This is a genomic window from Sulfurivermis fontis, from assembly GCF_004001245.1.
GTDB lineage: Bacteria > Pseudomonadota > Gammaproteobacteria > Thiohalomonadales > Thiohalomonadaceae > Sulfurivermis > Sulfurivermis fontis.
In genome coordinates, this window is record NZ_AP018724.1 from 724433 (window position 1) to 955118 (window position 230686).

Here is a 230686-nt window from a genome sequence, read left to right on the forward strand (position 1 = left end):
CAACCAACACCCAACGCCATAACCACCGTGTTCCCCGCGCACGCGGGGATGAACCGATTGTTGGGCTAACATCGATCCAGATGCCAGCGTGTTCCCCGCGCACGCGGGGATGAACCGATCATCGCCGCCCTGACGGCGAACCGCGATGAGTGTTCCCCGCGCACGCGGGGATGAACCGCTGTGATCATCGGCTACGAGGAGCTCTATTCGGTGTTCCCCGCGCACGCGGGGATGAACCGTGTTGTTGGAAGTGGCGAACTCGACTGTGGACGTGTTCCCCGCGCACGCGGGGATGAACCGCCCCCGGCCCACTTCAACTGCCGGTCGGTCATGTGTTCCCCGCGCACGCGGGGATGAACCGACATGGTGGGCGAGATTCCTTCCATCCTCAACGTGTTCCCCGCGCACGCGGGGATGAACCGACAGGTCAAGGCGAACTTGCCGTCGGCAGCGCGTGTTCCCCGCGCACGCGGGGATGAACCGGTCGATGACCGCGTGGCCTGGCTCGGGCGGAGGTGTTCCCCGCGCACGCGGGGATGAACCGCCCTCCGTGGAGGTCCAGGCGTGGCCGGTGGTGTGTTCCCCGCGCACGCGGGGATGAACCGCGGTCCCTCAGCGCCTTGCCCAACAGGACCGCGTGTTCCCCGCGCACGCGGGGATGAACCGCTTGCCGCAGTTGGCAAAGCCGCCGCGATTACGTGTTCCCCGCGCACGCGGGGATGAACCGCTTATGTCGATTTGGCCGACCGCGCCAATGGGGTGTTCCCCGCGCACGCGGGGATGAACCGCTGCGTAATCGACAGTTCTTCGCCGACCTTCGGTGTTCCCCGCGCACGCGGGGATGAACCGTGATGATCTCATCCTTGAACTTCCCGCCGATGGTGTTCCCCGCGCACGCGGGGATGAACCGTCCAGGTCATACGGGAGGTTGGCCCCCACGATGTGTTCCCCGCGCACGCGGGGATGAACCGCCGCATCAACGTCGTGTAGTTGCCATCTCCCAGTGTTCCCCGCGCACGCGGGGATGAACCGGACCTCCCATGCAACCTTCAGGCCATCTTCCAGTGTTCCCCGCGCACGCGGGGATGAACCGGCCCGGCTCCAGGACGCGGATGCGGCGCTTGCGTGTTCCCCGCGCACGCGGGGATGAACCGCCCCCGGCCCACTTCAACTGCCGGTCGGTCATGTGTTCCCCGCGCACGCGGGGATGAACCGACATGGTGGGCGAGATTCCTTCCATCCTCAACGTGTTCCCCGCGCACGCGGGGATGAACCGCTATTTCGGTCATTTCCCGAACAGCATTAAAAGTGTTCCCCGCGCACGCGGGGATGAACCGCGACCCAACCGCGCGCGAACTGTTCCAACAATGTGTTCCCCGCGCACGCGGGGATGAACCGGTACGACGCCGCTTGTTCCCAATCGTAACAAAGTGTTCCCCGCGCACGCGGGGATGAACCGGCCGACGAATCACAATGGCTGGAACCGTCGCAGTGTTCCCCGCGCACGCGGGGATGAACCGCCGGTTGCCTTGTGCGTCGGTCGGCTTGTAAACGTGTTCCCCGCGCACGCGGGGATGAACCGATGCCGTCCGCATAGGCGTTCTTGCGCGTCCCGTGTTCCCCGCGCACGCGGGGATGAACCGCCTTCCGGGGTGACGTGCGGGCTCGAACCCTGGTGTTCCCCGCGCACGCGGGGATGAACCGCTACGGTCAATCTTCCACCGCTTCGGGATCACGTGTTCCCCGCGCACGCGGGGATGAACCGAGCACGGCACCCCTTCAGCTCCGGGTGCGACCGTGTTCCCCGCGCACGCGGGGATGAACCGACCCTCAGTGTGTCCTTGTCCAACGTGGGCGGGTGTTCCCCGCGCACGCGGGGATGAACCGCACGTCCGCATCCTGGAGCATTACACGGAGCAGTGTTCCCCGCGCACGCGGGGATGAACCGTGGTCCGCCTCCTGACCTTCTGGGAGTCGGACCGTGTTCCCCGCGCACGCGGGGATGAACCGGTCGGAGCCGTCCTGGTTCGGCCCAACAACAGGTGTTCCCCGCGCACGCGGGGATGAACCGGCTATGCCCTGCGGCAGATCGAACGCGCCCACGTGTTCCCCGCGCACGCGGGGATGAACCGTCCGTGACCGCGCCCAAGGGCAACTTCGAGAAGTGTTCCCCGCGCACGCGGGGATGAACCGGAGGAGTGGGCCGTGGTCGATGAGTGGGCGACGTGTTCCCCGCGCACGCGGGGATGAACCGAACGACATCAGCCGCAAGGCCCTGATCCAGGCGTGTTCCCCGCGCACGCGGGGATGAACCGTGGTCGAGCTGCCCAGCGGTGCCGAAGTCCCGGTGTTCCCCGCGCACGCGGGGATGAACCGGGACAGCATGGCCGTCCGGGGAGCGCCCCGTGGTGTTCCCCGCGCACGCGGGGATGAACCGCTGATGGGGCCACCGTTGCCGCCGGTCGCCACCGTGTTCCCCGCGCACGCGGGGATGAACCGTTCGCCCTGCGCATGCTGTCGGAGCCGCAGGAGTGTTCCCCGCGCACGCGGGGATGAACCGGAGCGGTCAACCTTCCACCGCTTGGGAATGAGGTGTTCCCCGCGCACGCGGGGATGAACCGCTGGCGTGAGCCGGATCGTCTGTCCAGCCCTCGTGTTCCCCGCGCACGCGGGGATGAACCGGCTACGCCCTCCGCCAGATCGAACGCGCCCACGTGTTCCCCGCGCACGCGGGGATGAACCGTCCAGGCGCGCAGCGAGTCGTGGGCGGCGCGTGTGTTCCCCGCGCACGCGGGGATGAACCGCATTGCCTGCTTCGAGCCCTCGCGACAAGCAACGTGTTCCCCGCGCACGCGGGGATGAACCGTATAGCCGGTCAATCGGAAGAAGTAAAGAGGCGTGTTCCCCGCGCACGCGGGGATGAACCGTGACGGCGCTCATGACCCCGGGGCCAGCGACCGTGTTCCCCGCGCACGCGGGGATGAACCGGAGGTGCTGTCATGACCCCGCTGGCTAGGATAGTGTTCCCCGCGCACGCGGGGATGAACCGGGCGAGACGGCCCTGCTGCGAATCAATCCCCAGTGTTCCCCGCGCACGCGGGGATGAACCGGCGCATTGCTCCTCCTCAGTGACGCGAGTGCGGTGTTCCCCGCGCACGCGGGGATGAACCGGCGCATTGCTCCTCCTCAGTGACGCGAGTGCGGTGTTCCCCGCGCACGCGGGGATGAACCGTCGCTATCGTCGCGCGGAAGCACCGGCAGCGTGTGTTCCCCGCGCACGCGGGGATGAACCGGCACCACTGGCTTCTTGCGCACCAGCTTCTCAGTGTTCCCCGCGCACGCGGGGATGAACCGCCGCACCATGCAGAACTTCCTGATGGACACCAGTGTTCCCCGCGCACGCGGGGATGAACCGGCGGAGAAAAGCCTTCAGGCTCTTGGTGGCCGGTGTTCCCCGCGCACGCGGGGATGAACCGTAGTCCCCTGCTTCCTCCGGCGGCTCCCCTGAGTGTTCCCCGCGCACGCGGGGATGAACCGCCCAACACCTCGTCGACGCGCTCGCAGGAATCGTGTTCCCCGCGCACGCGGGGATGAACCGGTTCACGGCCGTGGCCGGCCGCCCGGGTTTCTGTGTTCCCCGCGCACGCGGGGATGAACCGCGCGACGACGCGGTGGTGCATATCGACGTTATGTGTTCCCCGCGCACGCGGGGATGAACCGGAAGCCAAGGCGCAGCGCGCCGAGGTACAGATGTGTTCCCCGCGCACGCGGGGATGAACCGGAAACCATCCGCGCCCTGCCCGACGAGGCCAAGTGTTCCCCGCGCACGCGGGGATGAACCGATCAACGAGCAGGTAGCCGTCTGTATCGGTGCGTGTTCCCCGCGCACGCGGGGATGAACCGCTAGCCCGGTACCGTGACATCGTGACCAAGGAGTGTTCCCCGCGCACGCGGGGATGAACCGGTTTCGCCGTCCATTTCGACGAAGCTTCGCACGTGTTCCCCGCGCACGCGGGGATGAACCGGGATGCCCGATCTGGCGATGTTGCGCCGCGCGGTGTTCCCCGCGCACGCGGGGATGAACCGTCTGGCGGCGACGCCTACCTCTCCCGCGCCCTGTGTTCCCCGCGCACGCGGGGATGAACCGATTAAAGAAGACTTGTATGTCAACCGCCTTAAGGAACTTCTGCAAAAGTCCCCGATCTGATCTTGCAACCGCATGACCGGAGCCGAGGACGGGGAAAATGAAACAACTGAGCATGACCACGGGGTTCGAGAAATACACCAAGGCGACCAAGCGCCAGGCGTTTCTGTCCGACATGGACCGCCTGCTGCCGTGGGCGGAGCTGTGCGCGCTGATAGCGCCGCACTACCCGCAGGCCGGTAACGGCCGGCCGCCGAAGGAGCTGGAGATGATGCTGCGCATCCACTTCCTCCAGCAGTGGTTCAATCTCTCGGACCCGATGGCCGAGGAAGCCCTGTACGACTCGCTCAGCATGCGCGCCTTCGCCGGCATCGACCTGGGCGAGCATCCGGTGCCGGACGAAACCACGATCTGCCGCTTCCGCCACCTGCTGGAGCAGCATGGCCTGGGTCGCAAGCTGTTCCAGCAGATGCACCAGTACCTGCAACGCCATGGCTTCAAGCTGGGCACCGGCACCATCGTCGATGCCACCCTCATCAGCGCCCCGTCCTCGACCAAGAACAAGGACCAGCAGCGCGACCCGGACATGCACCAGACCAAGAAGGGCAACCAGTGGTATTTCGGCATGAAGGCCCATGTCGGTGTCGACCACCGCACCAAGCTCATCCACTCGGTGGTGGCCACCGCCGCCAACGTCCACGACTCCCACTGCCTGCCCGACCTGCTGCACGGCGATGAAACCCGCGTCTGGGGGGATTCGGCCTATCAGGGCCAGACCGAGGTCATCAAACAGCATGCGCCCAGGGCCCGCGACCTCACCCACCGACGCTACCGCTACAAGGGCTGGGTCGACGAAGCCGAACGGGCGAAGAACCGCCTCAAGTCCACCATCCGGGCACGGGTCGAACACAGCATCGGTGTCATCAAACGGATATTCGGTTTTGCCAAGACCCGCTACCGGGGATTGGAGAAGAATGCCAACCGCCTGTTTGTCACCTGTGCCCTGGCCAACATCTACCTGGTGCGCAGGCAGCTGCTGCGTACTTTGCAGGCGTAGTGCCGATGCACTACGCCAAATGCGGCTCACGGGCCGCCGGGATGAGCAAATACCGGCGCTGCCGGTGCGATTCGGCGCGTGATGACTCGCTGATATCGACGATTTGCTCATATTGGATTACTTGTTCAGAGCATCCTTAAGTGTTCCCCGCGCACGCGGGGATGAACCGCACCAGACCGGCAATGGCCCGTGCTATTGCCAGGTGTTCCCCGCGCACGTGGGGATGAACCGCCCACCGCCGAGGTCCGCGACCTGCGGGCGGAATGTTCCCCGCGCACGCGGGGATGAACCGGTAGCATGACCTCCACGGCGGCGCGCAACGGCATGTTCCCCGCGCACGCGGGGATGAACCGGCGTTGTTCGGGCTCGTGATTTTTATCGCAAAATGTTCCCCGCGCACGCGGGGATGAACCGAAAACGAAAGAGGCGCCCAACAGCGCCCTGACCTTCGACCGCCTGGCCGGCAGCCTGGGCAAGGGCAACTACCGCAAGGACGGCCGCCTGAACGCCAAAGGCGCCGACCGTGTCGCCGGCAAGACCCCTGATCGGCGAGACCAAGCAGCTCTCCACCAAGATATTCCCCCGCGCCACCGCCCACAGTGTCGAGTGTTCCCCGCGCACGCGGCATGAGTCAGAAATGGTGATGTCAAGACCTGACCCCGAATATTCTTCCGACCGTGTCGCCGGCAAGACCCCTGATCGGCGAGACCAAGCAGCTCTCCACCAAGATATTCCCCCGCGCCACCGCCCACAGTGTCGAGTGTTCCCCGCGCACGCGGCATGAGTCAGAAATGGTGATGTCAAGACCTGACCCCGAATATTCTTTACGGCATGAGTCAGAAATGGTGATGTCAAGACCTGACCCCGAATATTCTGAACCGCCAGCCACGGCAGCAGGACTTCGGGGCAGGTGATGTTCCCCGCGCACGCGGGGATGAACCGAACGCCGCCGCCAATCGCTTATGGGATGCGTAGTGTTCCCCGCGCACGCGGGGATGAACCGCGATCTGCGCCTCGGCGCCGGACAGCGTGACCGTGTTCCCCGCGCACGCGGGGATGAACCGCTGGCCAGCAGCGGCAGTCCGTCGATCTCGGCGTGTTCCCCGCGCACGCGGGGATGAACCGTCCCAGATGCTGAATTCATTGATGCCAGCAATGTGTTCCCCGCGCACGCGGGGATGAACCGGCCGACGCCGGGCACCAGAAGCAGGCGCAGCGGTGTTCCCCGCGCACGCGGGGATGAACCGCGATTGGCGGCGGCGTTCTTGGCGCCCTCGCTGTGTTCCCCGCGCACGCGGGGATGAACCGATGATGCGCCGAATGACCGCCGATTGCCTGCCGTGTTCCCCGCGCACGCGGGGATGAACCGCCAGCGGCGGAACTCGGTGTCAGGGATTGGATGTGTTCCCCGCGCACGCGGGGATGAACCGTTGACCGGCGAATTCTCCGGAGTGCGCAGCACGTGTTCCCCGCGCACGCGGGGATGAACCGCAGCTTGAGAACAGCGCCACACCGTAGGGATTGTGTTCCCCGCGCACGCGGGGATGAACCGAAATCAAGGCGGGGGCGTAACCATGGCTGGATGTGTTCCCCGCGCACGCGGGGATGAACCGCCACCGATGTGGCCGCCTCGCTGGGGCTCGACATGTTCCCCGCGCACGCGGGGATGAACCGTCCATGACGAGGACCTGGGCGCAGTCTCCTTCGTGTTCCCCGCGCACGCGGCATGAGTCAGAAATGGTGATGTCAAGACCTGACCCCGAATATGTGCGAATATGATGTCAAGACCTGACCCCGAATATGCGAATATGCTGTTCTTTAATAATTTGGTAAGCTGCATATCCATGAGTGCGGGAGCAATCTCATCTTCTGGGGCATGGTTCGCGCATTCATGGTTTTATCCGTATTTACAGCGCAATGTTGCGAGTACGGTGCATCACCCGCTCACCAGAGCGGGTGCGGATTGAAACCCGGACTGACCACTTGTTGTCGACGCACAGGAAGGGCATCACCCGCTCACCAGAGCGGGTGCGGATTGAAACAGCAAGGAGCAGATCAAGCAGCTCAAGGATGAGCGCATCACCCGCTCACCAGAGCGGGTGCGGATTGAAACGAGCTGGAGGCCACCGATGTGTGGGGCGGCAGCACGCATCACCCGCTCACCAGAGCGGGTGCGGATTGAAACATCGTGCCGACCGCCGAAGCGGTGGTGGGTCGTCGCATCACCCGCTCACCAGAGCGGGTGCGGATTGAAACTCGATCACGGCCTTGACGTCCTTCAGGGCCGTTTCGCATCACCCGCTCACCAGAGCGGGTGCGGATTGAAACCGCGAACCGTCAAGCAGTTCAGATCGTTACGCCATCTGGCCCTCGATAGTACGCAATATCGTTGCAGCGAGCGTTTCTCCGGTACCGATGATATTGGTTATCTCTTTGGTTTTGAGACCGACGGCGTCCCGAATATTGATTCTCACCGCTTACGAGTTGTCTTCAGCAATGTATCTATGACTTCCTTGAGCACTTCGCGGTAGGCCTTGGGTAAGGCTTGCCATGCGGCGGCTAGATTTTGGGCGTCCTTGGGGAGGGTGTGATAGGTGGTATCACTATCTTCTCGTACGGCTCCGTGGGCCTGGTCCAGCCAGCCGTGCGGTTTTTTTAGCCTCTGCTCGATAGTTCTTGCCGTGGTCGAGCCGATGTTGCGCATTTGATTTTTGTTGCTGAAGTAGCGGGAGATGTAGCTGGGATCTTTGCCGATGAAACGGGAAAACTCGGCCAGATTACCGTTGAATTCTTCGTCGATGATGCGGCGCAGGTTATGCCGGCGGATTTGGCTGATTTCCATGGAAGGCAAGGGTACTGCCGGCGTGATCAAATTGGTAAGTGCCAACTTGGTATGCTATCATTAAAAAAACGTACCATATTGGTTCATGGTGAATTTGGCGGTAATGGACGCATAGGGACGCAGCGATGAATGACATGGAAGAGGATATTCGGGAGCAGATTGCAGAGTTGGAGGCGATTCTTGCGGACTGGGAGGATGACGGTTCGTATGAGCGCCGCTGGACCTATCAGTTGCTGAGCCTTTGTCTGGAATGGTGGAAAGCCAAGATGCGGCGCGGACTCCATTGAGCCCGGGTAGGGTACGATCATCTTTCGCTGTGTTGGCCTGCTTATTCCTTACACGGAATCTGGTCAGATGTTCAATGGCTTAGGGAAGCTCTGAATAAGTTCAGAGCTTCCGCGGCACAGGGATGTGCCGCCATTTTTCAACGACGATAAGTCGTTGAAAAATGAAGCCGAGCGAAAATCACACTTTTCGCTTGGCGTGGTTTTGTCCACGGATGGACTTATGTCGCGCAGCCCAGGGAGGGGCGGGAGCGACCTGAGAAGTCCAGGATGGACTTATTCAGACCTTCCTTAGTTTGGCAATCTCGCGCAGTTTCGGCACGGCCAGGCCGAATTGATCGGCGTGCTGCAGGGCGCGGGCGAGGCGCGCGGGGGCGGAGCGTCCCATGCACTTATGCCGCAGATCACCCTCGATGCCTTCCACCATGCCAGTGATGAGCCGGTCGCGCGGCAGTTCCGCGCCGATCAGCCGGAACTGGATGTCCATTACCTCGTCGGCCACTTCGCGCGCCAGCGCCTGGTGTTGATTCCACAGCGCATCGACGTCGGTGCCGGCGGGCAGGGCGAGGCCGGCGATGTTGGTGGTGAGGATGTAGACGTTTTTGCGCACCAGTTCGAAGGTGAGTTCTTCGCTGCTGCCCAGTTCCCATACCGGTATGTCCAGCGACTCCAGCGCGCGCTCGATGATGGGCGCGGCGGGGCCGTATACCGGCGAGGGCACCAGCACCTTGTAGTCTTGTCCCTTCTTCTTCTCGAACCACACGGCGATTACCGTCGGGTCGTCGATGCCGTGCGGCTGCCAGTCGCGCGGCAGCAGCTCGTTCTGCAGCAGGCCGAGGCGATCGCGCCAGGCGGTGGGAAGCTTGGCCAGGACCGGCTGCAGGTCGTCTTCGCCGACGGTGACCAGCACCAGCAGGGGCTGTGGCACGGCGGCGGCGACCTGCGCCATGTCCATCTGCCGCGTGACCGGCACGAGCGGGTGGCCCTGCCGGAGCAGGCCGCGGCTGAATACGCCGGCCATTTCGCCGGTGCCGATGACGATGACGGGATGATCCATGGTGTAACCCTTGTGTTGGTGCCGCGATATCGTAGGAGCGAATCGTATTCGCGCCCGGCCGGCTATTTGCCGATGCGCACGTCGTAGCGGAGATTCTGTTCCATCACCTGCAGCAGGCGATCGATGTTGGGGTGCTTGCCGGGGTGGGCGCGGGCGTCCGGCGTGTGCTCGGCATACAGCGCCAGTCCTTCCTCTGCCGCCGCGGCATTGATGCTGCCGTGCTTTTGCCACAGGGCGTGATAGACGCGCAGCGAGCCGGCCTGGCCCGGTTTGTTTTCGATCACCGCGGCGACATCGCCGCTGTCGTGCGCGATCAGTTCAAGGTGCGCGATGCCGTCGACGGCGGGCAGGGTGGGCAGGATTTCCGCAAAGATGGTCATGTTTTTCTCCGGCGTTGACTGGCGCGTATTGTACGGAAAATGCCCGCAGGGTGCGCATCGCACAGCGATGGGCGATCTCAACGGCCATGGTGCGCACCCTGCATCGACAGCAGGGCGGCGAGGTCGAGGTGCTGTTCCGCCGCGTCGGCCAGGCGATCGATCTGCGCCTCGCGCTGCGCCGGATAGTCGGGGCTGCGCACGTCATGCAGCCCGGCCCAGCGCAGCAGTGCGTCGCAGGCGGCGGGTTCGTCGAACAGGCCGTGCAGGTAGGTGGCCATCACCTGGCCATCGGCGGAGCGCGCGCCGTCGGGGCGGCCGTCAAGGATACAGGCCGGTCGTTGCAGGGCGGGGCCATGGCTCACGCCGCAATGGATCTCGTAACCGCTGAGCGCCACCTCGCTGCCGGCGAGCACACCGCTGACGCGGCGCAGCTGCTTCTCCGTCTCCAGCGTGGTTTCCAGATCGAGCAGGCCGAGGCCGGCACTGGAGCCGGCGCGGCCTTCGATGCCGTGCGGGTCATGGATGGCGGTGCCCAGCATCTGCAGGCCGCCGCAGATGCCGAGCACCTTGCCGCCGTAGCGCAGATGACGTAACAGTTGCGTATCCCACTGTCGGGCGCGCAGAATGGCGAGGTCGTCGCGCACGTTCTTGCTGCCGGGCAGGATCACCAGGTCGCTCGGCGGCAGCGCCTCGCCCGGTGCCACGAAGTGCAGCTCCACCTGCGGATGCAGACGCAGGGCATCGAAGTCGGTGTGGTTGCTGATGCGCGGCAGCAGCGGCACGCTGACGACGAGTTTGTCGGTGCTGTTGGCGCTCCAGCGCAGGCGATCGCCGAGACCATCCTCCGCTTCCAGGTGCAGGTCGTGCAGCCAGGGCAGCACGCCGAATACCTGCTTGCCGGTTTTCTGCTCCAGCCAGTCGAGGCCCGGCTGCAGCAGGGCGATGTCGCCGCGGAAGCGGTTGATGATGAAGCCGCGCACGCGCGCGCGTTCGCTGTCGCTGAGCAGCTCCAGCGTGCCGACGATCTGGGCGAACACGCCGCCCTTGTCGATATCGGCCACCAGCACCACCGGGCAGTCGACTGCTTCCGCAAAGCCCATGTTGGCGATGTCGCGTTCCCGCAGGTTGATCTCCGCCGGGCTGCCGGCACCTTCCACCATGATCGCGTCATATTGCGCACACAGGCGCGCATACGATTCCAGCACCGCGGCCATGGCGCGCGGCTTGTACCGGTGATAGGCCACGGCATCGAGATTGGTGAGTGCGCGGCCGTGGATGATCACCTGGGCGCCGGTGTCGCTGTTGGGCTTGAGCAGCACCGGGTTCATGTCGGTGTGCGGCGGCAGGCCGCAGGCCTGCGCCTGTACCGCCTGGGCGCGACCGATCTCGCCGCCGTCGATGGTGACCGCGCTGTTCAGCGCCATGTTCTGCGGCTTGAACGGCGCCACGCGCACGCCGCGCCGATGCAGCACGCGGCACAGCGCCGCCACCAGGGTGGACTTGCCGGCGTCGGAGCCGGTGCCTTGGATCATCAGTGTGCCGTACATGTCTCGTGTTTCAGTTCTGTAGGGGGCAGGCGCAGCGTAGCCTCAAGCGGACAGGTACAAGAGACGAGATACGAGATACAAGGCCGGTGTGCTCTCGTTCATTCTCGGCCAGGGCATGGATGTCGCGGCGCAGCGCGCACCCCGCGGGAATCAGGGTTGTCTCCGCGCCCGTGCCTCTTCCAGCCGCGCGCACAGCTGCGCGGCGCCTGTGAGGAGGCGCGGGCCGTGGCGTTGCAGGATGTCGGGCGGGATGAAGTACAGGTTGTCCAGGCGTACGGCCGGCAGCTGCTGCCAGCGCCGCCAGTCGTCCAGCCATTCGGGGCGGGACTCGCCCATGCCGCTGGCAACGATTACCTCCGGCGCCGCCTGCAGTACCGCTTCCTCCGATACTGTTGGCGTTACCGTGCCCAGTGTGCCGAAGACATTGCGGCCGCCGCACAGGGTGAGCACCTTGCCGATGAGATGCTGATCGTTGACGGTCATCAGCGGCCGGTTCCAGACCTGGTAGAACACCGTGATGGGCGGCTGCCGGGCATAGCGCGCGCGCAGCTCCGCCAGCCTGAGGCGGTAGGCGGTGGCGGCGGCAGCGGCCTGCTGTTCCGTGGCGCCCAGTTGTCCGAGGCGTTCGAGGGTGCTGGCAACGGCGTCCAGTTCGTGCGGGTCGCTGATGTACAGCGTGAGGCCGAGGCGGCGCAGGGTGTCGAGTTGCGCCGGGTGATTGCCCTCGCGCCATCCCACCACCAGGTCCGGTGCGAGGGCGGCGATGTGCTCCACGTCCAGATTGTTGTAGCCGCCGACGCGCGGGATCTCGCGCGCTTGCGGCGGATAGTCGCTGTAGCTCACTGCACCGACGATGCGTGTGCCGAGACCGGCGGCGTAGAGGATTTCGGTGGCGTGCGGCGCCAGGCTGACGATGCGCTGTGCCGGTTGTGCCAGGGTCACGCTGTGGCCAAGGTCGTCGGTTACGGTGAGCGGCGCAGCCTGCGCGACAACAGCGAGGCAGCACAGCAGCGCGACAATCAGGCGGTGCGTGTTCAAAACTCGACCCCCACCTGCGCCTTGATGCCGGCCTTGAAGGCATGCTTCACCTCGCGCATCTCGGTGACGGTGTCGGCCAGTGCGATCAGTTCATCCGGCGCGCCGCGTCCGGTGATGATCACATGCTGCATCGCGGGACGTTGCTGCAAGGCGATCAATACCTCATCCAGCGGCAGGTAGCGGTACTTCAGCACGATGTTGAGTTCGTCCAGCACCACCAGGTCGATGGCCGCATCGCGCAACAGGCCGGCTGCGATCTCCCATCCCTTGCGCGCCGTTGCCTCGTCCTGGGTGCGGTTTTGCGTGTCCCAGGTGTAGCCGTCGCCGGTGACGTGAAACGGCGCGGCGGTGTGCTGCCTGAAGAACATCTCCTCGCCGGTGGCGCCGCGTCCCTTGATGAACTGGACGATGCCCACCTTCATGCCGTGGCCGAGGGCGCGCAGGGCCAGGCCGAAGGCGGCCAAGCTCTTGCCCTTGCCGTTGCCGGTGTTGACGACGAGCACGCCGCGCTCGCCGGTGGCCTGGGCGATCCTTTCCTCCACCACGGCCTTCTTGCGCGCCATGCGTTGGTTATGGCGCTGGTCGTCAGCGTGGCTCATCGGCGGTTCCACAGGTGCTGTTGTTGTTGCAGTTCGGCCAGGCCTTCCAGCAGCACCGGCGCCGGGTGGAGAAACTTTTCGCCGTCCAGGTGCACGATCTGCAGCGGGGTCTGCGGCATGATCAGGGCGCACTGCCTGCTTTGCGTGCGCTCGAACACGAACAGCAGCTCCGGTTGCAGCGTGTCGATCAGTTCATTGAGCGTGGCGACCTCCTCACCCGGTTTGATATGGCGGATCGTCGCTGCCGTTTCGACGTTGACGAAACCGGCGTGGCTGAACAGGTCGGAGAGCCAGCGCTTGCGGCCGAAGGCGTAGGGCGTGCCGGAGCAGGCGGAGAGCAGCAGGATCTTCTTGCCATGGCCGTTTATTGCCGCGGCCTGTTCCTGCCATCGACGGTGAAAGGCGCTGACGCGCTGCTCGATGTCGCCCATCCCCGCTGCGTGGCCGATGAGGCGCAGGTTGTCCTCGATCTGCGCCATGCTCTCGAAGCCGCCGAGGCGGAAGCCGCGCGCGCCCGGCGGTGTTGCCGCGGCCAGTTTTTCCGCCGTGGTCCAGTCCGAGGTGAACAGCAGGTCCGGCGCCAGGGTGTGGATGGCGGCGGCATCCGGATCGAGTATGCCGCCGGTGTGCGGGCGGTCGAGGCTGTCGTAGCGGCTGACGCCGACGATGCACGGCTCCAGACCGAGCCACTGCAGCGTCTTGGTGATGTAGGGCGACTGGCTGACGATGCGCGGGCAGTCGTGGGGGGCGCCGCTCGCGGCGGCGGTGAACAGTGACAGGGCGAGGGCGAGCAGTAGATGGCGCATGACGGGCTATTCGGGCTTGGGTTTCGGCTGCCACAGTACCTCGCTGCCATGCTCGAAACGCGCCAGCACGCGGGCGATGACGAACAGCAGATCGGACAGGCGGTTGAGGTAGGCGAGACTGTGCGGGTTGACGGCGTCGCTGCGCATCAGGCTGTAGACGCGGCGTTCGGCACGGCGGCAGATGGTGCGTGTCAGGTGACAGTGGGCGGTGGCGCGACCGCCGGCCGGCAGGATGAATTCCTTCAGCATCGGCAGGGCGGCATTGTGCTGATCGATGTGCCGCTCCAGCGCCGTGACATCGGCGGCATCGATGATGGTGTAGCCGGGTACCGACAGTTCGCCGCCGAGGTCGAACAGGCGGTGCTGAATCTCGCCCAGCAGTTCGTCCATGCCCGCCGGCAGGGTTTCCGCGCGCACCAGGCCGATGGCGCTGTTGAGTTCGTCCACCGTGCCGAAGGCCTCGACGCGGATGTGGTCCTTGTCGACGCGGCTGCCGTCGCCCAGGCCGGTTGTGCCCGCGTCGCCGGTGCGGGTGTAGATCTTGGAGAGGCGGTGTCCCATCTCAGCTTTCCTCCAGGCGGTAGACGACCGGCAGTTGCAGGTCGAGGGCGGCGCGCAGCCGGCCGCTGTCGAGGGCGATCCTGTGCACCTTGCTCAGGGCACCGAGGGCGGCACGATCGAGCAGCGCATGGCCCGAGCTTTGCGCGATGTGTATGGCCTCGATGTCGCCGTCGATGCCGATGCGAAAGCCGAGCAGCACGATGCCCTGCCAGCCGCGCCGCACGGCTTGGGGCGGATAGTGGAAATGGCGCGCCAGCTCCAGGTTGATGCGCGCGGCGATGGCGGCGCTGTCGTCGGACTCGTGGTGAGCGGTGGCTACGGCGGCTTCCGCTGGCGGCGCTATTCCGGTGTCCGTGGTGGCTGTTGTCTGTGTTGCAGCCGCGTCCACCGTTGCGGTGGTGCGGCGTGATGGCGGCGCCGGTTGTTTCTGTGTGGCGGGTTGTGGCGGTGTTGCCGCGGTATGCCGGGGTGGCCGCACCGTCGGCGTGGAAGTCGGCGCTGGCGCTACAGGCTGCGTGCGCCGCTGCGGTGCCGCCAGGATGACGGCGATGTGTTGCGGGGCGGCACCGAGATCCGTTTCCGGCAGCGCACTGCGCCCGCCGGCGAGCAGCAGGCCGTGCAGCAGCAGCGACAGCAGCACGCTGCCGCCCAGCACCATGTGCGGGCGGGCGTGGCGGTCGGTGCTGCTGCCGTTGCGCATCACGGCCGGTAGCTGACGCCGACGAACAGGGTGCGACCGGCGGTGTTGTAGCCGCTCACTTCCTGATAGGGCTGATCGAGCAGGTTGTCGACGCGCGCCTCCACGCGCCAGTCCTGTTCGATGTCGTAATGCAGCGCGGCATTGAGCACGCCATAGCCGGCGACCTCCTGCGTGTTGGCGGCATCGGCATAGCGCCGGCCGACGGCCCGCCAGTCGAGGCGGCTGTGCAGGCGGCCGTGCTGACGCTCCAGCACGATGCGGGCGCTCTCGCGGGCGCGGTTGGGCAGGCGCGCATCGGTGGCGCTGTCGCGGGCGTCGGTGAGGTCCAGCGTCACGCCGAGTTGCCATGCGCCGAGCATGCCGCTGACGCCGCATTCCAGGCCGTCGATGCGGGCCTTGCCGACGTTGTTGGGCTGCCAGGTCCACGGCGCGATCTGCACCCATTGGATCAGATTGTCGATGGTGGTGCGGTAGGCGCGCAGTTGCCACTGACCGCCGGGAAACGCATTCTGCACACCGATTTCACTGGAGGCGGACTGTTCCGGTTTCAGATCCGGATTGCCGTTGGAACCCCAGGCATCCTGATAATAAAGGTCGTTGAAGGTGGGCGCCTTGAAGGCCGTGCCATAACTGGCCGTAAGGCGCGTGCCGTCATCCAGGCGGTAGCCCCAGGCGAGATTGCCGGTGGTGTGGGTGCCGTAGGCGTCGTTGTCGTCGCGGCGCAGGCCGAGCAGCCAGTTGGCCCGTCCCTGTTCCAGTTGTCCCTGGGCGAACAGGGCGCTGTTGTCGCGGCGGGTGCGGCTGTAGGTCGCGGTGGTTTCCACCTTGTCCACCATGTGATCGGCGCCGAGGGTAAGCAGCAGGCTGTCGCCGGCCTGCACGTCGTGCTGCCAGCTCACCTGGTTGCGGCGGGTGCGGAATTCATCACCGGCCACGCCGGCGCTGAAGTTGCGCGATTCATCGCGGCTTTCCCCCACGCTCAGCCGGCTGTACCAGATGTCGCTGAGGGCGATGTCCCAGCGGGCGTTCAGCGCCTGCTGCACCGATTCGCTGGTATAGCTCTGGCTGGCGAGCCAGCCGTCGTACTCGTTGTAGCCCTCGCTGCGCAGGGCGCTGACGCTGAGGCTGTGGTCGGGGGTGTAGTGGTGATCGATGCGCGCACTTGCCGCAGTGCGGCGGTAGCCGTCGCGATCCGGATCGTTGCCGTCGATACTGTTGAAGCCCTGCGTGGTGAGGCGGCTGACATCCAGGGCATAACGGGTGTTGCCCTGTTTGCCGTCGAGGCCGGCGCTGGCGCGGTAGGTGTCGTGACTGCCGCTGCCGACGGCGGCGCGCAGGCGCGGTGCGCCCTGGCCGCCGCGGGTGAAGATCTGGATCACGCCGCCGATGGCATCGGCGCCGTACAGGCTGGAGCGCGGGCCGCGCACGATCTCGATGCGCTCGATGGAGTCCAACGGCAGGTCTTCGAAGCTGACACTGCCCATCGTGGCCGAACCGATGCGCATGCCGTCGACGAGCACCAGCACATGATTGGCGTTGGTGCCGCGCAGGTGGACGCTGCTGCTCTTGCCGTAGCCGCCGTTACTGGTGACCTGCACGCCGGGCAGACCGGCCAGCAGCTCGGTGACGCTGCGCGCCTGGCTGGCCGCGATGGCCTCGCGGTCGAGCACGGTGACGGCGGCGAGGCTGTCGTCGACGGTCTGCGCGGTGCGTGTGGCGGTGACGATGACCGGCGCAATGGTTTCGCTGGCGTGGATGGATACGGATGTGCCGCCGGCAAGCAGTGCCGCGGCCAGTGATAGTGTGCGTTGCATGTTTCCCTCTCGCGCTCACCCGCGCGTGATTGAAGTGGGTGTAAACCCAGTGCGTGAGGGGGGGGAGAGTCGAGAGGTTCGGCTCGCCATGCCGCCCGCCGCAGCACTGGAACGTGACGCGTCAGGCCGGTCTCCGGGCTCGCGGTGTGGGACGTCATCCCCGGACAGGCCGCCTTCCCATGTCGTGCGACACAGTGGCACTGTGGCCCGCCCTCACCGCCTACCGTTGCGGGGGCAGCGCCGGAATTGCAGACCGGGAAGGTCTGCGCACCGGCTTCCCGTTTCATCCCCGCGGACGCTCGTCCGCGGGAACACCTGAAACGTGGGCGCACTTTACGCGCCGCGGCCGGCGCCGGTCAAGACGATGCAGGGGCCGTGGCGCGCCCATCGCCGCTATGTTCTTGCTACGATAGGCAAACTTCCCGGCAGCGCTGACTCATGGCCCGTCTTCGCGTTTTATTTTCCCTGTTGCTGTTCCTTCCTGTCGCGGCCTGGGCCGCGCTGACGGTGGAGGTGCGCGTGGAGGGTATCGACGGCGCGTTGTACGACAATGTGATGCAGCATCTCACGCTGGCGGCGGAGCGCGAGCATCCATTGCTGGAGCCGCATCGTCTGCAACGCCTGCACCAGCGCGCCGCGGAGGAGATCCGCCGGGCCCTGCGGCCCTTCGGCTATTACAGGACGGAAGTGACGGCGGAGCTGGGCGAGCGTAACGGTGTCTGGCTGGCGCGTTATCGGGTGGCGCCGGGGCCGCCGGTGCGGGTGCGCGAGTTGGTGTTGGAGTTGGAAGGCGCCGCAGCCTCCGATCCGGCCTTCCTCACCTGGCGCGAGTCCTTTCCGCTGCGCGAGGGCGATGTGTTGCAGCATGCGCAGTACGAGCGCGCCAAGCGCGACCTGCTGCAACTGGCGCGCGATCGCGGCTATTTCGAGGCGCGGCTGGTGCAGCAGGCGCTGGAGGTGCGGCTGGCGGACGACAGCGCGCGGGTGGTGCTGCATCTGGCGAGCGGACCGCGCTACGACTTTGGTCCGGTCAGCTTCGAGGCGGTGGCGCTGAACGAGGAGCTGCTGCGCCGCTATCTCACCTTCCGTCCCGGCCAGCCCTTCGAGGCGGAGCGCCTGTTCGAGCTGCAGCGCGCCCTGTCCGACAGCGACTATTTCGAGTTCATCGAGGTGCGTGCCGGGCCGGAAACCGCCGTGGCGGGCCGCGTGCCGGTGGAGGTGCGCCTGCGCCTCAAACCGCCCACCCGCTATACCTTCGGCCTCGGTTACGGCACCGATACCGGGCCGCGCCTCAGCCTCGGTCTGGAGCGGCGGCGCGTCAACAGCGCCGGCCACCGCTTCACTGCCGAGGCCACGGTGTCGCAGATCCAGACCGGCGTGCGCGGCGTGTACCGTATCCCCCTGCAGCGCAATCCCAATACCGACTTCCTCTCCTTCAGCGGCGGCTGGGAGGAGGAGGTTCTCGATACCAGTCACCGCGAGACTCTCACCGTCGGCACCGGCCTGACCATGCAGCTGGGGCGCTGGCAGCGCACCTATGCCCTGACCATGCAGAAGGAACGCTACAGCGTGGCCGACCAGCAGGACACCACCACCCTGGTACTGCCCAGCCTCAACCTGCTGCGGGTGGAGGCCGACGATCGCCTGTTCCCGCGCGAAGGCTGGCGCCTCGGCGCCGAGCTGCGCGGCGCCAGCGAGACCCTGGGCTCCGACGCCAGCCTGCTGCAGGGCATCCTGCGCGCCAAGGCGGTGCTGCCCCTGGCCGGCGGGCGCTTCATCACCCGTGCCGACCTCGGCGCCAGCCAAACCCCGGACTTCGAGCGCATCCCCGCCTCGCTGCGTTTCTTCGCCGGCGGCGACAACTCCATCCGTGGCTATGCCTACAAATCCCTCGGCCCGGTCAACGCCGACGGCGAGGTGGTGGGCGGCCGCCATCTGCTGGTGCTGTCCGGCGAGTACGAGTACTACTTCGGCCCGATCTTCGGCGCGGCCCTGTTCTACGACGCCGGCAATGCCTTCGATGACGGTGACTACGACTTGAAGCGCGGCGCCGGCGCCGGTCTGCGCTGGCGCCTGCCCTTCGGCGCCCTGCGCCTGGACGTGGCCACCCCGGTCGGCGGGGGGACGACAGACTGGCGGCTGCACCTGACCGTGGGGCCGGACCTATGAAGCCAGGTACGAGGTGCGGGATAAGCGGTGCGAGGAGCGGAGTGCGCTGCGCGCACGGCTGTTTACACAACAACAATGTGAGCCGGAAGGGTTCGTCCCGCCGTACCTCGCCCCTTGCCCCTCGCGCCTGGCGGCCTGCCGCCCGGGGGACGCGATGAGGCTCAGGCGCCTGCTCTGGTTCGTCCTGGCCCTGGTGCTGCTGGTGGCCAGCGGCGCGGCCTGGTGGCTGCTGGCCAGCGAGGCCGGCCTGGCCTGGGCCTGGGGCCGGGCGGTGGCGGCGCTGGAGGGACGGCTGGCGGCGGAGCGGGTGCGCGGGCGCCTGCTCGGACCGGTGCAGGTGGCGGGGCTGCGGCTGGAACGCAACGGCGTGCGCCTGGAAGTCGATGAACTGGCGCTGGACTGGCAGCCGGTCTGGCTGCTGACGGGGCGCCTGGCCCTGCGCGATGTGACCGCCCGGGGCGTGCGCGTGGAGGTGATGCCGGTGGACGGGGCGCCGTCCGCGCCGCAGTCCGTGGTCCTGCCGCTGGCCCTGTCGGTGGAGAACGCGCTGCTGCGCGAGTTGACCCTGCGGCGGCCGCAGGCCGGGCCGCTGCAGGCCAATGAGCTGCATCTCACCGCCAGCTGGCGCGGTACGCGGCTGCGGCTGGCGCCGTTGCAGCTGCGCGGCCCCTGGGGTGAGCTGTCCCTCGACGGCAGGCTCGCCACCGGCCCCGGCCGGACGTCGGACCTGAAGGCGCAGTGGGCGCTTGCGCTGGCGCCGGAACGGCTGGGGCTGGCGCCCGGCGCTGCCGTGGCCGTGAAGGGGGCCGGCCGTATCGACGGCACCTTCCGGGAGCCGCACCTCACGCTGCAACTGGAGACTCCCGCCGCCTTCAGCGCCAGCGCCACCCTGGCCTGGCAGGAGGCGCCCCTGCGCTGGCAGGCGCAGTTCGAGTTGCCGCCCGTCGACCCGTCCCGCCTGCACGCCGGCTGGCCGGCCATGAGCCTGGGCGGCCAGGGACAGGTGACGGGCAGCGGCGGCGGGATGGCCGTGGTGCTGGAAGGCACGGCGGCACAGGCGCAGGCCGGGCGCTGGGCCTTCAACGGCGCGGCCGGTTACGGGGCCGCGGGGTTGCAGCTGGAGCGGCTGGTGCTGCGGCCGCTGGACGGCGCGGGCGAGGTGCGGTTGCAGGGGACCTGGCCCGGCGGCGCGGCGGCGGCCGAGGTGACGGCGCAGTGGGAGGGGCTCGTTCACCCGCGCCTGTCCGGTTGGCGCAGCAGCGGCCGGCTGGAGGCGGCCGGCCTGCCCGGCGACTATCGCGGCAGGCTCAGTCTGGAGGCCGTGGCGGCCGGCATGCCACCCGCCAGGGTGAGCACTGACTTCGCCGGTGATCTCGCCGGGCTGAGTTTTTCATCCCTGGCCGGGCAGTGGCTGGCGGGCGACTGGCGCGGCGAGGCCACGCTGGGCTGGCGCGACGGTCTGGCGTGGCGCGGCCACCTGCGGGCCGACGGGATCGACCCCGGCCAGCTGGATGCCCGCTGGTCCGGCCTGTTCGCCGCCGAGGCGGAGGTGAGCGGTCACTTGCGTGACGGGCCCCAGCTGAGTGTGGCGCGCCTGGAGCTGCGTGGCGGTGGTGCCCGTTTCAGCGCCCGCGGCGGGGTCGGCAAGGCCTGGGACCTGCGCTGGCAGCTGGAGGCGGCGGACCTGGCGAGGTTGTGGCCGCAGGCGGCGGGGCGGATCGCCCTGAGCGGCCGGGTGGAGGGGGCGGAGCGGACGCCGCGCCTGCGTATCGAGGGCGAGGGCGCCGCCCTGCGCTGGGCCGGGACCGCCCTCGCCGCAGCGGACGTACAGGCGGATATCGATCTGGCCGGTGCCCACCCTTGGCGGCTGGAGGCACGGCTGGCCGGGTTGGAGCGCGGCGGCCGGCAACTGGATACCGCCCGGTTGCAGGCCCGCGGCAGCGCCGCGCAGCATGACATCGACCTCTCCCTGCAGGGGGCGGGCAATACGCTGGCGGTGGCGGCCCACGGCCGCTGGGCCGACGGGCGCTGGGAAGGTACGTTGCAGCGCGCCCGCCTGGCCGCGGCACGGCTGGGTGTATGGCAGGCGGCGCCCGCCGCCCTGCACTGGGGGAGCGGGGGCGGCTACCTGCAGCCCTGGTGCTGGAAGGGCGAGGGTGAGATCTGTGTCGGCGCCGAGGGTAGCGCCGGGGAATGGCAGGCCAGCGGGGCGCTGGCCGAGGTGCCGCTGGCCCTGCTGGAGCCCTGGCTGCCGCGCAGCGACCTGGCGGTGAGCGGCCGGGTCGGCGGGGCGGTGGTGGTGACGGGGAGCGCCGGCGAGGTGCGGCAGCTGATCGCCCGTCTCGGCACCGCGGAGGCCCGCCTGCGCTATCGCCTGCCGGAGGGCGCGGTGGAGACCGCACTTTCCACCCTGCAACTGGACGTGGACGGCGACGCGGCGGGGCTCGGCGCCCGTTTGCAGGCCGCGGCGGCGGACGGTGGTGGCGAGCTGCACCTGAGCCTGCCCGGCTGGCTGCCGGGACAGGCGCTGAGCGAAAGGCAGCCGCTGCGCGGTCGCCTCGACCTGGCGGCCGAGCGGCTCGACTGGCTGACCTATCTGGAACCCAACCTGTTGCGTCCGGCCGGCCGGCTGGAGGTGCATCTGCAGCTGGCGGGGACCCTGGGCGACCCGGCGCTGCGCGGCGAGCTGGGGCTGCGCGACGGCAGCGTGCTGTTGCCCGCGGCCGGCACGCGCCTGACCGATATCACCTTGGAGGGACGCTCCAGCGACGGCCGCAGCCTGACCCTGCGCGGCAGCGCCCGTTCCGGGCCGGGGCAGCTGACGGTGGACGGGCTGCTGGTGGCCGACCGCCTGGACCGTTGGCGCGTGGAGCTGGGCCTCGAGGGCGAGCGCTTCGAGCTGGTGCGCCTGGTGCAGGGGCGCGCCCTGGTGTCGCCGGACCTGAAGGTGGTGCTGGAGGCGGGCGGTACCGGGCAGCGCGGCGTCGCCGGGCAGATCACGGTAACCGGCCGCCTCGAGGTGCCGCAGGCGGACATCAACCTGCCGCGCCTGCCCACGGTGGTGGACGTGTCGCCGGACGAGGTGATCGTGGACGCCGTCGAAGAGGAGGCGGCGCTGCGCCGCTGGCGCCTGGCCCTGGACCTGCGCCTGGTGGCCGGCGAGCGCGTGCGCCTGGAGGGCTACGGCTTTTCCGGCCGCCTGGCCGGTGCGGTCAGCCTGCGCGGCGAGACGCCGGGGCTGACCCGCGCCCAGGGCGAACTCAACGTCCATGACGGCCGTTACGAGGCCTACGGCCAGAATCTGGTGGTGGAGCGCGGCCGTCTGCTGTTCGTGGACAGCCCGCCGGACAATCCGGGGCTGGACGTGCGCGCGGTGCGCCCGCTGCCGGAGCAGACCCAGGTGGTGGGCGTCGAGGTGGGCGGACGGCTGAAGGACCCGCGCCTGCGCCTGTTCTCGGAGCCGGTGCTGGAGGAGAGCGAGACCCTGGCCTGGCTGGTGCTGGGGCGTCCGCTCACCGCCACCTCGCGTACCGAGGCCGATGCCCTGTACCGCGCCGCCTTCGCCCTCGGCGGCGAGCGCGCCGCCCGCGGCATCGCCCTGCAGTTCGGTCTGGACGAGGTCACCCTGGAGCAGGGGGCGAGCAGCGACGATGCCTCCGTGGTGCTGGGCAAATATCTCAGCCCACGGCTATACCTTCAATATGCGGTGGGGCTGTGGGAGACCGCCAACCGCCTGCGCCTGCGCTACCAGCTCTCTTCCCACTGGAGCCTGAAGATGGAACAGGGGGCCGAGCAGAGCGGCGCCGACCTGCAGTACGTCATCGAGCGCTGAGCGGGAGGCGGGCGGCCTGTGAGCCGCATCTCGGCGCCGGCCCGGTGCTTCGGGGTAGAATTATCCTTGGAGAAAAAATCAAGGAATATGTTAAAGTTACAGCCACGAGTTGTCGTAATGGTTTAGGTGTGGCTCGTAACTATGGACAGAGTGTCGCGGATTATGGAACAGGGCATGCCGACAGCATTGCGTGGCGCTACCCAGCCGGTGGGGCGGCTGGCCGGCCTTGCTTCGCCGGTGCGCCAGTTCCTGGTGATCAACGCCAAGGGCGGCTGCGGCAAGACCACCATCGCCACCAACCTCGCCAGCTACTACGCCCGCCAGGGCCGCGGCACGGTACTCATCGATCACGACCCGCAGGGCTCCTCCATGCAGTGGCTGTCGCTGCGCAGCAACGAGGCCAAGCCGATCCACGGCGTCTCCGCCCACCGTCCGGTGGTGTCCGGTGTCACCCGTTCCTTCCTGCTGCGCATCCCCGACGGCGCCGAGCGCGTGGTGCTCGATGCCCCGGCCGGCGTGCAGGGGCACCAGCTCATCGAACTGATGCGTGAGATCGACGCCATCCTGATCCCGGTGCTGCCGTCGCCCATCGACATCCATGCCGCCTCGCGCTTCATCCAGGACCTGCTGCTGGTGGCCAAGGTGCGGGCGCGCAACATCCGCGTCGGCGTGGTGGCGAACCGCGTGCGCGAGAACACCAAGGTCTACCAGTCGCTGGAAAAATTCCTCAACTCCCTCAACATCCCCTTCGTCGCCCGCCTGCGCGACACGCAGAACTACGTGCGTGCCGCCGAACTGGGACTCGGTATCCACGACCTCAAGCGTGCCGGCGTGAACCAGGATCAGCGCCAGTGGGAGGCGCTGATCCGCTGGCTGGAGCACGGCTGAAGCAGGTCAGCGCGGATAACCGCCGGGCCGTGGCGGCCGGTGGCGGTTCTGATACGCCGCGAACTCCTCACGGCTGAGACGGCCGTCGCCGTTGCTGTCGATATCCTTGAATTCTTCCACCTGCGCCAGACCGCGCATCGGCCGTCCTTCGCCGGCGCGTGCGGCGATGCGCTTGTTGCGCGCATCGACGAACTCCTGCTCGGTGACGGCGCCGTCGCCGTCGGCATCGAACTCGGCGAAGGTGGGCATGGGCGGCTGCGGTGGCAGCGGTGGCTGCGCGGCGGCAGGGAAGGCGATGCACAGCAGGAGAAGGCAGGGTATGGTCTGTTTCATGATCGCAACTCCGGTAGAGGGGAATCCCAAGTATGGCCGGATAGGCGCCGGCAGGCTTTGTCGGCGATCAACTGGCGGGCAGATTCAGGCGCTGCGGCCGCGCTTGCGCGGCACATAACCGACCACGCTCTTGACGATCTCGCTGTAGGGCAATGCCGCCAGCCCGCCGAAGTCCGCGGCGGCGGCGGTGACCAGGCTGTAGACATCGGTGACCGGCCCTTCGGCGGACGGCTCCTGTGCCGTGCGCAGGCCGAGCAGGCCACCGCACTGCACCTTCATCTCCTTGCCGTGCGGCAGCGGGCCTTCCACGTGGGTCAGCTTGAGTGCGAACAGCGCCTTGCTGCGCAGCAGCGGCAGCAGTTCCAGGCATTGCCGACGGGCGGCCTCGGACGTGCACGCCATGGCCTCGCGCTCGGCGATGTTCACCTTCTGCGCGCGCGAACAGCCGGCGCAGCGCGACAGCAGCGCCTTGGCGAAGACGCAGGGGCTGTCGTTGTAGTTGCGGTAGGTGGCTTTGAATTCGGTTTCGTCCATTATTAAAACCAGTTGCAAGTGACAAGTTGCAAGTTACAAGTTACAAGAAGAGGCAAACAATCCTGCTTGTCACTTGTCACTTGTCACTTGTCACTTGTCACTTGTCACTTGTCACTTCAACTTTTTCAGCAGCGGCTCGATGAGGTCCATGGGCAGCGGGAAGACGATGGTGGTGTTCTTGTCGCTGCCGATCTCGTTCAGGGTCTGCAGATAGCGCAGTTGCAGCGACTCGCGCTGGGTGGCGAGGATCGTCGCCGCCTGGCGCAGCTTCTCGGCGGCCTGCTCCTCGCCCTCGGCCAGGATCACTTTGGCGCGGCGCAGGCGTTCGGCCTCGGCCTGCTTGGCGATGGCGCGGATCATGCTCTCGTCGATGTCGACGTGCTTGATCTCCACGTTGGCCACCTTGATGCCCCAGGCGTCGGTCTGTTGATCGAGGATGCGCTGGATGTCGGCATTGAGCTTGTCGCGCTCGGCCAGCATGTCGTCCAGCTCGTGCTGGCCCAGCACCGAACGCAGCGTGGTCTGCGCCAGCTGCGAGGTGGCCTCGTAGAAGTTCTCCACCTGGATGATCGCCTTCTCCGGGTCCATGACGCGGAAGTAGATCACCGCGTTGACCTTGACCGAGACGTTGTCGCGCGAGATCACGTCCTGGCTTGGCACGTCCATCACGATGGTGCGCAGGTCGACGCGCTCCATGGTCTGGATCACCGGGATGACGATGATCAGGCCCGGTCCCTTCACCTTCCAGAAGCGGCCCAGCAGGAACACCACGCCGCGCTCGTATTCGCGCAGCACGCGGATCGCCGACAGCAGCAGGATGGCGATGAAACCGAACAGCAGATAACTGAAGTAGCCGATCATGGTTCAATCCTCCGTTGCTTTCCGTTCCGGCACCACCCGCAGGGTGAGCCCGTCGCGCCCGGTGACGCGCACCTTGTCGCCGGCGTGCAGCGGCACGTTGCTCTGCGCCTGCCACAGCTCGCTGTGCACGCGCACCCGTCCGCTGGCGTCGATCACCTCGCCCGCAGCGCCGAGCATCTCCTCGGCGCCGCTCACCACCGGCCGGCGCCGCGCCTTGAGCGCCATGCCGATCACCAGCACGAACAGGCCGGCGGAGAGCAGGGCGAAGGCGCCGATGAGCGGGCGCGCGATGGCGAGGCCGGGGATGTCGCTGTCGAACAGCATGATCGAGCCGATGACGAAGGCCGCCACGCCGCCGAGGCCGAGGGCGCCGAAACTGGGCACGAAGGCCTCTGCCACCATGAGGGCGACGCCGAGCAGGATCAAGGCCAGGCCGGCATAGTTCACCGGCAGCACCTGGAAGGCAAACAGCGCCACCAGCAGGCAGATGGCGCCGGCCACGCCGGGAACGATGGCGCCGGGATTGGCGAATTCGAAGATCAGGCCGTAGATGCCGATGAGCATCAGGATGTAGGCAATGTTGGGGTTGGTGATGGCGGCAAGCAACTGGTTGCGCCAGTCGGGTGCCACGGTCTCCAGCGCGATGTCCCGCGTATTCAGCGTGCGCGCGCCGTCCGGCAGTTGCACCGTGTGGCCGTGCAGCTGGCGCATCAGCTCGTCCACGTCGGCGGCGATGATGTCGATCACCCGGAGCCTGAGCGCCTCCTGCGCCTCCAGGCTGGCGGCCTGGCGCACCGCCTCTTCGGCCCAGTCGGCGTTGCGGCCGCGCAGCGAGGCGAGGCCGCGGATATAGGCCACCGCGTCATTCACCACCTTGCGCTCCATGGCGCCGCCCGCGGGGGCGTTGTCGTCCTTGCCCTTGTCTTCCCCGGGACCGGGCGGGGTGACGCCGGCCGGGGCGATGGACACCGGCGTCGCCGCGCCGAGGTTGGTGGCCGGCGTCATCGCCGCCACGTGGCTGGCATAGAGCAGATAGGTGCCGGCGCTGGCGGCGCGGGCGCCCTTGGGATGCACATAGGTCACCACCGGCACCGGGGAGGCGAGGATGTCCTTGATGATGTCGCGCATCGCCGAGTCCAGCCCGCCCGGCGTATCCAGCCGCAGCAGCACCAGCTCGACCCGTTCTTCCGCTGCCCGTTGCAGGGCGCGCTGCACGTAGTCCACCGTGGCCGGGCCGATGGCCCCGTCCACATCCAGGCGCAGGCCCTGCGGCGCCGCTACGGCGGGCAGGGCGGCCAGCATTAGCAGCGAACACAGCAGGCGGAGCAGCAGACGGGGCATGACGCGCACCTCGGGCCAGGTCTCGTTCCAAGCATAAACGTAGCCCCGCGGCGGTGCCACCGCGGGGAGTTCCGCTGTAACGGCGGCGCGGCTAAAATGCCCGCCTCGTCCATAAGGGGATAGCATCGTGAGCAAGAAACTCGAACATGCCGTGGAAGTGATGATCTTCAACAGCCGCTGGTTGCTGGCACCGTTCTACCTCGGTTTGGTGATCGGCATCGCCATGTTGCTGGTGAAATTCGGCCAGGAGTTCTTCCACCTGCTGCCCCATGTGCTGGAGTACAAGGAAGCCGACTTCATCCTCGCCCTGCTCACCCTGGTGGACATGTCGCTGGTGGCCAACCTGCTGCTGATCATCGTGTTCAGCGGCTACGAGAACTTCGTCTCCAAGATCAATACCGCCGGCCACGAAGACCGCCCCGACTGGATGGGCAAGGTCGACTTCTCCGGCCTCAAGGCCAAGGTGATCGCCTCCATCGTCGCCATCTCCGCCATCGAACTGCTCAAGGCCTTCGTGCACATCGGCTCCGGCGGCGCCGGCGCCGAGACCGCCGCCTGGGCCTGGACCGAGCAGGACAAGGCGCTGGCGTGGAAGGTGGTGATCCATGTGGTGCTGGTGATCTCCGGTGTGCTGTTTGCGGTGATGGACAAGATCGGTGCGGCGGCGCATGGGAGTGATGCGGGGCATTAAGGAAGCTCTGAATAAGTTCAGAGCTTCCGCGGCACAGGGATGTGCCGCCATTTTTCAACGACGATAAGTCGTTGAAAAATGAAGCCAAGCGAAAATCACACTTTTCGCTTGGCGTGGTCTGAAAAGTCCAGATGGACTTATTCAGACCTTCCTTAAGCGGCGTTGCACGCAGGCATTGTAGTTCCCTCCTTTAGTTACACCTCAATTATCCCGGCCCTCCCCACGCTGTGGGGAAGGGCAGCGTAGGAGCGGCTATGCCGCGATTCGGCGTGTCGCCCGGCTTGACGTTTCATCGCGGCAGAACCGCTCCTACATGGAGTGCAAGGTGGGTCGGCGTAGCGCATCTATCGGTCAGATAGTCCAGGGACATAGGTAACACCTGCGGGTGTGGTGCGCTGCGCGCGCTGGATTTTTTGCGGGGAGCCGCCCCGCGCGCGGGTCACTTTCTTTGTCCCGCCAAAGAAAGTAACCAAAGAAAGTCGGCCCCGATGTCTCGCCGCTATCGCGGTTCCCTGCGCTACTCGCCCGAGGCGGGTTCTTCCGACGGCACGTCCATGTGCCGACGGAAGAATGCGCGCCATCCATGGCGCGCCCCCTGCGAGCTATTCCGCCTCGGGCTGCGTTGCTCGGCGAGCCAAAGGGGATAAAAGACAAACCCGGCTCGCCTGCGGCATCGCGCGGGTGGCGTGCGCTTCGCGCACGCACAAAGAACCCGGAATGCGGGTTGTGAGGTACGAGGCCCAACAAAACAGCCGCCGTGTCCGCGCTGTTGGGCTACCTGCGTCAGCCCAACCTTGTATTGTGACCGAGCAGTTGATGTACTCGGCTTTTCCCGAGGGAAAGACTGGACGCCGCGCCCAACCTGCCAAACTGACCACAACGCCGAACCGCACCCCGCTATCGGCCAGTATCTTGTGCAGGCGGTTCTTCTCCGAGGCCAACTGACAGACCAGTTTCTGCCACTGCCTGGCGATCAGGCGCAACTCGCGCACATTCGCCGGTGGTACATACGAGCCGCGCAGCAGACCCGCCCATACAGCATCGCCAGCCAATGGATGGGTATCGCCAACATCCGCCTTGCATCCCAACACATTCTTGGCGTGCTGTGCATTCATCACCTTCGCGAGTATGCCCATCGTCTCCAGTATCGCATACGGGCTTTTCCAGTAGATGCCGGTACTTTCCACCACGGCTTCGTCGGGCTAAGCGAGGCAGCCCAATTCGCCAACTCCCGTCGATCCCGCTTGAACGCACAGAACTGTCTTTGCTCGATACGCATGCTGCCATCGGCATCCTCGAACAGCGTGCGCTCTCCATGGAAGCAATTCGGGGTGCGAGTCAATCCGGCGGGTCATGTTAGGCCGGGGGCCGAGCCGCCAAAAACTATCACGACCTTCAGTCGTTACCTTCCACCCCAAAGTCTCATTCGTCTTCTGGGTGGCGCCAACCACCATGATCGTTAGGCGATTTCGATACACCTCCCGACAGTGTCCGTTACGGAGGAGGCTCAGAACCGCCAGACGAGGCTCACCCAGCCATGCGGGTTGGTGTCGCGGGTGTCGGACTCGGGTTTGCCGCCGTGCGTGCGCCAGGCGAGCGCCGCATCGAGACTGTAGGCGCCGCTGGCATAGCGGATGCCGAAGCCTGAGCCTGCGATCGAGCGCGTGTTGTCGGCCAAGGGCGCGGCGAGCCTGCCGTTGTCGGCATTGATGCGCACCTTGCCGGCATCGTAAAAGAGATACGGCTCGGCGCTTCCCAGCCGGTAGCGCGCCTCGAGCTGCACGAGATAGCCCTCGTCGCCGTTGCCCTCGCCCACCGGATAGGCGCGCACGCCGTTCGGGCCGCCCAGGAGGAAACTCTCCGAGGAGTCGAGGTTCTTGTTTGCCCACTGGGCCGAGAGCCGCCCATAGAGGTTGAAGTTGGCAATGGGCGTCGTCTGCAGCCGGGCGAGGTCGAGGTTCCACTTGGCGAAATGCCCGCGGCTGTCCATGCCGCTGGCGATGTCGGCCGCTTCGAGCGCGGCATCGAGTTCGAGATCGCCGACGGTGTAAGCCAGACTGCCCCAGGTCACGCCCGCGCTATCCCGCCGGTCGAACTGCACGGTAAGCGGCACGACATCGCTTGTCTTGTCGTTGCGGGTCGCGGTCGCATCCTGCCGGTCTTCCAGATTCTTGTGCTGGTATTGGATGCCGATGGCGAGGTTGGCCTGCTGGCCGCGCAGGACGGGATAGGACAGTCCCGCGCTCGCCACCTTCGCCGTGCCGTGGGCGTCGAGGTTGGCGAAGTCCTCGCCCAGTTCGTAGTAGGTATGGCTGTAGCCCACGTTCGCCCGCAGCCCCGAGCCGCCCAGGGGCAGGCCGTAATCGAATGCGCCCTGCCAGGTGCCTTCCTCGCTTGCAATCGCGCGCAGGGCGAACCGGTCGCCCAGGGTGAAGGGGCTGTCGAGAGAGAGGTTGGCCCGCCCACGAATCTCGCCGCTGTAGCGGTTGCCGTGGTTGTCGAGGCCCACATCGCCGCGCCATGCCCGCTCGCGCTGGACTTCGACGACGAGATCGCCGGTGCCCAGTTCCTGACCGGGGCGCAGGATGGGAGAAACCTTGACGCCCGGCTGGTCGCCCAGGAGAAGCAGGCGGCGCTCGAGCGGCGCGCCTTCGATCATGGCGCCGGGTTCGAGGCCGGCAAGAAACGCCTGCGCCGCCTCGTCGCCTTGAACGTCGATCCTGCCATAGCGCCCTTCGATCACTCGAATGGTAAGCACGCCATCCTCGAAGCGCTGCGCCGGGATGAGCGCCCGGGCGAAGGGGTAGCCGGCTTCGCGGTAGTGGCGGGTGATGCGGGCGGAAAGTTCCCTGAGTCCCGCGAGGTCGTAGGTCTTGCCTTTGACGTCGCCCAGCAAGGCGAGGAGTTCGGCCTCATGAAAGACCGTGTTGCCTTCGATCTTCACGCCCGTGAGCGCGACCGTGGCCCCGCCGGGCAGGACTTCGCCCTCGGCAGGCGGGGCGAGGCCCAACTCGCGTTGCGGCAGAGGCGCGGGCTGTGCCGGTTGCGTTTCCTGCAAAAGGCGCCCGGCGTCGGGGACGGGCTGCGCAAGTGCGGAAGAAGCGAAGACCACGCACAGCGCGGCGGCAAGCGGAGAGAGGTGCAGGTGTTTCACTTGTTTCAATTTCCTTCTTGTTAGAGATTCGTTGGAGCACGGCAAAACCACCAGGAAAGAGGCAAGACATCTTCACTTGCGCCTCCACTCCTCGTCATCGGGCAGGATGCCTTCCGGCAACCGGATGCCGCCGGCGATGACGAGCAGATTCGGCGAAGCGCCAAAGGCTCTGCTGCCGAGCCCCGGTGCATCGCTGACGTTATCTGCCGCCGTCTGTACGCTGACGAGCGCCGTCTCGAAGGATTGGCCCAAACTGCCACCTGAGCCGCCACCACCCGAGCCGCCACCACCCGAGCCGCCACCACCCGAGCCGCCACCACCCGAGCCGCCACCACCCGAGCCGCCACCACCCGAGCCGCCACCACCTGACGCCGTGATGCTAAGATCGGCACCCACATAGCTGATGGCGTAGTTGGGGTTGCTGGCATCGGTCACCGTGCCCTGCTGGATGGCATAGCTGCCCACGGCTTCGCCGGGGTCGCGCGCGAGGCTGCCGGTAAGAGTTTCCCCTGTAACCAGGCCGCAGTTGGTCGTCTGCCCCGCCGCGCAGCCGGTCGTATAGGTGAGCGCCGGATCGAGTTGGCCTTCGGTCTTGCTCTTGGCATCCGCTGTCACCACGACAGGACGCGGCGTGATGTCTGCACTGGCCGTGTCGGTGGGGTTTTGCAGCGCGTAGTTGCCGGCATCCGCCCCGGAGAGCGCACCGCCGGAGACAGTCACCGTCTTGCCGGTACCGGCGTTCTTGTCGGTAAAGGTGCCGCTGGCAGCGATCATCACTGTATCGCCCGTGACAATATCGCCGCTCGTGGCATTCACGGTGGCAGCGGTGGTGCCGTCATAGACCTTGTTGCTTGCCGTATAGCTCGCGGTGAGTGCCTTGGGTGTGATGTCGGCGGTCAACCCCGTGGGATCGGTGACGGTGTAGTTGCCAGCGTCCGCGCCGCTGAGCGTGGTGCCGCTGACGGTGACGCTCTTGCCCGTGCCGACGTTCTTGTCGGCAAAGGCCCCCGTCGCACCGCTGAAGCTCACCGTGTCGCCAGAGATGACGCCATCGAGACTGCCGCCCGAAAGAGTGGCGCCCGTCGTGCCGTCATACACCTTGTTCTGCGCCGTCATGCCGCTGATGGTCAGCGCCTTGGCGGTGATGTCAGCGGTGAGCGTTTCGTTAACCAGCGTGTAGTTTGAGGCAAGTCCGCCGTTCGCGCCGTCGGCCAGCGTATAGATGACGCTGACGTTCTTGTTCGTGCCGGCATTTTTGTCGGCGAATGCGCCAGTCGCCGATACCCCGAGCGTCTCGCTACCTACCAAGCCAGAAAGCATGCCCGGCGTCACTGTGGCGTTGGTCGTGCCATCATAGGTCTTGTCCGCCGCACTGCTGCCAGAAATCGTCAGCACTTTGGGAGTAATGGTCAGCGTGCCGTCGCCCAGGCTGTCGACCCAGACGGGGCCGCCGTCGGCATGGGCGAAGGCGAGGACGTTGGCATCGGCGAGGTTGTACACCGTGCCGGCGTTCGCCGTGGGCGTGACGGCGCTGCCCCAGCTCGCGGTGAGGTCGGCGAGCCGCGCGCCGGTCATGGCGAGGCCGGTGGCGGCGGTGTCGGTGCTGCCGTAGGCGCGGCCGAGGTTCTGGCCGTCGCTCACCCGCACGTAGGCCGAGTAGAGGGTCTCGTTGGGCTGCAGATCGCGCAGGACCATGTAGCCGCCGTTGACGCCGTCGTGGAGCGCCTTGGCCCAGACGCCGTCGAAATCCCAGCCGTCGTCGATGAAGCTGAAGGGGTTTTGCATCCCGGCGGTGGAAAGCCCGGTGGCCGAGAAGGTGCCGTCCACGGCGCCGCCGCCGTAGCCGTTGGACTGGCCGGTCGTGACCGTATCCCAGAAGCTGTGGGTGATGCCACCAAGGGCGCTGCTTGAAGTTTCCTGAACGCCCACCAGCCCGCCGGCGATCGTACCCGTCACGGAGCCGCTGGCATAGGTGTAGGAGACATCGGCAGTATGGGCGAAGTTGCTCCCGATCAGCCCGCCGGCCTGGTAGCCCGATACGTTGCCGGTCGCATGGGCGTTGCGGATGACGCCACCGTTCGCGCCGGCCAGCCCGCCGGCGGCGCTGGTGCCGCCACTGGCGGATACGTTGCCGGTGGCGTAGGCGTTTTCGATTCGCGCGTCACTGGTTACGGTCCCGACCAGCCCGCCCACCGCGGCAAACTCGCCGCCGCTGGACACCTCGGCGCCGGCCCAGGCATTGCGGACGGTGCCGCTGTTCATCCCGACCAGCGCGCCGACTTTGCCGGTGACATTGCCGCCCTTGACCTGGCCGCCGTCGATGCCGACGTTCTCGATCACCACGCCGGCATCGCGGGTCATCCCGAACAGGCCGACGTGCTCCAGGTCGGGGCGGTCGATGTAAAGGCCCGAAACGACATGGCCGCGGCCGTCGAAGCGGCCGCCGAACTGGAGCTCGGGATGCTGCGTACAGCCCCCCGGCCCGCAGCCCGTCTCCACGAACTGCCCGATGGGCGAGAAGCCGGGGCCTTGCGGGTTTCCGCCGCCGTCCAGCCCGGTAGCCCAGATGTTGGCGCGGCCCTCGCGCTGGAAATACGCATCGAGCTCGATGTCGTTGGCCAGCACGTAGCTTGCGTCCTGATTCATCGCCATCAGTTGCAGCTGGTGGGCGTTGGCGATGGTGTCGCTCCACTCCATGCGCAGCAGCGGGCGGAAGTGGCCGTCCTGGTCGAGCATGAACCAGGTGTTCGCGAAGTCGAAGCCGGCATAGCTCGCCTTTTTCAGGGCATCGGCGGTGGTAAGGTCATGGTCGTCGCAAGAGCCGCTCGAGATGAAGTAGCCGCAGCCCATCGGCGGAATAAGGCCGAGGGGATCGCGGCTGACGAGTCCGGCGGTCTCGCTGTCCCAATAGCTTTCGCTGAGCGAGGCGCCATGGGCCACCACGCCGACCAGCCCGCCGACGCCGCTTAGATTGCCCGTACCCGTCACCTTGCCCGAGGACCAGGCGCGGCTGATGCTGGCGAGCGCGCCCCAGTTTCTGCCGGCGATGCCGCCGACGGCATCGTTGCCGGTCACGTCGCCGGTGGCATAGACGTCGCTGACGACGCCCCAGTTCTCGCCCATCAGGCCGCCCGCCGCATCGCCGCTGGCGGTGACGTTGCCTTCGGCGTAGGCTTGGCTGATGCTGCCGTAGGTGACGCCGCCGGACTCCACCGCGTCGGCCTGGCCGACCAGTCCGCCGACGTGGTGGTGGCCGCTGACGTTGCCGGCGGCCCAGGCGCGGGTGATGTCGGCGTAAGTGCTCCGGCCCACGAGTCCGCCCACATAGGCGGCCTCGTAGCTCGCATCGGCGATGACCGCGCCGGTGGCGTGCGAGTCGGCGATCAGGGCCGTGTCGGCCGGGCCGGATCGTCGGAAATTGCCGACGAGGCCGCCGACGTTCCAGACGTAGCTCTCGATGCCATTGAAATTGCTGGCTTGGACACGGGCGGCGGACGAGGCGTTCTGGACCGTGCTGGAGATCAGCGTGCCGGCCAGTCCGCCGACGTTCTGGAGAACATCGGACCCGGCGGCCTCGACGAGCACGGCGCTGCCCGCATCGACCGACACGCCGTCGAGGGTGACCCGCAAGCCCTGACCGATCAGGCCGCCGACGTGATCCGCCGTGCCGCGCACGCTGCCGTCGACGAGATGGACGTTGGTCACGGCAGTATCCTGCGCATAGCCGATCAGCGCGCCGACATTCCTCTCCCCGGCGATGTCGAGCCCGCCGAGCGTCAGGTTGCGGATCTGCGCGCCCTGCGTCTGGCCGAACACGCCCACCTTGTCGCGGGTGCCCAGCATCTCGATGGACAGGGCGCTGATGGTGTGGCCCAGGCCGTCGAAGCGGCCGGTGAATTCGGCCGTGCTTCCGCCCGCCGCATGTCCGCCCAGGGGCGTGAAGGTGGTGCCCGCCTGCCAGACGTATTCCACATCGGCGCCGAGGGCGTAGTTGCCGGCGAGATCGCCGTTGATGTTCTGCAGGGCGGCGATGTCGGTGATGACGGTGTAGGTCGCGGCCGCCTCGCTCCCTTTCTGCGTCTGGAACAGCGAACCGGCGGCGAGGTTGACCGGCGCGTCGATGGTGTAGTCGCCGCTCGCGGTGGTCTGGGCGTATTGCAGGCGCAGGCCGTCGTTGGCCGTCGCGCCCGTCGAGGTCAGGGCCGCCCGGATGGCGATGTCGTCGTCGGCGCGCAGGGTGAGGACATGGCTGGACCAGGCGATCGGCGCGCCGACCGTGATGTCGCCGGCATCCGCGCCCGCCCCGGCCGTGGAGACGGTCACGTCGCCGCTTTGCAGGCCGGTCTGGATCGCGGCGGCCGCGGCCGCGTCGATCTCGACATCTACCGGGTCGATCAGCCAGGCGCCGCCCTGGGTGTCCACCTCGAGGTCCGGGGCGAGCGCGACCTTGGCCGCCGAGGTCTCGACGAAAGCGGCCTTCAACGCGCCCGCCGCGTTCGTCTGTCCAGTCTTCATGTCGGCAAGCAAGATGATTTCGCCCTGCTCGCCGGTGGCCAAGGTCTTCGCTTCGGTGATCCCCGTGTGGTTGATGACGGCGGCGGTGAGCTCATCGGCGGCCTGGGCGGTCAAGAGCACCCGCCCGCCGTCGGCGAGGATCGCGCCGCCCTGTGCGATCAGCGCATCGAGCGCCCCTTTCTCGACTTCGAGCTTCACCGGCCCGCCGAGATCGAGCCGCACGGTATCGGCCGCGGCCATGAGCACGTTGCCTTGCGGCGCTTCGATCCGCCCGACGTTCTCGATCCTGGCGGCGATGAAGGCCGCCGTCCCGCCGGGACTGACTTTGATGTCACCCTCGTTGCGGATGGCGGCATTGCCACTGCCGCTGAAGCGATAGTTGCCTGCCATGAAGTCTTCCACCGACAGGTCGCGCGTGGAGGCCACCAAGCCCCCGACCTCGACCCGGGCGGTGGGGCTGAAGAGCACGCCGTTGGGGTTGACGAGAAACACCTGGCCGTTGGCGGTGAGGCTGCCCTGGATGCGGGAGACGTCGGAACCGAGCACGCGGTTGAGCGCAATGGCGGAGGAAGAAGGCTGCACGAAGTTGACCGCATAGCCCTGCCCGATGGAGAAGCTCTGCCAGTCGGCGGCCAGGCGGTCGGTGCTCTGGCTCACCGTCATGGTGTTGCCGGATTGCGTGATGCTGCCCGATCCCGCGACGATCCGGCCGCCTTCGGGGAGATTGGCGGCAAGACTCAGTCCCGGCAGGACGGCGATGAGGCCAGCGGCGAGGACGGCAGAGGAGGCCCGCTTGCCGCGGGCGCGGGCGAATTCGGCGACGGCGACGAAGGCGCGGAGACGATCGCTCCAGACAAGGCGATAAGCGCGGTTCATGGTTCCCTCCCATGCCATGGATTGACAAACGGCAGGATTGAAACCGATCCGCGATGCGCGCGGTTTGCGGCGCCATCGCGTTTCTTTGCCGCGGCATCGCGGCGAGGGAGGTGGAAGGAAAGTCAGCGGACCGCCGAGGGCGGGTGGCCGAAATGACGCCGATAGGCGCGGCTGAAGGCCGCTTCGCTCGCATATCCGACACGGTGCGCCGCGAGCTGGACGGGCAGGCCGTCGGCGAGCAGCGTGCGCGCCGCTTCCAGCCGCGCGACGCGCAGGAATTCATAGACCGGCAGACCGAAGCGGCGGCGGAAGGCCTCGCGGAAGGCCGTGAGCCCGAGGCCCGCTTCCCGTGCGAGTGCCTCTATGGAAGGCGGGTCGGCCATCTGCGCGAGGAGCCGGTCACGCGCCCCGTCGAGGCGGCTGCGCACGAGCGGCACCAGCGACGGGCCCGGAGCGGTGCGCGGCGCATTCCACTCGTGCAGCAGCAAGGCGATCAGTTCCAGCGTCTTGCCCTCGCGATAAAGCCGTCCTTCCGGCCCCCAGGCGAGCGAGGCGGCCAGTTCGCGGGCGATGTGTTCGTACACCGGCAGCAGCGGCCAGGTAGATTCCCGCGGCGCGACCACGCCGGCGGCCGCGAGCGATGCGAGCGGCGGCGGCAGGGCGCCTTCTTCATACAGACGCTCGAGTCCGCGGCGGCCGATGGAGATGTCCACGGCAAAAAACGATTCCTCGCCGTTGCAGACCCGCGCCTGCGTCTGCTCCGGCGTGCCGAGAAAGATCTTCAGCTCGCCGCGGTTGAAGTGGATGCCATCCCCCCGGGTCTGACGGTAATCGCAGACACCGGACAGCGACAGGACGATGTTCACCGGATCGGCCTCCGGCCCGCCGGCGAGCCAGCAATCGCCTTCCAGCCAATGAGCGCGCGGCAGGGCGAGCGACAGACAGGCCACCGCGCCGCCGAGCGCGCCCGCCTGCAAGCGCAGGTCGCAAACCGGCGGCGCGGCCAAACCGGGATTCATCGGCCGCCCGCGGTCATCGACGATGCGGAAAGGCGCGTCGAGGGGCTGGGGATAAACGGCGGAACGGGAAGACATGCGGCGATTATCCCGCAGGGACGATGCCTCGGAAAGCCCCGGATCGACTGCGCAGTCGACGCGCAAACATAAGAATTCGAGACTGCAATCAGTATCGACTTTCAATATCGCATCATGGCGTGAAAGTCATAATCGCCTCCGCGCATCGCGGCGGACGGCATTCCCGCCCAGGGTGCTGAATTTCGAGTCATCTTCCCAGTCCGTTAAAGCACGTTAAGGAAGCTCTGAAGTAAGTTCAGAACTTCCGCGGCACAGGGATGTGCCGCCAATTTTCAACGACGATAAGTCGTTGAAAATTGAAGCCAAGCGAAAATCACACTTTTCGCTTGGCGTGGTTTTGTCCACGGAAGGACTTATGTCGCGCAGCCCAGGGAGGGGCGGGAGCGACCTGAGAAGTCCAGGATGGACTTATTCAGATATTCCTTAAAGGGTTCAGTACCCTTAAATCCATTCCAAAAGGTAGCCGTGTGCGCTGGCGTACACCACCCGCGCGATGCCGCAGGCGAGCGCCGATTCGGGGGAGACAAATCGGCAGGATTGCCGATTTGCACAGCCGCAGGCTGCCCGAAGGGTGAGGCACAGGGATGTGCCGAATGAAGCGCAGGGGACCGCGATAGCGGCGCGGGAGTCGGACCGACTTTCTTTGGTTACTTTCTTTGGCGGGACAAAGAAAGTAACCCGCGCGCGGGGCGGCTCCCCGCATAAAATCCAGCGCGCGACAGCGCACCACTCCCACGCGCCCCCTCCCGGCCTCCCCCATATGCATGGGGGAGGAGAAGGCCCCTTCGCTACACCTGCTGCAACACGTCCAACGCTTCCCCCGCTATCTCCCTCACATCCCCATTCTCATCCTCCAGCCGCGCCCGCAACAACGGGACCGCCTCCGCACTGCCGCTGAGACCGAGGTAATGACAGGCATCGGCGCGCACGCTGTGATCAGTTGCGCGGCTGAGTTCGCCCAGCGCGGGCACCAGCGCCTGCAATTCCGCGCTGCCGGCCTGGCCTTCGATCAATGCACCGACACCGACGCGCACCTGCATCGGCGTGTCGGCCTGGGTGAGCAGAGGCAGCAGGTGTGCCAGCCAGTCGGGGTGGCGGGCGAGTTGCTGTTCGGCGCGGGCGAGCTGGCCGTCGCGCAGCAGTTGTTCCAGGTAGCGGGTGATGCCGTCGGACTGGCCGGCCAGCTCCAGCCAGCGGCGCAATTCCTGCGGCGTTTGTGCGCCTTCCAGTTCGAAGGGGCCGAGGCGGGTCCAGGGGGCGGCGCGCACGCCGAGTGCGGCGGCCTGTTCGGGATGGGCGGCGGCGTTGATGACCTCGAGGCGGCCGATGCTGCCCTGTTTCACCATTTCGCTCAGGGCCTGCAGCACGACCGGGCAGTGCGGGCAGCCGGGGGCGATGAACAGCAGGGCGTCGGGGGGCGTGGCGGGCATGGGGTTTTCCGGGTTGAATTGGATAGGCGCAAAATCATTGCGGGTTATGGTTTTGATTTCACAGTATAAGGCTTTGGGATGGCGGCCGCATGTGGGGTACACTGCCGGGCAATGACGCGGGACTTCCCCCGCCGGAGAACATGATGAGCAACGAAACCCGCAGCAAAGAAGAACAGATCCTGCGCGCCGTGAAGATGACGCTGACCGGCGTGATCAAGGACACCGCCACCGCGCCGGGCATGAAGCATCCGCTGTCCGACCGCACCATCGAGGATCTGCGCCAGTGTCTGGTGCTGATCAGCGCGCGCGAGCAGGAGCTGGCCAGCGAGGCCGGGCGCAGCATGGACCTGCGGCCGCAGATGCCGGGCGATGTGAAGCCCAAGGCCGAGGTGGTGGTGCCGCTGCATCAGATTGGCCGCAGCAAGAAGGATCAGTAGGGTTCCACTGTCAGGGCGTTTCCGTCGCCCCGCCTCACGCGGTATGCCGACCGTCCGTTTTCACCTCAATATCCCGCCGGAGCGCTATCTCGCCTATTACCAGGGGGCGGCGCACAGCGTCATCGCCACCGGCCGCGACGGCCGTCGCGTGCAGTTTCCCGCCGAGCGGCTGCGGCCCTTCGTCACCCATGACGGGGTGCGTGGCGAGTTCGAGCTGGAGTTCGACGCCAACCACAAGTTTGTCGCCTTGCGGCGGATTTAGTCCCTATTTGCGCAGCCGTTCCAGCGCCTGCCGCAGCTGCGGCAGCTGGCGCTTGACGCAGGCGACGCCTTCGTCGATGGCCTCGTTGGCGCGGTCGAATTCCAGCAGGCCGAGCTGGCCCAGTTGCGGCGACAGCAGGATATCGGGTGGATCGCCGGCCATGCGGCTCTTGGTGATGCGGTCCTGCATGATGTTGATGGAACTGGCCAGTACCTCGAACAGGCCGGGCGGCGCCTCGGCATCTTTGCGCTCGCGGCGCCAGGCATTCATCGCACGTTCGCGCAAGCCGCTGTTGAGCTGCTTGAGCAGTTGATCGAACAGGTCACGGCGGCCTCCTTCCTCTGCGGCGGGCGTTTCCTTTTTGCGCTTGCCCTTCGGTGCCAGATGGCGGCCGACGATGTCGCTGTTGAGGTTGACGGCGATGATGAAGTCGGCGCCCATGGCCCGGCACAACGAGATCGGCACCGGATTGACCAGGCCGCCGTCCACCAGCCATTGCGCATCGATGCGGGTGGGCGAGAACAGGCCGGGGAGGGCGATGGAGGCGCGCACGGCCGGCAGCAGCGGGCCTTGCTGCAGCCATACTTCGTGGCCGCTGCCGAGGTCGGTGGCGACGGCGGCGAAGGGCAGGTCCAGCTGTTCGATATTGGTGTCGCGGATCTTGTCGCGGAAGGAGTCCATCAGGGTGACTCCCTCGATGAGGCCGCCCTGCATCTTGATGTCGAGCAGGCGCACCACGTCCCAGAAGGTGAGGGGGCGGACCCACCGCTCCAGCACGTCGAGGTTGCCGCTGGCATAGGCGGCGCCGACCAGGGCGCCGATGGAGCTGCCGCAGACGATGTCCGGCTCGATGCCGGCGTCGGCGAGGGCGCGGATCACGCCGATATGGGCCCAGCCGCGCGCCGAGCCGCTGCCGAGTACGAGACCAATCCTGCTGGCTGTCATGATGCTCCCTGTGAGGCGGTTGTACTGTCGTGCAGTGTAACCCTGCGGCGCGTCGGTGTTAATGTGCATCGCTGCGGGGCTTCGGGTAACATCGGTACTCGTCATCCCCGCCGGAGTCCGTGCGTGAAACAACACCTCGCCATCCTCGCCCTGTTGCTGTCCTGCGCCCTGGTCGGTGCGCCGCCGCTGCAGGCGGCGCCGGAGGATGATTTCGAGTCGCTGTCTTTTGATGATGCGCCGCTGGACGAGTCCTTCGAACATCCGGACTGGTTCAAGCTCAGTTTTCTCAACCTGCGCGAGGACCTGGAGGAGGCGGTGCAGGACGGCAAGCGCGGCATCATCGTCTACTTCGGGCAGAAGCATTGTCCCTATTGCAAGAAGCTGATGACGGTGAATTTCGCCAAGAGCGACATCGCCACCTACACCCGCACCCATTTCGATTTCATCGCCACCGATATCTGGGGCGATCGCACGGTGACCGATTTTACCGGCGCACAGATGACGGAAAAGGAGTTCGCCGAGCGGCAGCAGGCCACCTTCACGCCGACCCTGCTGTTCTTCGATGCCGACGGCAGGGAGGCGCTGCGCCTGCGCGGCTACTACCCGCCCTACCGCTTCCGCGCCGCGCTGGAGTACGTGGCCGACGGCCACTATCGCAAGGAAACCTTCCGCGAGTATCTGGAGCGCGCAGAACCGTTGCCGCGCTTCGAGCCGGACGACCTCAACGAGCAGCCGTTCTTCATTCCGCCGCCCTACGTGCTGGATCGCAGCCGCATCGCCGGGCAGCGCCCGCTGGCGGTGTTTTTCGAACAGGGCGACTGCCACGCCTGCGACGTGCTGCACAGCGGGCCGCTGAAGAATGAAGTGATCACCGGCCAGTTCGCCATGCTCGATGCGGTGCAGCTGGATATGTGGTCGGATACCCGGGTGGTGACGCCCGCCGGTCAGCGCACCACGGCGCGGCGCTGGGCCGACGAACTGGGACTGTTCTATGCGCCGACCCTGATCTTCTTCGACCGGCACGGCAAGGAGATCATCCGCGTCGATTCGGTGGTCAACTTCTATCGCCTGCGCAGCGTGCTGGATTATGTGCTGAGCGGCGCGCACCAGCGTGGCCTGTCGTTCCAGCGCTGGCGGCAGAATCCGATGCCGCGGACGGATCAGTAAAACATCTGCGGCCAAGATTTCATGCAATGAGCATCGATGAACTGATCAAGGTGATGGCGACCTTGCGCGACCCCGAGCAGGGCTGTCCGTGGGATCGTGAGCAGACCTTCGCCACCATCGCCCCCTATACGCTGGAAGAGGCCTACGAGGTGGCCGACGCCATCGCCCGGCAGGACATGGCGGAACTGCGCGAGGAGCTGGGCGACCTGCTGTTCCAGGTGGTGTTCCATGCCCAGATGGCGCGCGAGGCGGGACAGTTCGATTTCAATGACGTGGTGCAGGCCATCGTCGACAAGATGGTGCGCCGTCATCCCCATGTGTTCGCCGACGTGCCGGTGGCCGATGCCGCCGAGCAGACCGCGCGCTGGGAGGCGCAGAAGGCCGCCGAGCGTGCCGCCCGGGCGGAGCGGCAGGCGCACAGCGCGCTGGATGGCGTGGCGGTGGCGCTGCCGGCGCTGGTGCGCGCCGAGAAGATCCAGAAGCGTGCCGCCCGCGCCGGTTTCGACTGGCCCGACATCGCCGGGCCGCTGGCCAAGGTGCGCGAGGAGGTCGACGAGGTGGCGGCGGAGCTGGCGGCCGGTGCCGCGCAGGAGGTCGTGGCCGCCGAGATCGGCGACCTGCTGTTCGCCACGGTGAATCTGGCGCGCCATGCCGGGGTCGATGCCGAGACGGCGCTGCGCGAGGCCACGCGCAAGTTCGAGCGCCGCTTCCGGGCCGTGGAGGCGGGGCTGGGCAAGCCGCTGGCCGAGGCGAGCCTGGCAGAGATGGATGCGCAGTGGGCGGCGGTGAAGCGGGCGGAGTGAAGCGGCCGCGGCATTGCCCCGAGATGGATCGCCGCATCCCTTGTGGGCACCGCATTGGTGCAATGCGGGGACGGTCGGGAGCCGTCGGTGTCGTTAAGCCGTTGATTTTTATTTGAGGCACAACAATGGTGCGGTTCTTGCTCTACGTTGCGGCAGATTGCCGCTACGAGGAGCCAAGATGGAACCCAACACTGCACCAAACGATGTCCTGTTCGTCCTCCTGGGCGCCATTATGGTGCTCGCCATGCACGCCGGTTTCGCCTTCCTGGAGGTGGGCACGGTACGGCGCAAGAACCAGGTCAACGCCCTGGTCAAGATCATCTCCGACTTCGCCGTTTCCACCATCGCCTATTTCTTCATCGGCTACGCCGTGGCCTACGGCGTCAGCTTCTACAGCGCCGCGCCGACCCTGGCCGACAAGAGCGGCTATGAGCTGGTGAAGTTCTTCTTCCTCCTCACCTTCGCCGCCGCCATCCCGGCCATCGTCTCCGGCGGCATCGCCGAGCGTGCCAAGTTCCAGCCGCAGCTCGCCGCCACCTTCGTGCTGGTGGCCCTGGTGTATCCCTTCTTCGAGGGGATGGTGTGGAATGCCCGCTACGGTCTGCAGGACTGGCTCACCGCCGCCTTCGGCGCCGCCTTCCACGACTTCGCCGGCTCGGTGGTGGTGCATGCGGTGGGCGGCTGGATCGGTCTCGCCGCCGTGCTGCAGCTGGGGCACCGCAAGGGCCGCTACGGCAAGAACGGCGAGGTGTACGCCCACCCGCCCTCCAGCATTCCGTTCCTCGCCCTGGGCGCCTGGATCCTCACCGTGGGCTGGTTCGGCTTCAACGTGATGTCGGCACAGACCCTGGCGGGCATCTCCGGCCTGGTGGCGGTCAACTCGCTGATGGCAATGGTCGGCGGCACCCTGACGGCCCTGCTGGCGGGCAAAAACGACCCCGGCTTCGTCCACAACGGCCCGCTGGCCGGGCTGGTGGCGGTATGCGCCGGTTCCGACCTGATGCACCCGCTGGGGGCGCTCGTCACCGGCGGCATCGCCGGCGCCCTGTTCGTCTGGCTGTTCACCCTGGCGCAGAACCGCTGGAAGATCGACGACGTGCTCGGCGTGTGGCCGCTGCACGGCCTGTGCGGCGCCTGGGGCGGCCTCGCCGCCGGCCTCTTCGGTCTGGAGGCCCTGGGTGGCATGGGTGGGGTGAGTTTCGCCTCCCAGCTCGTCGGCACCGTGCTCGGCATCGTCATCGCCTTCACCGGCGGTCTGGTGGTATACGGCGCCCTGAAGAAGCTGGTGGGCATCCGCCTGTCCGAGGAGGAGGAGTTCCACGGCGCCGACCTGTCGATCCACAAGATCATGGCGGAGCCGGAATACGACCGCTGACCCTCTTGCCGGATTGTCTGCGAACGGGCCGCTTGTGCGGCCCGTTCCGTTTCCGCGGCGCGGATTCGGTATAGTGTGCGCACGAGCGCATGCCCCGACCCCCTGACCGATGATCGCCAAATCCCACCTGTCCCCCGCCGCGCTGGCCGGCCTGATTGGCCGCCGCACCCTGCAGTCGCTGCTGTACGTGGTGGACCTGACGGTGTTCGTGCTGTACGCCATGCGCAGCTGGGGCGGCCGCCGCGGCCTGTTCAACCGCGCCAGCTACCACGCCGTCATCGCGCAGATGATCTTCACCGGCATCGATGCCCTGTTGTCGGTCACCCTGCTCGGGCTGGCGGTGGGCGCCGGCATCACCGCCCAGTTGATCCTGCTGTTCCAGGTGGTCGGCAGCGAGGCCGACGTCATCAACGTGCTGACCAAGGTGGTGGCGCTGGAGCTGGCGCCGCTGCTCACCGCCATCATCGTCATCGGCCGCACCGGTTCGGCCATCGCCGTCGACCTCGGCAACATGAAACTGCACCGCGAGGTGGAGGGGCTGACCCTGCTCGGCATCGATGTGCAGGACTTCTTCATCAGCCCGCGCCTGGTGGGCGTGGCGCTGTCGCAGCTGATCCTGGCGGTCTATTTCGCGGTGATCGCCGTGGTCAGCGGCGTGTTCTTCAGCGCCCTGCTGGCGTCGTTCGGCTACCTCAAGTATCTGCTGGCGATCCCGCTGGCCTTCGACCCCGTCGCCCTGGTCGGTTTTGTCGTCAAGAACCTGATGTTCGGCCTGCTCATCGGCGGCAGCGCCTGTTATCACGGCCTGCGCGTCGGCATTTCGCCCACCGAGGTGCCGCAGGAGACGCAGCGCGCCATCGTCAACAGCCTGGTGCTGATCTTCCTGCTCGACGGCCTGATGGCGGTGACCCTGTTATGAGTGATGAGGTGCTGCTGCGGGCCGAGGGGCTGGTGCCGGCGGGGCTGGACGCGCCGCCGGCGCTCGATCTGGTCCTGAGCGGCGGGCTGGTGGTGCTGGCCGGTCCGGGGCGGGAGCGGCTCAGGGCCTGGCTGCATACCCTGGCCGGCCTGGCGCCGCCTGCCGCGGGCAACCTGCTGCTGCTGGGGCGGCCGCTGAACGGGACCGGGGCGCACCGCTGGCAGCAGCTGCGCCGGCGCGTCGGCTATGTCAGTCCGGCGGTGCCCCTGCTGTCCATCATGAGCGGCCTGCGCAACGTGATGCTGCCGGCGCATTACCACCGTCTGGCGCCGGAGCACGAGGTGGAGCGGCGGGCGCGGACACTGTTGGGCGAGATCGCCTATGATGCCGATCATGACACCCTGCCGGCGCACATGAGCGAGCTGCAGCGGCGCCATCTGCTCATCGCCCGCGCCCTGATCCTGGAACCGCGCGTGCTGCTGCTGGAGCAGCCGCTGGACGGCCTGGATGTGCCGGCGGCGGAAGCGTTACGCAATTATCTGGTAGAGAAGGTGCGGCCGCGGGTGGAGCTGCTGCTGGTGGCGGCCAATGACGCCCTGCTGGCGCGCCGGGCCGATGCGGTGTTGTTCGCCAGCCGGCAGAGCGTGCGCCTGTTCGACAGCTGGGCGGCATTGCTGGCCGACCAGGCCGCCGACGTGCAACGCTATCTGGAAATGGAGCGCCGCCCCTGCGCGGCGCTGGAGCCGAACTGAGCATGGCCGAGCAACGCGTTCATTACATCCATCGCCTCAGCTACAGTGCGCGCGAGCGCCTGGTGGGCGTATTCGTGCTGGTGGCGCTGGCGGTGGTTTTCGGCCTGATCTTCGTCAACAGCCGTACCTCCCACTTGTTCGAGGAGCGTATCGGCTATCACGCCTATCTGAAGAACGCCCAGGGCGTGAGCACCGAATCGGTGGTGAAGATCTCCGGCATCGAGGTGGGGCGCGTCTCCAGCATCGATATCGCGGCGGACAACCGCGTGCACCTGGAGCTGTTCGTCTACAAGCGTTTCCAGAATCTGCTGCGCGCCGACTCGCGCGGCGCCCTGTCCAAGCTGTCGGTGCTGGGCAAGGCGGTGATCGACATCTCCGCCGGTTCGGTCAGTGCGCCGCTGCTGCCGGAAGGGGCGACCCTGCACATCGAGGAGCCCAAGTCGCTGGATGAGCTGATGGCCGACCTGACGCCGGTGCTGGAGAAGGTGAACCGGATCGTCGACGGCGTCGCCACCCTGGTGCAGGCGGTGGAGCCCGGTGATGTCGCCGCCACCTCGCGCGAGATGGCGCGTACCCTGGAGAGCCTGCGCGCGATCAGCGAGCAGATCGCCTCCGGCAAGGGGGCCGTCGGCCACGCGGTGTTCAACGCCGATACCGAGCGCCAGGTCAGCAGTTCGCTGGCGAGTCTGGAATCGCTGTTGCGCAAGGCCGACCAGCGCCTGAGCGAGATGGAGCCGCTGCTGGCCAATGCCGGCGCCATCACCGCCGAGGGGCGCACCACCACGAAGGCGCTGTCCGGCCTGGTGGTGGAGGCGAAGGACCTGGTGAACCAGATGAACACCGCCATGGGCACGGTCAACGTCGAACTGCAGCAGCTGCCCGAACTGGTCAGCCGCATGAAGCTGCTGATGGACTCCACCGATCGCACCCTGCAGGGCATGCAGCGCATCTGGCCGCTGTCGGCCGCCGTGCCGGCAGACGGCGAGGAAACCCTGATCGAGGCCCAGCCGCGCAATGACTAGACTCTGGCTCCTTCCCCTCGCCGCCGTCCTGCTCGCCGCCTGCGTCAGCGCCCCGGAGCAGCGCCCGGCGGCCCTGCTGCAGGGTGAGCGCATCCTGGCGATGGGCGTGCAGTCCTTCCGTGCCGATGACTATGCCAATGCGGCGACCCATTTCACCCAGGCCCTGGCCCATTATCAGGGGCTGGACCATCAGGAGGGCATACTGCGCGCCCGCATCAACCTGGCCGAGACGGCGCTGGCGGTGGGCAATGCGGCGGCGGCCGAGCGTCATCTGCTGGCTGCCGCACCCCTGGCGGAGGGCGCGGCCGCGCAACGGGTGCAGTTGCTGCGTTCGTCGGTGGCCCTGCAGCAGGGGCGGTACGCGGCGGCAGTGGAGCTGCTGACACCGCTGCTGGCGGGAGCGCCTGGCAGCGAGACCGTCTATCGCAGCGCCCTGGCCAACCGCGCCGATGCCGCCCTGCTGGGCGGGGAGGCCGAGGCGGCCGCCTGGGTGGAGCGCTATGCCGCCGCCGTGGGCGGGGGCGCGGATGGATTTGCCGCGCGCCTGCACCGTTTCCGGGCCGAGCTGGCGCGCCGCGCCGGCGATCATGCCGCGGCCGCGGCGGCCCTGGAGCAGGCGCTGGCGCTGTACAAGGCCCTGCCGGATCGACCCGGCACCGCCGCCACCCTGGAGGCCTGGGGTGAGCTGCTGGCGGAGCAGCAGCAGTGGGAGGCGGCCGCCGATCGCCTGGAGCGCGCCCTGCACATCCGCCTGTGGCTGCTCTCGCGGCACCATAGCGCCGCCGACCTGCAGCGTCTCGCCGCCGTCAACGAGGCACGCGGCCAGCCGCAGCGGGCGGCGGCGCAGCGCCGCTGGGCGGAGATCGTGGCCGGTGATGGCCGTATCGACTGGGGCGCATTGCAGCGGGAAGTACTTCCCCAGTAAAACACTAATAAATGACACCGGGCCGGGTTGGTTATAAAATGAGCGCCCTTTTTTGCCGGCCCGTTCCATGACCCGTTCCGTATACATCAAGACCTTCGGCTGCCAGATGAACGAGTACGACTCGGCGCGTCTGGTGGACGCCCTGCGCGCCGAGTGCGACCTGGTGCCGGTGGACGCCCCGGAGCAGGCCGACGTGCTGCTGCTCAATACCTGCTCGGTGCGCGAAAAGGCGCAGGAGAAGGTGTTCTCCCAGCTCGGCATGTGGAAGCCGCTGAAGGAGAAGAATCCCGCCCTGGTGATCGGTGTCGGTGGCTGTGTGGCGAGCCAGGAGGGCGATGCCATCCGCCAGCGCGCGCCCTACGTCGACCTGGTGTTCGGCCCGCAGACCCTGCACCGCCTGCCGACGATGCTGAAGGCGGTGTGGGCCGAGCATCGGCCGGTGGTGGACGTGTCCTTCCCCGAGATCGAGAAGTTCGATCGCCTGCCCGAGGCGCGTGCCGAGGGGCCGAGTGCCTATGTCTCGGTGATGGAGGGCTGCTCCAAGTTCTGTACCTATTGCATCGTGCCCTACACCCGCGGTGCCGAGGTGAGCCGCCCCTTCGATGATGTCATCGCCGAGGTGGCCGGTCTCGCCGCGCAGGGCGTGCGCGAGGTGAATCTGCTGGGGCAGAACGTCAACGCCTATCGCGGTGTGATGCACGATGGCGAGATCGCCGACCTGGCCCTGCTGATCCACTACGTCGCCGCCATCGACGGCATCGAGCGCATCCGCTACACCACCTCCCACCCGATGGAGATGAGCGACCGCCTGATCCAGGCCTATGCCGAGGAGCCCAAGCTGGTCAGCTTCCTGCACCTGCCGCTGCAGAGCGGCTCCGATCGCATCCTGGCGCTGATGAAGCGCGGCCATACCACACTGGAATACAAGAGCATCATCCGCCGCCTGCGCGCCGTGCGTCCCGACATCTGCATCTCCTCCGATTTCATCGTCGGTTTCCCCGGCGAGACGGAAGAGGATTTCCAGGCCACCCTGCGCATGGTGGAGGAGATCGATTTCGACCACAGCTTCAGCTTCATCTACAGCCCGCGCCCCGGCACGCCGGCGGCGGACCTGCCCGATGACGTGCCCCTGGAAGTGAAGAAGGAACGTCTGGCGCGCCTGCAACAGATCATCAATACCAACGCCCAGCGCATCAGCCGGCAGATGGTGGGCACGGTGCAGCGTGTGCTGGTGGAAGGCCCCTCGCGCAAGAACGCGCAGGAACTCACCGGCCGCAGCGAGAACAACCGTGCGGTCAACTTCCCGGGCGATGCCGCCCTCATCGGCCAGTTCGCCGACGTGCGCATCACCGAGGCCCTGCCCAACTCCCTGCGCGGCGAGCTGGTCCGCGCCGCGGCGGCATGATGGTGAAAGTCAGCAGCCTTCAACGCAAAGACGCAAAGGACGCGAAGATCGCAAAGGTTTTCAAAATGAGTTCTTTGCGCCCTTGGCGTCCTTTGCGTCTTTGCGTTTAACGGCTTTTCCTTAGGAGCGATGCCCGTGAACGCGACGCCTGAATCCGTCGACCTGACCCTGGAACCCGCCGACAACGCGCGGCTTTCCAACCTGGGCGGGCCGTTCGACGAACACCTGCGCCAGATCGAGCGCCGCCTCGGTGTGGAGGTGAACAACCGCGGCAATGCCTTTCGCATCATCGGCGAGAGCGATTCGGTGCGCGCCGCGGCGGAGGTGCTGAAGGGGTTGTATGCCGCGACGGCGACGGAAAAGCTGACCGCGGCGCGGGTGCATCTGTTTTTGCAGGAGTCCGGTGTCGAGGCGTTGCTGGAGCGGCACGAGGCGGAGGAGGTGGACGTCACCATCCGCACCCGCCGCGGCGCGATCCAGGGGCGCGGCCCCAACCAGAAACGCTACCTGCGCAACATCATCAGCCACGACATCAACTTCGGCATCGGCCCCGCCGGCACCGGCAAGACCTATCTCGCCGTGGCCTGCGCGGTGGAGGCGCTGGAACGCGAACAGGTGCGCAAGCTGGTGCTGACGCGGCCGGCGGTGGAGGCGGGTGAACGGCTTGGCTTCCTGCCCGGCGACCTGGCGCAGAAGGTGGACCCCTACCTGCGCCCCTTGTACGACGCGCTGTATGAAATGCTCGGCTTCGAGCAGGTGGCGCGCCTGATGGAAAAGCAGGTCATCGAAGTGGCGCCGCTGGCCTACATGCGCGGCCGCACGCTGAACGACGCCTTCATCATCCTCGACGAGGCGCAGAACACCACCACCGAGCAGATGAAGATGTTCCTCACCCGCATCGGCTTCGGTTCCACCGCGGTGATCACCGGCGATGTCACCCAGATCGACCTGCCGCGCGGCACGCCGTCGGGCCTGCGCCAGGTGATCGAGGTGCTGAAGGACGTGGAGGGGATCAGCTTCACCTTCTTCCTCGCCAAGGACGTGGTGCGCCACCCGCTGGTGCAGCGCGTGGTCAACGCCTACGAGCGCTTCGATACCCAGGCACCGAAGCACGAATGAGGACCGAAAAGATTTCAACGCAAAGACGCAAAGGACGCCAAGAGCGCCAAGAGCGCAAAGGGGTTATTGCATCAACGGACCTGTAGGAGCGTCTGGGGCGATGAGGTGTATGGAAAACCTACGCCCAAGCGCGGCAGTGCCGCTCCTACTCAGGAAGTCTTTGCGAACTATGCGTCCTTTGCGTCTTTGCGTTTAACGTCTTTTGACTTTGGTAAAATGGAACCAGTGATCGACCTCGACCTGCAAGTTGCTTCCGCTGCCTCCGGCCTGCCGGCCGAGGATGATTTCCGCCGCTGGGTGGCGGCCGCCCTGGCGGGGCGCCGCGACGAGGCGGAGCTGACCATCCGCGTGGTGGATGAGGAGGAGAGCGCCGAGCTGAACGGCACCTACCGCTACAAGCTGGGGCCGACCAACGTGCTGTCCTTCCCCTTCGAGGCACCGCCCGGCGTGGAGCTGCCGCTGCTGGGCGACATCGTCATCTGTGCTCCGGTGGTGGCGCGCGAGGCACAGGAGCAGGACAAGACCGCCGCGGCGCACTGGGCGCACATGACGGTGCACGGCTGCCTGCATCTGCTGGGCTATGACCACATCGACCCGGCCGAGGCCGAGATCATGGAAAACCTTGAAAGGGATGTGCTCTCTGCCCTAGGCTATGCGGACCCCTACGCCTGAAGGCAACGGTCAAAAAACAGTCACCCGATTGATTTACTATCGATTCAACCTCTTTATTCCTCTCCGGACTATCCCCTATGAACGACGGTCGACCTAGCGGCGACAGCAATGAACCACGGCGCAGCTGGCTGGAGCGCCTGGGTCAGGCCCTGCAGGGCAACGAGCCCAAGGACAAGGAAGACGTCATCGAATTTCTGCGTGATGCCCACAAGCGTCACCTCATCGACGGCGATGCCCTGGACATGCTCGAGGGGGTGCTGTCGGTATCCGACATGCAGGTGCGCGACATCATGGTGCCGCGCTCGCAGATGGTGGTGGTGGAGCGCGAACAGGGACTGAACGACTTTTTGCCGATGATCATCGACGAGGCCCACTCGCGCTTCCCGGTGATCGGCGAATCGCGCGACGAGGTGCTCGGCATCCTGCTGGCCAAGGACCTGCTGCCCTTCGTGGCCCGCGGCGGCGACGGTTTCGATATCCGCGAGGTGCTGCGTCCGGCGGTGTTCGTCCCGGAGAGCAAGCGTCTCAACGTGCTGTTGCGCGAGTTCCGCACCAGCCGCAACCACATGGCCATCGTGGTGGACGAATACGGCGGCGTCGCCGGCATGGTCACCATCGAGGACGTAATAGAGCAGATCGTCGGCGAGATCGAAGACGAGCACGACATCGACGAAGACGACATCGAGATCCAGCAGATCGGCAAGGGCCGCCACACGGTGCGTGCGCTGACCTCCATCGAGGACTTCAACGAGTATTTCGGTTCCAGTTTCTCCGACGAGGAATTCGACACCATCGGCGGTCTGCTGCTGGCGCAGTTCGGGCATATGCCCAAGCGTGGCGAAGTCGTGGACATGGGCGGACTGCGCTTCAAGGTGCTGCGCGCCGACAGCCGCCGTTTGCACCTGGTGGAAGTCACCAAGGTGCCGCCGGCAGAAAACGTTGGCGATTACACCGGCGAGGGGATCGCTTGACGACGGTTTCGTCTCCCTCCACGCTGGCAGTTCGTTCCTATGGCAGCGGGGAACGTTGATGGACCTGCTGCACGCGCTTCTGCTCGGTATTCTGCAGGGAATAACGGAGTTTCTCCCGATCTCCAGTTCGGCACATCTGATTTTGCTCCCGGCTTTGGCGGGTTGGGCCGATCAGGGCGTTGCCTTCGATCTCGCCGTACATGTTGGAACCTTGCTGGCAGTGGTGCTCTACTTTCGTCGTGACGTGCTTGGGTTGACCCGAGATGCCATGGCGTCGGTGCTGCAGCGGCGCCTCGTCGGGCAGGGATGGCTGGCGTGGTATTTGGTCATTGGCACCATTCCGGCAGCCTTGGCCGGTCTGCTGTTGCTGGATGTGATCGACACCCGGTTGCGCGCGGTCCAGATCATTTTTTTCACTACCCTTGGTTTCGGTCTGTTGCTGGGTTGGGCCGATTGGCGCCCCAACAGCAAGCGTGCGTTGCGCGGTTTGACTTGGCAGATTGCCATGTGGGTGGGGCTGGCACAGGCGATTTCCCTCATTCCCGGCACTTCCCGTTCGGGGGCCACCATCACCGCCGGCCTGCTGTTGGGACTTGGCCGCGAGGCCGCAAGCCGTTTCTCGTTCCTGCTTGCCATCCCCATTACCGCACTGGCCGCCGGGGCCAAGCTCCTGGATACCGCCGCCAGCGATGCTCGCGTAGACTGGGGGGCCTTTCTGGCAGGCGGCATATCGTCTTTCGTGATGGCATTGATTGCCATTCACATTTTTCTGAAATGGCTCAACCGCTTTGGCATGTGGCCGTATGTCCTCTATCGTGTGGCGCTGGCCATGGTGATCTATCAGGTGTTGATGAATTGAATATGTGGATGCTGTCAGACATTTCGATCCATGTCCTGTCGCTGCGCAGGGTGATGACAGCTTGTGCTGACGGGGGCATTTTGCATACCGGATTGGTACCGGCGTCATGAAGTGGCTGATGGTCATCCTCCTGGCGTTTGCCCTGGTTGCCTGCGGGGGCCCTCAAGTGCAGACCCTGAGCGGCTACGCGCAAGGCACGACCTGGCATGTCGCCATCTGGTCCACTAAACCGGTGGACGTGGTGGACCTGCAGGCGCAAATCAACACCGAATTCGACCGGCTGGATCGTGTGCTGTCCAACTATCGGCCTGATTCGGTCATCGAGCGTTTCAACCGTTCCGCCACTACGGCCCCGGCGGATGTCGATACGGAAATCGTTACCCTGGTGCGTATCGCAAACGGTGTCAGTCAGGCCAGCGGTGGCTGCTACGATCTGACTGTCCGGCCATTGTTCGACCTGTGGGGCTTTGATCGTGACACGCTGACACCGCCGACACCTGCTGCGCTGGCGCAGGTTCAGGCACATGTCGGGTTCGATAAGCTGACACTGCCGTCCGCTACCCGCTTGCAGAAATCCGATCCCGAAGTGCGGGTGGACCTCTCGTCCATTGCTCAGGGCTACAGCGTCGGGCGAATCGCCGAAGTCGTTGCAGCAGCGGGAATCGAAAACTATCTGGTGGAGATCGGCGGCGAGTTACAGACCCGGGGGCGCAAACCTGACGGTTCCCATTGGCGCATAGGTATAGAGCGGCCACTACCCGGTGGTCGTTCCGTGCAGAAGGCTCTGACCATTCGCCGTGAGTCACCCACGGCAGTGATGACGTCGGGAACCTACCGTCATTATTTCGATTTGCAAGGCAAGCGCTACAGCCATATCCTGGACGCCCGTTCCGGCGCGCCGGTCATGCACGATACCGTTTCTGTTACCGTCATCAATGACAATGCCACTTTGGCGGATGCCTGGTCGACCGCATTGTTGTGCATGGGGCGCGACGCAGGCGTGCATGTTGCACAGCAACATGGTATCGCCGCCCTGTTCATTTCCGATGCCGATGGTACGTTGTACGAAACGGCGACCCCTGCTTGGCGTGCGATGAAAGACATTGAGGTGAACTGATGCTTAGGTTGTTCAGTATCGATGGGGGACTGATCCGGGAGATCGTGTGTCCAACGGATGAGATCGGTGATTGCCTGGCCGAGGCCGATTGGATCGATGCCTATGAACCCAACGATGCAGAGCGCTTACTGCTCGAGAGCATGCTGCACGCCGATCTGCCGGAATCGGATGAGGTGGAAGAGATCGAGGCCTCGGCGCGCTGTTTTGTCGATCAGGCGGGGGTCCATGTCCACTCCTTGTTTTTGGTGCAGGCAGAGGGCAGGCACACCACTGTTTCCGTGGCCTGCATTCTGCAGAAGGAACGCCTGATAACCATCCGGGAAGATGATCTGGCTGATTTCCGCCTGTTGCGTATGCGCGCGCGACGGGGACAGGTGGAGGCACAGTCACCGCAGGAATTGTTGGTGACTTTGTTCGAGCAAAAAGTGGAGAACCATGCCGATACACTCGAAGATATTCACCGCCAATTGGAAAGCGTCAGCTATCTGGTACTGGAGGATGATAGCTCCGAGTTGGAGGATGCCATCAGCAAGCTGGCAAGGCTGGAGGATAGTAATGGCAAAATCCGTTTGTGTCTGATGGATACCCAGCGCGATATCTCCTTTCTGTTGCGCCATCTGCGTGTCGAGCCAGGGCAGGCGGAGACGTTGCGTGATGTGATGCGTGACGTGGAGACCTTGATGTCCCATACGACCTTTCTGTTCGACAAGATCAATTTCCTGATGGATTCGACCCAGGGCTTCATCAACATCGAACAAAACCAGATCATCAAGATATTCTCGATTGCCGCCGTGGTCTTTCTGCCACCTACGCTCGTCGCCAGCATCTACGGCATGAATTTCGAGTACATGCCTGAGTTGACGTGGTTGTTGGGCTATCCCTGGGCCATCGGCTTGATGGTGATCTCGGGTATCGCGCCGTACTGGTATTTCAAGCGCAAGGGCTGGTTGTGACATGACATGGGGCCGGCCCCCGTGGCTGGCGATTTTTTGTCGGTGCACTGACGGGGATTTGTAACGATGGTCCGCGCGGGGAGGGGGCAAGGTTTATGGGCTGATCTGAGCGCGACCCTGGCCGGTATGTTTCTGCCGCTGGCCTTTGCGCCGTTCGGCTGGTTTCCTCTCGCGGTGTTGTCTCCGGCACTGTTGTTTTTCTCCCTGTATGCACTGAGTCCGCGCACCGCGCTGCGGCGCGGTTTTCTGTTCGGTCTCGGCCTGTTCGGTGTCGGCGTGTCCTGGGTGTATGTGGCCATCGCTGACTTCTCCGACAGCGGCGCCGTCACCGCCGTGATACTCACCGCGCTGTTCGTTGCCGCCCTGGCGGCCTATCCCGCCCTGTTCGCCTATGTCGCCGCCCGTTGGTGGCGGCGGGGTGCCCTGCCGCTGGCGCTGTGGTATCTGGCGGCCCTGCCGGCGCTGTGGATGGGGTTCGAGTGGTTGCGCGGCTGGCTATTCACCGGGTTTACCTGGCTGCAACTGGGTTACAGCCAGACGCAGTCGCCGTTGGCCGGGCTGGCGCCGCTGTTCGGCGTCTATGGCGTCGGCCTGGTGCTGGCGGTGAGTGCCGGGGCGCTGGCCTGGCTGCTGCACAGCGGACGCCGTGCCTGGCCCGGCGTGGCGCTGGCGATGTGTCTGTGGCTGGCTGGCTGGGGGGCGCAACAGATCGAATGGACGCGGCCGGTCGGTGAGCCGCTGCGCATGGCGCTGATCCAGGACAACCTGCCGCAGGCTACCAAGTGGGACCCGGCACAGTTCAATGCCCGGCTCGAGCTGTATGCCCGATTGACGTTGGAGAATCTCGGCGCGGTGGACGCGGTGATCTGGCCGGAGAATGCCGTCACCGTGTTCTATCACGAGTTGAAGGATGACTATTTCGACTGGCTGGCGGCGCAGGCGCGGGGGCAGGGCACCGACATCGTCGTCGGGGTGCCGGTGAAGCGGCGTGACGCGCCGGGTTACTACACCAGCCTGATGGTGCTGGGGGCGCAGGAGGCCGCGTACCACAAGCACCATCTGGTGCCGTTCGGGGAATTCGTGCCGCTGGAGGGACTGCTGCGCGGCCTGATCAGCTTCTTCGATCTGCCCATGTCCGGCTTCTCGTCCGGGCCGGCGGCGCAGCCGCCGCTGCCGGTGGCGGGGCAGCGCGCCGCCATGTCCATCTGCTACGAGGATGCCTTCGGCGAGGAACTGTTGCACAACTTCCCCGCCGCCACCCTGCTTATCAACGGTAGCAACAACGCCTGGTACGGCGACTCGCTGGCGCCGCACCAGCATCTGGAGATCGCGCGCATGCGCGCCGTGGAAAGCGGCCGTCCGCTGGTGCGCGCCACCACCACCGGCATCTCGGCGCTGGTCGATCACCGCGGCCGCCTGCTCGCCATCGCGCCACAGTTTGTGGAGTACGTGTTGCGCGGCAGCGTACAGCCCATGCAGGGCATGACGCCCTATGCCCGCTGGGGTAACTGGCCGGTGCTGCTGCTGTTGCTGCTGCTGGCGGGAGTGAACATCGTCGTCCAGCGGCGGGGTCAAGTGATATCCTCATGAAAAAATAACGCGAAGAAATTCCCATGTCGTACGCCGCCGTTGCCGATATCACCCTGCCGCCGATGCCGGAATCCCTGCACCAGATCCGTGCCGAGCAGGCCAGGGCGGAACCGGACGTCGAGCGCATCACGGCCATCATCGCCGCCGACGTCGGCCTGGCCGCCGAGGTGCTCAAGACCATCAATTCCCCTATGTTCCGCCGCCGCCAGCCGCTCAGTTCGGTGCCCAAGGCGGTGATGCTGCTGGGGCTTTCCAACGTGCTCAATATCGTCGCCGGCGCGGCCCTGCGCCGCACCCTGGCGTGCGGCTCCAACAATCTGTCCCTCACCCGCTTCTGGGATACGGCGGGCGATGTGGCCTATGCGGCGGCGGCGTTGGCCGGCCGCCTGTCCGGCGTACCGGCGGACACCGCCCATACCATGGGGCTGTTCCACGATTGTGGCATACCCATCCTGATGTGCCGCCACCCCGACTATCTGGATACGCTCAAGAGCGCCAGCCGGCCCGACGCGCCGCTGATCACCACCCTGGAGCGCCAGCGTCACGGGGTGGACCACGCCCTGATCGGGGCCCGCGTCAGCCGTAGCTGGCTGTTGCCGGAGGCGATCGGCGCGGCCATCGAGCATCACCACGAGCTGCCGCGCCTGGTGGCCGGCAATGAGGTGGATGAGATGGTGATTTCCCTGGTCGCCCTGCTCAAGATGGCCGAGCATATCAGTAACGAGTTCCGCGGCGCCGCCTTCCGCAGCGGCGCCGACGATCGGGAATGGGACGAGGTGGGGGTGATGGCGCTGAGCCACTTTGACCTCGACCCCACCGATTTCGCCGACATCAAGGACGATATCCTGGGCGAGCTGGGGCGCCGCTGAGGGAGGACGTCGCCGTAAGCAGTCGGCGTATTTAAGGAAGCTCTGAACTTAGGAAGCTCTGAATAAGTTCAGAGCTTCCGCGGCACAGGGATGTGCCGCCAATTTTCAACGACGATAAGTCGTTGAAAATTGAAGCCAAGCGAAAATCACACTTTTCGCGTGGCGTGGTTTTGTCCACGGATGGACTTATGTCGCGCAGCCCAGGGAGGGGCGGGAGCGACTTGAAAAGTCCAGGATGGACTTATTCAGACCTTCCCTTATTCAGAGCTGCCCTGGGATTTCGTTCTGCCTCCCAGGCCCGAGTCCCTGCTGCGCCTTCGTGAGGAGACGGCGCGCGAAACGCCGGGCATGCGCCGTAGTTTGGCAGGACCGATACAGCGGTAGCGGGCAATGTTCGTTCGCCGGACACCGCTATCGCCCTGGCCGGCCTGATGGTTGTTATGTGTCGTCGCGTGATACCCGGCGATACACCGTGCCGTGGCACTTGGGGCAGGGCGGGATGTGACCGATGTGGTGGAAGTGCAGTTTCTCGCCGCAGGCCTTGCACTGCAGGGTGCCGATGCCGGTGATCTCGCCGCTGTGCCACTCGCCCACGGCGTCGGCGCGTTCCGCCAGCTGGCCCAGTTCGACGCGGGTGTAGTCCACGCTGCCGCGGAACAGATCGGCCAGTCCCTTTTCCACTAGTTGCAGGTCGAACCTGAGCCATTCCCCCAGCTCGCTGCCGGTGTCGGCGAGGAAGCGGGCGGCATCCTCCAGGTCGCGCCGCAGGTAGCCGCCGACGCGTTCGGCCTCCTCGCGCGTCAGTTCGCCCAGCTCCGTCGCCGTCTCCTGGGCGCGTTCGATGGCCCGTTCCACCACCGGCGCCGCCTTGTGCTCGGCGTCTTCCAGCGCCGTCTTCAGGCGGCCCAGCATGCGGTAGTAGGCATCGACCAGGTGCTGTTTCATGCCGGATTCGCTCATGTCAATTCTATATGGACGCCTCCCGTTTGCCAAGGGCGATTTTGGTGTGTTGGGACAGATAGGCTGCAGTTCTATATCCGGCCTGTTGTGCAGGAATAGACCTGCTGGCCCTGATGGAATCCGCTGACCCGCGCCTCATTCTCCTGAAGGACTCGAAGTCCTTACCGCCATACAGGTTTGGCGGGTCACGGTCTGACCTGTTTGCCATCACACTTTATCGACCTTGCGCAACCTTTACGGCGGCCACTCCTTTCTTCAAAGTGGTTGATACACTCGTCAGGCACCTATGCCGGCTGACTGACGAATCCCTTTTGGTACGTCCGTTCATGGGCGAGCATCGCCCAGATCGTTCGCGCCATCTTGTTGGCCAGGGCCACGACCGCGACATTCAGCGGCCGGCGCTGGCGTAATTTCGTGACCCACGGGCCGGGGTCTTTGGCGTGGGTCAGCACGGATCGCGCACCGTGAATCAGCAAGGTGCGCAGGTAGGTGTCACCGCGCTTGCTGATGCCGAGCAGTTTGATGCGCCCACCAGTGCCCACCTGTCGCGGCACCAGGCCGGCGAAGGCGGCGAACTCTCGCCCCGACTTGAAGGCTTTGGCGTCGCCCATGATGGCGACCGCCGCCGTGGCGGTCAGCGGCCCGACACCAGGAATTTCAGCGATTCGCTTGCAAGCTTCGTCTTGCTTGAGCCACAGCTGGATGCGCTGCTCGATGGCGGCGATTTCCCCATCCAGCTTCTCGATGCGCGCCCATTGCTCGCGCAACGTATCGATCACCATTGCCGGCAGCCGGTCTTCCAGTCTGGCCAAAGCCGCAGCAACTCCCTTCCTGACCCCCGCTTTGCCCTGCGGCATCACTTCACCGTATTCGGCGAGCAACCCCCGCAGGCCGTTAATCTGCGCGGTGCGGAACTTGACCAACTGGCTCCTCATGCGGTGCAGCGCCAGGATGGCCTGCTGTTCTTCCGTCTTGATCGCCACCGCCTTGACGTGCGGCTGCTGCACCGCTGTCCAGATCGCCCGCGCGTCCTGCCGGTCGTTCTTGTTGCCGGTGACGAACGGCTTCACCGCCTTGCCTGGCAGGAGCTTGACCTGGTGGCCCAGCGCCGTGAGTTTCCTCGCCCAGTGCTGCGCACCGCCGCAGGCTTCCATCCCAATGAGGCATGGTTGCCGGTTAGCGAAGTGTTCGAGGAACTTCTCGCGCTTGAGCTGCAGGCTCACGATCTCTCCGGTCTCCATGTCGATCCAGTGCAACTGAAATACCCGCTTGGCGATATCCACGCCAACGACCGTTTTGCTACCATTCATTTCGGACCCTCCGGTTTGCCTGTGAAGACCTTCAGTATCTTCCACCTTGGGCACTTCGATGCCGTCGGCCCGTGAGGGTCCACCTTCATCCCACCCACACCGCAAAGCTATCCACGGCGCCGGGCGCCGCAGGTCCCTCCATACCGAAGACGGCCAGCGCGCCGGATAACTCGTGTTCAGCGCTCACGGGGTGGGAGGCGTCCATTCAATTCTCCTTGATTGGGGATGTGCCCTAGTTTGAACCGAATAGGGGTCAGGGGCCAGGGGAAGAATACAGGTACGAGGGACGAGGGACGAGGTACGAGGGACGAGGGACGAGATACGAGGGACGAGGGGCAGGACACGAGGTACGAACAGCCAAGCGTGTCCCCCCTCCCGAACGCTTCGCCATACCATCGCAAGCTCGGTGTGGCTACGCATCCCCGTCCCTCGTACCTCGTCCCTCGTACCTGTGTTCTTGTGGTATTCTGAGCAGCTTTCAAAACCGGCGGAATTTCAGGAAAAAACATGGCGTTGCACGAGAGTTACGAGCCCCGTCAGGTGGAACGGGCGGTACAGGCGGAGTGGGAGCGGACGCAGGCGTTCCGCGTCACGGAGGAGGCCGGACGGGAGAAGTTCTACTGCCTGTCCATGTTCCCCTATCCCTCCGGCCGGCTGCACATGGGCCACGTGCGCAACTACACCATCGGCGACGTCATCGCCCGCTACCAGCGCATGCTGGGCAAGAACGTGCTCCAGCCCATGGGCTGGGACGCCTTCGGCCTGCCGGCCGAGAACGCCGCCATGAACAACGGCGTGCCGCCGGCCAAGTGGACCTACGGCAACATCGACTACATGCGCAGCCAGCTCAAGTCGCTGGGCTTCGCCATCGACTGGTCGCGCGAGGTGGCTACCTGCACGCCGGAGTACTACCGCTGGAACCAGTGGTTGTTCCTGCGCCTGTTGGAAAAGGGCATCGTCTACCGGAAGACCGGCACGGTGAACTGGGACCCGGTGGACCAGACCGTGCTGGCCAACGAGCAGGTCATCGACGGCCGCGGCTGGCGCACCGGCGCGGTGGTGGAGAAGCGCGATATCCCCATGTACTACATGGCGATCACCCGATATGCCGAGGAACTGCTCGCCGACCTCGACCAGCTCGACGGCTGGCCGGAACAGGTGCGCACCATGCAGCGCAACTGGATCGGCAAGAGCTTCGGCGTGCGCGTCGGTTTCCCTGTCGTCAGGGACGAGGTACACGATACGAGGGACGAAAACCGGCCGTTCGCATCTCGTCCCGCGTCCTCCGTGCCTGACGTGGTGTGGGTGTTCACCACCCGCGCCGACACCCTGATGGGCGCCACCTATGTCGCCGTGGCCGCCGAGCATCCGCTGGCGCTGTACGCGGCGCAGAACAATCCTGAACTCGCCGCCTTCATCGACGAGTGCCGCCACGGCGGTGTGTCCGAGGCGGAGATCGCCACCCAGGAAAAGAAGGGCATGGCGACGGGCCTCACCGTCAGCCACCCGCTCACCGGCGAGCAACTGCCGTTGTGGGTCGCCAACTACGTGCTGATGGGCTACGGCGAGGGCGCGGTGATGGCGGTGCCGGCCCACGACGAGCGCGACTTCGCCTTCGCCCACAAGTACGGTCTGCCCATCAAGACCGTGATCAAGACCGCCGCCGGCGACGCCACCCCGGCGCCGTGGCAGGAGGCCTACGCCGAGCACGGCGTGTGCATCAATTCCGGCAAGTACGATGGCCTGAATTTCGAGCAGGCAGTGGACGCCATCGCCGCCGACCTGAGTGCGAAGAACCTGGGCGAGAAGAAGGTGACCTGGCGCCTGCGCGACTGGGGCATCTCGCGCCAGCGCTACTGGGGCACGCCGATCCCGATGATCAAGTGTCCGAGCTGCGGCGACGTGCCGGTGCCGGACGATCAGCTGCCGGTGGTGCTGCCGGAGGAATGCGTGCCGGACGGCTCGGGCAATCCGCTCAACAAGTACGAAGCGTTTCTCGCCTGCACCTGCCCCAAGTGCGGCGGCGCGGCGCGGCGCGAGACCGACACCATGGACACCTTCGTCGACTCGTCCTGGTATTTCTTCCGCTATGCCTGTCCGGGCGCGACCGCGATGGTGGACAGCCGCGCCGACTACTGGATGCCGGCGGATCAGTACATCGGCGGCATCGAGCACGCCATCCTGCACCTGCTGTATTCGCGCTTCTGGACCAAGGCGATGCGCGATCTGGGGCTGACCACCGTGTCCGAGCCGTTCCGGAATCTGCTCACCCAGGGCATGGTGGTGGCGCCGACCTTCTATCGCGAGAGCAGTGACGGCCGCAAGCAGTGGTTCAACCCGGCCGACGTGGCCGTCACCGTCGACGACAAGAGCCGGCCGGTTTCCGCGCTGCTGAAGAGCGACGGCCAAAAGGTCGAGATGGGCGGCATCGAAAAGATGTCCAAGTCCAAGAACAACGGCGTCGACCCGCAGACCCTCATCGAGCAGTACGGCGCCGACACCGCGCGCGTGTTCATGATGTTCGCCGCGCCGCCGGAACAGTCGCTGGAGTGGAACGATTCCGGCGTCGAGGGTGCGCACCGCTTCTTGAAGCGCCTGTGGGCCTTTGCCGCCGACAACGTCGAGGTGCTGAAGGAAACCGCTTTGCCGGCCGATGCCGGCGACACCGTCCTGGCGGCCCGGCGCGAGATCCACGAGACACTCAAGCAGGCGCTGGTGGACTTCGGCAAGTACCAGTTCAATACCGTGATCTCCGCCTGCATGAAGATGCTGAATGCCATCGGCAAGCTGGAAGGCCAGGGCGCGGATGCGGTGCGCAGCGAGGGTTTTTCCATCCTGTTGCGCCTGCTCTCGCCCATCGCACCGCACATCACCCACGCGCTGTGGCGCGGCCTCGGCTATGGCGATGACATCCTGCATGCCACGTGGCCGCAGGTGGACGAGACAGCGCTCAAGCGCAACAGCATCGAGCTGGTGGTGCAGGTCAACGGCAAGCTGCGCGGCAAGGTGAACGTGCCGGCCGATGCCGACAAGGCCGCCGTCGAGCAGGCGGCCCTGGCCGACGAGAACGTGCAGCGCTTCATGGCGGGCCAGACGGTGGTGAAGATCATCGTCGTGCCGGGCAAGCTGGTCAATATCGTGGTGAAAGGCTAGTGACAAGTTCCAAGTGGCAAGTGGCAAGTAACAATCTGCGCCGCGTCATCTCGGGGCACGGTTTTCTTTTCTTGTCACTTGTCACTTGCCACTTGTTACTGACGTCCTGCGGCTTCCATCTGCGCGGCGCCGTCGAGCTGCCGCCGCAACTGGCGCGCACCCAGCTGGTCGGTGTCGATGCGCGCAGCGAACTGGCCGACGAAATCACAGCAGCGCTGGAGGGCGCCGGGGCGCAGGTGGTGACGGCGGATGCCACCGCGCAGTTGCATGTCAGCGGCGAGCGTGAGAACCGCCGGCTGCTGTCGGTAGGGCGTACCGGCCGCGCCAGCGAATACGAGGTGACCTACCAGTTCAGCTTCGAGCTGCGCGCGCCGGTGGTCAGCCAGGACAGGGACGGCCAGGCGAAGGTTCATTACCGTGTGCTGGTTCCGCGCCAGAGTGTAAGCCTCAGTCGTGACTATTCCTTCGATCGCAACAACGTGCTCGGCAAGGGTGAGGAAGAGGATCTGCTGATACGCGAGATGCGCGCCTTTGCCGTGCGCCAGATGCTGCTGCGTCTGCGCGCCGGGCTGCAAATGAAGGATTCAGAACAATAACATCCAACGCAAAGGGTTTTGTGCCAAGGCTGTTCAACACGGAGACACGGTTCCGCAAACCTTGCCCCTTCGCCTTTTTGCATCGGATTGTGGTGTTGACGCGATCACGCGCCCGCGTCCTTGTTCTCGCGCAGGCGGCAGCCGGCGGGAACCTGTCAGGCGGCGCCTCAGCCGCCGCCGATGCGGCGGCAGGCGGTGCGGATGAAGTGCAGCTGTCTTTCGAACTGGGTGCAGCCGCTGCACATCATCAGGTGCAGGCGCAGACCGATACGCTCCCGCAGGGTGAGCGGCCGGTCCTGGGCCTGGGACATGAGTTTGGTGGCGTGCTTGCAGGTCAGCATCAAGGCTTCTCCCCGTCGAACCAGCTTTCTTCCAGGCACAGACGCAAGCGGGAGCGGGCGCGGTGCAGGATCACCCAGCAGTTGCTTTCGCTGATCGCCAGCTCCTTGCAGATTTCCGCCGTCTCCAGTCCCAGCATTTCACGCATCATGAAGACGCGTGCGGTGTTTTCCGGCAGGTGATGCAGGCAGGCGTCGAAGACCTGCCAGAACTGTCCATTCTCAAGTTCCTGTTCCGGTCGCCCCCAGTCGGTGGGGCGTTCCTCCTTGCGCCAGTAGCCGTGCTCGTTGAATTGACCGTCCAGCTCGTCGTCAAGGGCGATGCCGTCGTCGTAGCTCTGCACCGGGTGGCGCGCGCGTTCGCGGATGATGTCGATGATCTTGTTGCGCAGGATGGCGAACACCCAGGTCTTGAGCTGGGCGCGGCCGGCGTAGCGTTCCTGTGCGGCACAGGCGGCGGCCATCGCCTCCTGCACGGCATCCTCGGCGGCAGCGGTATCGCGCAATTGCAGGCTGGCGAAGCGCAGCATGTCGGAGCGCAGTGCGATGATCGCCGCGGTATCGAATGTGCCGTCGGTTGGTGTGATGTCCGGGGACATGAAGCTCCTTCCGTGCGGGACGGGCGTTGCGCCGCGGTCGCTACAGACAGAGGATACTGTAATGGCATGCAGTAGCCCATGAGTCAGGCCCTTATATTTTCCAGGCTGGCGGCGGAGGCGCGCACCAGCTCGCCGATGACGTCCAGATCCGCCTCCGCTTCCAGCTCCTGGGCCGTGCCCTTGCGGCCGGTGTGGATGGCGCAGACGTGGCCGTCCCGGTGCGCCACCGTGGCCTCGCTGCCGCAGTGGCGGCAGTAGACATGTTCGCCGTCACGCTGGCTGCGGCGCACGACGATGGTGGGGCCGCACACCGGGCAATCCTGCAGGGGGATGCCGTGATCGGTATGGCCGACGATGTGATCGAGGGCGCCGTCGCGGCCGAGGGCGAGGAAGCGGGTGCCGAGGGCGCGGTCGAATTGGTGGTCGAGGTTGTCCTCGATGATGGCGAGGGCCTGGGCGACGGCCATGCCGCGGCGGTAGGGGCGCGTGCTGGTCATGGCGTCGAAGGCGTCGCAGATGCCGACGATGCGCGCGTCGATGGGCACGCGCTCGCCCAGGAGGCGGGCGGGATAGCCGGTGCCGTCGGGGCGTTCGTGATGGTGCAGTACGGCGGCGTTGGCCAGGGGTGCCAGGGGGTGTTCGGCCAGCAGGCGCGCCCCCACCTCCGGATGGGTCTTGATCACCTCGTATTCATCCTCGGTGAGGCGATCGGGTTTGTTGAGGATGGCGTCGGGCACGCTGATCTTGCCCAGGTCGTGCAGAAAGCCGCCCAGGGTGATGCGCGCCACATCGGCGCCGGGCAGGCCGGCGTCTTGCGCCAGCAGGCGGCTGTACTGCGACACGCGCCACAGGTGGCCGCCGGTATAGGGATCGCGCGCCTCCACCATCCAGGCCATCACGAACAGGCTTTGCAGCAGTTGTTCTGCCGCTGTCTTCTGTCGTGCGGGCAGCCAGCGGCGCAGCAGGGAGAGGGCTGCGTTCATGGGCGGGACTCCTCCAGTTGTCTGGTCCAGGCGGCGACATCGATGGGCAGGTAGCCGGTGATGTCCAGGCGGCGGTCTTCGAGTATGTCGGTTGCAGGATAGGCCGCGCGCCAGGCGGCGACTACCGCGTCGCGGTGGCGCAGCAGCGCCTCGGCGTGGGGACGGAACAGGATCAGCATGGCCGTGATCCAGCGGTTCACCGGCCACGACGGTGCGGCGTGGTCGATGCGGAAGCGATCCAGCAGGGCGATGGCATCCTCCGCCGCATACCAGGTTTCGCCGGTCACCCAGCGGTTGACCGCAAACAGGCCTATGGGATAACCCCAGGCATTCATGGCGATGCCGAGCAGATGGCAGATGGCATCGTCACCCTGGGGCCAGGGCTCCGTGGCCGGCGGATGGTTCACCGGTTTCATACCCGGCGGCATGCCGCCGGCACGCACGAAGGTATGGAAGTGGCCGTGCTCGCCCGCCTCGGGACGATGGGCATGGTAGTAGTACTGGCTGTGGGTTTCGCGGTCGAATACGTCATCGTGCGGATAGTGTTCCATCTCGATGAACTCCCCTTGGCCACGCAGCACTTCTCCCACCACGTTGAGGCCGGCCTTCTCCAGCACACGATAGCATTCACCGATCTCCCGTGCCGCCGCCAGCAAGCGCGTGCGCTGCGCCGCATCGAGCGTGCGCGCGTCAGGCGGGGCTAGCAGCGGCGGTATGGGCAACGGTGCCGTCATGGTTCACAGGGCCCGGCGCAGCAGCGTGGCGATGGAGCCGCGATTGGTATCTGCGGTGGAGCGGCCTACCTCGCTCTTGCCGCGGAACACGATCAGTGTGCTTTGATATTTGACGCCGAACGACTGCACCACATCCCGCTGGCTGTCGAAATCCACGCGCAGCACGGAGTAGTTTGCGAAATCACTTTCTTTGAGCAGTTCGCCCAGGATGATGTCCTGCTTCTTGCAGGTGGGGCACCAGTCGGCGTGGATGAATACCAGCACAGGACCGCCCTGCTGTTGCAGCGCGGCAAAGGCCTCAACGCTGAAGGGGCGTTCGGCGGCGCCGGCTGCGGTGGTGAACAGCAGGGCCAGCGAGATTATCAGTGAACGGATCATGGTGTACTCCCTGGTGTGGTGTCAGTTGTTGCCGGCGGTGGCAACGATACGGGCGAAAATCGGGTCCAGTTCCGCCGCCATGGCATCCAGTTCCATGCTGCCGTAGGGCGCGAACACGGCGCTGGGGCGACGATAGGTGATGCTCGCCGTGCCGTCGGCATTTTCCGTGACGTACAGGCGCAGCGGCGCCTCGATGCCGGCGGGGACGCTGGCGGCCAGCATGCGCACGGCATAGTCGTTGCGGAACACCATCAGTACCTCGTTGCCGGGGATGGTAACGCCGCGCTTGGCGGCGCCGCCACTGGCACTGGCGCGGGCCACCAGGCCCATGCCGTTGGCGGCGATGGCCCGCTCCAGGCGGTCGATCAACACCGGATAGCTGTGCGGCGTGGTGATTACGACGGTGCCCGGATAGGGCGTGTCTTCAGCAACACTGACGGCGGGCATGACGCACAGCAGGAACAGCAGTGCCAGCGGGGCGGGTGTATTGGCAGGCATGACCGCTTTCTCCCTGATTCAATGGAACGCCGGCGACGGTTTCCCGCCGCCAGCTAGGCGTGTGGCTACCGTGCCGCGCAGGGGTTCTTCGCTGCGCAGGGGTTCTTCGCCGCGCAGGGGTTGGCCGCTGCCGCCGGCCTGAAGTCTTTCTGCAACGTGCCGACGTAGGCAACGAGCGCGGCCAGCTCCTTCGAATCCCAGGGCAGCGGTTTGGCAGCCATGGGCTCGGCTAGGCACAGTTGCACCATCTCGTCCAGATGCACCTGTTTCAGGCCGTAGCGATCCTGGGCCATCTGCACGAAGTGCGGATAGGGCTGGGCGAAGGTGGCCTGGAAGGCGCCGTGATTGCTGTGGCAGGTGGCGCAGGACATGCCGTTGCTGGAGAGCGTGGTGTCGTGGAACAGATTCCTGCCGGCGGCGACGAGTTCTTTCATATCTCCTCTGTAGGGACGATAGTTTTTGGGCCGGGTGACCGCGGCGGCATCTTTTACCGCACCGGCGGCACAGGGATTCTTCGCCGCGCAGGGATTCTTCGCCGCGCAGGGATTCTTCGCCGCGCAGGGATTCTTCGCCGCACAGGGATTCTTCGCCGCACAGGGATTCTTCGCTGCACAGGGATTGGTGGCGGCACGGGGCGCACAGGGGTTGCGTGGAGCGCAGGGGGCGGCGAGGGCTGGGCTGCCGCCGAGCGCCAGCGTCAGCACGCTGCTGGCGGCGAGGGTCAGGATATTGTGATGTGGTGTCGTGTTGCGTTTCATGGCGGTACTCTCCTTGGTGTGTTGTTGTCCGGTTATGTCTTGGTCGTCACGGCGGGCCGAACCTTACAGTGGCTCAGTGGCCGGTCAGATGTTGCCGCAGCCAGGCTTCGCTCACAGCGCCCAGGCGCACCTCTTTCACCCGGCCGTCGCGCACCGCAATGAAGCTCGGTGTGGCGGCGATGCCGACGGCCCGCGCCAGCGTCGGGTCGTCGCTCACTTCCACCGCGACGAGGTTGGGGTGAGCAACGCGCAGCCGTTCCACCAGCGGCTTGATGGCCTGGCAGGGTCCGCAATGGCGCGCGTGGAAGAAATAGATACCGTTGCGTACCGGGGCGGTGGCGGGGAGTACGCTGCCGGTGCTGCGACGGGCGCGACAGACCAGTGCATACTGGCGCAACAGCAGCAACGCAAATACCAGGCCGGCGGTCAGGGCGATGCTCAGGTTCATGGGGCCTCCTGTGACAGCTGGTGGCGGGCGGCGCTGTAGCTGGCGACGCCGTAGGGCACCAGGAAATTGAGCAGCGCGTGCGCCCAGCGGATGTCGGCGCCGTGCAGCAGGGCCTCGCCCTGGTTGATCAGGTTGAGGGCGAGACCGACCACCAGGGCGATGCGCACCGCGCCGCGCACGATGGTCGGCGCGCAGGCGGCACGGAGGATGGGAACAATATCTGGCATGGATGCCTCCCTCAGCGGAAGTGAGCGGTGAGGATCTCGCCGGTGAGATGCGCGCGCGACGGATCCTCCAGGTCGTTCTTGTGCACCACTACAAACAGGTGACCCTTGCCAAGGTCCGCGTGGCGGCGGGTGTCCGGTGCGATTGGAACGAACAGTGGCGACGGCACCAGCGGGGAGAACGCCGGTTCCAGTTTCTTGCGCGTCAGTTCGAAATCCAGCAGGGTGGCGATCACAACCGGCAGCTGGCGCGACAGCTTGTGTACGGCGCGCAGTACATTTTCCTCCGGCTCGGCGGCGGTGATGCTGGTGGAGATGACGGCGCCGCGCACCTCGGTTGCGTTGATGTTGTCGAGTTCGTCGAGCGAGGCCAGTGGCATGGCCGCGTAACCCAGTTTGCCCAGCAGGCTCTTCATGCTGGTGGCGATGAAGGGATGCGGGCGGGCGAGCAGGATGCGGTGTTCGGACATGTCGGTTCTATATGGACGCCTCCCGTTTGCCAAGGGCGATTTTGGTGTGTTGGGACAGATAGGCTGCAGTTCTATATCCGGCCTGTTGTGCAGGAATAGACCTGCTGGCCCTGATGGAATCCGCTGACCCGCGCCTCATTCTCCTGAAGGACTCGAAGTCCTTACCGCCATACAGGTTTGGCGGGTCACGGTCTGACCTGTTTGCCATCACACTTTATCGACCTTGCGCAACCTTTACGGCGGCCACTCCTTTCTTCAAAGTGGTTGATACACTCGTCAGGCACCTATGCCGGCTGACTGACGAATCCCTTTTGGTACGTCCGTTCATGGGCGAGCATCGCCCAGATCGTTCGCGCCATCTTGTTGGCCAGGGCCACGACCGCGACATTCAGCGGCCGGCGCTGGCGTAATTTCGTGACCCACGGGCCGGGGTCTTTGGCGTGGGTCAGCACGGATCGCGCACCGTGAATCAGCAAGGTGCGCAGGTAGGTGTCACCGCGCTTGCTGATGCCGAGCAGTTTGATGCGCCCACCAGTGCCCACCTGTCGCGGCACCAGGCCGGCGAAGGCGGCGAACTCTCGCCCCGACTTGAAGGCTTTGGCGTCGCCCATGATGGCGACCGCCGCCGTGGCGGTCAGCGGCCCGACACCAGGAATTTCAGCGATTCGCTTGCAAGCTTCGTCTTGCTTGAGCCACAGCTGGATGCGCTGCTCGATGGCGGCGATTTCCCCATCCAGCTTCTCGATGCGCGCCCATTGCTCGCGCAACGTATCGATCACCATTGCCGGCAGCCGGTCTTCCAGTCTGGCCAAAGCCGCAGCAATTCCCTTCCTGACCCCCGCTTTGCCCTGCGGCATCACTTCACCGTATTCGGCGAGCAACCCCCGCAGGCCGTTAATCTGCGCGGTGCGGAACTTGACCAACTGGCTCCTCATGCGGTGCAGCGCCAGGATGGCCTGCTGTTCTTCCGTCTTGATCGCCACCGCCTTGACGTGCGGCTGCTGCACCGCTGTCCAGATCGCCCGCGCGTCCTGCCGGTCGTTCTTGTTGCCGGTGACGAACGGCTTCACCGCCTTGCCTGGCAGGAGCTTGACCTGGTGGCCCAGCGCCGTGAGTTTCCTCGCCCAGTGCTGCGCACCGCCGCAGGCTTCCATCCCAATGAGGCATGGTTGCCGGTTAGCGAAGTGTTCGAGGAACTTCTCGCGCTTGAGCTGCAGGCTCACGATCTCTCCGGTCTCCATGTCGATCCAGTGCAACTGAAATACCCGCTTGGCGATATCCACGCCAACGACCGTTTTGCTACCATTCATTTCGGACCCTCCGGTTTGCCTGTGAAGACCTTCAGTATCTTCCACCTTGGGCACTTCGATGCCGTCGGCCCGTGAGGGTCCACCTTCATCCCACCCACACCGCAAAGCTATCCACGGCGCCGGGCGCCGCAGGTCCCTCCATACCGAAGACGGCCAGCGCGCCGGATAACTCGTGTTCAGCGCTCACGGGGTGGGAGGCGTCCATTCAATTCTCCTCGCAGGGCCCGGTACTACGGGCGTGAGGCTACTATTCCACCGCTGGCTTAATTCACGCTTAAAGAGCGGTGGAATGCCGGGGTGGGAAAATCGCCAGACAATGGGGGCGACGTTCAGGAGGGGGTGTCGGCAGTGAGCGGCACGTAGACGGCGTAGTTGTTCTTGCCACGGTGCTTGACGGTATACATGGCCTGGTCGGCGTAAGTCACCAGACTCTCCAGGCTGTCGGCGTGCAGCGGGTAGAGGCTGATGCCGATGCTGGTGCCGATGTGCAGCTGATGGCCGTCGATGTGGAACGGGCTGCTCAGGCTGGCGATGATCTTGCCGGCCACGGCCTCGGCATTGATGGGGGCGCGGATGTTGCGCAGGATGACGGTGAACTCGTCGCCGCCCATGCGCGCCACGGTGTCGGAGTCGCGCACGCAGCCTTGCAGGCGCTGCGCCACCTCCTGCAACAGGCGATCGCCCATGTCGTGGCCGCAGGTGTCATTGATTTCCTTGAAGCCGTCCAGATCGAGGAACAGCAGGCCGACCGCGCCGCCGCTGCGCCGCGCCGCGGCGATGGCGCGCTCCAGGCGGTCGAAGAACAGCGGGCGGTTGGGCAGGTTGGTGAGCACGTCGAAGTGGGCGAGGTGCTCCAGGCGCGCCTCCAGCTCCTTGCGCGCGCTGATGTCGTGTTTGATGGCCACGTAATGGGCGATGCGGTCCTGGCTGTCGCGTACCGGTGCGATGGCCATGATCTCGGTGTACAGGGAACCGTCCTTGCGGCGGTTGATGATTTCGCCGCGCCATACCTTGCCGGCGGTGATGGTGGCCCACAGCTGGCGGTAGAAATCGCCGTCCTGATGGCCGCTCTTGAGGATGCTGGGTTTCCGGCCGATGACTTCCTGTGCCGTGTATCCGGTCATCTGGGTGAAGGCCGGATTGACGTACTCGACGGTGCCGGCGGGATCGGCGATCACCACCGCCTCGGCTGCCGCCTCGATGGCCACGCTGCGGGTGTTCAGTTCCTCGCGGATGCGGCGCTGCTCGGTGATGTCGCGGGTGATGCCGATGATGCCGTTGGGCGTGCCGTCGGCGTCGTGCATCAGGTTGACCATCACGTCGGTCCAGACGGTGGAGCCGTCCTTGCAAGGCTGTTCCAGCTCCCAGCGGTGCTGCAGCACCTCGCCGGTCTCCAGCACGTGGCGGATGCCGACGGCGGCACGCTGCGCCGATTCCGGCGTCAGCGCCTGCTCCACCGGCGCCCGCATCACTTCCTCCGCGGTGTAGCCGCGCAGGCGCTGCACCGACGGGCTGACGTAGGTGAAATTGCCGTTCAGGTCCATGGTCCAGATGACGTCGAAGGCGTTCTCCGCCAACAGGCGGTAGTGGCGTTCGCTGTCGCGCAGGGCCTGTTCGATGCGCTTGCGCTCGCTGATGTCGTTGAAAGAGACGAAGGCCGCCGGCTTGCCGTCGTAGGTGGTGAGGGCGGCGGAGAGGTAGACCCAGAACGTCTGGCCACGGTCCGTCCTGAGCTGGGCCTCGAAATCGGCGACATGGCCGTCGCGGCGCAGCTGCTCCACCATCACCGTGCGTCGCGCCGGGTCGGCCCAGTAGTCGGGCGCGTGACGGCCGATGGCCTCGGCCTTGTTGAGGTGGAAGTGCTGTTCGGCGCGCTCGTTGAGGTAGAGCACGCTGTCGTCGATCAGACTGGTGACCACCACCGGGAAGGGGGCGGTTTCGGTGAGCGTGCGGTAGTTTTCCTCCGAACTGCGCAGTTGTTCCTGCAGGCGGTTGCGTTCGGTGACGTCGACGGCCAGCGCGACCACGCCGCTGAGTTGCCCGTGGGCGTCGTGCAAGGCGGCGTTCATCCACTCGCACAGGATGCGTGCGCCGGATTTGGTGAGATTCCAGTTGAGGGAGCGGCTGTCCGGCAATGCCCTGACGGCGCGCTGCACGGCACCGAGCACCTGCTCCTGTTCCTCGGCGGGCACCATGAAGTCGAGGAAGCGGCGCCCCATCACCTCGTCGGCGCGCCAGCCGAAGATTTGTTCAGCCTGGCGATTCCAGGCCGTCACCCGTTGCTGCGCGTCGGAAACGATGATCGCCATGGGCGCGTTCTGATACACCACGCGGTAGCGCTGCTCGCTGGCGCGCAAGCGGTGATTGAGGCCCATGATGTAGAAGATGACGGCGCCGCCGAACAGCGTGACCAGGGCGCCGAGGCCGATGCTCCAGTAGAATAGTCGGAGGTCGGCTTGCTGCGTGGGCTCGAACAGGAAGCCGCTGTAGTCATAGTCGGCGGGCAGCATGCCGAGGCCCGCGTAGCTGTCGGCGATGTGCTTCCAGCGCAGGGGGTTCATGTAACCCAGCTCCACCAGCTCGGGCAGGATCAGGCGTTGCATGGCGTGCGCCTCGTACAGCAGGTGCTCGATGTCTTTGCCGCGGTTGTAGCGGCGCTGGATCAGGGCCGCCGTTTCCTCCGGGTGGGACAGGGCATAGGCCCAGCCGCGCAGGCTGGCATCGCGGAACGCGCGCACCGTTTCCGGCGACAGCCGGGCCAGGCGCTCGCTGGTGAACAGGCTGTCACCGTAGAAGTCGATGCCGGCCGAGCGCGGGGTGATCTCGAGATAGTCGATCTTCCGCCGCCGCAGTTCCCAGGGTTCGTCGGTGGAGTAGGCGGCCACAGCGGCGACGCGCCCGGCCAGCAAGTCGTCCAGGTTGTCGCGGCGCGGTTCCAGCACGAAGTCTTCGGGCGACAGGCCGAGGGCCTGGATGAAGGCGAACAGCTCGTGCTCGTGGGGAACGATCTGGAGGGGCTTGCCGATGAGGTCGTGCACCGAGTCCACGTCGGGACCGCGCTTGGCCAGCAGGATCAGGGGGGAATGCTGGAAGATCACCGCCACCGCCACCACCGGCGCGCCCTGGGCGCGGGCCAGGAGCAGTTCCGAGGCGCCGATGCCGAAGTCCGCCTTGCCCGCGGCCACGTCTGCCACCGGGTCACGTTCCGGATGGCCTTCGCGGATGGTGACGTCGAGCCCGGCCTCGTGGTAATAGCCCTGCTCCAGCGCGGCGTAGTAACCGGCGAACTGGAACTGGTGATACCACTTCAGTTGCAGGGAAACCGGTTGCAGGGCTGCAGGCTCGGCATGCAGCGGCGCGCCCAGGCAGAGCAGCAGGGGCAGCAGGAGGCGTAGCGCGGACGTCATTGGGTTGTGTGGCCCCGCGGGAGAAACGGTGTCGGATCAGGCGTCTACTTTACCCGCTTCGGCCGGGAATGTCCGCCGCGGAGGAGGGGGCGGGCACGGTGTTGGAAGGTGGTGCCGAGGGTCGGAATCGAACCGACACGGGGTTGCCCCCGGCAGATTTTGAGTCTGCTGCGTCTACCAGTTTCGCCACCCCGGCTGGGGAGGGGGCATTATAGGGAAAGGTGTAGGCGGCGGCAAAGCCCCTTTTTTGCTACGATGCGCGGCCCATGCGCCGCCAGGACTTCCATTTCGACCTCCCCCCGGAGCTGATCGCCCAGCATCCCGCCGCCGAGCGCGGCGGCAGCCGGCTGCTGCTGCTCGACGGTGCCGACGGCACGCGCCGTGACCTTTTGTTCCGCGACCTGCCCGGCCTGCTGCGCCGTGGCGACCTGCTGGTCTTCAACGATACACGGGTGATTCCGGCGCGCCTGTTCGGCCGCAAGGAGAGCGGCGGCCAGGTCGAGGTGCTGGTGGAGCGCATCGTCGGCGAGGAGCGGGTGCTGGCCCATGTGCGTGCCAGCAAGTCGCCCAGGCCGGGCACCTGGCTGGTGCTGGAAGGCGCGGTGGAGGTGGAAACGCTGGGGCGTGCCGGTGACCTGTTCGAGCTGCGCTTCCCCGGTCCGGTGCTGCCCCTGCTCAAGCAGTACGGTCACATGCCGCTGCCGCCCTATATCGAGCGTGCTGCCGCCGCGCAGGACGGCGAGCGCTACCAGACCGTCTATGCCCGCCGCGAAGGGGCGGTGGCGGCCCCCACCGCCGGCCTGCATTTCGATGACGCGATGCTGGCCCGCCTCGCCGGACAGGGCATCGAGCGCGCCTTCGTCACCCTGCACGTCGGTGCCGGCACCTTCCAACCGGTGCGGGTGGATGACATCCGTGAGCATGTGATGCATCACGAATACCTGGAGGTCCCAGCCGAGACCTGTGCCGCCATACACGCTGCCCGTGCCCGCGGCGGCCGCGTGGTGGCGGTGGGGACCACCGTGGTGCGCAGCCTGGAGACGGCGGCGCGCGGCGGTGTGCTGGAGCCCTTCGCCGGCGAGACCGACATCTTCATCTATCCGGGTTATGAATTCCGCGTGGTGGATGCGCTGCTCACCAACTTCCACCTGCCCGAGTCCACCCTGCTGATGCTGGTGTCGGCCTTTGCCGGCTACGACCATGTGATGGCGGCTTACCGCCATGCGGTGGCCCAGCGCTATCGTTTCTTCAGCTATGGCGACGCCATGTTTGTTTTGCCCAAAGTGGCAAGTGACAAGTTGCAAGTGGCAAGAAAAGAGCAGATGTAACCTGGGACTTGGAACTTGAGACTTTCCCCATGAACTTCGAACTCCTCACCACCGACCACCAGGCCCGCCGCGGCCGGCTGCACTTTGCCCGCGGCACGGTGGAGACGCCGGCCTTCATGCCGGTGGGTACCTACGGCACGGTGAAGGCGATGACACCGGAAGAGCTGCGCACGCTGGGCGCGGAGATTATCCTCGGCAACACCTTTCATCTGATGCTGCGCCCCGGTACCGACATCATCAGCCTGCACGGCGACCTGCACGGTTTCATGCACTGGGAAGGGCCGATCCTCACCGACTCGGGCGGCTTCCAGGTGTTCAGCCTGGGCGAGATGCGCAAGATCAGCGAGCAGGGCGTGACCTTCGCCTCGCCGGTGGACGGCAGCAAGGTGTTCATGGGGCCGGAGGAGTCCATGGCGGTGCAGCGCGCGCTGGGCTCCGACATCGTGATGATCTTCGACGAGTGCACCCCCTATCCGGCGACGGAGCAACAGGCGCGCACGTCCATGGAGCTGTCGCTGCGCTGGGCGGCGCGCAGCAAGGCGGCCCACGGCGACAACCCCAATGCCCTGTTCGGCATCGTGCAGGGCGGTATGTATCCGCACCTGCGCCGCGAGTCCCTGGCCGGGCTGGTGGAGATCGGCTTCGACGGCTACGCCATCGGCGGGCTGTCGGTGGGCGAGCCCAAGGAGGAGATGCTGCATACGCTGGCGGCGATCACCCCGCACATGCCCACCGACCGGCCGCGTTACCTGATGGGTGTCGGCACCCCGGAGGACATCGTCGAGGCGGTGCGCCGCGGCGTCGATATGTTCGACTGCGTGCTGCCCACCCGCAATGCCCGCAACGGCCACCTGTTCACCAGCGAGGGGGCGGTGCGCATCCGCAACAGCCAGTACCAGCACGATACCCGCCCGCTGGACCCGGACTGCGACTGCTACACCTGCCGCCATTACAGCCGCAGCTACCTGCGCCACCTGGACAAGTGCGGCGAGATCCTGGGGGCCCGCCTCAACACCATCCACAACCTGCACTACTACCAGCGCCTGATGCGCGACCTGCGCGCCGCCATCCAGGCCGGCAGCCTGGCGCAGGCGGTGGCGGAGTTCTATGGCCGGCGGGGACAAGCCGTGCCGCCTATGCCATAATGCCGGCCGTTTTTTACTGTCTTAGGTTAGACACAGCCAGCATATAAACGTGGGGAAATGCCATGGGTTTTTTATTTGCTGATGCTTGGGCAGAAACAGTCCACACCACGCAGCAGCCCTCTCTCTTTGAAGGATTGTTGCCCCTAATTGTTCTTTTCGCTGTATTTTGGTTCTTGTTTGTGCGGCGACGTGGAAAAGCACCAATATCTTTTGACGATTACAAGCGTAAGTATCCGAAGCATGTGAGTGAAGGGAAGGTTGGGTGTTATAACTGCGGTGCGCGGGATATTCATATCCAAGTTGCAGAAACTAGCCCACGTTCTCGAACTAATGTTCATATCTGCCGGCAATGTGGTTCAGAGTTGTATCGCAGCAAAGTAACCCGTTGATTTTATAGAATCTAAATGGTGATTAAGGAGTTGTTATGAGCTTTTTTATTTCCGACGCTTGGGCCGAAGCCGTACCCGCCGCTGCTCAGCAGGGGAGTCCGTGGGATGTTTTACCGATGTTCGCCATTATGTTCGTCGTGTTTTACTTCCTGCTCATCCGTCCGCAGCAGAAGCGCGCCAAGGAGCACCGCACCATGGTCGAAAACCTGGCCAAGGGCGACGAGGTGGTGACCGGCGGCGGCCTGGTGGGCAAAGTCACCGACCTGGGCGACAACTTCATCGAGGTCGAGGTGGCCGACAATGTGCGCGTCAAGGTGCAGCGCCAGATGCTGGCCTCCGTCCTGCCCAAGGGAACCATCAAGAGCGGTCTGTAATCCCATACAAGAAAAAAAGTATCCCGGCCCGCCGCCATGCGGCGGGCCCTTGGAGTTGCATCCATGAACAAATATCCCCTGTGGAAGAATCTGCTCATCGCCCTCGTGCTGCTGGTGGGGGGAGTCTTTGCGCTGCCCAACCTGTACGGCGACGACCCGTCGGTGCAGGTGTTGGCGAGCCGTGCCGGCAAGGTCGACACGGGCACGCTCGAACGCCTGGAGCAGGTGCTGAAGTCGCAGGGAATCGAACTGAAGCGTGCCGAACTGCTCGGCGATACCTTGCTGTTGCGCTTTACCGGCACCGAGCCGCAGCTCAAGGCCTACGAGCTGGTGCGCGAGACCCTGGGCAGCAATTACTCGGTGGCCCTCAATCTGGCGCCGGCGACGCCGTCCTGGCTGCGTTCGCTCGGAGCCATGCCCATGTACCTGGGCCTGGACCTGCGCGGCGGCGTGCATTTCCTGATGCAGGTGGACATGGACGCCGCCGTGGCGCAGGCGCTGGAGCGCTATGTCAGCGACTGGCGCACCCTGCTGCGCGACAAGAAGGTGCGCTATCTGACGGTGGCCAGCAATGCCGGCCGTGTCGAGGCGCGTTTTCGCGATGCCGCCGAGCGCGACCACGCCCAGGAGCTGCTGCACGCGGAATACCGTGATCTGCTGCTGGAGAGCGCCGAGCGGGACGGCGTGTTTCTGCTGCAGGCCCGTCTGAGCGAAAAAGAGCTGCGCGACATCAAGAAATTCGCCCTGCAGCAGAACATCACCACCCTGCGCAACCGCGTCAACGAGCTGGGTGTGGCCGAGCCGGTGATCCAGCAGCAGGGCGACGAGCGCATCGTGGTGCAACTGCCCGGTGTGCAGGACACCGCACGTGCCAAGGACATCCTCGGCGCCACCGCCACCCTGGAGTACCGCCTGGTAGACGAAGAACACAATGTGGCCGATGCCGTGGCCGGCCGCGTGCCGCCCGGCAGCCGCCTGTATTACGAGCGCAACGGCCAGCCGATCCTGTTGCAGCGCCAGGTGATCATCACCGGCGACCAGATCATCGATGCCGCCTCCGGCATCGATTCACAGAGCGGCGGCCCGATGGTCAGCGTCACCCTGGACGGCCAGGGCGCGCGGCGCATGGACAACACCACCCGCGACAACGTCGGCAAGCGCATGGCGGTGGTGTTCATCGAGACCAAGACCGAAACCAAGACGGTGAACGGTCAGCCGCAGCGTGTGACGTCGCGCACCGAAGAGGTGATCAGCGTGGCGGTGATACGTGATCGTTTCAGCAAGCGCTTCCAGACCACCGGGCTGGACAGTACCGAGGAGGCGCGCAACCTGGCCCTGCTGCTGCGCGCCGGCGCCCTGGCGGCGCCGATGGAGATCGTGGAAGAGCGCACCATCGGCCCCAGCCTCGGTCAGGACAACATCGATCAGGGCGTCGCCTCGGTGGTCATCGGCTTTGCTCTGGTGGTGGTCTTCATGGTGTTCTGGTACCGCGCCTTCGGCCTCATCGCCGACCTGGCGCTGCTGCTCAACCTGGTGCTGATCGTGGCGGTGCTGTCGCTGTTGCAGGCCACGCTGACCTTGCCCGGGATCGCCGGCATCGTGCTGACGCTGGGCATGGCGGTGGACGCCAACGTGCTGATCTATGAGCGCATCCGTGAGGAACTGCACAACGGCAATTCGCCGCAGGCCAGCATCAATGCCGGCTACGAGCGCGCCTTTGCCACCATTGCCGATGCCAACATCACCACGCTGATTGCGGCGGTAGTGCTGTTCGGCTTCGGCACCGGCCCGGTCAAGGGATTTGCCGTGACGCTGTCCATCGGCATCCTCACCTCCATGTTCACCGCCGTGATGGTGACCCGTGCGGTGGTGAACCTGACCTACGGTCGCCAGCGTCGTCTGGCCAAGCTGCCGCTGGCCTGAGGAATTGAATCATGCAAATCTTCTGGAATACCAATATCGATTTCCTGGGTCAGCGCAAGCTGGCTATGATGGTGTCCATTCTGTTGTTCGTGGTGTCCATCGGTGCGCTGGTCACCCGCGGTCTCAATCTTGGTATCGACTTTACCGGTGGCACACTCATCGAGTTGGCCTACTCCAAGCCGGCAGAGTTGAGTGAGGTGCGTAACACGTTGGTCGCCAGCGGCTATGGCGACTCTGTGGTACAGCATATCGGCAGCACGCGCGAGGTGATGGTGCGCGTGCCGCCGCGCGAGGGCATGACCTCGGCGACCCTCAGCAACGAGGTACACCGTGCCTTGGAACAGGCGGCGGGTGAGAAGCTGGATCTGCGCCGTGTCGAGTTCGTCGGTCCGCAGGTGGGCAAGGAACTGCTGGAGAACGGCGGACTTGCGATCCTGTATGCCCTCATCGGCATCCTGATCTACGTGGCCCTGCGTTTCGAGTACCGTTTGGGGGTCGGCGCCATCATTGCCCTGATCCATGATCCGGTGTTGATCCTCGGCTTGTTCGCTCTGTTCCAGTGGAACTTCGACCTGACGGTGCTGGCGGCGATCCTGGCGGTGATCGGCTATTCCCTCAATGACACCATCGTGGTCTACGACCGCATCCGCGAGAACTTCCGCAAGCTGCGCAAGGCGACGCCGGTGGAGGTGGTCAACGCCTCCATCAACCAGACCCTGTCGCGCACTGTGCTCACCTCCGGTACGACCTTGCTGGTGGTACTGGCGCTGGTGATCTTCGGCGGCGAGATGATCCGCGGCTTCGCCATCGCCTTCCTCATCGGCATCCTGGTCGGCACCTATTCCTCGGTGTATGTCGCCAGCGCCGCCGCCCTGGCCCTGGGCATCAGCAAGGAAAACCTGATGCCGGTGAAGAAGGAAGGCGAGGGGGAGGAAGAGATGGAGAACCTGCCTTAGGCTGCACGGAACCTATCCGGGCAGCCTGGCAAAACGCCGGCCGGCCCGTGACGAAGACACAGGGCCGGGCCGCAAGGTGCCGGCCCTGTGCTTTTTGTGGCTGGCGAGCAATGAAGTGAGTGAGGAACAATGAAATGACCATGCCCGCAATCAAGATCACCAGCAGCGATTACGATCGGCTAGATACCCTGCTGGCCCGCCCGCAGTACCGCCACCTGCCGGCGGCAGAGGCCCTGCGCCAGGAGATGGAGCGGGCCGAGGTGGTGGAGCCGGCGCAGATGCCGGCCGGGGTGATCACCATGCACTCCACGGCGCGTTGTCTGGAGGAGGGGGAGGGTAGGGAATACGAGCTGACCCTGGTCTATCCGACCGAGGCGGACGGTAGCGCCGGGCGCGTCTCGGTGCTGGCGCCGGTGGGCACGGCGATGCTCGGTCTGGCGACGGGGCAGGAGATCGACTGGCCGGGTCCGGGCGGGCAGGTACTGCGGCTGCGTGTGCTGGCGGTGACCTATCAGCCGGAGGCGGCAGGGGATTTCAATCGCTGAGGTTCAGGCGGCGGCGTGCGCATCGTGCGCCGCCTCGGGAGGCTCGATGGCGATGATCTCGAACACATCGGGACTGCTTTGCCAGGCGTAGCCGCTGGCGAAGTCATCCAGGCCAGCGAGCACCTCGCGCATGGTGAGTTCGAGCGGGGTGATGGTGTTGATGCGTAGTGCCTGCACGCTGCTGTTCCGTTGCTGAAGTGAATAGTCCTTCAGTTTGTCGGTCGGTGCCCCGGGAACTTGAGGGTGGGACTCTAGGGAAGGTCTGAATAAGTCCATCCTGGACTTCTCAGACCACGCCAAGCGAAAAGTGTGATTTTCGCTTGGCTTCATTTTTCAACGACTTATCGTCGTTGAAAAATGGTGGCACATCCCTGTGCCGCGGAAGCTCTGAACTTATTCAGAGCTTCCCTAGCGGCGCAGCGCCTCGGGCAGGGCCGGTTGGATGGTCTTGAGGATGGCGCCGTGCAGTTTCACATTGCCGCCGACGATGTTGCCGCTGGTGAGAAAGTTCTGGCCACCGGCGAAATCGCTCACCACGCCGCCAGCCTCCTGGATCAGCAGGGCGCCGGCCGCCATGTCCCACGGCGACAGGCCGAATTCCCAGAAGCCGTCGAGGCGGCCGGCGGCGACATAGGCCAGGTCCAGGGCCGCGGAACCGGCGCGGCGGATGTCGGCCACCTTGGGCGCCATGGCGCGGAAGGTGTCCAGATACGGATCGAGCAGGTCCGGCTGGCGGAAGGGAAAGCCGGTGCCGATGAGGGTGCCTTCCAGTTCGTTGCGGCGCGAGACGCGGATGCGGCGGTTATTGAGCTGGGCGCCGCCGCCGCGGCTGGCGGTGTACAGGTCCTGGCTCACCGGATCGTAGACCACGGCCTGATCGAGCTGGCCCTTCACCATCAGGGCGATGGAGACGGCGTACTGCGGGAAACCGTGCAGGAAATTGGTGGTGCCGTCCAACGGGTCGATGATCCACTGGTAGGTTTCGGCGCCCGGCTGCTGACCGCCGCTTTCCTCCGCCAGGATGGCGTGGTGCGGATAGGCCTTCTGGATGATGGCGATGATTTCCTGTTCGGCGCGGCGATCGACTTCGCTGACGAAGTCGTTGTGCGACTTGCTGGTGACGGTGAGGCCATCCACATGTTCGGCGGAACGGGCGATAATGTCGCCGGCCCGGCGCGCTGCGCGGACCGCGATGTTCAGCATGGGGTGCATGGAGGCACTCTCCGATTGTCAAAGAATAAAGAACAGGGAAGGCGCGTATTCTAATGAAAAAAGGCGAACAATGCAGCCTGCCGCAGACAATTTGACGGCTCTGCCGCGCCTGCGCGTGGTGCTCATCGAGACCAGCCATCCGGGCAATATCGGTGCCGCCGCCCGGGCCATGAAGGTGATGGGCCTGTCGCGCCTGTACCTGGTGCGGCCGCAGCAGTTTCCCAGCGCCGAGGCCACCGCGCGCGCCTCCGGCGCCGACGATCTGCTCACCCGTGCCGTGGTGTGCGACAGCCTGGACGAGGCCCTGGTCGGTTGTTCCATGGTGCTGGGGGCGAGTGCGCGCCTGCGCTCGCTGCCCTGGCCGCTGTCCGACGCGCGCAGCGCGGCGCGACGTGCCGCGACGGCGGCACTGGCCGGCCAGGAGGTGGCCCTGGTGTTCGGCCGCGAGTGCTCCGGCCTCAGCAACGAGGAGTTGCAGCGCTGTCACTATCTGCTGCACATTCCCGCCAACGCCGATTACAGTTCGCTCAATCTGGCCGCGGCGGTGCAGGTGGTGAGCTACGAGGTGCGCATGGCCCTGCTCGGCGATGAGCCGCTGGCGCCGGACGAGGGCGACTATGCCAGTGCCGAGGAGCTGGAGTCGTTTTATGTCCATCTGGAGCAAACCCTCGTCGATATCGGCTTTCTCGACCCGGCCAATCCGCGCCAGGTGATGCGCCGCCTGCGCCGCCTCTACAACCGTGCACGCACCGAACGGGTCGAGCTGAACATCCTGCGCGGCATCCTCACCGAAACCCAGAAGCGGGTAAGACGGTGAGTCCGCAAATGAACGCGAATGGACGCAAATAATCCCGAAGCGGGAGCCCGAAAGAGCCTGGTTTGATGCCCGGCCGCGGCGTTCACCTGTTCTCGGGGAGCAGCGTGAAGCGATATGCGAACATTCGCGTTTATTGGCGTTCATTTGCGGATGACTTCTATGCGAGAATGAAGCCGATTCGTTTAATCGGAAATCCCTGACGGTCTAATCTTCCATGTTCGATACCCTACGCGAGGACATCCGCTGCATCTTCGAGCGCGACCCGGCGGCGCGCAGTACCCTGGAAATCCTCACGGCCTATCCGGGGCTGCATGCGGTGCTGGTGCACCGCATGAGTCACCGCCTGTGGCACTGGGGCTGGCGCTGGCTGGCACGTGTCCTGTCCCACTTCGCCCGCTGGCTCACCGGTATCGAGATCCACCCCGGCGCCACCCTCGGCCGCCGCTTCTTCATCGACCATGGCATGGGCGTGGTGATCGGCGAGACGGCGGTGATCGGTGACGACTGCACCCTGTATCACGGTGTCACCCTGGGCGGCACCAGCTGGAACAAGGGCAAGCGCCACCCGACCCTGGGCGACAACGTGGTGGTCGGCGCCGGCGCCAAGGTGCTCGGTCCCATCACCATCGGCAACGGTGCCCGCGTCGGCTCCAACGCGGTGGTGGTGAAGGACGTGCCGGACGGCGCCACGGTGGTGGGCATCCCCGGCCGCATCGTCAGCCGCAAGACCGATGAGCACCACGAGCGGCGCCGCGCCATCGCCGAGAAGATCGGCTTCGACGCCTACGGCACCACCCAGGACATGCCCGACCCGGTGGCCAACGCCATCAACTGCATGCTGGACCACATCCATGCCATGGACAGCAAGATGGAGGAGATGTGCAAGGGACTGAAGGCGCTGGGGGCGGAGCTGGGGGACATCCCGGTGCCGCCGCTGGGTTCCTGCGAGATTCGCAGCGGCAGCGAGCCGGCGGGGGGCTGCAAGAGCGCCGAGGAGTGCAGCGGATGCCCTGCGGAAAGAACGGAAAAATAAAGTTGACTGATTTGCTTGGTATTGCTAAGTTACGCGCTACCGACATCCACAACTTTACTGGGTCAATAGGGACAAGGCAATGAGGCTGACTACGAAAGGCCGCTACGCGGTCACTGCAATGCTCGACCTGGCTCTCCACTATAAGGATGGCCCCATCACGCTGGCCGATATCTCCCAGCGGCAGGGGATCTCCCTGTCTTACCTGGAGCAGCTGTTTTCCAAACTGCGCAAGAACGGGCTGGTCGACTCTGCCCGCGGCCCCGGCGGCGGTTATCGCCTGAGCCGCGATGCGGCCGAGATCTGCGTCGCCGACGTGATCACCGCGGTGGACGAAAAGGTCGACGCCATGCGCTGCAACGGGCTGGGCAACTGCCATGAAGACGGTGAGTGCCTGACCCACGAGCTGTGGTGCGACCTCAGCAACCAGATCTATGCCTTCCTGCAGGGGATCAGTCTGGCCAAGCTGGTGGCACAGCATCACAACCGTGAGGTGAGCGGCCACAAGCACGAGCACAAGGCGGTGCCGCTGGAGGCAGGCCGCAAGGCTGTCGTCAACTGACAACCGTTGTAGTCGCAGGCTGTGATCTATCTGGATCACAACGCCACCACCCCGCTCGACGAGCGGGTGTTGGAGGCGATGCTCCCCTGGTTGCGGGGGAACTGGGGTAATCCTTCCAGCGTCCATGCCCTGGGCCGCGCCGCGCGCGCGGCGCTGGAGCAGGCGCGGGAGCAGGTGGCGGCGCTGGCCGGTGCCCATCCGTCGCAGGTGATCTTCACCAGCGGCGGGACCGAGGCCAACAATGCCGCTCTCAAGGGTGTGGCCGCACGTCTTCCGGCCGCACGCCTCGCTGCCAGTGCCGTGGAGCATGCCTCGGTACAGCAGCCGCTGGCGGCCCTGGGCCGCGCAGGCTGGACGGTGGCAAGCATTCCGGTGACGGACCAGGGACAGGTAACGGTGCAGGCAGTCGAGGCCGCGCTGCGGGAAGGTGCGCGCCTGGTTTCGGTGATGTGGGCCAACAACGAAACCGGTGTGGTGAACGATATCGGCGCCATCGCCGGGGTGGTGCGCGCGGCGGAGGCGGTGCTGCACACCGACGCGGTACAGGCGCTGGGCAAATGGCCGGTTGATTTTGCCGCCAGCGGTGCCCACCTGATGAGTGTGTCGGCGCACAAGCTGAACGGCCCCAAGGGAGTCGGTGCGCTGCTGCTGGACAAGGCGGTGGATATGGAGCCGCTGTTGCATGGCGGCGGGCAGGAAAAGGGTCGCCGCGGCGGCACCGAGAATCTGGCCGGCATCGTCGGCTTTGGCCGTGCCGCCGAACTGGCGGCCGCCGAATTGGCGTCGCGCCGCGAGCGTCTGCTGAAACTGCGCCAGCGCCTGGAGCGGGGATTGCAGGAGCAGGTGCCGCAGGCGGTGGTATTCGCCGCCCGGGCCGAGCGCCTGCCGAATACGGTATTTCTGGCCTTGCCCGGCATCGACGGCGAGACCCTGTTGCTGGAGCTGGATCGCCTGGGGCTGGCGCTGTCGAGCGGCGCGGCCTGCGGCAGCGGTTACAGCGAGCCGAGTCATGTGTTGCGGGCGATGGGCGTGGCGGCGGACCTGGCGCGTTGCGCCGTGCGCGTCAGCCTCGGCGCCGGCAACACGGAGCAAGACGTGGACACCCTGATCGCCGCGCTGCGTCAGCAGGCGGCCCGGTTGCAGACCATGGCCGCCATGGCCTGGTGATACCGGCAAGTTGGAATGGAGCGAGTGATGAGCAAACCGATCTATCTGGATTACGCCGCCACCACCCCCGTCGACCCGCGGGTGGCGGAGAAGATGTGCAGTTTCCTGACCCTCGACAGCGGCCGCTTCGGCAATGCCGCCTCCCGCTCCCACGTCTTCGGCTGGGAGGCGGAACAGGCCATCGAGGAGGCGCGCAAGCAGGTGGCCGCCCTGGTCAACTGCGACCCCAAGGAGATCGTGTGGACCTCCGGCGCCACCGAGTCGGACAATCTGGCCATCAAGGGCGTGGCCGAGTTCTACGCCAAGAAGGGCAAGCACATCATCACCAGCAAGACCGAACACAAGGCGGTGCTCGACACCTGCCGCCACCTGGAACGCTTCGGTTACGAAATCACCTATTTGCAGCCCGAGGCCAATGGCCTCATCGACTTGGCCAAGCTGGAGGCGGTCATGCGTCCCGACACCATTTTGGTGTCCATCATGCACGTGAACAATGAAATCGGTGTGATTCAGGACATCGCCGCCATCGGTGAGATGACCCGTGCCCGCGGCATCCTGTTCCATGTCGATGCGGCGCAGAGCGCCGGCAAGGTGCCCATCGACCTGGCCAAGCTGAAAGTCGACCTGATGTCCTTCTCCGCCCACAAGGTCTATGGCCCCAAGGGCATCGGCGCCCTGTACGTGCGCCGCAAGCCGCGTGTGCGTCTGGAAGCGCAGATGCACGGCGGCGGCCACGAGCGCGGCATGCGTTCCGGTACCCTGGCCACCCACCAGATCGTCGGCATGGGCGAGGCCTTCCGCATCGCCCGCGAGGAGATGGCGCAGGAGAACGAACGCATCCGCATGTTGCGTGACCGCCTGCTCAAGGGGGTACAGGACATCGAGGAGGTGTACGTCAACGGCGACATGGAGCGCCGCGTGCCGCACAACCTCAACATCAGCTTCAACTACGTCGAGGGTGAGTCCCTGATGATGGCCCTGCGCGACCTGGCGGTGTCCTCCGGTTCGGCCTGTACTTCGGCCAGCCTGGAGCCGTCCTACGTGCTGCGCGCCATCGGCCGCCCCGACGAACTGGCGCACAGCTCGCTGCGTTTCTCCATCGGCCGCTACACCACCGAGCAGGACATCGACCGTGCCGTGGCGTTGATCCACGAGAAAATTGCCAAATTGCGCGAGCTGTCCCCGCTGTGGGACATGTACAAGGAGGGCATCGACCTCTCCACCGTGCAGTGGTCGGCGCATTGATTTATCATCGCGGGTCCCGGTCCCGGCCGGGCGGTTTGTAAGGCGAGGTTCCACGAAATGGCATACAGCGACAAGGTCATCGACCACTACGAAAATCCGCGCAACGTCGGCTCCCTGGACAAGGATGCGTCCGATGTGGGTACCGGCATGGTAGGCGCGCCCGCCTGCGGCGACGTGATGCGCCTGCAGATCAAGGTGAGTGCCGACGGCGTCATCGAGGACGCCAGGTTCAAGACCTACGGCTGCGGTTCCGCCATCGCCTCCAGCTCGCTGGTCACCGAATGGGTAAAGGGCAAGACCCTGGATCAGGCGCTGGAGATCAAGAACAGCCAGATCGCCGAGGAACTGGCCCTGCCGCCGGTGAAGATCCATTGCTCGGTGCTGGCCGAGGATGCCATCAAGGCCGCCATCGAGGACTACAAGGCCAAGCAGTCGCGCGCCTGAAGAGGATTTCCCCATGGCCATCACCATCACTGAAGCCGCTGCCCGCCACGTGCAGAAGTTCCTGACCAATCGTGGCAAGGGCGTGGGCATCCGCCTGGGCGTGAAGCCATCCGGCTGCTCCGGCATGTCCTATGTGCTGGAATTCGTCGACGAGTTGCAGCCGGAAGATCAGGTATTCGAGGGCCACGGCGTGAAGGTGATCGTCGATAGCAAGAGCATGCTCTACCTCGACGGCACCGAACTGGATTTCGCCCGTGAAGGGCTGAACGAAGGTTTCAAGTTCAACAATCCCAACGTCAAGGATGCCTGCGGCTGCGGCGAAAGCTTCAACGTCTGACGGCGGGATGAATTTGGCCACAGCGGACGCCGCGGCCCCAGAGTGACGTGACCCGTGTGCTCTGTCTGCGCGGCGGCCCCTGTGGCCAAGTTTTTGGGGCGTTAATGAACGAAAACTACTTCCAGTTGTTCGGGCTGCCGGTGGGGTTTGCGGTGGATGCCGAGACCCTGGCGCTGCGTTATCGCGACCTGCAGCGCGCCGCCCACCCCGATCGCTATGCCGGCGCCTCCGAACGCGAGCGCCTGCTGTCGGTGCAGCAGGCGGCGCTGATCAATGAGGCCTACCGCACGCTGAAGGACCCGCTGGCCCGCGCCCGCTATCTGCTCGAATTGAGCGGCATCACCTTGTCCGATACGGATACCCGTATGGATCCGATGTTCTTGCTGGAGCAGATGGAGCTGCGCGAGGCGCTGGCGGCGGCCCCCAGGGCTGCCGACCCTTACGCCGCACTGGACCAGGTGCGCACCACTGCCGAGGCCACCGAGCGGCATCTGGTGGAGGAACTGGCGGCGTTGTTCCAGCGCGGTGGGGAGGCCTTGCAGGAGGTGCCGGAGCGGCTGCGCAAGCTGCAGTTCATGCGCAAGCTGCTGGAGGAAGTGGACGCACGCGAGGACGACCTGGCGCATAACAGCTAAGGAAGTTCTGAATAAGTTCAGAGCTTCCGCGGCACAGGGATGTGCCGCCATTTTTCAACGACGATATGTCGTTGAAAAATGAGGCCAATCGAAAATCACACTTTTCGATTGGCGTGGTCTGAGAAGTCCAGGAAGGACTTATTCAGACCTTCCCTAAGAATTAGTCCGCGAATGAACGCCAATGGACGCGAATAGGGTGATGCGGTGATTTGCGTTTATTGGCGTGTATTTGCGGACTGAGGTTTTTTGCGCCGGTAAGGCGAAACGGAACAAGTCATGGCACTACTGCAAATCGCTGAACCCGGCCAATCCACCGTACCGCACCAGCACCGGCTGGCGGCGGGCATCGATCTCGGCACCACCAATTCCCTGGTGGCGACCGTGCGCAGCGGGCTGGCCGAAACCCTGCCCGATGCGCAGGGGCGCCACCTGCTGCCGTCGGTGGTGCGTTATGTCGCCAATGCCGCCCCACAGGTGGGTTTCGAGGCCAAGGCCATGGCGGCGGCCGATCCCCTCAACACCATCGCCTCGGTGAAGCGTTTGATGGGGCGCGGGGTGAAGGATGTGAAGGCCCTGGGCGAACGCCTGCCTTACGAATTCGTGGCCACCGACAGCGCCGTGCCGCGCCTGCATACCGCCGGCGGCGATGTCAGCGCGGTGGAGGTTTCCGCGGAGATTCTCAAGGCCCTCAAGCAGCGCGCCGAGAGCGCCCTGGGCGGCGACCTCACCGGCGTGGTGATCACCGTGCCGGCCTATTTCGACGATGCCCAGCGCCAGGCCACCAAGGACGCCGCCAAACTGGCCGGTCTCAACGTGCTGCGCCTGCTCAACGAACCCACCGCCGCGGCCGTGGCCTACGGCCTGGACCGCGGTGAGGAGGGCGTCATCGCCATCTACGACCTGGGCGGCGGTACCTTTGATATCTCCATCCTGCGCCTGTCCAGGGGGGTGTTCGAGGTGATGTCCACCGGTGGCGACTCGGCCCTGGGCGGCGATGATTTCGACCACGCCGTGGCGGAGTGGATCATGGCGCAGGCCGGCATCGCCGATGATGCCGATCACCGCCAGATGCGCCGCCTGCTGCGCGACGCCTGTGCCGCGAAAGAGGCGCTCACCGATGCCGCCGTCGTGCCGCTCAAGGTGGAGCTGGCCGACGGCAGCCACTGGCAGGGCGAGCTGTCGCGCGAGCAGTTCCATGCTCTGACCGACCCGCTGATCCGCAAGACCCTGGCCGCCTGCCGCCGCGCCCTCAAGGATGCCGGCATCACCGCCGACGCGGTGAAGGAGGTGGTGATGGTGGGCGGTTCCACCCGTGTGCCGCGCGTGCGCGAGCTGGTGGGCGAATTCTTCGGCCGCACCCCGCTGACCGACATCGATCCGGACAAGGTGGTGGCAGTGGGCGCCGCCATGCAGGCCGACGTGCTGGTGGGCAACAAGCCCGACGGCGAGATGCTGCTGCTGGACGTGATCCCGCTGTCGCTCGGCCTGGAGACCATGGGTGGCCTGGTGGAGAAGGTGATCCCGCGTAATACCACCATCCCGGTGGCGCGCGCCCAGGAGTTCACCACCTTCAAGGACGGCCAGACTGCCATGGCCATCCATGTGGTGCAGGGCGAGCGCGATCTGGTGAGTGACTGCCGCTCCCTGGCCCGTTTCGAGCTGCATGGCATCCCGCCCATGGCGGCCGGTGCCGCCCGCATCCGTGTTACCTTCCAGGTGGATGCCGACGGTCTGCTGTCGGTGTCGGCGCGCGAGATGACCTCCGGGGTGGAGAGCAGCATCCAGGTCAAGCCGTCCTACGGCCTGAGCGACGGCGAGATCGAGCAGATGCTGCGCGACTCCCTGGCCCATGCCGAGGACGATGTCGCCGCGCGCAATCTGCGCGAGCAGCAGGTGGAGGCCGATCGTGTGCTGGAGGCGCTCACCGCCGCCCTGGCCGCCGACGGCGCCGAACTGTTGAATGCCGAGGAGCGCGCCGCCATAGATCAGGCCATGGCCGCCCTGCGCGCCGCCCGCGACGGCGACGATCACCGCGCCATCAAGCGCGCCATCGAGGCCACCGACCAGGCCAGCGCCGAATTCGCCGCCCGGCGTATGGACGCCGGCATCAAGAAGGCCCTGGCGGGCCATCGTATCGACGAGCTTTGAGTACAATCAGTCCGCGAATGAACGCAAATGAACGCGAATGCCCGGTTTTCTGCGCAGCGCTATCTCCCGGCCGGCCCAAGCGGTGGCACAGGGATGCACGCCCGGTTTGATTTGCGTCTATTAGCGTTCATTTGCGGATTTGAATGTTTTTTCTAGGCTGTTTCAGGAACTATCGCCATGCCCCAAATCATCATTCTGCCGCACGAGGAAATCTGCCCCGAGGGGGCCGTGATTCAGGCCGAGCCGGGCACCACCGTCTGCGACGCGGCCCTGGCCAACGGCATCGAGATCGAGCACGCCTGCGAGAAATCCTGTGCCTGCACCACCTGCCACGTCTACATCCGTGAGGGTGGTGCCTCCCTCAATCCGGCCGAGGAGCTGGAGGAGGACATGCTGGACAAGGCCTGGGGCCTGGAGCCGGATTCGCGCCTGTCCTGTCAGGCGGTGGTGGGGGAGACCGACCTGGTGGTGGAGATACCCAAGTACACCATCAACATGGTGTCGGAGAAGCACTAACTACAGTTACAAGTTGCAAGTGGCAAGTTACAAGTAAAAACACCAGTTCTTGCCACTTGGGACTTGTCACTTGTCACTGGGAGCGCAGCGACCATGAAGTGGAACGACACCCTCGACATCGCCATCGCCCTGGACGAGGCCCATCCGGACGTGGACCCGCAATGGGTGCGCTTTACCGATCTGCACGCCTGGGTCTGCGCCCTGCCGGAGTTCGCCGACGATCCTGAAAGTTCCAACGAGAAGATCCTCGAAGCCATCCAGATGGCTTGGATCGACGAACGGAGCTGATTTGCCGTGGGGCGGGCAGAAGTCCGCTCCATGGCACAAGTCACCGCTGGAATGCCCCCCTGAGCCCGCGTATAATCGCGGGTTCAACGCATTTAATCCCCCCTTTAATCCATCGGTTTGTAACGGAGATTCAGAGTAAATGGCCATCGAACGCACCATTTCCATCATCAAGCCCGACGCTGTGGCCAAGAACGTCATCGGCGAGATCTACTCCCGCTTCGAGAAGGCCGGTCTGAAGATCGTCGCTGCCAAGATGCTGCACCTGTCCAAGGAGCAGGCGGAAGGCTTCTACGCCGTGCACAAGGAGCGCCCCTTCTTCAAGGACCTGGTCGCCTTCATGACCTCCGGTCCGGTGATGGTGCAGGTGCTGGAAGGCGAGAATGCCATTGCCAAGAACCGCGAGGTGATGGGCGCCACCAACCCCAAGGATGCCGCTCCCGGCACCATCCGTGCGGACTTCGCCGTGTCCATCGACGAAAACGCCGTGCACGGCTCCGACGGTCCGGACACCGCCAAGGCGGAAATCGCCTACTTCTTCAAGCCCGAGGAGATCTGCCCGCGCACCCGTTGAGGGGCGCGGCGCGGCCTGCGAGGCGAAGCCCATGAAGACCAATCTGCTGGATCTGAACCGGCAGGACATGGAGGCCTTCTTCACCGCGCTCGGTGAGAAGGCCTTTCGTGCTTCTCAGGTCATGAAGTGGATCTACCATCATGGCGTCGATGATTTCGACGCCATGAGCAATTTGAGCAAGTCCCTGCGCGACCAGCTGAAGGAAAAGGCGGAGATTCGCCTGCCGGAGGTGGCCGTCGACATGCCCTCGCGCGACGGCACGCGCAAGTGGATGCTGCGCCTGGCCGACGGCAATTCCATCGAGATGGTGTACATCCCGGAAAAGGATCGCTCCACCCTGTGCGTCTCCTCCCAGGTAGGCTGCGCCCTCAACTGTTCCTTCTGTTCCACCGCCCAGCAGGGTTACAACCGCAATCTCACCACTGCCGAGATCATCGGCCAGGTGGTGCTGGCCACGCGCCTCATCGGCCTGCCGCAGAACAAGGGCGAGCGGGTGATCACCAACGTGGTGCTGATGGGCATGGGCGAGCCGCTGCTCAACTTCGACAACGTGGTCAAGGCGATGGAACTGATGCAGGACGACTACGCCTTCGGCATCTCCAAGCGCCGTGTCACCGTCAGTACCGCCGGCGTGGTGCCGGCCATCGATGAACTGCGCGCGGCCATCGACGTCAGTCTGGCGGTGTCGCTGCATGCGCCCGATGATGCACTGCGCAACGAGCTGGTGCCGATCAACCGCAAGTATCCCATCGCCGAGCTGCTGGCGGCCTGCCGCCGCTACTGCGCCGACGTGCCGCACCGTCGCGTTACCTTCGAATACGCCATGCTGGAGGGGGTCAACGACTCACCGGAGCATGCCCGCGCCCTGCTCAAGGTGTTGCGCGGTACCCCGGCCAAGGTCAATCTGATTCCGTTCAATCCCTTTCCCGGTACCAGCTACCGCCGCTCCAGCCAGGAGGCTATCGATCGCTTCCGCGACATCCTGATGGCGGGCAACCTGATGACCGTCACCCGCAAGACCCGCGGCGATGACATCGCCGCCGCCTGCGGCCAGCTGGTGGGTGAAGTGCAGGACCGCACCCGCCGCAGCCAGAAGACCATCACCATGCAAAGGATCGCCTCATGATACGTCTGCGCGTTCTCATTCTGTTGTCCGCCCTGGCGCTGCTGTCCGGTTGTGCCGGCACGCCCGAACGTGACACCACCGATTTCAAGAAGGCCGCCCAGCTCAATGCCGAGCTTGGCCTGAATTACATGGTCCAAGGCAAGAACGAATTGGCCATGGAGAAGCTGCTGAAGGCAGTGGAGTACGATGATGACTCGGTCGAGGCGCATCACTACATCGCCGAACTGTATCGGCGCCTGGAGCGCAAGGACAAGGCAGGGGAGCATTTCCAGCGCGCGGCAGATTTGGCCCCGAATGATTCCGCAATCCAGAACAATTACGGCGTGTTCCTGTGCGGTGAGAAGCGTTATGACGAGGGGGTAACCCGCCTGCTCAAGGCGGTGGAAAACCCGGTGTGGCCGGGGCGCGGCCAGGCCTATGAGAACCTCGGCCAGTGCCTGCTGGAGAAGGGGGACATGGTCAGGGCCGAGCAGTATTACCGCGAGGCGCTCAAGGTCAACGTCAATCTGCCCAAGGCATTGCTGGCGATGGCGGATATCTCGCTGCAGCAGGGCAACCACATTTCCGCGCGCGCCTTTCTGCAGCGCTACGCAGCGGTGGCGCCGCATACCCCGCACAGTTTGTGGTTGGGGATCCAGATTGAACGCGTGCTGGGTGATCGCAATGCCCTCTCCAGCTACGGCATGCTGTTACGCAACAACTTTCCCGCCGCTGAAGAAACCAAGCTCTATCTGAAATCCAAATGACCGTGAACGACACGTCCCCCCGCGAAGAGACGGCCGTGACCGCAGAGGTCGCGGTGGTTGCCGGCCCAGGTCAGCGTCTGCGTCTGGCACGCGAGGCGGCGGGATTGAGCCGTGAGGAGGTTTCCACGCGGCTGCGGTTACGCCTCGAACTGATCCGCGCGCTGGAGGAGGATGATTACGCCCATCTTCCGCCGGTGGCCTTTGTCAGTGGTTATCTGCGCAGTTATGCGCGTCTTTTGGAACTGCCGGCGGAGGAGCTGGTGGCCATGCTGGAGCGGCCCGACGCGACACCGGCACTGGTAGCGCCGGTCATGCCGCTCCATCAACGCCGCAGCAGTGACTGGCCGGTCAAGCTCGTGACCTGGCTGATCGTTCTCCTGTTGCTGGGTCTGCTCGCGGTATGGTGGCTGTCGCGCCAGCCGGCTGAAGACGAGCCTGCCGGTGAGCCAGCCATGCTGCAGGCTCCCGATGGCAATGTGAGCCTGACGCTGCCGCCGGTGACGGAGACGCCGCCCCAAGCTGAACCACAGGAGGTGGCCGTTGCCGAACCGTCACCCGTGATCGGTGCCGCGCCGCCGGTACCGGTGCCGTTGCAAGTGACCGAGGTGCAGTTGGAGGCTGGCGGAGGCGATTGCTGGCTGGAGGTGAAGGACGCAGACGGCAAGCAGTTGGTATATGAACTGTTGCAGGATGGCATGACCCGTACCGTGCGCGGCAAGGCGCCGTTCGAGATTTTCCTCGGCAATGCCCCGGCAGTGACGGTGTATTACCAGGGCAAGGTATTCGATCACGCACCGTTCCAGCGCCGTGAAGTGGCCAGGTTTCGTCTTGGCAAGGCCGCCGACAACCAGCCCATCGCCGAGTAAGCCATGCATCAGCCCTCGCCCATCCAGCGGCGCAAGTCGCGTCAGATCAAGGTCGGCAACGTGCCGGTGGGCGGCGATGCGCCCATTTCGGTGCAGAGCATGACCAATACCGACACCCATGACGTGGCGGCGACGGTGCGGCAGATTCGCGCACTGGAGGCGGTCGGTGCCGACATCGTGCGCGTTTCGGTGCCGGACATGGCTGCGGCGGAGGCCTTCGGCGAGATCAAGAAGCAGGTGCAGGTGCCGCTGGTCACCGACATCCACTTCGACTACAAAATCGCGCTGCGTGTCGCCGAACTGGGCGCCGACTGCCTGCGCATCAATCCGGGCAATATCGGCCGCGAGGACCGCGTGCGGGCGGTGGTGAGCGCGGCGCGTGATCGCAACATTCCGATCCGCATCGGCGTCAATGCCGGTTCACTGGAAAAGGATTTGCAGAAAAAATATGGCGAGCCCACCGCCGACGCGCTGGTCGAGTCGGCACTGCGCCACATCGAGATCCTCGACCGGCTCGATTTCCAAGATTTCAAGATCAGCCTCAAGGCGTCGGAGATTTTTCTCACCGTCGAGGCCTATCGTAAACTGGCGCAGCAGATCGAGCAGCCGCTGCACCTCGGCATCACCGAGGCGGGTGGCTTCCGCGCCGGTGCCGTGAAGTCGGCCATCGGTCTCGGCATGCTGCTGGTGGATGGGATCGGTGACACCATCCGCGTATCACTGGCGGCGGACCCGGTGGAAGAGATCCGCGTCGGCTTCGATATTCTCAAGAGCCTGCATCTGCGCAGCAAGGGTATCAATCTCATCGCCTGTCCGTCCTGTTCGCGGCAGAACTTCGATGTCATCGCTACGGTCAACGCCCTGGAGCAGCGGCTGGAGGATGTGCTGGAACCCCTGGACGTGGCGGTGATCGGCTGCGTGGTCAACGGCCCGGGCGAGGCGCGCGAGGCCGACATCGGCCTGGCCGGTGGCCAGCCCAACCTGCTCTACGTCGGCGGCAAGCCGGATCACAAGGTGGACAACGCCGACCTGGTGGACGAACTGGAAAAACAGATCCGCGCCGAACTGGCGCGGCGGAAAGTGGAAAAGAATTAAACGCAAAGACGCAAAGGGCGCAAAGGGCCGCAAAGATGTTGCCGCGGTGTTTGCGCCAGGGCGAGCGGCGCAGCGCGCTTGGTTTCGATGAGGATGGCCAGGTCCATGGCCTTTGCATCTTGGCGTTTAACCGGCTTTTGACTTTGGAGAGAAACATTGAGCGGTAATATTCAGGCCGTGCGCGGGATGAACGACATCCTGCCGGAGCAGACGCCGACCTGGCAATTCGTGGAGCAGACGCTGCGCAATCTGCTGGCCGCCTATGGCTACAGCGAGGTGCGCATGCCGATCGTCGAGAAAACCGAACTGTTCAAGCGCTCCATCGGCGAGGTCACCGATATCGTCGAGAAGGAGATGTACACCTTCGAGGATCGCAACGGCGACTCACTCACCCTGCGGCCGGAAGGAACCGCCGGCTGCGTACGTGCCGCCATCGAGAACGGCCTGCTCTACAACCAGACGCAGAAGCTGTGGTACCTCGGACCGATGTTCCGCCATGAACGGCCGCAGAAGGGACGCTATCGCCAGTTTCACCAGCTTGGTGTCGAGGTGTTCGGTCTGGAGGGCCCCGATGTCGATGCCGAGCTGATCCTGATGAGCGCGCGCCTGTGGCGCCTGCTCGGTCTGGAAGACTCCGTCACCCTGCAACTCAATTCGTTGGGCTCGTCCTATGCGCGCGCCATGTACCGCGAAAAGCTGGTGCACTATTTCGAGCAGCACATCGGGCAACTGGACGAGGACAGCCGGCGCCGTCTGCTCAGCAACCCGCTGCGTATCCTCGACAGCAAGAACCCGGACATGGCCGCGCTCATCGCCGCTGCGCCCAAGCTGACCGAGCATCTGGATGCCGAGTCAAAGGCGCATTTCGACGCGCTGTGCGCGCAGCTGGAGGCCGCCGGCGTGCGCTACCAGATCAATCCCTGTCTGGTGCGCGGCCTCGATTACTACGGCCGCACCGTGTTCGAGTGGGTCACCGACAAACTGGGTGCCCAGGGCACGGTATGCGCCGGTGGCCGTTTCGACGGCCTGGTCGAGCAGTTGGGCGGCAAGGCCACGCCGGCGATTGGTTTTGCCATCGGCCTGGAGCGTCTCACCGCATTACTCGATGAGGATGTCGTGCCGCTGGAGCAGTTCCGTCCCCACATCTATCTGGTGCGGGTTGGTGATGCCGCGCAGCAGCATGCGTTGTTGCTGGCCGAGCGGCTGCGTGACGAGGTGCCGGGCCTGCGCGTGCAGCTCAATCACGGCGGCGGCAGTTTCAAGAATCAGTTGAAGCGTGCGGACAAGAGCGGTGCTGCGCTGGCCTTGGTGATGGGCGAAGAGGAAGTCGCCAACGGTACTGTCGGCATCAAGCCCCTGCGCGAGCAGTCCGAACAGCAGACGCTGGCCCTGGATCAGATCGTCCCGTTTCTGCGGGATTATGTGGCTGGCCGCAAATAACCCTGAGGAGAAAACGCGGTGGAAGTCTATCGTACCGAAGAAGAGCAGGTTGAGGCACTCAAGGAGTGGTGGAGGGAAAACGGCCGCAGCGTGGTCATCGGCGTCGTCCTGGCCCTGGCGGCGGTGTTTGGCTGGCGCTATTGGCAGGACACGACGCGGTCACAGGCAGAGGCCGCCTCCGCACTGTACCAGCAGATGCTGACGCAACTGGATGCCGGCGAGGGGCGCGAGGTGGTGGAGATCGCACGTCGTATCATCGCCGAGCATGCGACATCGCCCTATGCCGCACTGGCGTCGCTCAGTCTGGCGCAGCAGGCAGTGGACCAGGGTGATCTGGATGGTGCCGCCGCACACCTGCGCTGGGTGATGGACAATGCGAAGGTGAGCGAGGTGCGCCTCCTGGCGCAGGTACGACTGGCGCGCGTGCTGATAGCCCAGGGCCGTGCCGATGAGGCGCTGCAGCACTTGGCCACCGTTGCCGGCAGCAGTTATACGGTGCTGGTGGAGGAGACGAAGGGCGATGCCTATCTGGCCCAAGGCCGCCGCGCCGAGGCATTGCAGGCCTATCAGACCGCTCTGGCGGCCGCTGCCGATGTGCCCGCCAAGCAGCAGATGCTGCGCATGAAGGTGGATGACCTGGCCGATGCCGGAGTTGTGGCGCAGTGATGCGTCTGTCTGTCATCATTGCCGCGCTGTTGCTCGTCGCCTGCGGCGGCAGCCCCAGCCGCCTGGAACTCAATCCGCCTGCCGAGTTGAGTGACTTCACGCCACAGTTGCAGGTGGAGACGCGCTGGGCACGCCAACTGGGCCAAGGAGTAGGCAAGCACATGATTGCGTTGCCGCCCCTGGTGGAGCGCGATCGCATCTATGCCGCCAATCACAAGGGGCGGGTGGAATCCTTCGAACTCGAGTCCGGTGCCAGCCTCTGGCGCACCGAACTGGAGGCCGCCATCAATGGCGGACCCGGTGACGGCGGTGATGTCCTGCTGTTCGGTGGCGATGCCGAGGTGATCGCTGTGGCTAAGCGCGATGGCACGCTGCGTTGGCGTGCGCCGGTCAGTAGCGAGGTGCTGGCAGCACCGCAGCGCAGCGGTAACGTGGTGGTAGTGCGCAGTGTGGATGGCGCGCTGTTCGGGCTGGATGCCAGTGACGGCCGCCGTCTGTGGCGTTACAGTCAGCCGGTGCCGCTGTTGTCGCTGCGCGGGGTGGGCGAACCGCAGATCGAGGGCACCATCGTGGTGGCTGGTTTCGATAACGGTCGCCTGGTCGCCGTGTCGCTGCAGGACGGACGCCCCTTGTGGGAGACGGTACTGGCCGTGCCGCGTGGCCGCACGGAACTGGAGCGCCTGGTCGATGTGGATGCCCGGTTGATGGTGCGCGACGGGGTGGTGTATGCCGCAGGTTATCAGGGACGCATCGCCGCCTTGACCCTCGACAGCGGCCGCCTGTTGTGGACGCGTGATTTCTCGACCTGGTCCGGACTCACCGTGTCCGGACGCGAGATCTACGTCACTGATGCCGAGGGCAGCGTGTGGGCACTGGCACGCAGCAATGGCGGCACGTTGTGGAAACAGACGGCGTTGCGGGGCCGCATGTTGTCAGCACCGGCGGTGCAGGGCGGCGCTGTGGTGGTGGCGGATTTCGAGGGTTATGTGCACTGGTTGGCGCGCGAGGAAGGCTCGCTGCTGGCGCGGGTGCGGGTGGAAGACTGGGAGGCCTTGTATCCGGTGCCTTCCTACTGGCCGCACAATGGGTACCGTGAGGATCGCGCCGTGCTCGCCGCGCCGCAGGTGCAGGACGATCACGTCTACGTGATGGACAAGCGCGGCGTCCTCAATGCCCTGCGCGTGTTGCCGGATTAATTAGGACCTGACCACTGCCATGAAACCGGTCATCGCCCTGGTGGGGCGGCCCAACGTGGGCAAATCCACGCTGTTCAATTACCTCACCCGTTCGCGTGACGCCCTGGTGGCGGACATGCCGGGGCTGACGCGCGATCGCCAGTACGGCACCGGCAAGGTGGGCGAGCGTCCCTACATCGTGGTCGATACCGGCGGCCTGTCCGGCGACGAACAGGGCGTCGAGGCGCTGATGGTGCGCCAGGTGCAGCAGGCGGTAGACGAGGCGCACGTGGTGTTGTTCCTGGTCGACGGCCGCGACGGTCTCACTGCCGGCGACGAGGCCATCGCGCGCTGGCTGCGCCAGCGGGGCAAGGAGGTGGTGCTGGTGGTCAACAAGACCGACACCGGCGAACCCTCGTTGCTGGCTGCCGAGTTCCACGCCCTCGGCCTGGGCGAGCCGGTGGCCATCGCCGCAGTGCATGGCCGTGGTGTGCCGCGCCTGATGGAGCGCGTGTTGGCGGCCCTGCCGGAGGAAGAGGAGGAAGAGGCCGAGGAGGAGGGGGCTGATCGCATCAAGGTGGCCATTGTCGGCCGCCCCAACGTCGGCAAGTCCACCCTGGTCAACCGCATCCTCGGCGAGGAGCGCGTTGTGGTGTTCGACATGCCGGGCACCACGCGCGACAGCATCTTCATTCCCTTCGAGCGCGACGGCCAGGACTATACCCTGATCGATACCGCCGGCGTGCGGCGCCGTTCGCGCATCGACGAGGCCATCGAGAAGTTCAGCGTCATCAAGACCCTGCAGGCCATCGAAGAGGCCAACGTGGTGGTGATGGTGCTGGATGCGCGCGAAGGGATCAGCGAACAGGATGCCACCCTGCTCGGTTTCGTGCTCGACGCCGGCCGCGCCCTGGTGCTGGCGGTGAACAAGTGGGACGGTCTGAGTCAGGATCAGCGCGACAATGTGCGCCGCGAACTGGACCTGAAGCTGCCCTTCATGGATTTCGCCAAACTGCATTACATTTCGGCCCTGCACGGTACCGGCGTCGGCGAACTGTTCGGCTCGGTGAAACGCGCCTATGCCTCGGCGCTGCGCAAGTTCTCCACCCCGGAACTGACCCGTCTGCTGGAGTCGGCCATCGCCGCCCACCAGCCGCCGCTGGTGGGCGGCCGCCGCATCAAGCTGCGCTATGCCCACCAGGGCGGCAAGAATCCGCCGTTGATTGTCATACACGGCAACCAGACCGAGCAGGTACCCAACAGCTATCAACGCTACCTGATCAATTTCTTCCGCGAACACCTCAAGCTGGAAGGTACGCCGGTACGCATCGAGTTCAAGTCCGGCGAGAATCCCTATGCCGGCAAGAAGAACGTGCTCACCCCGCGCCAGGTGCAAAAGCGCAAGCGCATGGTGGCGCACATCAAGAAGGCCGAGAAAAAACGCGCCCGCAAAAAGAAAATGTAGGGTAGGAGCCGAGTCCTCTCGGCGAACGGGGCGTTGCTGGTGTCGATTTCGCCCACGGAGTGGGCTCCTGAGCTAACCACCGGAGGAGACCATGGACCGCAAGCAGCATTGGGAGCAGGTATACACACAGAAGCAGCCTACCGAGGTGAGCTGGTTCCAGCCGCGCCCGGAATACTCGCTGCGCCTCATCGCCGCGGCAGGGATCGACAAGAGTCAGCCGATCATCGACATGGGAGGCGGCGCCTCGCGTCTGGTGGACAATCTGCTGGCTGATGGCTATGGCGACATCAGCGTGCTGGATATCTCCGCTGCGGCCCTGCAGCATACGCGCGAGCGTCTCGGCGCACCTGCGGCGCAGGTGACCTGGATCGAGGCCGATGCCACCGCCTTCGAGCCGCCGAAAAGCTATGCCCTATGGCACGACCGCGCCGTGTTCCATTTCCTCACCGACCCCGCCGACCGCCAGGCCTATCGGCAACGCCTGGAGCGCGGCCTGCGCTCCGGCGGACAGCTGATCATTGCCACCTTCGCCCTCGACGGGCCGGAGAAGTGCAGCAACCTGCCGGTGCAGCGTTACAGCCCGGAAACCCTCAGTGCCGAGCTGGGTGCGGGTTACCGCCTGGTGGAAACCCTCACCGAGGGGCATATCACCCCGGCGCAAAAGGAACAGCGCTTCGTTTATTGCCGTTTCGTGAAGAGCTGAGCACGGCGGCGGGGCATGCCGACAAGCCCCGCTTTGGCTATGCTTGCAGCCATGAGCCGCGACCTCTTCAGCAGCGAAATATCCCGCCATGTCTGGGACAGCAAATACCGTTATCGTGACGGTGCGCTGATTCATGATCGGACTGTCGCGGATACCTGGCGCCGTGTGGCCCTGGCGCTGGCGCGGCAGGAGCGCGGCGATGTGCATGGGTGGGAAGGCCGCTTCTACGCCACGCTGGACAATTTCCGTTTTCTGCCCGGTGGGCGCATCCTCGCCGGTAGCGGCACCGAGCGCAACGTCACCCTGTTCAACTGTTTCGTGATGGGGACCATCGAGGACTCCCTCGACGGCATTTTCGATGCCCTCAAGCAGGGGGCGCTGACCATGCAGCAGGGCGGCGGCGTCGGCTACGACTTCTCCACCCTGCGTCCGTCCGGCACGCTGACCCATCGTGCCGGCACCATCGCCTCCGGTCCGGTCTCTTTCATGCGCATCTGGGACAGCATGTGCGCCACCTTGCTGTCCACCGGCGCGCGGCGCGGCGCCATGATGGCCACCCTGCGCTGCGACCATCCCGATATCGAGCAATTCATCACCGCCAAGCAGGAACCGCGCGAGCTGCGGCATTTCAATCTCTCGGTGCTGGTCAGCGATGCCTTCATGCAGGCGGTGGAAGAAGGCGGTGACTGGCCGTTGCTGTTCCCCGTCGCGGCGCTGGATGACGCTGAGGGCGAGGTGGTGATGCGTGCCTGGCCCGGCCATGACGGCGAGGTTCCCTGTCGTGTCATCAAACGCATTCCGGCGCGGCAGTTATGGCAGCAGATCATGCGCGCCACCTACGACTATGCCGAGCCCGGCGTGTTGTTCATCGATCGGATCAACCGTGAGAACAATCTCTATTACCGCGAACGCATCACTGCCACCAATCCTTGCGGAGAAGTACCGCTGCCGCCTTTCGGCGCCTGCAACCTCGGCTCGGTGAATCTCACGCGATTTGTCTGTGAACCGTTCACGCCCAACGCGCGTATCGACAGCGAGGCGCTGCGCGAGACGGTGCAGGTGGCGGTGCGCCTGATGGACAACGTCATCGATGCATCGCACTTTCCCTTGCCGGAACAGGCGGCGCAGGCGCGCGGTACGCGCCGTCTCGGGCTGGGTATTACCGGCCTGGCCGATGCGCAACTCATGCTTGGCCTGCGCTATGACAGCGCAGAGGGCAGGGCAATGGCATCCAATGTGATGCGTGAACTGCGCGATTGCGCCTATCGTGCCTCGGTTGAGCTGGCGCGTGAGAAAGGCGCCTTCCCCTTCTTCGAGCGGGAGGCCTATCTGGCCGCGCCTTTTGTGCAACGCCTGCCGGCCGCTATCCGTGACGGCATTGCGACCCACGGTATCCGCAACAGCCATCTCATCGCCATTGCGCCCACCGGCACCATCAGTCTGCTGGCCGACAACATCTCCAGCGGTCTGGAGCCGGTGTTCGCCTGGTCCTATCGCCGTCGCCTGCTGGAGCGTGACGGGCGCTATAGGGAGTACGAAGTGAGCGATTATGCCTGGCGCCTGTGGCGCGAAGCGCATGATGATGCTGTGCTGCCACCCTACTTTGTCACCGCCCTGGAACTGGAACCGCAGGTGCATCTCGCCATGCAGGCGGCACTGCAGCCGTATGTGGACAGTGCCATCTCCAAGACCATCAACATTCCCGCCGACTACCCCTTCGAACAGTTTCAGTCCATCTACCGCGAGGCCCATCGCCTCGGTCTCAAGGGCTGCACCACCTTCCGCCCCAATCCGGTCACCGGTGCCATCCTGCAACCGCAGGAGCCGTCGGTTTCCCATTGCTGTTCCATCGAGCGCGAGGCGGACTGAACACGACCGTCCTCCGGGGTGTGATAGACAGCACATGTTAAGGAAGCTCTGAATAAGTTCAGAGCTTCCGCGGCACAGGGATGTGCCGCCATTTTTCAACGACGATAAGTCGTTGAAAAATGAAGCCAAGCGAAAATCACACTTTTCGCTTGGCGTGGTCTGAGAAGTCCAGGATGGACTTATTCAGACCTTCCTTAATAGGTCGCCGGGAATAGAAACGATATCCGGGCCGTCTTCCCGATGACCGTGCCAACAAAACGGGGGTCATCATGCAGCGCAACGCAACTCAAAATCGCTGGGCGGCAAGCCGTTGCCGTGCTGCCCTGCTCATCGCCGCATGCCTGGCGTTTTCCCGGAGCGTCTGGGCAGAAGAAGGCAAGATATGGGAAGGTCTGTTCAACTACCAGCAGAAGATGGCCAACATCGGCAACGCCGAGGCGCAGTTCAATCTGGCCGAGATGTACGCCCAGGGCCAGGGCGTGCAGGCCGACCCGATTCAGGCGCGGCACTGGTACGAGGCCGCCGCCGCCCAGGGCTACGAACCGGCCCGGCGCAAGCTGGCCGCACTGGATGCCGGCGAGCCGCTGGTGAAGATCGCCGCGCCCGCTCCGGCACCGGTCGCGCCGCCGCGTCCGCCCATTCCCGTCCAGCCGCCTGCGCCGCCCGCCCAGGACACTGCCTCCCGCCAGGAACTGGAGCGCATGGAACGCGAACGCAAACAGCTGGAGCAAGAACTGGCGCGCAGCCGTGAAGAAATGCAGCGCCTGCAGGAAGAAAATGCCCGCCAGGAGGCCGAGCTAAAAAGGGCGGAAGCCGAGAAGGACGAGGCCCGCCGCCGCCTCGCCGCCAAGGCCCTGCTCGAGGCGGAGATGAAGAAACTGCGTGAGACGCCGCCGGCATTTGATCAATAGATAACTGCTGGAGTATGTCCTGCAGTTTTGGGACAGGTAAGTAAGAAGCCCCCTGCTGCGAGCCTTCTTGTTTGCGTGACAGTGCAGCCGTATCACTGCACCAGTTGTGCCACGATCTCCGGTGCCAGGAACAGCAACGGATCGACGCGGGCGTCGTTGAGGCTGACGCTCCAGTGCAGATGCGGGCCGGTGACGCGGCCGGTGGCGCCGACGGTGCCGAGGATTTGGCCGGTTTCGACGGTCTGGCCGGTTTTCACCGCGAGGCTGTCCATGTGGCAGTACATGGTGACGAGGCCCTGGCCGTGATCGAGGAACACGGTGTTGCCGTTGTAGTAGAAGTCGCCGGTGGCGAGGACGCGGCCTGGTGCAGGGGCGCGGACAGGGGTGCCGGTGGGCGCGGCGAGGTCGATGCCGCTGTGCGGATTGCGCGCCTCGCCGTTGAAGAAACGGCGCAGGCCGAAGGGGCTGCTGTAGCGGCCTTCCACCGGCAAGATGAAGCGGGTGGTGATCCTGTCGCCGGAGCGGAAGGTGCGGTAGGCTTCGGCACTCAGTTTGAGGTCGCGGGCGATGCGCCGTTGATCTTCCGGGTTGGGGTTGACCATGCGCGGCGGCACCTGGAGGTGCTGCTCGTCATACTGTTTGGCGCCGACGGTGAAGGTAACGCTGCGGTCTTTCGCTCCCTGCGGTTGCACACGCAGGGTGTGACGGCCCGGCTTGGCGCTGAGCGGGATGCCGACGACGGCCTGCCAGTGCCCGCCATCCTGCAACACCATGACCCGCTTGCCCAGGTAATAAACCCGTGGCGCATTGTTGTGTTCGCCCAGCGCGACGATGGCGATTCCGCCGGGAACGGCGGCGCTCTGCGGCAGGGCGAAGGCGGCGTTGGCGCAAAGCAGGAGCAGGCACAGCAACAAGACGATGTCGCGGATACGATTTGCTCCTGCAAGCGGGTTTCGTAGGAGCGAATCGTATTCGCGATGAATTGCTTCGATAACGCGGTTCATTCTTCCACTCCTTCCACCCGGCACAGCAGGCGGCCCTGGCCGAGGCGGGCCTGCACCTGGGCGCCTGGGGCAGTCTGCGCGGCGGCGCGCAGCACGCTGCCGTCGGCGCTGGTGACGATGGCGTAGCCGCGGCTCAGGGTGGCCAGCGGGCTGACGGCGTCGAGGGTGTGGGCGGCCTGGGCCAGGCGGCGGTTCAGCCGTTCGAGATGTTGTGTCGTGGCGCTGCGCAGGCGGCGCTGTAATTCCTGTCGCTGTGCCTGCAAGATCTGTACCCGATACAGCGGCGTGTGGCGTTCCAGCCGGGCGTGCAGCGCGGCGAGACGCGCGCTGGCATGGCGCAGCAGGTGCTGGCTGGCGCGGCTTAAACGCTGTTCCATCTCGTCCAGACGCTGGGCGATCTCCTGCAGGCGGCGGCCGGGATGCTTGAGGCGTTTCTGCAGTGTGTCCAGTTGCTGGCGTTTGTGGCGCATCTGGCGCTGGAAGCTGCGCGCCAGGCGGATGCGTTGTTGCAGCAGTTGCGTGCGCATCTCCTCGCGGTCGGGGCTGAGCAGTTCCGCCGCAGCGGACGGCGTCGGGGCGCGCATGTCGGCGACGAAGTCGGCGATGGTGAAATCGATTTCATGACCGACGGCGCTGACGATGGGGAGGGGCGAGGCGTGGATGGCGCGCGCCACCACCTCCTCGTTGAAGGCCCACAGATCTTCCAGCGAGCCGCCGCCGCGGCCGACGATGAGCACGTCGCATTCGCCGCGCTCACCGGCACGGCGGATGGCGGCGGCGATCTGCTCGCCGGCGCCGGCGCCTTGCACCGGCACCGGATAGATCACCACCGGGATCGCCGGGAAGCGCCGCGCCAGCACGGTGAGGATGTCGCGGATCGCGGCACCGGTGGGTGAGGTGATCACACCGATGCGGCGCGGCAGGCGCGGTAATGGCCGCTTGCGTGCCGCATCGAACAGTCCTTCGTTCTGCAGGCGCAGCTTGAGCATTTCGAAGGCGCGCTGCAGGGCACCGGAGCCGGCCTCTTCCATGTGTTCGGCGATGAGCTGGAATTCGCCGCGCCCTTCGTAGAGCGAGATGCGGGCGCGGAGCAGGACGTGCATGCCGTCCTGCGGCTTGAAGCGCAGCAGCTGGTTGCGCTGGCGGAACATGGCGCAGCGCACCTGGGCGGCGCTGTCCTTGAGGGAGAAGTACCAGTGGCCGGAGGCGGGGCGGGCCAGGTTGGAGATTTCACCCTCCACCCACAGCAGGGGGAAGCTGCCTTCCAGCACGGCGCGCACTTCGGCGTTGAGGCGCGAAACGGTGTAGATATCGCGATTCGGGGTGTCGGATAGGGTGGCCATGGGGGCATTCTACCCTTAACGGGAATGCTGAAAACCTCATTCGCGGACGCAGGCATTTTTTTCTGCTTTGTCCGGCCGGAACGGCTACAATTGCCGCCTTATATACCCAGGACACACAAGCGAACACATGTCAAAACGCAGAAGCAAGCAGGACCCCTTCCAGGAGCGCGAAGCGCAGAAGTACGAAAACCCCATCCCCAGCCGTGAATTCATCATGCAGTTGCTGGAGGAGCAGGGGGTTCCCCTCGACCACGAACAGATTGCCCAGGCCCTCGCCCTGCACGATCCGGTGCAGCTCGATGCGTTGGCCCGCCGCCTGCGCGCCATGGAGCGCGACGGCCAGCTGATGCGCAACCGCCGCGGCGGCTATGGTCTCGTCAGCAAGATGGACCTGATCCCCGGTCGTGTCATCGGCCATCCCGACGGCTTCGGTTTCCTGGTACCCGATGACGGCAGTCCCGACCTGTTCCTCACCGCGCGCGAGATGCAGGCGGTGTTCCATGGTGATCGCGTGGTGGCGCGCGTCTCCGGCCTGGATCGCCGCGGCCGCCGCGAAGGCGCCGTGGTGGAGGTGTTGGAGCGCAACACCGAGCGTGTGGTGGGACGCTACCGCGTCGAGGGCGGCGTAGGATTCGTCGTTGCCGACAACAAGCGCATCGTGCACGAAATCCTCATCCCGGCGGAGCAGGCCTACGGCGCGCGCCATGGCCAGCTCGTCACCGCCCAGATCCTCGAACAGCCCACCCGTTACCGTCAGGCCATCGGCCGCATCATCGAAATCCTCGGCGATCACATGGCGCCCGGTATGGAGATCGACGTCGCCATCCGCACCTACCAGTTGCCGCAGGAGTGGTCGCTGCTGGTGGAGGACGAGGCCGCCAAGCTGCCGCCGGTGGTGCCGGAGGAGGCCAAACAGGGCCGCGTCGATCTGCGCAACATCCCGTTGGTCACCATCGACGGCGACGATTCCATGGACTTCGACGACGCGGTGTATGCCGAGCCGCGCGGCAAGGGCTGGCGCCTGGTCGTCGCCATCGCCGACGTATCCCATTACGTGCAGCCGGGCAGCCCGCTGGATGCCGAGGCGCGCGTGCGCGGCAACTCGGTGTATTTTCCCGGCCGCGTGATCCCCATGCTGCCGGAGCAGCTGTCCAACGGCCTGTGCTCGCTCAATCCCAACGTCGATCGCCTGTGCATGGTGTGCGACATGGAGGTGAGCGCCACCGGCGTGCTGGGCAACTACAAGTTCTATCCCGCCGTGATGCGCTCGGCGGCGCGCCTGACCTACACCAAGGTGGCGGCGATGCTGGTGGACCGCGACGAGGCGCTGCGCGCCCAGTACGGCGAGCTGGTCGAGCACCTGGAGCACCTGTACGCCCTGTTCCGCGTGCTGCTGGCGCAGCGCGAGCGGCGCGGCGCCATCGACTTCGAGACCACCGAGACGCGCATCGTGTTCGGCAAGGACAAGAAGATCGAGAGCGTGGTGCCGGTGGTGCGCAACGATGCCCACCGCCTCATCGAGGAGTGCATGCTGCTGGCCAACGTCGCCACCGCCGATTTCCTGTCCAAGGCCAAGGTGCCCATCGTCTACCGCGTGCACGCCACGCCCAGCGAGGAGAAGCTCACCAACCTGCGCGAATTCCTGCGCGAGCTGGGCCTGTCCCTGGGCGGCGGCGAACGGCCCGAGGCGCGCCATTATTCCGAACTGCTCAGGCAGATCGCCGGCCGGCCCGATGCCCATCTGATCCAGACCGTGCTGCTGCGCAGCATGGCCCAGGCGGTGTACTCGCCGGACAACCTGGGCCACTTCGGCCTGGCCTACGAGGCCTACACCCACTTCACCTCGCCCATCCGCCGCTATCCGGACCTGCTGGTGCACCGCGCCATCCGCCACGTGCTGTCGGGCAAGCGCCCGGCGGCGTTCCGCTACAGCCACGACGACATGGTGCTCCTGGGCGAACACTGCTCCATGACCGAGCGCCGCGCCGACGAGGCCACCCGCGACGTGGTGGACTGGCTCAAGTGTGAGTACATGCTGGACAAGGTGGGCGAGGCCTACGACGGCATCATCACCAGCGTCACCGGCTTCGGCCTGTTCGTCGAGCTGGCCGACATCTACGTCGAGGGCCTGGTGCACGTCACCGGCCTGCAGAACGACTACTACCACTTCGACCCGGCGCACCACCGCCTGGTGGGCGAGCGCACGCGCCGTATCTATCGTCTCGGCGACAAACTGCGTGTGCGTGTGGTGCGGGTCGACCTGGACGAGCGCAAGATCGACTTCGAACTGGTGCTGGAGGAGGGCGGGCAGGCTACGGCCGCCAAGGGGCCGCCCCCAGCCGAGGGCAGAGCGGCAGGCAAGAAGGGCCGCTCGCGCTCCCGCAACAAGTCCCGCCAGCCGCAGGAGCAGCAGACCCAGGCCCCGGCGCCGTCCCAGCCGCCGCAGGGCGCACAGGAAAACGGGGTTTCCTCCAAGTCCAAGAAGCGCCGTCGCCGTCGCAGCAAGAAGCGGGCGCCGGCGGCGGAGTAGATCTGCAGGCCCCTCAGGGGCACGGAATACTCCCTCCCCACCCGGCGGGGAGGAGACGTGTGGCCTCCTTTGAGATGTGGTGTCTTAACCATGGCAGCGACAGAACTGGTATTCGGCCTGCATGCCGTTGCGGCGGTATTGCAGCGCCCTGACGGCGTGATGGAACTGTGGCTGGATTCCGGCCGCCGCGACCAGCGCCTGCAGGCCCTGGCCTCTGCCGCCGAGGCGGCCGGGCTGCGGCCGCACTGGGTCCAGCGCCAGGAGCTGGACAAGCTCACCGGCGGTGACCGCCACCAGGGTGCCGCGGCGCGGGTGCGTCAGGCCGAGGCGCGCAGCGAAGCCTTTCTGGATCAGTTGCTTACCGAGCTGGATGGGCCTCCCTTCCTGCTCATCCTCGACGGTGTCACCGACCCGCACAACCTGGGCGCCTGCCTGCGCAGCGCCGACGCCGCCGGCGTGCACGCGGTCATCGCGCCGCGCGACAAGGCCTGCGGCCTGACCCCCGTGGCGCGCAAGGTGGCCAGCGGCGCCGCCGAGACCGTGCCCTTCGTGCAGGTGACCAACCTGGCCCGCACCTTGCGCCTGCTCAAGGACGCCGGGGTGTTCCTGGTGGGCGCGGCGGGGGAGACAGAGACCTCGCTGTATGATGCCGACCTGCGCGGCGCCCTCGGCATCGTCATGGGCGCCGAAGGCAGCGGCCTGCGCCGCCTGACCCGCGAGCACTGTGACGTGCTGGTGCGCATCCCCATGGCCGGCAGCGTGGAAAGCCTCAACGTCTCGGTGGCCACCGGCATCTGCCTGTTCGAGGCCTTGCGCCAGAGGACGCAGGTACGAGGGGCTAGATACGAGGGATGGGGCGCTGGCCCCTAGACCCTGGCTGGAAGTACCTATATAATCCCGCGCCTTTAATACCGCCGCTGTGGCGGTATTACTCCTTGCCTCGGCGGAGTCCATGCCGAGGCTGTCCAAACCGTAAGGAGTGACAATGAAGCACTACGAGATCGTGTTTCTGGTCCATCCGGACCAGAGCGAGCAGGTTCCTGCCATGATCGAACGCTACCGTTCGACCATCGAAAGCGCCGGCGGCCAGATCCATCGCCTGGAAGACTGGGGCCGTCGCCAGCTGGCCTACCCCATCAACAAGGTACACAAGGCGCACTATGTTCTCATGAACATCGAGTGCCCGACCGAGACCATGAAGGAGCTGGAGTCCGCCTTCCGCTTCAACGACGCCGTGATCCGCAATCTCATCCTGAACATGGACGAGGCGGTGACCGAGGCTTCCCCGCTGGCCAAGTCGCGCGAAGAGCGTGACGACCGCCGCGAGCGCAGCAGCCGTGACGACATGGCTGATGACGAAGCCGGCGCCGAAGAGGCCGCGGCCGAGTAAGGCCGCCGCACGGACACTACCAGGAGATCGAACATGTCTCGTTTCTTTCGCCGTAAGAAGTTCTGCCGCTTCACCGCCGAAGGCGTGAAGTACATCGATTACAAGGATCTGAACACCCTGAAGGGCTACGTGACCGAGAGCGGCAAGATTGTGCCGAGCCGCATCACCGGCACCAAGGCCAAGTACCAGCGTCAGCTGGCCCTGGCCATCAAGCGCGCCCGCTATCTGGCGCTGTTGCCGTACACCGACGCTCACGACTGAGCCTCCAACCTGTTGCGGAACGCCGCGATGAGGTTCCTGGCGAACACCATCATGCGCGGGCCGATGGCGGCGATACTGGTGACCAGCGTCGCTGCCATGTTGGGAGTGTTGTTGCCGCCGCTGGGCTATCTCAGCGCGGCGGCGGTGGGTCTGGTGACCCTGCGTCTCGGCTTGGCCGAGGCGGGCAAGGTGGTGGTGGGATCGATAGTCGCCACCGCCGTGCTGGGCGGGCTGCTGGTGGGCAACCCCATGGCGCCGCTGGCCTTCCTGCTGGCGCTGTGGCTGCCGCTGCTGGTGACGGCTTGGAGCCTGCGCCGCACGGCGGATCTGGCCCGCAGCCTGTGGCTGGCGGCCTTGTTCGGCGTGATGGTGGTGCTTGGCTTCCATCTCGGCGTGGACGACCCGGCCGGCTGGTGGCGCGGGTTTCTCCACCGCCTCGTGGAACAGGCTCCGGCCGAGCAACAGGACGTGCTGTTGCCGGTGCTGGACGAGATGGCCGGGCTGATGACCGGGATGATCGGCGCCGCGGTGACCCTGGGTGTGGTCCTGAGCCTGTTCCTGGCGCGCTGGTGGCAGGCCGTTCTGTACAACCCGGGCGGTTTCCGCAGCGAGTTCCACGCCCTGCGTCTGGGACGCGCGGCAACCGGGGTGACGCTGGTGCTGCTGCTGGCGGCCTGGATGCAACCGCCCGGTTTGGCGATGCTGACCGACCTGTTGCCGCTGGCCCTGCTGCTGCACCTGTTGCAGGGTGTGGCGCTGGTGCACGGCCTGGTGGCGCGCACCGGGGCCAACGTGGGCTGGCTGGTGGCGATGTACGTGTTGTTGTTGCTGCCGATGGTGATGACGCAGATTGCGCTCACCCTGGCGGTGGCGGGGATGGTGGACAACTGGATGGATTTCCGGACCCGTTTGGCGGCCGGTAAACCGAAGCAATAATTTTGCAGTGGCGCCGCAGTGCGGGCGTAATTTAAGTCGAGGTAAACACGATGGAAGTCATTCTGCTGGAGAAGGTTCGCAATCTGGGCGCCCTGGGCGAGAAGGTCAAGGTGCGTTCCGGCTACGGCCGCAACTACCTGCTGCCGCGTGGCATGGCCGTGATGGCCACCAAGGAGAACATCGAGAAGTTCGAGGCCCGCCGCGCCGAGCTGGAGCAGGCCGCCGCCGCGGCGCTGGCCGCTGCCCAGGCCCGCGCCGCCAAGCTGGCCGAGCTGGGTGCCGTGACCATCGCCCACAACGCCGGTGACGAAGGCAAGCTGTTCGGCTCCATCGGCACCGCCGATATCGCCGCGGCCGTCAACCAGGCCGGTGTCGAGGTGAAGCGTCAGGAGATCGCCATGCCGGAAGGTCCGATCCGCCAGATCGGCGAGTACGAGATCGATCTGAATCTGCACACCGACGTCACCCAGGCCATCAAGGTCGTCGTCGTCGCCGCCTAAGCCTGATCCATGCCCGCCGCCGCCGGCGCGGAGGCGGGCATGGATTTTGCGCCCTTCCTCCAGGCGAGCGCCTGGGGCACTCTGGGAACCCCTGGTCAGCCGGCTCACCGAACGCCATGCAGAAGCTCGCCATTTCCCACGGGCAGGACGCCGCCGCGGCGCTCAAGGTTCCGCCCCATTCCATCGAGGCCGAGCAGGCCGTGCTCGGCGGCCTGATGCTGGACAACAGCGCCTGGGACAAGGTCGCCGATCTGGTGGCCGAGGACGATTTCTACCGCCGCGACCACCGTCTCATCTTCCAGGCGATCCGCCTGCTGGCGGAAAAGGGTGACCCCTGCGACGTCGTCACCCTGGCCGAGTGGCTGGACAAGAAGGGCCAGCTCGACGATGCCGGCGGCATCGCCTATCTCGGCAGCCTGGCCGGCAATACCCCCAGTGCCGCCAACATCAAGTCCTATGCCGGTATCGTGCGCGAGCGTTCGGTGATGCGCCAGCTGATCCGCGTCTGCAACGACATCGCCGATACCGCCTTCAACCCCGACGGGCGTTCGGTATACGAGCTGCTGGACGAGGCGGAGAAGAAGGTCTATCAGATCGCCGATCAGGGCGCGCGCGCCCGTGCCGGCTTCGCCGACATGAAGGATCTGCTGGTGAAGGCGGTGGACAAGATCGACCAGCTGTTCAGCATGGACAGCCCCATCACCGGCGTCGCCACCGGCTACACCGATTTCGACGAAATGACCGCCGGCCTGCAGAAGTCGGATCTGATCATCGTCGCCGGCCGTCCCTCCATGGGCAAGACCACCTTCGCCATGAACATCGTCGAACATGTCGCCATCAAGGAACGGCGGCCGGTGGCGGTGTTCTCCATGGAAATGCCCGGCGAGCAGCTGGCGATGCGCATGATGTCCTCCCTCGGCCACATCGATCAGAAGAAGGTGCGTACCGGCAAGCTGGATGACGACGATTGGCCGCGTCTCACCTCGGCGGTGAGCCTGCTGTCGGAGGCGCCCATCTTTATCGACGATACCCCGGCCTTGAGTCCCACCGAGGTGCGCGCCCGCGCCCGCCGTCTGGCGCGCGAGCAGGAGCACGGTCTCGGCCTCATCGTCATCGACTATTTGCAGCTGATGCAGGTGCCCGGCACCAGCGAGAACCGCACCGGCGAGATCTCCGAGATCTCGCGCTCGCTCAAGAGCCTGGCCAAGGAACTCAGTTGCCCGGTGATCGCCCTGTCCCAGCTCAACCGCTCGCTGGAGCAGCGTCCCAACAAGCGTCCGGTGATGTCCGACCTGCGCGAGTCCGGCGCCATCGAGCAGGACGCCGATCTGATCGTCTTCATCTACCGCGACGAGGTGTACAACCCGGACAGTCCGGACAAGGGCACCGCCGAGATCATCATCGGCAAGCAGCGTAACGGTCCCATCGGCACCGTGCGCCTTACCTTCCTCGGCCAGTACACCCGTTTCGAGAATTGCGCGCACGGAGGGTACGAGGAGTACTGATGCGCGCCACCCAGGTCGTCATCGATCTCGCGGCGCTGCGCCACAATCTGGCCCGCGCCCGTGCCGCCGCGCCGGACAGCCGTATCCTGGCGGCAATCAAGGCCAACGGCTACGGCCACGGCATGCTGCGCGTGGCCCGCGCCCTGGAACAGGCCGACGGTTTCGGCGTCGCCTGCCTGGCCGAGGCGCTGCAGTTGCGCGAGGCCGGCATCCGCCAGCCCATCGTGTTGCTGGAAGGCTTCTTCGGCGCCGACGAGCTGGAGGCCATCGCCCGCCAGCATTTCATTCCCGCCATCCACAACACCGCCCAGCTCGAACTGCTGGAGCAGGCCGTGCTGCCCGCGCCCATCGCTGTCTGGCTCAAGGTGGACAGCGGCATGCACCGTCTCGGGTTTCCGCTGACGCAGGCGCAGCCGGCCTGGCAGCGGCTCGCCTCCTGCCGCAACGTCAGCGCCGTGGTCGGCTGTATGACGCACTTGGCCAATGCCGACAATCTCAACGACGATTTCACCGCCCGCCAGCTGGCCGATTTCCGCCGCCACACCGCCGGGCTGCCGGGCGAACGCTCCATCGCCAATTCCGCCGCCCTGCTGGGCTGGCCCGACTCCCATGCCGAATGGGTGCGCCCCGGCATCATGTTGTACGGCGTGTCGCCCCTGCTGGGCGGGCGCGGCGGCCAGCACGGCCTCAAGCCGGTGATGACCCTGCGTTCCGAGCTCATTGCCGTGAATCATCTCAAGCGCGGCGAGGCGGTGGGGTACGGCGGCGCCTTCGTCTGTCCCGAGGACATGGCGGTGGGCGTGGTGGCCGCCGGCTACGGTGACGGCTATCCGCGCCACATTCCCAACGGCGTGCCGGTGCTGGTCAACGGCCGGCGCGTGCCGCTGGTCGGCCGTGTTTCCATGGACATGCTCACCGTCGATCTGCGCAGCCAGCCCGCGGCCCGCCCGGGCGACCCGGTGGTACTGTGGGGCGAGGGCCTGCCGGTGGAGGAGATCGCCGAGCACGCCGGCACCATCCCCTATGAACTGTTGTGCCGGGTGATGCCGCGCGTCGACGCCATCGAGAGCGGTGGGTAATGAGCGGGGGGCCGCAGGTCGGCGTCGGCGCCGTGGTGGTGCACCGGGGCCGGGTACTCCTGGTGCGGCGCGGCCGCCCGCCCGGTGAGGGGCTGTGGGCCATCCCCGGCGGCCGCCAGCGCCTGGGCGAGACCCTGCAACAGGCGGCCGAGCGCGAGATCCGGGAGGAAACCGGCGTCACCGTGCGTGCCACCATTCCTGTCTACACCTGCGAGCACATCGAGCGCGATGAGCACGGCGAGTTGCGCTATCACTACGTCATCGTCGACCTGGCGGCGGAATATCTTGGCGGTGAGCCGCAGGCCGGCGACGATGCCAGCGCCGCGGCCTGGGTGGCATGGCAAGACCTCGGCAAGCTGCCGCTCAACGACAGTTCGCGCATCGCTCTGCGCACGCTGTTCCCCGCTGAAACGGAGGGCCATCTGCATGTCTAGAAGCCGACTGGTGAGTGTGCTGCCGCTGTCCCTGCCGCTTTCCGCCTGCACCGCCGAAATGGGTGTGACGGCGACCGTCCTGCTGCTGGTGCTGTTGCCGGCGGCGCTGGTATTCGCCCTGTTGTGGGGGCTGCGCACGCGGCGGCGGTTGCGGGTTCACGGCAAGGAAGATCGGCGCAACTACCCCGATTACGACGACAAGGAATAGTCCATGGCCAAGGGCAAGACCATTTACACCTGCACCGAATGCGGCGCCCAGGCCCCCAAGTGGGCGGGGCAGTGCGGCGAGTGCGGCGCCTGGAACAGCCTGGTGGAAACCATCGCGGCGCCGCCGGCCGTGCGCAAGGGACGCCATGCCGGCTATGCCGGTACCGCCGGCACGCTGGCGGTGCAGAGCCTGAAAGAGGTGGCGCCGGAGGAAACCGCGCGCCTGGCCACCGGCAGCAGCGAGTTCGACCGCGTGCTGGGCGGTGGCCTGGTGGCCGGTTCGGTGGTGCTGCTGGGCGGCGACCCCGGCATCGGCAAGTCGACGCTGTTGCTGCAAACCCTGGCCGCCCTCGGCGCCGGCCAGCGCACCCTCTACGTCACCGGCGAGGAATCGCCGCAGCAGGTCAGCCTGCGCGCCCAGCGCCTCGGCCTCGACGCCGGCCATGTGCGCCTGCTCACCGAGACGCGGGTGGAGGACATCCTCGCCACCGCGCAGCAGGAGCGGCCGCAGGTGCTGGTGGTGGATTCGGTGCAGACCGTCTACACCGAGCTGTTGCAGTCGGCGCCCGGTTCGGTGGCCCAGGTGCGCGAGAGCGCCGCGCAGTTGGTGCGCTATGCCAAGCAGAGCGGGACCGCGCTGTTCCTGATCGGCCACGTCACCAAGGAGGGGCAACTGGCCGGGCCGCGCGTGCTGGAGCACATGGTGGACACGGTGCTGTATTTCGAGGGCGATTCCGGCAGCCGCTACCGCGTGGTGCGCGCCTTCAAGAACCGCTACGGCGCGGTGAACGAACTGGGTGTGTTCGCCATGACCGACAAAGGCCTGAAGGAGGTGACCAACCCGTCGGCCATTTTCCTGTCGCGCCACGACGAGGAGGTGCCGGGCAGTGTCATCATGGTCACCATCGAGGGTAGCCGGCCCTTACTGGTGGAGGTGCAGGCCCTGGTGGATGAAAGCCACCTGGCCAATCCACGGCGCGTCACCGTGGGCCTGGAACACAACCGCCTCGCCATGCTGCTCGCCGTGCTGCACCGGCATGGCGGTATCGCCACCTACGATCAGGACGTCTTCGTCAACGTGGTGGGCGGCATGCGCGTCAGCGAGACCGGCGCCGACCTCGCCACCCTGCTCGCCGTGCTCTCCAGCCTGCGCAGCCGCCCGCTGCCGCAGGGGCTGGTGGTGTTCGGCGAGGTGGGGCTCGCCGGCGAGATACGCCCGGTGCCCAACGGCCAGGACCGCCTGCGCGAGGCGGCCAAGCATGGCTTCACCCGCGCCCTGGTGCCGGCGGCCAACAAGCCCAAACAGCCGGTGGAAGGTCTGGAGATTATCGCTGTGCGCCGCCTCGACGAGGCCTTGCGGCAGTTCTGAGACTAGCGCCCCTGGGACAGTTCGGTGAGTTCACGCTCGAGCAGGGCTTCATCGCCCAGGTTGAGTTCCACCAGGCGCTTGAGGTGGGTGATGCTGTCGAGCTCGATGTGATCGCAGCGGAAGCCGAGGTGGCCGTTTTCGCAATGCACCACGGTACCGTCCATGCAGATCACCACATCGCCGTCCAGCCGCAGTTCCAGCTGGCAGTTGCTGGCGGAATCCGCCTGCCAGTCGGTGGGACAGACAATCAGTGCGCCCTTGAGAGAAATGTCGAGCAATCGGCTGTCCCAGCGGTCGCCGCCACAGAACAGCGCGGCGTGGCCGTCCATGGGAATGCGTTGGAAGTGGCGTTTTTCTTTCATCAGTGCAGGGTAAACAGCATACGTACGTTGCCGATCTGGATGATGTCGCCGTCGTGCAGCTGCCAGGCCTTGTCACCGATGGCCTGATCTCCGACCCGCGTCGGTGCACCTTCCAGGTGACTGAGGTAGAAACCGTCGTTGCGATGGGCAATCACTGCCAGTTGTACCCCGGGCTTGCCCAGGTTCATCAGATTGCGCTTGAGGCTGATGGTCTTGCCCATGTTCTGGCCATTGAGGATCTGCAGGAAGGCATGGCGACGGACCGGGCTGCTTACCTGTTCCGGCTGGCCGGTCTCCGCCGGCCCGGCCTCTTCCTCTTCCGCCATCTCCTCTTCCAGCGGTACCGGCGTCAGTACGATCTCTTCCGGCGCATCGGATTCCGTGGCCGGTTCCAGCGTCAGCTTGAGGTTGTGCTTGCCGACGCGGATGTCATCACCGTTCTTCAGGGTATGCTCGCCGCTGATCCGTGTTCCGTTGACGAAGGTGCCGTCCGTGGTGTCGAGGTCGCGCAGGATGGCGGTGTCACCATGCAGGGTCAGAAGGGCATGATGTGGCTGGATGGCCAGGCTGTCGACGAACACGGTACAGCCAGGATCGCTGCCAATGAGGGTTTCGCCTTCGCGCAACGGGAAGTACTTGAGCAGTTTACCCTTGAACGAAAGGGTCAGTTTGGACACGCAGGCCACTCCGCTAGTTATTCTTGCCGGCTAGTATAGCCATGCCGGCATGGTTAGTGTACCTCCCGGCACGCCATGTATCGGCCCTCTGCTACCCTTGGTCTGCTGCGTCGGCGGGCGTCTTTTTCCGGAAGTTGGGATCGATGCGCACGGTCTTCACTGCATTTGCCGTGGTTTGCACGATTTCCAGCGGATAGCCGGCAAGCAGCAGGCTGGTGCCGGCCTCCGGGATGGTCTCCAGATACTCGATGATCATGCCGTTCAGTGTCTTCGGCCCGTCGGTGGGTAGGTTCCACTGCATCAGCCGGTTCAGATCGCGCACATTGGCACTGCCTTCCACCAGGTAGGTACCATCCTCCTGGGGGTGGATGTCCTTGCTGCGGGCCGCCGGATCGGTGGTGAACTCGCCGACGATCTCCTCGAGGATGTCATCCAGCGTGACCAGTCCCTGAATGTCGCCGTATTCGTCCACCACCAGGGCGATACGGCGACGCTGCTGCTGGAAATTGAGCAGTTGGGTGTTGAGTGCGGTGCCTTCCGGAACGAAGTAGGGATCGCGGATCACCTTCATGAAGGCGTCGCGGGTCAACTCGCCATGTTTGTGCACGGCCAGCACGTTGCGCAGGTGCACGATGCCGAGCACATTGTCGATGCCGCCTTTGTACACCGGCAGGCGGGTGTGCTGGCTGCTGCTGAGTTGTTGCAGGATGTCGTTCCAGTCGTCCTCCAGGTCGATGCCGGTGATCTCGTTGCGCGGGATCATGATGTCTTCCACCGTGACCTTTTCCAGATCGAGGATGGACAACAGCATCTGCTGATGGCGTTGCGGGATCATGTTGCCCGCTTCGTGCACCACGGTGCGCAGTTCGTCACTGGACAGGTGCAGTTTGGGGGCATCGGCGGTAGAAATGCCAAACAGGCGCAGCAGGCTGTTGGCGATGGCATTGACCGACCACACCAGCGGATACAGCACCCTGAGCAGGGGGTTGAGCACAAAGGCTGCAGCGAAGGCGACACGTTCCGGGTGCAGGGCGGCCACGGTCTTGGGGGCAACCTCGGCAAAGATCAGGATCACGAAGGTGAGTGCGCCGGTGGCGATGGCGATGCCCGCCTCACCGAACAGTTTCAATCCCAGCAGGGTGGCGGTGGACGAGGCGAGGATGTTGACGAAGTTGTTGCCCAGCAGGATCAACCCGATGAGACGATCCGGGCGCTGCAACAGCTCATGGGCGCGGCGTGCCCCGGGGTGACCGGCCTTTTTCACCAGATGGCGCAGGCGGTAGCGGTTCAGGCTGAACAGGCCTGTTTCCGAGCCGGAGAAGAAGGCAGAGAGGAAGATGAGGACCAGCAGGGTGCCGACCAGCAGGCCGGTAGGTATGTCGTCGATCAAGAAAGGGTGAATCCTGTGCTATTAAAGTTTTTTGATTACAAAGGGTTGCGTGGGGTGTTGTCAACCCTTGCGCACCGGCGGGTGGTCAGCGGTGGAGGATCAGCTCCAGGACCAGCTTGCTGCCCAGGTAGGCGGTCATCAGCAGGACAAAACCGGCCAGCGTCCAGAAGATGGCCTTGCGGCCCCGCCACCCCGAGCGCCAGCGACCCCACAGCAGGATGGCGAACACCCCCCAGGCAATGACCGACAGCACGGTCTTGTGCACCAGGTGCTGGGCGAACATGTCTTCCAGATACAGGAAACCGGACAGCAGGGACAGGCTGAGCAGGACAAAGCCCAGGCCGATCATGTGGAACAACATGCGCTCCATGGTTTCCAGCGGTGGCAGGGCACGGATGAAGCCGCCGGGGTGGCGGTTGCGCAGATGGCGGTCCTGTATGGCCAGCAGCATGGCCTGCACGGCGGCCAGGGCCAGCAGGCTGTAGGCCAGGATGGAGAGCAGGATGTGAGCCTGCATCTCGGCACTGAGGCGGGACAGCAGGTTGGGGGCGGCGGGCCCGATGGTTTGCAGGACCAGCGCCAGCGCGCTCAGGGGCAGCACCACGCAACCGAGATTTTCCACCGGCTGGTTCAGGGCGGCGAGCAGTAGCAGCAGGGCCACCAGCCAGGCGATGAGGGAGACGACATGGAAAAACTCCAGGTCCAGGCCCTGCGGCAGGAAGATGACCCGATACACCAGGAAACCGTGCAGGGCGACGCCTGCCAGGCCCAGCAACAGGGCCGGCATGCGCGAATGCTCACTGGCCGCCGCCCCCAGCGCCAGGCGGCGCAGCAGCAGCATGGTGGCTACGAAATAGAGGGCGACAGTGAGAAAGGTGAGAGCGATGGTCATGGTGGTCAGAGTTTGCGTCTGTCCGGCATCATCGCATAACTGGCGGTGGCGTTGAAGCGTGTGCCATGGAAGAGGCGTGATCCGGCGCGCGTCCTGGCTAGAGTGTCCGCCGGACTTGCCGTATTCTCTGATGGACGGCAGTGTGCAATAGTGCCATATCATGCTACAAAAGCGGCCGAATTACGGCATTGTGGTCGGCGCCGCAGGTGTGAACAGGGAGTCCACCGCAGGAGACAGTGTTGGGAGACAGGGGTATGGAGATTCGGGTATTGGGTTGCAGCGGCGGCATCGGAGCCAGTCTCCGGACCACGTCTTTCCTGATTGATCAGGATGTGCTGCTGGATGCCGGTAGCGGGTTGGGCGATCTGACGCTGGACGAGATGGCGCACATCCGGCACATCTTTCTTACCCACTCGCACCTCGATCACATTCATGCCATTCCGCTGGTGGTGGATTCGATCTTCGATCGCATCGAGGCTCCGATCCTGATTCATGCATTGCCGGATACCATACGCGCCCTGCAACAGCATGTGTTCAACGGCGTCATCTGGCCGGACTTTACCCGTCTGCCACATCCCGAGCGTCCGGTGTTGCGCTTCGAACCCCTCACCCCCGGCGCTACCATCACCCTGGGACAGCGGCAGTTCGAGATGATCCCGGTGAATCATATCGTGCCTACCGTGGGCTATCGCATCACGACGCCGGACGGGGTGTTTGCCTTCAGCGGCGATACCACCACCAACGATCTCTTCTGGGAGGTCCTCAATGCCGGTCCGCGGCTGGATCTGCTGATCGTCGAGGCGGCCTTCCCCAATTCCGAGCGGGAGCTGTGCCTCATGGCGCGGCATTACTGTCCGGATTTGCTGGCGGAGGACCTGGTCAAGCTGCGCCACCGCCCCCGTATCTGGCTGACCCACGCCAAACCTGGGGCGGAGGAGCGCATCTATCGGGAGGTGCGCACCCTGCTGGCCAACTATGATGTAGGCCATCTCACCGGCGGCGAGCGCTTCACGGTATAATCCCCGCCTCATCCCCCGGCGGGACCATTCCCGCCCGCATTTTGGAATCCGTTGCATGTTTGACAACCTCAGCGAACGGCTGACACGGACGCTGCGTACCCTGCGCGGCGCCGGTCGCCTCACCGAAGACAACATCAAGGATACCCTGCGCGAGGTGCGCATGGCCCTGCTGGAGGCCGACGTGGCCCTGCCGGTGGTGCGCGACTTCATCGAGCAGGTACGCGTGCGCGCCGTCGGCCAGGAGGTGATGTCCAGTCTCACCCCCGGCCAGGTGCTGGTGAAGGTCGTTCACGGCGAGTTGGTGCGCCTGATGGGCGCCTCCCAGTCCACGCTCAATCTCAACGTGCGCCCGCCTGCCGTGGTGCTGATGGCCGGCCTGCAGGGTTCCGGCAAGACCACCACCGTGGGCAAGCTGGCGCGCTGGCTGAAGGAGAGCCAGGGCAAGAAGGTGCTGGTGGTCAGCGCCGACATCTATCGCCCGGCGGCCATCCAGCAGCTCAAGACCCTGGCCGGCGAGGTCGGGGTGGAATTCTTCCCCAGCGAAACCACCCAGGACCCGGCGGACATCGGCCGCGCGGCGGTGGACTATGCCCGCAAACACTATCTCGACGTGGTCATCGTCGATACCGCCGGCCGCCTGCACATCGATGCCGACATGATGGCGGAGATCCAGCGCCTGCATAAGGCGCTGGAGCCGGCCGAGACCCTGTTCGTGGTGGACAGCATGACCGGTCAGGACGCCGCCAACACCGCCAAGGCCTTCGGCGATGCCCTGCCGCTCACGGGCGTGGTGCTGACCAAGACCGACGGCGATGCCCGCGGCGGTGCCGCCCTGTCGGTGCGCCAGATCACCGGCAAGCCCATCAAGTTTCTCGGCGTGGGCGAGAAGACCACCGCCCTGGAGCCGTTCCATCCCGACCGTATCGCCTCACGCATCCTCGGCATGGGCGACGTGCTGTCCCTGGTGGAGGAGGTGCAGGCCAAGGTCGACCGCGAGCAGGCGGAGAAACTGGCCAAGAAGATCAGCAAGGGCAAGGGCTTCGACCTGGCCGATTTCCGCGACCAGTTGCGGCAGATGCAGAATATGGGCGGCGTGGCCAGCCTGCTGGACAAGCTGCCGGGCATGGGACAGGTGCCGGCGGCGGTGAAGAATCAGGTGAATGACAAGGAATTCAAGCGCCTGGAGGCGATCATCAATTCCATGACGCCGCAGGAGCGCCGGCATCCCGACCTCATCAAAGGGTCGCGCAAGCGCCGCATCGCCGACGGTTCCGGCACCCAGGTGCAGGACGTCAACCGCCTGCTCAAGCAGTTTGCCCAGATGCAGAAAATGATGAAAAAGATGTCCGGCGGCGGCATGGCCAAGATGATGCGCGCCCTCAAGGGGCGTATGCCGCCGGGAATGCCCTTTTAGAATCAATAAGGTACGAGATACGAGATACGAGATACGAGGTACAAGGTGCGAGGGCCCGGGGTGCGCTCCGCGCGCGCCACAGGAATCAAAGCCGCCCGCGTAGCGGGCGCCTTCCCCTGTATCGCGTACCTTTTCCCTCGTACCTGTTCTTTTTTTTTATCGTCTGGCATAGAATATGCGGCTTTCTGCCGTGGGCCGCTGAAGTCAGCGGCCCCGTTTGTTTGTGTACACGAGGATTTTTTACACAATGGTCACTATCCGCATGGCACGTGGCGGCGCCAAGAAGCGCCCCTTCTATCACATCGTCGTCACCGACAGCCGCAACCGTCGTGACGGCCGCTTCATCGAGCGTCTGGGCTTTTTCAATCCCATCGCTGCGGCGAACGAGGAGAAGATGCGCATCAACCGCGAGCGCGTCGACTACTGGCTGTCGCAGGGCGCTCAGGCGTCCGAGCGCGTTGCCAGCCTGCTGAAGCAGAGCGCCTGATTCCAACTCGCCATCGACCGAGGGCCGCACGGCCTGTGCGCTGATGGTTGAGTCCGGACAGGGCAAGCCGATCGTGGTGGGCCGCATTGCCGGCCTGTTCGGTGTGCGCGGCTGGGTGAAGGTTTTCTCCCATACCCAGCCGCTGGACAACATACTCCGTTACAGCCCCTGGCTGGTGCTGCGTGATGGCCAGTGGCTGCCGATGAAGCCCCTGGCCGGACGCATCCACGGCAAGGGCATCGTTGCCCACCTCGAGGGTTGTGATGACCGTGATGCCGCGGCAGCCCTGGTGGGGAGTGACATCGCCATCGTCCGCAGCCAACTGCCGCGGGCGGCGGCGGACGAGGTTTACTGGGCCGATCTGATCGGCCTGAAGGTGGTAACGCTGGAAGGCGTCGAACTGGGGGTGGTCGACCACCTGCTGGAAACCGGCGCCAACGACGTGGTGGTGGTGCGCGGCGAACGCGAGCGCCTGCTGCCTTATGTGGATCAGGTGATACGCGAGGTGGACCTGCACGGCGGCCTGTTGCGGGTCGACTGGGATCCCGAGTTCTGATGCGCATCGACGTCGTCACCCTGTTCCCGCCGATGTTCGACGCCCTGACGGAGCACGGCGTGACCGGGCGGGCGGTAAGGCGGGAGATATTGCAGTTGGCGTTGTGGAATCCGCGCGATTTCACCTACGACAACCACCGCACCGTTGACGACCGTCCCTATGGCGGCGGTCCCGGCATGGTGATGCTGGCGCAGCCGCTGCACGAAGCGGTGCAGGCGGCACGGGCGGCGGACCCCGAGCCGGCCCACGTGGTGTATCTGTCGCCCCAGGGGCGGCGGCTGGATCAGGCGGGCGTGGAGCAGTTGGCGCAGCGCCGCCGCCTCCTGTTGGTGGCCGGCCGCTACGAAGGCATCGACGAACGCTTCATCGAGGCCGAAGTGGATGAGGAGTGGTCCATCGGTGACTATGTCCTCTCCGGTGGCGAGCTGGCGGCGATGGTGCTGATCGACGCGGTGGCGCGGTTGCTGCCCGGCGTGCTGGGCCACGAGTCCTCAGCCGCGCAGGACTCCTTTGTCGGCGGCCTGCTGGACTGCCCGCACTACACCCGTCCCGAGGTGTGGGAGGGCCGGGCGGTGCCGGAGGTGCTGCTGTCCGGCGACCACGCCGCCATCGCCCGCTGGCGCGAACAGCAGGCCCTGGGACGCACCTGGCTGCGCCGGCCAGACCTGCTGGCGCGCCTGGAGTTGAGCAGGGAACAGCAGAAATTGTTGGCCGATTTTATCGGCGGGCATGAACAAAATTGATTCTATGTGTATAATGCGGCGGATTTTTCCGGAGAACGTGTCATGAGCAACATCATCGAGCAACTTGAAGCCGAACAGATGAACCGCGAGGTGCCGGAATTCGGCGCCGGCGATACCGTCGTGGTGCAGGTGAAGGTGAAGGAAGGCAACCGCGAGCGTCTGCAGGCGTTCGAGGGTGTGGTGATTGCCAAGCGCAATCGCGGCCTGAACTCCGCGTTCACCGTGCGCAAGCTGTCCCATGGCGAGGGTGTGGAGCGTGTGTTCCAGACCTACAGCCCGGCCATCGCTTCCATCGAAGTGAAGCGCCGTGGCGACGTCAGCCGCGCCAAGCTCTACTACCTGCGCGGCCGTACCGGCAAGTCGGCCCGTATCAAAGAGAAGCTGTAAGCTGCACCGTCCTGCCCGCAAGGTGCGGGGCAGGGGCTACCGTGATGGTGCCATGGCTGTGCTGATGAAAAGCGGCTGCCACCCTCGGGGGGGCAGCCGCTTTTTGTATTGCTTGTTCCTGTTGCCGCTGCTGGCCGTGTCCCCGGTCGGGGCGAACTCGCTGGCGCAGCTGGAGGATCTGGCGGCGGGCGGGGCGCCGCGCCTGGCGCTGGCGCTGTTGGAACAACAGCAGCCGGCCTGGCAAGATGATGCCGCCGGCTGGATGGCGTGGGAGCGTCACCGTGTCCAGCTGCTTGCCGCCGGTGCCGACTGGCAGGCGTTGCATGATCGTACTGCGCAACTCCCCGCCGATATTCCCGCTGACTTTTCCCGCTGGGCGCAGACGTGGCGCGCCCGTGCCCTCGTCGAATTGGGACAGGGTGAAGCGGCCCGTCGCCTGCTGCGTTCCCTGCTGTGGGGAGGCAACGGCACGGCCCTCGAAGTGACTGCCTGGCGCCGCCTGGTGATCCAGAGTTACCGCGCCGATGGCCGCGGTGACGACGCCTATGCGGCCATGTTGCGCTACCGGCATGACTACGGCCGCGGCGGTCAGGAAGATGCCCTGCTCGGCGCCCAGGTGCTGCTGGGGCAGGGGCGTGCCGCCGATGCGGTAGAGGCCCTGCAGGGCCTGGAGTTGCGCGAGGCCCGCCCCTTGCTGCTGCTGGCGCGGCTGCGCAGCGGACAGTGGGAGGCACGGCGCGTCCAGCGCGAGGCCCGCGCCCTGTTGCAGGAGAAGGGGTTACCGTTGGCCTTGCGTCAGCAGGCCGAGGCCGTTGCCGCCGAGGCGGCGCAGGGGGCGGCCGACCCGGCTGCCCAGGCCATCGCCCTGGAGCAGGTGTTTTCCCGTCTCCGCCAGGTTCCCCTGGACCGCGAGCTGTTCAAGCTGACGGCCGATGCGCTGTGGGAGGCCTATCTGGCCTACGCGCGCCAGGTGGGCAACCGCGAGCAGTTGCTGATCGGTGATGACCCGGCTTGGCTGGCCAAGGCCCAGGCGGCTGGGCGTATGTACCCCATCCGTGTCCGTTCCATCTATGCCCTGCTGGCTCTGCACGCTGCCAGCGACTCCATGCGCCAGCAGGCCCATGCGGCCCTGGTGCAGAACCTATTGGAGCAGGAGGGGGGCACGGAGCTGGTATACCAGCTTTACCTGTCCAGTGCGCGCTACGCCGAGGCCGGCAGCATTCCCGAAACGGTACGCCGGACACTGCTCGATCCGGTGATTGCTGCCGGCGATCTGCCACTGGCGGCACGTCTGATGGCCGGCCTGGACGAGCCGCCGCCGGGCATCGACCGGGTGATGTGGCGGCTGCGTCAGGCGCGGGTGCTGCTGCTGGGCGGGGACTACGCCGAGTCCGGCAAAATTCTGCATCAACTGGTTGCCAACAGTGCCGAACTGTCGCGACCGGAGCTGGATCGCCTGATTCAGGTGCTGTTCGATCTGCAGACGGTCGGCGAGCATGATGCCGCCTATCGCCTGTTCGAGGCCCTGCAGGGGCAGGTGACAGAGGTGCAGCTCAAGCGCGAGCTGTGGTACTGGATGGCCGACTCGCGGCTGGCGCAGGAGCGGCCGCTGGAGGCCGCGGCACTGTATCTGCGTTCGGCCATGGTGCCGCAACCGCTGTCAATGGATCCATGGGGGCAGACGGCGCGCTACCAGGCCGCCCAGGCCTTGGCCAAAGCCGGGTTGGTCGCCGATGCCCGCAACCTCTACGAGGACCTCTTGCGCACCACGGAGGACGCGGGACGGAAAGCGGTGTTGCGACGCGAACTGCAGCAGCTGCTGTTGGTACGGTCGCCATGATCGGGCCGTGGTCCGCCGTGGTGGTCACGCCGCTGCCGGAGGGCTGGCGTTTCGGCATACGCTGCAGAGGCGGCATGGTGTGTGAAACCGCATTTCTCCCGGTGGACACGCCGTTGCAGGTGCCGCAGGATGACTGTTCCCGCGGTGCCGTGACGGCGGTACAGGCATATTTTGCGTCCCCCCGCATAGCTCTTGCGCTGCCGCTGGCGGCAGGAGGCACGCCTTTCCAACAGCGGGTCTGGCAGGCCCTGCAGGCCATCCCCCCGGGACGGCCATGCAGTTACGGCGCGCTGGCCGCGCAACTCGGCAGCAGTGCCCGCGCCGTGGCCGCGGCCTGCCGCGCCAACCCGATTCCCCTGCTGATTCCATGCCACCGCGTGGTGGCTGCCCAGGGCCCTGGCGGTTACATGGGGGCTACCGCTGGCGCGCCGCTGCGGCTGAAACAATGGCTGCTCGATCATGAAGCGGCCGGCTGAACAATCCTCTCTGCCGTTGCTGGAACGCTTTCTCGACGCGCTCTGGATGGAGCGCGGCCTGAGTGACCATACCCTGGCGGCCTATCGGCGCGATCTGCAGGGATTGGCACGCTGGTTGGAGCAGCAGGCGGGGCCGCCTTTGGAGGGCGTATCGCGGCAGGATTTGCTCGGCTATCTGCACAGCCGTGTCACCGCCGGGGCGCAGCCACGCACCACGGCACGTCTGTTGTCCAGCCTGCGCCGCTTCTACCGTTACCTGGTGCGTGAGCAGGTGCTTACCGAGGATCCCAGTGCCCGCATCGACAGTCCCAAGCTGGGGCGTGGTCTGCCCAAGGCGCTGACCGAGGCGGAGGTAGAGGCGTTGTTGGCGGCGCCGGATATCGAAGATCCCCTGGGGTTGCGCGATCGCGCCATGCTGGAGGTGCTCTACGCCAGCGGCCTGCGCGTGTCGGAACTGGTGAGCCTGGAGATCTACCGTGTCAGCCTGCAGCAGGGGGTGGTGCGTATCCTGGGCAAAGGCAGCAAGGAGCGCCTGGTGCCGCTGGGCGAGGAGGCGGTGAGCTGGTTGGAGCGCTATCTGACCGTGGCGCGGCCGCAACTGGTGCAGGGGCAGGCGACGGCCGCCCTGTTTCCCACCCGGCGCGGCGAGGCGATGACGCGGCAGGCCTTCTGGTACTTGATCAAACGCTACGCCCGCCAGGCCGGCATCACTTCGCACCTGTCGCCGCACACCCTGCGCCACGCCTTTGCCACCCATCTGCTCAACCATGGGGCCGACCTGCGTGTGGTGCAGATGCTGCTGGGGCACAGCAGCCTGTCTACCACCCAGATCTATACCCATGTCGCCCGCGAGCGCCTGAAGGCCCTGCACGCCCGACATCATCCGCGCGGCTGATTGGGCTATCATGACCTTTGGAAAAGGTGGGAGTCTGGAGCTGTAGCGATGCTGGAAGTCGAGCGTATCAAGGTTGATGTCAATGCTCTCAAGCACGGCATGTATGTGGCCGAGCTGGATCGGCCATGGTTGGGGACGCCGTTTCTGTTTCAGGGTTTTCCCATCACCAAGGATGAGGAGATTGCCCAACTGCAGGCCTGTTGCAAGTTCGTGTTTGTCGATGCCACCCAGTCGGTCGGCTGGGAGCCGGACATGCGCCTGTTGCGGCGCATGGACGAGTATCTGGTGCTGGAGCAGCCCGAAGAGGAGACGTCTGCGGCACACCCGACACCACGTTTCACTACCCAGCGCGTCAATGTGGCCGCCGAGCCACGACAGGGCTGGAAGCAGGAGACAGGTTCGTTCCTAAGTGTGTTGCAGCGTGCGCGCGAGACTTATGGTCGCACCCATGACTATATCAGACAGGTGCTGGAGGATGTGCGTCTGGGGCGCTCCATAGACCCGGCAGAGGCCAAGCAGGTGGTCAACGAGCTGGTCGAGTCCATCATGGCCAATGAAAGCGCCCTGGTGTGGCTCACCATGCTCAAGCACCGCGATGAATACACCTCGCAGCACAGTATCAATGTCTGCGTCATGAGTCTGGTGTTCGGCCGTCATCTGGGTCTGAGCGAGCAGGACCTGCGCGAACTGGGGCACGGTGCCCTGCTGCACGATATCGGCAAGATGAAGGTGCCGTTGGAGATTCTCAACAAGACAACCCGGCTGACCGATGACGAGATGGTGGAGTTGAAACGTCATGCCGGTTATGGTTACGAGCTGCTCAAGGACAGCGAACACATCAGCGAGCGGGCGCTGGATATCGTCCGCTCCCATCACGAGCGGGTGGATGGCAGCGGCTATCCGCGTGGACTCAAGGCGGCGGAGATCGGGCAGTTCCCGATGATCGTCTCGGTGGTGGATGTCTACGATGCCATCACCTCGGATCGTGTTTACCACATGGGCATTTCTCCCCATGAGGCGCTCAACCTGATGTATGGCTGGACGCCGAACAGCTTCCTGCGCGACATGGTCGAGTCCTTCATCAAATGTCTCGGCATCTATCCCATCGGCAGCATCGTCGAGCTGGAGACCGGCGAGGTGGGTGTGGTGATGACCATGAATCTGGCGCAGCGCATGCGTCCCATCATCACCCTGGTGCTGGATGCGGAGAAGCGCCCCTATCCGGTACGTAAGCTGCTCAATCTGGCCCACTATGCCAACGACAACTGGCCGATGAACATAAAGCGGATTTTGCAGTCTCATGCCTATGGCATCGATGTACGCAGCCTGGTGCTGGAGGGGGCGACGGAAGAAGTGGCGGCTGCCGGCTGAGGCAGCCATTGTTCGAGTTGTATAGAGCGAGGAATCCATGCCGTCTTTCGACATTGTTTCAGAAATTGACAAACACGAACTGGCCAACGCCGTCGACCAGACCAACCGTGAAGTGGATAACCGCTTCGATTTCAAGGGCTCCGGCGCCAAGGTCGAACAGGAAGCCGAAGCGCTGGTGCTGCAGGCGCAGAACGATTTCCAGATCAAGCAGATGAAGGAAATCCTCTACCAGCGTCTAGCCAAGCGTGGCATCGATATCAAGTGCCTGCAGGAGGATGACATCGAAACGTCCAACATGCGCTGCCGCCAGCGTATCAAGGTACGCCAGGGCATCGACAAGGAGCTGGCCAAGGAGATCGTCAAACGTATCAAAGACAGTAAGATCAAGGTGCAGGCGGCGGTGCAGGGTGAGCAGGTGCGTGTCACCGGCAAGAAGCGCGATGACTTGCAGGAGGTCATTGCCCTGCTGCGTGGCGCGGAACTCGACATGCCGCTGCAGTTCAACAATTTCCGCGACTGATTACATCACAGGTAGCTCCAATGTCTCGCAACTTATTTCTGGTCTTTCTTTCCCTGTTTTTTGCCGGCGTAGCGCCGCTGCACGCCGAGGATGCCGTACTGGTCAAGCTGCGTGCCGTGGCCGCCGGGTTGCTGCCGGGGCAGCAGGTCGATTCCATCACTCCGTCGCCGGTCGCCGGCCTGTACCAGATCGCCTATGGCCCGCGTCTGTTTTACATTTCCGCCGATGGTCGCCACCTGATCAGCGGTGATATGTTCGACCTGCAACAGGATGCCAATCTGACCGAGGAGTGGCGCGCCAAGGCGCGCGCGGCGGCTCTGGAGGCCAACAAGGGTTCGATGATCCTGTACCCGGCCAAGGGCAAGGCCAGGCATACCGTGACGGTGTTTACCGATATCGATTGCTCCTACTGCCGCAAGATGCACGGCGGCATCAAGCAGATGAACGACCTCGGCATCACCGTGCGCTATCTCGCCTTCCCGCGTGCCGGCATTCCCTCACCGTCCTATGACAAGCTCGCCTCGGTGTGGTGTGCCGCCGATCGCAACAAGGCGATGGACCTGGCGAAAAATGAAGACAAGGTGGATCGCAACGTGTGTGCCGGCAATCCGGTGGCCGAGCATCTGGCCCTGGGGCGCTCGTTCGGCGTGAATGCCACGCCCACCCTGGTGCTCGACGACGGTAGGGTGATCCCCGGTTACCTGCCCCCGGAGCAGCTGGCGCAGGAACTGGACCGATTGCGCCAGGCCAGGAGGTAACAGCCAAGCGAGAAAAAAGCACGGGGCCTTGCGGCCCCGTGCTTCTTTCCCGGTTCCGGTAGTTGTCTCAATGCATCGCCGTGAACATCAGGCGGCGGTAGCGGTTCACCAGATCCCCTTGGCCACCGAGCAGATCGAATATCTGCAGCATGCCCTTGCGGCCGGCATCGTCACCCCAGCTTCGATCGCGGCGCAGCAGTTCCAGCAGTTGCTCCAGTGCCCCCTCCGGATCGCCGGCCAGTACCAGGCGGGCCGCCAGCTGGTAGCGCGCCTGGCTGTCCTGCGGATTGGCGGTCAACATCTGTTGCAGCGTGTCGATATCCGGTGCCCCGGTGGCGGCCGCGGTGAAGCTGAGGCGCGCACGCAGTGCCTCGGCCTGTGGCGACAGGGCCACATCGGCAGGCAGGCTGGCGAGCAACTGGCTGGCTTCGTCGGTGTTGCCGCCGATGGCGAGCAGTTCCGCCAGCATCAGCTGGGCGCGCCTGTCCTCCGGAATCTCCCGCATCACCTGACGCAGGATGGCTTCCGCCTGTACGGTATCACCGCTCTGCCAGGCCTGTTCCGCGGCGGCGAGGTACTTGTCCGCCGGCTGCTCCATGTGTTTGTCGAGGAAGGCTCGCACCTGTGATTCCGGCAGGGCCCCGCTGAACTCGTCGACGATGCGGCCGTCGCGGATCAGTTTCACGGTGGGCACGCTGCGCACGCCGAACTGATTGGCCAGGGCCTGCTGTTCGTCGATATTGACCTTGGCGAGCAGGAACCGGCCCTGATATTCCGCCGCCAGTTTTTCCACGATGGGCAGCAGTGCCTTGCATGGCTGGCACCAGGCGGCCCAAAAATCCACCAGAACAGGTACTTGCATGGAGCGATCGACCACGGCGGCGAAATTTTCGGCGGTGACTTCAATGATGTGTGCGCTGTTGCTCATGGGATGGAATACCTTCGTGTCGGAGTGAAACGCAGGGTGAGTGATCTAGGGCGGTTTCAGTCGATTTCAACGGTTTGCCGCGTCGCGGTGAACAGCAGCAGCGTGCGCACTGCCTTGTCCGGCCACAGTCGGCGCACCCCCTTGGCGTACCAGGCCATCTGTGCGGCGTAAGGAGCCGCCAGCTCGGACAGGCTGCCGGTGACGGCCTGACGGTGGGTTTTGTAATCGACGATCACCACGGCGGTATCGGTCAGCACCAGGCGATCGATCAGACCATATACGGTGCAGCCGGCATGGTCGTAATGCAGCGGTACCTCGTTCCAGGCCTCCCGGTAGCAGGCAGGATCGAACAGGTGGCGCAGCGGCGGTGCGCTCAGCACATCCTGCGCCTCCTGCCACCAGGCGATGAATTCGTCGTCATCGGCCGGGTATTGCAGCTCGGCGGCGACGTGGGCGCGCACCTGGTTGGCGTCGCCCCCGGCGCTGAGCAGTTCCAGCATGCGGTGGATGGCGATGCCGCGCAGACGGCCATCCTCGTCACTGCCGTCGCCGCCCGTGTGCTGCACGCTGCGGCTGGGGGCGATCTCGCGTGTCAGCGGCAGCACCTGGAGCACCTGGCGCAATGCCGCGGGCGGCAGCGGCGCGGCGGTCTGCACCGTGGCAGTGGCCGCTGCCGCGGCACAGGGCATGGTATTGGATGTGATGGGTTCTGCGACTGCCTGCTGCAACACGCCGTACCAGCCCAGATCATTGCCCTGGTTGGGGCGACAGCCGGTGATATACAGCAATTGTCTGGCGCGGGTCAGCGCCACGTACAGCAGATTGGCGGCCTCTCGCTGTTCCGCCCGCTGTTCCTCCGCCAATTGTTGGCGCGTAAAGGCATCCTGCTGGTCTTTTCTGCCCACCAGCAGGATGTGTTGCGGTGCCTCCGCCTCGGCCGGCCAGCCCACCTGGGCATGCCAGGCACGGTCGTTGCCGCCGCTGGCGGTGGCATCGGCGAGAAACACCACCGGCGCCTCCAGCCCCTTGGCGGCATGGATGGTCAGCAGGCGCACGCGGTCGGTGGCGCTTTCCGCCGGCGCCTCGTCCGGTGCCTCGCCCTGTTCGCGCATCTCGCCGAGGCGGGCGAGGAAACGGGTCAGGCTGGGGTAGCGGCCGTGGTCGATTTCCAGCGCCAGTTCGATGAAGCGCGTGAGATTGGCGCGCAGGCGTGTGCGCAGATGCGACGGGAAGGCCGCCTCGTAGCGGGCGATGACGTTGCCTTCGCTGTACACCTTGTCGAGCAGGTCGTGGATCGGCAATGCACCGGCCAGACCATGCCAGCGGCCCAGGCAATCGGCGGCGCGGCGCAGCGGCGTGCCTGCCGCCGCTTCGACTTGCAGCAGGCGCTCGAACCAGGCGCCGCGCTGGCCCTGGGCGAGGGTGATCAGATCGGCGTCGCTGCAGGCGAACAGCGGTGAGCGCAGCACCTGGGCCAGGGCCAGGTTGTTGTAGGGTGTGATGAGCGTTTCCAGCAGCCGCACCATGTCGTCCACTTCCGGGCTGTCGAGCAGGGTGCCGCGATCGGTGCCGAGATAAGGGATGCCCGCCTCACGCAAGGCCTGTTCATAGGCGTGCACGTGGGTGCGCTTGCGCACCAGCAGCATCACATCGCCGTAACGCAGGGGGCGCGCCGTATCGGCATGGCCGATCAGGGTGCCGCCCTGCAGCAGCGTGGTGATGGTGCGGGCGATCTGGCGGCCCTCCTCCAGGTGACGCTGATCTTCAACAATGACACGGGGTTCGTGCAGTGGATTGCGCAGCGTCGTGCGCGGTACAGCCGCCTCGGGTTCGGGCGACTCGATCAGCGGCAGCACCTCCACCCGGCCCCACAACGCCTGGTGGTGGGTGTCGTGCGGCGTGAAATCATCCAGCACGCCGGCCAGCGGGCCGCCGGCGCCGAACACCCGGTTGACGCATTCCATGATTGCCGGCGCGGAGCGGTAGGAAACGTGCAGCGGATAGGCGGCGGCGTTCAGGTGCTGTTGCAGCCAGCGATGCGCGGCGTGGAACAGGCGCGGCTCGGCGCGGCGGAAGCGGTAGATGGACTGCTTGCCGTCGCCGACCAGAAACACGCTGCGCGCCCGCTCGCCGGTGCCGGCCGCCATTTCCTGCAGCAGCGGCAGCAGCAGGCGCCATTGCGTCGGATTGGTGTCCTGGAACTCGTCCACCAGCAGGTGATCGATGCGCTGGTCCAGCTTGTATTGCACCCAGTGCGCGTTGTCGGCCGCGGTGAGCAGACGGTAGGCGCGCCACTCCAGATCGGTGAAGTCGAGCAGGCGCTGCTCTTCCTTGAGGCGCTGGTAGTGCTCCAGCAGGCGGCTGCCGGCACGATACCAGGCGGCGTGCATCATCAGCGTCTGTTGCGCGGCGAGGGCATCGTGCACCCGCGCCAATTGCGCGCACATCAGGGCATGCAGTTCCAGAAAGCGGGCTTCGCCGGCGGCACCCATTTTCTTCTCCTGCGTGTCCATATGTTTGCGCGCCAGAGGTTCGCCATCCTTCTTGAGAAACACGGCACGTGCTTGCTGGTAGCGCAGCAGCGGATCGGCATCCGGAGCAAGGATGTCGCTGAAGCGTTCGACGTGTTCGGCATTGGTCTTGGTGGCATGCAGCGCCAGCAGATCGCGGAACTCGGTCAGCAGGGCCAGGTTCTGCGAGGTGAACAACTCCGCCCGCGGATCGCTGTCGGGGTCCACCTGCAGCAGCTCCCGCAACCGCGCCGTGGCGTGGCCACAGGCATCATCATGGCCGGTGGTGAAGGCCCACCAGTCGCTGCGGTGATCGAGAAAACTGTTCAGGGCGGCGGTGACGTTGCTCTGGCCGCCGCACAGCTCCAGCAGCAGGGACAGATCGCGGGCCGTTTGCGCATCGTTGGCCGCGCTGGCCTCGCTTACCAGCGCCTCCCAGGCGGCGGCGCGCAGTTCGCCGCTCTTTTCAGTCAGTTCGAAGCCGGGCGGCACGTCGGCCTCCAGCGGAAAGCGGCGCAGGATATCCTGACAAAAGGCGTGGAAGGTGGTGGTGCGCAGGGGCCGCCCGGCGTGCAGCAGTTCTTCGTACAGGCGGCGCGCCCGCGCCCGTGTCTCTGCCGTCGGGGTGATGTGCATGGTGTGCAGTTCTTCGGCCAGTGCGTTGTCGTCAAGGGCAGCCAGGCGCAGCAGGCGTTCGGCGAGGCGGGTCTGCATCTCCGCCGCCGCCTTGCGCGTGAAGGTGATGGCGAGAATGCTGTCGGGTGCGGCGCCCTCGAACAGCAGGCGCGTCAGGCGAGTTACCAGCAGCCAGGTCTTGCCGGTGCCGGCGGAGGCCATGACGGTGGCGTTGACCGTCGGATCGCTGGGATGGTGTGTCGTAGGTTCGGTCATGGCGTCACTGCGGTGCGGAAATTTGTAGGAATTTTCTGAAAGCGCTGTAAGCGTGCCTGCGGCAAGGTTGTGGCCGCACGGCGATCACTTGCGCTGCCGTGTGCTGCAAGTGCTTGTCGACAAGACGTTTGTTTGCGCGGGGGGAAAAAATTGTTGCGTGGCAGATTGCAAATCTGTGAGAGGCATCGCGCTTGTCGGGGTGGGGGGCTCTGCTACCATTACATCCGTGCATGGCGCAGGAGCCGAACGCATGGACCACAGGAGAACCTTCGCACGGATGTGAAGGAGGCAGGATGCCACACGTAGGGACACCCAGGGCGGCCGCGAGGCCGCCCTTATTTTTTTGTCTTGTCGTGATTCCGCTCATTGTGCCGTGACCTCTTCGTCACAGGCCGCGCGCCGGCACACGCCGGCCATGTCGCACCGCCGGCAGGTACGGCTGTCGCCCCAGGCGGGGAGGGGGCGGCCGGCGGCGATTTCCTCGTACAGAGTGCGCAGGCGCTGGGCGTTGGCGTCGCGCAGCGCCGTCAGTTCCGCAGCGCTCAGGGTCGCCCGGGCGCTGACATTTTCCCCATCGAGCGCCACGTACTCGGCCTGCGCGATGGCCTCGTCGCTGAGCAGGGCGTAGAAGGGTAGCTGCACCGCCTCGCCTTCATGCACCTCCGCGTCCTTTGGCACGGTGCCGGTCTTGTAGTCGACGATGCCGTGGCCATCGGGGCCGCGGTCGAGACGATCGATGCGTCCCTTCAGCGTCAGCCCCGGCAGCCAGTCTTCGCGTCGCAGGGTGAGCTCGGCCTGATGCACGCGCCAACCCTGTTGCTCCCGTTCCAGTTCCCACTTGATGTAGCGCGGGATGACCGCCTGCCAGCGCAGCAACCAGCCGCGGTGCAGCAGGTTGCCGGCGACGTCGTCGGCGAACACCTGTTCGGCGATATCGCGCAGCAGGGCCTCCGCCTCGTCGCGGTTGGCTGCGGTGATGACGCGGCCGAAGGGGCCGGGCAGGCCGGGGAGGCCGTGGTGAAAGGCTTGCAGCGCGCGGTGCACGCGTTCGCCGTAATCGGCCTTTTCCAGCGCCTCGCGGATCGCCTCGGGTGGGGCGAGGCCGAGGGCGCGGGCGGCGAAGAAACGGTAAGGGCAATCGATGAGCTGCTGATAGCCGCTGGCCGACAGGGTCTTGGGCAGCAGGGCGGCCGGCAGGGTGGGCCGCGCCAACCCCGGCGGCGTGGGCAGGGCCGGGGTGTCGCAGAGGAACACCTCTGTCTGCGCATCGCCGGTCCAGGCGGCAAGTTGCGGATCGCTCAGAGCAGCGTTCCATGCCAGGTGATGGAAGGCGCGCAAGGCCTCCACCCAGGGGCTGGGCAGGACATCTTCGCCATCCTGTTGGCGGCGCAGGGTGAGCGTTACGTGCGGTGCCGCCTCCAGCAGGCGGCGGAACTGGAGCAGCCGCTCGTGGCACCGTTCCTCGGCCGTGGGTAGGCCGAGTTCGCGGCGCACCGCCTCGTTGAAGAAGGGCGATGGCGTCGGTGCGCCGGGCAGGTATTCGCGTTCGGCACCGGCGATGATGATGGCGTCCCAGTGGCCCAGGCGGCTCTGCTCCAGGCCCATCAACTGCACCCGGCTGCCGCTCACCGGCGGACGGAAGTTGTAGCGTTCCAGGGTGCGGCTCAGCCAGGCGCGGAACTCGCTCCAGGCCAGCGGCGGGGTGTCCTGCTCCACGGCGGCGGCCATCGCCGCCAATTCCTGCAACAGGCGTGCACCGGCGGCGTCCGCCGCGAAGCTGGCGGCGAGACCGAGCCGGCGCAGGCTTTCGTCGAGGGCGGCGAGCAGGCGATCGGGACGTTGCGGATAGGCCGACAGCAGGCGCAGCGGGGTGGCGGCATATTCGAGATGATCGAGCAGGGCGGCGATACGCTCCAGTTCCGGCGCCATCTCGGCCGGCAGCAGGAGCTGGCGCTCGCGCAACTGCTGGCGATAACGCGCCAGGCTGCGGCCGATGTTGCCCTGCAACACCACGCCCTGCTCCAGGCGGTAGACGTCGTTGAGGCGCGTGGCGCGCTCTGCGCCGGTAAACACGAAAGGCGACTTGAGCAGGTCGAGCATGGCCTGGTAGGGGAAGTCCTCTTCCACGCATTGCAGCCAACGTTCCAGCGCGGCGGCGGCGCTGGTGGTGGACAGGGCCCAGCCGGCGGCGTCCTGCACCGCCACCTCGGCGCGCTCCAGCAGGGCGCGCACGCGGCGGGCGAGGCGACGGTTTTCGGTGATCACCGCCACGCTGTCGCAACCGTCCAGCAGCCGCAGCCGTACCTGTAACTCCACCGCGCGCGCCTCCTGCTCGGCGCCGTCGGCGGCATGAATGACGAGGCGGCCGGCGGCGGGCGATACCGGATGGGCGGCGGCGAAGGCGTGGGCGCGCTCGGCCAGCGGGTGCGCCTGCGGCCACAGCGCCTGGTTCAGGAAGGCGGCATAGGGCGAGTCGGTCTTGGCCGGTTCGGTTTGCTGTTCCACGGCCCGCACGGCCGGGTGCTGCCGCAGCGCGGCCAACCACTCCGCCTCGGCGCGGTTGGCGGGACGGAAGCCCGCCAGATAGAGCGGACCGTCGATGTGTTCCAGGCTGGCGGCGAGACGCAGCAGGGTGGCAGCGGGCCGATCGATCACGCCACGGGCCTCCATCTGCTGATGCCAGGCCTGCCACAGGGTGTGCACCACGCGCGCCTCCAGGGCAAGGGCGCCGAGGGCATGGCTGTCCGGGCCATAACCGGCGACGAGGCGCCGGCGGAACTCCTCCAGTGTTGGCGGCAGGCCGATGCGATTCAGGGTCAGCTCGTCGAACAGGTCGAGCAGGCTGTCGGCCAGGGACCACAGGTTGCCGTGACCGAACATCTGGCGCTGGTCGCGCAGGGCCTCCACCAGCAAGAGTTCACGGCCATAGTCGCTGATGACGCTGTGCCCGGGTGCGAAGCCGGCGAGCCAGTCGCCCAGGGTCAGGAGGCGTGGACCGAGCAGGGCACGGTGACCGCGTGCCGCGGCGCCGGCCAGCAACAGGCGGCGCAGACGCGGCGCCGTCTCCTGTGCCGGCAACAGCACGGTCACGCCGGCCAGCAGCGGCAGCTGTCCGGCCTGCTCGGCGAGGATACGGTCGGCCAGGGCGGCGAGGGGATCGGCGGCGGTGGAGAGTGGGGGCAAGGCGTCCATGGCCGCATGTTACCGCGTTGGGGGCATGGGTTGTGATAACCTGTGGTCGCGGTAGCAGACAGACTTATCGCAACAAATCGTCAGGGGTGCGCGATGAGAACAACAATAACCTGCCTTGTCGGCCTGCTGGCGTGGGCGACTGCCGTCATGGCGGCGGAGCCGCGTCCCCTCGCCATCGGCTTTGCCCAGGACACCCTGGCCAACGACTGGCGCCTGGCCCAGGCCGAGGGGCTGAAGGCGGCCCTGGCGGGCCAGTCCGGGGTTACCCTCACCATTACCGACGGTCACGGTGAAACGGCGCGCCAGATCCGTGACATCGAGGATTTGGTATACGCCAAGGTAGATGTGCTCGTCGCCAGCCCGCGCGACGGCGCGGCCATGACCCCGGTATTGTCGCGGGCCTATCGCAGCGGCATCCCGGTGGTGCTGCTGACACGACGTATCAGCACCGATGACTACACCAGTTTCATCGCCCCGGACGATGCCGCCATCGCGCGGCGCGCGGCCCGCTACATGGCGGCACAGCTCAAGGGCGAGGGCCGCATCCTGATGTTGCAGGGCGTGCCCACCGCCACCACCGCCATCGCCCGCACCGAGGCCTTCCTGGAGGAGTTGAAACAACATCCGGGGGTGCAGGTCAGCGCCGTCAAACCCGCCAATTACCTGCGGGCCGATGCCATCCGCGCCGTCGAGGAAGCCGTGCGCGAGGGTGTGCCCTTCGACGCCATCTATGCCCAGAGCGACAGCATGGCGGCCGGCGCGCGCATCGCCCTGCGCAAGGCGGGGCGCGACCCGGCCAGGTTGATCATCGTCGGTATCGACTATATCGCCGAGGCGCGCGAGGCGATCCGCCGCGGCGAACAGACCGCCAGCTTTACCTATCCCACCTGTGCCGCCGAGGCTGCCAGGGTCGTGCTGGCCATCGGCCGTGGCGAGAAGGTGCCGAAGCGTGTGGTGGTGGAGTCCATCATGGTTACGCGCGACAACGTCGAACAGGTCGCACCGATTTTCTAGGAATCATCCATGGCCTTCATCTACGGCATCAAATTCCGTCTGCAGTTGCTACTGTTGTCGTCCATTGTCCTGGTGCTTGCGGTGGTGGGCATCGCCTTGTCGCACCTGATCGAGCGGTTTCATATCACCACCGCACAGCAGCAGTTCGGCAAGGTATTCACTACTGTCGACGCCGATTTGCGGCTGCGCGAGATGCACTTGCAGAACAACGTACGTGCCCTGGTGCAGCGTGATGACCTTATCGCTGCGGTCAACATGATTCACCAGTACGCCACGGTGGAAGACTACCAGCCGTTGATCTACGACGTGGAGAAGCAGCGCCTGGCCGACATGCTGCGCAACCAGGCGCGTGCCGGCGAGGTAGGGCAGATCGCCGTCTATGATGGCCGCGGCGACCTGCTGGCCTTCTTCTCCACCGCCGATGCGGCGGTGAGCGGTTTCGTGTCGTGGGAGGCAGGGGCCCCGGTGGTCTACCTGCGTGATGATGCCGGTGAAGGCACATGGCAGCGCGGCTCATTGCCGCAGACACTGGAGCTGCAGCGCGATGCCGATGACCTGTCGGCGACCATGGCCTATCGGCGCGATATGCGCGGCTTTGTGCAGGAAACCGTGCAGCCGGTGTTGCGCACTTATGCCGACGGCAGCCGGTTCACCGTCGGCCTGGTGAGTGCCACCAACTTTTTCCGCCAGGACTTCGTCGCCGCCATACAGCAACGCAGCGGAGTGGATTTTGCCGTGTTGTTCGACGACGGTGCCCGCCTGGGTGGTTTGCACACGATCCTGGTGACGCAGCTCGATGCCGTGCCGCTGTTGCGCCGCGCCGGGGAGACGGTGCGGGTTGACCTGGCGCACGACGACTACTTCCTGGCGGCGCGCCTGTTGCCCCTGGCGCGTCAGGCGCGGGCCTATCTGGTCGCCGCGGTGGAAAAGACGGTGGTGCAGGGCGAGATCCGCCGTACGCAATGGGCGCTGCTGGGGGTGTTGGCGCTGTCGGCGCTGGTGATCATGCCGGTGGGCACCTGGCTGGCGAACCGCACCATCTCCCGCCCGGTGGACCATCTGGTGGATGGCGCCGAGGCCATCGAGCGCGGCGATTACGGGCGCCGCGTCGAGGTGACGAGTCGTGACGAGCTGGGGCGCCTGGGCCGCGCCTTCAACGGCATGGCCGCTGCGGTGCAGAGCCGCGAGCAGGCGCTGCGCGACAGTGAACGGCTGTATCGCCTGCTGGTGGACAATCTGCCGCAGCGGGTATTCTACAAGGATACCGAGCTGAACTATGTCTCCTGCAATCGCCAGTATGCCGATGACCTGGGTGTCACCACGGAGGCGATCACCGGCAAGAGCGATTTCGATTTCTATCCCGCTGAGCTGGCCGAGGCCTACCGCACTGTCGATCGTCAGGTCATCGCCAGCGGCGAACTGGATGAGCGCGAGGAACCCTACGTCAAGGATGGCGAGACCCGCTATATCCATACCGTGAAGACACCGCTGCGGGATGAGGGGGGGCGTACCCTCGGCCTGCTTGGCATCTTCTGGGACGTGACTGCGCAGCGCGAGGTCGAGGCACAACTGCGCCAGGCGGCGGCGGTGTTCGAGAGCACGGCCGAGGGCGTGATGATCATCGGTGTCGATGGCCGCATCGTCGCCGTGAACAACGCCTTCGTGGCCATCACCGGCTATAGCCAGGACGAGGCGCAAGGCGAGACCATCGCCCTGCTGCACGCCGATGCCGAAGGTGACACCCTGTTCCAGGGCGTGTGGCCGCAGGTGCACCAGACCGGCCAGTGGCAGGGCGAGGCGCGGGCACGGCGCAAGAATGGCGAAAGCTTCCCGCTGTGGATCACCGTCAGTGCGGTGCGCGACGAGCGCGGCGCGGTGACCCACTATGTGCTGGTGTTCACCGACATCACCGTGCTGAAACGCTCGCAGCAGCAGCTCGATCACCTGGCCCATCATGACCCGCTCACCGACCTGCCCAACCGCGTGCTGTTCAACATGCGCCTGACCCATGCGCTGTCCCACGCGCGACGCAATGGTCAGCGCGTCGGCGTGCTGTTCCTCGACCTGGATCGCTTCAAGGACGTCAATGATACGCTGGGCCATCCGGTGGGCGACGCCCTGTTGCAGCAGGTGGCGCAGCGTTTCCAGCAACGCATGCGCGAGACCGACACCATCGCCCGTACCGGCGGCGACGAATTCATCGTCATTGTCGAGGATGTGGCCGCCGCCAGCGATCTGGCGCAGGTGGCGCAGAAGCTGCTGGATGTATTCCAGGAGACCTTCCACGTCGGCGGTTCCGACATCCACCTCGGTGCCAGCATCGGCATCAGCCTGTTCCCCGACGATGGCGATGACGCCGAGACCCTGGTGAAGAATGCCGACATCGCCATGTATCGTGCCAAGGAGCGCGGCCGCAACATTTACCAGTTCTATACCGCGGCGCTCACCGCCAATGCGCTGGAGCGCTTCCAGCTCGAGGTGGCGTTGCGCCAGGCGCTGGAGCGCGAGGAGATGGTGCTGTATTTCCAGCCCAAGGTGAACCTCGCCGACGGCAAGACCTATGCGGTGGAGGCATTGCTGCGCTGGCGCCATCCCGAACTCGGGCTGGTGGCGCCGGATCGTTTCATCGGCCTGGCGGAGGAGACCGGCCTCATTCAGCCCATCGGTGTCTGGGTGTTGCGCAGCGCCTGCCGGCAGATGAAGCAGTGGCTCGACATGGGCCTGCCGCTGGAGCATGTGGCGGTGAACCTGTCCGGTGTGCAGATCCTGCGTGGCGGCATCGTCACCACGGTGTGGCAGGTGCTGCAGGAGACCGGCCTGGCGCCGCAGCACCTCGAACTGGAGATCACCGAAAGCGTCATCATGGGGCACGCCGAGGAGACCATCCGCGTACTGGACGAGCTGCGTGACATCGGCGTCAGTCTGGCCATCGACGACTTCGGCACCGGCTACTCCTCGCTCAGCTACCTGAAGCGTTTCCCCATCGACACCCTCAAGGTGGATCGCTCCTTCGTGCGCGATATCCCCAACGACGCCAACGATGCCGCCATCATCCGTGCCGTCATCGCCCTGGGCCGCAGCCTGCAACTGAATATCGTGGCCGAGGGCGTGGAGACCGTGGAACAGCAGGCCTTCCTGTTGCAGGAGGGCTGTACCACCGCCCAGGGCTACCTGTTCAGCAAACCGGTGCCGGGCAACTGGATCACCGAGACCCTGCAGAAGCGGCGTTGAGACCTTGACGGCGCGACGGGTGACCGTCGCGCCCTGTGCGTCCGGTCACACAATTCCCTTGCGGCGTTTAAGGAAACCTTAAGCCGCCCCTCCCTACGCTATTCCCCACACTGCGATGGGAGGGAATGGCAATGGGAATCCCGGTTACCGAACTGAATCCCCACGGGGCACATCTGGAGCTGCTGCCGGCCGGCTCTGGCGGGCGGGTCGAGCTGGAAGCCTTCGTTCACGACACCTACGCCCGCGCCTACGGCGCCGATGTACGCGAATTCATGCCGCTGCTCATCGCCCTGCGCACGCAGGCGGGTGAGCCACTGGCGGTGATGGGCGTGCGCAGCGCGGCGCAGGAGCCGCTGTTCCTGGAACAGTACCTCGATGCCCCGGTGGAGCAGGTCATCCACAGCCGCGGCGGCTGCGCGGTGCGGCGCGAGCGGGTGGTGGAGCTGGGCAACCTGGCGGTGGCCCACGCCGGCGCGGCGCGCTGGATGATCGTGGCGCTGAATGCCTTTCTGCGCGGTGCCGGGGTGGAGTGGGTGGCCCTCACCGCGGTACCGGCGCTGCGCAACGCCTTTGCCCACGTCGGCATCGACCTGACCGAGCTGGCGCAGGCGGACGGCGCGCGCCTGGGCGCGGCGCGCGCGCGCTGGGGGCGCTACTACGACAGCAAGCCGGTGGTCCTGGCCGGCGACGTGGCGCAGGGCTTCGAGCGCCTGCAGCGGGCCATGCAGCTGGAGCACGCCTGCGCCCTGCTGCGCGGCCTGTGGGAACAGTCGCTGGCGGACGGCCGCCTGGCGAGGGCCTGGCGATGAGCGCGGTGCTCGCCGCCGTGGCACGTCACGCCGTGCAGACGCCGACCGCCCCGGCGGTGCAGGGCGGTGGTGTGACGCTGGACTACGCCACCCTGGCGCGGCGGGTGGAGGTCGCGGCCGCGCAGCTGCGTCAGGCCGGTATCCGTGTCCTCGGTCTGGCACTGGACAATGCGCCGGCCTGGGCGGTGATCGACCTGGCGGCGCAGCGCGCCGGCGTGGTACTGCTGCCGCTGCCGTCCTTCTTTTCGCCCGCGCAGCTGCGCCACGCCCTGGAGGGCAGCGGCGCCGATGCGGTGCTGTGCGAAGACGCCGTCATGGGGGCGTTGCTGCCGTGGCAACACAAACAACCCTTCAATGTGGCCGGGTGTGATCTGCATCTGTTCACCCGTAAGGTGCCGGAGGCCCCGGCACTGCCGGCCGGCACCGCCAAGATCACCTACACCTCCGGCACCACCGGCCAGCCCAAGGGCGTGTGCCTGGCACAGGTGGCGATGGATGCGGTGGCCGCCTCGCTGGCCGAGGTCAGCGGCGCCCGGGCCGGCGATCGCCATCTCGCCTGCCTGCCCCTGCCGACCCTGCTGGAAAACATCGGCGGCCTGTATGCCCCGCTGCTGCTCGGTGCCTGCAGCGTGCTCGCGCCGCTCTCCGCGGTCGGCCTGAGTGGGGCCAGCGGTCTGGACCCGCGCCGCCTGTATGCCGCCCTGCGCGAGCAGCGCGCCAACAGCGCGATCCTGGTGCCGGCGCAGTTACAGGGGCTGCTGGCCGTGCTTACCGCCGGCGTCCCGCCGCTGACCGACATGCGCTATCTGGCGGTGGGCGGCGCCGCCGTGTCGCCACGCCTGTTGGAGGAAGCGGCCGGCTGCGGCCTGCCGGTGTACCAGGGCTACGGCCTCAGCGAGTGTGCCTCGGTGGTGGCGGTCAACAGCGCCGGCGCCAACCGTCTCGGCGCGGTGGGCAAGCCTTTGCCCCATGTACAACTGGAATTCGCCGCCGACGGCGAGATCCGCATCGGCGGCGCCGTTTTCCTCGGTTATCTCGGCGGTGAAGCTGCCGGCGACGGTCTGTGGGACAGCGGCGACCTCGGCTACCTGGATGCCGACGGCTTCCTCCACCTCACCGGGCGCAAGAAGAACATGTTCATCACCGCCTTCGGCCGCAACGTCGCGCCGGAATGGGTGGAGGCGGAGCTGACGCGCCACCGCGCCATTCCGCAGGCGGCGGTGTTCGGCGAGGCACGGCCGTGGAATGCCGCCGTGATCGCCTCCGCTGCATCCGACAGCGAAATCGACGCCGCCATCGCCGCGGCCAACGCCGAGCTGCCCGACTATGCCCGCATCCGGCGCTGGCTGCGCGCGGCAACGCCTTTCACCCCGGCCAACGGCCAGGCCACCGCCAACGGGCGGCCGCGCCGGCAGGCCATCCTGGACGCCTACGGCGCCCGCCTCGACGCCCTTTATGCAACCACTGTCAAGGAGGTAACGGCATGAGCTTCTTCCAACAACTGGTGAGCGCCACTGAAAACGAGCGCAACGAACTGCTGGCCATTCCGCTGATCAACGATGCCCTGCGCGGTGCGGTGTCGCACGACAGCTATCTGGCCTTCCTCGCCGAGGCCTATCACCACGTCAAGCACACGGTGCCGCTCTTGATGGCCTGCGGCGCGCGCCTGCCGGAACGGCTGGAGTGGCTGCGCGAGGCGATTGCCCATTACATCGACGAGGAGAAGGGCCATCACGAGTGGATCCTCAACGATATCCGTCATGCCGGCGGCGACGACAATGCCGTGCGCCACGGCCAGGCGTCCCACGCCACCGACGTGATGGTGGCCTACGCCTACGACACGGTGATGCGCCGCAACCCGGTCGGCTTCTTCGGCATGGTGCTGGTGCTGGAAGGGACCAGCGTGGCGCTGGCGCTCAATGCCGCAGCGGCGATCAAGCAGTCGCTCGGCCTGTCCGACAAGTGCTTCTCCTACCTCACCTCGCACGGCGAGCTGGACAAGAGCCACGTCGGCTTTTACGAGGAACTGATGGACCGGCTGGACGACCCCGACGATCGCGCCGCGGTGATCCACTGTGCCCGCGCCATGTACCGCCTGTACGGCGACATCTTCCGCAACCTGCCGCACGCACCGCGCAAGGAGGCCGCATGAATCTCGAAGGCTGTCGCATCCTGCTGACCGGCGCCAGCGGCGGCCTCGGCTCCGCCATCGCCGAATCCCTCGCCGCGCGCGGCGCGCGCCTGGCTCTGGCCGGCCGCCGCCGTGATGCCCTCGATACGGTGGCGCGCCGCCTGCGCAGCATGCCGGCCCAGGCGCACATCATCGAAGGTGATATCACCGATGCCGCCCAGCGCCGGGAGATGGTCGAGTCGGCGCGCGCGCAACTGGGCGGCATCGACGTGCTGATCAACAACGCCGGCGCGCTGGAGTTCACCCTGTTCGCCGAGCAGGACCCGGCCACCATCGAACGCATCGTGCAGACCAACCTGCTCGGCCCGATGCTGCTGACGCGGGAGGTGTTGCCGCACCTGCTGGTGCAGGGCGAGGGGCGCGTGGTCAACATCGGCTCCACCTTCGGCACCATCGGCTTTGCCTGCTTCACCAGCTATTCGGCCAGCAAGTTCGGTCTGCGCGGCTTTTCCGAGGCGCTGCGCCGCGAGCTGGACGGCAGCGGCGTCGGCGTCACCTATGTCGCGCCGCGCGCCGCCCGAACCGCCATCAACAACGGCACGGTGATGGCCATGGCGCGCGAGGTGAAGATGAACATGGACCCGCCCGAGGTGGTGGCGCAGGCCGTGGTGCGTGCATTACAGCAGGATCGCGACGAGGCCTATGTCGGTTTTCCGGAATCCTTCTTCGCCCGCCTCAATGCGCTGCTGCCGCGCCTGGTGGATCGCGCCCTGCGCGGCCAGAACGCCGTCATGCGCCGTTACGCACAAAGCTGAAAATACGCCACAAGGAGGATGTCATCATGCTGAAGAAACTGTTCATGGTTTTGCTGCTGTCCCTCGGTGCCATGCAGGCCCACGCCGCCGGGGACGCGCAACTGGTGCAACTGATCCGCGACTGGGACACCGCCAACTTCACCCTGCAGGGCGATGCGAAGGAGAAGGCACTGGCCGACCTGGCCGAACGTGCCAAGGCCGTCAGCGCCGCCATGCCGAACCGCGCCGAACCGCTCATCTGGCAGGCCATCGTGCTGTCCAGCTATGCCGGCGCCAAGGGCGGCCTCGGTGCGCTCAGTCTGGTGACCGAGGCGCGCGACCTCCTGCTCAAGGCCGAGCAGATCGATGCTGCAGCCCTGCAGGGTTCGGTGTACACCTCGCTGGGCAGCCTCTATTATCAGGTGCCCGGCTGGCCCATCGGTTTCGGCGACGACGACAAGGCGCGCGCCTATCTGGAAAAGGCGCTGCAGATGAATCCCGACGGCATGGACCCCAACTACTTCTACGGCGATTTCCTCATTGCCGAGCACGACTACAAGAAGGCCCTCGCCGTGCTGGAGAAGGCGCTGGCGGCGCCGCCGCGGCCGGGGCGCGAGATCGCCGACGCGGGACGGCGCAAGGAGATCATGGCGGCGATCGACCTGGCCAGGAAGAAGATGAACGAACCGATCTACTGATCCTCTATGCGATTACTGCTGGTTGAAGACGATCCCCTCCTGGGCGACGGCATCGGTGCCGGCCTGCGCCAGGAGGGGTATGCCGTGGACTGGGTGCGCGATGGCGAGGCGGCGGTGCAGGCCTGTGCCTCGGATCGCTTCGACCTCATCGTGCTCGACCTCGGCCTGCCGCGCCTCTCCGGCATGGAGGTGCTCAAACGCCTGCGCCGCAACGGCAACGACACGCCGGTGCTGATCCTCACGGCCTATGATGCAGTGGCCGATCGGGTGCAGGGACTGGACGCCGGCGCCGACGATTATCTCACCAAGCCCTTCGACATCGACGAGCTGGCGGCGCGCCTGCGTGCCCTGGCACGCCGCCGCAGCGGCCGCGCCACCACCGCCATCGAGCACGGTGCGCTGGTGCTCGACCCCGCCGCCCATACCCTTACCTGCAACGGCGTGCCGGTGGAGCTGCCGGCGCGTGAGTTCGCCCTGCTGCATCTGCTGTTGCAGCATGCCGGCGAGGCGCTGTCGCGCAGCCGGCTGGAGGAGGCGCTGTACGGCTGGGACATGGGCGTGGAGAGCAACACGCTGGAAGTCTATATCCATCACCTGCGCAAGAAGCTGGGGGCAGACTTGATCCGCACCGTGCGCGGCGTCGGCTACATGGTGCTGAAATGAATTCGATACGGCTGCGCCTGCTGTCGCTGTTGATGGTCATCTTTCTGGTGATGTGGCTCGGCATTGTGTATGTCACCTGGTGGAGGACCGCACACGAGGCGGAGGAGGTCTACGACGCCCACCTGGCGCGGGCCGGTCATGTGCTGGCCGGCATGGTGCTGCATGAGCTGAAGGAGCCGGCAACCGGCAGCGTGAAGCCAAAGCCCACGGCGCATGATCTGCAGGAAGAGGTCGCGGAGCTGGAGAAGCTGTTCTTCGATCAGAAATATGCCGCCAAACTGGAGTTCCGCATCTGGCTGCGGGGCCGTCCCTTCCTGCAATCCTCCGGCAGTCCGCCGTCAGAGCGGCCGCAGCGGGCAGGATTTGCGGACATCGCCGATGCGGGCGGGGCGTGGCGCAGTTACGCCATGCACGTGGCGGAGCCCGACCTGATGGTGCAGGTGGTGGAGCGCCATGCCGTGCGCGAAACGATGATCAATGAAATCACCGGGCAGGTTCTGGTTCCCATCATCCTGGCCCTGCCGATTCTGGTGTTCGCCATCTGGGGGGGGATCGGCCGTGGCCTGAGGCCGCTGCGGCAACTGGCAGGTGAAGTGGAGCGGCGTTCCGCCACCCAGTTGGATCGCTTTGGCCGCGACACCCGTATTCCGCGCGAGGTGCAGCCGCTGGTCACCGCGCTGAATGACCTGCTGGCGCGGCTGGAAGACGCCTTTGCCCGCGAACGCCGTTTCACCGCCGATGCCGCCCATGAGTTGCGCACGCCGCTGGCCAGCCTGAAGACCCAGGCGCAGGTGGCGCTGCGTGCCAGGGATGACGAGGATCGCCGCCGCGCCCTCACGGCGATCATGAGTGGTGTGGATCGCGCCAGTCATCTGGTGGAACAGTTGCTTACGCTGGCGCGTCTCGATCCGGAGCAGGGACCGGGCGAGTTCACGCCCGTGGCGCTGCGCGCGCTGGCGGAGGAGGCCATCGGACTGTGCATGCCGCTGGCGGTCGGCAAGCAGATCGATCTCGGTCTGGGGGCCGCCGAGGCGCTCGACGTACAGGGCAATCCGCTGGCCCTGCTGGTGTTGGTGCGCAATCTCATCGACAACGCTGTGCGCTATACACCGTCCGGCGGTCAGGTGGAGGTCAGCCTGCGCCGCGAGGGGCGGCACGCCGTCGTCGCCGTGGCCGACAGCGGGCCGGGGATCCCCGTCGCCGAGCGGCAGCGGGTGTTCGAGCGTTTCCATCGCGGCCTCGGTCATGATGCCCAGGGCTGCGGGCTGGGTCTGTCCATCGTGCTGCGCATCGTCGAGATGCATGGCGGCGAGGTGCGGTTGGGCGCGGCGCCGCAGGGTGGATTGCTGGCCGAGGTGTGGCTGCCGGTGGATGGGGCAAGGATATAGCCAACAACCTGGCTGTCCAAAACAGCCAAATCCCACCCTTGAGCGCAGCATTGACGCAGGTTTTGGACGGAACGATACGGGATTTCAAATCCGTGCCTCCGGTGCTGTCCAGACCTTCCTTAAGGAAGCTCTGAATAAGTTCAGAGCTTCCGCGGCACAGGGATGTGCCGCCATTTTTCAACGACGATAAGTCGTTGAAAAATGAAGCCAAGCGAAAATCACACTTTTCGCTTGGCGTGGTCTGAGAAGTCCAGGATGGACTTATTCAGACCTTCCTTAATCCGGGACAGCGCATGCACTGTGTCGTTGCGCACCGAGGCGCGATCAGTCCATGGCTTCCTGATCGACGAAGCCGAGCCGGCGTGCCGCGGGGAGCAGAATCTCGTCGGCATAGGGGCAGCCGGTGCGGCCGGGGTCGGTTTGCAGTTGCTTGTCGGCATCGAGGGCGGCATGGCCGTGACCGGCGTGCAGGCGTTCGAGCAGGGCGGCGTAACCGGGCTGCCAGGCGTTGACCGCGCCGAAGCGCTGGCGCAGGGCGGCGAGGATCGCCATGCCGGCGAAGTCCAGGTCGCCGAAGAAATGCAGCGGTCCGGGTGTCGCGGCGCCGTCGAACCACCAGGCCTCGAAGGTGCCGCTGTCACGGTCGCTGCCGGCGTAGTGCAGCAGGGCGGCACCGCGTTCGCGGATGCGCTCGGCGCCGCCGCGGAAGCCGGCGGCATAGACCAGGGCGAGGTCCGCTGTGGCGGGCCAGGCGCCGGCGAGGGCGGCGGCGTAGCTGTCCTGATTCTCGATGAACAGCACGCCGCGGCAGGTCTCCGGCAGATATACCGCCACCACCAGCGGACGCGGCTTGAGGGGTAGCTGCGGAAACAGCGCGCGGATCAAATCTTCGCGCTCGTCCAGGCGTTTGGAGTCGCCGCGGAATATCCTGGCGCTCAACTGACGGAGGGTGAGCGGAGCGCGGAATGTGCCGCTGCGCGCCAGTGCGGTCACCACCTCGTCATCACTCCAGCCGGGGATGGCGATGCGACGCTTGAGCAGCGGCTCGATGCCGCCGGGGAAGGCCGCTGCGTGCTGCGCCACGGCGGCACGCCAGGCACGGATGGCCGGCTCCTCGCGCGGGCGGTCGAGCCAGGCACGCAGGGTGTCTTCCGCCTGCGGTGCGAAGGCGAGGCGGGCATCGCTCCATTCCGGGTCGTAGGGGCCGCGCCGTTTGTTCGGTACAACGGTGCAGACACCCCAGCTCTCCAGTGTGCGCACGAAGCGCCAGAGCTGATCGGCATCGGCGTCGCCGCGAGCGAGTGTTGGCAGATGCTTCTCAGCGGCCAGATAGGTGCGTTGTTGGCGCTCCGCTCCCGGCTGCTGGTCGAAGCGATCCAGCACCCGGCCGAGCAGGGCGCGCAGTTCGTCCTCGTCGTTCAGCCAGGGCGGCGCCGGTCGTTCCATGCGCTCTACGCCTCGCCCAGCACGTCGCTCATGAAGTCCAGTTCGGCCTGCTGGTAGACGGTACGGCGGTGCTGCGCCCACAGCTCCTGGATGCGCTCGCGGTTGCAGACCTTGCGGTCCACCAGTACGCGGGTGCGCAGTTGGCCGCGCGGCGCGCTCGGCACCTTGGCGAAGACGAACTCGTTGCTGATCAGGTCCATGAACGGACCGCACTTGCTGGTGGGCATGATGAAGGTCAGTTGCAGGCCCAGGCTGCCGGTGAGATAGCCGATGACCTCGCGCGAGCGCTGTTCGTCCATGTGCATGAAGGCCTCGTCCACCAGCACCATGCGCAGGTGGTTCTGCCCCTCGGCGAAACGGAAGGCGGAGGTGATCGCCGCCGCGCGGATGATGTAGGCCGGTGTCTCCAGCTGGCCGCCGGAGCCGGTGCCGTATTCGGACAGCGGGATCGGCGCCTTGCCCTCCACCTCCTTGTAGATTTCGTAGCGGCGGTAGTGGCGGTAGTCGGCGAGACGTTCCAGTTCGCGCAGCGCCTTGTGTTCGTCCTCTTCCAGCAGCAACGCCATCAGTTCGTCGCGCACCGCCGCCGAGCGCGGCGTCAACTGGGCGTTGAACAGCGTGGTCTCTTCGCCCAGGGCCGGGATTTTCATCACTTCTTCGAAGAAGCGGGCGTAGTCGCGGTACTCGGGGATCCATTCGCTGGCGAAGCGGAAGGTCTCGCGGTCGGCGCCGAAACGGTGGTGTTGCAGTTCGCGGTTGAGGATGTCGATCTGCCGCTCGCCGTCCTTGATGGCCTGGTGGATCTGGTGGCACAGGTGGGTGACGAAGGTGCTGTTGAAGCTTTCCTTGAGGCGGTGCAGCTCGGCGTGCTTATCCACCAGGATGTTGTTCTTGAGCAGGTTGTAGACGCGGTCCAGCTCCTGGCGCACCTGGCGGATGGTCTTGAACAGAGCGGTATCGTAGTAACCGTCGAAGCCGGTGTAGAACACGGCGTCGGCGGGGCGGCACTGACGGTTGTGTTCCTGGATCGCTTCGTCCAGTTCGTGTTCGCACTTGCGCAGGCGGGCGGCACTGTCCTCGCGCCGCGCCGCGGCGTTCTTGCCGTCGAGGTGGGACGCCTCGGCATCGCAGGCATCGAGGCGGGCGTCGAGATCGAATTCCGGCCACAGGCCGTGCAGCTCGCGCAGCGCCTGTTCGCACTGCTCGGCCTTGAGGTTGGCCTGTTCCTGCATGTCGGCCAGGGCGGTGACGGCGCGGTCGGCGGCGGCGAGCTGGTTGCCGATGCTGCCCTTTTCCTCACGCAGCCGGCCATGCTGCTCGCGCCATTGTGTCTCTTCCTGTTTCAGCCTTTCCAGTCGCGCCTCCAGGTCGCGGTGTTCGCCCAGGTCCAGGCCGGCGAGCAGGGCGTCGAGGCGCGCCAATTCGCGGCGTGATTCCAGCATGGCGGTGATGGTGTCGGCATGGCTCACCGCGACAAGGGCGTCGACGGCGGCGAGCAGGCGGCCGCTCTCCTGCATGCGTTCGCCGGCCTGCTGCCAGTCGGTGACGATCTGGTTGAGTTCGGCGCGCTTGGCGTTCAGCGCGCGTTCGCGTGCCGCGGCGCCGAACACCAGTTCGCCGTCGGCGATGTCGCAGCGGAACAGGGTGTAGCCACCGGAGCCCATGCCATCGGCGGTGAGGCCGCGGCGGGTATGGCGCAATTCCTCCGCTGTGCTCACGCGCAGCACCGTGCCAAAGCTGGCGACCAGGTAGTCGCGCGCCACGGCATGGGTGAAATCGAGCACGTGAACGATGGAGTCCTTGTCCAGGGTGATCTTCGCCGCATCCTCGGCGGCCTTGTGACCCTGGATGACGCGCGCCTTGTTGTCGCGGCCGGGCAGGGCGCGCACGATGCGGATCGCCTCGGCCTCGTGGGCCGGCTCCACCAGGATGCCGAAGCGGGCGCCGCCCAGATAACCTTCGATGGCCATCTGCCAGGCCGGGTCCTTCACCTCGACGTGGTCGCACAGCACGCGCGGGTCGGCCTGCGGACAATGGGCGCGGATCGCCGCCAGCGCCTTGTCCACGTGGGGCGGGTAGCTGACCTGTTTGCCTTCCAGGCGATCGATCTCGTTCTGTTTCCTGCGCTGCTGCTCCTCCAACTGTTCGTAGCGGCGGCGCCGCTCCAGGTGCAGCCCGGCCAGGGCGTCGCGGCGGCCCTCATCGTGCAGGTGTTCCACCAGGCGGTTCTGCGCGCGCTGCGCGTCGCGCGCCTGGTCCAGGTACTGCTCCAGCGCGGCGAGGTCGCCGGTGAGGTCCTGTTGCAGCAGGCGCGCCAGGTCGATCTCGCCGCGCCGGCCACGATCCACCGCCTCGCGCGCCAGGGTGCGGGTCTCCATGTCGGCCAGCAGCGGCAGTTCCTGCACCAGTGCCGCCCCTTGCAGCCCCTCGGCGATGAGGCGGATGTGACCGCTGTTCTGCTGCACGCGGTTGTCCTGGGCCAGCAGGTCGCGGCCCAGTTCGCTCAGGCGCTGGACCTGGCCTTCACGCTGGCGCTCCAACTGGTCCTTCTGGCGCAGGGCGTCGACGCCCTGGCGTTGCGCCTCCAACTGGATGCGCTGATCGTGTACCTGCTCCTGGCGCTGCACTGCCAGGCGGATCTCCTCGTCCAGTTCGACGGCGCGATGGCGCAGGCGCTCCTGCTCGCGCTTGGCGTTGAGGTAGTCCTGTTGCCGCTGCAGATAGTCGTGGCGCGCCAGGGTGTAGTCGAGGGCGGTGAGGTCGATCCAGTGTTCCAGATAGTGCCGGGCATGGGCGCCGGCCTGCTCCAGGCGGGCGATGCTTTCCACCAGGCGGGCCGCCTCGCGCTCCATGCCGTGGATAGTTTTGAGCTGGCCGGCGACGGTGCGGATCGCCTCGCCCATGTCACGGCGTTCGAGGATTTCCTCGGCGACGAACTGGTCGATGCTGTTTACCGGCTTGTAGGCCATGAAGCGGGAGAAGGCACGCGCCGCCGCTACCGCCTCGCGTTCGGTGACCTGCTCGGCGCGCCCGCGCAGGGCGGCGTAGAGGCGGCGCAGATAGCCCTTCTTGGTGTCGTAGCGCTCGATGGCGCGCTTGCCGAATTCGGTAAGCAAGTGGCCTGGCAAATCGTCCAACGGTGTGACGTAGCGGCCGCCGCCGTCCTCCCGTTGCAGGTGGCGCAGTTCCAGTTCGACGCCGGGCAGGATGAAAAACACCGGATTGTCATTGCGTGCCACCGGTTGGCTGCCGCCCTGTTCCAGCCAGGCACGCACGCCGATGAGGGCGGTGAAGGGCGGCGCCGTCTCGCCGCGGGTGGGATGGAATACCGCGGCGAGATAACCGTCGCAGGGGTCGAGGCGGGCGTAGCTGCCGTCGTCGCAGCCGAGCACGTAGGAGGCGAGGGTGCGCACGCGCTTGCCGCCGCGGCCGCGCTGGGTGGTCTCGTCCTGGCCCGGGTTGTACTGGAACAGATTTTCGTGCGCCGCGGTCATCACCGTCTGGATCGCGTCGGCGGCGGTGGTCTTGCCCGAGCCGTTACCGCCGGAGAACAGGTTCACCGGGCCGAGATCGAACTCGCCGTTGGGCAGGTTGCCCCAGTTGACGTAAATGAATCGTTTCAGAAACACCGGGGGCTCCAGTTCGCAAAAAAGAATCCAACGCAATGACGCGAAGAGCGCAAAGGGTTGTCGTTCAGGTTCGGGGGCATCGCCCTGTTGTCCGCGCGCACCATGACGAGGTCCGGAGTCATTTCAATCATCGCCTTCCTCGGCGTCCTCTGCGGCGAAGGCCTTTGCTTCTTGCAGCGCCTCCAGTGCACCGGCGCCGACGAAGTCGACGATCATCGGGTGGATGCGCAGCCAGGATTCGCCGCTGTCGATGTCTTCATCCTGGCGGAAGTCGATGAGGCGCAGCTGCTTGAGGCGCTGGAACAGGCGTTTGCGCTCGGTGATCTTCTCCGGCAGCGGGCGGCCGAGCAGGTTCTTCATGGCGATGCCGAGGGATTCGAAGGACTCGGTGACGAAGCCGCGCTCGTCCAGCTTGCCCTCGCGCAGGGCCTTGTCGTATTGCACGCGCAGCACCAGCAGCAGTGCCACTTCGTTCTGGCTCAGGCGCGCGCGCAGGCTGCCGGCGAAGGCCTGTTCGGCGGCATCCTCCATGCCCGGCAGCTGGCTGCCCGGCGGCAGCAGGCGCAGGTATTCGAAGCGGCGGTCGATCTGTACCTGGATGCCGAACAGGCCGAGCAGCTCGCGCACCGGCTGCTCGGCGCGCAGGAAGCGGTCGTACAGCTCGCGCTCGGTCTGGCTCTCGTCACGGCACAGGATGCCGTAGTTGAGCAGCCGCACCAGCAACTCGCGCAGTTCGTCGGTGGACACGGCGGCGGATTCGAGCCGCTGTTCCAGATAGTCGTGTAAGGTCGGTTGCATGGTCATTTTAATCAGTTGCAGGCTGCAAGAAAAGAAAGACACTCCTCCTTGTCACTTGTCACTTGTCACTTGTCACTTGTCACTGGTTATCATCCACCAGCTCGATGAGGAATTCGTCGCTGGCCTCGTAATAGTCGGTGCGTACCACCTGGCCGGTGGGTTCGACGCGGAAGCGCAGGCCGCCGTCGGCGGCGGTGCCGGCCTCGATGGCGTGGGCGGCGCGCAGCAGGTCGCGGGCATCGCGTACCGGCAGGCTGGTGGTGCGCACGCTGTGGCCGCCGGCGAGGGCCTCCATCAGGTAGTCGCGCAGTTCGCGGTTGTTGAGCGCAAAGGCCCGCTCCAGGACCTGCTGCACGAACAGCTTGCGCCGCTCCTGCGGGTCGTCGGCCTGCTCCCGTTCCACCGCGCTATTGACGATGCGGCGGCTGCGCGGGCCGTGCAGCCGCAGTGCTTCGGGGTCGGCAAAGCCGACGTTGAGGGTGGCGAGCCGATCGCCCACCGCGTCCAGGGCATCGGCGTAGCCGGCGTCGTCCAGCGCGGCGAGGCGGCGGCAGGCGCCGAGCAGTTCGTTGCGCGCCGCGCCGCTGAAGCTGAGCTGGCGGATGATGATGTCGGCGCGGCGGGTGAAACCGTGCAGGGCGCGGCGCAGCGCCGGCAGCATCACCTCGCAGGCGGCGTGCAGGCGGGCGTCGATGCCGTCGAGGATGGCGAGGTAGAGCGAGCGCTCGCGGTCGCTGACCAGTTCCGGCGCGGCACGGCGCAGTTCGCGTTCGGCATTGGCCTTAAAGTCGCGCTGCTTGCGCCGCGCCTTGCCGATGAGTTCGGCGATCTCGTCGCGGTATTTCTCCACACTGTCGGCGGACAGACGCACGGCGAGGTCGGGCATGAACTTCTTTTCCATGAAGTCGAAGAATTCGTCGGCGGCGCGCTGCACGATCTGCTGTGCCTCGATGTCGCGCACCAGCTGGCGCTTGCGCTCGTCCAGCTCGGTGATGATGTCGGAGAAGTCGGCGACGATGCGCTCGGAGTATTCGTAGGCGTCGAGCAGGTCGTACACCTCGCCGCGGTCGAGAAAGGCGCGCAGGGCGTTGCGGGTGTTGCGCGTGTTGCGGTGGCGGGTGCGGAAGCGGCCGCCGGCGGTCTCCACCATGGGCTGGGTGAACAGGCGGCCGATGCGGGTGAAGGCGTAACTGCTTTGCAGCGTGGCCTCGTCGGTCTGGCGCTCCAGCCAGCCGTGCTCCAGCAGCAGGTTGAGCACCCAGTTGGCCTGCTCGCGCTCGCCGCGCGGCGCCGCCTCGTCGTCGCCGTCCAGCAGCGGCGTGCGGGTGATGGCCTCGCTGAATACCTCCAGCACCTGGTCGCGGTCGCACAGGCGGCTGTAGTCGGCGTGCGAGGTATAGAAGCGCGCATACAGGGCGCTCAGGCAGGCGACGACCTGTTCGCGGTATTTGCCCGTCAGGGGACGGAAGAAGTGCAGGTGATCAGCGGTGAAAAACATCTACTGCGCCCAGTTTTCCACCCGCAGCCCTTCGATGCGGCGGAATTTACGGCCGTCGTTGGTGACCAGGGTGAGTTCTTCGGTCAGGGCTGGGCGGCCTGTCTGTTGCGCGGGCTTTGTCGCTAACCCTACAGCCGCTCTGCCTTTGTCGCCTATGATACTGCCGTGCGTGGTGTGTCGTGAGAAAATGGGTATCCGCAATCTGTGATTGATCCTCCCTCCTAGCCACCCAATGTAACCAGTGGCGAGGATGTTTATGACCATTTGCTGTGGTCATTACTTTTGCTACAATAATGACTATCGTAATATGACTATGGGCAGATATATGCAAGAACAGGTTTCAAAGTCTCAATTCAAGGCTAAGGCGCTGGAGCTGTTTCGGCAAGTGGAATCCAGTGGTGACGCGGTAATTGTCACTGACCATGGCAAGCCAACCATTGAGGTGCGTCGTTACCGAAAGACTGAGCGTAGCCCCCTCGACGTACTCAAGGGTAGCGTGATCGAGTATGCAGGGCCTACTGAGCCTGTCGGAGAGGGAGACTGGGAGGCGCTGGGGTGATCGTACTGGATACACACGCACTCATCTGGTGGGTGAATGGTGATCCACAGTTATCGGCTAATGCCAAAAAGGCGATTGAGTCAGAATTGTCGGCGGAGGGTCAGGTGCTCATCTCGGCCATTAGTGCCTGGGAAATCGCCATGCTGGTTGCAAAGGGTAGGCTGGCCCTGACAATGGATATTGATGACTGGCTGGAAACGGTCGCCTCTATCGAGGGCGTCTCCTTTGTGTCGGTAGATACCGATGTCGCTGTGCAGTCAGTACGCCTACCCGGGGAGTTCCATCCTGATCCGGCAGACAGGCTGATCGTGGCGCTGGCACGGCACCACTCAGTCCCCCTTGTTACTGCTGATGACAAGATTCGTGAGTATCGGCATGTGAAAACGATTTGGTGATGATGAGCAAGAGTATCAGCTTTAAGAGGCCGGAACCGGAAGAGAAGGAGATCAACTACGGGGCCGACCTATCAACACTGGTGAGGTGATTGAGGGTGGGGACATCTAACCCCTGATCAATCACGAAATGCGGATGCCCAGATTTCCATGATTCCAGTGTCATGACGCATGTTTCAGTGTTGGCACGGACGTTGCCAATACCTGTTCGTCAGCATTATCCCTGTCCCAAGGCAAGATGTCATGCGCACACCCCGCGTCATGCTGTGCACCCTCTTTGTCATGGCCTCGGCGGTGGGGGCGCGCGACCTCTGAACCGGCGGGCATTTGTCGCGGGTCTTGCCATTCGCTCGTCTGCTGGCACAGGAGGCGGGGTTATCTGCCGAGGTGGAGGCGAAGGTGGCTCTGATCGGCTTAGCTGCACGCATAGTGCGAATTTGTGATGCCTTCGACGCCATGACCGGCATCCGGTCCGGGTGCAAGAGGAGGCCAATCGCAAAGGCGCTCGACATCCTCCGCGATAACCTCGGTACCCAGTTCGACCGCGATCTGGGGGAGCGCTGCCTCGCTCTCGGCGAGAGGGAGCCGGGCTTGCGTTTTGCCGCCTTCTTGCGTTATATATGCACATATATAGCGTAGGAGGTATTGGTATGGGCAGACAGTCTGGCCCGCGACTGCGCATCCTGCTCGGCTCCGATATTGCGTTAGGCCCCGGTAAGGCCGAGCTGCTCGACGCGCTGGCGCGCACCGGTTCCATCTCGGCGGCGGCGCGCGAAATGGGGATGTCATACCGGCGTGCCTGGCTGTTGGTGGACACCATGAATGCCTGTTTCCGGCAGCCTTTGGTGGAAACAGCCACGGGTGGCAAGGGCGGTGGCGGCGCCCGCGTGACCGAGTTCGGCCTCGATGTGCTGGCCCGCTATCGGGCCATGGAGATCAAGGCAGCGGCGGCGATTGCCGGCGAAATGCGTGATTTCACGCGGCTGCTGGCGACAGAAACTGAATGAAGCAAGGTGGGGCGGGCAGCCCCTTGTTTTGACAACCGTTATATACGAAAAAATATATCGGAAGGGTTAATCATGAAAACATCGTTACGCCTGCTGGCGCTGTTCCTGCTTTCCTTCCCGCTGGCGCGCCCGCTCCTGGCGGAGACGTTGACCATTGCCGCCGCCGCCGATCTCAAGTTTGCCATGGCCGAGGTGGTGGAGCAGTTCCGCGCCGCCCGGTCCGGCGACAAGATCGACGTGATCTACGGTTCGAGCGGCAAGTTCTTCACCCAAATCAAGAACGGTGCGCCGTTCGACATGTATTTCTCCGCCGACATCGAGTACCCGCGCGCGCTGGAGAAAGACGGCCTGACCAGCGGTATCACCCGGCCCTATGCCATTGGCCGCATCGTGCTGTGGAGCCTGAACCCGGAGCTGGCCCAGACCGCGTTGCGGGATTTGCCCAAGGCGCCGATCCGCAAGTTCGCCATCGCCAATCCCCATCATGCCCCCTACGGCCTGCGCGCCAAGGAGGCGCTGGAGCATCAGGGCGTCTGGTCGGCCATGGAAGCGAAACTGGTGCTGGGGGAGAACATCGCCCACACCGCGCAGTTTGTCGATTCCGGTGCGGCGGAGGCCGGCCTGGTGGCCCTGGCCCTGGTGCTGTCACCGACCATGGCGGGCAAGGGGGCGTGGACACCGATCCCGGCGCAGTGGCACGAGCCGCTGGAGCAGGGCTATGTCATTACCCGGCGCGCTGCCGGCAACCCGCTGGCCCAGGCCTTCTCCGACTACATGGCGAGCGAACCGGCGCGCGTGGTGATGCGGCGCTACGGCTTCGTGCTGCCGGGGGAAGAGGGGAAATAACATGTCCGCGGCCGACTGGATGGCATTGAGCACCACGCTCAAGCTCGCGGCGGTCACCACGCTGGTGCTGTTGATAGTCGGCACGCCGATCGCCTGGTGGCTGGCGCGGACGAAGAACAGGGTAGCGGTAGTGGTGGAAGCGGTGGTGGCCCTGCCCCTGGTGTTGCCGCCCACGGTGCTGGGCTTCTACATGCTGGTGGCGTTGGGCCCGAACGGCTTCATCGGCGGCACGCTGCTGGCGCTGGGCTGGCATCACCTCGCCTTCACCTTCGCCGGCCTGGTGGTGGCCTCCACCCTGTACTCCCTGCCCTTCATGGTGCAGCCGCTCAAAGATGCCTTCGCCGCCGTGGGCAGCCGGATGACCGAGGCCGCCGCCACCCTGCGCGCTTCGCCCTGGGACAGCTTCTTCAGTGTGGTGCTGCCGCTGTCGCGGCGCGGCTTGCTCACCGCGACGACACTGACCTTCGCCCATACCGTGGGTGAGTTCGGCGTGGTGCTGATGGTGGGTGGCAACATCCCGGGCGAGACGCGCGTGCTGTCCATCGCCATCTACGACCACGCCGAGGCCATGGACTACGCCAGCGCCCATGTGCTCGCCGGCGGCCTGCTGGTGGCCTCGTTCCTGTTGTTGTTCATGGTGTATTTCCTGAATCGGCGCTATCACGTGGTACACGTATGAACAACCAGGCGACGCACCGCCAGCGTGGCTGGCCTGCGGCTAGGCGCAGTGCCCTCGGTCCGGCGCCTGACGGGGTTGGGCCGCATTCTGCTGGTTTCCGCCGTCCTAAGGTGTTCCAGCACACGCAGGAATGGAAATGCCGATGAATAGCGAAAACATGCAGGCGCGCTTCAAGCTGGCCTACCCCGCTTTCACCTTGGATGTGGACCTCGACCTGCCCGGCCGCGGGGTGACCGCGTTGTTCGGCCATTCCGGCTCCGGCAAGACCACCCTGCTGCGCCTCATCGCCGGGCTGGCGCACACGCACGAGGGTTATTTCGCTATGAAGGGCGAGGTCTGGCAGGACGGCCGCTTCTGCCTGCCCACGCATCGACGCGCCCTGGGCTATGTGTTCCAGGAGGCCAGCCTGTTTCCGCACCTGAGCGCGCGCGGTAACCTGGAGTACGGCATGAAGCGATCTGCGGAACGCCTCGACCGCGCCGCCCTCGACCACGTCATCGAACTGCTCGGCATCGGCCACCTGTTGGAGCGCAAGCCGGGCCAGCTCTCCGGCGGTGAACGCCAGCGCGTCGCCATCGCCCGCGCCCTGGCCATCAAGCCCCGCCTGCTGCTGATGGATGAACCGCTGTCGGCCCTGGACTTGAAGCGCAAGCAGGAGATCCTGCCCTATCTGGAACGCCTGCACGATGAACTGGAAATCCCGGTACTCTATGTCACCCACTCGCCGGACGAAGTGGCGCGGCTGGCCGATCACCTGGTCCTGCTGGAAGGCGGCAAGGCGCTGGCCGCCGGCACCATCAATGAGGTGATGACGCGGCTCGATCTGCCGCTGGCGCGCGACGAGGTCGCCGAATCGATCATCGAAACCGTGGTCGCCGGCCACGATGACAAGTACAACCTCACCTATCTCGACTGCCGCGGCGGCCGCTTCGCCGTCGGCCGCCTGCAACGCACCACCGGCAAACCCGCCCGCGTGCGCATCCACGCCCGCGACGTCAGCATTGCCCTGAAGGAACACCGCGACAGCAGCATCGCCAACATCCTCCAGGCCCGTGTGCAGGAGATCGTCCCGCTCAACGACTGGCAGATGATCGTCCGCCTCGGCCTCGGCCCCGAGGCCGCCATCCCGCTGCTCGCGCGCATCACCCGCCGCTCCGCCGACCTGCTCGAACTCACACCCGGCAAGCAGGTATATGCCCAGGTGAAGAGCGTGGTGCTGGCGGAGTGAGCGGGATTCCTGCCAAGGAAACTCTGAACTTAGGAAGGTCTGAATAAGTCCATCCTGGACTTCTCAGACCACGCCAAGCAAAAAGTGTGATTTTCGCTTGGCTTCATTTTCAACGACTTATCGTCGTTGAAAAATGGCGGCACATCCCTGTGCCGCGGAAGCTCTGAACTTATTCAGAGCTTCCCTAATTCAGTGCTTCCTCAATTCAGCGTTACTTTATTCCGCCGCCAGCAGGCCTTTCAGGTAATAGATCAGCTCCAGTGCGCCGCGCGGTGTGAGGCTGTCGGGGTCGAGCTTGCGCAGTTCCACCACCACCGGCACATCGGGCGGCGGCGGCAGGGCCAGGGCCAGCTGGTGCGCCGGGTTGTCGTAGTCGCGGTGGGCGGCGTTGTCGGTTTCCAGTTCGATCAGCTTGCGCCGCGCCGCCTCGATCACCGCGCGCGGCACACCGGCCAGTTGCGCCACCTGCAGGCCGTAGCTCTGGCTGGCCGGGCCGTCCTTCACCGCGTGCAGGAACACGATGGTGTCGCCGTGCTCCACCGCGTCGAGATGCACGTTGACCACGCCCTCCACCAGTTCGGGCAGGGCCGTGAGTTCGAAGTAGTGGGTGGCAAACAGGGTATAGGCGCGGACGCGCTCGGCCAGATCGCGCGCCACCGCCCAGGCCAGCGACATGCCGTCGAAGGTGCTGGTGCCGCGTCCGATCTCGTCCATCAGCACCAGGCTCTGGTCGCTGGCGTTGTGCAGGATGTTGGCGGTCTCGGTCATCTCCACCATGAAGGTCGAACGGCCGGAGGCGATGTCGTCGGAGGCGCCGATGCGGGTGAAGATGCGATCCACCGGGCCGATGACGGCACGTGTGGCCGGGACGTGGCTGCCGATGTGGGCCAGCAGCACGATGAGCGCCGTCTGGCGCATGTAGGTGGATTTGCCGCCCATGTTGGGGCCGGTGACGATGAGCATGCGGCGGTTGTCACCGAGCACGATGTCGTTGGGCACGAAGGGCGCGCTGCTGTACTGCTCCACCACCGGGTGCCGGCCGCCTTCGATGGTGATGCCCGGTGTGGCGCTCAGTTGCGGCTGTACCCAATTCAGCGTCTCGGCGCGCTCGGCGAGGTTGGCCAGCGCGTCGATCTCCGCCAGCGCGCTGGCCATGTCCTGCAACGCGCCCAGTTCCGCGCACAGGCTGTCGAGCAGGGCGTCGTACAGCGCCTTTTCCCGCGCCAGGGCGCGTTCCGCGGCGGACAACGCCTTGTCTTCGAATTGTTTCAGTTCCGGCGTGATGTAGCGCTCGGCGCCCTTGAGGGTCTGGCGGCGGATGTAGTCGTCGGGCACCTTCTCGCTTTGGGCACGCGTCACCTCGATGTAATAGCCGTGCACCTTGTTGTAGCCGACCTTGAGGGTGGCGATGCCGCTGCGGGCGCGTTCGCGCTGTTCCAGATCGACCAGATACTGGCCGGCGTTCGCGCGGATGGCGCGCAGCTCGTCCAGTTCCGCGTCGAAGCCGGCGGCGATGACGCCGCCGTCGCGGATGAGCAGCGGCGGCGCCTCGATGATGGCGCGTTGCAGCAGGTCATGCAGCTCGGGTCGGGCGGCGCAGCGCGCGGCCAGTTCGGTGAGGCGCGTTGCGTCCAGCGCGGCGAGCCGTTGCCGCAGGGCGGGCAGGCGGCCGAGGGCGGTGCGCAGCTGCACCAGGTCGCGCGGGCGCGCCGAGCGCAGGGCGACGCGGGCGAGGATGCGCTCGACATCGCCGCTGCCGCGCAGCAGATCGCGCAGCGGTTCCCACTGCCGTTGTTCGATGAGCGATGCCACGGCCTGCTGGCGTGCGCCGAGCACGCCGTGGTCGCGCAGCGGCCGGTGCAGCCAGCGGCGCAGCAGGCGGCTGCCCATCGGCGTGGCGGTGTGGTCCAGCACGCCGGCCAGGGTGTGTTCCGGGTTGCCGCCGAGGGCGTGTTCCAGTTCCAGGTTGCGGCGGCTGGCGGCATCCAGCAGCACCGCCTCGTCGCGCCGTTCCAGCGCCAGGCCGCGCAGATGGGGCAGGGCGGCGCGCTGGGTCTCCTGCACGTATTGCAGCACGGCGCCGGCGGCGCCGAGGGCGGTGGTCAGGTGGTCGCAGCCGAAGCCGGCCAGGTCGCGGGTGCCGAACTGGGTGGCGAGCAGGCGGCGGGCGGTGTCGGGTTCGAAGCGCCAGGGCGGCAGGCGCTGCACGCCGCGCCGCCCCTGCCACAGGGGATGCGCGGGCAGATCGTCGGCCAGCAGCAGTTCCGCCGGATCGATCCGCTCCAGTTCGCCGGCCAGGGCCTCGTCGCCCTGGACCTCCATCACGGTGTAGCGGCCGGAGGTGAGGTCCAGGGTCGCCAGCCCCCAGGTGTCGCCGCTGCGATGGATGCCGCACAGCAGGTTGTCGCGCCGCTCCTCCAGCAGGGCCTCGTCGGTGACGGTGCCGGGGGTGACGATGCGCACCACCTTGCGCTCCACCGGTCCCTTGCTGGTGGCCGGGTCGCCGATCTGCTCGCAAATGGCCACCGACTCCCCCAGGCGGATGAGGCGGGCGAGGTAGCCTTCGACGGCGTGGTAGGGCACGCCGGCCATGGGGATGGGGGCCCCGGCGGAGCTGCCGCGGGTGGTGAGGGTGATGTCCAGCAGTTGCGCCGCCCGCTTGGCGTCGTCGTAGAACAGCTCATAGAAGTCGCCCATGCGGTAGAACAGCAGCAGGTGCGGGTTCTCCGCCTTGATGCGCAGGTACTGCTGCATCATAGGGGTGTGGGCGGTCAGGGCTTGGGGCTGGGCGGGACGGTTCATGGTGCGGGAAGGATAACGAAAAAGCCATGCCGCCGCGAAGGGTTGCACGATACGGCAGCGGTCTGTTACCAATGACCCGATTACATAAGGAGAGGAGCGGGAGCGTGAACAGAGATTACGAGGAAAAGCGCAATTTCATCCGCATGTGCATGGACTGCCCCATGACCTTCACCCGCTACGACGGCAGCGTGCACAGTGCGTTGGCCCGTGATCTGAGCGGCAGCGGGGTGGGGTTCGTCACCGATCAGGCCTTGACCCTGGGAGAGGTGCTGGCGGTACAGGTGGTGCCGCAGCAGGCTGTGGTGGCGCCCTTGCGGGCGGAGGTGGAGGTGGTGCGGGTACAGCCGGCGGCCGAGGGCGGCTATGACATCGGCGTGACCATCCGGCGTTTTCTTTAGACGATTTCGTCCAGTCCTTGGTGTATGCCGGTGACCGCCCCGCCGGCATAGGCCAGATAGGCGGACAGGGCACGGGCGGCATAGGGCGAGGTGCCATTGCCGGGGGCGGCAGAGGCTTCCTGCATGGTTTCGGCCCGCTGCTGACGCGCGGCCCGGATCAGTTCGCGATAGTCGGTGCTATCGTTTCCCTCCACCACCTCGCCGCGGGCGATGTATTCCGTCAGGCCGTTGCCGCGGCGGTCCTGCGGCAGTCCGGGGGGAGTTCCCGTTTCCTGCGGGGCAGGCGCGCGCGCCGGCGATTGCGCGGGTTGCAGCGGCGAGTACAGGGGAAGGGGTGAGTGGCGGATTTCCATGGCGATCTAACTATAACGGATCTCGTGATGAGCGATCAGGAACTGGGCGCATTGGCGGAACAGGTGGCGGCCACCCTGTTGGCACGGGGCTGGATGCTGGCCACGGCCGAGTCCTGCACCGGCGGCTGGGTGGCCAAGGTATGTACCGACCTGGCCGGCAGTTCGCGCTGGTTCGAGCGCGGCTTCGTCACCTATACCAATGAGGCCAAGCAGGAGATGCTCGGCGTCGAGCCTGGCGTGCTGGCGGAGCAGGGGGCGGTGAGCGAGGCGACGGTGCGGCAGATGGCCGCCGGCGCGCTGGGCCGCAGCCGCGCCCGGGTGGCTCTGGCCATCAGCGGCATCGCCGGACCGGGCGGGGCCACGCCGTTCAAGCCGGTGGGCATGGTGTGTCTGGCCTGGGCGGTATCAGGTGATGCGGTGGTGAGCTGTACCCGCCATTTCGAGGGCGACCGCGACGCGGTGCGGCGCCAGGCGGTGGCGGCGGCCCTGCAAGGGGTGCTGGATGTCCTCGCCGCCGCCTGAGGGGCAGCGCCTGTTCTTCGCCCTCTGGCCGGACGCCGAACTGCAACGGGCGCTATATAAGGTGGGCCGGGCCATCGCCCCGCCGGGCGGCAAACCCATGGCGACGCACAATCTCCATATCACCCTGGCCTTTCTCGGCACGATCGATGCCGATAAGCGCGCCTGCATGGAGAAGGCGGCCGATGCCATCCACCTGCCGCCATTCGAGCTGGCTCTGGACTGCGCCGGCTATTGGCCCAGACCGCAGGTAGTATGGTTGGGATGTTCAAGCGTGCCGGAAACCTTGCGGACCCTGGCCGCCCGCCTCAATGCGGCCATGGCCGCCTGTGGCCTGACCCCGGAAAACCGCCCCTACAGCCCGCACCTGACCGTCCTGCGCAAGGCGCGCCGGGGACCGCGACAACTGGATATAAATACAGTACACTGGGCCGTGGGTGACTTCGTGCTGGTGCAGTCCTTGACCCTGCCCGAGGGGGCCCAATATCAAGTGGTGCGGCGCTGGCCGCTGGTGGGACAGATGTGAAATAATCGTCCCGATACAAGGCGGCGGGGCATGGATGGTCCCGCCCTATGCATTTTTGGAGGCAGGAATGGACGATAACAAGCGGAAGGCATTGAGCGCGGCCCTGAGCCAGATCGAGAAGCAGTTCGGCAAGGGGTCGGTGATGCGCATGGGCGACGCCGGCGTGGCGCGCGACATTCAGGCGATCTCCACCGGCTCCCTGGGGCTGGACATCGCCCTCGGCATCGGCGGTCTGCCCCGCGGCCGTATCATCGAAATCTACGGTCCGGAATCCTCCGGCAAGACCACCCTGACCCTGCAGGTCATCGCCGAGGCCCAGAAGGCCGGCGGCACCTGTGCCTTCGTCGATGCCGAGCATGCCCTCGACCCGGTCTACGCCCAGAAGCTGGGCGTCAACGTCGACGACCTGCTGGTGTCGCAGCCGGACACCGGCGAGCAGGCCCTGGAGATCACCGACATGCTGGTGCGCTCCGGCGCGGTGGACGTGGTGGTGGTGGACTCCGTCGCCGCCCTGACCCCCAAGGCGGAAATCGAGGGTGAGATGGGCGACTCCCATGTCGGTCTGCAGGCCCGCCTGATGTCCCAGGCCCTGCGCAAGCTCACCGCCAACATCAAGCGCTCCAATACCCTGGTGATCTTCATCAACCAGATCCGCATGAAGATTGGCGTGATGTTCGGCAGCCCCGAAACCACCACCGGCGGTAATGCGCTCAAGTTCTACGCCTCGGTGCGCCTCGATATCCGCCGCATCGGCGCCATCAAGAAGGGCGAAGAGGTGGTGGGCAACGAAACCCGCGTCAAGGTGGTGAAGAACAAGGTGGCGCCGCCCTTCAAGCAGGCCGAGTTCGACATCCTCTATGGCGAGGGCATCTCGCGCGAAGGGGAGATCGTCGATCTGGGCGTGAAGGCCAACATCATCGAGAAGTCTGGCGCCTGGTACAGCTACAACGGCAACCGCATCGGTCAGGGCAAGGACAATACCCGCCAGTTCCTCAAGGACAACCCGGAGCTGGCCCACGAGATCGAGGCCAAGATCCGCACCGCCGTGCTGCCTGAGGTGATCACCTCAGGCAGCGATGACGTGATGGAAGAGGCCTGATTCGCTCACTGATGTGGGGCGGAGTTGCATCCGACCCACATAGAAATATGCATCAGCAGGACGATCCCTATCCGCGCGCGATAGCGCTGCTGGCGCAGCGCGAGCATTCCGCACGCGAGCTGGAGCGCAAGCTGTGCGACAAGGGGTTTCCCTCTGGGCGGGTAGCCGAGTGCATCGCGCGTCTGCAACAGGAACGCCTGCAAAGCGATGCGCGCTATGCCGAGAGCTACGTGCACCTGCGCGCCGGCAAGGGCTACGGGCCATTGCGCATCCGCGCCGAGCTTGCCGAGCGCGGCGTGGCCGACGAATTCATTGCGCCGCCATTGGAAGAGATGGACGGGCAATGGAGTGAGCTGGCCGAACAGGCGCGGCGCAAACGTTTCGGCAACAAGCTGCCGCAGGATTTTCAGGAGCGGGCCCGGCAGGCCCGTTTTTTACAGTATCGCGGTTTTGCCACCGAACACTTTCGTCATGTGTTCAGCGGCGACGAATGAAAATTGCGTCCACAAATGCACGCGAATGGACGCAAATAGGTGAAAGAACAAAGCCCTCAGGCAGTCGTGCCGCTCCACCCATAGGGCAGGGCGGGCTTGGATAAGCCTATTAACATTCGCGTCCATTGGCGTTCATTTGCGGACCTAATTGGTTTTTGGATACTCGGCAGAAAATGTCGTCTTGAGTAAGGTAACGATGAAAAGCGCAGAGCTACGCCAGGCCTTCCTGGATTTCTTCCGCAGCAAGGGCCACGAAGTGGTCGCCTCCAGTCCGTTGGTGCCGGGCAACGATCCGACGCTGTTGTTCACCAATGCCGGCATGGTGCAGTTCAAGGATTGCTTCCTCGGTCGGGAACAGCGCAGCTACACCCGCGCCGCCTCGGTGCAGCGCTGCGTGCGCGCGGGCGGCAAGCACAACGACCTGGAAAATGTCGGCTATACCGCGCGCCACCACACCTTCTTCGAAATGCTGGGTAACTTCAGCTTCGGTGACTACTTCAAGCGCGAAGCCATCCACTACGCCTGGGAATTTCTCACCCAGACCCTCCAGCTGCCGCGCGAGAAGCTGTGGGTCACCGTCTACAAGGACGACGACGAGGCGGCGGCGATCTGGGTCAACGAGATCGGCGTGCCGGCCGAGCGTGTGACGCGGCTGGGCGAGAAGTCCAATTTCTGGTCCATGGGCGACACCGGTCCCTGCGGCCCCTGCACCGAGATCTTCTACGATCACGGCCCCGAGGTGTGGGGCGGTCCTCCGGGAACGCCGGAGGAAGACGGCGATCGCTACATCGAGATCTGGAACCTGGTGTTCATGCAGTTCGATCGCAGCGCCGACGGCACCATGACCCCGCTGCCCAAGCCGTCGGTGGATACCGGCATGGGCCTGGAACGCCTCGCCGCGGTGATGCAGCATGTGCACAGCAACTACGACATCGACCTGTTCCAGAACCTGATCAAGGCCGTGGCGGCCCTGGCCGGCAGCAAGGATTTGAGCAATCCCTCGCTCAAGGTCATCGCCGATCACATCCGTTCCTGCGCCTTCCTGGTGACCGACGGCGTGGTGCCGTCCAATGAAGGCCGTGGCTACGTGCTGCGCCGCATCATCCGCCGCGCCATCCGCCACGGCCACAAGCTGGGCCTGCGCCAGCCGTTCTTCCACAAGCTGGTGGCGCCGCTGGTCAAGGAGATGGGCGCCGCCTATCCGGAACTGGCCAAGGCCGAGGCGCAGGTGACGCGCATCCTCAATCAGGAGGAAGAGCGCTTCGCCGAAACCCTGGACCAGGGCATGCACCTGCTGGAAGAGGCCATTGCCGGCCTGTCCGGTCACGTACTGCCCGGCAGCACCATCTTCAAGCTGTACGATACCTACGGTTTCCCGGTCGACCTCACCGGCGATATCGCCCGCGAGCGCAACCTGGAGCTGGACATGGATGGCTTCGACCGCGAGATGGAGGCGCAGCGTGAGCGTGCCCGCGCTGCCTCCACCTTCGGTGCTGCCTACGGCCACAAGCTGGAAATCGCCGGCAAGACCGAATTCACCGGTTACGAGCGCATCAGCGATCAGGCCAAGGTCATCGCCCTGTACAAGGGCAGCGATGCCGTGCAGCAGCTGGCGGCCGGCGAGCAGGGCATGGTGATCCTCGACCACACGCCGTTCTACGCCGAGTCCGGCGGCCAGGTGGGCGACAAGGGGCTGCTGAGCAGCGCCGGCGCCATGTTCGAGGTGCAGGACACCCAGAAGCAGGGCGAGGCCTTCGGCCACATCGGCGTGGTGCGGCAGGGGAGTCTGAAGGTGGGCGACAGCGTCGATGCGGCGGTGGATTTCGCCGCCCGCGCCGCCACCGCCGCACACCATTCCGCCACCCACCTGCTGCATGCCGCGCTGCGCCAGGTGCTGGGTGAGCATGTGCAGCAGAAGGGCTCGCTGGTGACCCCCGAACGTCTGCGTTTCGATTTCTCCCACTTTGAATCGGTCAGCCGCGAGCAACTGCGGCGCATCGAGCAACTGGTGAACGAACAGATCCGCGGCAACAATGAGGTGCTGACCCGCATCATGGGCATTGAGGATGCCATGGCCTCCGGCGCCATGGCTTTGTTCGGCGAAAAGTACGGTGACAAGGTGCGCGTGCTGTCCATGGGCGAGTTCTCCACCGAGTTGTGCGGCGGCACCCATGTCAGCCGCACCGGCGACATCGGCCTGTTCAAGATCGTCAGCGAAGGCGGCGTCGCCGCGGGCGTGCGCCGCATCGAGGCGGTGGCCGGGCGCAGGGCGCTGGAGTGGGTGGACAGTATCGAGGACAGCCTGGAGGCCGTGGCCGCGGCGGTGAAAGGGTCGCGTGACGTGGTGGCGGACAAGGTACGTCAGATGATCGAGCGTCAGCGCAAGCTGGAAAAGGAGCTGGAGCAGCTCAAGGCGAAGCTGGCCTCCAGCCAGGGCTCCGATCTGGCCGGGCAGGCGGTGGAGGTGGCCGGCATCAAGGTGCTGGCGGCCAATCTGGAGGGTGTCGATCCCAAGGCCCTGCGCGACACCCTGGACCAGCTCAAGAACAAGCTGGGCTCGGCGGCCATCGTGCTGGCGGCGGTGCAGGGCGACAAGATCAGCCTGGTGGCCGGTGTCACCAAGGATCTGACCGACCGCCTGCAGGCCGGCAAGCTGCTGCAGGAGGTGGCGCAGCAGGTGGGCGGCAAGGGCGGCGGCCGGGCCGACATGGCTCAGGGCGGTGGTACCGAACCGGCCAAACTGCCGGCGGCCCTGGCCGCGGTGAGTGGCTGGGTGGCGCGCGAAATGGGCGCCTGAAACCGCGGCTCCCCTTTAATTTCCGGCCAATTTAGTGTTTAATCTGCGCCCTTTATACCCCTGCGGGTCACGACTTCGGCAATCATGGCGTTAATCGTTCAAAAATACGGCGGCACTTCGGTCGGCAGCATCGAACGTATCGAGAATGTCGCCAACAAGGTGATGGCTTTCCGCGAGCGCGGCGACGATGTGGTGGTGGTGCTTTCCGCCATGAGCGGCGAGACCAACCGCCTGATCGATCTGGCCAAGGCGATCCAGAATCCGCCCGATCCGCGTGAGCTCGATATGCTGGTGGCGACCGGCGAACAGGTGACCATCGCCCTGCTGGCCATGGCGTTGAAGAAGCGCGGCCAGGATGCCCGTTCCTATACCGGCGGCCAGGTGCGCATTCTCACCGACAGCGCCTTCAACAAGGCGCGCATCCTGGAGATCGACGAGGGCAATATCCGCCGTGATCTCGCCGCCGGACGCGTGGTGGTGGTGGCCGGTTTCCAGGGCGTGGACGAGCAGGGCAACATCACCACCCTGGGCCGCGGCGGTTCCGACACCACCGGCGTGGCGCTGGCCGCGGCACTGAAGGCCGATGAATGCCAGATTTACACCGATGTGGACGGTGTCTATACCACCGACCCGCGTGTGGTGCCCGAAGCGCGCCGCCTCGATCGCATCACCTTCGAGGAGATGCTGGAGATGGCCAGCCTCGGCTCCAAGGTGTTGCAGATCCGCTCGGTGGAATTCGCCGGCAAATACAACGTACCGCTGCGAGTACTGTCCTCGATGCAGGATGGTCCCGGCACCCTGATTACCTATGAGGATGAAGGAATGGAAGACGCGCTCATTTCCGGTATTGCCTTCAATCGGGACGAGGCTCAGATTACTGTGCAGGGCGTGCCCGATCAGCCGGGCGTTGCCTATCGCATTCTCGGCCCCATCGGCGAAGCCAATATCGAAGTGGACATGATTGTGCAGAACACCAGCGCTGACGGCAGCACGACTGATTTCACCTTCACTGTGCACCGTAACGACTATGACAAGGCGCTGGCCCTGCTCAAGAAGCATGCCGGTGCAATGGGCGCGCGCGAGGTCAAGGGCGACAGCAAGATCGTGAAGCTGTCGCTGGTCGGTGTCGGCATGCGTTCTCACGCCGGTATTGCCAGTACCATGTTCGAGGCGCTGGCCAAGGAGGGGATCAATATCCGCATGATCTCCACCTCCGAGATCAAGATTTCCGTTGTCGTTGATGAGAAGTACCTGGAGTTGGGCGTGCGTGCTCTGCACTCGGCCTTCAAACTGGATCAGGCGCCCGCCGCCTGAGTCCGGCGTAGTGGTTCAGTCTGCCGGCGGAACAGGGGGAACGCGGGAAGCTGGTTTTTTTATGGGCTATTATTGGTCAGCGCCCCGGGCTGGGAGAGGCCGTGACCGCGTTGGCATTACTGAATTGAATGTAAGGAGACGGGAAGATGTTGATTCTAACTCGCCGCGTCGGTGAAACGCTCATGATTGGTGAAGAGGTGAGCGTGACCGTGCTGGGTATCAAGGGCAATCAGGTCCGTATCGGTGTCAACGCGCCGAAGGACGTTTCTGTACATCGCGAAGAGATTTACGAGCGTATCCAGCGCGAGAAGCAGGAATCGGGTAACCAGTAAAACGTTTTTCGTCTTTACGCAAATTGCCCGGGCAGGTATCCTTAGCGCCTGCTGCAGTTCAGGAGAGATGGCCGAGTGGCCGAAGGCGCGCCCCTGCTAAGGGCGTATGGGTCAAAAGCCCATCGAGGGTTCGAATCCCTCTCTCTCCGCCATACGACAAGTGTTTTCTTGACAGTCACGAGCCGGATCAAGATAATACGCGTCCTCAAGCGCCCGTAGCTCAGTTGGATAGAGTACCTGGCTACGAACCAGGTGGTCGGAGGTTCGAATCCTTCCGGGCGCGCCATACACAAGCAAAAGGCCCACCAGAAATGGTGGGCCTTTTGCTTGTGTGTTGCATGATGGATTCGAACCTCCGAGATATTCAGATAATTCGGTTCGACAAGCCGCCATTGGCGGCTTGAACGCCGGAGCGAAGCGACGGCGGCCCCGCAGGGGTGAGGCCGCAGGCCGAATAATCCTTCCGGGCGCGCCATACACAAGTAAACGGCCTACCAGAAATGGTGGGCCTTTTGTTTTTCCCGACTCTACAGCGGAAGCCGATCATTCAAGACGAATAGCGAACACCTCATCCAGCGAAGTCTTGCCGGCGCGCGCCAGGGCCAGGGCATTTTGCGTCAGAGTGGTCATACCCTCCTGTATCGCCATGTCCTTGATGGCCTGGGCGCAGGCATTGTTGTTGATCAATGTGCTGATCTGCGGTGTGATGGGCAGCAGTTCGGTAACGGCTACACGGCCGTGGTAACCGGTGTAGTTGCAGGCAGAACAGCCGACACCGCGGTGGAACACCTCATCGGCTGCTACTTGCAGTACGTTGCGTACCTCTTCGTCGACAGGCTCTTCCTGCAGGCATTGCTGACAGTTCAGACGAATCAGGCGCTGGGCCATGACACCAAGAAGGGTTGAACTGAGCAGATAGGGCTCGATACCCATATCGAGCAGGCGCGTGATGGTGCTGGCGGCATCATTGGTGTGCAGGGTACTTAACACCAGATGACCGGTGAGTGCGGCTTTGTTCGCGATACGGGCCGTTTCCAGATCGCGGATTTCACCGATCATTATCACGTCCGGGTCGTGGCGCAGGATATGACGCAGTGCTTCGGCAAATGTGTAGCCGGTGCCGGGATTGATCTGGATTTGCTCGACACCCTCCATGTCGTATTCAACCGGATCCTCAACGGTGATGATATGAGGATCGCGGGTACGAATCTCATTGAGTACGGCATACAGGGTGGTGCTTTTGCCCGAGCCGGTAGGGCCTGTCACCAGCAGCATGCCGTAGCTGCGGCTCAGCATGCGACGGATCTGGTTCAGTTCCCAGTCACCCAATCCCAGTCCGTCCAACGGTTTGAGGCCGACCTGCTTGTCGAGGATACGGATAACCACGCTTTCACCGTTGACGGTCGGTATACAGGAAATGCGCAAATCGATACTGCTGCCGTTATGGGTAAGGCGGGCATGACCGTCCTGCGGCAACCTCCGTTCCGAGATGTCCATGCGGCCGGTAATCTTGATGCGGCTGACCAGTGGCGCCAGCAGACTCTTGTTCAAGGAACGGGAAAAGCGCAATTTGCCATCGACACGATAGTAAATGTTTACCTGTTTACGTTCCGGTCGGATATTGATGTCCGAGGCACCGTGCAGGATACCCTGCATGATGATGGCGTTGACCAGGCGGACGATCGGTTTCTTCTGCGCTTCCTGCTCGATAAGATGAATGGCGATGTCATCGGTCTTGTCCGGCTCTGGCGTCATGTCGATGACGTCGGCCATGTCGGTTATTTCACGATCTTCACGCCGACGGTACAGACGGTTCAGGGCCTCGCTGATGTCCTGCCCGGTGGCAACCACTGGTTCGATACTGTGGTTGGTGTTGAAACGCAGCACCTCCATGGCCTCCCAGTCCATGGGGTTCTCCATGGCGACCACGAGCTGGCTGCCATCCAGCATCAGCGGAAGGACGCTGTATTGCAAGGCGATATCCGGCGGGACCAGAGCGAGAATCTGCGGATCGATTTCGAAGTTTCCCAGCTTGATGAAGGGGATGCCCAGTTTGTGGGCCATAGCGGCATGGATGTGTTCCTTGGCTACCAGACCCTGTTCGATGAGAATGTCGCCCAGTCGGCGTCCCGGGGTCTTGCGCTGTTGCGTTAGTGCTTTTTCCAGCGCTTCCTCCGCCAGATGGTGTGCATCGACCAGTATCTCGCCCAGATGCAGATCAGAAAGCGGGCGAGTATCGACAAAAACCTTCTTCAGGTCTTCGGCATTATCGATGACGTGTTGCTTCATGTCGGCCCCCGGCCAGTAAGACATTACTCAATACATTACGTGCTGTCCGCGGCGGAGACAATGGGCGGTATGGGCAGTTAGGCCAGCCTGGCGGCAAGAGGCCGGAATTGCAGGCCGTAGAACATCTCCAGATAGCGTCGGGTTTCGGCGCGGTCGAGGTTGGTGACATATTTCCAGAAGCCGTAGATACAGGAAAGCGTCAGCATGCGCTCGGCATAGATATCCCAAGTATAGCGACTGCGCACCCGTTCGACTGCGGCATTGGAAATCCGCTCCCAATAGCCGGCATCGTCCTGACAGCGATGGAAGAATTCGGCAATGCGTTCTGCCGCCGCATTGCCGTGGGTAGGATCGATATGAAAACCAGAGTGGCCATCCTGAATGATCTCCAGGGGGCCGCCATAACAGGTGGCAAACGTAGGCAGGCCGGAAGCCATGGCCTCGATGACGGTCAGGCCAAAGGCTTCGAACAGGGCCGGCTGTACAAAAGCACCGCGGCGATCGGCTATATAGCGATACAGCTCACCGGCCAGTGGTTTGTCGAGATGCCGGCCCAGCCAGCGAACCTGGCCATCCAGGCCATATTGCTCAAACAGGGTATGCATGCGTTCTATCTGACGCTGTTCCTCTACATCGTCGGAGCGCGCGGGATCGGTATGCCCGGCTATCACCAGAAGATTAGCCGCCTCGCGCAAGGCATTGTTGCCGCCATACCAATCCACCAGACCAGTGATGTTTTTGATATGGTCGAGTCTGGCCATGGTAAACAACAATGGCTTGTCGGTATGCTGTAGCTGCCCGCGTGCCGTGTCGTTCGGCGCACCGAATACCAGAGACTCGATCTCGGCATGAAGGCTGTGCAGACGTCGTTGTTGTTCGTGATAAGGGAAATAGACTGCTGCATCGGCACCGGGAGATACGATATTGAATTTCGGATCGAACACGTCGATGCCGTTCACCACGCGATATAGACCGGGCATGGTAAAAGTGCCATAGCTTTCGTACTGCCCTACACTGTCGCTGGTACCGGCAATTTCCTGATAGGTGCTGGTAATGATGAAGTCCGCTGCATTCATGGCGATGAGATCAGCCGTGAACTGACAAGAAAAATGATATTGCGGCTCGTTGTCCTGCCAGTACAAATCAGAGTAGAGATACTTGGTTTTCTCGAGAGCATGTGCGATACCGCACTGCGTTACATGCAGGCGCTGTGCAAGCAGTGTAGCGACTAGATTGCCATCGGAATAGTTGCCGATGATGAGGTCTGGGCGTGAGCCAAGCTCAGCGAGTATTATGTTTTCGGCCTCGTAGGCAAAGCGTTCAAGGTAGGGCCAGATCTCGAAGCGTGAGATCCAGTGTGGGACTACCTCACCCACCGCATTGCGGAACGGGATGCGTATGATGCGTATACCTTCTGTCCCTATGACAGGTTCTACGGGAACATTGCAACTGGTTGCACCGGCCTCGGGAATTAGGCGGGTGATGATCAATATTTGTGGCTGAATATCGAGCCCCTGCTCATGGCACCGCCGCCGCATCTCACGCTCCAGGGCGCGTACCTGATCCAGAATGTAGACCACTTGGCCCCCTGTATCAGGCAATCCGAGGACATTGCCCTGCCCGAAATATCCATGCGGTGACAGTACGACCAGATTGAAAATCATCGGCATGCGCCCGAGAAATCTTTCAATAGCTTCCGGCGCAGGGGCCTCGAGGATGTCAGCCAGCAAGTCGAAGGATACGCGGATCTGTGCTGCGGTACGTCCCCATCCTGGCTCGAAACCGAGCTGTTGCAAGGAATGTCCGACTTGCTTCCATTCGGCAGTAGCGTCCTGGGTTGCTAGGAAATCGTCAGCCTGACGTAAGGCTATCCGCAACCCTGTGACATCACAAATACGATCGTTGAGCATGAGTTGCTGGCCACGATATTGATGCACACTGAGAAAATCGAGCAGTTTTTTGTCACCCTTGCCAAGTTCCTGAAAAAGCTGACTGGACAGGCGACGATTGAGAAACTCCACGCCACGACCGATTGACCGAGATTCCTGCAATTTGGGGAATTCACGACTGAATGGGGCGAAATCAAGTTCGATTACGTAATCGGAGTCGTGTTCAGTGCCGTTACGCAAGCGCTCCTTGAAGGAAAGGAAATCTGTTACGGTGACATTGTCGTACTGCATGGTTTCAGTATGAAAGCGCAGGTAACTCCAACGTGCAATGCGTGTGCGGACGGCAAGATATAGCCACGGTGCTGCGATGGCAGCCTCTTGGGTGACTGCGATAAGCCGGGCAAGTTCAGAGCGGGAAAGTTCAGTGTGCCCATGGGTGGCACAGAATGCTTCAAACTCATCGCGTAGCTCTGACCGTAGCAGAAAGGGACGTCCCAGCGCCATATAGTGACGAAGCAGGGCATGTACTGCATCATGATGCAGGTCCAGATACTCATTCAATGAGTTGATCATGATTTATCCTCTGCAGTCTATTTGGTTTGTTCGACGAGAAACGCATAATGCTCAAGTCCTTCGAGGATGCCTCTTGCATAATGGCCGTGGGCAAAGTAAATCTGAGGTTCGCCATGCAAATGCCGCAACTCGGGACTATAGTTCCCTACTACGACGCCCAGGGTATCTCCACGCAGCATTTCGATGTCGTTGCCGGAGTCTCCTGCAACCAAGATACATCGCGGCGGCAAGCCCCATTTCGCTGCCAGATAGCGCACGGCTTGGCCTTTGGAGGCACGGATTGGTAGCAGGTCGAGATAGGCTTGATGTGAATACACGAGATTTGCCGTCAGATTGTGTTGGCGTAAATGCCTGACGATTTCCCTGATTGGCGGTGACTTGTCCGGATCGATGTAATAGCTCAATTTGTGACGACGCTGGTTTTCCTTCGGCTGCAGACGCAACCCCGGGACTCCATCCAGTAGATCCTCGAGACGATCACGCTCCCAGCGATAATCGATATGACGCTGCCAGTCCGTATCACTGCGCAGTTGCTTGCCATAGTGGATTTCCGTTCCAACCGAGGTGATAAGTACGTCGGGGACAGGCACTGAATTTTCAGCGAGGATATTCAGTGCGCTGCTCAAATGGCGGCCAGTTGCTACACCGAAGCCAAGTGCAGTATCACTGTTAATCTTGCTCACCAGTTCCGCTAGTGCAGCATCATCTCCAAGCAGGGTGTTGTCGATGTCGCACACCACCATGCGTTCGATGGTAGGCAGGCGGCTTTTCGCCGGCCGAATCATGCGGGCGCGCGATGATTGTCCTAGCAGACGCCGGACAGCCTTAAGGTAGCTGGTAACGTGTGATTGCCAGGAATAATGACGGTGGGCCCCTTTGATTCCATTGCTGGCCCAGGTGCGCCAACGCTGGCGGTCATTGAGGGCAGAAAGTATCACTTCACCTAAGGCATCTGCGTCAAGTGGATCAATCAGCAAGCCATTCTTGCAGTGGTCTACGATATCGTGCGGGCCACCGTCCTCAGTGGCGATGATGGGCAAACCGCTGGCTGCTGCTTCAATCAAGGTAAGACCAAATGGTTCGGTGAGGGCCGGATTTACGAAAATGCCGTGACTGCGTGCGGCCAAGCGATATAGTTCAGGAATATCATTGGAGTGATGATCCTTGGGGTACGCAACATGCCCATAGAGATCATACTTGTCGATAAGCAGCAGCAGGTTTGTAAGTACCGTGCGCGGTCCTCTATCTAATTGAGTTATATCATCCCGATTACCAGCGATGATCACCAGATTGGCGCGTTGCCGTAATTCACTGTTTTCCCCATAAGCACGTAGCAGGGTATGTATGTTCTTACGTTCATCGGCACGTGATATGGCCAATACCATAGGTTTGGCGGTATCGCGCAGGAACCGGTTCAACTTATGGCGCAACGGTGTGTCGGCAATGGAACCGCGCGGTGGATGAAAGCGACTTAAGTCGGTGCCGGGTGGAATTACCTGCATGTTGCGTGGCTGGTAGTTGGCATACTGGCTGTATTGCTTCTCCACTTCCTGACGGGTACTGGCGATAACCAGGCTGGCGACGTCCATTGCAGCCTCTTCTGCTTCGATACGGCGCGTCATGTTGTACTGCGTCTCAATCGTATGCGATGAAACGCCTTGGTCGAGTAGGCGGCGGCGCTTTTCACGGCCCAGAGAGTGCCCGGTATGCACCAGGGGAACGCCAAGCAGACTGGCAAGGCGCGCACCCACATATCCGGCATCGGCGTAGTGGCTGTGGATGATGTCGGGTACGCGACCGATGCTACGAATATGTTGCAAGGCCTGATCTGCCATTGAGTCGAGATAGGGCCACAGCACTTCCTTGCGTAGATAGCGGCGTGGACCGAACGGAAGGCGTACGATGTATGCCTTGGGTGTGAGTGCTTCGAGCGAGACGCTGTAATCTGATGCGACCTTCGGATCGATGATCTGACGGGTCAGCAGATCGACACGGGATACATCGGGATGCTCCGCCAGGGCGCGGGCCAGTTCGACGACATACTTGGTCTGGCCGCCGGTGTCGGCATCGCGGCCAAGTTCTAGATTATGGCCGCGAATCAGGCCATGGACGCTGATCAGGATGATGTACAAGCCAGTTTCGTTGGAAATAATTCAGTCCTCCCAGTGATTGATGAACTCCTCGTAAAAAGTTCGATTGTTTACGATAGCGCCGCGCAGCGTACAGATAGCCGCGGCAAATTCTGCGGCATGTCTCAGGCTTCGTTGCAAGGTCCACTGTCGGGATAGTCCATATATCATGACTGCGCTGAATGCGTCTCCCGCCCCGACCGTATCGACTATCCGCTCTGCCGGTTGGGCAGCGCACTCGTGAATTTCATTGCCACCGACCAGGATGGCTCCATCCGCGCCGCGGGTAACGAGAAGGTGTTTAATGTGATGATCTGCAGCAAACTTCAATGGTGTGGATGTGATACTTGTTAAGTCCGGCGTTAGCGTATGAAGTTCGTCTTCATTGAGTTTTACCCATGCAGCTTCATGGATTAGGCCATGCACTTCGTTTATCTGCCACCAGGGCGAGCGTAAATTGATGTCAATGAAGCATGGTCCGGTCAGTATGTCACGAAGAAAGTGTAGCGTGGTGCATGACATGGTGCTGCGTGCAGCCAGTGTGCCGTGATACAGGAGGCTGACAGGGCGGTTGCGCAGGGAATCCACTGCTGCGGTGTAATCTATGTAATCGTAAGCTTGATCGGATGCAATATCGAAACTGTGCTGCCCATTATCGAGCTTGATGTTTACGCTGCCAGTGGGGTGTGCCAGATCACGTTGAATGAGGGAGGTTTCCATACCCCAACTGCGCATCAGATCAAGCGCGGTAGTGCCGGCATCGTCCTGTCCTACACGAGATAAGAGCAGTGGCTCAAGACCAAATCCACGCAGATGCCATGCAACATTAAAAGGAGCGCCGCCTAGCATGCGGGTTCCGTCCGGGTAATTGTCATACAGTATCTCGCCGAAAATCAGCGGACAGAACTTGCCAGTGGCGTGATCTTGCTTGGCCATGTTTCGAATCCTCTGCTTGATTCGTACAACAATGGCGACAGGCGACGGATGACCGTGGTATTGCCGCAGATACAGTGCGTAAATGGATGGCGCTGGTAAGCGCTTACAGCAGCAAGTATTGCAACTTTTTCATTTATAACAAACTTGTGCTTTGATAGCAAAACTGCTGTTTAACGATAGCCTGTCTTCAGCCGGTACACCACGCCGTAGGCCGTGCGTACCATCTCAAACATGTCGACATAGCTGGTGGGTGATTCCGACCCCCCGAGAAAGAGGTAGCCACGCGGATTCATACTTTGCGCGATACGCGTGAGTATGTCCTTCTTCAATTCAGATGAGAAATAGATCAGTACATTGCGACAAAATACGATGTCGAATTTTCCGAGCGCAGCATAGCTCTGCATCAGGTTCATTTCACGGAAACTTACCCGTCCACGAATCTCCGGCTTGACCTCCCAGCGCTCCCCTCTCTGGGTAAAAAAACGCTTGACGCGTTCTTCGGATATGCCACGGGTTATGGACATCTTGTCATACTGAGCGTTGCTGGCCTCCTTGAGTACGGAGGGTGAGATATCGGTCGCCACGATCTGGATATTGGCAGTGAGTGTGCCTGGCTTGGCGGCCAGGTACTCCTGTATCACCATGCTGATTGAGTAGGGCTCCTGACCGGAGGAGCAGGCTGCAGACCAGATTCGCAACTGCCGGCTCTTCAGGCTGCTGTACTCCGGCAGAATGATATTGGTCAGGATATCGAACGGGTAACGATCACGAAACCACATGGTTTCGTTGGTGGTCATGGCATCGACGATTCGTTCACGCAGCCTGGTATGATGCTTCTGTTTCAATTGCACCATCAACTCACTGAATGTCGTAATGCCAAATTCACGCATCAGTCGCGTCAGGCGGCTGGTAACAAGGTAATGCTTGTTGTCACCCAGCATGATTCCACAGGCATCTTCGAGGAAACGTCGGAATTCCTCGTACTCATTGGGGGCGATGTGAGTGGTTGTCACGTATTAATCCTGGCTAAGTCAGTGCGGTATATCTGCCCACATGGCCGATAAAAGACGCAATACAAGAAGCCATATGGTGTATGTCAGGCTGGTTACTGCACGGTTTTCAGTCGTTCAATGACCGCATTCGCCAGTTCATCGGGTTTGAACTTCGCGATGAATTTGTCGGCACCAACTTTTTCAATCAGTGAGTTGTTGAATATGCCACTGAGGGATGTATGTAAGATGACATATAGATTCTTGAGGCGGTTATCGGAGCGGATCTGTGTGGTCAGCGTGTACCCATCCATTTCCGGCATTTCAACATCGGAAATGACCATGCTGATTTGTTCGGTCACAGGAGCACTACTTTCAGCCATGGTTCGGAGAGTATCCAATGCTTCGCGGCCATCCTTGACGAGAATGGTTTCCACTCCAAGCTGATCGAGTGTGCGCTTGATTTGGTTGCGAGCAACGCTGGAGTCGTCAGCTACCAAAATACGGTGTTTGTGCTCTCCCAGCGTATTGCGATTTTCCTCGATGATGCTGCTGGTAACCGTTTCGTCCACATGGATGACTTCGGCCAGGACTTTTTCCACGTCGATAATTTCAACCAGGTCATTGTCGACGCGGGTAACGGCGGTCATGTAGTTGTGGCCGCTGCCTTTCGGGGGCGGCAAAATCTCTTCCCAGTTCATGTTGACGATGCGGTCGACGCCACTGACGAGAAAGCCCTGCACTGCACGGTTGTATTCGGTGATGATGATATAGGCCTGTGAAGTATCGGTGATGGGACGACGGCCGATTGCTTGGGCCAGATCCATGATCGTGATGGTCTTGCCGCGCAGGGTGGCTACACCACGTACCACCGGATGGGCATGGGGTACTTTGGTGAGGGGAGGGCACTGGATGACCTCCTGCACCTTGAACACATTGATACCGAAGCGTTGTTTGTCGCCAAGGCGAAACAACAGCAGTTCGAGCCGGTTGTGGCCAGCCAGCCGGGTGCGTTGGTTAACGCCGTCGAGTACGCCCGCCATTTAGTGTTCTCTCCGCGTGGTCCTGCTGTTCAGGTAGATAAGCCTTATCGGCACGCTATTCCGACCACTTGAACTGCTTCAGCATAGGCACGCAATTTGCTGTACCAAGTCTGAAGAGCCAATGCAGCACGTGCACTGTGTCACAAAATTTACTGCTTGTTACCAAGTATATACGCTAACTGATTAATTTTGGTAAGGAAATGATTTCTGATACCGCGCCAGCGACTCACCGCCGCATTGCCCGGCAGACGCCAATATTCCGGCGTCTGATGCTGTTGCTGGGGTTTGGTCTGGTTTTGGGCTGGATGAACGGTGTGCGGGCGGAGACGCTGCAATCCTTGGTCGGCATCCAGCAGGCGGCCATCGCATATCTGGAAGAGCAGCACGCCGATAGCCCACGTCTGCCCCAAGTAACTGCCGGTGCACTCGATCCGCGCTTGCGTCTGGTTGCCTGTGAGGGGCCGCTGGAGGCTTTTACCCCGCCAGGGCAGCGGACTATGGGAGCCACTATTGTCGGTGTGCGCTGCAATACGCCCGTTTCCTGGACGGTCTACGTTCAAGCAACGGTAGCCCTGAACCGGCCGGTTCTGGTGGCGCGGCGGCCCTTGCCGCGTGGCACAGTCCTGACAGGTGCTGACGTGGCTGTGATCGAGCAAGATGTGGCTCGCCTGACTCTTGGCTATCTTGTTGATCTAAAAGATATTGATGGTATGATTCTACGGCGTTCGGTAACTGCCGGCACGGTATTACACCCGGGGTTGGTACAGCACCCAGTCTCGATACGGCGCGGCGAACGGGTAACCATCCTGGGGCAGGCGGCTGGTATCGAGGTACGTATGGAGGGCCAGGCGTTGGCGGATGGGGCCAAGGGAGAAGTGATACGAGTGCGCAATCTCTCTTCGGGGCGGGATATCGAGGCTGTCGTGGTGGCACCGGGTTTAGTTCAGGTACGCCTGTAATTCAATTGCAGTTAAGGGCTAAAGTTTCTCCCCGTCCGGCCGATACGGGATGTAGAGAAAAGGAGAGTGACCATGGCGATCAACAACATAACGGGTTTTCCTGGCAATCAGAGCCAGCGTGCCACCGACGGTTCCCAGGTGCAGGTTGCCCGTAGCGAGCCGACCGCCGCACAACAGCAGACCGGCCGTCCGTCGACGATGGATACGGTCAGCCTGACCGATACGGCAGCCCGCCTGCGCGAGCTGGAAAACAGTCTGGCGAAGTTGCCGGTGGTAGACAGCCAGAGGGTGGAAAGTATCCAGCAGGCCATCGCTAACGGCAGCTATGAAATCGACTCCGGGCGGGTGGCGGAAAAGATGTTGCGTTTTGAGCGGGAACTGCAGCGCTAAATCATGGCTCTGACTACGGTTTGTGACACGCTGGCTGGCTTGCTGCAGGCGGAGCAGGAATGCGCCGCGCGCCTATACACTGTGCTCGAGACGGAGCATGAGGCCATCGCCCGGCGTGACACCGATGCTCTGCAGCAGGCTGTGGCCGACAAGCAGACGCTGCTGGCGCAGCTGGAGGCGAGTCATGGGCGCCGTCTACAGTTGCTCCAGACGGCGGGTCTGCAGGTAGGTCCGGAAGGGTTTGATGCGTTGCTGGCAGAGTGTTCCGGTGGATATGGGCAGGCCGAGCTGGCTGCATTGTGGACCCGAACCAAGGCGGCACTTGAGTCCTGTCAACGTCAGAATCAGATAAATGGAATGGTTCTGGAAAGCAGCCGTCGCATAACCCACCGCGCCCTGTCCATACTGCTGGGTGGACAGGCCGAAGGTTCTGAACTGTACAATCAATCGGGCAAGGCCACTACTTCCCCCTTCGGCGGCAATCGGGTCATCAAGGCCTGAGACTTTACTCTTCCTACCGGCAGTTTTTCCCTTGTGTCACGCTGCGGCGTGAAAATTATTTTCTTTCCGCATTCGCCACCGCCTGCATCATGCCAGCCTTACGGCCAGGTTGCGAGTCTGCAACAGTGGTATTAGTGATTCATAATATTGTTAAATCGCAACTTTCTCGCATCTACCACTGAAGAAGTACCTCCCTAATTGGATAATTAGCAAATTCAGATAATTACAGCTCGCCTTTCCTTGAGTTGTCACAGAACTGTTCTATAAATAAACCGTCACTGTGTTAAAACACACAGCAATGTGTGCCAAGAGCCACATGGTTTGATTTGGATCAAGGCGCCTCGCGCAGTGAAAGATAACCATGGCACGAGGGTTTACTTTCATTAACAACCAAGAAGGGAGAGGGCTGATATGAAGCCGACTGCAAAACGTACACTCTCGCTGCTTGCTGGCCTGGGGATCGGCCTGGCGGCATCGACGAGTGCCTGGTCCAACTCGACGCTGGAGCAGGTGATGAAGGCGCGCAACCTGACCCAGAAGGATCTTCTGGCGGCCGCCAAAACTTATACGCCTTCCGGTGGTCGCGACGAATTCATCGCGTTCTCTTCCGGTGGTCAGAGTGGCCAGGTGATTGTATATGGCATTCCGTCGATGCGCATTCTGAAGTACATCGCCGTGTTCACTCCGGAACCGTGGCAGGGTTACGGTTACGAGGAAGAGTCTCGCAAGGTTCTTGCCCAGGGCAATATCCAGGGCAAGGCGCTCAACTACGGTGACACCCACCATCCGGCAATCTCTGAAACCAAGGGTGAGTACAACGGTCGTTACCTGTTCATCAACGACAAGGCCAATCCGCGTATTGCCGTCATCGATCTGCATGATTTCGAGACCAAGCAGATCGTGGTCAATCCCGTGTTCAAGAGTGCACACGGTGGTGCCTTCGTGACGGAGAATACCGAGTACGTTATCGAGGCGGCTCAATACGCTGCTCCGTTCGAAAACAAGTTCGTGCCGTTGGAAGAGTTTAACGACAAGTACCGCGGTGGTATTACCTACTGGAAGTTCAACAACGAAAAGGGGCGCATCGAGCCGGAAAACTCCTTCACCGTTGAGGCGCCGCCATACAGCCAGGATCTTTCCGACGCCGGTAAGGGCCCCAGCCATGGCTGGTCGTTCACCAACTCGTTCTGTAGCGAGCGTTATGTCGGTGGCATCGAGCGCGGTCGTCCGCCATTCGAGGCCGGCTGCTCCTCCAAGGACACCGACTTCCTGCATGTGGTCAACTGGAAGAAGGCCGAGGAACTGGTCAAGGCGGGCAAGGCCAAGAAAGTGAACGGCCACAACGTGATCACGATGGATGTCGCGGCGAAGGAAGGCGTGATGTTCCTGATCCCCGAGCCGAAGAGCCCGCACGGTGTCGATGTGTCGCCGGACGGCAAGTACATCATCGTTGCCGGCAAACTGGATTCGCACGTGACCGTGTACAGCTTTGACAAGATCCAGGCCGCCATCAAGGCGAAGAAGTTCGAGAGCAAGGATCCGTACGGGCTGCCGATCATTGCCCTGAAGGATGCCACCCACAAGCAGGTGCAGCTGGGGCTCGGTCCCCTGCATACCCAGTATGACTCCAAGAAGTGCGTGGTTTACACCTCGCTCTACGTGGATTCTATGGTCGCCAAGTGGGACTACTGCGAAGGCAAGGTACTGGACAAGCTCTCCATCCACTACAACATCGGCCACCTGATGACCATGGAAGGCGACTCTGTCACTCCACAGGGCAAATACCTGGTGGCGATGAACAAGCTGGCCATCGACCGCTTCAATCCGGTGGGCCCGCTGCATCCGCAGAACCATCAGCTGATCGACATCAGCGGCGAGAAAATGGAACTGCTGTACGACATGCCGCTGCCGCTGGGTGAGCCGCACTATGTCGTGGCCATCAAGGCCGATCGCCTGCAGCCGGCGGTGCGCTACAAGTCCGGTACCGACAGCCGTACCGACGAGCGTCATCCGTATGCCACCCGTGCCGGCCGCGAGAAGACCGAGCGTACCTGTGACAATGGCAAGTGCACCATCCATGTTTGGGGTACCGCCATCCGTTCGCACCTGACGCCAGAAATCGTCGAGGCCGAGGTGGGTGATGAGATCTACTTCCACATCACCAACCTGGAGCGCGCACAGGATCAGACCCACGGCTTCGCCATCTACGGTCATAGCGCCCAGATGTCTCTGGAGCCGGGCAAGACCGCTACTGCTTACATCAAGGCAGACAAGGAAGGCGTCTATCCCTACTACTGCACCGAGTTCTGCTCGGCGCTGCACCTGGAAATGCAGGGTTACCTGCTGGTACGCCCGAAGGGCTACAAGGCTACAGCCACTGCCATGCAGGAAGGCGTGAAGTACACCAAGGCCGACTATGACACCCAGGTCAAGACCAACCTCGAGACCCAGGCGGTCATTGATTCGGTGGTGGCCTTCATCACCAGCCACAACTACCAGGAGTTCCCGACGGTGGTCGGCCTGGTGGAAGATGCGACCGACCAGCTCGAGTTCGCCAAGGACGCCAAGGCCAAGTCGGAAGCCGCTGCGGCCAAGCAGGACTGGCAGAACGCCATGCTGTGGGCCAACCAGTGGTGGCAGTATCAGGTGAAGGCGGCCGACCTCGGCCTGCGCGCCAAGACCTTCCTCGAAGAGAACGGCGCCAAGAAGATTAAGTAAAACAGACTGTCTTTGATCCGAATCAAAGACTAAATTGACAGGGGGACGCATCGTGTCCCCCTGTTTTTTGCACAAAACAAAAGGAGTGGCTCATGAAATATGTAAACAAGTTGGTATTGGCGGCCCTGATTGGCTCCGGCAGTTTGCTGGTCAACGGCACTGCGCTGGCCCTCGATGGTGCCACCTTGTACAAGACCAAGACCTGTGTCGCCTGCCATGGTGCCGAGGCCAAGGCACCGGTACTGCCGTCCTACCCCAAGCTTGCCGGTCAGAACGCGGCCTATACCCTGCAGCAGATGAAAGACATCAAGAGCGGGGCGCGCAACAACGGTCAAACCGCTGCGATGAAGCCGGTGATGCATCTGGTTTCCGATGAAGAGATGCAGGCTATCGCCGACTGGTTGCAAACGCTCAAGTGAAAGTAGCGATTATTTTGCCAATCTTGATGCGCATCAAAGCATTATTAGAATAGCATTGTATTCTTGTATGCAGATGCCGCAGTGCGGTACACCGTCGACATAACAATTCGTTATGTCCCTGGGTAGCTAAAGTGCACGTTGAATCACTAACGGTAGCTGTTAGACTGATTCAAGCCGTTGCCAAAATATGAGGTGAAATGTATGCGAGTGAGTCTGAAGTCAGCATTGGCGCTTGCGCTTGTCATGTCTGCCAGTGGTATCGCCCAGGCTGCCGAAAAACCGCTTAAGCCTTCTTGGGCGATGCAGGGTGATGAGCTTGAAATTGCCATGACTCTGAAGGGTGACAAGGCGCGTGGCCGCGATATCTATGAAGTGTGTGCCGCCTGCCACATGCCGGAAGGTTGGGGCCTTGCCGATGGTACTTTCCCCCAATTGGCTGGCCAGCATCATAACGTGCTGGTGAAGCAGCTGGCGGATATTCGTGCTGGCAACCGCGATAATCCGACTATGTATCCGTTCGCTCTGCCGTCGCAGATCGGCGGCGCCCAGGCGGTGGCGGATGTGGTGGAATATATCGCTACGTTGCCGATGACGCCGGAAAACGGCGTAGGTCCCGGCACTGATCTGAAGCATGGTGAACAGCTGTATAAGGACAACTGTGTCCGGTGCCATGGCGCCAACGGTGAAGGCGATAATGACAAGTTCTATCCCAAGATCCAAGGGCAGCACTTCGAATACATCAAGCGTCAGTTCCGAGAAATTCGTGATGGTAAGCGCCGCAACGCCAACCCCGACATGGTCAAGCAGGTAAAAGGGTTCAGTGATCGCGACCTTGAAGCAGTGAGCGACTACGCCTCGCGTATCAAGCCTCCTGCCGATCGTCTTGGCCCGCCGGGCTGGCAGAACCCTGACTTCCAGTAAGCTCTTAATTTCCGCCGTACCGTTCCGGTACGGCGGAATAGTTAAGCAGAAGCTCTTGTCCCACCCGCTTCAGGGTGACCCGTTCAATTCCTTTCCTGTTACAAGGATCACGAACGCCATGACCTCCGCTCAAGATCGTACCAGGCTCATCGCTACCGGGTTGCTGACTGCAGTTGCCTTGGTATTGTTGGTAGCTATCTATTACACCCCAACGTGGTGGGTATCTCTCAAGGCGCCCAATTATCCGGAAGAATCGTTCCCCGATGGTGTGCGTATTCACTTTCATATGAATGGTGTATTCAACGGCTGCACCAAGGTCGAGAAAGCAGAAATCCAGGAGGAGGAAGCCCTGGATTGTGTGCACGAAATGGACACTATCAATCACTACGTAGGTATGTATCCTATCGCAGCGGGTGGTCCCGTCGAGAAAGCCTACTCACAGTTCCTTATGGCACTGTTGGGTGTAATGGTCATCGGGTTTGTATTGCCGTCGCGTAACGCCCGTCTTGGAGTCATGGCTGTAGGATTTGCCATAATTGTTACCTGGATGTATCTGACGATCTACGGCAAAGACGGCATATATTTGCAGAACGCTGGGTACATCGATGCCATGATAGCGTCTCTCGACCAGGAAAAAGGCGGCGGAGCGGAACAGGATGATGGAACTGCAGAGGCAATGAGTTCAGGGCAGGCTATTATCGAGCAATTGCGCCGCTCGATGCAGGAAACAAAAAAGGATAAACCGACTCAGCAGCTCGATGCCTCTGCCAGTGACAAAGAACGGTACATCCATAGCCTGCGCGTCAGTTTCGAGATCGATCAGAAACGTAAGGAATCTGCACAGGAATGGAATGGCAGTGGTTTCCAGGTTATGTCCTGGCATTATGAAAAAAACCTCGGCCGTTATTTCAATAACCCTGAAGAAATCAAGCCTATGGTTGATACCCTGCAGATGGCTACACACCTGTTGTTTGCTGGCATCATAGGTGCGATGGGCTTGCTTTTGTGGGGTGCGCGCCAGTCCCGTGGTTTCCTCTATTGGGTGTTGGCGCTGGCGCCGATGGCTTTACCGGTATTCTTTATCATTGAATATGCAGCGTGGCTCTGGTGGTTCGGTCACAGCCTGCATGAGATGGCGGCATTTACAGTCAAGCCATTCATGCCGACGGTATTTGGTGATGGCAAAGTTGCCCAATTTTCGACTCACTCGTATCCACATATCGGATTTGGGCTAATGTTACTATTCAGTGCAGTGATGGCCGCAATAGCCTTGCTGCGACGCAAGCAAATCAAAGCGGAAAACGCTGGCGGAATGTGACCATGCGGCATGTTGTGGTACGCAGATTCGTCTGGTTAATCACCGTTGCCGTTTCCCTCACGTGGGGGGGCGCGACGGCTCAGGCGCGGCGTCCACTACAGCCACTGCTAGACGACGCGAAGCCTGGCAGTACCCTGGTACTTGAACCTGGTGTATATGCCGGCCCGGCAGTGCTGGATAAACCATTGACCCTGGATGGTCAAGGTAAGGTGACCATTGATGGTGAAGGGCGGGGTACCGTTCTGCTGGTAGATACAGATGGGGCTACTATTGCGGGTTTACGTCTTGTTGGGAGTGGAACATCACATAACGATCTTGATTCAGGAATTCAGGTACGCGGTAAATACAATGTCATCAAAGACAATGTCATTGATGACACCCTGTTTGGCATCGATCTCCAGCAATCCAACAACAATATCGTTCGCCGCAATCGTATCAGTTCGAAGGATATCGAGCTTGGTATGCGCGGTGATGCCATTCGGCTGTGGTATAGCTACGATAATCGCATCATCGATAATGTGGTGACCAATTCACGTGACATAGTGGTTTGGTATTCGCGCGACAATACGATTTCAGGAAATACAGCGAGTGGTGGAAGATATTCCCTGCATTTTATGTATTCGCAGTACAATCTTGTCGAGAACAATGTGTTCTTTGATAATTCCGTCGGTATTTTCGTGATGTATAGTGATGGTGTCGTATTACGAAATAACCACATCCGTAATGCTACAGGAACTACCGGCGTCGGCATTGGTTTCAAAGAGACCTCCGATTTGGTTGTCGAGAATAATCAGGTTTTGTATTGCGCCAATGGGCTATACATCGATGTGTCACCCTATCAGCCGGATACTATCAACCGATTCACAAATAATTTGATTGCCTATAACGGAATAGGTGTCAGTCTACTCAGTGATTGGAGTGGTAACGAATTTCGCAATAACCAGTTCAAGGGAAACCTCACACAGGTTGCTGTAGGTGGTGGTGGTACAGCCACACGCCACCTGTGGGAAGGGAATCACTGGGATGATTATGAGGGATTCGATCTGAATGGGGACGGTATAGGCGATACACCTCACGAGATGTATTCGTATGCAGACAGATTATGGATGGATATTCCTTCTGCACAGTTCTTTAAAGGATCACCACTACTCGAAGTGCTTGATTTTCTCGAGCGACTGGCACCGTTTAGTCCACCTAAACTGTTGTTACGAGATGCCGTACCAGTAATGAGGGTAAGCAGCGAATCATGAGTGAAGAAAAGCAGAAACAGAATGCTGCTGCTGCACCCACGGCAGCACCTGTCATTAACAGGCGTAAGCAGCAGGAGCGAAGGCAGTTCTTGCGTTCTCTGATGTTAGCGGCAGGAGTTGTCGGCATCTCCGCCATGGGATATATCCCGGTTGCCCGTTCATGGAATCCAAGGTTGCGCCCTCCAGGGGCTCTGGTTGAAGATGAGTTTCTGGCGTCGTGTATCAAGTGTGGCCAGTGTGTTCAGGTCTGTCCGGTTGAGGCAATTACTCTTGCGGATATCATGGATGGTTTCGGCGTTGGCGTTCCTTATGTCGATGCACGTGATCAGGCCTGTGATTTCTCCTGTGATGGTTTGCAATGCATTCTGGCCTGCCCGACTGGGGCACTGTCCCATTCACTAAACTACCCGCATGAAGTACGTATGGGGTTTGCCAGGCTGGACCGTCCAGATCTATGCCTGGCTATGCATGGTAAAGGGTTTAAGGGTCAGATTCGTGGCCCTGAGTTCGATGGTCTGTTCCGTTATACGGAGATTGACCGGTGGAAGCCGCAGCGGGTACATGAACAGACCTTTGATCTCGAACTGTGTGATCTATGTGTGCGCCACTGTCCAATCGAAATCCGTATTACCCAATGCGAAGCAGGAAAGCCGCCATCAGGTGACGTAAATCAATGTCCGCCACGTCACGCCATTGAGCTGCAGGCAGAAGATCGAGGTGATGGCGTGATGCGAATGCGTCCGGTTGTGTTAGACGGCTGTGTTGGCTGCGGGGCTTGCGAAATGGTTTGCCCGACGGAGCCGGCCGCCATCGTCATTGATATTGAAAGTACGGTGGAACGGGTATGAACTTTTTCAAAGAATCGTTACTGCAACTGCTCGGGCGAGCTCCAACCAGGCCGAAGCCGGACGACTTTTCTCCGGAGGTAAAGAAGATACATTTTTATAAAAAGGGAGAAAAGGTCACTCTGGATGAAATTCGTGCAGAACATGCAGCGCATAAATCACACAAGTGGCGCAACAGACGCTGGACTACCTTGCTTCTCGTTAATCTTTTGTTTGTTGTTTCTTATTATTTTGATATTCAACTCCTCGAAGGCGCCCTGACCGCATCTCGCTTTATGGGCTTCCACATGGCCGACTTGAATTCGGCTCTGCAGGTAATGCTGGCATTCAAACATGTTGTACTCAATTTGCTGATTGGTACGACAACAGTTTTTATATTGTGGCTGTTGCTGGGCGGGCGTACTTTCTGCTCCTGGGTCTGTCCCTATCATTTGCTCGCTGAGTGGGCAGAAAAAATCCATCTATGGCTGGTAGAGCATAAGTTGGTGAAGAATCATGAATTTCACCGCGGCGTGCGCACAGCTTTCTATGTGATCTTTGCGTTGCTGGCGCTTGGGACTGGCTATACGGTATACGAGACGATTTCACCCACAGGTATTCTCAGTCGGGCGATTATTTATGGTGCAACCCTCGCATTGGGGTGGGTTGTCTTTCTGTTGTTATTCGAAATTTTTGTATCGCAGCGTGCGTGGTGTCGTTATGTCTGCCCCATTGGAATGACCTATGGTGTGGTCGGTCTATTTTCACCACTGCGTGTTGTTTACAACGTCGAGTCATGTAAGCATGAGGGAGAATGTCGCAAAGTATGCCTGGTACCTCATGTTTTGGATCCGGTGATCAAAGGACGGGCAATTGACATCAATGTCCCTATCGGGGCTGACTGCACCCGTTGTGGTTTGTGTATCGATATATGTCCGACAGGATCGTTGCGATATGAGATCAAAGGGCTGAATAAGGTTTTATAAAATAATTGCCGTCCAACGGGTGTCTGCGTGATCAGTATAAATGATTTGTCCAAGCGGTTTCGTCGTGCCGAGGTCTTACGCGGTATTAATCTGACCATCAGCCGAGGTGAACGTATAGCGCTTATTGGTGCCAATGGCGCTGGTAAGACCACATTGATTCGCTGCCTGCTTGGTGAATATACCCACGATGGCATAGTCACGATAGACGGCAAGAGTCCCCGTCATGCACGGGAAGATGTTCTTGCACACGTGGGGTTTGTGCCGCAATTGCCGCCACCACTCAAAATGCCGGTGTCACAATTGATGAAGTTTGCGGCCGATCTGTGTGGCTCACGGGTGTCGGCTATGCGTGATGTGGCTGCTCGCCTTGGATTGGATACTGAACGGGTGACCAGTCAGCCCTTTGTCAAGCTTTCCGGCGGACAAAAACAAAAGTTGTTGATTAGCGTTGCATTGGGACGCAATGCTGATCTTCTCATCCTCGATGAACCGGCAGCCAACCTCGATCCGGAGGCGCGACACCATCTCTTTCAACTCCTCGCAGAGCGGCAGGAACATGCTGTAATGCTTATATCCAGTCATCGTCTCGATGAGGTAGCGTCGCTGGTCAATCGTGTGGTCGAGTTGGATCAAGGGCTTGTCACGCTTGATGATAAGGTTGCTGATGCGGTCGACATGGCGAGTACCTTGCAATGCAAGGTACAGTTGAGTCGTGATGAACCCGCGTTTGCCAAGGCTATTTCGGAGTGGGGATTTGAACAGGAGGGACTCTCCTGGCGTGGTAAGGTGGCCGCTCCTGATCGTTTGCGCTTCCTCGGCGTGCTATCCCGTTATGCCGGTGTTCTGGCGGCGATAGAGATGAGGGAGAATGGCAGATGAAGGTAAGATGGCAACTAACTGTGTTGGTTCTCGCAACCATGTTCCTGCTCGCCTGTTCAGGGGATCCCGGTACTGGCCCAGCAGAGGTCAAGTGGGACCGTGATACATGCGCGCGTTGTCGTATGGTCTTGAGCGACCGCTTTTATGCTGCCCAAATTCGCGGTGGTCCCGAGGGTAAGAAAACCCGTGTGTACAAATTCGATGATATCGGTTGCGCCGTTTTGTGGCTGGAACAGCAGCCTTGGCGCAACGACCCGCGTACCGAGATATGGGTGACGGACCATCGTACGGGGGCATGGATCGATGCGCGTTCTGCACATTATGTGCAAGACCGGATTACGCCCATGGGCTATGGGCTGGGAGCTCAAGCTGACGCTGCGGAGGGCACGCTACAGTACTCCCAGGCCATTGAACATATCCATTTGGTCGAGCAGCGTTTTAATTCTCCCGAAGCACTTGCCAACCCTGCCTCCAATGATGCCGCTGTATCCAGCCGCTAACTCATAATTAATGCCCACTATGAAGCATCTCTGGCTTACTGCGCTTACCGACGTCATCGAATCCATGCGTGCCCGCTGGTTCATGACTTATACCGCCATCTTTGGCGGTATAGTCGTGTTGCTTTTCGTTTTCGGGTTGACCGAGTCTCGCATCATGGGATTTACGGGCCTGACCCGCATCCTGGTGACTTATTTGCAGTTGACTATGGCCATATTGCCGCTGTTTGTTCTTATTACTACCGTGCGGTCAGTGGCGGGTGACCGGGAGGCCGGCGTGTTCGAGTACCTGTTGTCGTTACCGGTAGGTTTGGCGGCATGGTACTGGGGTAAAATGCTGGGTAGGTTTGCGGTGATCTTTCTCCCCGTTTTTATCGCTATGACTGCTGCGCTCATCTGGGGTGTGGCACGTGGTGCTGATGTGCCATGGCATATCTATGGTTATTACACGATATTTCTGTTCGGGCTGTCTTGGTGTTTCCTCGGCTTTGGCATGTTGATCTCCGCCATGGCGCGGACAGCCGATGTGGCCCAAGGGGCTGCTTTTGTTATCTGGCTGACGTTAGTGTTGTTCCTCGATCTCATCCTGTTAGGTGTGATGATTCGGGAACAATTGCCTGCTGAAACCGCTGTGGCTATCGCCCTGGCTAACCCGTTGCAAGTATTCCGCACGGCAACAATGATGCTGTTCGATCCGCAATTGGTGTTGCTGGGGCCGACCGCCTTTGTGATACTGGATAACTTCGGCGAAACGGGTTATTTATTGTGGTCATCGCTGTATCCACTGGTATTGGGCACTGTGTGTGCCGGTGCAGGCTACCTGTTGTTCCGCCGCGGCGACCTGCCATAGTGTGATTGTCAGGAGTGTGTTCATGGAACGCTGGTTATGGGCTAGTGTTGGCTTGCTGGCGGTGGTGGTAGTGGGGCTATTTGCTTACACGTATATGCAGCCACAGGATGAGTTGCCGGTAGTCAGCGCTACGCTATCTTCTTGCGATATACAGCAGGGGCCATGTACCACAGAAATCAGCGGCTTGGGTGCGGTCACCTTCACCATTGCACCACGCCCAATCCCTCTAGTTGAGCCGCTGTCGATCAAGGTTGAGACCAATATTCCGGCGATTCGGGCAGTGGATGTCGATTTCAGCGGTGTCGATATGAATATGGGGTACAACCGTTTCCGCCTCAAACCGCTCGGTGATGGCCGGTATGAAGGTGAGGGGATGTTACCGGTCTGTGTGCGTAGTCGCATGAGCTGGGAAGCCAAAGTCATGTTGACTATGGCTGATACGGTGTACGTCGCACCATTCCGGTTTGATACTATCTCCCGCCGTTAACCATGAACCGGCGCTTGTTGTTTCCTGCGGTGGCACTAGCCGTGACACTGGGAATTCTGGTGACTCTGTTGCTGTGGCAACCGGCTGAGCGGCAGGAGCCAAGTCCGCTTACGGCAGGTGATTTTGTGCTGACGACGGCCAACGGGCCACTGAGCTTGGCGCAGATGCGCGGCAAGATCGTGATTCTTTATTTCGGTTATACCTGGTGCCCCGATGTTTGTCCGACTTCACTTGCGCTGCTGGGGATGGCACTGCATAAGCTGGATGCGCAGGAGCTGGCACAGATTCAGCCCATATTTATCAGCGTTGATCCTGCGCGCGATACGGTAGAGCGCCTCGCCGAATATACTGCCTATTTTCATCCCGCATTGCGCGGTGCTACTGGAACACCCCAGCAGATAGCCGATGTCGCGCAGCGCTATGGTGTGGCTTATGCTCGTGAGCAGAATGGCAGCAGTACAGACTACACTGTTGATCATTCATCGTTGACCTACCTTTTGGATCGTAACGGGAAGTTGCACGAGGTTCTCCCCCATGGGGCTCCACCCGACAAGATCGTCGCAGCCATCCGTCAACTCTTGGCTCGCTAGCCTACGCTTGAGGACGGCTACGAATCGCGTTTGCCGGCAGTGGTATCGCCGAAACAATTTCGAGGCAACGCTACAGGTGGCAACATTACAGTTGCGGCAAATCAGGTCGACGGCAATATCGGTGTCAGATTACTGAACGTCGTCAACAGTGGCGAGAAAGGCGAAAATATCCATCAACTCCTCATCTGAGAATAGAGTCAGCAATTCAACTGGATCTGATTCATCATGTTTGCGTAGACCCTGGCGGTATTTATCCACCTGACGCAGTAGGTATTTGGTGTGCTGGCCGGCCAGCATGGGAGCATCGCCATCGGCCTTCTTGCCCCAGCCATCGACGCCATGACAGGAGCGACACTCTTTGTTATAGGTGATGCGCCCCTTTTCCGGGTCACCTTGTTCCGTTCGCGGGATATTGAGCAGGCGCTTGGCCAGTTGCAGACGGGCCAGGGGATCAAACTCCTTGCTCTCATCAATTGGGGGAAGCTGAGTCAGCAGTTCTATCTGTGCAATATAGGCACTGACGTCGTATACATCGGCCTCGGGAAAGTCACGCGGGTTGACGTATTCGAGCATGGCCATGTTGTCCAGCTTGCGCTCGCGGAACAGATGCATCTGCTTGACGATATAGGCCTCTGGTTGGCCGGCAATGCGTGGATATTCACCGTCCTTGCCTCCCTGGCCGAACTCCCCGTGGCAACCAGCACATACTTCATTGACGTCTTTGCCATTGCGCAGGTCGACATTGTCCTGGGCCAAGAGACTGGGGGGTAGCAGAGTGTAAATCAGCGCAGCCAGTGTCAGCAGCTTATTCATGCCTCGGACTCCAATACCTGTAGTGATTCGTCGGGAATAGTATAGGCGGGGCAGTGGTTCTGGTATTTGATGGATATCAAGGTGGGGTAAACCTCGTTCCCGTTCTGCTGGGTTCTGTGGCGTGACTTTAGCCCTGGACGAAAAACAACGGGGCCATGCGGCCCCGTTGTGTTCCCCGGTTGGGTGCAGCTTAGCCGAAGGTATCGGCAGTGATGTTTTTGAACCACGAGTGGGCGTAGGCCACTTCGCGCTTCAGCATCTCTTCCGAGGCATCGGCCGGTGTCAGACCGCCAGCACCCTTGACGCCGGTAATGGCGCCATCCACCAACTGGTACACTGCGGCCACGGAGATACCGTGCTCCGGGGTGATCAGGCTGTAGCAGGTGTTGACGTAGGCCGGTACCGGAGCCTCCATGCCATTGAGCAGTGCGGCTACGGCGGCAGCACATACCTTGGCCTGGGAGTTGGCGGAATAGCCGGACTTCGGCATTTCGCCGGCGATGCTGGCATCGCCCAAGACGTGGATGTTGGCATGGATGGTGGACTCGAAGGTGCCCTGGTTGACCGGGCACCAGCCCTTGTCGTTCACCAGACCCGCGGTGTGGGCGATCTTGCCAGCCTTCTGCGGCGGGATCACGTTCACCACGTCACCCTTGTACTTCTCCACCGCGCCCTGCAGCGAACGGCTGGCCACATCGACCGACTCGATCTTGCCGCCACCGGCTGCACCAACCCATTCGATCATGTCGCCGTAATGCTTCTTCCAGCCGGCCATGAACAGGCCCTGTTTGGCGAACTTGTCCTTGGCGTCGAGGATCAGCACCTTGGACTTCGGCTTGTGTTTCTTCAGATAGTGGGCGATCTGCGAGGCACGCTCGTACGGACCAGGGGGGCAGCGGAACGGGTTGTCCGGTGCGGCGATGATGACGGTACCGCCGTCCTTCATGTCCTGGAGCTGCTTCTGCAGGATGGTGGTCTGCGGACCGGCCTTCCAGGCATGCGGCATGATCTCGGCGGCCTTTTCATCGTAGCCGCCGATAGCATCCCATTTGAAGTCGATGCCGGGAGCGACCACACAACGGTCATAACCGAAGGTCTGACCACCCGCGGTGGTTACCTTGCGCGCGGCTGCATCGATACCGGTGACGGTATCGTGCACCACCTTGACGCCATGCTTGGCCAGGCCACTGTAGTCGAACTTGATGGAGTCCATGGTGCGCTCACCACCCAGCACCTCATTGCTCATGAAGCAGGTGTAGTAGTGCTTGTTGGGCTCGATCAGGGTGACTTCGATGGAGGCGTCGGCGCGGCGCAGGTACTTGGCCACGGTGGCACCGCCGACACCGCCACCGACAACGACCACCTTTTTGCTGGCGCCGAGAGCGATGTGCGGAACGCCGATGGCACCAACCGCTGCGGTACCGCCGGCAACTTTGAGGAAGCTTCTACGAGTGATATGCGTCATGTTTTGGCCCCTTCCAATTCTTATTTCTGGCTACCGTAATAGTGTACGAGCTGTTCGAGGCTGTCGTTACCAGCCTTCTTCATCATCTCGTCGACCTTGGATTTCATCTTCTTCGGCATCTCGCGGGAGCCGCTGGTGAAATCCGTGAACGAGTAGCGTAGATAGGGCATCATCTGGCCAGCCAGAATGCCGCCGTCATCGGCTAGCTTGCCGCCATCTTCGTGGCACTTCTCGCAGTAACGGTCATGCAGGCGCTTGCCGGCTGCGGCCAGCTTCTTGTCGGCGCCCTGATCGATACGGACGAATTTCTGCTCGGCGAAGTAACCGGCCATCAGCTTGATCTCATCTTCGCTGTAGCCCTTGGCGATACGGTCCATGATGGTGGCAGGACGGGTGCCGTCCTTATACGCCTGCATGGTTTCGATGAAGTACTCCGCCTTGATGCCGGCAATGGTAGGGGTGGCCGGGCCATTGCTCGAGCCGTCGGTGCCGTGGCAGCCGGCACAGGTATTGGCCAGCATCGATGCACTCGGGCCTGCCGCCAGCGCGGCGGCGCCCAGGGTCAGACTACCCAGGACGATAGCGCCCTGCATGAGAGTCTTGTATTTCATGGGACCTCCTTTTGGTTGCTCTTGGTTTGCTCTTTTATCGTCAACTACACTTGTTACACTTCCTACCTAACACACTGGGTTATTCCAGTGATTCCTGCATAACCTGCATATTCAGCGGGTCTGTTCCAGCAACTTGATGCATTCCTGGTGCTTGCCGGCACGAGCCAAACTCAAGGCGTCGTCACCGTGCTTGTCTTTCAGCGCCGCATTCGCGCCACGATCCAGCAGCAGGCGAACAATTTTGGCATAGCCATTGGCCGCGGCTTCCATCAGGGCTGTGGTGCCATTGACGTCCTGGTGATTGATTTCTGCCCCACGCTCAAGCAGCAATTCCGTGGTGTGGAGATGATTGTTGCCGGCAGACCAGGCGAGTGCGGTAGAGCCGTCGTCACTCATCGCATTGATATCGACCCCATGATCGAGCAGTAACTGCACTACATGCAGATGACCCTTGCCGGCCGCAACGATCAGGGCGTTGGCTCCGTCGCGATTGCGTAGATCGGTGTCGGCGCCGGCGTTCAACAGCAGGCGCACCACGGCCCCATTGTCCTTCTCGGCGGCGATCATCAATGGTGTAAAGCCGTCCCGATCCGAGACGTTGACGTTGGCGCCACGGGACAGTAGCAGTTCCACCACTTCGACATGGTTATAACGGCTGGCCAGGGAGAGCGCATCCCAGCCGGCACGGGTCTTGTCCTGTATGCGCGCACCGGCCTCGAGAAGACGCTGTACCAACGCCACATCACCTTGTTCAGAGGCAAAGGTGAGGGCGGTGCAGCCAACTGAACTGCGTGCGTTGACATCGGCGCCACGGGACAGCAGTAATTCCACGACGTCGAGATTGCCTTCCTCGACGGCGAACATCAGGGCGGATTTGCCAAAGCTGGTCTTGGCATTGGGGTTGGCGCCTTTGTCGAGCAGGCTGCGTACCAGGTCGACATCACCGATAAGGGCTGCCTCACGTAACTCCTTGTCCAGTTCCGGTTCTTTGGCACCGGCAGCTGCTGCGAGAATAAGCAGCAGAGAGAACAATACGATACGAACTATCGTGGCGTGTTTGGGCATGGCGCTGCTCTCAGTCCTGATGGTGGCGGCGTGATTCATTATCGCAGCAATCACTCGTCTTTCGCCTTGTTCTCGTCCGCGCTTTCCTCGGTGTCGGCGTATTCTTCCTCATCGTACGGCTCTTCCGGCATCTGATGGGCAATACCCTGATGACAATCGATACAGGTCTTGCCACGCGTCGGTGCCTGCTCGTGCTTGTTACGCGCCGAGCGACCTTGGACACTGAAATCCATATCCTCGAATTCGTGGCAGGTACGGCACTCCCGCGAGTCGGTCGCCTTCATCTTATCCCATACACGATTCGCCATCTCCCAGCGGTGGGCCTCAAATTTCTCCTGGGTGTCCACAGTGCCGATGATCTGATGGTAGATATCCTTCACCGCGATGATCTTGGCGGCTACCTTGGGGAAGAACTCCTTGGGCACATGACAGTCGGCGCACTGTGCCTGGACACCAACGCGGTTCTTGAAGTGCTTGGTTTCCTTATATTCTTCATAATTCCAGCGCATGGTATGGCAGGAAGTGCAGAATTCGGTGGTGTTGGTGTAGGCAAAAAAGCCGTTTACACCAGCCAGAGCGAGGGCGCCACCAACGAACAGCGCAAAACCGATGATGTACTTTTTCATAATGGTGTAATGACCCGGTATTACTATTTGCCTGAATTTTGCCAGGGAAGCTCTGAACTTATTCAGAGCTTCCTTAATCTTCATCTAAACTCGAACACCCAAGACAGGCAAATATCCCATACAGAGTACGGTATTGAGTCCATGTACCTCATACCTGCCATCCGGATCCTGGTGTCGCCTATATCCATATGGCAAAAATTATGCCACTGAAGAGAATCTGTTATTTGTTTTTAACATGTTGATATGTATGCATTTTATGGTGTGTCCTTGAGGGTTGCAAAACTGCCTGGCATGTCAGTTTTTCTTGTGTCATGACGGTATGTGACATCCGGACGTGTCACATTCTCCCTACCCATGTGACAACATAGGTAATCGAGGGCACATGTGCTATATTTCGCGCCGTCTGTGGCCCTAGGGGTCATGCGCATATCGGGGCGGTAGCTCAGCTGGGAGAGCGTCGCGTTCGCAATGCGAAGGTCGAGGGTTCGATCCCCTTCCGCTCCACCAGCTCATTCCGCCACCCCAGTTGGCACTTCCCTTCCTTGCCCCGGTAGCTCAGCTGGATAGAGCGGTCCCCTCCTAAGGGACAGGTCGTACGTTCAAATCGTATCCGGGGCGCCAAACCCCCGGCGTTGCCATTTCTCCATCTCTTTGCGTCGGATATTTGACGCATCACTCCCATCTTCCTAAGTTTTCGATACAGCTTTCTGTATGGGACGGCAATTTTTTGCCGCTTTGCCGCTCCAGTATGGCAGTGATAATCATATCTTGTTGAATATATTTGTGTAATTATCATGGCACGGGTGTTGCTTGGGATGGGCAGGAGTGGAATCGCGGAGGTTTGCCCATGCCAGCCCATATCGACAGCTTTTTAGGTGTTCATGAAGCCGCACTGCGTCTGCGTGCGGCGCGCTCGGAGGTGATTGCCTCCAATCTGGCCAATGCCGACACCCCCAACTACCTGGCGCGCGACATCGATTTCAAGGCGGTATTGAGCGAATACCAGGGGACGGCAGGGGGGGCGGCCATGCAGATCACACACAGCCGCCATCTCAGCGCCAGCGGCGGTGTCGCTGCGCCGGAATTGCTGTACCGCGAGCCGACCCAGCCGGCGGTGGACGGCAACACCGTCGACTCACAGGTGGAGAAGGCCGCCTTCATGGAAAACGCCCTGCAGTATCAGGCCACGCTGCGCTTCATTGACGGCAGCATCAAGACGCTGCGCACGGCCATCCGAGGAGACTGATCATGTCCATGTTCAAGGTATTCGATATCGCCGGCTCGGCCATGAGTGCACAAAGCCTGCGCCTCAATGTCACCGCGAGCAACCTGGCCAATGCCAACAGCGTCAGCAGCAGCATCGATGAGACCTATCGCGCGCGGCAGCCGGTCTTCGCGGCCATGCTGAGTGAGGCGGGGCAGGGCGGAGAGCCGGATGCCGTCGGTGTACAGGTGCGCGGAATCGTCGAGAGCCAGGCACCGTTGCAGCGGCAGTATCGGCCGGATCATCCGCTGGCCGATGAAAACGGCTATGTGTACATGCCCAATGTGAACGTGGTGGAGGAGATGGCCAACATGATCTCCGCCTCGCGCTCGTACCAGACCAATGTGGAAGTGGTCAACACGGCCAAGCAGTTGATGATGCGCACGTTGACCATGGGGCAGTAAGCCTGAGGAATAGGGAAAATGTCCAGCGTAAACAACAATGTTGAACTGCTCGATAGCCTCGGCCTGTGGCGCCAGGAGACGAAGGATAAGGTCGGTAATGAACTGGGTGCCGACGACTTCATGAAGCTGATGATCGCGCAAATGCAGAACCAGAATCCCATGGACCCCATGGATAATGGTGACTTCATCGCGCAGTTGGCGCAGTTCAGCTCGACATCCGGCATACAGGATCTGAACGCATCGTTTACCGGACTGGCGGAATCTTTGCAGTCCTATCAAGCCTTGCAGGCTTCGGGGCTGGTAGGGCGTAGCGTGCTGATTATGTCGGATAGTGCCCAGCTCAACTCCGGCGGCAACATCAGTGGGATGATCAGTCTCGAAGCCACCACGCCGCAGCTCACCGTGGGTATCTATGACCAGAGTGGCGCGTTGGTTCGGCGCATGCCGATGGGTATGCAGTCGGAGGGGATGGTCTCCTTTCACTGGGACGGCATCGCCGACGACGGTAGTGCCGTGCCGGAAGGTGTGTATGAGGTGCGTGCCGAGGCGTTGATCGAGGGCAAAATGACGGCAATGGGCACATTGATTTACAACGATGTCGAAAGCGTGAGCATCTCTTCACGCGGTGGCGTTCTGCTCAACCTCGCAGGGGTGGGGACGGTGGATCTTTCCAAGGTTTATCAGATCAAGTAAGCGGCGACAGGAGAACATATCATGGCATTCCAGACAGCACTGAGTGGTTTGAACGCGGCATCCGGCAACCTGAACGTGACTGGGCACAATATCGCCAACGCCAGTACCACCGGCTTCAAGAAGTCGCGCGCCGACTTTGCCGACGTGTACGCGGTGAGCTTCGGCGGCGTCAGCAAGACAGCTACCGGCAGCGGTGTGCGTCTGGCCAGCGTGACCCAGCAGTTTACCCAGGGCAATATCGACTTCACCGACAACAACCTGGACCTGGCCATCAGCGGCGAGGGGTTCTTCGTCCTCAACGACAATGGCACCTTTCTGTATAGCCGCGCCGGCAACTTCTCGGTGGACCGTGATGGCTATGTGGTGAATGCGCATGGTCAGCGCGTGCAGCAATACGCTGTCGACCCCAATACCGGTATCGTCAGCAATTTCACACCCACGGACCTGCAGCTCAACCTTGGTGCCAACCCTGCCTCGCCGACGACGCGCATCGATATCAACGTCAATCTGGACGCAGGTGTAACGCCCATCGATTCCACTGCCTATCCGGCCCTGGTTGCCGCGCCGGTCCCGGATCCGAATACCTACAACTTTTCCACCACCACCACCATCTATGACTCACTCGGTGTGACCCATGAGGCCACATTGTACTTCCGTAAGGATGACACCATGCCGGCAAACGAGTGGGAGGCAACCTTGGCGATCACCGATATCGACGGCACGATCAATGTGATGGATACCGTCACTGTGCAATTCAGCAGTAACGGCACCCTGTTGACCACCGGTGATCAGGACTTTCTGGCGACATCCGGTCCTTGGACACCCTCCACCGGTGCCGCGCCTTTTACCACATTTGATATCAACTTCGCCGGTAGTACCCAGTTCGGGGCCAATTCGGCGGTCAACGCCCTGAGCCAGGATGGTTATACCACCGGCCGCCTGAGCGGCATTTCGGTGGATTCCAACGGCGTATTGTTCGCGCGTTACACCAATGGTCAGTCGTCCACGGTAGGCGCTATCGCCATGGCGCGTTTCAGCAACCCGAACGGGCTGCAGCAGGTGGGGGATACCAATTGGGCGGCGACGTTCGAGTCCGGTGATGTGCTGCCGGGTCAGGCAGGAACGGGCACCTTCGGCCAGATTCAGTCCGGGGCATTGGAAGCATCCAACGTGGATATCTCCAAGCAGTTGGTGAACATGATCATCGCGCAGCGCGACTTCCAGGCTAACGCCAAGATGATTACCACCGAGGATCAGGTGACGCAGACCATCATCAATATTCGATAAGTAAAACGACATAGGGCGGGCATGGCCCGCCCCATGGAGTGAGGTATAGACCATGGACCGTATGCTCTATCTGTCGATGAACGGCGCGAGCCAGATCATGCAGGCGCAGGCGATCACCACCAATAATCTGGCAAACGTCTCGACCACGGGATTCAAGGCCGATCTGGCCCAGTTCCGCAGCATGCCGGTGTTCGGGCCGGGCATGCCGTCCCGGGTCTACGCCATGACCGAGCGTCCGGGGACCGATCTGTCCAGCGGTGCGCACAACCATACCGGCCGCGAACTGGACATGGCGGTGCGCGGCGACGGTTGGATTGCGGTGCAAGCGCCGGACGGCAGCGAGGCCTATACGCGGGCGGGTGATTTGCATATTTCCAGTGCCGGTTTGCTGGTGAACGGGGCCGGCCATCCCATCCTGGGCGACAATGGCGGCCCCATCGCCATACCGCCCTACGAGAAGATCGATATCGCCACCGACGGCACTATCACTATCCGCCCGCTGGGACAGCAGGCCAATGTGCTGGCGCAGGTGGAGCGCATCAAGCTGGTGTTGCCAGAGGATGGTCAGCTCACCAAGGGCGAGGATGGACTGATGCGCCTGAAGGGAGGCGGGGTGCTGCCGCCCGACGCTTCGGTGCAGTTGGTGTCCGGTGTACTGGAAACCAGCAATGTCAGCGTGGTGGACTCCATGGTGCGTCTCATCGAGTTGTCCCGCCAGTATGAAACCCAGGTCAAGATGATGAACACGGCCAAGGAAAACGACGCCAGCTCGGATCGTCTGATGCAGCTGGCATAGCTCTTGCTGTAAGTGTGGTAGGCGTCAAAGTTCAGGCGCACACGACTTGAGAGGTAAGCATCATGAATCCGGCACTGTGGATCGCAAAAACCGGCCTGGAGGCGCAGCAGACCCGCTTGGGTGTGGTCTCCAACAATCTGGCCAACGTCAGTACCACGGGCTTCAAGCGCGACCGCGCTGTTTTCGAGGATCTGTTGTACCAGACCGTGCGCCAGCCCGGCGCCCAGTCCAGCCAGGATACGACTCTGCCGTCCGGCCTGATGCGCGGTACCGGTGTGCGTACCGTCGCCACTGAGAAGTTGCACACGCAGGGCAATATCGTGCAGACCAACAATTCGCTGGACGTGGCCATCCAGGGGCGCGGTATGTTCCAGGTCTTGCGTCCGGACGGCACGCTGGCCTACACCCGTGACGGTACCTTCCAGATGGATGCCCAGGGACAGTTGGTGAATTCCGGCGGCTATCTGATCCAGCCCGGTATCACCATTCCCACGGATGCCCAGTCGATCTCCATCGGCAGTGATGGCGTGGTGAGCGTGCAGATTGCCGGCCAGGCCGCGCCCACTCAGGTGGGCAGCATCCAGCTGGCCGATTTCATCAATCCTTCCGGTCTGCAGCCTATCGGCGAAAACCTGTTCGTGGAAACCGCTTCCAGCGGTGCTCCCCAGTTGGGTACCCCTGGCCTGAACGGTCTCGGCACGGTGATCCAGGGCTCGCTGGAAACCTCCAACGTCAATGTGGTGGAGGAAATGGTGAACATGATCGAAACGCAGCGCGCCTACGAGATCAACTCCAAGGCGATCTCCACGGCGGACCAGATGCTGCAGTACCTGAACAACAACACCTAAGCGCGCGGAGCCTACGGGAGTACATCATGAAAACTCTGCTTGCCATCATCGCCAGCGTCACCGCGCTGTCCGGCTGTGCCACCATCGATCCGCCAGCACGCGACCCAGCCTATGCGCCCACCATGCCGGTGGCTCCGGTGTCGGCGCAGGACAACAACGGCGCCATTTACCAGCCGGTGAACGGCCTGGCACTGTTCGAGGACGTGCGTGCACACCGCGTTGGCGACATACTTACCGTGCAACTGGTGGAAAAAACCAATGCCAGCAAGAAGGCGGCCACCAGTACCTCCAAGGATCAGGACATCAGCCTGGGGGTGACCGATGTGTTCGGTGGTCCGGTGAGCGTCAATGGCCGCAATCCGTTGACTGCGTCGGTCAGCGGCAGTCGTGACTTCAGCGGTGACGGTGCCAGCAGCCAGAGCAACACCTTGACCGGCAATATTTCCGTAACCATCGCCGAGGTGTTGCCCAACGGCAACATGATCGTGCGCGGCGAGAAGGTACTCACTATCAATCAGGGCGATGAATTCATCCGTATCGCCGGTATCGTGCGCCCGGTGGATGTCAGCCCGGACAACACCGTGCTGTCCACCAAGATAGCCAATGCCGAGATTACCTATGGCGGCCGCGGCACTCTGGCCGACTCCAACCGCAAGGGTTGGTTGGCACGCTTCTTTGACAGCCCGCTGTGGCCGTTCTGAGGAAGACCATCATGAAACTCAGACACCTTGCCATTCTTGCCCTGACCCTGCTCCTCCCCGTGGCGGCACAGGCCGAGCGCATCAAGGATCTCGCCGCCGTGGCCGGTGTGCGCAGCAACCAGCTGATCGGTTATGGCCTGGTGGTCGGCCTCGACGGGACCGGTGACCAAACCAGTCAGACCCCTTTCACTGTGCAGAGCTTGAAGAGCATGCTCGCGCAGCTGGGCATCACGGTTCCGGCCAACGTCAATCCGCAGCTGAAGAATGTGGCGGCCGTGATGGTCAGTGCCGAGTTGCCGCCCTTTGCCAAGCCGGGCCAGACCATCGACATCACCGTCTCCTCTATCGGCAATGCCAAGAGCCTGCGCGGCGGCACGCTGCTGATGACGCCGCTCAAGGGCGCCGACGGACAGGTCTATGCCATCGCCCAGGGCAATCTTGTCGTCGGTGGGTTCGGCGCCTCGGCCAAGGACGGTTCCAAGATCACCGTCAATGTCCCCAGCGTGGGGCGCGTTCCCAACGGCGCCTCCGTCGAGCGTGCGGTGAACAATCCGTTTGCGGTGGGCACCAGCCTGTACCTCAATCTGCACACGGCCGATTTCACCACGGCCACCCGTCTGGCCCAGGCGATTAACGATGTCATCGGCCCCGGTACCGCCGAGCCGGCCGACGCCACTTCGGTGCGCGTCAATGCGCCGCGCGATGCCGCCCAGCGGGTGTCTTTCGTGTCCCTGCTGGAGAATATCGAGCTGCAGCCGGGCGAGGCGGCCGCGAAGGTGGTGGTCAACTCGCGTACCGGTACCGTGGTCATCGGTCAGAACGTGCGTGTCAGTTCCGCCGCCGTGGCCCACGGCAGCCTGACCGTGACCATTACCGAAGGGGCGACCGTCAGTCAGCCGGCGCCCATGGCCGGGGGGCAGACAGCAGTAGTTCCCGCATCGGACATTGCGATCAAGGAAGAATCGGATCGCATGTTCCTGTTCAATCCCGGCGTCACCCTGGATGAAATCGTCCGTGCCGTGAATCAGGTGGGTGCCGCGCCGGGCGATCTGGTCGCAATTCTGGAGGCGCTCAAGCAGGCCGGCGCGCTGCGCGCAGAGCTGCTGGTGATCTAGGTGCGCATCATGGCCGCCGCGCTGAATTCCGCCGCCGTCTACACCGACTTTCAGGGGCTGACCGCCCTGAAGGCGGAGGCGCGCGAGCAGTCGCCGGAGGTACTCAAGGCGGTCGCCAAGCAGTTCGAGGCCCTGTTCCTACAGATGATGCTGAAGAGCATGCGCGAGGCCAGCGAGGGCGATCCGCTGTTCGACGGCGAGCAGGCCGAGCTCTACCGCGACATGTATGACAAGCAGTTGTCGCTGGACATGGCCGAGAAGGGCATCGGTCTGGCGGATGTGCTGGTAAGGCAGTTGCAGATGAGGGCACCGGACACGGCCGCGGCGGGCGCAATGGCCATGCCGCAGCGCCAGGGCAGCACCTTCACACGCATCGAAACACAAAGTCCGCAGGTGGCACCGTCTGTGGGCAAGGCCGCGCCGGTGAGCATGGACGAGGTCTCCGCATCGCCGGAGGCCTTCATCCGCCGGCTGTGGCCCCTGGCCGAGAAGGCCGCCGCCAAGATCGGCGCCTCGCCCGAGGCACTGCTGGCCCAGGCAGCGCTGGAGACCGGCTGGGGCAAGGCCATCATTCGTCATCCCGATGGCAGCAGCAGCCACAACCTGTTCAACATCAAGGCGGACCGGCGCTGGGATGGCGAGAGCGTGGCCAAGTCCACGTTGGAGTACCGCGACGGTGTCGCCGCCAAGGAGGTGGCCCGTTTCCGTGCCTACGACTCCTTCGAGGCCAGTTTTGACGACTATGTGAACTTCCTGCAATCCAACCCGCGCTACGCCGAGGCGCTACGCCGTACCGACGATCCGAAGCAGTTCGTGCGCGCCTTGCAGGATGCCGGCTATGCCACCGACCCGGCCTACGCCCGCAAGATCGGCAATATCCTGGACCGTGGCGTGGTGGCCGATGCGGCGGCTGCCCTAAAGAGTCCGGGCGAGGGGACGCTATCATGACCGGAGCATGGACCATGGCATACATCGACGCGCATCCATATGACAGTCTGACCGCGGGCCGGGAGGTGTGCCATGGCTGATATCATGAGTACGGCGGTATCCGGCCTGCTGGCCTTCCAGCGTTCGTTGGCTACCACCAGTCACAATATTTCCAACGTAAATACCGAGGGTTACAGTCGCCAGCGTACCAACCTGTCGACCCGCATCCCGGAACCCACTGGAGCCGGTTTCATCGGCACCGGCGTGAAGGTTTCCAGTGTCGAGCGGCTGTACGATCAGTTCCTGTCGGATCAGTTGCGTACCTACACCTCCAACCTGACCAGGCTGGACGCCTTCCACAAGATGTCTTCCCAGGTGGACAACCTGCTGGCCGATGCCAACGCCGGTCTGGCGCCCTCCTTGCAGCAGTTCTTCAACGCGCTGCAGGGCGTGGCAGACAATCCGTCCTCCATTCCGGCGCGCGAGGTGTTGCTCAGCCAGGCCGAGTCGCTCGCGCATCGTTTCCAGACCATCGACCAGCGCCTGGCCTCCCTGCGCGACGCAGTGAACACCTCCGTCAGCAATACCGTCAACGACATCAATACCCTGAGCAAGTCCATCGCCGGCATCAACCAGAGCATCGTGCTCGCCATGGCGCAGAGCGGCGGCCAGCAGCCCAATGACCTGCTCGATCAGCGCGACCTGCTCATCCGCCAGTTGGCCGAGCGTGTGCCGGTGACCACGGTGATGCAGGACAACGGCGCCATGAACGTGTTCATCGGCAACGGCCAGGTGATGGTGCTGGGCATGGATTACAACCAGCTCGATGTCGTTCCCAGCGACTATGACTCCTTCACCCTGCGCGTGGCCCTGACCACCAGCGCCGGCCCGGGCCCGGATGTGACCGATTTTCTCAATGGCGGCACCATCGGCGGCCTGCTGTCCTTCCGCCAGGAGGTGCTGGAGCCGGCACAGAACGCCCTCGGCCGCATCGCCATCGGCCTGGCGGAATCCATCAATGCCCAGCATCGCCAGGGCCTGGACCTGAACAACGAGCTGGGCCTGGATTTCTTCGGCTTCGGCGGTGTCACCGCGCTGGCCACCGCGGCCGCCAGCAGCCGCAATACCGGCACGGCGGAAATTACCTACACCATCACCGATGTCAGCGCGCTGACTGCCAGCGACTATCGCATCACTACTGCCGATGGCGTCAATTACACCCTGACACGTCTCAGCGACAACCAGGTCATCGGCACCTATGCCCCCGGCGCCTATCCCGCCACCATCGACGTGCCGAGCGAGGGCTTTTCCTTCACGCTGGACAGTGCCGCCAATGCCGGCGATAGCTTCGAACTGCGCCCGACCCGTTCCGCGGCGCGCGACATCTCCCTGCTCATCGACGACACCAAACGCATCGCCGCCGGCGCGCCGCTGCGCGCCACCGAGTCCATCACCAACCTGGGCAGCGCCCAGCTGAACAAGCTGGACACCACGGCGGGTAGCACGACCGATCTGGCGGCGGTGCTTGCCGGCGGTGCGGTGACCATGACTTACGACGACACCATCCCCGGCTACACCCTGGGCGGCGCGCTGGCCGGCACGCTGGCCTATGATCCGGCCACCGAGAGCGCGGGCAAGAGCTTCGACCTTGGCGCCATCGATCCGGCCTACGCCGGCATCACCTTCCGCCTGTCCGGCGTACCGCTGGCGGGCGACAGCTTCACCATCGGCCCGAACTACGACGGCGTTGGCGACAACGGCAATGCCCTCAAGCTCGCGGCACTGGACGGCACACCGATCATCGCCGGCGGCACCACCACCTTTCAGACCGCCTACGGTCAGATGGTATCCCAGGTCGGCGCCAGAACCCATCAGGCCAGCATCGACCTGGGGGCGCAGCAGACCATGGTGACCCAGGCCGAGATGGCGCTGGAATCGGTCTCGGGTGTGAATCTGGATGAGGAGGCCGCCAACATGCTGCGCTTCCAGCAGGCCTATCAGGCCAATGCCCAGATCATCAATATCGCCCAGTCCCTGTTCGACACCCTGCTCAATGCGGTGAGGAGATAGTCATGCGCATTTCCAGCCGTTTCTTCCAAACCATGGGGGTCAATTCGATCCTCGATCAGCAGGTCAAGCTGAGCAAGACGCAGAACCAACTGGCCAGCGGCAAGCGCATCCTGACACCGTCGGACGATCCTGTCGCCACCAGTCAACTGATGCAGTTGCGGCAGACGGAAAACACCGTGAAGCAGTATCAGGCCAATGCCGACGCGGCAGTCAACCGCCTGTCCACGGAAGAGGGCGTGCTCGACAGCGTGACCACCCTGCTGCAGCGCGTACGCGAGCTGTCGATTCAGGCGGCCAATGCCACCCAGACCAACGACACTCGCAGGTTCATCGCCTCTGAAGTGCGCCAGCGGCTGGAGGAACTGGTGGGATTGGCCAATACCAAGGACGGCAACGGTGAATATCTCTTTGCCGGAAGCAAGGGTTTCACCGAACCCTTCGTGCCCAATGCCGCCGGCGGTTACGACTATTTCGGCGACGACAACCAGCGCTTCCTGCAAATCGGCGACGGGCGCCAAGTGGCCGACGGCAATCCGGGCTCCGAGGTGTTTCAGCTGATCCGCAACGGTAATGGCACCTTTGTGACCGAGGTGAACCAGGACCCGCTCAATCCTAATCAGGGCACCGGTGTTATCGATGGGGGCAGTGTGCAGGGGAGCTTCATCCCCGCCCTGACCAATGGCGTCAATGGCTATACCCTGCGTTTCATTCAGGCGGCCCCCACGGATCCGATAACCTATGAGGTGTTTGAAACGGGTGATCCTACAGAGACGCCTATCACACTGGCCGATGGCACGACGGTGGGGACTTATGTTGATGGCGAGCCTATCGCCTTTCGTGGTGCCCTGATCACCGTGACCGGCACGCCAGTTGATGGTGATACCTTCACCATCCGCTCCAGCGAGTATCAAGATATTTTCCAGACCCTGAGTGATTTTGTGCGCACCCTGGAGACATCCGTCAATACGCCTAGTGCTCTGGCACAGCTCAACAACAACATCGGCAGTTTTCTGTCGAATATCGAGCAGGGAATGAACAATATCCTCACCGTGCGCGCCAGCGTCGGCGCCCGCCTCAATGCCATCGATGGCCAGCGCTATATCAATGAGGATCAGTTGCTGCAAACCACGCAGATCATTTCCTCCGTCGAAGATCTGGATTACGCCGAAGCCGTCAGCCGCCTGAATCTGCAAATGGCCGGATTGGAGGCTGCACAGCAGACCTATCTCAAGGTGCAGGGGCTTTCACTGTTCAATTATCTCCGTTAACCTTCTTTCACTGGGGTGGCGTGCCGTAAAGCGACAATGTTATCGTCACGATACACAAAAAAAGGGGGGGGAGTGGGGGAGCAACGAACGGACGCAGTAGATGCCATTACAAAAGCGCTGAATCTGGCAGTGCAGTGTCAGACGGCGGGTGATCTGCGTGCGGCCGAGGTATTGTACCGCAAGATACTCGAATCCAGTCCGGCCCATCCCTCTGCATTGCACAATCTGGGTATACTTCTGGCACATTCGGGCCGCCTTGAGCAAGGTCTGGCTCTGCTCGAACAGACAATCAAGCTACGTCCCACCGAACCCTCCTATCACTTCAACCGTGCCGTCGTCCTGCAGAATGCAGAGCAGCTTGCCGCAGCAGCAGACAGTTACCGCGCCGCCATCGGCCTGCGTGCGGATTATCGCGAAGCCTGGGAAAATCTCGGTGTCGTACTGCTCGACAGCGGGGACTTTGCCGGCGCCATTGCTGCCTGCACCAGGGCGCTGGATATCGACCCCAGTTCTCTCATCGCACACCGCAATCTGGCCAGCGCCTATGTGGCCGTTGGCCAGCGTGCAGCAGCGTTGACGCAGATCGAGCAGGGTTTGTCTTTTTATCCTGCCAATGGCGATTTGCATATGCAGCGCGGCGTCGAATTGCTGGCTGCGGGGCGGTTTGCTGAGGGTTGGCATGAATATGAATGGCGCTATAACGCCATGCTTTCCCTCAATGCCACACCGCCGCGGCGTGTGCCATTTCCGAAGTGGGGCGGTGAACCGCTGGCGGGCAAGGCGGTATTGGTGTATGGCGAACAGGGCATCGGCGATGAAATCATGTTTGCCTCCTGCATACCGCAGCTGGTAGCAGGCGTGGGGCGTTGCGTAATCGAATGTGAACCGCGCTTGTTGCCACTGTTTGCCCGCAGCTTTCTCGCATGCGAGGTGATGGCGCGCGAGCGTATGGATTCCTTCGTCTGGCGGCCGTCTCTCGGAGCCATCGACTACCGCATCTCCAGTGCCAGTCTGCCAATGTATTTCCGGCGTGACGCCGCCGCTTTCGGGGATGGCGCCGCATATCTGATCGCCGAACCCCAACAGGTGGCGCAGTGGCGTGACCGTTTTGCCGCCCTGGGGCCTGGGCTCAAAATCGGCATTTCCTGGCGCGGAGGGGCGAGCGCACGCATGAAGGCTGCCCGCTCCCTGGAACTGACTGCATTGTCGCCTTTGTTCAAACTGCCGGGCGCTACATTCATCAGCCTGCAATATGGCGATATTGCCGCCGAGGTGGCGGTCAGCGGATTGCCGCTGCAGGTATTCGAGCAGATCGACCCGCTGCATGATATGGATGGCTTTGCAGCAGCGTTGAAGGCGCTGGATTTGGTGATTTCGGTGGATAATTCCACTGTCCATCTGGCGGGAGCGCTGGGCGTCGAGACCTGGGTGTTGCTGCCGCTCGCGGCGGACTGGCGCTGGTTTGCACGCGAGACGGACAGCCTGTGGTACCGTTCCCTGCGGCTGTTCCGCCCGAAGGTGCCGGGAATGACGGGATGGCAGGCCGTGATCGCTGAGGTGGCTGCCGCGCTGGCGGCACGCGGTACTGGCATGTTGCACGAAGAGACAGCCTTGCACACCGCTGCTTTGCGGCAACCCTATCATGAGGTAGCGCAGTCTGACGGTCCGCGTGTCTTGCTCCTCAATGACACCAGCTACTGGTATCACTGGGGCTGCACGGGGACCTCCCTCGCCCTGCACGAGGGGTTACGCACGGCGGCGGGCGCGCTGCTTTCCGTTCCCATCAGGACCATGCAGCATCTTGCGGCGCTACCGGGACGCCCGGAGCAGTTCGACGATGAGGCGATCTATGCACGTTTCCGCGCCGCCAACCCGGCGTTGCTGCGGATGCTGGAGGAGACGGAGCGGGTAGTGGTCAACGGTGAGGGGTCACTACACGGCAGGAGCGCACTGGTGCTGGGCCTGCTGTATACCGCATATATCGCCAAGACCCGCCTGGCGCGCGAGGTGCACATTGTCAATCACTCCTGTTTCCCCACCGATGACAGGCCGCTGCAGGGTGATCCGCTGACAGGACTGTATGCACAGGTGTATCGCTGCATGGATCGGGTGGTGGTGCGTGAACGCCTGAGTGCGCGCACTGTCACTGCCCTGGGGGCTCAGGCGGTACAGGGATTCGACTGTTTGCCGCTATTTATCGAGCGCCACTGGCCGGGGCGGCACACGGATGGGGGCGGGCGGGTGGTCATCGCCGGCTCGGTGTCCTGGACGCCTGCTATGCTGGATGCGGTAGCCGGACTGGTCGACAGCCTGACCAGACAGGGGTTGGGTATCGACGTGCTGATCGGCGCCAATGCCTGGATGGCGGTGGACGATGTGGAGTTTGCGGCTGCCTTTCGGCGCCGCTGTCGTGCGGAATACCGTTTGCTGACGGCGTATACCGAGCAAGAGTGGCTGCACGCCATTGCCAGTGCCCGCCTGCTGGTCTCCGGACGTTTTCACCACACTATTGCCGCTGCCTTTCTGGCAACCCCCTTTCTCGTGATGACCAGCAATACCGGCAAGATTGATGGTCTGGTCGACATGCTTGGACTGGAGGCGAGTGTGGTTCACTGTACGGCGCCGACCGCTGCCGTGCTGGTGCAGCGGGCGCAGCACCTGCTGGATGACCCTGCCCCCGCCTTACTCGGCGCGGCGCGGCGGGCGGAGTTGCTGGCAATGGCACGCCTTAATTTCGATGCCGCGTGAATGATGGCGTGTAACGTCCAACTAATTGATTATAAGGAAGCTCTGAATAAGTTCAGAGCTTCCGCGGCACAGGGATGTGCCGCCAATTTTCAACGACGATAAGTCGTTGAAAATCGAAGCCAAGCGAAAATCACACTTTTCGATTGGCGTGGTTTTGTCCACGGATGGACTTATGTCGCGGAGCCCAGGGACGGGCGGGAGCGACCTGAGAAGTCCAGGATGGACTTATTCAGACCTTCCATAAAATAAATCTATACCCAGATTTCGCGCTGAATTTTTTTCGCCCCGCCCCCTAAAGCTTTCCTCCCCCAGGTCGATAAATTGACCGGAAGCGGTGAATGCCCAAGCAACAGCAGGCGGCATATCCGCTAATGACAACCCCGCCCGCCCCTGCCAAGCAGGGTGGACCGGGCGACCAGAGGAGACGCAATCATGCCTCAGATTATCAATACCAACATGATGTCGCTGAATTCCCAGCGCAACCTGAACACCTCGCAGAATGCCCTGCAGATATCCCTGCAGCGCCTGTCCTCCGGCCTGCGCATCAACAGCGCCAAGGATGATGCTGCCGGTCTGGCCATTTCCGAGCGCTTCACCACCCAGATCCGCGGCCTGAACCAGGCCGTGCGCAACGCCAACGATGGCATCTCCTTCGCGCAGACCGCTGAAGGCGCCCTGTCCACCGTCGGTAATGCCCTGCAGCGTATCCGCGAACTGGCGGTGCAGTCTGCCAATGACACCAACTCCGCCTCCGACCGTCAGGCGCTGCAGAACGAAGTTAGCCAGCTGATCGCCGAGGTGAACCGTGTTTCCGCGGCCACCGAATTCAACGGCCAGAAGATCCTCGACGGCTCCCTCAGCAACCTGGTGTTCCAGGTAGGCGCCAACCGCAACCAGACCATTACCGTCGATGGCGTGGATGCCCGTGGCTCCCAGCTCGGTGCCGCCGTGTTGGAAGGCAACAGCGTCACCCTGAGCGACATCACTGGCGTCAATGACGGCACGGCCATTGCTGCCGGTGATTTCAGCGATGTGACCATCAACGGCGTCAGCGTCGACCTGAGCACTGCCACCAGCCTGGATGAGGTAGTCGCCGCTATCAATGGCGAGTACGGCGCTACCGGCGTGCAGGCCGTTCGCTCGCAGACCGTGACCACCGACGAGCTGGCGTTCGTCACCCCCAGCGCGGGTGAGAGTATGACCGTGAGCATCAACGGCGTGGCCATTTCAGTCGCTGCGGGTGATGCTGTGACCGACTTCATCGATGCGATCAACGCCCGTACCAACCAAACCGGCGTGACGGCGGAAGCGGGTGCTGGTGGCACCTTCGTGCTGAGCTCCAACGCGGATATCACCATCGAAGTAGCGACTGCTGATGACACCGCTTCTGTGGCCGGCTTGGCTGACGGCGAGCAGGAAACCTACCTGCGCGGCATCGAGCTTAACGCCGAGGTGGGTACGACCATCACGGTGGCCGGCACCGATGTCAGCACCCTGCAGCTGGATAATGACTTCGGCGGTAACCCACTGGCAACGGTGGACTACACCCTGAACGCGGTGGACATCACCACCCGAGACGGTGCCACCGAGGCCCTGCGCACCCTGGATCTGGCCCTGCAGCAGGTGAGCGGCCTGCGCTCCGAGCTGGGTGCGGTGCAGGTTCGTTTCGAGTCCACCATCTCCAATCTGAGTGTGTCTGCGGAGAACATGACGGCTGCCCGCAGCCGCATCCAGGACGCCGACTTCGCGGTGGAGACGGCGAACCTGACCCGTGCCCAGATCCTGCAGCAGGCAGGTGTGGCGATGCTGGCTCAGGCGAACCAGCTGCCGCAGAACGTCCTGTCGCTGCTGCGTTAAGGGTGGAGCGGTAAGTGAGTAGAAGGGGCGGGGACAGTCGGATGATTGTTCCCGCGCCTTCATAAGGAGAGGTGAATATCATGCCTACGGACATCACATTCCAGGCCAATATTTCGCCGAGCAGCCCTGCCCGGTCGGCCCCGGTCGTCGTCAAGACAGCCGGGGTTGCCGGCGTTGATGCCGCGCAGCAACAGGCAGCAGCGGTTGCAAATACTCCCCCCACCGAGTCCGCCAGCAGGGAGCACCTCAGGGAGGCCATGAACAAGGTCTCCAGCTACATGCAAAATGTGCAGCGCAACCTCAATTTCTCCATCGACGAGAGCACCGGTCAGATGGTGGTCAAGGTCATCGATGCGGAGAGTGAGGAGGTCATCCGGCAGATACCTTCCGAGGAGATGCTGGCCCTGGCGCGACACCTGAACGAGTTGAACGGCGAGTCGGTGAGCGGGCTGTTGATGCAGTCCAAGGCTTGATTGGCATAAATGTTGCCTGACTCAAGTGCATAAACACGGAAAGTCTGATTCTTGACGGCGGCCGCTCGCGGCCGCCACCTTTCCGTGCCAGAGTTGTTTGACACCGAGAGGTAGGGTTCATGGCTTCCATCACTTCCCCCGGCATCGGCTCCGGCTTGGACGTGGCGGGCTTGGTCAACAAGCTCGTCACTGCGGAAGGGCAGCCGGTGGCCAATCGGCTGGATCGGCGCGAGGCCAAGCTGCAAGCGCAACTGTCGGCCCTCGGCAATGTCAAATCTGCTTTATCTACCTTCAAGGGCGCGTTGGCCAATCTGACCACTATCGCGTCGTTCCAAAAGCGCACCGCGACGTCCAGCAATACCGAACTGTTCACCGTGGCCGTGGCCGGCAGGCCGGTGGCGGGTTCCTATGATGTCGAGGTTCGGTCGCTGGCACAGGCCCACAAACTGGCGTCGGTGGCCTTCGACGAGGCGAGTTCTGCCGTGGGGACGGGGACGCTCACCTTCCAGTTCGGCGACCCCACCAAGCCGGCGCAGACGGTCGCCATCACCGATGAAAACAATTCCCTCACCGGTGTGCGCGATGCGGTGAATGCTGCCAACATCGGTGTGCGCGCCACCATTGTCAATGGCGATGATGGCTTTCAATTGGTGTTCAGTGCGGAAAGCAGCGGCATCGACAACAGCCTGCGCATCTCCGTGGAGGAAAGTCCTGCCGACGGCAGCAATACCGACATGAACGGCCTGTCGCGTCTGGCGTACAACGAGGACGCCTACAACATGACGCAGACGGCCGCGGCCAAGAATGCCGAGGTGTACATCGACGGTATCAAGGTGAGCAGCGCCACCAATACGGTGAGCGACGCCATCGCCGGCCTGACCCTGACGCTGAAGAAGGAGGAGGCGGGGACCAAGGCGACGCTGAACGTCGCTCTCGACAAAAACTCGGCGACCACGGCGGTGGAGGGGTTCGTCAATGCCTTCAACAGTTTGGTGGGTACCTTCAATCAGTTGAGCGGCTATAACGCCGAAACCAAGCAGGCGGGCGTCCTGATCGGCGATTCCAGCCTGCGCGGCGTGCTCAGCCAGCTCCGCAGTGTACTGAGCAGTCCGGTGAGCGGCCTGGATGGCACGTACCGCGCCCTGGCCGACCTCGGCATCAAGACCAAGACGGACGGCACGCTGGAACTGGACAAGGCCAAGCTCACCGCGGCGTTGGACAGCAATTTCGACGACATCGGCCGCCTGTTCGCGGCGACAGCCACCGCCACCGACTCGCTGGTGAGTTACACCAGTTCCACTTCGGCGACGACCGTGGGCAGCTATGCGCTGTACATCACCCAGGCGGCCACGCGCGGCAGCTATGTGGATGCCGCATCGTCGGTATCGAGCCTGGTGGTCGACGGTAGCAACAATACCTTCAAGGTTTCGGTGGATGGCGTCAGTTCCGGCACCATCTCCCTGACGCAGAAGACCTACGGTTCCGGGGCGGAACTGGCGGCCGAATTGCAGAGCCGCATCAACGGCGACAGCGCGCTGCGCGATGCCGGTGTGTCGGTGCTGGTCAGCTTTGACGGCACTCGTTTTACCTTCACCTCCGAACGCTACGGCAGCGCGTCCAAGGTGGCGATCACCGAGGTGGGCATCAATGGGGCCGACATCGGTTTGACCACGGCGGGCACCAGCACGGACGGCGAGGATGTGGCCGGCACCATCGGCGGTATCGCAGCCACCGGCTCCGGCCAGTACCTCACGGGTACCGGTGCGGCGGAGGGATTGAAGATGCTGGTGCAGGGGGACACCACCGGCGACCGCGGCAGTGTGACCTTCACCCGCGGTGTGGCGGACCGTCTCAGCAGTCTGCTGGATGGTTGGCTCGCCACCGACAGTTTTCTGAATGCACGCACCAGCGGTGTGCAGTCACAGATCGACGACATCGGCAAACAGCGCGAGGCGCTGGCGGCGCGGCTGGAGGCTTTGGAGGCGCGCTATATGAAGCAATTTACGGCCCTCGATACCTTGATGGCGCGCATGCAGTCCACCAGCAATTGGCTGAGTAATCAACTGGCGGCCCTCCCGGGGGCGTATTCCGGCTCTAACAGGGGCTAAGGACGTTCGCGGTATCGTTCCCACGCTCTGCGTGGGAATGGCAGGAACGGCTCGACGATAAAACGGGGGATGAATTTCCGCGACCTGCTAAGGAAGGTCTGAATAAGTCCATCCTGGACTTTTCAGGTCGCTCCCGCCCTCCCTGGGCTGCGCGACATAAGTCCAACCGTGGACAAAACCACGCCAAGCGAAAAGTGTGATTTTCGCTCGGCTTCATTTTTCGACGAGTTATCGTCATTGAAAATTGGCGCCACATCCCTGTGCCGCGGAAGCTCCGAACTTATTCAGAGCTTCCCTAAGGAACTTCTGCAAAAGTCCCCGATCTGATCTTGCAACCGCATGACCGGAGCCGAGGACGGGGAAAATGAAACAACTGAGCATGACCACGGGGTTCGAGAAATACACCAAGGCGACCAAGCGCCAGGCGTTTCTGTCCGACATGGACCGCCTGCTGCCGTGGGCGGAGCTGTGCGCGCTGATAGCGCCGCACTACCCGCAGGCCGGTAACGGCCGGCCGCCGAAGGAGCTGGAGATGATGCTGCGCATCCACTTCCTCCAGCAGTGGTTCAATCTCTCGGACCCGATGGCCGAGGAAGCCCTGTACGACTCGCTCAGCATGCGCGCCTTCGCCGGCATCGACCTGGGCGAGCATCCGGTGCCGGACGAAACCACGATCTGCCGCTTCCGCCACCTGCTGGAGCAGCATGGCCTGGGTCGCAAGCTGTTCCAGCAGATGCACCAGTACCTGCAACGCCATGGCTTCAAGCTGGGCACCGGCACCATCGTCGATGCCACCCTCATCAGCGCCCCGTCCTCGACCAAGAACAAGGACCAGCAGCGCGACCCGGACATGCACCAGACCAAGAAGGGCAACCAGTGGTATTTCGGCATGAAGGCCCATGTCGGTGTCGACCACCGCACCAAGCTCATCCACTCGGTGGTGGCCACCGCCGCCAACGTCCACGACTCCCACTGCCTGCCCGACCTGCTGCACGGCGATGAAACCCGCGTCTGGGGGGATTCGGCCTATCAGGGCCAGACCGAGGTCATCAAACAGCATGCGCCCAGGGCCCGCGACCTCACCCACCGACGCTACCGCTACAAGGGCTGGGTCGACGAAGCCGAACGGGCGAAGAACCGCCTCAAGTCCACCATCCGGGCACGGGTCGAACACAGCATCGGTGTCATCAAACGGATATTCGGTTTTGCCAAGACCCGCTACCGGGGATTGGAGAAGAATGCCAACCGCCTGTTTGTCACCTGTGCCCTGGCCAACATCTACCTGGTGCGCAGGCAGCTGCTGCGTACTTTGCAGGCGTAGTGCCGATGCACTACGCCAAATGCGGCTCACGGGCCGCCGGGATGAGCAAATACCGGCGCTGCCGGTGCGATTCGGCGCGTGATGACTCGCTGATATCGACGATTTGCTCATATTGGATTACTTGTTCAGAGCATCCCTAAATTTTCCCACGCCATGGCCGATAAACCGGACAGTGCAGCAGGTAACGCAACCATCAATACCGAGGTGAATGAAATGACGTATGCAGAAGGTCGCCGCGCAGCCCAAGCCTACGGTTCCATGGCCGTGCAGACCGGTGTTGAAGCCGCCACGCCGCACCGTCTGGTACAGATGTTGATGGAAGGTGCGCTGGAGAAGATGGCCGCCGCCCGTGGTCACATGCAGCGCGGCAATATCGCCGATAAGGGCGCCAATATCAGTTGGGCCATTTCCATCATCGAGGGCATGCGCGCCAGCCTGGATCTGGAGGCCGGCGGCGAGATCGCCCGCAACCTGAATGACCTCTACGACTACATGGGCCGCCGCCTGCTGGAGGCCAACCTGCGCAACGATATCAATGCGCTGGAAGAGGTCATGGCCCTGTTGCGCGAAATCAAGGCCGGTTGGGACGCCATCCCGGGCCTGCTCGGCCAGCAGTGATGTCCAATCACAGCCGCCAGCAGCAGTGGGAGGCCATTGTGGCGCAGAGCCGCCGCATGCAGGCGCTGGCGCGGGAAGGGCAGTGGGACGAGGTGGCGGTGCTGGAGGTGCAGCGACGTAGCGAAATGGAGGCGTTTTTCCAACGCCAGGTTTCCGCCGATGAGGCCGTCTTTGTCGCCGAGGGGATCCGCGAGGTGATGGAACTGGATCGCGAGACCATGGTGCGCTGTGCTGCGGCCCGCGACGAGGCCGGTAAGCAGGCGGGTGTCATGCAGCAGGGACGGCGCGCCGAGGCGGCCTACAACAGCAACCGCTGACTGCATCTTGCTTCCTGGCAATAGAGGCCCGCGTCGCGGGCCTTTTGTTTTATGGTTTTATCGTTCCCACGCAGAGCATGGGAACGATAAAACCCCGTTGCCACTATCGTTTCCATGCTCTGCCCGTAGGCGCGATCTGGCGCAGCGGTAGCGGGCATTGTGTTTGTCGGGTACGGCTGCGCCATCCCTGGCCGACTTCTTTTCTCGCCAAAAAATTGACATGTAATACGACAGTATTTATCGTGTCGAAACAAAGCCTTCGATAACAAGGGGAGCAGGATGGCAGGCGAGTCGGTGTGGCTGGTGGAACCGGATGCGACGCGGCGCGGGCAGTTGCGGTTGTTGCTGGAGTTTCTCGGGCTGGGGCCGGTGGTGGAGGCGGAGGTCGGCCAATGGCGCAAGGCCGATCCCGCCCAGGTGCGCATGGTCCTGCTGGGATACACGCCGGATAGCGGTTCCGAGATTGCGGACCTGCGCGAGTGGTCGCTCACTCTGCCCATCGTTCTCATCGCCGCGCCGGCTGATTTTGCTGCCGACGTGCAGGGGCGCATCGACTTTCCCCTGACCTATGAGCAACTGTCCACCGAGTTGTACCGCGCCGATGCCTGGCGCCGGGCCGCGCTGAGCGGCGCTGCGCCGCGCGTGCCCGAGCTTTCCCGTGCCCTGGTCGGCAACACCCCGGCCATCCAGCAGGTGCGCCGCCTCATCGAGCAGGTGGCGGAAACCGATGCCAATGTGTTGATCCTCGGCGAGTCCGGCACCGGCAAGGAGGTGGTGGCGCGCAGCCTGCACATGCTGTCGCCGCGGCGCGAGCGGGCCTTCGTGCCGGTGAATTGCGGCGCCATCCCTGGTGATCTGCTGGAGAGCGAGCTGTTCGGCCACGAGAAGGGCGCTTTTACCGGCGCCATCAACACCCGTCAGGGCCGTTTCGAGCTGGCCGAGGGCGGTACGCTGTTTCTCGATGAAATCGGCGACATGCCGCTGCCCATGCAGGTGAAGCTGCTGCGCGTGATCCAGGAACGCACCTTCGAGCGGGTAGGCAGTAATCGCAGCATCAGTGCCGACGTGCGCCTGGTGGCGGCGACCCATCGCAACTTGGATTCCAATATCCAGGATGGCCGCTTCCGCGAGGACCTATACTACCGCCTCAACGTGTTTCCCATCGAGTTGCCGCCGCTGCGCGAGCGGCGCGACGACATCCCTCTGCTCATCAACGAATTCATCATCCGCCTGGAAAAAATGGGCCGTGGCGCGGTGCGCCTTACCCCCGGTGCCATGGGCTCGCTGCGCGACTACCCCTGGCCGGGCAATGTGCGCGAGCTGGCCAACCTGATGGAGCGGCTGGTGATCATGTTCCCTAATGGCCTGGTCGATGTGCGCGACCTGCCACCCAAGTACCAGATAGAGGGGGCGCAGCCCATCGAGGTGCTCCTGCCCGAACCGGTCGCGGCACCGGCGGCCGGCGCTACAATGCCGCCACCCGCCGCCACACCGGCCCGCCTGCCAGCGGAGGGTATCGATCTCAAGGAGTATCTGGCCGAGTTGGAGCTGTCCTTCATCAACCAAGCCCTGGACGATGCCGATGGTGTGGTGGCGCGCGCCGCCGAGCGCCTCGGTATGCGCCGCACCACCCTGGTAGAGAAGATGAAGAAATATGGCATGCAGCGCGGGGAATAGAGGAACGTTGAACCTGAATTGCAGTTTCTCATCGTTCCCACGCAGAGCGTGGGAACGATAAAAGCAGAGTGTGGGAACGATACTAGAATAGCGGTACAAGGAGGTCTTATGTCTCATCCCGCAGAACGTATGGCGACCTATGAAGACCTGCTCCAGGTACCGGAAAACCTGGTGGCGGAGATCATCAACGGCCGTCTGGTGACCAGCCCGCGCCCGGCACCGAGGCATGCCAGGGCCAGCTCCTTGGTGGGGGTCGAATTGGGTGGTCCGTTTGATAAGGGCAGCGGTGGCCCCGGCGGCTGGTGGATACTGGATGAGCCGGAACTGCACCTGAGCAGTCATGTCTTGGTACCCGATCTCGCCGGTTGGCGCCGGGAGCGCATGCCCAGCCTGCCCACCACCGCCTGGTTCGAGCAGGCGCCGGACTGGATTTGTGAAGTCCTTTCCCCTTCTACCGCCCGTGCCGACCGGGTGGAAAAACTGCCCCTCTATGCCGCCGCCGGCGTGGCTCATGCATGGCTCATCGACCCGGACCTGCGCACCCTGGAGGTGTTCGAGAACCGTGACGGTCTTTGGCTACTGCTGGCCGCCCACGAGAACGATAACCGCGTGCGTGCCGTACCGTTCGATGCGGTGGAGATCGCCCTCGGCGGCCTGTGGGTGGATTGATGTTTTTTTGACGCCCGCTTATTTGTTGTTTCAACTCTTTGAAATAAATAGACAAATAATTAAGGCACAATGTTTGCTTCGGCGTTGGTGTATTCACCGGTAACGGAGCGGCACATGGCCTTTTCCCTTCCTTCCAGCACAGCAGCGGCACTGCAGGACCAGTGGGCGGATACCTATCGCCTGCTGGAGCAGCGCGTGGCCGCACTCACGGCGGAGCTGCACGAGTTACGCAGCGAGCGCCTGGCGCAGCTGGCGGAGAAAGAGGTCCTGGCACGGCGTCTGCAGACTGTGTTGAACGCCTTGCCCGGGGCAGTGGTGGTGCTCGACGGCAACGGCCGGATCGGCAGCCACAATCAGGCCGCCGTGCAGTTGTTTGGCGAGCCGCTGACCGGTATCGCCTGGCGCGCGGTCATTGCCCGTTGCTTTGTGCCGCAGACGCCCCCGGCCGCGGATCTGGTCCTGCATGATGGCCGTATCGTCACCCTGTCGACTTGTCCGCTCGGCAGCGAGCCGGGCCAGATCTTGCTGTTCCAGGACGTTACCGAAAGCCGCCGTCTGCAGGAACATTTACAGCGCCAGCAGCGGCTGCTTGACATGGGACGCATGGCGGCCAGCCTGGCCCACCAGATCCGCACGCCGCTGGCGGCGGCACTGCTGTATGCCTCGCAACTCAAGCATCCTGCGCTCAGTGACGACAAGCGCGAACGCTTTGCCGAGCGCACCGTCGCCAGCCTGCAACAGTTGGAGGGACTCATCGCCAACATGCTGCACTTTGCTCGCGGTGGTGTGAGCGGCAGCGAGCTCCTGGCAGCAGATGAATTGCTGCACGAGTTGCACACGACGCTGGAAACCCAGGTGGCGGGCCGCAATGTAGAGTGGCGCAGCGAGGCCACTGACCTCCATGTGCGCGGCAACCGCTCGCTGCTGCTCAGCGCCTGGCTGAACCTGGTCAACAATGCCTTGCAGGCGGCGGGCGAGAGCGGACATCTCGAGATCTTTTGCCGCGCCGCGGCAGGCGGTGGCGTCGAATTCGGTGTGCACGACGATGGCCCCGGTGTGGCGCCGGAGATGCAGGCACACCTGTTCGAGCCGTTCAGCACCACGCGGCCGCGCGGCACCGGTCTGGGGCTCGCCATCGTGCGTGCCGTGGCCCAGGCCCATCACGGCGAGGCCTGGTACCGCTCGGTGCCGGGCGATACCACCTTTGCCATGCGTCTGCCTTTGGTGCCGGTGGAACGCGTGGTTGAAGAGGGGGCGCGCCGTGCCTGTGTTTGAGAAAAAGGCACGAGGTACGAGGTGCGAGGTGCGAAGGATGGGTGATCATTCGAACCTTGTCCCTCGCATCTCGTACCTGTGTTCTTGAGGTGAGGACGATGGAACAACGCATACTGGTGGTGGAAGACGATAAAGCGTTGGCCGAGGCGTTGACAGAGACGCTGGAACTGGAGGGCTGGCAGGTTTCGCATGCGGCGGATGGTATGGCAGCCCTGGAGCGGCTGGCGCGAGAGGACATCGCACTGGTATTGAGCGACGTACACATGGAGCGCATGGACGGCCATGCCCTGTTGCTGCGCCTGCGCACCGAACGGCCCGAGCTGCCGGTAATTCTGATGACCGCCTATGCCACGGTGCAGAAGGCGGTGGCCGCCATGCAGCAGGGCGCGGCCGACTATCTGGTCAAGCCCTTCGAGGCCGAGTTGCTGCTGGAGACGGTGGCGCGCCATCTCGGCAGCACCACGGCGGATGGTGATGAACCGGTGGCCGAGGACCCGTCCAGTCGGCGCCTCCTGCGCCTGGCACAGCGGGTGGCCGATTCGGAGGTCACCGTGATGCTCACCGGCGAGAGCGGCACCGGCAAGGAAGTGGTGGCGCGCTACATCCACCGCCATTCGCCGCGTGCAGCGCGGCCCTTTGTCGCCATCAACTGCGCGGCCATCCCCGAGAACATGCTGGAAGCCACCCTGTTCGGCTACGAAAAGGGCGCCTTCACCGGCGCGCACAAGAGCATGCCGGGCAAGTTCGAGCAGGCCCAGGGCGGTACCCTGCTGCTGGACGAGATTTCGGAAATGGAACTGGGTCTCCAGGCGAAACTGCTGCGCGTGTTGCAGGAGCGCGAGGTGGAGCGTCTCGGCGGTGGCAAGCCGGTCAAGCTCGATGTGCGCATCCTGGCCACTTCCAACCGCGACATGCGCGCCGAGGTGCAGGCCGGGCGTTTCCGCGAGGATCTGTATTACCGTTTGAATGTGTTCCCGCTGCACCTGCCGCCGCTGCGCGAGCGCCGCGCAGACATCGTGCCACTGGCCCGGGCGCTGCTGGCGCAGCTGGCGCGCAAGATGGGACGTCCGGTGCCGCACCTTGCGATCACGGCGCAACGGGAACTGGAGCGTTACGACTGGCCGGGCAATGTGCGGGAAATGGACAACCTGCTGCAGCGCGCCCTGATCCTGCAGGATGGACTCGAGATCCGCCCGGCGGATCTGATGTTCGAGGTTTCTCCGCCGGAGCCGGTGGAGGCGGTCGCGCCGGGACAGGCGGTGGATTTCAGCGCCGCCATGCAGGAGCGCGAACACCAGATGATCGTCGAGGCCCTGCGTCAGGGCAGCCGCCAGGCCGCCGCCGAGCGCCTCGGCATCAGTCCGCGCACCCTGCGCTACAAGCTGGCGCGGTTGCGCGAGGCGGGTTACCCGCTCTGATGGCCTGATCGGAGAGCTTTCTTTCCCTGTACTTGCCGCGCCCCTCTCGAGGGGCGCGGCGGCGTTTTGTCATCCGCTTGGAGTATCCCCCGTTTTTCCGTTTTGCCGGTGAAGTTGGCCCGCTATATGCATTAAGTGCTCATGTGACGATATCGCGGCACTGGCCCGAGGTAGAAAAATCATGAACACTATCGATACCAGTCAATTACTTACGCAATTGCGCGCGGCGGCCGCCGCGGCCCGCGGCAGCACTGCCGAGAACCCGGCGGCGGCCTCCGGTGTCAATTTCTCGTCATTCCTGCGCGAGTCCATCGGCCAGGTGAACGCCCTGCAGCAGCAGTCGGCGCAGATGAAGACGGCGGTGAGCATGGGCGACACCTCGGTGTCGCTGGTGGACACCATGATCGCCTCCAGCAAGGCCGAGCTCGGTTTCCAGGCCATGGTCCAGACCCGTAACAAGTTGGTCGAGGCCTACCAGGAAATCATGCGCATGCAGGTCTGACCCTGACCCCTGATTGATGGCGGATACGAAAATGGAACTGGTGAAAGCTGACAATGTGACCGCGCCGTTCGAGGGCTTCGTCAATCTGCCGGCGGTACGGCAGGTGGGACTGATGTTCGGTCTGGCGGCGAGCGTGGCGCTGGGTGTGGCGGTAGTGCTGTGGTCACAGGAGCCCAATTACAGCGTGCTGTATGCCAACCTCGGCAGCAAGGATGCTTCCCAGGTGATGGATGCCCTGCAGAAGCAGGGGGTGCAGTACAAACTGGATGACAAGACCGGCGCCCTGCTGGTGCCCACCAGCGTGGTGCACGAACTACGTCTGCGGCTGGCCGACGAAGGGCTGCCGCGCAGCAGCGGCGCCGGCCTCGACATCCTGCAGCAGAAGCAGGAGTTCGGTGCCAGCCAGTTTCTGGAAACCGCCCGCTATCAGCACGCCCTGGAAGGTGAACTGGCGCGTTCGATAACCACCATCAATAGCGTGGAAAACGCCCGTGTACATCTGGCCCTGCCGAAGCAGACGGCCTTCATTCGCGAGCGCCAACAGCCCAGCGCCTCGGTGCTGGTGTCCCTTTATCCCGGCCGTACCCTGGAAGAGGCCCAGGTGGCGGCGATTACCCATATGGTGGCCTCCAGCATCCCCAATCTGGAGCCCGGTCGCGTCACCGTGGTGGATCAGAGTGGCCGTCTGCTGAGCAGCAAGCCGCCCACCAACGCGGCGGTGAACCAGGAACAGTTCGAGTACACGCGCAAGCTGGAAGACAGCTATATCGCCCGCATCGAGAATATCATCGCCCCCATCGTCGGCACGCAGGGCGTGCGCGCCCAGGTATCGGCGGAGGTGGATTTCACCGTCACCGAGCAGACCCAGGAGAGCTACAACCCCGATCTGCCGGCGCTGCGCAGCGAGCAGGTGTATGAGGAGCGTTCGGCCACCGAGGGGGCGCAGGGCATACCCGGGGCGCTGACCAATACGCCACCGGCGACGCCGGCCGTGCCGGAGCGCGCTGCCGGTCAGGCGGGGGCCGCCGCGGGCGTGCAGACGGGCCGCAGCCTGAACCGCGCCACCAAGAATTACGAGTTGGATCGCACCATCAGCCACAGCAAACTGGCCACCGGCCAGGTGCGCCGCCTGTCGGTGGCGGTGGTGGTGGATGATCGTCAGTCCATCAACCAGAATGGTGAAGTGGTGCGCGAGCCGCGCAGCGCCGAGGAAATGGAGCGCATCGCGGCCCTGGTACGCGAGGCTGTGGGCTACAACGCTCAGCGCGGTGATACAGTCAATGTCATCAATGCCTCGTTCCAGACCGCCCAGGCTGTGGAGCCGCTGCCGGAGCCGCCGCTGTGGAAGCAGCCCTGGGTGATGGATGCCGGCAAGCAACTGCTGGGTGCGCTGGTGGTGATCCTGCTGCTGTTCGGTGTGTTGCGTCCGCTGTTGCGCGCCCTGGCCACCGTCAAGCCGCCCCCGGCGCCGGTGGCGGAGCACGGCATGAGCGAGGATCGCCTGACCCTGGGTGGCCCCGGTGGGGTGATGCAGTTGCCGCAGCAGAATACCTACGAAGGCAATATCGCCATGATTCGTGACATGGCGCGCCAGGATCCCAAGCATGTGGCGCAGGTGGTGAAGACCTGGGTCTCCGGCGATGAGAAGTAACTGGGTGCTGAATCATGGCTGAAAAAAAGACCAAGCTGAGCGGTCCCGAGCGCGCCGCCATCCTGATGATGGCGGTGGGCGAAGATGTGGCGACGGCCATCATGAAACACATGGGGCCGAAGGAGGTGCAGCGTATCGGTGAGGCGATGGCATCGACCTCCAACGTCTCGCGCGAGCAGGTGGAGGATGTGGTGGCCACTTTCGCCGAGACCTTCGGTAACCAGACCGCCATCGGCGTCGGCTCCGAGGAGTATTTGCGTAAGATCCTGGTCAACTCTTTGGGTGAGGACAAGGCATCCGGACTCATCGACCGTATTCTCCTCGGCCGTTCGTCCAAGGGGCTGGAGGCGCTGAAGTGGATGGAGCCGCGTTCCATCGCCGAGGTGGTGCGTCTGGAGCATCCGCAGATCATCGCCATCGTGTTGTCCTATCTGGACGCGGATCAGGCGGCGGAGGTGTTGAGCCTGCTGCCGGAAAACATGCGTGCCGACATTCTGATGCGTATCGCCAGCCTGGACGGCATTCAGCCCAGCGCCTTGCAGGAGCTGGATGATATCCTCGACAAGCAGTTCTCCGGCGCCACCGGCAACCTCAAGTCGTCCAGCGTGGGCGGCACCAAGACCGCGGCCAATATCCTCAACTTCATGGATACCGCCATCGAGGGGGCTATTCTTGATCGGGTCAAGGAAGTCGACAGCGAGCTGGGGCAGAAGATTCAGGATCTCATGTTTGTGTTCGACAACCTGGCCGAGGTGGACGACCGCAGCATCCAGGCGCTGTTGCGCGAGGTATCGTCCGATACCCTGATCATTGCCCTCAAGGGGGCCGATGCGGCGGTGACCGAGAAGGTTCTGAAGAACATGTCCAAGCGTGCCGCCGAAATGTTGCGTGACGACCTCGAGGCGCGTGGTCCGGTGCGTCTGTCCGAAGTGGAGGCAGCGCAGAAGGAAATTCTCGCCATCGCGCGTCGCATGGCCGAGGCGGGCGATATCTCCTTGGGAGGCGGTGGTGATGAGTTCGTCTAAGGTCATCAGCGCCGACAGTCTGACCGCCTACGAGCGCTGGGAGTTGCCCGAAGTCGATGGGCCCGGTGTGCGTCGTGCCCGTGTGGAGGACATGGATGCCTCCGCCGTGAAGCCACTGACCGCCGAGCAGCTGGAACAGATCCGGCACGAGGCGCAGCGCGAAGGCTTCGAGACCGGTCGCAGGGAGGGGCTGGCCGCGGCGCAGAAGGAGGTGCGTGCCATGGTGCAGCGCCTCACCCAGATCATCAATGCCTTCAGCAACCCGCTGGAGGATGTCGATGCCAAGGTGGAGCAGGAACTGGTGAGTCTGGCCATCGCCGTGGCACGCCAGATCATCCGCCGCGAACTGAAGACCGACCCGGGCCAGGTGGTGGCCGTGGTGCGCGAGGCGCTGGCGGCCCTGCCGGCGGCGGCACGCCGTGTCACCATTCATCTGCATCCGGAAGACGCTGCGCTGGTGCGCGAGACGCTGCCGTCCGCTGGCGAGGAGAGCAACTGGCGCATCGTCGAGGATGCGCGCCTGAGCCGGGGTGGCTGCCGCATTCATGCCGAGCATTCCCAGATCGACGCCACGGTGGAGAAGCGTATCGCGGCCATCGTGACCCAGTTGCTGGGGGGCGAGCGTGCCACCGACAAGACGACCGAGGATGAGCATGATGCTGCGCAGTGAGCGCTGGTCAGCTGCCCTGCAACGCGCCGGGCGTCAGCTTGGCGAGGTGCAGACCCTGATGGTGGAGGGGCGCCTGACGCGCATGATCGGCCTGACCCTGGAGGCCGTGGGACTGCGCGCGAATATTGGCGCGCGCTGCCTGGTGGAGTCTGCCGACGGCGATGCCATCGAGGCCGAGGTCGTGGGCTTCGCCGGTGAAAAGCTGTATCTGATGCCCACCGGTCCGATCCGCGGCATTGGCCCCAATGCGCGGGTGATCCCCACCGGGCGCAGCTACGACGCGGCGGTGGGGGACGCTCTGCTGGGGCGCGTCATCGATGGCGCCGGCATGCCGCTGGACGGCAAGGGGCCTATCGAGACCACGGCGCGCATACCGCTGTCCGGTCGTCCCATCAATCCCATGGCGCGCCGTCCGATCCGCGAACCGCTGGATGTGGGCGTGCGCGCCATCAACACCCTGCTCACCGTGGGCCGCGGTCAGCGCATGGGGTTGTTCGCCGGCAGCGGCGTGGGCAAGAGTGTGTTGCTCGGCATGATGACGCGCTTCACCACCGCCGAAGTGGTCGTCGTCGGTCTCATCGGCGAACGCGGCCGCGAGGTGAAGGAGTTCATCGAGAACATCCTCGGCGAGGAGGGTATGGCCCGCGCCGTGGTGGTGGCGGCGCCGGCCGACGCCACGCCGGTGATGCGTTTGCACGGCGCTTCCCTGGCCACCAGCGTGGCCGAATATTTCCGCGATCAGGGCCGTGACGTGCTGCTGCTGATGGACTCCCTCACCCGCTATGCCCAGGCGCAACGCGAGCTGGCTCTGGCCATCGGCGAGCCGCCGGCCACCAAGGGTTATCCGGCCTCGGTATTCGCCAAGCTGCCACAACTGGTGGAGCGTGCCGGCAACGGCGATGTGGGCGGAGGTTCGATCACGGCGTTCTACACGGTGCTGACCGAGGGCGACGATCAACAGGATCCCATCGCCGATTCGGCGCGCGCCATACTCGACGGCCACGTGGTGCTGTCGCGCCGCCTCGCCGAAGCGGGGCACTACCCGGCCATCGATATCGAGGCGTCCATCAGCCGCGCCATGACCGAGATCACCCAGCCGGATCACCAACAGGCGGCACGCAGCTTCAAGCGCATCTATTCCACCTACCAACAGAACCGTGACCTGATCAGCGTCGGGGCCTACGTGAAGGGCTCCAATCCGCAGATCGACGAGGCGATCCGGTTGTATCCGAGCCTGACGCAGTTTCTGCAGCAGGGCATCAACGAACCGGTGGATTTTGCACAGAGCATGCAGGATTTGACCACAGTGATGGAGAGTAGCGTGCCGCAGGGCGGGACGCTGGCGCGGCGCTAAACAGAAATCTCTGCGCGCGGCGCGGAAAGTTGAGCAAGGGCGGTAGACACGATGACCCGTTCGAAACGCATGCAGCCGGTGCTGCGCATCGCCGAGATGCGCGAGCAGGATGCGGCCAAGGAACTGGGCGATGCGCAGCGCATGTTACAGGAGCAGGAGGACCGTCTGGCCGAGTTGCGCGCCTATCAGGCGGAATACGCGCGCAATTTTCAGGAACAGGGGAGTGCCGGGATCAGTGCGGCACGGTTCCAGGAGTTCCATCGCTTCATGGCCAGCCTGAACCAGGCCATCGAGCAGCAGCAACAGGTGATACAGAACGCGGCCCGTGTCTGTGCCCAGAAAAAGCAGCTTTGGCAGCAGGCCTACGGCAAGAGCAAGAGCCTGGGCAAGGTGGTGGAGCGTTATTGCGAGCAGGAGCAGTACGAGCAGGGGCGGCGCGAGCAGAAGGCTGCCGACGAAATGGCCCAGCACGGCGCCCGCGGCAGGTTGGGGCGCGACGAGGAATAAACGCACGGTGGCACACGATTTGCTGTGTATACCGGGCACAGGCGAGCGAGTTGGAGAGACATCATGCTGAATGCCAAAAGCGGAATCTCGGAAATGTTGCTGCCCGTCGGGGGCGGGGGCTCGGCACGGCGCCAGGAAACCGGCTCCGCGGACGATTCCGGCCTGTTCGGTGACACCCTGAAGGGGCAGATGCAGCAGGCGGCCGAGGCACAGAAGCCGGCGTCACGGGAAACAGAGCGGCCGGCGCAAAGCGCGCAAAAAGCCGCCGCTGACGCGGGGCAGCAACCGGTCAAGGCCGAATCCGATATCCCTGTCGAGGTTGCCCAGGAAGACGCTGAGGCCGTCGCTGCCAGCGACGGTGCGACGGAGGAACTCGTCGTCGAACTGGCCGAGGACGGTTTGCCGGTACAAACGCTGTCAGCCGAATCGTTCCCCGCCACAGAGCCCGAGGTGGCCGCCGGCGGCAACGATTTACCGGCCGAGACGGATGCAGGCGGCAAGATTTTGCCGTTGCCCCTGACGCAGTTCCCCTCGCCGCAGGCGGATGCCAGGGCCGATGTACCACCCGAAGAGGGGGCTTTGGAAGAATTGCCGCGTTGGCTGCATTCGCTGGCAGCGGCGGGCCGTGGCCGTGAGCAGGCGGTGGCGGGGCGTACCGAGGAGCCTGGCCTCCTGGCTGCCGAGGATGGCGTGCAGGATGGCGCCTTCCTCAAGGGGCTGCAGGCCGTGACCGCACAAATGGACGGTCAGCGCAGTGATATGGGGGGGCGGCAACCGGGGCAGGGCGCCGAGACTTTCTTCAAGCTGGCCGGATTGACCGTCGTCAAGGAGGCGCCGCCGCCGCTGAGCCTGGCGGCCTCCACGGTGAGCGCCGCCGCGGCAGCGACCACGGCGCCGACAAGCGCCGCCCCGGCGGCCGCGGTGCCGACCCTGGCGCTGGATGTGCCGCTGCGTCAGGCCGGCTGGGATCAGGCGATGGCCGAGCGGGTGGTCTGGATGGCCAAGCAGGGGGTGCAGGAGGCGCAGATCCACCTCAATCCGCGCAACATGGGGCCCATCGAGGTCCATGTCTCGGTACAGAAAGATCAGGCCTCGGTGGCCTTCGTGGCACAGCATGCGATGACGCGCGAGGCCCTGGATGCCGCCATGCCGCGCCTGCGCGACATGTTGCAGGACAGCGGCCTCAATCTGGCGCAAGCGGAGGTGTCGCAGCATGATCGGCAGCGC

Annotated in this window: 207 protein-coding genes, 5 tRNA genes, 1 pseudogene, 3 CRISPR repeat arrays and 1 riboswitch (2 of these 217 cut by a window edge); of the genes and pseudogenes, 150 read left to right on the plus strand and 63 right to left on the minus strand. The window is 63.8% G+C overall.

Translation table 11 applies throughout. From position 1 onward, the window contains the following. A CRISPR array of direct repeats spans positions 1–4148; the repeat unit is 29 nt; unit sequence GTGTTCCCCGCGCACGCGGGGATGAACCG; it begins 1685 nt to the left of the window's first position. Between the two features lie 96 nt (positions 4149–4244). Then, positions 4245–5201 (plus strand): IS5 family transposase, encoded by a 957-nt coding sequence (locus EP379_RS03850; RefSeq protein ID WP_127475565.1) that lies wholly within the window; start codon positions 4245–4247, stop codon positions 5199–5201. Between the two features lie 140 nt (positions 5202–5341). Next, positions 5342–5616: direct repeats of the CRISPR family, unit length 29 nt; unit sequence GTGTTCCCCGCGCACGCGGGGATGAACCG. Between the two features lie 498 nt (positions 5617–6114). Next, a CRISPR array of direct repeats spans positions 6115–6875; the repeat unit is 29 nt; unit sequence GTGTTCCCCGCGCACGCGGGGATGAACCG. Between the two features lie 796 nt (positions 6876–7671). Here EP379_RS03850 and EP379_RS03855 read toward each other — a convergent pair. After that, positions 7672–8088, minus strand: a complete 417-nt coding sequence (locus EP379_RS03855; protein WP_145987902.1) for a helix-turn-helix domain-containing protein — start codon at positions 8086–8088, stop codon at positions 7672–7674. Positions 8089–8168: 80 nt separating this feature from the next. Here EP379_RS03855 and EP379_RS16320 point away from each other — a divergent pair, with 80 nt between their 5' ends. Continuing rightward, positions 8169–8330, plus strand: a complete 162-nt coding sequence (locus EP379_RS16320) for a hypothetical protein (protein WP_172600367.1) — start codon at positions 8169–8171, stop codon at positions 8328–8330. Between the two features lie 277 nt (positions 8331–8607). On the opposite strand, the gene EP379_RS03860 is transcribed toward EP379_RS16320, so the two are convergent. The 9 genes from EP379_RS03860 to EP379_RS03900 form a co-directional block, all read right to left on the minus strand. Next, positions 8608–9384: a hypothetical protein gene (locus EP379_RS03860; protein ID WP_127476027.1), complete on the minus strand. Its 777-nt coding sequence runs from the start codon at positions 9382–9384 to the stop codon at positions 8608–8610. Positions 9385–9446: 62 nt separating this feature from the next. Beyond that, positions 9447–9764 carry a DUF2322 family protein gene (locus EP379_RS03865; RefSeq protein WP_127476029.1) on the minus strand — a complete coding sequence of 106 codons (318 nt, stop codon included), beginning with the start codon at positions 9762–9764 and terminating at the stop codon, positions 9447–9449. Between the two features lie 77 nt (positions 9765–9841). After that, the gene (locus EP379_RS03870; protein ID WP_127476031.1) at positions 9842–11311 is read right to left on the minus strand and encodes a cobyric acid synthase; all 1470 of its coding nucleotides are present in this window, start codon (positions 11309–11311) and stop codon (positions 9842–9844) included. Positions 11312–11461: 150 nt separating this feature from the next. After that, the gene (locus EP379_RS03875) at positions 11462–12349 is read right to left on the minus strand and encodes a cobalamin-binding protein (protein WP_197722850.1); all 888 of its coding nucleotides are present in this window, start codon (positions 12347–12349) and stop codon (positions 11462–11464) included. Continuing rightward, positions 12346–12948, minus strand: a complete 603-nt coding sequence (gene cobO / locus EP379_RS03880; protein ID WP_127476033.1) for a cob(I)yrinic acid a,c-diamide adenosyltransferase — start codon at positions 12946–12948, stop codon at positions 12346–12348. The genes EP379_RS03875 and cobO overlap by 4 nt, the downstream gene beginning before the upstream one ends. Continuing rightward, positions 12945–13754 carry an ABC transporter substrate-binding protein gene (locus EP379_RS03885; protein ID WP_127476035.1) on the minus strand — a complete coding sequence of 270 codons (810 nt, stop codon included), beginning with the start codon at positions 13752–13754 and terminating at the stop codon, positions 12945–12947. Before EP379_RS03885 ends, cobO begins: the two co-directional genes overlap by 4 nt. Positions 13755–13760: 6 nt before the next feature. Continuing rightward, positions 13761–14315: a cob(I)yrinic acid a,c-diamide adenosyltransferase gene (locus tag EP379_RS03890; protein WP_127476037.1), complete on the minus strand. Its 555-nt coding sequence runs from the start codon at positions 14313–14315 to the stop codon at positions 13761–13763. A 1-nt stretch (position 14316) separates the two neighbouring features. Beyond that, a complete protein-coding gene (locus tag EP379_RS03895; protein ID WP_127476039.1) occupies positions 14317–15015 on the minus strand; it encodes an energy transducer TonB in 699 nt (232 codons plus the stop codon). Further along, positions 15015–16829, minus strand: coding sequence for a TonB-dependent receptor domain-containing protein (locus EP379_RS03900; protein WP_127476041.1), 1815 nt, complete (start codon positions 16827–16829; stop codon positions 15015–15017). Before EP379_RS03900 ends, EP379_RS03895 begins: the two co-directional genes overlap by 1 nt. A 107-nt stretch (positions 16830–16936) precedes the next feature. Then, positions 16937–17163: riboswitch (cobalamin riboswitch) on the minus strand. A 104-nt stretch (positions 17164–17267) separates the two neighbouring features. Here EP379_RS03900 and EP379_RS03905 point away from each other — a divergent pair. The 3 genes from EP379_RS03905 to EP379_RS03915 all read left to right on the plus strand — a co-directional run bounded on the left by EP379_RS03905 (position 17268) and on the right by EP379_RS03915 (position 23718). Beyond that, complete coding sequence (locus tag EP379_RS03905; RefSeq protein WP_127476043.1) at positions 17268–18998, plus strand: autotransporter assembly complex protein TamA; 1731 nt, start codon at positions 17268–17270, stop codon at positions 18996–18998. 154 nt (positions 18999–19152) lie between these two features. Beyond that, positions 19153–22830 (plus strand): translocation/assembly module TamB domain-containing protein, encoded by a 3678-nt coding sequence (locus EP379_RS03910; RefSeq protein ID WP_127476045.1) that lies wholly within the window; start codon positions 19153–19155, stop codon positions 22828–22830. A 174-nt stretch (positions 22831–23004) separates the two neighbouring features. Further along, entirely contained in the window at positions 23005–23718 is a 714-nt protein-coding gene (locus EP379_RS03915; RefSeq protein ID WP_127476047.1) for a nucleotide-binding protein, read from the plus strand. A 6-nt stretch (positions 23719–23724) separates the two neighbouring features. Here the strand turns inward: EP379_RS03915 and EP379_RS03920 are convergent, their stop codons facing one another. The 4 genes from EP379_RS03920 to EP379_RS03935 form a co-directional block, all read right to left on the minus strand. Then, entirely contained in the window at positions 23725–24051 is a 327-nt protein-coding gene (locus EP379_RS03920) for an EF-hand domain-containing protein (protein WP_127476049.1), read from the minus strand. A gap of 84 nt (positions 24052–24135) precedes the next feature. Next, positions 24136–24585 carry a hypothetical protein gene (locus tag EP379_RS03925; RefSeq protein ID WP_127476051.1) on the minus strand — a complete coding sequence of 150 codons (450 nt, stop codon included), beginning with the start codon at positions 24583–24585 and terminating at the stop codon, positions 24136–24138. 111 nt (positions 24586–24696) lie between these two features. Next, on the minus strand, positions 24697–25446 hold the full coding sequence (locus tag EP379_RS03930; protein WP_127476053.1) for a slipin family protein: 750 nt from the start codon (positions 25444–25446) through the stop codon (positions 24697–24699). A 3-nt stretch (positions 25447–25449) separates the two neighbouring features. Then, positions 25450–26787, minus strand: a complete 1338-nt coding sequence (locus EP379_RS03935) for an NfeD family protein (protein ID WP_127476055.1) — start codon at positions 26785–26787, stop codon at positions 25450–25452. Between the two features lie 127 nt (positions 26788–26914). Between EP379_RS03935 and EP379_RS03940 the strand changes: the two genes are divergently transcribed. Beyond that, positions 26915–27478 (plus strand): TIGR00645 family protein, encoded by a 564-nt coding sequence (locus tag EP379_RS03940; RefSeq protein ID WP_127476057.1) that lies wholly within the window; start codon positions 26915–26917, stop codon positions 27476–27478. An 869-nt stretch (positions 27479–28347) separates the two neighbouring features. Here the strand turns inward: EP379_RS03940 and EP379_RS16625 are convergent. The 5 genes and pseudogenes from EP379_RS16625 to EP379_RS03970 form a co-directional block, all read right to left on the minus strand. Next, positions 28348–28781, minus strand: a pseudogene (locus EP379_RS16625) (IS110 family transposase); the annotation flags it as partial. A gap of 204 nt (positions 28782–28985) precedes the next feature. Then, entirely contained in the window at positions 28986–30632 is a 1647-nt protein-coding gene (locus tag EP379_RS03955; RefSeq protein WP_197722852.1) for a ShlB/FhaC/HecB family hemolysin secretion/activation protein, read from the minus strand. Positions 30633–30704: 72 nt separating this feature from the next. Then, complete coding sequence (locus tag EP379_RS03960; protein WP_172600368.1) at positions 30705–36023, minus strand: YDG domain-containing protein; 5319 nt, start codon at positions 36021–36023, stop codon at positions 30705–30707. 122 nt (positions 36024–36145) lie between these two features. Further along, positions 36146–37222: an AraC family transcriptional regulator gene (locus tag EP379_RS03965; RefSeq protein ID WP_127476065.1), complete on the minus strand. Its 1077-nt coding sequence runs from the start codon at positions 37220–37222 to the stop codon at positions 36146–36148. 683 nt (positions 37223–37905) lie between these two features. Next, positions 37906–38547: a HEAT repeat domain-containing protein gene (locus EP379_RS03970; protein WP_127476067.1), complete on the minus strand. Its 642-nt coding sequence runs from the start codon at positions 38545–38547 to the stop codon at positions 37906–37908. Between the two features lie 143 nt (positions 38548–38690). On the opposite strand from EP379_RS03970, the gene EP379_RS03975 reads away from it, so the two are divergent. After that, on the plus strand, positions 38691–38984 hold the full coding sequence (locus tag EP379_RS03975) for a segregation and condensation protein A (RefSeq protein WP_232023966.1): 294 nt from the start codon (positions 38691–38693) through the stop codon (positions 38982–38984). 43 nt (positions 38985–39027) lie between these two features. After that, positions 39028–39246, plus strand: coding sequence for a DUF2835 domain-containing protein (locus EP379_RS03980; RefSeq protein WP_127476071.1), 219 nt, complete (start codon positions 39028–39030; stop codon positions 39244–39246). 3 nt (positions 39247–39249) lie between these two features. Here EP379_RS03980 and rssA read toward each other — a convergent pair whose 3' ends face one another. Further along, complete coding sequence (gene rssA / locus EP379_RS03985) at positions 39250–40191, minus strand: patatin-like phospholipase RssA (RefSeq protein WP_127476073.1); 942 nt, start codon at positions 40189–40191, stop codon at positions 39250–39252. A 123-nt stretch (positions 40192–40314) separates the two neighbouring features. On the opposite strand from rssA, the gene EP379_RS03990 reads away from it, so the two are divergent. The 16 genes from EP379_RS03990 (at position 40315) to EP379_RS04065 (ending at position 56709) form a co-directional block, all read left to right on the plus strand. Further along, positions 40315–41358 (plus strand): thioredoxin family protein, encoded by a 1044-nt coding sequence (locus tag EP379_RS03990; RefSeq protein ID WP_232023967.1) that lies wholly within the window; start codon positions 40315–40317, stop codon positions 41356–41358. A gap of 26 nt (positions 41359–41384) precedes the next feature. After that, positions 41385–42161: a nucleoside triphosphate pyrophosphohydrolase gene (gene mazG, locus EP379_RS03995; protein WP_127476077.1), complete on the plus strand. Its 777-nt coding sequence runs from the start codon at positions 41385–41387 to the stop codon at positions 42159–42161. A 178-nt stretch (positions 42162–42339) separates the two neighbouring features. Further along, a complete protein-coding gene (locus EP379_RS04000) occupies positions 42340–43536 on the plus strand; it encodes an ammonium transporter (protein WP_127476079.1) in 1197 nt (398 codons plus the stop codon). Positions 43537–43645: 109 nt separating this feature from the next. Then, a complete protein-coding gene (locus EP379_RS04005; RefSeq protein ID WP_127476081.1) occupies positions 43646–44455 on the plus strand; it encodes an MlaE family ABC transporter permease in 810 nt (269 codons plus the stop codon). Beyond that, a complete protein-coding gene (locus tag EP379_RS04010; RefSeq protein WP_127476083.1) occupies positions 44452–45207 on the plus strand; it encodes an ATP-binding cassette domain-containing protein in 756 nt (251 codons plus the stop codon). The genes EP379_RS04005 and EP379_RS04010 overlap by 4 nt, the downstream gene beginning before the upstream one ends. 2 nt (positions 45208–45209) lie before the next feature. Continuing rightward, entirely contained in the window at positions 45210–46229 is a 1020-nt protein-coding gene (locus tag EP379_RS04015) for an MlaD family protein (RefSeq protein WP_127476085.1), read from the plus strand. Beyond that, a complete protein-coding gene (locus tag EP379_RS04020) occupies positions 46222–47154 on the plus strand; it encodes a tetratricopeptide repeat protein (RefSeq protein WP_127476087.1) in 933 nt (310 codons plus the stop codon). The genes EP379_RS04015 and EP379_RS04020 overlap by 8 nt, the downstream gene beginning before the upstream one ends. Positions 47155–47221: 67 nt before the next feature. Then, the gene (miaB, locus tag EP379_RS04025; RefSeq protein ID WP_127476089.1) at positions 47222–48559 is read left to right on the plus strand and encodes a tRNA (N6-isopentenyl adenosine(37)-C2)-methylthiotransferase MiaB; all 1338 of its coding nucleotides are present in this window, start codon (positions 47222–47224) and stop codon (positions 48557–48559) included. 129 nt (positions 48560–48688) lie between these two features. After that, positions 48689–49678: a PhoH family protein gene (locus EP379_RS04030; protein WP_127476091.1), complete on the plus strand. Its 990-nt coding sequence runs from the start codon at positions 48689–48691 to the stop codon at positions 49676–49678. Between the two features lie 216 nt (positions 49679–49894). Next, complete coding sequence (ybeY, locus tag EP379_RS04035; protein WP_127476093.1) at positions 49895–50350, plus strand: rRNA maturation RNase YbeY; 456 nt, start codon at positions 49895–49897, stop codon at positions 50348–50350. 77 nt (positions 50351–50427) lie between these two features. Beyond that, positions 50428–51321 (plus strand): HlyC/CorC family transporter, encoded by an 894-nt coding sequence (locus tag EP379_RS04040; protein ID WP_127476095.1) that lies wholly within the window; start codon positions 50428–50430, stop codon positions 51319–51321. 58 nt (positions 51322–51379) lie between these two features. Beyond that, complete coding sequence (locus EP379_RS04045) at positions 51380–52180, plus strand: undecaprenyl-diphosphate phosphatase (RefSeq protein WP_127476097.1); 801 nt, start codon at positions 51380–51382, stop codon at positions 52178–52180. A 106-nt stretch (positions 52181–52286) separates the two neighbouring features. Beyond that, the gene (locus EP379_RS04050) at positions 52287–53297 is read left to right on the plus strand and encodes an FAD:protein FMN transferase (protein WP_127476100.1); all 1011 of its coding nucleotides are present in this window, start codon (positions 52287–52289) and stop codon (positions 53295–53297) included. After that, complete coding sequence (corA, locus tag EP379_RS04055) at positions 53297–54250, plus strand: magnesium/cobalt transporter CorA (RefSeq protein ID WP_127476102.1); 954 nt, start codon at positions 53297–53299, stop codon at positions 54248–54250. Before EP379_RS04050 ends, corA begins: the two co-directional genes overlap by 1 nt. 126 nt (positions 54251–54376) lie before the next feature. Further along, a complete protein-coding gene (gene lnt / locus EP379_RS04060; protein ID WP_197722853.1) occupies positions 54377–55840 on the plus strand; it encodes an apolipoprotein N-acyltransferase in 1464 nt (487 codons plus the stop codon). 23 nt (positions 55841–55863) lie between these two features. Beyond that, a complete protein-coding gene (locus tag EP379_RS04065) occupies positions 55864–56709 on the plus strand; it encodes an HDOD domain-containing protein (RefSeq protein WP_127476107.1) in 846 nt (281 codons plus the stop codon). A 438-nt stretch (positions 56710–57147) separates the two neighbouring features. Here EP379_RS04065 and EP379_RS04070 read toward each other — a convergent pair whose 3' ends face one another. Next, a complete protein-coding gene (locus tag EP379_RS04070; protein WP_232023969.1) occupies positions 57148–57654 on the minus strand; it encodes a zinc ribbon-containing protein in 507 nt (168 codons plus the stop codon). A 299-nt stretch (positions 57655–57953) separates the two neighbouring features. Beyond that, complete coding sequence (locus EP379_RS04075) at positions 57954–58979, minus strand: IS110 family RNA-guided transposase (protein ID WP_127476111.1); 1026 nt, start codon at positions 58977–58979, stop codon at positions 57954–57956. A 513-nt stretch (positions 58980–59492) separates the two neighbouring features. Here EP379_RS04075 and leuS point away from each other — a divergent pair. Beyond that, the gene (gene leuS, locus EP379_RS04080; protein WP_127478826.1) at positions 59493–62132 is read left to right on the plus strand and encodes a leucine--tRNA ligase; all 2640 of its coding nucleotides are present in this window, start codon (positions 59493–59495) and stop codon (positions 62130–62132) included. Between the two features lie 92 nt (positions 62133–62224). Further along, on the plus strand, positions 62225–62728 hold the full coding sequence (locus tag EP379_RS04085) for an LPS-assembly lipoprotein LptE (RefSeq protein ID WP_172600369.1): 504 nt from the start codon (positions 62225–62227) through the stop codon (positions 62726–62728). A gap of 167 nt (positions 62729–62895) precedes the next feature. Here the strand turns inward: EP379_RS04085 and EP379_RS04090 are convergent, their stop codons facing one another. From EP379_RS04090 to EP379_RS04150, 13 genes are all read right to left on the minus strand, one after another. Beyond that, positions 62896–63069, minus strand: a complete 174-nt coding sequence (locus EP379_RS04090) for a zf-HC2 domain-containing protein (protein WP_127476115.1) — start codon at positions 63067–63069, stop codon at positions 62896–62898. Further along, positions 63069–63665: a sigma-70 family RNA polymerase sigma factor gene (locus EP379_RS04095; RefSeq protein WP_127476117.1), complete on the minus strand. Its 597-nt coding sequence runs from the start codon at positions 63663–63665 to the stop codon at positions 63069–63071. Before EP379_RS04095 ends, EP379_RS04090 begins: the two co-directional genes overlap by 1 nt. An 83-nt stretch (positions 63666–63748) precedes the next feature. Then, complete coding sequence (locus tag EP379_RS04100) at positions 63749–64648, minus strand: HD domain-containing phosphohydrolase (RefSeq protein ID WP_127476119.1); 900 nt, start codon at positions 64646–64648, stop codon at positions 63749–63751. Continuing rightward, positions 64645–65382 carry a DUF6969 family protein gene (locus tag EP379_RS04105; protein WP_127476121.1) on the minus strand — a complete coding sequence of 246 codons (738 nt, stop codon included), beginning with the start codon at positions 65380–65382 and terminating at the stop codon, positions 64645–64647. The genes EP379_RS04100 and EP379_RS04105 overlap by 4 nt, the downstream gene beginning before the upstream one ends. A 3-nt stretch (positions 65383–65385) precedes the next feature. Further along, complete coding sequence (locus EP379_RS04110; protein ID WP_127476123.1) at positions 65386–65760, minus strand: thioredoxin family protein; 375 nt, start codon at positions 65758–65760, stop codon at positions 65386–65388. Positions 65761–65781: 21 nt separating this feature from the next. Further along, on the minus strand, positions 65782–66258 hold the full coding sequence (locus EP379_RS04115) for a DUF302 domain-containing protein (protein WP_197722855.1): 477 nt from the start codon (positions 66256–66258) through the stop codon (positions 65782–65784). A gap of 65 nt (positions 66259–66323) precedes the next feature. Further along, entirely contained in the window at positions 66324–67016 is a 693-nt protein-coding gene (locus EP379_RS04120) for a c-type cytochrome (RefSeq protein ID WP_127476125.1), read from the minus strand. Between the two features lie 73 nt (positions 67017–67089). Further along, complete coding sequence (locus EP379_RS04125) at positions 67090–67464, minus strand: thioredoxin family protein (RefSeq protein ID WP_127476127.1); 375 nt, start codon at positions 67462–67464, stop codon at positions 67090–67092. Continuing rightward, positions 67461–67691 carry a nitrate/nitrite transporter NrtS gene (nrtS, locus tag EP379_RS04130; protein WP_127476129.1) on the minus strand — a complete coding sequence of 77 codons (231 nt, stop codon included), beginning with the start codon at positions 67689–67691 and terminating at the stop codon, positions 67461–67463. The genes EP379_RS04125 and nrtS overlap by 4 nt, the downstream gene beginning before the upstream one ends. An 11-nt stretch (positions 67692–67702) precedes the next feature. Next, complete coding sequence (locus EP379_RS04135) at positions 67703–68158, minus strand: hypothetical protein (protein WP_127476131.1); 456 nt, start codon at positions 68156–68158, stop codon at positions 67703–67705. Between the two features lie 284 nt (positions 68159–68442). After that, a complete protein-coding gene (locus EP379_RS04140; RefSeq protein WP_127476133.1) occupies positions 68443–69468 on the minus strand; it encodes an IS110 family RNA-guided transposase in 1026 nt (341 codons plus the stop codon). Positions 69469–69797: 329 nt separating this feature from the next. Then, positions 69798–72875: a PAS domain S-box protein gene (locus EP379_RS04145; RefSeq protein WP_127476135.1), complete on the minus strand. Its 3078-nt coding sequence runs from the start codon at positions 72873–72875 to the stop codon at positions 69798–69800. 109 nt (positions 72876–72984) lie between these two features. Continuing rightward, positions 72985–73071: transfer RNA gene (locus tag EP379_RS04150), tRNA-Leu, on the minus strand. A gap of 70 nt (positions 73072–73141) precedes the next feature. Here EP379_RS04150 and queA point away from each other — a divergent pair. The 7 genes from queA to rnk all read left to right on the plus strand — a co-directional run bounded on the left by queA (position 73142) and on the right by rnk (position 79535). Continuing rightward, the gene (gene queA, locus EP379_RS04155; protein ID WP_127476137.1) at positions 73142–74203 is read left to right on the plus strand and encodes a tRNA preQ1(34) S-adenosylmethionine ribosyltransferase-isomerase QueA; all 1062 of its coding nucleotides are present in this window, start codon (positions 73142–73144) and stop codon (positions 74201–74203) included. A 29-nt stretch (positions 74204–74232) separates the two neighbouring features. Then, positions 74233–75348: a tRNA guanosine(34) transglycosylase Tgt gene (gene tgt, locus EP379_RS04160; RefSeq protein WP_127476139.1), complete on the plus strand. Its 1116-nt coding sequence runs from the start codon at positions 74233–74235 to the stop codon at positions 75346–75348. A gap of 62 nt (positions 75349–75410) precedes the next feature. Then, positions 75411–75737 carry a preprotein translocase subunit YajC gene (locus EP379_RS04165; RefSeq protein ID WP_127476141.1) on the plus strand — a complete coding sequence of 109 codons (327 nt, stop codon included), beginning with the start codon at positions 75411–75413 and terminating at the stop codon, positions 75735–75737. 116 nt (positions 75738–75853) lie between these two features. Continuing rightward, entirely contained in the window at positions 75854–76111 is a 258-nt protein-coding gene (gene yajC / locus EP379_RS04170; protein WP_420824450.1) for a preprotein translocase subunit YajC, read from the plus strand. A gap of 63 nt (positions 76112–76174) precedes the next feature. After that, on the plus strand, positions 76175–78034 hold the full coding sequence (secD, locus tag EP379_RS04175; protein ID WP_127476146.1) for a protein translocase subunit SecD: 1860 nt from the start codon (positions 76175–76177) through the stop codon (positions 78032–78034). 11 nt (positions 78035–78045) lie between these two features. Beyond that, positions 78046–78990, plus strand: coding sequence for a protein translocase subunit SecF (gene secF / locus EP379_RS04180; protein WP_127476148.1), 945 nt, complete (start codon positions 78046–78048; stop codon positions 78988–78990). A 134-nt stretch (positions 78991–79124) separates the two neighbouring features. Continuing rightward, positions 79125–79535, plus strand: coding sequence for a nucleoside diphosphate kinase regulator (gene rnk / locus EP379_RS04185; RefSeq protein ID WP_127476150.1), 411 nt, complete (start codon positions 79125–79127; stop codon positions 79533–79535). A 3-nt stretch (positions 79536–79538) separates the two neighbouring features. Here rnk and EP379_RS16325 read toward each other — a convergent pair whose 3' ends face one another. Together EP379_RS16325 and suhB are read right to left on the minus strand one after the other, a co-directional pair. Beyond that, positions 79539–79712 (minus strand): hypothetical protein, encoded by a 174-nt coding sequence (locus tag EP379_RS16325; protein WP_172600370.1) that lies wholly within the window; start codon positions 79710–79712, stop codon positions 79539–79541. A gap of 231 nt (positions 79713–79943) precedes the next feature. Beyond that, complete coding sequence (suhB, locus tag EP379_RS04190; RefSeq protein ID WP_127476152.1) at positions 79944–80747, minus strand: inositol-1-monophosphatase; 804 nt, start codon at positions 80745–80747, stop codon at positions 79944–79946. 70 nt (positions 80748–80817) lie between these two features. Between suhB and trmJ the strand changes: the two genes are divergently transcribed. From trmJ to EP379_RS04305, 23 genes are all read left to right on the plus strand, one after another. Then, positions 80818–81564, plus strand: coding sequence for a tRNA (cytosine(32)/uridine(32)-2'-O)-methyltransferase TrmJ (gene trmJ / locus EP379_RS04195; RefSeq protein WP_127476155.1), 747 nt, complete (start codon positions 80818–80820; stop codon positions 81562–81564). Between the two features lie 214 nt (positions 81565–81778). Next, complete coding sequence (gene cysE / locus EP379_RS04200) at positions 81779–82597, plus strand: serine O-acetyltransferase (RefSeq protein WP_127476157.1); 819 nt, start codon at positions 81779–81781, stop codon at positions 82595–82597. Between the two features lie 79 nt (positions 82598–82676). Then, positions 82677–83156, plus strand: coding sequence for a Fe-S cluster assembly transcriptional regulator IscR (gene iscR / locus EP379_RS04205; protein ID WP_127476159.1), 480 nt, complete (start codon positions 82677–82679; stop codon positions 83154–83156). 21 nt (positions 83157–83177) lie between these two features. Next, positions 83178–84323 carry a cysteine desulfurase family protein gene (locus EP379_RS04210; protein WP_127476162.1) on the plus strand — a complete coding sequence of 382 codons (1146 nt, stop codon included), beginning with the start codon at positions 83178–83180 and terminating at the stop codon, positions 84321–84323. A gap of 27 nt (positions 84324–84350) precedes the next feature. Then, on the plus strand, positions 84351–85568 hold the full coding sequence (locus tag EP379_RS04215) for an IscS subfamily cysteine desulfurase (protein WP_127476164.1): 1218 nt from the start codon (positions 84351–84353) through the stop codon (positions 85566–85568). 57 nt (positions 85569–85625) lie between these two features. Next, on the plus strand, positions 85626–86012 hold the full coding sequence (iscU, locus tag EP379_RS04220; protein ID WP_127476166.1) for a Fe-S cluster assembly scaffold IscU: 387 nt from the start codon (positions 85626–85628) through the stop codon (positions 86010–86012). Between the two features lie 13 nt (positions 86013–86025). After that, positions 86026–86349 carry an iron-sulfur cluster assembly protein IscA gene (gene iscA, locus EP379_RS04225; protein ID WP_127476169.1) on the plus strand — a complete coding sequence of 108 codons (324 nt, stop codon included), beginning with the start codon at positions 86026–86028 and terminating at the stop codon, positions 86347–86349. A gap of 104 nt (positions 86350–86453) precedes the next feature. Then, positions 86454–86984 (plus strand): Fe-S protein assembly co-chaperone HscB, encoded by a 531-nt coding sequence (hscB, locus tag EP379_RS04230; protein WP_127476171.1) that lies wholly within the window; start codon positions 86454–86456, stop codon positions 86982–86984. A 276-nt stretch (positions 86985–87260) separates the two neighbouring features. Next, positions 87261–89132: a Fe-S protein assembly chaperone HscA gene (gene hscA, locus EP379_RS04235; RefSeq protein ID WP_127476174.1), complete on the plus strand. Its 1872-nt coding sequence runs from the start codon at positions 87261–87263 to the stop codon at positions 89130–89132. A gap of 177 nt (positions 89133–89309) precedes the next feature. Beyond that, positions 89310–89648 (plus strand): ISC system 2Fe-2S type ferredoxin, encoded by a 339-nt coding sequence (gene fdx, locus EP379_RS04240; RefSeq protein ID WP_127476177.1) that lies wholly within the window; start codon positions 89310–89312, stop codon positions 89646–89648. A gap of 93 nt (positions 89649–89741) precedes the next feature. Then, positions 89742–89936 (plus strand): Fe-S cluster assembly protein IscX, encoded by a 195-nt coding sequence (gene iscX / locus EP379_RS04245; RefSeq protein ID WP_127476179.1) that lies wholly within the window; start codon positions 89742–89744, stop codon positions 89934–89936. Between the two features lie 139 nt (positions 89937–90075). Further along, positions 90076–90507, plus strand: a complete 432-nt coding sequence (gene ndk / locus EP379_RS04250; protein WP_127476181.1) for a nucleoside-diphosphate kinase — start codon at positions 90076–90078, stop codon at positions 90505–90507. A 31-nt stretch (positions 90508–90538) separates the two neighbouring features. Beyond that, positions 90539–91633: a dual-specificity RNA methyltransferase RlmN gene (gene rlmN / locus EP379_RS04255; protein ID WP_127476184.1), complete on the plus strand. Its 1095-nt coding sequence runs from the start codon at positions 90539–90541 to the stop codon at positions 91631–91633. Then, positions 91630–92379, plus strand: coding sequence for a type IV pilus biogenesis/stability protein PilW (pilW, locus tag EP379_RS04260; RefSeq protein WP_127476187.1), 750 nt, complete (start codon positions 91630–91632; stop codon positions 92377–92379). Before rlmN ends, pilW begins: the two co-directional genes overlap by 4 nt. A 35-nt stretch (positions 92380–92414) precedes the next feature. Further along, positions 92415–93245: a RodZ domain-containing protein gene (locus EP379_RS04265; RefSeq protein ID WP_172600372.1), complete on the plus strand. Its 831-nt coding sequence runs from the start codon at positions 92415–92417 to the stop codon at positions 93243–93245. A 3-nt stretch (positions 93246–93248) separates the two neighbouring features. Next, complete coding sequence (ispG, locus tag EP379_RS04270) at positions 93249–94340, plus strand: flavodoxin-dependent (E)-4-hydroxy-3-methylbut-2-enyl-diphosphate synthase (RefSeq protein WP_127476192.1); 1092 nt, start codon at positions 93249–93251, stop codon at positions 94338–94340. A gap of 156 nt (positions 94341–94496) precedes the next feature. Beyond that, positions 94497–95780 carry a histidine--tRNA ligase gene (hisS, locus tag EP379_RS04275; RefSeq protein WP_127476194.1) on the plus strand — a complete coding sequence of 428 codons (1284 nt, stop codon included), beginning with the start codon at positions 94497–94499 and terminating at the stop codon, positions 95778–95780. 18 nt (positions 95781–95798) lie between these two features. Further along, the gene (locus tag EP379_RS04280) at positions 95799–96446 is read left to right on the plus strand and encodes a YfgM family protein (RefSeq protein ID WP_127476197.1); all 648 of its coding nucleotides are present in this window, start codon (positions 95799–95801) and stop codon (positions 96444–96446) included. Continuing rightward, positions 96446–97642 carry an outer membrane protein assembly factor BamB gene (gene bamB, locus EP379_RS04285; RefSeq protein ID WP_127476199.1) on the plus strand — a complete coding sequence of 399 codons (1197 nt, stop codon included), beginning with the start codon at positions 96446–96448 and terminating at the stop codon, positions 97640–97642. Before EP379_RS04280 ends, bamB begins: the two co-directional genes overlap by 1 nt. A gap of 19 nt (positions 97643–97661) precedes the next feature. After that, on the plus strand, positions 97662–99086 hold the full coding sequence (gene der / locus EP379_RS04290) for a ribosome biogenesis GTPase Der (RefSeq protein ID WP_127476201.1): 1425 nt from the start codon (positions 97662–97664) through the stop codon (positions 99084–99086). A 91-nt stretch (positions 99087–99177) separates the two neighbouring features. Beyond that, the gene (locus EP379_RS04295; RefSeq protein ID WP_127476203.1) at positions 99178–99789 is read left to right on the plus strand and encodes a class I SAM-dependent methyltransferase; all 612 of its coding nucleotides are present in this window, start codon (positions 99178–99180) and stop codon (positions 99787–99789) included. A gap of 51 nt (positions 99790–99840) precedes the next feature. Continuing rightward, complete coding sequence (locus tag EP379_RS04300; RefSeq protein WP_127476205.1) at positions 99841–101658, plus strand: adenosylcobalamin-dependent ribonucleoside-diphosphate reductase; 1818 nt, start codon at positions 99841–99843, stop codon at positions 101656–101658. Between the two features lie 269 nt (positions 101659–101927). Then, positions 101928–102569, plus strand: a complete 642-nt coding sequence (locus EP379_RS04305; RefSeq protein ID WP_127476207.1) for an SEL1-like repeat protein — start codon at positions 101928–101930, stop codon at positions 102567–102569. Between the two features lie 92 nt (positions 102570–102661). On the opposite strand, the gene EP379_RS04310 is transcribed toward EP379_RS04305, so the two are convergent. After that, the gene (locus EP379_RS04310; RefSeq protein ID WP_127476210.1) at positions 102662–103573 is read right to left on the minus strand and encodes a peptidoglycan DD-metalloendopeptidase family protein; all 912 of its coding nucleotides are present in this window, start codon (positions 103571–103573) and stop codon (positions 102662–102664) included. Continuing rightward, positions 103570–104916 (minus strand): exodeoxyribonuclease VII large subunit, encoded by a 1347-nt coding sequence (gene xseA, locus EP379_RS04315; RefSeq protein ID WP_127476213.1) that lies wholly within the window; start codon positions 104914–104916, stop codon positions 103570–103572. Before xseA ends, EP379_RS04310 begins: the two co-directional genes overlap by 4 nt. 127 nt (positions 104917–105043) lie before the next feature. On the opposite strand from xseA, the gene rnr reads away from it, so the two are divergent. The 11 genes from rnr (at position 105044) to radA (ending at position 115127) form a co-directional block, all read left to right on the plus strand. Continuing rightward, positions 105044–107446, plus strand: coding sequence for a ribonuclease R (gene rnr, locus EP379_RS04320; RefSeq protein WP_127476215.1), 2403 nt, complete (start codon positions 105044–105046; stop codon positions 107444–107446). 90 nt (positions 107447–107536) lie between these two features. Next, entirely contained in the window at positions 107537–108316 is a 780-nt protein-coding gene (gene rlmB, locus EP379_RS04325) for a 23S rRNA (guanosine(2251)-2'-O)-methyltransferase RlmB (RefSeq protein WP_127476217.1), read from the plus strand. A 115-nt stretch (positions 108317–108431) separates the two neighbouring features. Continuing rightward, entirely contained in the window at positions 108432–108836 is a 405-nt protein-coding gene (rpsF, locus tag EP379_RS04330; protein ID WP_127476219.1) for a 30S ribosomal protein S6, read from the plus strand. 33 nt (positions 108837–108869) lie between these two features. After that, positions 108870–109097 (plus strand): 30S ribosomal protein S18, encoded by a 228-nt coding sequence (gene rpsR, locus EP379_RS04335; protein ID WP_127476222.1) that lies wholly within the window; start codon positions 108870–108872, stop codon positions 109095–109097. A gap of 27 nt (positions 109098–109124) precedes the next feature. Further along, entirely contained in the window at positions 109125–110033 is a 909-nt protein-coding gene (locus EP379_RS04340; RefSeq protein WP_127476224.1) for a hypothetical protein, read from the plus strand. A gap of 50 nt (positions 110034–110083) precedes the next feature. Next, positions 110084–110533, plus strand: coding sequence for a 50S ribosomal protein L9 (gene rplI / locus EP379_RS04345; protein WP_127476226.1), 450 nt, complete (start codon positions 110084–110086; stop codon positions 110531–110533). A gap of 116 nt (positions 110534–110649) precedes the next feature. Further along, positions 110650–112038: a replicative DNA helicase gene (dnaB, locus tag EP379_RS04350; RefSeq protein WP_127476229.1), complete on the plus strand. Its 1389-nt coding sequence runs from the start codon at positions 110650–110652 to the stop codon at positions 112036–112038. Continuing rightward, positions 112038–113117 carry an alanine racemase gene (gene alr, locus EP379_RS04355; RefSeq protein WP_127476231.1) on the plus strand — a complete coding sequence of 360 codons (1080 nt, stop codon included), beginning with the start codon at positions 112038–112040 and terminating at the stop codon, positions 113115–113117. The genes dnaB and alr overlap by 1 nt, the downstream gene beginning before the upstream one ends. After that, a complete protein-coding gene (locus EP379_RS04360; protein ID WP_127476233.1) occupies positions 113117–113551 on the plus strand; it encodes an NUDIX hydrolase in 435 nt (144 codons plus the stop codon). Before alr ends, EP379_RS04360 begins: the two co-directional genes overlap by 1 nt. Continuing rightward, positions 113544–113759 carry a hypothetical protein gene (locus EP379_RS04365; protein WP_127476235.1) on the plus strand — a complete coding sequence of 72 codons (216 nt, stop codon included), beginning with the start codon at positions 113544–113546 and terminating at the stop codon, positions 113757–113759. Before EP379_RS04360 ends, EP379_RS04365 begins: the two co-directional genes overlap by 8 nt. A 3-nt stretch (positions 113760–113762) precedes the next feature. Further along, positions 113763–115127 (plus strand): DNA repair protein RadA, encoded by a 1365-nt coding sequence (gene radA / locus EP379_RS04370; protein ID WP_127476237.1) that lies wholly within the window; start codon positions 113763–113765, stop codon positions 115125–115127. Between the two features lie 2 nt (positions 115128–115129). Here the strand turns inward: radA and EP379_RS04375 are convergent, their stop codons facing one another. The 4 genes from EP379_RS04375 to EP379_RS04390 form a co-directional block, all read right to left on the minus strand. Then, positions 115130–115489 (minus strand): PilZ domain-containing protein, encoded by a 360-nt coding sequence (locus tag EP379_RS04375; RefSeq protein ID WP_127476239.1) that lies wholly within the window; start codon positions 115487–115489, stop codon positions 115130–115132. Next, the gene (locus EP379_RS04380) at positions 115489–116166 is read right to left on the minus strand and encodes an FHA domain-containing protein (protein ID WP_172600373.1); all 678 of its coding nucleotides are present in this window, start codon (positions 116164–116166) and stop codon (positions 115489–115491) included. Before EP379_RS04380 ends, EP379_RS04375 begins: the two co-directional genes overlap by 1 nt. Before the next feature lie 91 nt (positions 116167–116257). Beyond that, complete coding sequence (locus tag EP379_RS04385) at positions 116258–117553, minus strand: HlyC/CorC family transporter (RefSeq protein WP_127478828.1); 1296 nt, start codon at positions 117551–117553, stop codon at positions 116258–116260. Between the two features lie 88 nt (positions 117554–117641). Continuing rightward, positions 117642–118448, minus strand: a complete 807-nt coding sequence (locus EP379_RS04390) for a cytochrome C assembly family protein (protein WP_127476243.1) — start codon at positions 118446–118448, stop codon at positions 117642–117644. A gap of 254 nt (positions 118449–118702) precedes the next feature. Here EP379_RS04390 and EP379_RS04395 point away from each other — a divergent pair, with 254 nt between their 5' ends. The 12 genes from EP379_RS04395 to EP379_RS04450 all read left to right on the plus strand — a co-directional run bounded on the left by EP379_RS04395 (position 118703) and on the right by EP379_RS04450 (position 128914). Beyond that, entirely contained in the window at positions 118703–119467 is a 765-nt protein-coding gene (locus tag EP379_RS04395; RefSeq protein WP_127476245.1) for an MBL fold metallo-hydrolase, read from the plus strand. 55 nt (positions 119468–119522) lie between these two features. Then, entirely contained in the window at positions 119523–120881 is a 1359-nt protein-coding gene (gene ffh / locus EP379_RS04400; protein ID WP_127476248.1) for a signal recognition particle protein, read from the plus strand. A 247-nt stretch (positions 120882–121128) separates the two neighbouring features. Next, positions 121129–121368 (plus strand): 30S ribosomal protein S16, encoded by a 240-nt coding sequence (gene rpsP, locus EP379_RS04405; protein ID WP_127476250.1) that lies wholly within the window; start codon positions 121129–121131, stop codon positions 121366–121368. A gap of 43 nt (positions 121369–121411) precedes the next feature. Further along, on the plus strand, positions 121412–121924 hold the full coding sequence (gene rimM / locus EP379_RS04410; protein WP_127476253.1) for a ribosome maturation factor RimM: 513 nt from the start codon (positions 121412–121414) through the stop codon (positions 121922–121924). Next, a complete protein-coding gene (gene trmD / locus EP379_RS04415) occupies positions 121924–122667 on the plus strand; it encodes a tRNA (guanosine(37)-N1)-methyltransferase TrmD (protein WP_127476256.1) in 744 nt (247 codons plus the stop codon). Before rimM ends, trmD begins: the two co-directional genes overlap by 1 nt. 42 nt (positions 122668–122709) lie before the next feature. After that, positions 122710–123054, plus strand: a complete 345-nt coding sequence (gene rplS / locus EP379_RS04420) for a 50S ribosomal protein L19 (protein ID WP_127476258.1) — start codon at positions 122710–122712, stop codon at positions 123052–123054. 103 nt (positions 123055–123157) lie between these two features. Then, positions 123158–124894, plus strand: coding sequence for a hypothetical protein (locus EP379_RS16475; RefSeq protein ID WP_127476261.1), 1737 nt, complete (start codon positions 123158–123160; stop codon positions 124892–124894). Next, complete coding sequence (locus tag EP379_RS16480) at positions 124891–125370, plus strand: methylated-DNA--[protein]-cysteine S-methyltransferase (RefSeq protein ID WP_232023970.1); 480 nt, start codon at positions 124891–124893, stop codon at positions 125368–125370. Before EP379_RS16475 ends, EP379_RS16480 begins: the two co-directional genes overlap by 4 nt. Continuing rightward, positions 125354–126265 (plus strand): site-specific tyrosine recombinase XerD, encoded by a 912-nt coding sequence (gene xerD, locus EP379_RS04435; protein ID WP_127476263.1) that lies wholly within the window; start codon positions 125354–125356, stop codon positions 126263–126265. The genes EP379_RS16480 and xerD overlap by 17 nt, the downstream gene beginning before the upstream one ends. A 48-nt stretch (positions 126266–126313) precedes the next feature. Then, positions 126314–127636 carry an HD-GYP domain-containing protein gene (locus EP379_RS04440; protein ID WP_127476265.1) on the plus strand — a complete coding sequence of 441 codons (1323 nt, stop codon included), beginning with the start codon at positions 126314–126316 and terminating at the stop codon, positions 127634–127636. A 37-nt stretch (positions 127637–127673) separates the two neighbouring features. After that, positions 127674–128156 carry a YajQ family cyclic di-GMP-binding protein gene (locus EP379_RS04445; protein WP_127476268.1) on the plus strand — a complete coding sequence of 161 codons (483 nt, stop codon included), beginning with the start codon at positions 127674–127676 and terminating at the stop codon, positions 128154–128156. A 20-nt stretch (positions 128157–128176) separates the two neighbouring features. Next, entirely contained in the window at positions 128177–128914 is a 738-nt protein-coding gene (locus EP379_RS04450) for a thioredoxin fold domain-containing protein (RefSeq protein WP_127476271.1), read from the plus strand. 67 nt (positions 128915–128981) lie between these two features. On the opposite strand, the gene trxA is transcribed toward EP379_RS04450, so the two are convergent. The 3 genes from trxA to EP379_RS04465 form a co-directional block, all read right to left on the minus strand. Beyond that, the gene (gene trxA, locus EP379_RS04455) at positions 128982–129842 is read right to left on the minus strand and encodes a thioredoxin (RefSeq protein ID WP_127476273.1); all 861 of its coding nucleotides are present in this window, start codon (positions 129840–129842) and stop codon (positions 128982–128984) included. Between the two features lie 56 nt (positions 129843–129898). Next, entirely contained in the window at positions 129899–133243 is a 3345-nt protein-coding gene (locus EP379_RS04460) for a UvrD-helicase domain-containing protein (RefSeq protein ID WP_127476275.1), read from the minus strand. A gap of 363 nt (positions 133244–133606) precedes the next feature. Then, positions 133607–136435: a PD-(D/E)XK nuclease family protein gene (locus tag EP379_RS04465; protein ID WP_127476277.1), complete on the minus strand. Its 2829-nt coding sequence runs from the start codon at positions 136433–136435 to the stop codon at positions 133607–133609. Between the two features lie 93 nt (positions 136436–136528). Here EP379_RS04465 and EP379_RS04470 point away from each other — a divergent pair, with 93 nt between their 5' ends. From EP379_RS04470 to EP379_RS04510, 9 genes are all read left to right on the plus strand, one after another. After that, positions 136529–137449: a substrate-binding domain-containing protein gene (locus EP379_RS04470; RefSeq protein WP_127476279.1), complete on the plus strand. Its 921-nt coding sequence runs from the start codon at positions 136529–136531 to the stop codon at positions 137447–137449. A 9-nt stretch (positions 137450–137458) separates the two neighbouring features. Then, the gene (locus EP379_RS04475; RefSeq protein WP_127476281.1) at positions 137459–140680 is read left to right on the plus strand and encodes an EAL domain-containing protein; all 3222 of its coding nucleotides are present in this window, start codon (positions 137459–137461) and stop codon (positions 140678–140680) included. A gap of 131 nt (positions 140681–140811) precedes the next feature. Beyond that, complete coding sequence (locus EP379_RS04480; protein WP_172600375.1) at positions 140812–141489, plus strand: thermostable hemolysin; 678 nt, start codon at positions 140812–140814, stop codon at positions 141487–141489. Then, positions 141486–142976 (plus strand): AMP-binding protein, encoded by a 1491-nt coding sequence (locus EP379_RS04485; protein ID WP_127476286.1) that lies wholly within the window; start codon positions 141486–141488, stop codon positions 142974–142976. The genes EP379_RS04480 and EP379_RS04485 overlap by 4 nt, the downstream gene beginning before the upstream one ends. Further along, positions 142973–143641: an iron-containing redox enzyme family protein gene (locus EP379_RS04490; protein ID WP_127476288.1), complete on the plus strand. Its 669-nt coding sequence runs from the start codon at positions 142973–142975 to the stop codon at positions 143639–143641. The genes EP379_RS04485 and EP379_RS04490 overlap by 4 nt, the downstream gene beginning before the upstream one ends. Then, positions 143638–144435 carry an SDR family oxidoreductase gene (locus EP379_RS04495; RefSeq protein ID WP_127476290.1) on the plus strand — a complete coding sequence of 266 codons (798 nt, stop codon included), beginning with the start codon at positions 143638–143640 and terminating at the stop codon, positions 144433–144435. The genes EP379_RS04490 and EP379_RS04495 overlap by 4 nt, the downstream gene beginning before the upstream one ends. A 26-nt stretch (positions 144436–144461) precedes the next feature. Further along, positions 144462–145112: a tetratricopeptide repeat protein gene (locus EP379_RS04500; protein WP_127476292.1), complete on the plus strand. Its 651-nt coding sequence runs from the start codon at positions 144462–144464 to the stop codon at positions 145110–145112. Positions 145113–145118: 6 nt separating this feature from the next. Beyond that, positions 145119–145775, plus strand: a complete 657-nt coding sequence (locus EP379_RS04505) for a response regulator (RefSeq protein WP_127476294.1) — start codon at positions 145119–145121, stop codon at positions 145773–145775. Beyond that, complete coding sequence (locus EP379_RS04510; RefSeq protein ID WP_127476296.1) at positions 145772–147163, plus strand: ATP-binding protein; 1392 nt, start codon at positions 145772–145774, stop codon at positions 147161–147163. The genes EP379_RS04505 and EP379_RS04510 overlap by 4 nt, the downstream gene beginning before the upstream one ends. Before the next feature lie 324 nt (positions 147164–147487). On the opposite strand, the gene EP379_RS04515 is transcribed toward EP379_RS04510, so the two are convergent. The 4 genes from EP379_RS04515 to EP379_RS04530 all read right to left on the minus strand — a co-directional run bounded on the left by EP379_RS04515 (position 147488) and on the right by EP379_RS04530 (position 154534). Beyond that, positions 147488–148609 (minus strand): hypothetical protein, encoded by a 1122-nt coding sequence (locus EP379_RS04515; RefSeq protein ID WP_127476298.1) that lies wholly within the window; start codon positions 148607–148609, stop codon positions 147488–147490. A 5-nt stretch (positions 148610–148614) separates the two neighbouring features. Beyond that, positions 148615–152238 carry an ATP-binding protein gene (locus EP379_RS04520; protein WP_127476300.1) on the minus strand — a complete coding sequence of 1208 codons (3624 nt, stop codon included), beginning with the start codon at positions 152236–152238 and terminating at the stop codon, positions 148615–148617. A gap of 123 nt (positions 152239–152361) precedes the next feature. Further along, positions 152362–153036 (minus strand): DUF4194 domain-containing protein, encoded by a 675-nt coding sequence (locus EP379_RS04525; RefSeq protein ID WP_172600376.1) that lies wholly within the window; start codon positions 153034–153036, stop codon positions 152362–152364. Positions 153037–153115: 79 nt separating this feature from the next. Further along, positions 153116–154534, minus strand: a complete 1419-nt coding sequence (locus EP379_RS04530; RefSeq protein ID WP_127476304.1) for a Wadjet anti-phage system protein JetA family protein — start codon at positions 154532–154534, stop codon at positions 153116–153118. Between the two features lie 325 nt (positions 154535–154859). On the opposite strand from EP379_RS04530, the gene EP379_RS04535 reads away from it, so the two are divergent. From EP379_RS04535 to modC, 6 genes are all read left to right on the plus strand, one after another. Beyond that, a complete protein-coding gene (locus tag EP379_RS04535; RefSeq protein ID WP_127478830.1) occupies positions 154860–155093 on the plus strand; it encodes a type II toxin-antitoxin system Phd/YefM family antitoxin in 234 nt (77 codons plus the stop codon). Next, positions 155090–155488: a type II toxin-antitoxin system VapC family toxin gene (locus EP379_RS04540; RefSeq protein ID WP_127476306.1), complete on the plus strand. Its 399-nt coding sequence runs from the start codon at positions 155090–155092 to the stop codon at positions 155486–155488. The genes EP379_RS04535 and EP379_RS04540 overlap by 4 nt, the downstream gene beginning before the upstream one ends. Positions 155489–156135: 647 nt before the next feature. Then, positions 156136–156492: a winged helix-turn-helix domain-containing protein gene (locus EP379_RS04545; protein ID WP_127476308.1), complete on the plus strand. Its 357-nt coding sequence runs from the start codon at positions 156136–156138 to the stop codon at positions 156490–156492. Between the two features lie 72 nt (positions 156493–156564). Then, a complete protein-coding gene (modA, locus tag EP379_RS04550) occupies positions 156565–157338 on the plus strand; it encodes a molybdate ABC transporter substrate-binding protein (protein WP_127476310.1) in 774 nt (257 codons plus the stop codon). Position 157339: 1 nt separating this feature from the next. Then, a complete protein-coding gene (gene modB, locus EP379_RS04555) occupies positions 157340–158017 on the plus strand; it encodes a molybdate ABC transporter permease subunit (protein ID WP_127476312.1) in 678 nt (225 codons plus the stop codon). Between the two features lie 142 nt (positions 158018–158159). Then, positions 158160–159245 carry a molybdenum ABC transporter ATP-binding protein gene (gene modC, locus EP379_RS04560; RefSeq protein WP_127476314.1) on the plus strand — a complete coding sequence of 362 codons (1086 nt, stop codon included), beginning with the start codon at positions 158160–158162 and terminating at the stop codon, positions 159243–159245. A 216-nt stretch (positions 159246–159461) separates the two neighbouring features. On the opposite strand, the gene mutS is transcribed toward modC, so the two are convergent. Further along, on the minus strand, positions 159462–162047 hold the full coding sequence (mutS, locus tag EP379_RS04565; RefSeq protein WP_127476316.1) for a DNA mismatch repair protein MutS: 2586 nt from the start codon (positions 162045–162047) through the stop codon (positions 159462–159464). A 104-nt stretch (positions 162048–162151) separates the two neighbouring features. Here mutS and EP379_RS04570 point away from each other — a divergent pair, with 104 nt between their 5' ends. Continuing rightward, entirely contained in the window at positions 162152–162445 is a 294-nt protein-coding gene (locus EP379_RS04570; protein WP_172600377.1) for a PilZ domain-containing protein, read from the plus strand. Here the strand turns inward: EP379_RS04570 and EP379_RS04575 are convergent. Next, positions 162442–162798 carry a hypothetical protein gene (locus tag EP379_RS04575; protein ID WP_127476321.1) on the minus strand — a complete coding sequence of 119 codons (357 nt, stop codon included), beginning with the start codon at positions 162796–162798 and terminating at the stop codon, positions 162442–162444. The genes EP379_RS04570 and EP379_RS04575 overlap by 4 nt on opposite strands. Before the next feature lie 27 nt (positions 162799–162825). Between EP379_RS04575 and EP379_RS04580 the strand changes: the two genes are divergently transcribed. The 9 genes from EP379_RS04580 to EP379_RS04620 all read left to right on the plus strand — a co-directional run bounded on the left by EP379_RS04580 (position 162826) and on the right by EP379_RS04620 (position 170165). Continuing rightward, positions 162826–163320, plus strand: coding sequence for a CinA family protein (locus EP379_RS04580; protein WP_127476323.1), 495 nt, complete (start codon positions 162826–162828; stop codon positions 163318–163320). Continuing rightward, on the plus strand, positions 163301–163843 hold the full coding sequence (thpR, locus tag EP379_RS04585) for an RNA 2',3'-cyclic phosphodiesterase (protein WP_127476325.1): 543 nt from the start codon (positions 163301–163303) through the stop codon (positions 163841–163843). The genes EP379_RS04580 and thpR overlap by 20 nt, the downstream gene beginning before the upstream one ends. A gap of 67 nt (positions 163844–163910) precedes the next feature. After that, a complete protein-coding gene (recA, locus tag EP379_RS04590; RefSeq protein ID WP_127476327.1) occupies positions 163911–164942 on the plus strand; it encodes a recombinase RecA in 1032 nt (343 codons plus the stop codon). A gap of 47 nt (positions 164943–164989) precedes the next feature. Then, complete coding sequence (locus tag EP379_RS04595; RefSeq protein WP_127476329.1) at positions 164990–165436, plus strand: regulatory protein RecX; 447 nt, start codon at positions 164990–164992, stop codon at positions 165434–165436. A gap of 196 nt (positions 165437–165632) precedes the next feature. Beyond that, on the plus strand, positions 165633–168233 hold the full coding sequence (gene alaS, locus EP379_RS04600) for an alanine--tRNA ligase (protein ID WP_127476331.1): 2601 nt from the start codon (positions 165633–165635) through the stop codon (positions 168231–168233). Positions 168234–168317: 84 nt separating this feature from the next. Beyond that, positions 168318–169547, plus strand: coding sequence for an aspartate kinase (locus EP379_RS04605; RefSeq protein ID WP_127476333.1), 1230 nt, complete (start codon positions 168318–168320; stop codon positions 169545–169547). A gap of 146 nt (positions 169548–169693) precedes the next feature. After that, positions 169694–169879 (plus strand): carbon storage regulator CsrA, encoded by a 186-nt coding sequence (gene csrA, locus EP379_RS04610; RefSeq protein ID WP_127476335.1) that lies wholly within the window; start codon positions 169694–169696, stop codon positions 169877–169879. Between the two features lie 61 nt (positions 169880–169940). Beyond that, positions 169941–170031: transfer RNA gene (locus EP379_RS04615), tRNA-Ser, on the plus strand. A gap of 57 nt (positions 170032–170088) precedes the next feature. Continuing rightward, a tRNA-Arg gene (locus EP379_RS04620) sits at positions 170089–170165 on the plus strand. A 257-nt stretch (positions 170166–170422) separates the two neighbouring features. Here the strand turns inward: EP379_RS04620 and EP379_RS04625 are convergent. The 6 genes from EP379_RS04625 to EP379_RS04650 all read right to left on the minus strand — a co-directional run bounded on the left by EP379_RS04625 (position 170423) and on the right by EP379_RS04650 (position 179727). Continuing rightward, the gene (locus EP379_RS04625) at positions 170423–172168 is read right to left on the minus strand and encodes a GspE/PulE family protein (RefSeq protein WP_172600378.1); all 1746 of its coding nucleotides are present in this window, start codon (positions 172166–172168) and stop codon (positions 170423–170425) included. Positions 172169–172245: 77 nt separating this feature from the next. Next, positions 172246–174630, minus strand: coding sequence for a sucrose synthase (locus EP379_RS04630; RefSeq protein WP_127476339.1), 2385 nt, complete (start codon positions 174628–174630; stop codon positions 172246–172248). Positions 174631–174647: 17 nt separating this feature from the next. Next, positions 174648–176762, minus strand: a complete 2115-nt coding sequence (locus EP379_RS04635; RefSeq protein WP_232023971.1) for an HAD-IIB family hydrolase — start codon at positions 176760–176762, stop codon at positions 174648–174650. A 21-nt stretch (positions 176763–176783) separates the two neighbouring features. Continuing rightward, complete coding sequence (locus EP379_RS04640) at positions 176784–177695, minus strand: carbohydrate kinase family protein (RefSeq protein WP_127476343.1); 912 nt, start codon at positions 177693–177695, stop codon at positions 176784–176786. Between the two features lie 170 nt (positions 177696–177865). After that, on the minus strand, positions 177866–178708 hold the full coding sequence (locus EP379_RS04645; RefSeq protein ID WP_127476345.1) for a CheR family methyltransferase: 843 nt from the start codon (positions 178706–178708) through the stop codon (positions 177866–177868). A 92-nt stretch (positions 178709–178800) separates the two neighbouring features. Further along, complete coding sequence (locus EP379_RS04650) at positions 178801–179727, minus strand: chemotaxis protein CheV (protein WP_127476347.1); 927 nt, start codon at positions 179725–179727, stop codon at positions 178801–178803. Between the two features lie 200 nt (positions 179728–179927). Between EP379_RS04650 and flgA the strand changes: the two genes are divergently transcribed. The 15 genes from flgA (at position 179928) to EP379_RS04725 (ending at position 193316) form a co-directional block, all read left to right on the plus strand. Further along, the gene (gene flgA, locus EP379_RS04655; RefSeq protein WP_127476349.1) at positions 179928–180686 is read left to right on the plus strand and encodes a flagellar basal body P-ring formation chaperone FlgA; all 759 of its coding nucleotides are present in this window, start codon (positions 179928–179930) and stop codon (positions 180684–180686) included. A gap of 72 nt (positions 180687–180758) precedes the next feature. Then, the gene (flgM, locus tag EP379_RS04660; RefSeq protein ID WP_127476351.1) at positions 180759–181076 is read left to right on the plus strand and encodes a flagellar biosynthesis anti-sigma factor FlgM; all 318 of its coding nucleotides are present in this window, start codon (positions 180759–180761) and stop codon (positions 181074–181076) included. A 3-nt stretch (positions 181077–181079) separates the two neighbouring features. Next, positions 181080–181577: a flagella synthesis protein FlgN gene (locus tag EP379_RS04665; RefSeq protein WP_127476353.1), complete on the plus strand. Its 498-nt coding sequence runs from the start codon at positions 181080–181082 to the stop codon at positions 181575–181577. A 411-nt stretch (positions 181578–181988) separates the two neighbouring features. After that, the gene (gene nosZ, locus EP379_RS04670; RefSeq protein ID WP_127476355.1) at positions 181989–184295 is read left to right on the plus strand and encodes a Sec-dependent nitrous-oxide reductase; all 2307 of its coding nucleotides are present in this window, start codon (positions 181989–181991) and stop codon (positions 184293–184295) included. Positions 184296–184387: 92 nt separating this feature from the next. Continuing rightward, complete coding sequence (locus tag EP379_RS04675; protein ID WP_127476357.1) at positions 184388–184714, plus strand: c-type cytochrome; 327 nt, start codon at positions 184388–184390, stop codon at positions 184712–184714. Positions 184715–184915: 201 nt separating this feature from the next. Beyond that, on the plus strand, positions 184916–185635 hold the full coding sequence (locus EP379_RS04680) for a c-type cytochrome (RefSeq protein ID WP_127476359.1): 720 nt from the start codon (positions 184916–184918) through the stop codon (positions 185633–185635). A gap of 118 nt (positions 185636–185753) precedes the next feature. After that, positions 185754–186953: a hypothetical protein gene (locus EP379_RS04685; protein ID WP_197722857.1), complete on the plus strand. Its 1200-nt coding sequence runs from the start codon at positions 185754–185756 to the stop codon at positions 186951–186953. Positions 186954–186955: 2 nt separating this feature from the next. Continuing rightward, positions 186956–188203 (plus strand): nitrous oxide reductase family maturation protein NosD, encoded by a 1248-nt coding sequence (locus EP379_RS04690; RefSeq protein ID WP_127476361.1) that lies wholly within the window; start codon positions 186956–186958, stop codon positions 188201–188203. After that, positions 188200–189051, plus strand: a complete 852-nt coding sequence (locus EP379_RS04695; RefSeq protein ID WP_127476363.1) for a 4Fe-4S dicluster domain-containing protein — start codon at positions 188200–188202, stop codon at positions 189049–189051. Before EP379_RS04690 ends, EP379_RS04695 begins: the two co-directional genes overlap by 4 nt. Further along, a complete protein-coding gene (locus tag EP379_RS04700; RefSeq protein WP_127476365.1) occupies positions 189048–190013 on the plus strand; it encodes a NapH/MauN family ferredoxin-type protein in 966 nt (321 codons plus the stop codon). The genes EP379_RS04695 and EP379_RS04700 overlap by 4 nt, the downstream gene beginning before the upstream one ends. Positions 190014–190040: 27 nt before the next feature. Beyond that, positions 190041–190892 (plus strand): ABC transporter ATP-binding protein, encoded by an 852-nt coding sequence (locus tag EP379_RS04705; protein WP_127476367.1) that lies wholly within the window; start codon positions 190041–190043, stop codon positions 190890–190892. A gap of 38 nt (positions 190893–190930) precedes the next feature. After that, positions 190931–191392: a nitrous oxide reductase accessory protein NosL gene (locus EP379_RS04710; protein WP_197722858.1), complete on the plus strand. Its 462-nt coding sequence runs from the start codon at positions 190931–190933 to the stop codon at positions 191390–191392. 19 nt (positions 191393–191411) lie between these two features. Beyond that, positions 191412–192239 (plus strand): ABC transporter permease, encoded by an 828-nt coding sequence (locus EP379_RS04715; RefSeq protein WP_127476371.1) that lies wholly within the window; start codon positions 191412–191414, stop codon positions 192237–192239. A gap of 22 nt (positions 192240–192261) precedes the next feature. Further along, positions 192262–192726 (plus strand): hypothetical protein, encoded by a 465-nt coding sequence (locus EP379_RS04720; RefSeq protein WP_127476373.1) that lies wholly within the window; start codon positions 192262–192264, stop codon positions 192724–192726. A gap of 59 nt (positions 192727–192785) precedes the next feature. Beyond that, positions 192786–193316: an SCO family protein gene (locus EP379_RS04725; RefSeq protein ID WP_232023972.1), complete on the plus strand. Its 531-nt coding sequence runs from the start codon at positions 192786–192788 to the stop codon at positions 193314–193316. A gap of 129 nt (positions 193317–193445) precedes the next feature. Here EP379_RS04725 and EP379_RS04730 read toward each other — a convergent pair whose 3' ends face one another. The 5 genes from EP379_RS04730 to EP379_RS04750 form a co-directional block, all read right to left on the minus strand. After that, on the minus strand, positions 193446–194129 hold the full coding sequence (locus EP379_RS04730) for a c-type cytochrome (protein WP_127476377.1): 684 nt from the start codon (positions 194127–194129) through the stop codon (positions 193446–193448). A gap of 190 nt (positions 194130–194319) precedes the next feature. Then, positions 194320–195594: an NAD(P)/FAD-dependent oxidoreductase gene (locus EP379_RS04735; protein WP_127476379.1), complete on the minus strand. Its 1275-nt coding sequence runs from the start codon at positions 195592–195594 to the stop codon at positions 194320–194322. A 20-nt stretch (positions 195595–195614) separates the two neighbouring features. Beyond that, positions 195615–196205: a c-type cytochrome gene (locus tag EP379_RS04740; protein ID WP_127476381.1), complete on the minus strand. Its 591-nt coding sequence runs from the start codon at positions 196203–196205 to the stop codon at positions 195615–195617. Positions 196206–196316: 111 nt separating this feature from the next. Then, a complete protein-coding gene (locus EP379_RS04745; protein WP_172600379.1) occupies positions 196317–197270 on the minus strand; it encodes an ankyrin repeat domain-containing protein in 954 nt (317 codons plus the stop codon). 50 nt (positions 197271–197320) lie between these two features. Next, positions 197321–197980: a NapC/NirT family cytochrome c gene (locus EP379_RS04750; RefSeq protein WP_232023973.1), complete on the minus strand. Its 660-nt coding sequence runs from the start codon at positions 197978–197980 to the stop codon at positions 197321–197323. 347 nt (positions 197981–198327) lie between these two features. On the opposite strand from EP379_RS04750, the gene EP379_RS04755 reads away from it, so the two are divergent. From EP379_RS04755 to EP379_RS04905, 31 genes are all read left to right on the plus strand, one after another. Continuing rightward, positions 198328–198403: transfer RNA gene (locus tag EP379_RS04755), tRNA-Ala, on the plus strand. Between the two features lie 37 nt (positions 198404–198440). Further along, positions 198441–198517 (plus strand) — tRNA-Arg (locus EP379_RS04760). A 226-nt stretch (positions 198518–198743) separates the two neighbouring features. Next, a complete protein-coding gene (gene flgB, locus EP379_RS04765; protein ID WP_127476387.1) occupies positions 198744–199142 on the plus strand; it encodes a flagellar basal body rod protein FlgB in 399 nt (132 codons plus the stop codon). Positions 199143–199144: 2 nt separating this feature from the next. Beyond that, a complete protein-coding gene (gene flgC, locus EP379_RS04770; protein ID WP_127476389.1) occupies positions 199145–199564 on the plus strand; it encodes a flagellar basal body rod protein FlgC in 420 nt (139 codons plus the stop codon). An 18-nt stretch (positions 199565–199582) separates the two neighbouring features. Beyond that, complete coding sequence (locus EP379_RS04775; protein WP_127476391.1) at positions 199583–200257, plus strand: flagellar hook assembly protein FlgD; 675 nt, start codon at positions 199583–199585, stop codon at positions 200255–200257. 21 nt (positions 200258–200278) lie between these two features. After that, positions 200279–201544, plus strand: a complete 1266-nt coding sequence (gene flgE / locus EP379_RS04780; protein ID WP_127476393.1) for a flagellar hook protein FlgE — start codon at positions 200279–200281, stop codon at positions 201542–201544. Between the two features lie 52 nt (positions 201545–201596). Beyond that, a complete protein-coding gene (flgF, locus tag EP379_RS04785; protein ID WP_127476395.1) occupies positions 201597–202340 on the plus strand; it encodes a flagellar basal-body rod protein FlgF in 744 nt (247 codons plus the stop codon). 62 nt (positions 202341–202402) lie between these two features. Continuing rightward, on the plus strand, positions 202403–203188 hold the full coding sequence (gene flgG, locus EP379_RS04790) for a flagellar basal-body rod protein FlgG (RefSeq protein WP_127476397.1): 786 nt from the start codon (positions 202403–202405) through the stop codon (positions 203186–203188). A gap of 26 nt (positions 203189–203214) precedes the next feature. Then, positions 203215–203889 (plus strand): flagellar basal body L-ring protein FlgH, encoded by a 675-nt coding sequence (flgH, locus tag EP379_RS04795; protein WP_127476399.1) that lies wholly within the window; start codon positions 203215–203217, stop codon positions 203887–203889. Between the two features lie 8 nt (positions 203890–203897). Then, entirely contained in the window at positions 203898–205004 is a 1107-nt protein-coding gene (locus EP379_RS04800; RefSeq protein WP_420824455.1) for a flagellar basal body P-ring protein FlgI, read from the plus strand. Between the two features lie 9 nt (positions 205005–205013). Beyond that, positions 205014–205952, plus strand: coding sequence for a flagellar assembly peptidoglycan hydrolase FlgJ (gene flgJ / locus EP379_RS04805; RefSeq protein ID WP_127476403.1), 939 nt, complete (start codon positions 205014–205016; stop codon positions 205950–205952). Positions 205953–206024: 72 nt separating this feature from the next. Next, entirely contained in the window at positions 206025–208001 is a 1977-nt protein-coding gene (gene flgK / locus EP379_RS04810; protein ID WP_127476406.1) for a flagellar hook-associated protein FlgK, read from the plus strand. Between the two features lie 2 nt (positions 208002–208003). Continuing rightward, positions 208004–209269 carry a flagellar hook-associated protein FlgL gene (flgL, locus tag EP379_RS04815; RefSeq protein WP_127476408.1) on the plus strand — a complete coding sequence of 422 codons (1266 nt, stop codon included), beginning with the start codon at positions 208004–208006 and terminating at the stop codon, positions 209267–209269. A gap of 15 nt (positions 209270–209284) precedes the next feature. Continuing rightward, the gene (locus EP379_RS04820; protein WP_127476410.1) at positions 209285–212017 is read left to right on the plus strand and encodes a tetratricopeptide repeat protein; all 2733 of its coding nucleotides are present in this window, start codon (positions 209285–209287) and stop codon (positions 212015–212017) included. A gap of 432 nt (positions 212018–212449) precedes the next feature. Then, entirely contained in the window at positions 212450–213874 is a 1425-nt protein-coding gene (locus EP379_RS16795) for a flagellin N-terminal helical domain-containing protein (protein ID WP_127476412.1), read from the plus strand. A gap of 80 nt (positions 213875–213954) precedes the next feature. Next, the gene (locus EP379_RS04830) at positions 213955–214347 is read left to right on the plus strand and encodes a flagellar protein FlaG (protein WP_127476414.1); all 393 of its coding nucleotides are present in this window, start codon (positions 213955–213957) and stop codon (positions 214345–214347) included. Positions 214348–214466: 119 nt separating this feature from the next. Beyond that, positions 214467–216455, plus strand: a complete 1989-nt coding sequence (gene fliD / locus EP379_RS04835; protein ID WP_127476416.1) for a flagellar filament capping protein FliD — start codon at positions 214467–214469, stop codon at positions 216453–216455. Between the two features lie 364 nt (positions 216456–216819). Continuing rightward, positions 216820–217776: an IS5 family transposase gene (locus EP379_RS04840; protein ID WP_127475565.1), complete on the plus strand. Its 957-nt coding sequence runs from the start codon at positions 216820–216822 to the stop codon at positions 217774–217776. A gap of 213 nt (positions 217777–217989) precedes the next feature. Further along, positions 217990–218394 carry a flagellar export chaperone FliS gene (fliS, locus tag EP379_RS04845; protein ID WP_127476418.1) on the plus strand — a complete coding sequence of 135 codons (405 nt, stop codon included), beginning with the start codon at positions 217990–217992 and terminating at the stop codon, positions 218392–218394. Continuing rightward, positions 218394–218711 carry a flagellar protein FliT gene (locus tag EP379_RS04850; RefSeq protein ID WP_127476420.1) on the plus strand — a complete coding sequence of 106 codons (318 nt, stop codon included), beginning with the start codon at positions 218394–218396 and terminating at the stop codon, positions 218709–218711. The genes fliS and EP379_RS04850 overlap by 1 nt, the downstream gene beginning before the upstream one ends. Before the next feature lie 279 nt (positions 218712–218990). Continuing rightward, positions 218991–220388, plus strand: coding sequence for a sigma-54 dependent transcriptional regulator (locus EP379_RS04855; RefSeq protein ID WP_127476422.1), 1398 nt, complete (start codon positions 218991–218993; stop codon positions 220386–220388). 108 nt (positions 220389–220496) lie between these two features. Beyond that, a complete protein-coding gene (locus EP379_RS04860) occupies positions 220497–221057 on the plus strand; it encodes a Uma2 family endonuclease (protein WP_127476423.1) in 561 nt (186 codons plus the stop codon). Positions 221058–221171: 114 nt separating this feature from the next. Next, positions 221172–222332 (plus strand): two-component system sensor histidine kinase NtrB, encoded by a 1161-nt coding sequence (locus EP379_RS04865; RefSeq protein ID WP_172600380.1) that lies wholly within the window; start codon positions 221172–221174, stop codon positions 222330–222332. 98 nt (positions 222333–222430) lie between these two features. Continuing rightward, positions 222431–223750: a sigma-54-dependent transcriptional regulator gene (locus tag EP379_RS04870; protein ID WP_127476425.1), complete on the plus strand. Its 1320-nt coding sequence runs from the start codon at positions 222431–222433 to the stop codon at positions 223748–223750. A 181-nt stretch (positions 223751–223931) separates the two neighbouring features. Then, a complete protein-coding gene (gene fliE, locus EP379_RS04875; RefSeq protein WP_127476426.1) occupies positions 223932–224252 on the plus strand; it encodes a flagellar hook-basal body complex protein FliE in 321 nt (106 codons plus the stop codon). A 31-nt stretch (positions 224253–224283) separates the two neighbouring features. Continuing rightward, a complete protein-coding gene (gene fliF / locus EP379_RS04880; RefSeq protein WP_127476427.1) occupies positions 224284–225903 on the plus strand; it encodes a flagellar basal-body MS-ring/collar protein FliF in 1620 nt (539 codons plus the stop codon). 14 nt (positions 225904–225917) lie between these two features. Then, a complete protein-coding gene (gene fliG, locus EP379_RS04885; protein ID WP_127476428.1) occupies positions 225918–226928 on the plus strand; it encodes a flagellar motor switch protein FliG in 1011 nt (336 codons plus the stop codon). Continuing rightward, entirely contained in the window at positions 226915–227598 is a 684-nt protein-coding gene (locus EP379_RS04890) for a flagellar assembly protein FliH (protein WP_127476429.1), read from the plus strand. The genes fliG and EP379_RS04890 overlap by 14 nt, the downstream gene beginning before the upstream one ends. Beyond that, the gene (fliI, locus tag EP379_RS04895; RefSeq protein ID WP_197722859.1) at positions 227576–228952 is read left to right on the plus strand and encodes a flagellar protein export ATPase FliI; all 1377 of its coding nucleotides are present in this window, start codon (positions 227576–227578) and stop codon (positions 228950–228952) included. Before EP379_RS04890 ends, fliI begins: the two co-directional genes overlap by 23 nt. 51 nt (positions 228953–229003) lie before the next feature. Continuing rightward, positions 229004–229459, plus strand: coding sequence for a flagellar export protein FliJ (gene fliJ, locus EP379_RS04900; RefSeq protein ID WP_127476431.1), 456 nt, complete (start codon positions 229004–229006; stop codon positions 229457–229459). A 63-nt stretch (positions 229460–229522) separates the two neighbouring features. Beyond that, positions 229523–230686, plus strand: the 5' portion of a protein-coding gene (locus tag EP379_RS04905) for a flagellar hook-length control protein FliK (protein WP_127476433.1). 138 nt of this gene lie beyond the right edge of the window; the window shows 1164 of its 1302 coding nt (coding positions 1–1164); the start codon lies at positions 229523–229525; its stop codon lies beyond the right edge, outside the window.

What these genes read in the sequence shown, in the direction of transcription:
- EP379_RS03850 (WP_127475565.1), top strand. Translation starts at nt 4,245, where the DNA reads ATGAAACAACTGAGCATGACCACGGGGTTCGAGAAATACACCAAGGCG.
- EP379_RS16320 (WP_172600367.1), top strand. Translation starts at nt 8,169, where the DNA reads ATGAATGACATGGAAGAGGATATTCGGGAGCAGATTGCAGAGTTGGAG.
- EP379_RS03860 (WP_127476027.1), bottom strand. Translation starts at nt 9,384, where the DNA reads ATGGATCATCCCGTCATCGTCATCGGCACCGGCGAAATGGCCGGCGTA.
- EP379_RS03865 (WP_127476029.1), bottom strand. Translation starts at nt 9,764, where the DNA reads ATGACCATCTTTGCGGAAATCCTGCCCACCCTGCCCGCCGTCGACGGC.
- EP379_RS03870 (WP_127476031.1), bottom strand. Translation starts at nt 11,311, where the DNA reads ATGTACGGCACACTGATGATCCAAGGCACCGGCTCCGACGCCGGCAAG.
- cobO (WP_127476033.1), bottom strand. Translation starts at nt 12,948, where the DNA reads ATGAGCCACGCTGACGACCAGCGCCATAACCAACGCATGGCGCGCAAG.
- EP379_RS03885 (WP_127476035.1), bottom strand. Translation starts at nt 13,754, where the DNA reads ATGCGCCATCTACTGCTCGCCCTCGCCCTGTCACTGTTCACCGCCGCC.
- EP379_RS03890 (WP_127476037.1), bottom strand. Translation starts at nt 14,315, where the DNA reads ATGGGACACCGCCTCTCCAAGATCTACACCCGCACCGGCGACGCGGGC.
- EP379_RS03895 (WP_127476039.1), bottom strand. Translation starts at nt 15,015, where the DNA reads ATGCGCAACGGCAGCAGCACCGACCGCCACGCCCGCCCGCACATGGTG.
- EP379_RS03900 (WP_127476041.1), bottom strand. Translation starts at nt 16,829, where the DNA reads ATGCAACGCACACTATCACTGGCCGCGGCACTGCTTGCCGGCGGCACA.
- EP379_RS03905 (WP_127476043.1), top strand. Translation starts at nt 17,268, where the DNA reads ATGGCCCGTCTTCGCGTTTTATTTTCCCTGTTGCTGTTCCTTCCTGTC.
- EP379_RS03910 (WP_127476045.1), top strand. Translation starts at nt 19,153, where the DNA reads ATGAGGCTCAGGCGCCTGCTCTGGTTCGTCCTGGCCCTGGTGCTGCTG.
- EP379_RS03915 (WP_127476047.1), top strand. Translation starts at nt 23,005, where the DNA reads ATGCCGACAGCATTGCGTGGCGCTACCCAGCCGGTGGGGCGGCTGGCC.
- EP379_RS03920 (WP_127476049.1), bottom strand. Translation starts at nt 24,051, where the DNA reads ATGAAACAGACCATACCCTGCCTTCTCCTGCTGTGCATCGCCTTCCCT.
- EP379_RS03925 (WP_127476051.1), bottom strand. Translation starts at nt 24,585, where the DNA reads ATGGACGAAACCGAATTCAAAGCCACCTACCGCAACTACAACGACAGC.
- EP379_RS03930 (WP_127476053.1), bottom strand. Translation starts at nt 25,446, where the DNA reads ATGATCGGCTACTTCAGTTATCTGCTGTTCGGTTTCATCGCCATCCTG.
- EP379_RS03935 (WP_127476055.1), bottom strand. Translation starts at nt 26,787, where the DNA reads ATGCCCCGTCTGCTGCTCCGCCTGCTGTGTTCGCTGCTAATGCTGGCC.
- EP379_RS03960 (WP_172600368.1), bottom strand. Translation starts at nt 36,023, where the DNA reads ATGAACCGCGCTTATCGCCTTGTCTGGAGCGATCGTCTCCGCGCCTTC.
- EP379_RS03970 (WP_127476067.1), bottom strand. Translation starts at nt 38,547, where the DNA reads ATGCCCGCCACGCCCCCCGACGCCCTGCTGTTCATCGCCCCCGGCTGC.
- EP379_RS03975 (WP_232023966.1), top strand. Translation starts at nt 38,691, where the DNA reads ATGAGCAACGAAACCCGCAGCAAAGAAGAACAGATCCTGCGCGCCGTG.
- EP379_RS03980 (WP_127476071.1), top strand. Translation starts at nt 39,028, where the DNA reads ATGCCGACCGTCCGTTTTCACCTCAATATCCCGCCGGAGCGCTATCTC.
- rssA (WP_127476073.1), bottom strand. Translation starts at nt 40,191, where the DNA reads ATGACAGCCAGCAGGATTGGTCTCGTACTCGGCAGCGGCTCGGCGCGC.
- mazG (WP_127476077.1), top strand. Translation starts at nt 41,385, where the DNA reads ATGAGCATCGATGAACTGATCAAGGTGATGGCGACCTTGCGCGACCCC.
- EP379_RS04000 (WP_127476079.1), top strand. Translation starts at nt 42,340, where the DNA reads ATGGAACCCAACACTGCACCAAACGATGTCCTGTTCGTCCTCCTGGGC.
- EP379_RS04005 (WP_127476081.1), top strand. Translation starts at nt 43,646, where the DNA reads ATGATCGCCAAATCCCACCTGTCCCCCGCCGCGCTGGCCGGCCTGATT.
- EP379_RS04010 (WP_127476083.1), top strand. Translation starts at nt 44,452, where the DNA reads ATGAGTGATGAGGTGCTGCTGCGGGCCGAGGGGCTGGTGCCGGCGGGG.
- EP379_RS04015 (WP_127476085.1), top strand. Translation starts at nt 45,210, where the DNA reads ATGGCCGAGCAACGCGTTCATTACATCCATCGCCTCAGCTACAGTGCG.
- EP379_RS04020 (WP_127476087.1), top strand. Translation starts at nt 46,222, where the DNA reads ATGACTAGACTCTGGCTCCTTCCCCTCGCCGCCGTCCTGCTCGCCGCC.
- miaB (WP_127476089.1), top strand. Translation starts at nt 47,222, where the DNA reads ATGACCCGTTCCGTATACATCAAGACCTTCGGCTGCCAGATGAACGAG.
- EP379_RS04030 (WP_127476091.1), top strand. Translation starts at nt 48,689, where the DNA reads ATGCCCGTGAACGCGACGCCTGAATCCGTCGACCTGACCCTGGAACCC.
- ybeY (WP_127476093.1), top strand. Translation starts at nt 49,895, where the DNA reads ATGGAACCAGTGATCGACCTCGACCTGCAAGTTGCTTCCGCTGCCTCC.
- EP379_RS04040 (WP_127476095.1), top strand. Translation starts at nt 50,428, where the DNA reads ATGAACGACGGTCGACCTAGCGGCGACAGCAATGAACCACGGCGCAGC.
- EP379_RS04045 (WP_127476097.1), top strand. Translation starts at nt 51,380, where the DNA reads ATGGACCTGCTGCACGCGCTTCTGCTCGGTATTCTGCAGGGAATAACG.
- EP379_RS04050 (WP_127476100.1), top strand. Translation starts at nt 52,287, where the DNA reads ATGAAGTGGCTGATGGTCATCCTCCTGGCGTTTGCCCTGGTTGCCTGC.
- corA (WP_127476102.1), top strand. Translation starts at nt 53,297, where the DNA reads ATGCTTAGGTTGTTCAGTATCGATGGGGGACTGATCCGGGAGATCGTG.
- lnt (WP_197722853.1), top strand. Translation starts at nt 54,377, where the DNA reads ATGTTTCTGCCGCTGGCCTTTGCGCCGTTCGGCTGGTTTCCTCTCGCG.
- EP379_RS04065 (WP_127476107.1), top strand. Translation starts at nt 55,864, where the DNA reads ATGTCGTACGCCGCCGTTGCCGATATCACCCTGCCGCCGATGCCGGAA.
- EP379_RS04070 (WP_232023969.1), bottom strand. Translation starts at nt 57,654, where the DNA reads ATGAAACAGCACCTGGTCGATGCCTACTACCGCATGCTGGGCCGCCTG.
- EP379_RS04075 (WP_127476111.1), bottom strand. Translation starts at nt 58,979, where the DNA reads ATGAATGGTAGCAAAACGGTCGTTGGCGTGGATATCGCCAAGCGGGTA.
- EP379_RS04090 (WP_127476115.1), bottom strand. Translation starts at nt 63,069, where the DNA reads ATGCTGACCTGCAAGCACGCCACCAAACTCATGTCCCAGGCCCAGGAC.
- EP379_RS04095 (WP_127476117.1), bottom strand. Translation starts at nt 63,665, where the DNA reads ATGTCCCCGGACATCACACCAACCGACGGCACATTCGATACCGCGGCG.
- EP379_RS04100 (WP_127476119.1), bottom strand. Translation starts at nt 64,648, where the DNA reads ATGAACGCAGCCCTCTCCCTGCTGCGCCGCTGGCTGCCCGCACGACAG.
- EP379_RS04105 (WP_127476121.1), bottom strand. Translation starts at nt 65,382, where the DNA reads ATGACGGCACCGTTGCCCATACCGCCGCTGCTAGCCCCGCCTGACGCG.
- EP379_RS04110 (WP_127476123.1), bottom strand. Translation starts at nt 65,760, where the DNA reads ATGATCCGTTCACTGATAATCTCGCTGGCCCTGCTGTTCACCACCGCA.
- EP379_RS04115 (WP_197722855.1), bottom strand. Translation starts at nt 66,258, where the DNA reads ATGCCTGCCAATACACCCGCCCCGCTGGCACTGCTGTTCCTGCTGTGC.
- EP379_RS04120 (WP_127476125.1), bottom strand. Translation starts at nt 67,016, where the DNA reads ATGAAACGCAACACGACACCACATCACAATATCCTGACCCTCGCCGCC.
- EP379_RS04125 (WP_127476127.1), bottom strand. Translation starts at nt 67,464, where the DNA reads ATGAACCTGAGCATCGCCCTGACCGCCGGCCTGGTATTTGCGTTGCTG.
- nrtS (WP_127476129.1), bottom strand. Translation starts at nt 67,691, where the DNA reads ATGCCAGATATTGTTCCCATCCTCCGTGCCGCCTGCGCGCCGACCATC.
- EP379_RS04135 (WP_127476131.1), bottom strand. Translation starts at nt 68,158, where the DNA reads ATGTCCGAACACCGCATCCTGCTCGCCCGCCCGCATCCCTTCATCGCC.
- EP379_RS04140 (WP_127476133.1), bottom strand. Translation starts at nt 69,468, where the DNA reads ATGAATGGTAGCAAAACGGTCGTTGGCGTGGATATCGCCAAGCGGGTA.
- EP379_RS04145 (WP_127476135.1), bottom strand. Translation starts at nt 72,875, where the DNA reads ATGACGTCCGCGCTACGCCTCCTGCTGCCCCTGCTGCTCTGCCTGGGC.
- queA (WP_127476137.1), top strand. Translation starts at nt 73,142, where the DNA reads ATGCGCCGCCAGGACTTCCATTTCGACCTCCCCCCGGAGCTGATCGCC.
- tgt (WP_127476139.1), top strand. Translation starts at nt 74,233, where the DNA reads ATGAACTTCGAACTCCTCACCACCGACCACCAGGCCCGCCGCGGCCGG.
- EP379_RS04165 (WP_127476141.1), top strand. Translation starts at nt 75,411, where the DNA reads ATGGGTTTTTTATTTGCTGATGCTTGGGCAGAAACAGTCCACACCACG.
- yajC (WP_420824450.1), top strand. Translation starts at nt 75,854, where the DNA reads ATGTTCGCCATTATGTTCGTCGTGTTTTACTTCCTGCTCATCCGTCCG.
- secD (WP_127476146.1), top strand. Translation starts at nt 76,175, where the DNA reads ATGAACAAATATCCCCTGTGGAAGAATCTGCTCATCGCCCTCGTGCTG.
- secF (WP_127476148.1), top strand. Translation starts at nt 78,046, where the DNA reads ATGCAAATCTTCTGGAATACCAATATCGATTTCCTGGGTCAGCGCAAG.
- rnk (WP_127476150.1), top strand. Translation starts at nt 79,125, where the DNA reads ATGACCATGCCCGCAATCAAGATCACCAGCAGCGATTACGATCGGCTA.
- suhB (WP_127476152.1), bottom strand. Translation starts at nt 80,747, where the DNA reads ATGCACCCCATGCTGAACATCGCGGTCCGCGCAGCGCGCCGGGCCGGC.
- trmJ (WP_127476155.1), top strand. Translation starts at nt 80,818, where the DNA reads ATGCAGCCTGCCGCAGACAATTTGACGGCTCTGCCGCGCCTGCGCGTG.
- cysE (WP_127476157.1), top strand. Translation starts at nt 81,779, where the DNA reads ATGTTCGATACCCTACGCGAGGACATCCGCTGCATCTTCGAGCGCGAC.
- iscR (WP_127476159.1), top strand. Translation starts at nt 82,677, where the DNA reads ATGAGGCTGACTACGAAAGGCCGCTACGCGGTCACTGCAATGCTCGAC.
- EP379_RS04215 (WP_127476164.1), top strand. Translation starts at nt 84,351, where the DNA reads ATGAGCAAACCGATCTATCTGGATTACGCCGCCACCACCCCCGTCGAC.
- iscU (WP_127476166.1), top strand. Translation starts at nt 85,626, where the DNA reads ATGGCATACAGCGACAAGGTCATCGACCACTACGAAAATCCGCGCAAC.
- iscA (WP_127476169.1), top strand. Translation starts at nt 86,026, where the DNA reads ATGGCCATCACCATCACTGAAGCCGCTGCCCGCCACGTGCAGAAGTTC.
- hscB (WP_127476171.1), top strand. Translation starts at nt 86,454, where the DNA reads ATGAACGAAAACTACTTCCAGTTGTTCGGGCTGCCGGTGGGGTTTGCG.
- hscA (WP_127476174.1), top strand. Translation starts at nt 87,261, where the DNA reads ATGGCACTACTGCAAATCGCTGAACCCGGCCAATCCACCGTACCGCAC.
- fdx (WP_127476177.1), top strand. Translation starts at nt 89,310, where the DNA reads ATGCCCCAAATCATCATTCTGCCGCACGAGGAAATCTGCCCCGAGGGG.
- iscX (WP_127476179.1), top strand. Translation starts at nt 89,742, where the DNA reads ATGAAGTGGAACGACACCCTCGACATCGCCATCGCCCTGGACGAGGCC.
- ndk (WP_127476181.1), top strand. Translation starts at nt 90,076, where the DNA reads ATGGCCATCGAACGCACCATTTCCATCATCAAGCCCGACGCTGTGGCC.
- rlmN (WP_127476184.1), top strand. Translation starts at nt 90,539, where the DNA reads ATGAAGACCAATCTGCTGGATCTGAACCGGCAGGACATGGAGGCCTTC.
- pilW (WP_127476187.1), top strand. Translation starts at nt 91,630, where the DNA reads ATGATACGTCTGCGCGTTCTCATTCTGTTGTCCGCCCTGGCGCTGCTG.
- ispG (WP_127476192.1), top strand. Translation starts at nt 93,249, where the DNA reads ATGCATCAGCCCTCGCCCATCCAGCGGCGCAAGTCGCGTCAGATCAAG.
- bamB (WP_127476199.1), top strand. Translation starts at nt 96,446, where the DNA reads ATGCGTCTGTCTGTCATCATTGCCGCGCTGTTGCTCGTCGCCTGCGGC.
- der (WP_127476201.1), top strand. Translation starts at nt 97,662, where the DNA reads ATGAAACCGGTCATCGCCCTGGTGGGGCGGCCCAACGTGGGCAAATCC.
- EP379_RS04295 (WP_127476203.1), top strand. Translation starts at nt 99,178, where the DNA reads ATGGACCGCAAGCAGCATTGGGAGCAGGTATACACACAGAAGCAGCCT.
- EP379_RS04300 (WP_127476205.1), top strand. Translation starts at nt 99,841, where the DNA reads ATGAGCCGCGACCTCTTCAGCAGCGAAATATCCCGCCATGTCTGGGAC.
- EP379_RS04305 (WP_127476207.1), top strand. Translation starts at nt 101,928, where the DNA reads ATGCAGCGCAACGCAACTCAAAATCGCTGGGCGGCAAGCCGTTGCCGT.
- EP379_RS04310 (WP_127476210.1), bottom strand. Translation starts at nt 103,573, where the DNA reads ATGAACCGCGTTATCGAAGCAATTCATCGCGAATACGATTCGCTCCTA.
- xseA (WP_127476213.1), bottom strand. Translation starts at nt 104,916, where the DNA reads ATGGCCACCCTATCCGACACCCCGAATCGCGATATCTACACCGTTTCG.
- rnr (WP_127476215.1), top strand. Translation starts at nt 105,044, where the DNA reads ATGTCAAAACGCAGAAGCAAGCAGGACCCCTTCCAGGAGCGCGAAGCG.
- rlmB (WP_127476217.1), top strand. Translation starts at nt 107,537, where the DNA reads ATGGCAGCGACAGAACTGGTATTCGGCCTGCATGCCGTTGCGGCGGTA.
- rpsF (WP_127476219.1), top strand. Translation starts at nt 108,432, where the DNA reads ATGAAGCACTACGAGATCGTGTTTCTGGTCCATCCGGACCAGAGCGAG.
- rpsR (WP_127476222.1), top strand. Translation starts at nt 108,870, where the DNA reads ATGTCTCGTTTCTTTCGCCGTAAGAAGTTCTGCCGCTTCACCGCCGAA.
- EP379_RS04340 (WP_127476224.1), top strand. Translation starts at nt 109,125, where the DNA reads ATGAGGTTCCTGGCGAACACCATCATGCGCGGGCCGATGGCGGCGATA.
- rplI (WP_127476226.1), top strand. Translation starts at nt 110,084, where the DNA reads ATGGAAGTCATTCTGCTGGAGAAGGTTCGCAATCTGGGCGCCCTGGGC.
- dnaB (WP_127476229.1), top strand. Translation starts at nt 110,650, where the DNA reads ATGCAGAAGCTCGCCATTTCCCACGGGCAGGACGCCGCCGCGGCGCTC.
- alr (WP_127476231.1), top strand. Translation starts at nt 112,038, where the DNA reads ATGCGCGCCACCCAGGTCGTCATCGATCTCGCGGCGCTGCGCCACAAT.
- EP379_RS04360 (WP_127476233.1), top strand. Translation starts at nt 113,117, where the DNA reads ATGAGCGGGGGGCCGCAGGTCGGCGTCGGCGCCGTGGTGGTGCACCGG.
- EP379_RS04365 (WP_127476235.1), top strand. Translation starts at nt 113,544, where the DNA reads ATGTCTAGAAGCCGACTGGTGAGTGTGCTGCCGCTGTCCCTGCCGCTT.
- radA (WP_127476237.1), top strand. Translation starts at nt 113,763, where the DNA reads ATGGCCAAGGGCAAGACCATTTACACCTGCACCGAATGCGGCGCCCAG.
- EP379_RS04375 (WP_127476239.1), bottom strand. Translation starts at nt 115,489, where the DNA reads ATGAAAGAAAAACGCCACTTCCAACGCATTCCCATGGACGGCCACGCC.
- EP379_RS04390 (WP_127476243.1), bottom strand. Translation starts at nt 118,448, where the DNA reads ATGACCATCGCTCTCACCTTTCTCACTGTCGCCCTCTATTTCGTAGCC.
- EP379_RS04395 (WP_127476245.1), top strand. Translation starts at nt 118,703, where the DNA reads ATGGAGATTCGGGTATTGGGTTGCAGCGGCGGCATCGGAGCCAGTCTC.
- ffh (WP_127476248.1), top strand. Translation starts at nt 119,523, where the DNA reads ATGTTTGACAACCTCAGCGAACGGCTGACACGGACGCTGCGTACCCTG.
- rpsP (WP_127476250.1), top strand. Translation starts at nt 121,129, where the DNA reads ATGGTCACTATCCGCATGGCACGTGGCGGCGCCAAGAAGCGCCCCTTC.
- rimM (WP_127476253.1), top strand. Translation starts at nt 121,412, where the DNA reads ATGGTTGAGTCCGGACAGGGCAAGCCGATCGTGGTGGGCCGCATTGCC.
- trmD (WP_127476256.1), top strand. Translation starts at nt 121,924, where the DNA reads ATGCGCATCGACGTCGTCACCCTGTTCCCGCCGATGTTCGACGCCCTG.
- rplS (WP_127476258.1), top strand. Translation starts at nt 122,710, where the DNA reads ATGAGCAACATCATCGAGCAACTTGAAGCCGAACAGATGAACCGCGAG.
- EP379_RS16480 (WP_232023970.1), top strand. Translation starts at nt 124,891, where the DNA reads ATGATCGGGCCGTGGTCCGCCGTGGTGGTCACGCCGCTGCCGGAGGGC.
- xerD (WP_127476263.1), top strand. Translation starts at nt 125,354, where the DNA reads ATGAAGCGGCCGGCTGAACAATCCTCTCTGCCGTTGCTGGAACGCTTT.
- EP379_RS04440 (WP_127476265.1), top strand. Translation starts at nt 126,314, where the DNA reads ATGCTGGAAGTCGAGCGTATCAAGGTTGATGTCAATGCTCTCAAGCAC.
- EP379_RS04445 (WP_127476268.1), top strand. Translation starts at nt 127,674, where the DNA reads ATGCCGTCTTTCGACATTGTTTCAGAAATTGACAAACACGAACTGGCC.
- EP379_RS04450 (WP_127476271.1), top strand. Translation starts at nt 128,177, where the DNA reads ATGTCTCGCAACTTATTTCTGGTCTTTCTTTCCCTGTTTTTTGCCGGC.
- trxA (WP_127476273.1), bottom strand. Translation starts at nt 129,842, where the DNA reads ATGAGCAACAGCGCACACATCATTGAAGTCACCGCCGAAAATTTCGCC.
- EP379_RS04460 (WP_127476275.1), bottom strand. Translation starts at nt 133,243, where the DNA reads ATGACCGAACCTACGACACACCATCCCAGCGATCCGACGGTCAACGCC.
- EP379_RS04465 (WP_127476277.1), bottom strand. Translation starts at nt 136,435, where the DNA reads ATGGACGCCTTGCCCCCACTCTCCACCGCCGCCGATCCCCTCGCCGCC.
- EP379_RS04470 (WP_127476279.1), top strand. Translation starts at nt 136,529, where the DNA reads ATGAGAACAACAATAACCTGCCTTGTCGGCCTGCTGGCGTGGGCGACT.
- EP379_RS04475 (WP_127476281.1), top strand. Translation starts at nt 137,459, where the DNA reads ATGGCCTTCATCTACGGCATCAAATTCCGTCTGCAGTTGCTACTGTTG.
- EP379_RS04480 (WP_172600375.1), top strand. Translation starts at nt 140,812, where the DNA reads ATGGGAATCCCGGTTACCGAACTGAATCCCCACGGGGCACATCTGGAG.
- EP379_RS04485 (WP_127476286.1), top strand. Translation starts at nt 141,486, where the DNA reads ATGAGCGCGGTGCTCGCCGCCGTGGCACGTCACGCCGTGCAGACGCCG.
- EP379_RS04490 (WP_127476288.1), top strand. Translation starts at nt 142,973, where the DNA reads ATGAGCTTCTTCCAACAACTGGTGAGCGCCACTGAAAACGAGCGCAAC.
- EP379_RS04495 (WP_127476290.1), top strand. Translation starts at nt 143,638, where the DNA reads ATGAATCTCGAAGGCTGTCGCATCCTGCTGACCGGCGCCAGCGGCGGC.
- EP379_RS04500 (WP_127476292.1), top strand. Translation starts at nt 144,462, where the DNA reads ATGCTGAAGAAACTGTTCATGGTTTTGCTGCTGTCCCTCGGTGCCATG.
- EP379_RS04505 (WP_127476294.1), top strand. Translation starts at nt 145,119, where the DNA reads ATGCGATTACTGCTGGTTGAAGACGATCCCCTCCTGGGCGACGGCATC.
- EP379_RS04510 (WP_127476296.1), top strand. Translation starts at nt 145,772, where the DNA reads ATGAATTCGATACGGCTGCGCCTGCTGTCGCTGTTGATGGTCATCTTT.
- EP379_RS04515 (WP_127476298.1), bottom strand. Translation starts at nt 148,609, where the DNA reads ATGGAACGACCGGCGCCGCCCTGGCTGAACGACGAGGACGAACTGCGC.
- EP379_RS04525 (WP_172600376.1), bottom strand. Translation starts at nt 153,036, where the DNA reads ATGCAACCGACCTTACACGACTATCTGGAACAGCGGCTCGAATCCGCC.
- EP379_RS04530 (WP_127476304.1), bottom strand. Translation starts at nt 154,534, where the DNA reads ATGTTTTTCACCGCTGATCACCTGCACTTCTTCCGTCCCCTGACGGGC.
- EP379_RS04535 (WP_127478830.1), top strand. Translation starts at nt 154,860, where the DNA reads ATGCAAGAACAGGTTTCAAAGTCTCAATTCAAGGCTAAGGCGCTGGAG.
- EP379_RS04545 (WP_127476308.1), top strand. Translation starts at nt 156,136, where the DNA reads ATGGGCAGACAGTCTGGCCCGCGACTGCGCATCCTGCTCGGCTCCGAT.
- modA (WP_127476310.1), top strand. Translation starts at nt 156,565, where the DNA reads ATGAAAACATCGTTACGCCTGCTGGCGCTGTTCCTGCTTTCCTTCCCG.
- modB (WP_127476312.1), top strand. Translation starts at nt 157,340, where the DNA reads ATGTCCGCGGCCGACTGGATGGCATTGAGCACCACGCTCAAGCTCGCG.
- modC (WP_127476314.1), top strand. Translation starts at nt 158,160, where the DNA reads ATGAATAGCGAAAACATGCAGGCGCGCTTCAAGCTGGCCTACCCCGCT.
- mutS (WP_127476316.1), bottom strand. Translation starts at nt 162,047, where the DNA reads ATGAACCGTCCCGCCCAGCCCCAAGCCCTGACCGCCCACACCCCTATG.
- EP379_RS04575 (WP_127476321.1), bottom strand. Translation starts at nt 162,798, where the DNA reads ATGGAAATCCGCCACTCACCCCTTCCCCTGTACTCGCCGCTGCAACCC.
- EP379_RS04580 (WP_127476323.1), top strand. Translation starts at nt 162,826, where the DNA reads ATGAGCGATCAGGAACTGGGCGCATTGGCGGAACAGGTGGCGGCCACC.
- thpR (WP_127476325.1), top strand. Translation starts at nt 163,301, where the DNA reads ATGTCCTCGCCGCCGCCTGAGGGGCAGCGCCTGTTCTTCGCCCTCTGG.
- recA (WP_127476327.1), top strand. Translation starts at nt 163,911, where the DNA reads ATGGACGATAACAAGCGGAAGGCATTGAGCGCGGCCCTGAGCCAGATC.
- EP379_RS04595 (WP_127476329.1), top strand. Translation starts at nt 164,990, where the DNA reads ATGCATCAGCAGGACGATCCCTATCCGCGCGCGATAGCGCTGCTGGCG.
- alaS (WP_127476331.1), top strand. Translation starts at nt 165,633, where the DNA reads ATGAAAAGCGCAGAGCTACGCCAGGCCTTCCTGGATTTCTTCCGCAGC.
- EP379_RS04605 (WP_127476333.1), top strand. Translation starts at nt 168,318, where the DNA reads ATGGCGTTAATCGTTCAAAAATACGGCGGCACTTCGGTCGGCAGCATC.
- csrA (WP_127476335.1), top strand. Translation starts at nt 169,694, where the DNA reads ATGTTGATTCTAACTCGCCGCGTCGGTGAAACGCTCATGATTGGTGAA.
- EP379_RS04625 (WP_172600378.1), bottom strand. Translation starts at nt 172,168, where the DNA reads ATGAAGCAACACGTCATCGATAATGCCGAAGACCTGAAGAAGGTTTTT.
- EP379_RS04630 (WP_127476339.1), bottom strand. Translation starts at nt 174,630, where the DNA reads ATGATCAACTCATTGAATGAGTATCTGGACCTGCATCATGATGCAGTA.
- EP379_RS04640 (WP_127476343.1), bottom strand. Translation starts at nt 177,695, where the DNA reads ATGGCCAAGCAAGATCACGCCACTGGCAAGTTCTGTCCGCTGATTTTC.
- EP379_RS04650 (WP_127476347.1), bottom strand. Translation starts at nt 179,727, where the DNA reads ATGGCGGGCGTACTCGACGGCGTTAACCAACGCACCCGGCTGGCTGGC.
- flgA (WP_127476349.1), top strand. Translation starts at nt 179,928, where the DNA reads ATGATTTCTGATACCGCGCCAGCGACTCACCGCCGCATTGCCCGGCAG.
- flgM (WP_127476351.1), top strand. Translation starts at nt 180,759, where the DNA reads ATGGCGATCAACAACATAACGGGTTTTCCTGGCAATCAGAGCCAGCGT.
- EP379_RS04665 (WP_127476353.1), top strand. Translation starts at nt 181,080, where the DNA reads ATGGCTCTGACTACGGTTTGTGACACGCTGGCTGGCTTGCTGCAGGCG.
- nosZ (WP_127476355.1), top strand. Translation starts at nt 181,989, where the DNA reads ATGAAGCCGACTGCAAAACGTACACTCTCGCTGCTTGCTGGCCTGGGG.
- EP379_RS04675 (WP_127476357.1), top strand. Translation starts at nt 184,388, where the DNA reads ATGAAATATGTAAACAAGTTGGTATTGGCGGCCCTGATTGGCTCCGGC.
- EP379_RS04680 (WP_127476359.1), top strand. Translation starts at nt 184,916, where the DNA reads ATGCGAGTGAGTCTGAAGTCAGCATTGGCGCTTGCGCTTGTCATGTCT.
- EP379_RS04685 (WP_197722857.1), top strand. Translation starts at nt 185,754, where the DNA reads ATGACCTCCGCTCAAGATCGTACCAGGCTCATCGCTACCGGGTTGCTG.
- EP379_RS04690 (WP_127476361.1), top strand. Translation starts at nt 186,956, where the DNA reads ATGCGGCATGTTGTGGTACGCAGATTCGTCTGGTTAATCACCGTTGCC.
- EP379_RS04695 (WP_127476363.1), top strand. Translation starts at nt 188,200, where the DNA reads ATGAGTGAAGAAAAGCAGAAACAGAATGCTGCTGCTGCACCCACGGCA.
- EP379_RS04700 (WP_127476365.1), top strand. Translation starts at nt 189,048, where the DNA reads ATGAACTTTTTCAAAGAATCGTTACTGCAACTGCTCGGGCGAGCTCCA.
- EP379_RS04710 (WP_197722858.1), top strand. Translation starts at nt 190,931, where the DNA reads ATGTTCCTGCTCGCCTGTTCAGGGGATCCCGGTACTGGCCCAGCAGAG.
- EP379_RS04715 (WP_127476371.1), top strand. Translation starts at nt 191,412, where the DNA reads ATGAAGCATCTCTGGCTTACTGCGCTTACCGACGTCATCGAATCCATG.
- EP379_RS04720 (WP_127476373.1), top strand. Translation starts at nt 192,262, where the DNA reads ATGGAACGCTGGTTATGGGCTAGTGTTGGCTTGCTGGCGGTGGTGGTA.
- EP379_RS04730 (WP_127476377.1), bottom strand. Translation starts at nt 194,129, where the DNA reads ATGAATAAGCTGCTGACACTGGCTGCGCTGATTTACACTCTGCTACCC.
- EP379_RS04735 (WP_127476379.1), bottom strand. Translation starts at nt 195,594, where the DNA reads ATGACGCATATCACTCGTAGAAGCTTCCTCAAAGTTGCCGGCGGTACC.
- EP379_RS04740 (WP_127476381.1), bottom strand. Translation starts at nt 196,205, where the DNA reads ATGAAATACAAGACTCTCATGCAGGGCGCTATCGTCCTGGGTAGTCTG.
- EP379_RS04745 (WP_172600379.1), bottom strand. Translation starts at nt 197,270, where the DNA reads ATGCCCAAACACGCCACGATAGTTCGTATCGTATTGTTCTCTCTGCTG.
- EP379_RS04750 (WP_232023973.1), bottom strand. Translation starts at nt 197,980, where the DNA reads ATGAAGATTAAGGAAGCTCTGAATAAGTTCAGAGCTTCCCTGGCAAAA.
- flgB (WP_127476387.1), top strand. Translation starts at nt 198,744, where the DNA reads ATGCCAGCCCATATCGACAGCTTTTTAGGTGTTCATGAAGCCGCACTG.
- flgC (WP_127476389.1), top strand. Translation starts at nt 199,145, where the DNA reads ATGTCCATGTTCAAGGTATTCGATATCGCCGGCTCGGCCATGAGTGCA.
- EP379_RS04775 (WP_127476391.1), top strand. Translation starts at nt 199,583, where the DNA reads ATGTCCAGCGTAAACAACAATGTTGAACTGCTCGATAGCCTCGGCCTG.
- flgE (WP_127476393.1), top strand. Translation starts at nt 200,279, where the DNA reads ATGGCATTCCAGACAGCACTGAGTGGTTTGAACGCGGCATCCGGCAAC.
- flgF (WP_127476395.1), top strand. Translation starts at nt 201,597, where the DNA reads ATGGACCGTATGCTCTATCTGTCGATGAACGGCGCGAGCCAGATCATG.
- flgG (WP_127476397.1), top strand. Translation starts at nt 202,403, where the DNA reads ATGAATCCGGCACTGTGGATCGCAAAAACCGGCCTGGAGGCGCAGCAG.
- flgH (WP_127476399.1), top strand. Translation starts at nt 203,215, where the DNA reads ATGAAAACTCTGCTTGCCATCATCGCCAGCGTCACCGCGCTGTCCGGC.
- flgJ (WP_127476403.1), top strand. Translation starts at nt 205,014, where the DNA reads ATGGCCGCCGCGCTGAATTCCGCCGCCGTCTACACCGACTTTCAGGGG.
- flgK (WP_127476406.1), top strand. Translation starts at nt 206,025, where the DNA reads ATGGCTGATATCATGAGTACGGCGGTATCCGGCCTGCTGGCCTTCCAG.
- flgL (WP_127476408.1), top strand. Translation starts at nt 208,004, where the DNA reads ATGCGCATTTCCAGCCGTTTCTTCCAAACCATGGGGGTCAATTCGATC.
- EP379_RS16795 (WP_127476412.1), top strand. Translation starts at nt 212,450, where the DNA reads ATGCCTCAGATTATCAATACCAACATGATGTCGCTGAATTCCCAGCGC.
- EP379_RS04830 (WP_127476414.1), top strand. Translation starts at nt 213,955, where the DNA reads ATGCCTACGGACATCACATTCCAGGCCAATATTTCGCCGAGCAGCCCT.
- fliD (WP_127476416.1), top strand. Translation starts at nt 214,467, where the DNA reads ATGGCTTCCATCACTTCCCCCGGCATCGGCTCCGGCTTGGACGTGGCG.
- EP379_RS04840 (WP_127475565.1), top strand. Translation starts at nt 216,820, where the DNA reads ATGAAACAACTGAGCATGACCACGGGGTTCGAGAAATACACCAAGGCG.
- fliS (WP_127476418.1), top strand. Translation starts at nt 217,990, where the DNA reads ATGACGTATGCAGAAGGTCGCCGCGCAGCCCAAGCCTACGGTTCCATG.
- EP379_RS04850 (WP_127476420.1), top strand. Translation starts at nt 218,394, where the DNA reads ATGTCCAATCACAGCCGCCAGCAGCAGTGGGAGGCCATTGTGGCGCAG.
- EP379_RS04855 (WP_127476422.1), top strand. Translation starts at nt 218,991, where the DNA reads ATGGCAGGCGAGTCGGTGTGGCTGGTGGAACCGGATGCGACGCGGCGC.
- EP379_RS04860 (WP_127476423.1), top strand. Translation starts at nt 220,497, where the DNA reads ATGTCTCATCCCGCAGAACGTATGGCGACCTATGAAGACCTGCTCCAG.
- EP379_RS04865 (WP_172600380.1), top strand. Translation starts at nt 221,172, where the DNA reads ATGGCCTTTTCCCTTCCTTCCAGCACAGCAGCGGCACTGCAGGACCAG.
- EP379_RS04870 (WP_127476425.1), top strand. Translation starts at nt 222,431, where the DNA reads ATGGAACAACGCATACTGGTGGTGGAAGACGATAAAGCGTTGGCCGAG.
- fliE (WP_127476426.1), top strand. Translation starts at nt 223,932, where the DNA reads ATGAACACTATCGATACCAGTCAATTACTTACGCAATTGCGCGCGGCG.
- fliF (WP_127476427.1), top strand. Translation starts at nt 224,284, where the DNA reads ATGGAACTGGTGAAAGCTGACAATGTGACCGCGCCGTTCGAGGGCTTC.
- fliG (WP_127476428.1), top strand. Translation starts at nt 225,918, where the DNA reads ATGGCTGAAAAAAAGACCAAGCTGAGCGGTCCCGAGCGCGCCGCCATC.
- EP379_RS04890 (WP_127476429.1), top strand. Translation starts at nt 226,915, where the DNA reads ATGAGTTCGTCTAAGGTCATCAGCGCCGACAGTCTGACCGCCTACGAG.
- fliI (WP_197722859.1), top strand. Translation starts at nt 227,576, where the DNA reads ATGAGCATGATGCTGCGCAGTGAGCGCTGGTCAGCTGCCCTGCAACGC.
- fliJ (WP_127476431.1), top strand. Translation starts at nt 229,004, where the DNA reads ATGACCCGTTCGAAACGCATGCAGCCGGTGCTGCGCATCGCCGAGATG.